Origin of the sequence: Natrinema longum (assembly GCF_017352095.1) — an archaeon.
GTDB lineage: Archaea > Halobacteriota > Halobacteria > Halobacteriales > Natrialbaceae > Natrinema > Natrinema longum.
In genome coordinates this window covers 1-229,109 of the sequence record NZ_CP071463.1, presented here as the reverse complement: position 1 = coordinate 229,109, position 229,109 = coordinate 1, and the positions used below count along the sequence as shown (strand labels likewise).

Sequence of the window (229,109 nt, the reverse complement as noted above, 5' to 3'; positions counted from 1 at the left end):
GGCGTGATCGTCCTCGCGAGCCCGCTCGTGGGATCGCTCGTCGACCGGATCGGCCCCCGCCGTCCCTTCGTCGGCGGCCTGCTCGTCTACGGCGTCGGCGGCGGTGCGGGACTGGTCGTCGACTCGTTTTACCCGCTGTTGGCCTCTCGAGTCGTCCTCGGGCTCGGGACCGCCGCGGTGTACACGTCGGTTACCGTGCTGATCTACGAACTCTACGAGGGGCAGGCGATGGAGCGCGCGTTGGGCTATCGAAGCAGTGCGAACAGCGCCGGGGCCGCAGTGTGGCCGCTGATCGGCGGCGCTGCCGGTACCCTCGCGTGGAACGCTCCGTTCGGCGTCTATCTCGTCGCCGTGCCGCTTGGCCTCCTCGCCGCGGCGACGATTCCCGAGACGCAGTCCGCGGGCGACGCCCCGGCCGCGGACGGGAGCGGAAGCGCCGAGGAGGCCGCCGGCGGTATCGGCGAGGTCCCCGCCGTGTTCCGTGACCGACCGGCGCTTCCGCTCGTCTACGTGTTGTACCTCGGTGCGAACGCGTTGCTGTACGTGATCGTCGTCTTTTACCCGCAGTTTCTCGCCGGCATCGGCGTGACCGCGTCCCTGGATATCAGCCTTTATCTGGCCGCGAACGGTGCTGCGGGCGGCGTCTCGGCGATCGCATACGATCGGCTGCTGCGGTACGCCGGTCGATCGACGCTCGTGGGTGCGGCGTTCGTCCTCTGGACCGCGGCGTTCGGGATCGCGACGGTGGTGGGAACCGCCGTCGGTGCGGCGCTGCCGGTGATACTGTTCGGCCTCGGCATCGGACTCGTCTTTCCGTCGACGTTCGCGTGGGTCGAAGCCTTCGCACCGCCGGATCGACAGGGCCAGTTCAGCTCCTACATCGCCTCCGCTGGCTACACGGGGCAGTTCCTCTCGCCGGTACTGTTCGGCGCGCTCGTGCCGATCGCGGGCGTCGGGGGCGTGTTCGTCGCGGCCGGTGCCGTCGCCGGCGTCGCCGCCGTCGGCCTCGGGGCATCCCGGTTCCGCGGCTCGGTAGCCTGAGCTCGGCCGCTTCGAAGCGGTTTCGATCGCTCGAGCGAGCACTGTCAGCCCCGACTCCTTTCTCGCTGACCGTGGATAGCACGAGTCGCTGGTTCCAATGGCGACGGATATCGACCCCGAATCCGAGTCACCCCGACCGGAGTCGCTGTGGCTCGCCACGACGTCGACGACCGACTACGACCCCCTCGATGGCGGCCTCGAGGTCGACGTCGCTATCGTCGGCGGGGGCATTACTGGATTGAGCGCGGCGATCAACCTGACCGAGGCCGGTCGGAGCGTCGCGGTCCTCGAGTCCGATCGGATCGTCGAGCACACGACCGGCCACACGACCGCCAAACTCACCTCACAGCACGGACTGATCTACGACACGCTCGTCTCCCAGTTCGGCGAGGAGAACGCGAGACAGTACGCACACGCCAACGAGGCGGCGATCGAGGAAGTCGAGCGACGCATCGAGGACGGGGACGTCGACTGTGACTTCCGGCGAACGGAAGCGTACACCTACGCGGCCTCGGACGACGATCTCGAGCGGATCCGCGAGGAGGTCGATGCGGCCCAGCGGCTCGGGCTCCCGGCGTCGTACGTCGAGGAGACGCCACTTCCCTTCGACGTCCCCAGCGCGATCAGGTTCGACGAGCAGGCGGCGTTCCACCCCCGGCAGTACCTACTGGGGATCGCCGAGGAGGTCCACGGCGACGGTAGCTACGTGTACGAGGAGACGCGCGCGCTCGGTCTCGAGCCCGGCTCGCCGTGTCGCGTCGAGACGGACCGCGGAGACGTCGCCGCCGACGACGTGGTCGTCGCGACGCACTTCCCGTTCTTCGACCGCGCCGGCTACTTCGCGCGGATGCACCCCCATCGCGCGTACCTGCTCGCGGTCCGAATCGACGGAACGCCCCCGGAGGGGATGTACTACAACACTGCCTCCCCGCCGGCAACGATGCGTCGGTATCCGACGAGCGGGGGGAGCGCGGACGACGAGGCCGAGACACTCCTGCTCGTTGGCGGGCAGAGCCACACGCCCGGCCTCGAGGGGCCGCCGACCTCCGAGCGCTACCGGCGCTGTGAGGCGTTCGCCCGCGAGCACTTCGACGTCGAGTCGATCGAGTACCGCTGGTCGACGATGGACTACTCGCCGGTCGACCGAGTTCCCTTCATCGGTCGAATCGATCCCCTGTCGGCGCACGTCTACGTCGGGACCGGATTCGAGGGCTGGGGGATGACGAACGGTACTGCCGCAGGAATGATCCTCGCCGATCTGATCGTCGAAGGATCGAACCCCTGGGCCGACGTGTTCGATCCCCAGCGGCTCACGCCCGGCGCGTCCGCGAAGCGTTTCCTCGAAGAGAACGCGAAAGTCGGCGGCAACTTCGTCGGCGACCGGATCACGTCACTGCTCTCGTCGCTCGGCGCTGACGGTGTGGCCGACCTTCCCCCAGGCGACGCACGCGTCGTCCGCCGTGCGAGCCAGCCGGTGGGACTCTATCGCGACGAATCGGGGACGACGCACGCCGTCTCGGCGACCTGTCCACACATGGGCTGTCTCGTCCGGTGGAACGACGCCGAGCGGACCTGGGATTGCCCCTGTCACGGCTCGCGGTTCACCCACGACGGCGAGGTGCTGTCGGGACCGGCCCTCGAGGGACTGCTCTACCGCCAGTTGTGACCGGGACTGCGCGACTCGATCGTCTCAAAGCGGGACCGCGTCGAGGTCGATCCGATCGGGCTCGGGAACCGCTCCGTTCGAGACGGCGTGCGTCCCCAGTTCGTCCCCGTCGTCGCCAGGAAGCACGATCACGCCCTTGGCTAGCAATGGCGCGATTACACCCGCGACGACGGTCCGGGGGTCCGACAGCGGCCCGCGGACGACGACGCGATCGTCCGGCTCCAGCCCTGCCTCCTCGAGCACCGCGTGGGCGGCCTCGAGCACCTGCGCGTGCGTGACGATCCGGTCGCCATCGGTCAGGATGTCGGTCTCGGGATCGATCGACAGCGGCGGGAACGACGGGTTCTCGCTCCAGAGTCCCGCGTCAAAGTGGTGGATGTCGGGCGTCTCTGGTTTGTCGCCGTAGCCGACCCGCTGTGCGCCCGGGGGCAGGTCGTAGGCCTCGAGGTCGTCGACGGGTGCCACGAGCGCCCGAAAGTCCGTCTCCGCGGCGAGATCCGTGGGCGGCTCGAATCGAGTCCGGCCCTCGAGCAGCGTCGTGCCGAAACAGGCCAGCAGTGCGAGGGGGCCGTCGCCGACGACGCCGACCGTGACGCCCTCGCGAACGCCCGAGTGGCGCAGGAAGTTGCCGGCCTTCCAGGCGGTCGTACACAGCCAGTGGTAGTCGTACTCCCGGCCCGTCGCGTCGACGAGCGCGATCCGGTCGTCCCGGAGCTCCCGGGTGAGCAGGTCGTCGACCGTGGCAGCGTTCATATCGATGACTGGGGAGCGAGGCGAAAAAAGCGCGCCGACTCCGGACACCGGCGTAATCGTCGTGAGCCGTCATACGACGGGGTCGTCCGGACCCATCGCCCCGTCAGTCGTGGCCGTCGGTTCGGCCGGCGATATCGGTTCGAGCGATGCGAGAACTCCGACCAGCGCCGGGGCGGTTGGTTCAGGGCTGTTCCGGCAGTCGGTTCAACAGCGTTTCCCCACGCGAGAGGAACCGGTCGCGGATCGCGTCGATGGAATCGGACTGCAGGTCGTACCCCAGATCGGCGACGCTCTCGGCCCAGGAGCCGTCCTCGAGGACGCGATCAGCCTCGTAGGCGAGCAACCGATCGTCCGCGGCCATCACCCGCTCCCACTCCCCGTCGCTGGGTGGCTCGAGAGCGACCGCAGTCCAGACGGCCTCGAGGATGCGTTCTTCGACCCGGTCGAACTGTTCGTACTCGGCTTTGAGGGGGCGGGGAATGTCACCGATGTAGGCTTCGCCCGCGTCGTGGAGCAATCCGAGCAACTGGAGGCGCGGGTCCGCGCTCGGCAGTTCCCGACTCACGTGAATCGAGTGGTGGGCGACGCTGTAAAACCACTGACAGTGCCCCCCGAATCGGCAGGTGTGTGCCAGCGCCGTCGCGATGTCTTGCAGCCGAATGTCGTCGGGATCAGGATCGAAGAGATCGAATCGGCCACCCGTATACGTCTCGACGACGCCGACACGGTCCCACGGATCGGACATCAGTACGACATATCGAATACGAGTATCATAACGATACCGGGGTCCCGAACGGCTGACCCGACCCTGCAGTGGGGGCACCGACCACCACTAGAACGCCCGCTTGATCTTCTCGAAGAACCCTTCCTTCACTTCGATCTCGTCGCCGCCCGCTTCGGCGAACTCCTCGAGTGCGTCGCGCTGATCCTCGTTCAAGCTCTCGGGGGTGACGACCTGGACCTGGACGTAGAGGTCGCCCTGTCCGCGACCGCGCAGTCGGGGCATCCCTTTACCCTCGAGGCGGAACGTCTCGCCGCTTTGGGTTCCCTTCGGAACCTCGAACTCGGCCGCCCCTTCGAGGGTCGGGACTTCGACGGTGTCGCCGAAGGTCGCTTGCGGGAACGAGATCGGAAGCCGGTAGCGCAGGTCGTCCCCGTCGCGTTCGAATGCCTCGTGCTCGCGGACGGTGACATCGATCAGCAGGTCGCCGTGGGGACCGCCTTCGGGACTCGGCGCACCCTCACCTTCCATCCGAAGCGTCTGGCCTTCCTGAATCCCGGCCGGAACTTCGACGGTCAGCGTCGCCTCGGTGCGGACGTACCCCTCGCCGCGACACTCGCCGCAGGTGTCGGAGTACAGCGTTCCCTCGCCCTCACACCGGGGGCAGGCCGTCGTCTGCTGGACGCGACCGAGCGGCGTCTGCTGGACCTGAGTCACCTGGCCCCGGCCCTGACACTGGGGACAGGTTTCGGCGTCGGCCTCCGGCGGATGGCCCTCGCCCTCACAGACCTCGCATTCCTCGGGGCGCTCGACGGTGAACTGCTTCTCCGCGCCCTCGTAGGCCTCCTCGAGGTCGATCTCGAGTTCGGTCCGCAGATCGCGGCCCTTGCGGGGCCGGCGGCTACCGCGACCGCCGCCACCGCCGAAGACCTGCTCGAAGAGGTCGCCGAGACCGCCGCCGCCCATACCGCCCCCGCCCATGCCGCCACCGAACGGGCCGCCGCCCATGCCGCCGGCACCGCCGGCGTCGCTGGCATCGAAGCCGTGTTTTTCGGCCTGCTCGTAGCGATCGTGGCCCATCTGATCGTAGGCCTCGCGCTTTTCCTCGTCCGTCAGGACCTGCTTTGCCTTCTGGATCTTCTTGAACTTCTCCTCGGCATCGGGGTCGTCGCTGACGTCGGGATGGTACTCGGTGGCCTTCGACCGATACGCCTGTTTGATCTCCTCGGTAGACGCGTCGGGGCTCACGCCGAGAACGTCGTAGAAGTCCTCGCTCATTCGTTGTTCCACCGTTACTCGGTTGAGACACTTGAAACGAACGTTCCACAAGTACCTTTTTACGCCTCGGGTTCGCTCGTTTCACTCGCTCACCGCTCGGCGCAAAAATCTACGCTAAAAAGGCCGCTCGCTCACTTCGTTCGCTCGCGGATGCTGCGCTTGCACTTCCACCGCAAAACGCTACTCATGGGAGAAACAGAGTTGGCAGTAACCTACGTCCTCCGAGCCGTCTCACATCCGTACAACTGTTTCAAACCTCCCCGTCTTGCTGATCGTAACAGAGACTCACGCTGGTGGACGTCCCCTCTTGGCACTCTCCGGAATGGTCACCGGCACCTGCTTCTGGATCCCATGCAAAAGTCACGGGTTCTCTGTCGTCGATCGTGACCGAGATCGTCGCAGGCGTTCCTTCGATCACCAGATTCTCATCGACCGTATTCGGACCGAGATCGAACTCCTCCTCGAATATCGTTCCGTCGTTCTCGTTGGTAACAGAGACTGCGAAGACGTGCCGTTCATCACTACCGTTAGACATATATAGAGGGTATCATAGAAATCTTCTCACATCGTGATGATCGTGTTTCCTGGATTGTCTCCGCGTTCGTAGTTTGTGATAGCGACGGCGAGGCGAAAGCACAGGACAAGAAGACGCTCCGTGAGGCAGGGTTATCACGCTATGGGGCGGATCCGTGTCACTTTATTCTCGTCTATTAAGGTATTCTTCGAGATTATTGATTATTTCTTCGTCATCAAACCGGAGATCGTTTCGGTCGAATCGAATACTCGGTAAAAGACCTGATCGATGTAATATTACATCGTTCTCTGATACTGTAAAGTATTTTATCTGTGACTTTGGTATAAATTGATGCCAGGTTAACAATTTTCCACTTCCACTCCGACGCTGCTCTAACCCAACCGGAGTAAGCTTATACGCTCTATCAGACAGCAGTGTGTTTGTTGTACCAACAAGTGTGACGACAACGAGAGCAGTTAACACAGTCAGATATGGAGGATACCAAAATGAAAGTAGCCCAACTAGGACCAATCCAGTGACCATGGTGAATATCTGCACCTTTATTTTGTGACCCCGCGGCCACCTGGAAGTCCATTCTATTAGGACATTCTCGGATGCGATAGCGGAAGACGCAACCCGATTACGGGCCGCTCGTATGGCGATCTCACCTGCCCCAGCTGCGACAATCCCGAGTAGGAACCCGGTCGCACCGACGAGACTTGACACAGGGATGGCAGCCGGGTCGATGAGATAGACAGCGACCACCTCGAGGACACTAAAATGGTAAGCCATCATTGGAACGAGTCCGAGAAGCGGGAAGAGCCAGGCTACCCAACCTGAGTTCAGCCAAGAGGCTATTTGTCCGTTGTCGGTTGTTAGGAATGCCGTCCCGGAACCAATAGTAATACCGATCGTTCCTAGAACGGCGAATGCAAGCACTTTGCTGCGCAAGCCCAAATACTCCACAGTGAACAAAGTAAGCGTCGGCGCAATCAGCGCGGCTACGTAGCTGCCGACGAGCACGCCGAATCGAGGACCCAATCCATCCGGTGAAACTACCGAGCTTTCGGTATTATATTTCATATTTGATTTTGATGTGGAACGTATAAAGTATTTAGGTACGCTGAAGACTGAGTGTTGACCTCAGCGTGAAGGAGGGAGTTGAAGCGGTTTCTGACGAGTGCTGTTACTGAAGACTTGCCGGCCCAAGGTCGCGGGCTGACCGTCAGCCCGTGACCGGAGCGTACGCGTCGGGACGCCGATACGTTCGTCTCGATCTTCCACCGCCACGCTACCTCTGCTTCTACTTCATGGCGAATCCAGCCACAGAACGTCTGGAATGTGAACTGTTCGAGTAGGTCGCGCCCACCCTTTCGCGGTCGGATGACGGCTGTAAACAGATGCTGAACACATCCAGACGCAGACCTTCTCATGACAACTCGTCGATACGATTCAGCTGATTACGTCGGTTGGGAAGTACCAATCTTAGCAGTCACAATGCTGTGAAGATACGACATCTGAATCAGTCCCAATTTTAATGCCACATCCTTCATTAGTTAAACCGATATAGGCCGCAGTCACTGTCGCGAGGACGGCTGCCGCTGCCATCACAACCGGCGCCAATGCAGTTGCTCCAAAATAGGCGGCGATCGCAGTAGCGATAGTGAAGGTGCCGGCAGTTAATACGCTTCCCCACTGAATCTCATCGACAGCGTCGTCACCAAGATAGGCCACGTCGCCGTTAATCTCTGATTTCCCATTACAGTGGCTTTGGATCCGCACCTCACCTTGCCGATTGTTGTCACTCTTGAAAAATTCACTACGCCCTTTTTCGGTTAGATCAATGTCAAGTTCGCCAGCACTCTCTTTTATTTTCCAGTATCCTTTTTCTACACCCTTATTCATTTGTTTAACAATTTTTTGGACAGTGAATGTGAGCGATTTCCCGTTAGCAGAGATCTCGACTTTTTCCTTCCCAGATGTCCGACGTTTCGCCTTTTCCTTCCCGAGTGCGTTCGCCTGACCTTTCACTTTTGCCTTACCGTTGGCGACCGTGATTGAATCTGTGAGTTTTTCGAACTTATTAGACTTCTGATTGCCAATCGCTTTCTTGTCCTTTGCCGCAGCGGCGGAGCCAGCCATAAGACTGCCACCAATAAGACCGCTAGCTGATTTAAGAACACTACGCCTATTCACACCATTATAGACTTCTTTCATGACTACACTCATATTTTATCCTTGCTAATTATAAATCTTTGCCACATCTCCTATTAGATTATATTATAGAAAGACTCCGATAGGAGGCCGCAGGGTTTGGAAACCGTATCCAGCAGTACCAACACCCTGCAAGACGTAGCTTCGGTAGACGACTTCTTGGATGCGGCGGCTACCGAGACAGTACTGCTGTTTGATCATCTTGCGTTCGAGTTTCTGTTGGAGTACGACGTGTTCGCCCCCGCTCGCCGGGGGCGAACACGAGTGCATTAGCCACCGGATCTCTTTCGTGGCTTTCTGCACTGCTACTACGGGGATGTCTACGGTACGCGCCCAGTTACACGAGAACTTCAGAACGGTCTTGTCTGGTATTACTGCGGACTCGACAAACCGCCATCTAGAGACACGATTGATCGATTTCTCACCGACCTCGAACACATTGTTGACGATGTCTTCGACAGGCTCATCGAGCAGGCCGCTGTCCGCGGCCTGCTCGACTTAACATACTCTATCGATTCAACCCATGTCAAGGCGATCCAGTACAACGACGCTGCATCGTGGAACTACGACCCAACAGCCGAGGAGTACTACTACGGCTTCGGTTGTACAATCGTCTCAACCGGTTCAAAGATCCTAATTGCAGCGGAATTCACCCAATCCAAGCAAGCATCTCAAGAGACGGCGAGCGCGTCACGCGTGACGCGCATCGCCGTCGGTACGCCGGTCTGGATGCTCGGAGACAACGCCTACGACGTCCTTGATTGGCACGACCACCTGCTGGCCGCAGGGGTCGTGCCAATCGCTCCGTACAATCCACGAAACACTGACGACCCGAAAGACATCGGGTACAGGGTCGAAAATCGCATCGAGGAACATAACGAGGATGTTCAGCTGAAGCAATCTATCTTGAACGAGACGTACAACAACCGGACAGGCGTCGAACGAACCAACGACGCGGTCAAGGACTGCTGCCTCGGGCATGTCCGCGCCCGAGGCCGGGTTCACGCACGAACAGAAGTATTTGTTGCGCTCTGTCTACGACTCGGCGTTGCCATCACCAACTACGAGCGAGGAAACGATCCGGGCTGTGAGATATTATGAGATGGATTCTATGACACGCTCTATCTATGGTATGTCGGGGGTACTGGTGGGAATAGAACAACCGGCGAGCGTCGCGGTGGAGAGGCCACCCATCGAAGCGAGCAGAGACCGGCGGGTAGACATATTTGCTACTTATCGGAATGGCTGAAATATGTCCTCCTCAGAAATACAAACAGACCCTCGATTCTAATTCTCGAAGAAATCGACGTACGTCGACAGCGTCTCGACCGAAGAGGGACTCGATGGTGACCGAGCGAATCGAGTCGGTTTCGGAGGAAATCCACGCGGAAGTCACGACCGCCGGAGGTAACCAAAACGTCGGTCCCGATTCCGTCACCGCGCTCGAGCGAACGTGTAGCCGAGATTCGAACGGAATCGAACTCGGGGTCGTCAGACAACGCCCGGAGAGTTACTGTTACTCCTCGTCGTCTTCCTCGAAGTCGACGTCCTCGAAGTCGGCGTCGACGAACTCCTCGCCCTCGTCGCCGGCAGCGCCGGCGTCGGGACCGGGGTTCGGACCGCCGCCCATGCCACCAGGGCCTGCACCCGCAGCACCGCCAGCGCCTGCCGCGCCTGCACCTGCGGCACCGCCAGCAGCGCCGCCCGCACCGGCCTCCTGGTAGATCTGTTTGCCGATCTCCTGGAGTTCCTCGCTCAGGGCTTCGGTCGCGGACTCGATGGCCTCGGCGTCGGCATCGTCGTCGTCGATCGTCTCCTCTAGATCCTCGATCGCGGCCTCGATGTCACCACGCAGGTCGTCGTCGACCTGCTCGTCGTTCTCCTCGAGCAGCGTCTCGGCGCGCTGAATCGTCGCCTCGGCGGCGTTGCGGGCCTCGATCCGCTGGCGCTTTTGCTGGTCCTCCTCGGCGTGTTTCTCGGCTTCCTCCTGCATCTGCTCGATCTGCTCGTCGGAGAGACCGGCACCGCCCTCGATGGTGATCTCTTCGGTGGTGCCGCTGCCTTTGTCTTCGGCGCTGACGTTGACGATACCGTTCTCGTCGATCGAGAACGTGACCTCGATCTGTGGGGTGCCTGCGGGTGCCGGCGGGATCCCGGTCAGGTGGAACTCGCCGAGTAGTTCGTTTTCTTCGGCCAGTTCGCGTTCACCCTGGAAGACCCGGACCTGCACGGTGGTCTGGTTGTCCGCTGCGGTGGTGAAGATCTTCGACTCCTCGGTCGGGATCGTCGTGTTCTTCTCGATGAGGCGCTCGAAGAGGCCGCCCTTGACCTCGATACCCAGCGAGAGCGGCGTCACGTCGAGCAGGACGATGTCGTCGACCTCGCCGCCCAGCACGCCGCCCTGGATCGCCGCGCCCAGCGCGACGGCCTCGTCGGGGTTGACGTTCTTCTGGGGCTCCTTGCCCGTCAGTTCCTCGACCTTCTCGGCGACCTGGGGCATCCGGGTCGAGCCACCGACCAGGAGGACTTCGTCGATCTCGTCCTCGTCGTAACCCGCGTCCTCGAGTGCCTGCTCGGTCGGTTCGACGGTGCGATCGATCAGGTCCTGGGTGAGCGACTCGAACTTGGCGCGAGTCATCGACTCCTCCAAGTGGATCGGCCCGTCGTCGGTCGCGGTAATGAACGGGAGGTTGATCTCGGTTTCCTTGCGCGAGGAGAGTTCGATCTTGGCCTCCTCGGCGGCGTCTTTGAGCCGCTGGAGGGCCTGGCGGTCCTCGCGGAGGTCGATCCCGTGTTCGGCCTCGAATTCGTCGGCGAGCCAGTCGATGATCGCCTCGTCCCAGTCGTCGCCACCGAGGTCGTTGTCGCCGTTGGTCGCGACGACCTCGTAGACGCCGCCGCCGAGATCGAGAATCGAGACGTCGAAAGTACCGCCACCGAGGTCGTAGACGAGGACGGTCTGATCCTGATCGTCCTCGAGGCCGTAGGCCATCGACGCGGCCGTCGGCTCGTTGATGATGCGCTCGACCTCGAAGCCGGCGATTTCGCCGGCGTCTTTGGTCGCCTGGCGCTGTCGATCGGAGAAGTACGCGGGAACCGTGATGACGGCCTTTTCGACCTCGTCGCCGAGATAGTCCTCGGCGTCGCGTTTGATCTTCTGGAGGATCATCGCCGAGATCTCTTCGGGCGTGTACTCCTCGCCCTCGATCTCTACCGTGTAGTCCTCTTCGCCGATGTGGCGCTTGATCGACGCGATCGTCTTTTCGGGGTTCTGGATCGCCTGGTTCTTCGCCGGTTTCCCGACGAGTCGCTCGTCGTCGGTAAAGGCGACGACGGAGGGCGTCGTCCGTTCGCCTTCGGCGTTGACGATGATTTCCGGATCGCCACCTTCCATCACCGCGAACGCGCTGTTCGTCGTCCCGAGGTCGATTCCGAGAATCTTGTTGCTGGCCATCGTGGACGGGTATTGTGCGCACTTTGTTTTAAAGGTTACTAGGCGGAGAGCACACCCGAATTAAATCCGGACGCGGGGCTCACGGCCGTATTCGTAGCAGTTTGCATTCCAGTAAAACGACCCACGAAACGGCAGTGAACTCGCCCCTCGCAACGCGTGGTTTTCGATTCGGCTCCCGAACTCCGGGACGACTCCCCGTGCTATCTCGCGTCCTCGAGTTCCTCGAGTGCGCCGGGGTTCTCGATGCTGCTCATGTCCCCGAGGTCCTCACCCGTGTACGTCGCCTGGATGGCTCGGCGGATGATCTTGCCCGACTGGGTCTTGGGGAACTCGTCGACGAAGAGCACTTCGCGCGGGCGGAACGGTTTCCCGAGTTCCTCGCCGACCTGGGCGCGCAGTTCCTCGCGAAGGGCGTCCGTTTCGTCGACGCCCTCCTCGAGGACGACGTAGGCGACGACGGCGGTGCCGGTGGTGTCGTCGGGCGCGCCGATGGCCGCCGCTTGGTTGACGGCCTCGTGGTCGATGAGCGCACCTTCGACCTCCGCCGGACCGACCTTGCGGCCGGCCACGTTGAGCGTGTCGTCGGCCCGACCGTGGAGGAACCAGAAGCCGTCCGCGTCCTTCTGGGCCCAGTCACCGTGGTTCCACATGTCCTCGAAGGTCGACCAGTACTCCTCGAGATAGCGCTCGTCGCCCGACCAGAGCGACTTCGTCATCGAGGGACAGGAGTCGCGAGCGACGAGGTAGCCGCGTTCGTTGTGCTCTTTGACGGAGGTGCCATCGCGGTCGACGACGTCGATATCCATCCCGAGTCCGGGGCCGCCGAGCGTACAGGGTTTCAGCGGTTCGGTCGGCATCGGCATCAGGAAGCAGCCACAGATCTCGGTCCCGCCGGAGATGTTGATGATCGGGGCCTCACTGTTGCCGACGTTCTCGTAGAACCAGTGCCAGGACTCGGGATCCCACGGTTCGCCCGTCGAGCCCAGGATCCGCAGGCTCGAGAGGTCGTGGCCGGACAGCCACTCGTCCCCGTGCTTTCGCAGCGCGCGGATCGCGGTCGGCGAGATGCCAAACTGGGTGAGTTTGTGGCGATCGATCATCTCCCAGAAGCGGTCGGGTTCGGGGTGGTCTGGCGCGCCCTCGTACATGAAGACGGTCCCACCGAAGGTGTGGGTGCCGATCAGGGACCACGGCCCCATCATCCAGCCGATGTCGCTGACCCAGAAAAACCGGTCCCCGGGTTTGAGGTCCATGCCGAAGTAGACCTCCTTCGGACACTGGACTTGCACGCCCGCGTGCGTGTGGACGATGCCTTTCGGCTTCCCGGTCGTCCCCGACGAATAGAGGAGCATCGACTCCTGGCTCGAGTCGAGTGACTTCGTCTCGTAGTCGTCGTCCCGGCTTTCGACGGCGTCGGCCCACCACTCGTCGCGGTCGTCGGTCCAGGGAATTTCGCGTTCGCTGGTTTTACTGCTCGATCCCAGTCGATCGAAGACGATCGTCTCCGTGACGTGGCCCGCCTCTTCGATGGCCTCGTCGGCGGCCGATTTGAGGAAGACCGGGTCGCCGCGGCGGTAGAATCCGTCGCCGGTGAACAGCACCGAGCACTCGGCGTCCGCGATCCGCGTTGCCGCCGCATCGACGCCAAAGCCCGAGAAGATCGGGACCGCGATCGCGCCGACCTTGAAACAGCCATAGAGGATCGAGACGACCTCGGGTACCATCGGCATGTAGAGCCCGACGGTGTCGCCCGTTCCGATACCGCGTTCCTCGAGCGCGTTCGCGACCTGATTGGACTGGCGGTGGAGTTCGTGGTACGTTATCTCCCGAACCTCGCCGTCCTCGCCTTCCCAGATCGTGGCGACGTTGTTCCGGCGGTCGTTGTCGACCGCGGCGTGCCGGTCCACGACGTTGTGGGCGATGTTGAGTTCGCCATCGACGTACCAGTCGGAGAACTGCGGCCCCGCGCTGTCGTCTCGGACCTCGTCGTACTCCTCGTAGAATTCGATGTCGAGGTAGTCGACCAGTTCGTCCCAGAACCAGTCGACGCCGCTTTCGGGTTCGCCAGCCAGTTCCGTCGTCGTCCGTTCGATCAGTTCTTCGTAGTCGTCGATCCCATACGTTTGCATGAAGTCGTACACGTTGGTCGATTCGACGAACTCACGGCTGGGTTCGTGGCTGATCTCGTCGATGTCCTCGAGACTGGGACTGGTGTTTCCGGGCATTGTCACCCATAGGTTAGCGACATGCCACCATCAAACAACAGGTCGTCACCGTCGCGGTGCCGGCCGAGATCGGAAACGTCGAACGAGAAGTCGGCGGCGATGTCGACGGGCTCCGTCGTCTTCGACGCGTGACTGGCCGAGCGTGCTCCCCTCGAGGACGAGCGTCCGCTGGCGAATCCGAGCGATCTACCGTCTCAACGAACGGCGCATGGACCCGAGTACCGTCCACCGTGACGGGAACGTCGCTTCCGGGGAATCAGCAGGGCCGTGACTCCACGGAGGAAACCCCACCGTTCACCACGGAGAGGATGTCATAACGGCTCGTCGCCGTCGATGATCCGCTTTGCTCGTTTCGCCAGTCCGGGGACCCGACGCTCCATCTTGGGATACATCGGGTCGTCGCTGTTGCCCTCGAGATAGCGCCGGAAGAACATCTCGCCGAGCCCGGCGAGTTTGTAGACGGCCAGCGTTCGATAGAACCGTTCGTGCTCGAACTCGTAGCCGGTTCGTGACTCCCAGCGGTCGACCAGATCGACCCGGCTGGAGTAGCCCTCCCGTTCCATGAACCGGGTAGTGAGTTCGGGGATCGTCGGCTCCGGGTCTTTCGCGTCGCGCCAGTAGGAGAGCATCCAACCCAGATCCGCACGCGGGTCGCCGAGCGTGGCCATCTCCCAGTCGAAGACGCCGACGAGTTCCGGCGGCGTTCCGGGGCCGAACATGACGTTGTCGAGTTTGTAATCCCCGTGGACGAGCGTGTGTGGATGGTCCTCGGGCACGTTGTTCCGGAGCCACTCCCCGACCTCGTGGAGGATCGGTACCTCCCGTTCGTCCTCGGTGACCTCGAACGCCCACGAGAGCTGTTTCCCCCAGCGATCGACCTGTCGCTGGGTGTAGCCCTCGGGCCGGCCGAACTCGCCGAGCCCGATCGCCTCGTAGTCGAGGTCGTGAATCGTCGCCAGGGTGTCGACGAGTTCCTCGCCGATCCGCTCGCGGTGGTCGGGCGTCGCGAACCGGTCGGGTTCGTCCTCTCTGAGGACATCGCCCTCGAGTTGCTCCATCACGTAGAAGTCGCTCCCGATGACGTCGTGGTCGTCACAGGCGAGGATCGGCGTCGGAACCGGCACCTCGGTGTCGGCCACCGCGTTCGTCACGCGATACTCCCGGAGAACGTCGTGGGCCGTATCGGCGGTTTCGCCCGGCGGCGGCCGTCGAATGACGAGCTCGCGGTCGCCCCAGGTGACGAACAGGGTTTCGTTCGAGTGCCCCTCCTGATGGCGAGCGATGTCGTAGTCGTCGACGTCGCCTAGGTGATCCGCCAGATACGCGACCAGAGCGTCCTCGTCGACGAGACGCTCGTAATAGTCGTCGCTCATGGGAACGAGTGGGTGCTACTGTCGGCGTTATAGGCCGATACGGCGTCGTCTCGCGCGGTTCGGTTCTCGGTTGGCATTGTCGTGTCCTAATATGACACCCCTTAACGAAAATAGTTACGCCGCGAACTATCTTTTACAATGTTTGTCCGTTGTAAGTTATCGAATACCACGTTCGCGACGGGTGCGGACGGACGATAACGGATCTCGAGAGAGAACCGACGGGGAGCAGCCGCCGGCCGAGAACCCCCTCAAGATCACTCCTCGTCGACGATCTCGAGTACGTCTTCCGGTGACTCGATCCGATAGGCCACTGCGGGACCATCGTCGGCACCGAAGGCGACGCCGTGCATTCCCATGTCGGCGGCCCCCTTCACGTCGTGGTCGTACCGGTCGCCGATCATCAGGGATCGTTCAGGCGCGACGCCGGCCTTCTCGAGTGCGGTCTCGAAGATCACCGGATCGGGCTTGGTGCGCCCGACCTCCTCGGAGGTCGTGATCGAGTCGAAGTGGTCGCGAACGTCGAACCGCTCGAGCATCCGTCGCCCCTCAGCGTCGTCGACGTCGCTGACGACGCCGACGTGGAGGTCCAGCTCGGCCAGGCGTTCGATCGCCTCGGGAGCGCCGGGAATCGGCTCGATGGACGATCGGACGACCGCCTCGAATCGCGGGTTCCACTCCTCTCGTGGCACCTCCTCGCCGACGATGGCCTCGATGCCCCGGTGGTACCCCTCGCGCGCGGACCGGAATTCCGTGCCGTCGCGCTCGCGGAAGTAGTCCCCCACGGTCGTCCGCCACGTCTCGACGGCTTCCTCGACCGTCGCGTCGACGTCGTGGCGGTCACAGAGGTCCGCGACGAACTCGGCGTGGGCCGCCTGGACGGAGTCCAGCGCGAGGATGACGCCGCCGATGTCCCAGAAGACGGCCTCCCACTCTTCGGGACCGGGCTCGTCCGCCCCGTCGGTCGTCGAGCGATCGCTCATCGGTCGGCCCTCCGGATCGTCGCCCGATCGATTTCCTCGAGGCACGCACACCCCGAGAGCCCCACCGTCAGGTCGAGATCGGCGAGCAGGTTCTCGAGGACGGCCCGAACGCCGTCTTCGCCACCGATGCCGAGTCCGTAGGCGTACGGTCGACCCAGCAGGACGGCGTCGGCACCGAGCGCGACCGCCCGGACGACGTCGCTCCCCCGGCGGATGCCGCTGTCGAAGAGGACGGGAACCTCGCGATCGCCGCCGGTCGCATCGTCGACCGCGTCGACGACCTCGGGCAGCGCGTCCAGGGCCGGAATCGCGCCGTCGACCTGTCGGCCGCCGTGGTTCGAGACGATCAGCCCGTCGACGCCGCGCTCGACCGCCTCGCGGGCGTCGTCGGGGTGGAGCACGCCTTTGATGACGATCGGGAGGTCGGTCCGGTCCTGGAGCCACTCGAGGTCGTCCCAGGTCAGCGAGGCGTCGCCGAAACACGCCTGCCAGGACGCGATCGCCTCCTCCTGGTTCTCCCACGGATCGGCTCCGTCGAGGCGGTCGCGGAAGGCCGGATCCTCGAAATAGTTCTTCACGCCCTGGGCCTCGAGGAAGGGCAGGTAACCGAGTTCGATGTCGCGTTCCCGCCACCCCATCTTCGGGGTGTCGAGCGTAACGACGACGGCCTCGTAGCCAGCGTCCTCGGCGCGCTCGAGAAAGCTCGCCGCGACCGACCGATCGGAACTCCAGTAGAGTTGGAACCAGCCCGGGCTCTCGCCGAGTTCGTCGCCGACCTCCTCGATCGAATACGAGGAGACGGAGCTACAGATCATCGGGACCTCGAGGTCGCTCGCCGCGCGAGCGACGGCCAGTTCGGCGTCCTCGTGGACGATCGACTGGACGCCGATGGGCGCGAGCATGACCGGTGAGGGGTACTCGCGATCGAAGAGTTCGACCGACAGATCCCGGTCGGAAACGTCGCGCATGATTCGGGGGACGATCTGCCAGTCGTCGAAGGCGCGGTCGTTCGCCGCGACCGTCGACTCCGAGCCCGCGCCGCCCGCGACGTAGGCGAACGCCTCCTCGCTCAACTCCTCGCGGGCGCGTTCCTCGAGGTCCTCGAAGGAGACGGGAAACTCGGGGGGTTCGTCCTCGAGCATCCCGCTGAGGTAGACCTCGGCCTGTCGATCCGGTCCGTAGTCGGGGGTATCTGGTGTCATAGCTGGTGTGTCGGTGACGGCCGCGCCGTCGTGTGAATATCTATGGCAGGGATTGCCACCCACTTAACGGTACGGTATCCATCCCCATATTTATTAACAGTTACTGCAAATGTACGAGTGGATCTAACAATGGTAATAGATCAGGCCGAGAGTTCGGTGACAGGTGATCGCGCATGAGTACCGACCAGTTCAGCGTCGACGGCGACGTCGCCATCGTTACGGGGTCCTCGAGCGGGATCGGGAGATCGATCGCCGAGCGGTTCGCGGATGACGGCGTCGACGTGGTCGTCTGCTCGCGCGAGCAGGACAACGTCGATCCGGTCGCCGAGGCGATCAACGACGGGGACAGCCCCGGCCGAGCGCTGGCCGTCGAGTGTGACGTGACCGATCGCGAGGCCGTCGAGGCGCTGGTCGAGGCTACCGTCGAGGAGTTCGGCGGACTCGACGTGCTGGTCAACAACGCCGGGGCCTCGTTCATGGCCGACTTCGACGACATCTCCCCGAACGGCTGGGAGACGATCGTCGACATCAACATCAACGGCACCTATCACTGTACCCACGCCGCCGCGGAGTACCTCAAGGACGGCGGGGGCTCGGTGATCAACCTCGCCAGCGTCGCGGGCCAGCGCGGTTCGCCGCTGATGAGTCCCTACGGCGCGGCCAAGGCCGCGGTCATCAACCTGACGACGACGCTCTCCTACGAGTGGGCCGACGACGACGTTCGGGTCAACTGCATCGCGCCCGGCTTCGTCGCGACGCCGGGCGTCGAGAGTCAGATGGGCGTCTCCGCGGACGACATCGACCGCGAGGAGGTCGCCCGCCGGATCGGCACCGTCGAGGAGATCGCCGACCTCACCCAGTTCCTCGTCAGCCCCGCCTCGTCGTACGTGGTCGGCGAAACCATCACTGCTCAGGGCGTCCCGCAGATCGAGGAAGACCACGACGTGTAGCCGGTGCTTCCGGACGCCGAATTATGCCCGTCAACTGGACGAGCCCCACTCCGTCGACCGTTGGGCGGACGTCTCGCCAACGAGGTAGCAAAAGGGAACCGTCCCGACCCTCCCCCGATCGATCGAAACGGTCGGGACTGTGAAACCAACCCGGCCAACTCGTCGATCGGAACGGATCCGATCGAGGCGTTACAACCCGACGTGGATCACTCCGTGTCGAGTTCGAACTGCTCGTTTTCCGAGACTGCGTTGAGGACGATACTCGTATTCGACTGATTGATGTCGGGGTCCGTGATCAACATCTTGATCTGATCGTTCATGTCGTCGGTGTCTTTGAACTTCCCGATCGCGATCACGTCGTAATCCCCCGTGACCTCGTAGACGGAGATCATCTGGCGGTGATCTTTCAACGTCTCCGTGATTTCGGGCAGGGCGTTCCCCTCGGCTTTGAGTTGCATGACGGCGGTGACGTCGTAACCGACCGCATCGTAGTCGATCTTCGGGGTGTAGCCCTCGATCACGCCCTCCTCCTCGAGATCCGAGAGATGGTTCGAAACGGTGGTCACGGAGACGTCGAGTTCTTCGGCGAGGCTGCGGAGGCTCGCCCGACCGTCGTTGAGCAGTTCGTTCACGAGATCCGAATCGAGGTGTTCGTAGGTCATTGCTCGGTATGAAGTACTCCTGCTACTAGGTGTTTACGAATATCCAGTTCTATCCGGATCGAGTGAGTCGGTGTTGTGGTGTTGTCGGTCAAGTCTTGCAGAGGTGTCAATTAGTGTAGTTTCAGCGCCACACTGGCGGTTCTCGGACTCGTCACTAGCGACACACCCCCGTCCTCACGTATCGCTCACGGCGAACCCTACCGGCCGAGAGACCCCAGTCGAAGAACAGTACCGTTGGAGAGACCGGTTAGAGCGCGGTGAAGCCGAGGACGTGGAGCTGCCAGGTGAAGCCGAGACCGAGAAGTGCCAGTATCGTCTGGTGGATACGGGCGGATAGTGACCAGTAGCGGTTCCGCCATCCGAGTATCGCACCAGCAGTCGTCGCGAGCGCGAGGATCGCGATCAGGGGAGGAACCGCGAGCGCGATTCGCATCGGGAGTGGCCGTGTGATAAGTGTGAGTTCGCCGCCGCGCTCGAGGACGAGCAGAAAGATCGAGACGAAGCCGACCGAGACGCTACTCAGTCCGACCCCCGCTGCTCTGGCGAGCCACGCGAGGCTGGTCAGACGGCGTTGAAGGCCGCGTCGAACTGTGGTCCAGGAGCCGTCTTCGTCCGACCGTGACGCTGGGTTCCTCGAGGTGTGGTCCGTCATCCGGTTCCCTCCGTGTCGTTCTCGCTGTCAGTGGTTCGGTCCGTCCATCGTCGCCACCCTTCGACCGCACCCCACCCGCCGAGTGAGAGTCCAAATCCGGTGAGGGCGGTGCCGAGGACGCTACCGGTGACGAGTTGCCGTTCGTGGAACGGGACCGGCTCGTAACTCCCAGCGGGTTCGCTGCTCAGGTACATCGTCTCCACGTCGCCGTCCGCGACCTCGAAGGCCAGGACGTCGTGGCCACCGTCTTCACGATACACGTACGGCTTCGTTTCGATCCACTGCCGGGCGTCTCCATCGAGTGTCTCAGTGAGGAGACGGCCGTTACCTGCCGGTTCAATAGAGACGCGCGCCAACAACTCGACCACCTGAAGCGGACCGCTCTGGGGAAGGTTCGTGACGCTGTACTCACCGGCAACCCGCTTGGCACGTTCCTGATCGCCAGGCGTCGGCGGGACCGTGGTTGGGGATGGTTGCAGGTCGTATTCGGCGATGATTTCATCGACGACGGCCCCAGGGGGCTGGCTGCTGTTGCTATTGTAAGTGACGAAGATCCCGACGTCGTGGCCGGGTGCGAGAACGAGCTGACTCGTGAAATCGATCGTCGCGCCCGAGTGGCCGATAAGGTCACCGTCCGGATCCCCGTACTCGTGGAACCCGTATCGCCAGTTGGTGACCGCCGGATGGCGCACGTGGTGGCGGTCGTGCATCGTCCTCGCCGTGTCCGCATTCAAGATTCGCGTGTCGCCGACCGCACCGGCACCGAGATGTGCGCTCATGAACGCAGCCATATCGTTCGCCGTCGCGCTCATCGCTCCCGCGGGGCGCATGTTGATGAATACCTCGTCTGTGGTCGTGAACGTCTCGCCGTCTCGCGTGTGGCCAGCCGCGAGGTCACCGGGGTGGCCGTCCGGGACTGGTTGAGCGAACGTGCTGTGACCCATCTCGAGCGGCTCGAAGAGTTCCGACTGGACGTACTCCTCGAACGTTGTGTCGTGGACTTCGGCGACGATATGTCCGGCGAGGGCTGCACCATAGTTCGAGTATCCCACGGTTTCGCCCGGTGGGCGTACACGGGACGGCTGGTGGGCAGCGAGAAGCCTGCCTAACGGGACGAGCGCGTCTCGATCGGTGACGACTTCGGGATCGAGGGCCGACTCGAAGCCGGCGGTGTGGGTTCCGAGATGCCGCAGCGTCACTGGGGCGTCGTACGTCTCTGGAACCGTAACCGCGGAGTCTTCGAGATACGTGTTGACGTCTTCGTCGAGCTCAACGACTCCTCGTTCGACCCCTTGCATGACCGCAGTGTAGGTCACCAGTTTGCCGACCGATCCGACACGGAACGGGGTCTCGTCAGCCGTAACTGGGACTCCAGTGTCCACGTCAGCCTCGCCGTATCCCTTGGTGAGGAGGGGTGTGTCACCCTCGACGATGGCAACGCTCGCGCCAGGAGTGACGTTCCCGATTCGGCGTGCCAGTACATCGTCGACGAACGCCTCGAGTTCGTCCGGGGCACCGAACTGGCCGTCATCTCCCGGTGGGGAATCGGGGACGGATCCGATAGTGGCGCTCGCTCGACCAGCGAGACTGGCGAGACCGATGCCACCGAGTCCACCGAGGAACCGTCGCCTGGTGGGTCGGTCCTTACCGCGTTTTCTCGAGCGGAGTCGTTCTCGAGTCATCGATTCGTCAGGGAGGGGTGGCTTCGATCCCGGTGACGAGTCCGAAGAGTTGCTCGTCGGTCTTCTCGATCACGAGTTCCGTTTTCTGAACGGTTTCCAGTGGCTCGTGATTCAGTTGGCAGCCGGCCGTTTGGTAGTGGGACTCGGCGCGCCAGTCCTGGAGCCAGGCAAGCGGTGCCACGTCGCTGCGACTATGTTCGAGAAACAGTAGCTGACCGCCCGGTTTGCAGACTCGCTGCAGCTCTCGGAGGGCCGTGATTGGGTCCGGGAACGTGCACGTGGCAAACGACGAAATGACGGTATCGAAGCTGTCGGCAGGGAACGCGAGTGCCTGTGCGTCCATCCGGTGGAGGGTGCCATCCAGAGCGAGGCCGTCGAGTTCGTCACGGGCGTGAGCGAGCATCTCGTCGCTGATGTCGATGCCGACGACGTCCGTAGCCGTGGTGAGATATCGGAAGTTCCGGCCCGTCCCACAGGCGACATCGAGGACTCGTCCGGCCGCGTTCTCGAACTGTCGGCGACGGTATCGACCCGCAAAGAGTCGCTCGAGTCGACTCCATCGAGCGAGTTCGTCAGCTACGTCCCCGTACGAATCGGCGATCTCTTCGGCCGACATGGGGCGTAGTTGATCCGACTGCGGTCGGTCGGTCCGATCGCTGGTCGTCCGATTCGGCTGGTCTCGTGGGGTACCGGGAGTGCTCGGGTTCATAGTTCGTGTCTCCAGTATCGTCATTGCGAGTCGATCCGGCAACAGCAATAAAACTATCGCAAATTTGATAATTTATCGAGATCGTTTCAAAACGACAGTTGAGGAGAGTGCTGGTGAACCGGGGCTTGTTCGGCGATGCACGGGAAACCGGCCGTGAGTGATGAACCTCGCTCAACGTCGGTTTTGTAACTTTCCGTACAGTATGGTCGAACGGTACCACTCTCAGGTCGCACGCGCTCATACGGTTTGCTGTCCCGATCTCCCGGTGGGACCCCAGGGCGGTCCCGGTCCCACTGCCACTGACGGACAGGAGACCGTATCAGTCCGCGTGACTTGCCGTTCACACGCCGCCCGATCCTATCGGATCGAACTGGAGACCGACCAGCAGTGATCGCTGGGGGCGCATATTACTCGCGAACGATTGCACGAGTGTGACTATAGTGAGCGAGACGAACCGCCCTCTATGAGCCTCGTACTCGCTGGAGCAGTCCTTTTGCTCTGCCTCCTCCCGTCGCTTTTCTTCCTCGGACTCTGGCACGGACTTCTCCGCATGCAACGCAGTTCGCTGCTTTCACGCACACGGACCCGCACAGGATACAGCGATACTGATCCGGCGGTCACGTGGGGCGACGTCATCGACGCGTACTCCGACCCACGGAAAAGCCTCTTTACGCCCTCGTCCGAGTCGCGGCCATCGACGACTCGTGATGGCCAGTGTGGAGTCTGTGCCGCGGGAAACGATTCGTTCGCGTCGTTCTGTCACAACTGCTTCCGGAAACTCGAGTGAGACGAGTTCCCCGCTCGCCTATCGCGTCACAGCCACAGTTGCGACTCGAGAGTTCGCTCGTCGGAAGCCCCTCCGTCCATGAGGGTCCCACGCGAAACGCTCGCTGTCGCTCTCTAATGTAAATCCCAGACCGCACGCTTCCTCTTCGTCACTTCGTTCCTCAGAAGAATGCTCCGTCTGGGATTTGAACCACGCCCAGACGTGCTCGCTACGCTGCGCGCGACTGGTCTGATTCAAATCCAGGGTCACATTTTCGGCTCACGGATTTGTTCGCCGAAAAGTGCTCCGTCTGGGATTTGAACCCAGGTCATCGGCTCGAAAGGCCGAAATGATTGGCCGGACTACACCAACGGAGCGTTGGTCGCAACTGGTTGTTGCCGAGGGCTAATGAAAAGGGTTCCGTTCCCGTCCGGCAGTGGCACGATATCACGCACGTCGACCCGTTAGATCGCCTACAACAACCGTGTTGCCACACTCGAGGGGTCGGGTCTCCGCACTCGCCGATCCGATTTTCGAGTACCGTCGAGCCAGCGGCCGGTCTCGCACACACCTCGACGCCCTGGAAAATTCGCCTCGCAGTTTTTATAATGGCTCAACGAGTCTCCACGCCGTATGGAACGCGTAGACGTCGCGATCGTCGGCGGCGGCCCCGCCGGAGCGTCCGCAGCCGAACGGGCCGCTGCCCACGGCGCAGAGACGGTCCTCTTCGAGCAGGGAGTCCCTCGAGAGGATCGGGACGGGGTCGGCCCGGATTCGACCGATGCTGCCGGGATGCTCGACTATTGGATCGACATCATGGACTTCGACTACCGGGAGATCCCCGAGGAAGTCATCCATCGGGAACTCGAGGGCACGGAGTTCGTCGGCCCGAACAGCACCGTCGAGTTGACGTCGACGGGGATGGACGCCAGCTATCCCAACTTCGGCTACACCTTCCACCGCGCACGCATGGACGACTGGCTCCACGAACGCGCGGCCGACGCGGGCGCGGACCTGCGCGTCGGAATCGGGGTCAAGGACCTCGAAACCGATCTCCGGGCCTCGAGTCCGGCGGGCCCGACCCACACGCTGACTCTCTCGAACGGCGCGGAACTCGAGGCCCAGTACGTCGTCCTCGCGGACGGCCCACAGCGTCGGATCACCCTCGGTGCCCTCGATCAGTTCACGGCCCCCGGCCGGAGCGTCTCCGATTACCTCTCGCCGCCGGCGGCGAACCACATCGCCTATCAGGAGTATCGGGAGTTCCCCGACGAACTGTTCGCGGAGTTCGAGGACCACCTGAAGTTCTGGTGGGGCTACATGCCCGGCGAGACCGCCTATCCCTGGGTCTTCCCGAACGACGGCACGGTCGCCCGCGTCGGGCTGACGATGCCCATCGGGATGACCCTCGCGGACGTCGACAACCCCGGTAGCTACAAACTCCTTCGGCCCGAGGACGATCGGATTCCCTCGGGTGCGGAGTACATTAGCCGCCTCCTGGAACAGGAGTACGGCGACGAGTACGACGTCGACGAAGACATCCCCCGCGTCGAAGATCGCGGCAAGTCGAAGGGGACCGAAACCTACCCGATCTCCTCGACCCGACCGATCGAATCGCCCGTCGGTGCGAACATCGTCGTCGCCGGCGGCGCGATGGGCACGACCTCGGCGTTCCACGAGGGTGGGTACCACGTCGCCGTCCGCACCGGCAAGATCGCCGGCCGACTCGCAGCGACCGACTCCCTCGAGAACTACAACGACATCTGGAAGGACGCGATCGGTGACGAGATCCTGCGCAACGTCTCGTTCGCCGACATCGTCGCGGACTACGGGCCCGACGACTGGGACTGGGCGTTCGACACGATCACCGACATGCAGGGCAACGGGACGGAAAACGCCCTGGTCACCAAGAAGTACTCCGCCGGCTTCGACGCCGCAAAGATCCTCGCGACGTACAAGCACAAGAAGTTTTCCTACCGCGACGGTCGCTACGTCCAGCTGTCGGAAGCCGACTACTTCTACTGAGACGGCCCCTGTCCGTCGACCGGCGACCCCACGGTCTGGTCGTGGGGGTGCTGGCGCTGACTACTAACGATCCGTATGAATCGGCCACCCCGGAGTTCCCCCGTCCGATAACCGTGTCTGTGCTGGTGTGACGCGAGGGAGCCGGCTCGGCATACGGTCGAAACCAGCCGCTGTAAGGGAGTGCTAACTGCCTGTACGCGGTGGTCCTTTTTCGGGATCGGCGTGGAAGCGACGGTATGGGCTCCGGTGGACACACCCCTTCGTCCGACGGGCACGCGTCCCGAGCCGACGGCTCCGGCCACCGCGTTCCCGAGGGGCAGGCACCCGAGGAGTACGGCGACCACCGCGGTCGCGGCGACCACGACGAGCACGACCACCGCAGTCGCTGGCCGCTCGTCGCCGCCGCCGGAGCCGCCGGACTCTACGGCGGCGTCGCAATCTCCATCTTCGGGGACGTCACCGATCTCCTCCCGTCGGTGATCGGCATCGCCCTCGCGGTCGTCGGAGCGATCGTCCTGCTGGCCGGCGTCGCGGGCTGGGTCGGTCAGGCGTTTCTGCCGCCCGCTCGAGGTCCGCAAGGCAGCCCCACGTCCCGCGAATCGTACGTGTCGACGACCCTGCTCTTTCTCGCGACCGACGTGTCGACGTTCGGCGCGCTGTTCGTCTACTACTTTTTCGTCAGGATCGGGACGTGGCCGCCCGAGGAGTTACCGCCGCTGCTTGGCTCGCTCGTGATCGTCAACACCGCCATCCTGGTCGCCAGCAGCGTCACCTTCCACTACGCACACGAGGCGCTCGAGGACGACGACCGGCGACGATTCCTCGGACTGCTCGGGGCGACGCTCGTGCTCGGACTCGTCTTCCTCGCCGGTCAGGCCTACGAGTACTACGAGTTCGTCGCCGCGGAGGGATTTACCCTCACGAGTGGCGTCTTCGGGACCGCTTTCTTCGGACTGACCGGGCTTCACGGGTTCCACGTCGCACTCGGCGTCGGAGCCATCGCCGTCCTCTGTTGGCGAGCACTCCGGGGCCACTACGGCCCGGATCGCGACACGTCGGTCGCGACCGTCTCGCTGTACTGGCACTTCGTCGACGCCGTCTGGCTCGTCCTCGTCCTCGTCCTCTACGTCGGTGCATCGGTGTAAGAGGGCCACACGGCCGATCGCGATCGTCGCCGACTGAATCACGGTCTCTCGTCGTGGTCGAGATCCGTCTCGAGGACCGCCAGCGACGGTGACTCGCAGTCACAGAAATTCGATTGACCGAGTGGCTGCAGACTCCCGTCGGGCCAGATCTGGACGATACCGATCTCGCCGCAGTCGTCGCATTCGGCCGCCGCTCGCCGTTTGTCGTCGTTGCCCACTAGGGTCACCTCTGGGAGTGGTCGTACCACAGCTACCGACGAAAAACCCCGGTGACGGGTCGACTGAGTCCAGTCTACGGACGATGACGGTGTCTCGACCCCACGTATCGGATCGGCTACTCGAGATCGACGGTCCATCGGGACAGCAGACCGTATCAGTCCCTCCGTTCACGGTCCATCCGCTCTTCGAACCCTGCCATCTGCCGGTAGATCGGCGGTGTCAGTACGCCCACGATCCCGACGAATATCGCGATCGCGCCGATCGGGAACAACAGCGGTTCGACCTCGAGACAGGTGTTCTGGGACGCGATCTGGACGTAGTACCGTCCGCCCTCGTACTCGACGAGCGCTCCCTCGAGTAGCGCCGCCCGGTTCCCGAGTTCCCCGTCGACCCTCCCTTCCCGCAGCGGGCTGTCAATCGCCTCCTCGAGAGCGTGCCGCTCGGCCGACGTGAGGTCCGCCGCCGGGACCGTCTCGACGGTTTCCGGGGGTGTATCGTCCTCCTCGACCGGCGTCGCCGTGATCGTGGGCGTTCCACAGAGGCCGACGCTGTCCTGCACGACGACGTAGCCGCCGACGATCGCGAGCGGGAGGCCGGCAGCGATCAGGAGGACCCCCAGAAAGGGTGCGGCGTAGGTCAACAGCAGCGACTCCGATCCCGCAGTCGGTTCGACCGGCCCCGTCCCGTCGGTGGCCGGCGGCTCCGTCGCGTCGGAAGGTGTCTCGTCGCCGCCACTCATTCCGTCTCGTCCTCCGTGGACGGACGCCGCTGGCGACCGCCGAGATACGTGATCGTCCCGGCCAACCCCAGGCCGTAGATCCAGTGGGCCAGCACCACGAAGATGAGGTACGTCACCAGTTCGAGCCCGGGCTGGCCAGTATAGAAGGCGAGCGCGAACCCCGTCGCGATGACCGTCGCGTACCACAACCCGGTGACGAGCGTGAGTTCGCCCGGCAGGTACTCGCCCAGCGAGAGGAACAAGAGCGGCCAGACCGTCATTCCACCGACGAGGAAGAGCCCGTATCCGAGCGCGAGGTCCGCCGGCAATCCGACGAACGTCGCGAGGGTCGCGATGGACTCGAGGTCGAACACGCCCAGCGCGACCGCGACGAGGAGGACCCCCGTCATCGACATCGTTCCGACGAATCCCCCAGCCGCACCGATACCGGCGTCGTTCGCGACGGTTTGGGCGACCGGCCTGATCCGACCGTACAGCGACAGCGGTCGCTCGCCCCGTGCGGGCACGTACGACGGACGGATCTCCTCGGGCTCGCTCGGCGAGACCCCACGCTCGCGCTCGAGACGGTCCTCGAACCACTGCCACTCGGGCGTGAACTGCTCTGTCGCCTTCAGTTCCCAGGGGTCGGCGGTCTCGATCGGCGTCCCCCGAAAATACGACCAGAGCATATTGTACAGCCACATGAGGACGCTGATACCGATGATGAACGCACCGACGGTCGCGACGATCTGCAGCCCCGAATACCCTGGGGGATAGGTAGCGTATCGACGGGGAAGCTCGAGGAAGCCAAGCGCCATCAGCGTCATGAACGTGAGCGCCGAGCCGACGACCAGCAGCGACGACTGGAAAATCGCGAGCCGACGGTCGTACATGCGGCCGGTAAGCATGGGATACCAGTAGTAGCTCGCGGCGAACATCATGAGGGGAATAATCCCCATGAGAATGAGGTGGAAGTGTCCGACCACGTAGTAGGTGCCGTGGTAGATGACGTCGACCGGAATGACGGCGAGGAAGATCCCAGTGACGCCGCCGACGATGAACAGTCCGATCGAGCCGACACAGAGGATCGTCGGCGCGGCGAGCCTGATGTCCCCGTTCCACATCGTGGTGATCCAGTTGAACACTTTGATCGCGCTGGGGACGGCGATCGCGATCGAGGTCGCCATGAAACTCGCCCGGACGCGAGGATCGACCCCGGTCACGAACATGTGGTGGGCCCAGACGCTAAACGAAAGGACGCCGATCGCGATCGTCGAATAGACGATGAACTTGAATCCGAACAGCTTGCGGCCGACGAACTTCGGCAGAATCAGGCTCATCAACCCGGTCGCCGGCAGGAAGATGATGTACACCTCCGGGTGCCCCCAGAACCAGAGCAAGTGCTGCCAGAGAATGGGGCCGCCGCCTTCGACCGCGAAGAAGGTCGTCCCGAAATTGCGATCGAACAGCAACATGAGCAGCGCCGTCCCCAGCAGCGGGAACGCAAAGAGGATGACCGCGCTCGTAACGAGCATGTTCCACGAGAAGATATCGAGGTTCGCCCAGCCGATCGACTCGTCGCGCTCGTAGATAACCGTCGTCATGAAGTTGATCGCCCCGATCGTCGTCGCGATGCCACTCAGGTGGAGCCCCAACAGGAGGAAGTTCGTCTGCGGGTTCGGCGACAGCGACAGGGGCGGGTACATCGTCCACCCGATCGCCGGCTCCTGAAACGCGAACAGGACCGACAGCCAGTCGTTCGGAACCACGACGGCCAGTACTGCCCCTGTTACTTCCGCGACGATCCCCAGCCGGGCGAGCAACAGCGAGGGCGGCAGCAACCAGAACCCGACGGCGTTGAGCCGCGGAAACGCCATATCGTCGGCCCCGATCAGCAACGGCAGGAAGTAGTTCCCGATCCCGAAGAACACCGGCGTCACGAAAAAGATCAGCATCGTCAGGCCATGCATCGTGAACAGTTCGTTGTACGTCTGTTCCGTCCAGAGATTCGCCTCGGGCGTCAGCAGATGCGTCCGAATCATCATCGCGTCGATCCCGCCCCAGATCGCCGCGAGAGCACCGAACGCGATGTACAACAGCCCGATCTCGCGGTGGTTCGTCGTCGTCGTCCAGCGGACGGCGGCCGCCCTCGCGTCGCCGAGAGTGAACTGCCGTCTCCGACCCCTCGCGTAGCCACCATCCGGAGCGGGTTCGGCTCGGAACCGCCGTGCGAACAGGACAACCAGCAGACAACTGACGACGACAGCCCCGAACAACGCGACCTCCGCGAATGCACGATTCATCGTCGGCCGTCACCCCCGATGGCCCGTCCGCGCGGCTCGTCACCGTGCATAGCGGTGGACTCACCATCGATCCCAATAAAGATGAACTGACAGTTCCGTGAGTGTCGCCACCCATGATACGTTTCCCGATACGCCCACACCGCTGCTGACCGGTCCGAAACACTGACACTCACCATCTCAATGAAAGCCGTATATCAGACCGGTCGTCGAATCCCCGCCAATGGGTCGGCGTCAACGCACGCTTATCGCGCTCGCGGCGCTGGCGAGTCTCGTCGCACTCACCGGCACGGTCGCCGCACAGTCGGAAAACCGCGACCTCATCGACGGCCTCGAGTACCAACTCCTCTACGTCGCCCTCCCGCTCACCGTCTTCGTCCTCATCATCCTGGTCTACGCAGCCGTCAAGTTCCACGACAACGACGACCCCGAGCCGACCACGGAGGACCCCGCCCTCGAGATCACCTGGACCGTCGCAACGGCGATCATCCTCCTGTTCGTCGGCCTCTCGGGCTATAGCGTCCTCGTCAATCCCTACGTGTCGCCATCACAGTCCATCGCTACCGAGGACCCCGATCGGGACGAGTTCGACTCGTTCGACGACCTTCCCGACAGCGACGACGAGGAGGTCTTCGTCCGTGGCTATCAGTGGGAGTGGCAGGCGACCTATCCCGATTCCAACGTGACGACCGAGAACGAAATCGTGATCCCCGCCGACGAAAACGTGACGATCTGGCTGACCAGTGACGATGTCGTCCATTCGCTCTTCGTGCCAGATCTGGGGATCAAACAGGACGCGTTCCCCGGCGATTTCACTCGCGCTCGAACCATCGTCTCCGACCCCGGCCGCTACGACGTCGTCTGTGCCGAGTTCTGCGGTGCCGGCCACTCGCGAATGGCGGCTTCGATCGTCGCCGTCGACTCGGAAACCTACGACCAGTGGCTCGCGGAACACGATACCAAAGACACCGTCACCGACGCACCGGCCCTCGAGTGAGACCGGCGTCGATCACTCCCCGACCGAAGGGACCGACGAGCCTACAAGAGTTAAACGGGCCCGGTTCCTAGAACCGCTGCGTGCCTTTAGTCCCCGTCCGAGTAGACCCATTCGGGTGCGATGACAGTACGGCGAACCCGGGCACGCGACAGTAGTTCGGGGGACTCCCACGAGTTCCCCCGCCCGGCACGAGGGTTAGCCAGCCGACGCGGCACGCCGCCACGGGATGAGGCTGGACGTTAGTGTTCCGGGCGTACATTTCTCTCCCGGATACTCGAGAGTATCTCGGATCAATACTGAATGGTAGAAACGAGATGTCTCGGTACGTTGTTTGGTGTCCTCCGATCGGTACGAGAACAGTGGTATATACGCAGAAAACCCCACACAGCCGGCGCTGTGTGAGGTTGAAGTAGTATGAGTGGTGGCGGCGAAACGGATTTCCCAGAGGGTCGCCCACTCCAGTACTCACCGTAACGCAGGCGAGCTTATCTTCCGTGTTCGGGATGGGTACGGGAGGTTCCTCGCCGCTGTGGCCGCCGTAATGCCGATCAACGGGATCGAACCGTTGTAATACCAATATCGGTCGGTGTGTCCAAGACCGTAGTATACGTGTAGTCCAGTTTGCGTCCGGACCCGTTCTCGCGTCACGGATCCAATGCGATGTAGTATGAGTGTGTGGCTCGATCGGTTAGTGCTCGCGGGCTCAACACCTCGTTGCCTTGGTGCGTACACCCCGAGTCTATCGAACTCGTCTTCTACGAGTGATCTCTGTGGTATCTCTTTTTCAGGTGGGTTTCGAGCTTAGATGCGTTCAGCTCTTACCCCGTGGTGCGTCGCTGCCCAGCACGTGCCCTTCCGGACAGCTGGTACACGAGTGGCACCCAATCGTAGTTCCTCTCGTACTATACGATCGTTCCCGTCAGATACCGTAACACCCCCAATAGATAGCAGCCGACCTGTCTCACGACGGTCTAAACCCAGCTCACGACCTCCTTTAATAGGCGAACAACCTCACCCTTGCCCGCTTCTGCACGGGCAGGATGGAGGGAACCGACATCGAGGTAGCAAGCCACCCGGTCGATATGTGCTCTTGCGGGTGACGACTCTGTTATCCCTAAGGTAGCTTTTCTGTCAGCAATTGGCCGCATCAAGCAGCCTAATTGGTTCGCTAGACCACGCTTTCGCGTCAGCGTCCGTCGTTGTGCCGGACACTGTCAGACTTCCATATGCTCTTGCGCTCTTTTCCGCGTCTCCGACGCGGATGAGGAAATCTTGGGGCGCGCCCGATATCTTTTCAGGCGCGTACCGCCCCAGTCAAACTGCCCGGCTACCAGTGTCCTCCGCCAGGAGTGAGAGTCGCAGTCACCATCGGGTAGTATTTCAATGTTGGCTCGGTGGCCCGCTAGCGCGGGTACCTGTGTACCGCCTCCTACCTATGCTGCACAATGGCGACCACGTCTCAGTGACAGCCTGCAGTAAAGCTCTATAGGGTCTTCGCTTCCCCTTGGGGGTCTCCAGACTCCGCACTGGAACGTACAGTTCACCGGGCCCAACGTTGGGACAGTGGCGCTCTCGTTGATCCATTCATGCAAGCCGCTACTGAAGCGGCAAGGTACTACGCTACCTTAAGAGGGTCATAGTTACCCCCGCCGTTAACAGGTCCTTCGTCCCCTTGTACGGGGTGTTCAGATACCTGCACTGGGCAGGATTCAGTGACCGTACGAGTCCTTGCGGATTTGCGGTCACCTATGTTGTTACTAGACAGTCGGAGCGCCCGAGTCACTGCGACCTGCCTCTTCGCGAGGCAGGCATCCCTTATTGCGAACGTACGGGACTAACTTGCCGAATTCCCTAACGTCGGTTGATCCCGACAGACCTTGGCTTTCGCCGCCATGAGTACCTGTGTCGGATCTCGGTACGGACAGTGTGCTCGCCTTTTCACGGGCTCTGGGTAGACCTGACTTGCGCGATCCTGCCATTCGAACGCTTCGTGCCATTACGGCTTCCACGCTCTTCGACAGTTCGACCGGGCGAAAGCCCGGCTCAGGCGGCCCCAAAGCGTCAGCTTTGAGTGCACACTGGCATAGGAATATTAACCTATTTCCCTGTTGTCTGCTTCGACTTACGGGCAGACTTAGGACCGGCTAACCCTCAGCTGATCAGCATTGCTGAGGAACCCTTACTCGTTCGGCCGTCGGGGTTCTAACCCGACTAACGCTGCTACTATGACCAGGATTTTCGTTACTGAACGGTCCACACGAAATCTCTTCCGTGCTTCCACCCGAACAGAACGCCAACCTACAAGATTGCGGTGTGAGCCGCACTGCTAGGTCTCGGTGGTAGACTTGAGCCCCGATCATTTTGGGCGCCTCAAACCTCGGCCGGTAAGCTGTTACGCTTTTCTTAGAGGGTAGCTGCTTCTAAGCTCACCTCCCGGCTGTCTAGGGCTTGAGACCACCTTCGATCGCACTTAGTCTACACTTGGGGACCTTAACCCAGCTCTGGGTTGTCTCCCTCACGGTACACAGGCTTACCCCGTGCACCGGACTCCCTGCGTCAAACGGCGTTCGTAGGTTCGGAGTTGGACAGGGGGGCGCACTCCTCTCGGAGTGCGGTCCCCCAATCCGTCGCTCTACCCCACGAACTACCTCGGCAGAGGTCATGCTTCGACATGTTTCGGTTGGAACCAGCTGTTTCCGGACTCGATGGGCCTTTCACCCCTACACAAAGGTCACGAGAGGGTATTGTAGGACACCAACTCTAACAGACTTCCACGTGCCTTTCGGCACGCTTCATCTTGCCCTTGCGTAGATCGTCCGGTTTCGGGTCGTGCCCGTTTGACTCCCCGCGCTTGAACACGGCGGCCCTCGCACAAAGTGCTGCGGCCATGTCGGTTTCCCTACGCCTTCCCCGATAATCGGGTTAGACTCGTCAAACAGGCACACTCCCTGGTTCGTTTTTCAAAACGTACGACAGAACACCGGCTTCCCAAACTTCCTACTAGAGGCTCGCGCCTCGCTCGTTTTGTCCGGGACCTTGTATGCCCTGTCGCTCCATCGCCAACTGATTTCACGCCCTATTGCACCTCCCTTCGTGGGGTGCTTTTCAGCGTTCGCTCACGCTACTTGTTCGCTATCGGTCTTGAGGAGTGTTTAGTCTTCGCGGTCGATGCCCGCGATATTCACGAGGGATATCCAACCCCCGATACTCTGGAACTGACTCGTTCCGTACTACTCGACGATACGGGACTGTCACCCTGTTTCGTGCTCTATTCCAAGAGACTTCGCGTCGCAGTTCGGGAAGTGATCGTCAGTCCGAACACCACATTGCCCGTGAAGGCTTCGGTTTGGACTCTGTCGCGTTTATTCGCCATTACTAACGACATCGCGTTTGCTTTCTTTTCCTGTCGATACTAAGATGTTTCAATTCTCGACGTTCCCCATTGCGCGAAGCAATTGCGGTGGGGATTCCCATTCGGAAATCCTGAGTTCTTCGCCTCCGTGCGGCTCCCTCAGGCTTATCGCAGCTTGGCACGTCCTTCATCAGCTCTCAAGCCGAGCGATCCACCAGCTGGCACAGTAGCCACGTTCATCGGATCTGCGTTGCGACGGAGTCGCAACGTTAGAGTGACCCGGGAACGGGTCCAGTGGACGCCTGGACTACACGTACACACGGTCTCATCTGCACGCCGTAGACGCGGCATGCATTAACCCTTCCCACCCGCGTTTACACGGGGTGGTGCATCGGTTCGTTGTTCGGATTAGATCGAAATCGACTAACCCACTTAAGGGGCACGATTCGATCGTCCTCCGAGACATGGACCCACAGGGATTCGAACCCTGGGCATCCTCCTTGCAAAGGAGGCACTCTACCACTGAGCTATGGGCCCACGTCCGCCCTCTCGGGCGGACAGAGCGTATCATGTTAGCCTCGGTAGTTCAAAGGTGCCCGATCGGCCAGACGCTGGTCGATCGAACGTGAAACCGCTAAGGTGGGCTGGGGCGACGCCCCAGTCCCGGTCTGTGGAGGTGATCCAGCCGCAGATTCCCCTACGGCTACCTTGTTACGACTTAAGCCCCCTTGCGGAGCCCAGATTCGACCGACGTTCCGTCGGCCTCATCCGGACCCCACTCGGGTGCTTTGACGGGCGGTGTGTGCAAGGAGCAGGGACGTATTCACCGCGCCCTTCTGAGGCGCGATTACTACCGAATCCAGCTTCATGAGGGCGAGTTTCAGCCCTCAATCCGAACTACGACCACGTTTCGGAGATTAGCGTCCCCTCTCGGGGTTGCATCCCACTGTCGTGGCCATTGTAGCCCGCGTGTCGCCCAGCACATTCGGGGCATACTGACCTACCGTTGCCCATTCCTTCCTCCAGTTTGGCACTGGCAGTCTCCCTAATGTACCCAACCACCACAAGGGTGTTGCTGGCAATTAGGGACGTGGGTCTCGCTCGTTGCCTGACTTAACAGGACGCCTCACGGTACGAGCTGACGGCGGCCATGCACCTCCTCTCAATGGCTCCAGTAAGATCATCAATCTGACCTTCACTGCACATTGTCGATGCTGGTGAGATGTCCGGCGTTGAGTCCAATTAAACCGCAGGCTCCTCCGGTTGTAGTGCTCCCCCGCCAATTCCTTTAAGTTTCATCCTTGCGGACGTACTTCCCAGGCGGTCTGCTTCACGGCTTCCCTACGGCACAGCACAGGCTCGTAGCCTGTGCCACACCTAGCAGACATCGTTTACAGCTCGGACTACCCGGGTATCTAATCCGGTTCGTGACCCGAGCTTTCGTCCCTCACCGTCGGATCCGTCTTTCCAGAGCGCTTTCGCCACCGGTGGTCCGTCCAGGATTACGGGATTTCACTCCTACCCCGGACGTACCCTCTGGATCTTCCGGTCCCAAGCCACACAGTTTTCACCGGACGCCTGCGCGTTAAGCGCGCAGATTTCCCGACGAACTTGCGTGGCCAGCTACGGACGCTTTAGGCCCAATAATAGCGGTCATCACTTGCTGCCGGTATTACCGCGGCGGCTGGCACCGGTCTTGCCCAGCACTTATTCTGCGACCACCTTACGGTCGCAAAAAGCGAGGACTATATGCCCTCGCACTCGGAGTCCCCTTATCGCACTCGCGTGCAGTGTAAAGGTTTCGCGCCTGCTGCGCCCCGTAGGGCCCGGTATCTTGTCTCAGATACCGTCTCCGGGCTCTTGCTCTCACAACCCGTACCGATTATGGGCACGGTGGGCCGTTACCCCACCGTCTACCTAATCGGCCGCAGCCACATCCTATAGCGCCTGAACGTTTCCGGTTCACACCACTCCAGGTGTCGAACCGTATTGGCTATTAGCCTCAGTTTCCCGAGGTTATCGCCGTCTATAGGGTAGTTTGGCCACGTGTTACTGAGCTATCTGCTACGAGTCTGAACTCGTGCAACTAGCATGGCTAAATCGGACTCCAATAGCAATGACCTCCGGCAGGATCAACCGGAATGCTATATTACTCCCCGTGTGGGGAGGGTCTGTTGGCGGTGAATGTTAGTACACACTCACACATAATGGGTCCACGTTCGATGACACACTGATCGTCGACCGATCGGGCGTCACCGAACTACCAAGGCTAACATCAGATCCCATCTGTACGGCGGACCGCAGGGGTGGAATCCTCATCTCTTGCGGATGTAATCGTACACCGTCCGGGGTACATAACCCCTTTGGGTTCGATCCATCCGGGATGACGGAACGAGTTGAACGTCCCGTCGATCACGTCTTCTTTCGCGTTCATATCCAACTGCCCTCGTACATATAAGGGCATCGGATCACAGCCGCGCCGAAAACCGCATCCGGCGTGGACTTCCGCGTGCCTCGAGGTACGAGCCCTCATTATATAAGGGCATCGTACTGTAACGCCGGCGAACCGGCGTGAGTCGCGTCGAATCCGAGTACCCTCGAGAGGAAACGCACCGGACCGATCCGCTGCCTTCCAGAGGGTGGATATGAGTGCTCTCTCCGTGCCGGGTTACGGCCGGAGGACGTGGCGGCGAGCGCCACGTTGTTCGCATTACTGTCGAAAGTCGGGTGAACTGATAAGGCCGTCGTCTCGGCCTCGCATTGGGCTACGTTGGGCATTCGCGAGGGGAACGCCTTCACACGCGGGCGTGCCAGCAAAAACGTGAACGGGGCAATGGGCGTCTATCGACTCGAGAACGGCTCTAGATGGCGATTCCTGCATTTCGGGTTCGGTGAAGGGGCCAACGTGGGCGATCCCACGAAGCATGGTCTCTTTAGTCACAGCCAGTGAGAGGCGACTATGGACGACCGACCGGAGGGGACCGACCGTCGCGGTGAGTCGGCATCGAGGACGGATCCGATCGATCCGTTTGCAAGCGGCGTCGGTCGGCGACGGCTCCTCGAGTCGTCCGTCGCGGTCGGTGCGACGGTTTCGGTCTCGGGGTGTCTCTCCGAGGACGCCACTGAGCGGGCACCGACGATGTACGTGTTCAACAACGGCGATCGGACGGTAACTGTCATCGACGCCGAAGCGGACGAACGCCTCGAGAGTCCGTTCATCGATACGACGGCGTCGTTTCCCGCGAACCAGTACGGAACGAGTGCTGACTCTGCGTACGACGTCTGTTGGCTCAACGTCAGCGGGGGCGTCCGCGCGTTCGACCAGCACACGCTTGAGGAAGTGGGGCACGTCGAGACGGGGTACGAACCGAACTATCCGAATCTGACGCCGGACGAGCAGCATCTGCTGGTCGCGTCGGGTGGGACGACCACGCTCGAGCCGCTCCCGACGAGCCCGAAACACACGCGATCGCCCGGATCGATGCCGACCGCGAGAGCGACGGGTTCGGGACGGTCACGGGCGTGATCGAGACCGAGTACACGGGCCCGTGCGACGTGACCCTCGAGCCGAGCGGCGAGTACGCCTTCATCCCGGAGATCGCGAACGAGACGCTGGCGGTCGTTTCTATCGACCCGTTCGAGATCGTCACGCGGGTCGATGTCGGTGAACCGGTCGGGGACGGCAGCGTGTTGCCGTTCATGGGGACGGCCTCGTTCGACGGTGACCGCCTGCTCGTGGAAAACGGCGAGGGCGAACTCGGTGCCGATCCGACGGTGCCACGGGAGGGGTCGGAGAGCATCTGGGACATCTCGGATCCCGAAGCGCCGGTCGAGCGCGAACGCATCACGCGTGACGACGGATTACCGTCGGCACCGATCACGAGCGAGGTCAGTTCCGACGGCGAAGTGGCCTATCTCTTCACGCCGGACGCAGCGGTCGTGACGGTCGTCGATCTCGAGTCGGCCACGGTTGCGGGCGAACTCGACGTCGGCGGACGGTCGATCTCGGGCGCGTGGGGCCCGTCCCGAGAGAAGCTGTACGTACCGGTACAGACGGCCAACCACGTGGCGGTGATCGATCACGCCAAGCGGGAGGTCGTGATGACGATCGACGCGGGAGAATCGCCGACGGGCGCGGTTGCTGGAACCGTCCGTCCGGATACCGACGCGAGCCAGCGCCTGCTCGGGTCGCTCTCGGCGCTCGGCGTCGACGTCGGCGATCAGGAACTGTCGTTCTGTCCGGACGGGAACTGTTACTGCGGCTGAGTGGCCGCCGGAATCGGGAAACGGGTCTCATCGTCGGTTCGTTTCGTTTTGGTTCGAGGGAGCGTCGGGACGCAGAATCCCGCCGATCGATCGAGCGATCGCCTGCAGACACTCGCGAGCGACTGGCGCGCCGTCGAGAAGCCAGACGACCATCGTCGCCCCGGCGAGGGCGAGTTGGATCCACAGGTACGTCGAAACGTCGCCCGCGAGGACGGCGCTCACGTAGCGGCCGGACCGGTGGAGAAACACCTCGAGAACCCCTGGTCCAGGCGGGGATCCCGCGACCGAGGCGATCGGCCAGAGCGCGAGGTCGACGAGCAGGACGCCCTGTCGAAACAGGCTATCGACGATATCCGCGAAGGGGTGAGAGAGGTAGCCGAGTCCGAACGCGAGGCCGACTCGGGGCCGTGTGGCCGCGCGGGCGATCGTTCCGGCGAGTATCGCCAGCGGGACCGCGAAAAAGATCGAGTGACCGATCCCGTACCCGACGTCGAAGACGCCATACTCCCATGCCAGGGGCTTGTCGATGAGATCCGGGAGGACCGCCGCGACGACGACCGCGAACGCCTCGAGCCCGCCGGGTGACTCGCGAAAAACGGTGTGACAGCACAACGAGTAGAGCAGGTAGCCGACGATCGCGTGTTCCCACGGCCACATAGGACGGTACTGCGGTGGGCACAGAATAGTTATGCAGTACTTGTCGCCGCTGGTGGGTCCGGACGAGTCGGTCTCGAGGACGGGATCGAGACACGGTATTTGCGAACGGTATATCGAGAGCAGGAAAGACGATATTACGGACGGTGAAACCGTGGCGGTGTCTAGTCGATTACAGCCAGGCCGACCGGTTGTCGCGGGCGAACGTCCGAACGTCGATCGGAGGGCGATCGAGGACGGTGTGAACGTCGTCGGTCACCCGATCGACCAGCCCGAGCCGGGTAGTGGTGTAAATCGCGGCCATCACGCCGACTTTCGCGAGGTCACCTTCGAGTCGGTACCGCGAAACCAGAAACCGGGGGAGCGACGGGTCGGTGTACGCGACGTCGTGGTCGAGAACCGCCGAGAGGTGGCGGCACACGGCGTCGTAATCGAGTGCCTCCGGCCCCGTGAGGTCGTATGCGCCAGTGGTTCTCGTCCGGAGCGTTCGGACGGCGACGGCGGCAACGTCGCGTGCGTCCACGAAACTCGTCTTCCCGTTGCCGGCGGGCACGGCCAGTCGACCGTTTCGAATCTCTTCGCGGTGAGTGGTCGACAGGTTCTGCATGAAAAAGGACGCACGGAGAAACGTCGTCTCGAGCCCAGCGTCCGCGAGCCAGGACTCGATTCGGGCGTGGGGAACGAACGGGTTCGTGTCGGCACCGATGACCGAGAGGAAGACGACGTGTTCGACGCCGGCACCGACGGCGGCAGCCAGGGCTGGGACGACGTCTCGGCGGACGCGGGACAGTGCGGGCGGACGAACGAGGAACAGCGCCTCGACACCGGCGAACGCGTCACGATAGGTCGCCGGCTCCGTGAAGTCGAAGGGAACGGTCGCACAGTCCAGCCGATCGCGAGCCCGAACGGGATCGCGGCTCGCAGCAGTGACGGCGAGATCCGGCACGTCACGAATTCCATCGACGACGTGGCGACCGACGGTGCCGGTCGCTCCCGTGACGAGGACGTGCGTCACTGCGGGTCACCCACGAGCGCCACGACGGAGACGACCGCGACGACGACGTGCATGAGAGCGAGCACCGCGAGCCGACTCGTCGTCGCACCCTCGAGGGCTGTCGCTTCGGTGAGCGTCACGAACGGCAGCAACAGGACAGCCGCCGCGAGAGCGACGAAAACACGGTCCGGACGCTCCCGCAGTCGCGCCAATACGGCGTAGACGGCCGTCGCACCGGCGGCCCCGACTCCCGAGGAGATCGCGACCGGACCGACGGTGAACGGGTCGAATCCGCCCGAACCCAGAACGACGAGTGCCCCGCCCAGAACGAACAGGTTCGCTACGACGGCAGCGCCGATGGCCAGCACACCGCGACGAGCGATGGACGATCGTGTGCTCATACTGGCCCCACCGTTGGCATTTCGCGGAGATGGCGGTCGTCCTCGAGACGGTCCAGAGTGAACCGCGAAACGTCGCCGTGGTCGATTGTCTCGGGCGAGCGGACGTGACCGACGACCTCGTGGCCGCGTTCGAGTGCCTGCCGACGGAGCGGGCGACCGGTTCGGCCCGTCGCGCCGAAAACGGTGCGTTTCACGGGCAGTACTTCGGGTGGCCGAGTCTTAAGCTCCTAACTTCGAAGTATCGAAGTAACGGCGTCGAAACGGCTTCGAGCGCTCGGTTGGTGCCTGTAGTATTAGGCCCGTGGTGTGCTAACGGTCGTATGGACGACGAACCGAGCGACGAGGCGCGATCGAAGGGTGTGATGTCTTACCACTGGGAGACAGGGGCGAGCGGTGACGGTCGGACGGCGGGGATCGACGCCGCACGAACGCGAGACGGGGCGAAATCGGTCCGTGACCGACTCGAGCCCGAGGAACGAGCACGGGTCGAGCGGACGGTCGCACAGTTGCTGAAGCTCTTCGGAAAGGCCCACACGATGGGATCCTGTCGGCGTTTGCGTTCGCGGAGGAGCCGCTTCGCTTTTCGGACCTAGAGGAGCGACTCGAGGTGCCGGCGAACACGCTCTCGGAGCGTCTCAAAGAACTGGTCGCGGTGGGTTTTCTCCGCCGCGAGTCGAGTACGAGCCCACCGAGAAGTGTCGTGGGGTGTTTCCGGCGTTTGGCCACCTCCACGCGTGGGCCATCGAGTACGACCTCGAAGGAGCCACGGAGTAGCGGCGTCGGTGATCGGCCGGTCCGCCTTTTCGACCCCAATAGTTCGAATGTCGAAGTAGGAACGTGATTTCACACTCACAAATATATGGCCGTGGTCGTCCTAACGGGACTGTGACAGACTACGCTATCGAGGCCCGTGACGTGGCGGTGACGTACGCGGACGGAACCGAAGCGGTCCGTGACGTCGACCTCCTCGTGGAGACGGGAGAGTTCTTCGGGTTTCTGGGCCCCAACGGCGCGGGGAAGACGACGCTGATCAAGACGCTCGTCACGCTGTTGCGACCGACCGACGGCACGGTGACGGTAAACGGGTTCGACGCCGTCGCGGAACCACGCAGCGTGCGTGCGACGGTGGGATACATGGCCCAGGAGACGAGCATCGATCCGGAGTTGACGGCTCGAGAGAACCTGCGGTTCGCGTGTGACGCCTACGGGGTTCCGCGAGCGAAGCGGGGCGACCGGATCGACGAACTGCTCGAACTCGTCGAGCTGACCGATGTCGCGGACAAGGTCGCCGACGACTTCTCCGGGGGGATGAAAAAGCGTCTCGACGCGGCGACCGCGCTCGTCCACCGGCCGCCGTTGGTCTTCCTCGACGAACCGACGACCGGGCTCGATCCGGCGGCGCGAAACCGGCTCTGGGAGTACTTCCGGCGGATCAACGACGAAGGGACGACCGTCTTCCTGACGACCCAGTACCTCGAGGAGGCCGACCAGTTGTGTGATCGGCTGTCGGTCATTCAGCAGGGAACAGTCGTGGCGGAGGGGACGCCCGAGGCGCTGAAACGCCGCGTCGGCGGTGAGATCCTCGCCGTCGAGTTGGCGAATACCGACGAGAACGACCGGGCCGTCGCCATCGCGCGCGAGGAGGGATTGTTCGCGGACGGCGCGGTGATCGAGCCAAGCGAGTCGGGAGTGACGGTGACCGCGCGCGACGCGCGGACGCGCGGGACGGATCTATTGGTCGCCCTTCGGGACGCCGGCATCGACGTCGTCGGGTTCGACGTCCGGGCACCGACGCTGGACGACGTGTTCCTCGCGGTGACTGGCGATCGAACCGGGGACGGTTCGGAGGCGGGACGCGAGTCGGTGCCGACCGACGCCGTCTCGTCCGAGGCGATCGGCACCAGGGGCCACGAGTCGAGCGGGACAGGAGCGAGCGACGGCAACGGGGCGGCCGGCGAGGTGGATCGATGAGCACGCCGAGCGTCGACCGGTACGGCGGGAGCTTCGCGAGCGACGTGTGGGTCACGTTCGTTCGGTGGACGATCAAGTCGGTTCGGAACCCGTTCGTCCTCGTCGTCTCGCTGGTGCAGCCGATCATCTTCCTCGTCCTGTTCACGCAGGTGTTCGGTGGGGTCGCGACGCGTGCGCTCGAGGGAATCAGCTACGAGACCTACCTCGTGCCGGCGATCGTGATTCAGGTCGCCCTGGTTGCGGCGGCGACATCGGGCATCGGGCTGGTCAACGACATCGAGAACGGCATGTTCGAGAAGACGCTCGTGAGTCCGATGAACCGCAGCGCGCTCTTCCTGGGCAAGACGCTGGCCGAGGTCGTTCGGATCGTCGCCCAGGTCGCGATCGTGCTCGGACTGGGCGTGTTGCTCGGAGCCGAAATCGCGACCGGAGTCGTCGGCGCGCTCGCGATCACGGGCATCTGTGTCCTGTTTTCGGTCTGGTTTACCGCGTTCTCGAACATGTTGGCCGTGGTGACCCGCGACGAGGAGTCGACGATCATCGGGGCGAACCTGCTCCAGCTCCCCTTGCTGTTCGTCTCGAGTGCGTTCCTTCCGTTGCCGGCGCTGCCGGAGTGGATTCGGACCGTCGCGACGTTCAATCCGATCACGTATGGCGTCGACGCCGCCCGCGCGGTGATGCTCGGGGAGGATACGATGACCGTCGTCGAGGTGACGCGATTTGGCGGCATGTGGGATACGCTCGTTCCCGCGCTGGCCGTCCTGTTGGGACTGGCAGTCCTGTTCGGGTCGGTCGCCGTCTACGCGATCGGCCGGGCCGCAAGCGCCGACGTCCGGTAACGGGCTCGGTGATCGGGCCGAACGTCGCGTGAGCGATTCGACTGGCGTGGCGTAACCGATACGATTTAGCGGTCGTGGTGGGAGGGTGACGTATGGACCGATCGGGATTCGTCAAACTCGCGGTCATCGCGTTCGGGCTCGTCGTCGTGAGCTTCTTCGTGCGGGGACTCAGCCGGCTCGTCCTCGGCGCGGAAACCGCGGCGTTGCTCCAGGCACCCCTTGCCGTCGTCGGGTTCGGCCTCTTCATCTATCTCTTCGTCAGGGCGACGCTCGACGCGATCGGGGTCTGGGAAGTCGAGCGTTCGGACCCGTGAACGGAAGGAAACCGTTTTTCGACCGCCGCTCGAACCCTCGAGCATGACCATCGACGTGCAGCCGATCGCCGATCTCGGGCCCGACGACCGCGTGGCTTTCTTCGAGCGCGACGCCGGTATCGAGGGGGTCAGGGACGACGTAAGCGAGATCGTCGACCGCGTCCAGACGGAAGGCGACGTCGCCGTCCGCGAGTTCACGAGCGAGTTCGACGACGTCGAGGTCGGTAACCTCGAGATCACCGACGAGTGTGCGCGTGCGTACGAGGACATAGACGACGAGATTCGGACGGCGATCGAAACGGCCGCGGCGAACGTTCGCGAGTTCCACGAGGCACAACTCCCCGAGGACTGGCAGCGGGAGTTCGATACCGGACGGGAACTCGGCCGCCGCTTTCGACCGCTCGAGCGAATCGGCGTCTACGTCCCCGGCGGCTCGGCGGCCTATCCCTCGAGTGCGATCATGGGCGTCGTCCCGGCAGTCGTGGCCGGTGTCGGTCACGTCGCGGTCGTCACGCCGCCGGCGGACGATCCGAACCCGGTGACGTTGGCCGCGATTCACGCTGCCGGTGCGGACGCGGTCTACAGCGTCGGTGGCGCACAGGCGATCGCCGGACTGGCCTACGGGACGGAGACGATATCCCGGGTCCAGAAGATCGTCGGCCCCGGGAACAAGTGGGTGACCGCGGCCAAAGCCGAGGTCCGGGGCGACGTCGAAATCGACTTCCTCGCGGGACCGAGCGAAGTGGTCGTCGTCGCCGACGAGACTGCCGATCCAGAGCTCGTCGCCGCGGAGCTCCTCGCCCAGGCGGAACACGACCCCAACGCCTCGGTCGTCGCCGTCACCGACGACGAGGCGACCGCGGACGCCATCGTCGCGGCCGTCGACGAGCGGGTTCCCGCGCGCGAGCGGGCCGACGTGATTCGAGCGGCCCTCACAAACGAGACGAGCGGGGTTCTCCACGCCCGCTCGATGAGCGAGGCGATCCTCTTTACCGAGGAGTACGCCCCCGAACACCTCTCGATCATCGCCGAGGACGACGAATCGCTCCTCGAGCGGATCGACAGTGCAGGGAGCGTCTTCCTCGGGCCGAACACGCCTGTCGCGGCCGGCGACTACGCCAGCGGCACCAATCACGTCCTGCCGACGAACGGCGGCGCGCGCGTGACCGGCGGGCTCTCCGTCGAGACCTTCCTCAGATCGACTACGGTCCAGCGGCTTTCGGGCGAGGGACTGGCCGAGCTGGGCGAGACGATAACCACGCTCGCCGACGCCGAGGGCCTCGAAGCCCACGCCGAAAGCGTTCGAACTCGACTCGGAGAGAGGACGGACTCCGAGCGCTAGTCGCCCCCATCGAACGAGAACGTCGAACGCGGGTTCGGCGTTCCGACTCGGCAACCGAGTTCCGATATCGCGACCGTACTGCGACGGTCGACGGCGAAAGCGGGTCGACTCGAGGGGCCCTCCGACCGCCTGTGAGGGGCGGGAGTGCGGGCTCGCAGAACGGCGACTGAAGGCCCGGAATCGTGACTGAGATCCGGACCGTCCGATCCGTCGCTCGAAGGAGCACGAGTACCGATGGCGGGTTCGGAGACGGTCGGTACGGGCCGAACGAAACCGGATTCGGCTAGCCCACCGGTGAGAGAATGGCGTCACAGTTAACATCGTCGCGCCGAAACGAAGAGGTATGAGCACGGACAGTATGGACGGCGGGGAGGCGAACACGCGGCCGAAGATCGAGGTCACCGAAGACGCGGCCGAGCAGGCGCTTTCCTTGCTCGAGGGGGAAGACCTCGACGTGACCGAGGCGGGCCTTCGGCTGTTCGTCCAGCAGGGTGGCTGTGCCGGTCTCTCGTACGGAATGCGGTTCGACGACGAACCCGACGAGGACGACACCATCTACGAACACCACGACCTTCGCGTATTCGTCGATCCGGCGAGCCTGAAATACATCGAGGGGAGCGTCCTCGACTACGAAGACGGCCTGCAGGCCGAAGGGTTCCACGTTGACAATCCGAACGTCGTCAGCGAGTGTGGCTGTGGCGAATCGTTCCGAACGTAACTCGATCGCGTCTCACGCCGCCGTCCCGTTTTTACGGTTCACCCCGTCGATCGCGAGTTGCGACGCTCGTATACTGGGCTCGCACGGCGGCGTCCGCAAATAGAGACTCCCCCTCGAGTGGCGCTTTACTCCTCGAGTTCGAACGCGACGGTGACTTCGGCCTGGTACTCCCGGTCCTCGGCGCTGGCGATTTCGACGCCCAGTTCGTCGACCTCGATCCAGTGGACGTTCTGGAGCGTCGCTTCCGCACGATCGATGGCGTCGTCGGCTGCGGCGTCGAAACTGTCAGTGCTGGTACCGATGAGCGTAATCTTCTTGAATACCATGGCCCCTGGTAGTATACCCCGTGGGAACGTAAAGCTGATCGTCGGTTTCGGGGAAGCGGAACCGAAGGTCGAACCCGACGCACCGTCACTCGGACCGTGACTCGAGGCGCTTGCGGATCGCGCCGGTGACGTCGGTGAGGTAGGCACCGCCCCAGAGCGCGACGATGATCGCACCGATGGAGTTGAACACGAAGTCGAGCATCGTGTCCTCGAGTCCGTACTGCGTGAGGACGGCCCTGACCCCCAGTGCCTCGGCCGACAGCGCGATGACGAACTCGAGGATCTCCCAGAGGACGCCGAAGGCGAGGACGAACAGGAGAATGAAGACGGCGACGAATCGGCCGGGGAAGTAGATCCCCGCCGCGTGCTCGTGGAGTGCGCGGACCGTGGCGTATCCGACGGCGGCGACCAGCGAGGCCGACAGCGCGTGGGTCATGTGGTCCCACCACCAGACCTGGCTATAGAGTGTCGCGGTGGCTCCCGGTAGTCCGACGGTCCCGAAGGCATGGAGGAAGACGGCGGTCGTGATCCACAGGGTCAGCCGCGGATCCATCGGGATCTCGTAGTCGCGCTCGAGAATCGGGGGGAGCTGCGTGACGATCAGCGCCACCCCGGTATTGATTACGATCCCGCCGTTGCCGCGATCGATACCGACGAACAGCATCCCGATCAGCCCGAGCTCCATGAGATAGGTGAGTTGGCGCTGGCGGCGCTTGGAACGGAGTTGCTTCACGACCTTACCCATCGTCGGCCTCCGTGATAGTCGCGGATCGATCCCGCAGGCGTTGGTCGTGGCGGGCGAACCGTCTGAAGTACAGTTCGAAGACGACGCCGGCACCGAGCCCGGCGAGGGCGGAGTAGACGAATTCCCACATCACCGCGTCGTGGTCGGCGGTAAACGGAATCCCCAGCGTCTGGGCGACGCTCCACCGCAGCAGCGCCCACAGTCCCGCTGTCGCCATCGTGGTAACGACGACGAAGACGACGGCGAAGCCGGGAGTCATCCGCACCGACGTAAACAACTGGAGTTCGACGGCGACGACGAGTGCGATGGCCGCGACCGAGAGATAGGAGGTAAAGTGCCCCGTCAACCGGTCGGACCCGACGGCCAGTCCAAGCACGGGGAGACCTGCCAACAGGAGGACTTCCCAGGGGAGCATCACCAGCGACGACCGAAACGCGATCGGTGGCAACACTGCCAACGTCACGAGTACAGCCGCGAACGTCGCCCACAGAACCCCGCCCGTCAGGAACGCGGCGACGCCGATGGCTGCGATCGCGACGACCAATAACCACGCGATGGCCGCGTTGGTGCGGTCGTCCGCGATCAAGCCCCCGAGTGGAGTCTGTGACACAGTAAATCCTACCGACTGTTCTTACAAAAGGATACGTACTTCGGCGTTGACGGACCACGATCCGTGAGGTCTACGCTGGGCCGACGACCGACAGGTAGACTGTCACGTAGGCGGCGAGGGCAATGCTCACGGCAGCCAGCGCCGTCAGCGCGACCTCGAGTATCCCGTCGGGTGAAGGCCACCGTCGGGAGAGCCAGTGGGGGAGGACGGATTCGGGCCTACCACGAACGACGCCACAGACGACCCCGACGCCGAGAATGGAGAAGACGAAGTGATAGGAGACGTCGAGCGTCGGCGGCGTCACTGCGAGTGCAGCCACGCCGTAGGCCACACCGACGGTGGCTCGCCGGTCGACGGTGGCGAGGACCGACCGATCGGTGAGTCGGCAGACGACTGCGAGCGCGAGCCAGATCGTGGCGAGTTCGATCGCGAACGCGCCGAGCAGGTGCAGCGTCGGATCCGGGTGGAGAACGACCCGGGACTCGAGGACGGGGGAGGGAAACGGGAAGAACCAGTCGGGGGGCGAGCCGGTGACGAGATCGCCCCACGGATGCGACCAGAGCCCCCAGACGGCGGCGATGGCGACCGTCGACGGCGAGAGCGTCGATCTGCGAGCGACGGCGCGGGCGACGAGGACGCCGCTTGCCACGAACAGTCCCATGACGAGCGCGGCGAGGGGCCCATCCCAGACGAGCGCGACCGCGACGAGCGCCACGAGGAGACCGAGGCCAGTAGCACGGACGCCCCACGTTCGACTGGTGCCCCCGCGGACGGCAACCAGCCCGAACGCCGGTGCGGCGATCGCGCCGACGACCAGCGAGTGGGTGACCGAGCGGTGGACGACGCGGCTCGCGTCCCAGAAGGCCGTCGACGCGCCGAGTGGGCCGTCCGCTACCTGCCACTCGAGGAGCCCGACGAGCGCGTACGCGACGTCGATGTCGGGAATCGTCGCGAACGCGCCGGCGACGACACCGACGAGCAGGGCCTGACGCGACTCCCAGCCTCGCCAGTCGGCGACGAGCGCCGCGAGGGCGAACGCGAGGAGGCCGTGACCGACGAACACGATATATCGGTTATGTGGTGAGTCCTCTTAAACGACTCGCAGCCACGAGACTCCTTACCACGGGCCGGCTACCGACCCGGCGGCTGGGTTGCTCGGTCGCCACGAAACGACGCGTCGGCGGTTATTTCTCCGTTCGATCCTTTGTAATTCGCCGCTGCCGGTAGGTCTTTGCGGGTGGCACTCGAGCACACGGCCATGGCTCAGACACCGTCGAACGAGGGGACCGACGCGCCGTCCGTCGGCGAACTCACACCACCGGATCGTACCCTGATGGGACCTGGCCCGAGCGAGGTCAACCCGCGTGTACTCCGTGCGATGAGCACGCCGCTGGTCGGTCACCTCGATCCGTCGTTCATCGAGATCATGGACGAGGTCCAGGAGCTGCTGCGGTATACCTTCCGAACGGATAACCAGTGGACGATCCCGGTCTCGGGAACCGGCTCGGCGGCGATGGAGGCCGCGATCGGCAACGTCGTCGAACCCGGCGATACGATGCTCGTCCCGACGAACGGCTACTTCGGCGGCCGGATGGCCTCGATGGCCCAGCGAGCGGGCGGCGAGGTCGTCGAAGTCGACGCGCCGTGGGGCGAACCGCTCGATCCGGACGACGTCGCGGACGCGCTGGCCGAACACGATCCGGACGTCTTCGGGTTCGTCTTCGCCGAGACGAGTACCGGCGTGCTTCAGCCCGACGTGCCGGCACTCACTGCCGCGGCCCACGACCACGACGCGCTCGTGATCGCCGATAGCGTCACCGCCCTCGGCGGCGTCGAGTTTCGGGTCGACGACTGGGACATCGACGTCGCCTACGCCGGTCCACAGAAGTGTCTCTCCTGTCCGCCGGGTGCGAGCCCGCTGACCCTCTCCGACGAGGCGATGGAGAAGGTCCTCTCCCGCGAGGAGGAACCCCGCTCGTGGTATCTCGATCTCTCCTTGCTCGAGGGCTACTGGGGGGAGGAACGGGCCTACCACCACACCGCGCCGATCACGAACGTCTACGCGCTCCGGGAGGCACTACGGCTCGTCGCCGAGGAGGGCATCGAAGACCGGTGGGCGCGTCACGAACGGCTGGCCGGCGCGCTGAAAGCCGGGGCCGAAGCGATGGGCCTGGGGATGAACGCCCCCGATGAGTACTGGCTGCCGAGTCTGAACGCCGTCCGAGTCCCGGAGGGAATCGACGACGGTAAGGTCTGTGACGCGTTGCTCGAGCGATACGACCTCGAGATCGCGGGCGGACTGGGCGACCTCGCCGGCGAGGTCTTCCGGATCGGCTGTATGGGACATTCCGCACGACCCGAGAACGTGATCTACGTCGTCACGGCGCTGGGCGACGTGCTCGAGTCGATGGGTGCAGACGTCGATCCGGGTGCCGGTGTGACTGCGACGCGACGTGCGCTCGAAAAGTAAGGGAAGCCGCTACCGGGCGGTTCGGTGCCCGTGTTTTTTACGCCGATACTCGTGGTCCTGGTGGCGCTCGTTCGACCTGATAGTCGTCTCCGTCGACGACGATAATCGCCCACTCGTAGTTCGGATTGGTCCCCTCGAGTCGGGCCTCGAGGGCATCTGCGTCCTCGGGTTCGGCGACGAAACAGTGGAACTGTCCCGACGACGACGGGGGAAGTTCGCCTGTCTCGCGGACGGCGTTTACGTGGACGACTTTCCATGCTCGTTCGGCGCGGAACTCGGGGCCGTTGCCTTCGACGGTGTAACCAAGCTCTGCGAAGATCGACCTGGCCTGCTCGACGAGCCGCATGTTAACAGGACCCATTCACTACCACCTATGTCGGCATCCACCATAAATGTTAGTGTGTGACAAGAAATATCCGGTTCCGCCGAACGAACCGGAACTGTCCTCGAATCACTATTTGACGATGTCAAACCGATCGGGTCCTGTCGACAGTAATCATCTATTACTGCCGAGCCGAGTAAGCAGTCGCTGATGGCACCTAGAGAACGGGGGTCACTCGTGGGCCGCGTCCCACTCGGTCGGTTTCCGGAAGTTCCCACACTCGTTGCACTTGATCCGGCCCATCGAGTCCATCGCGTTGTCGAAGCTCTCACAGTTCGTACAGAACCAGCCGTAACGACGCTCGGTATCGGGGGATTCGTAGGCGACGAGAAACGGACCTTTCGAGCCCCTGTCGCCCTCCGTCTCCGAAATATAGACGGTCTCACCGTCGGCAGTCGACCGAGTTTGCATGGTCCCCCGTAGTTTCGCTCGCGGTAAATGACTGTCTCTCTGGGCCAGTGCCGCCGGCTCGAGGGGGTTCACTCGAGGACTGAGTGGTGCCGAGGACAGCAGGTTCTCGAGGGGAGCTTCCGTGGAGCGCTTCGGAATGCGAGTACTGGCCATATGCGATGAATTCACAGGGTTGGCCATCCGTACTGAAAGATTTACCCGCACAGGAACTGTTCAGTTGGATAATGTCACTGGTCGTGGTTCCCGTTCGGTATCCGTTGACGAAACATTCACGACGAACACTCGAGCGTGCGATCGAGGTCGCCCGCGAGCGCGAGTCAGCGTTGACGATACTCCACGTCGATCTCTATCAGAACGGGAAGAAGGTAACGCGGATCGATCTGAAAAACGCCGTCGAGCGGACGTTCGGTCGGCTCGAGAACGCCCGGTACGTCGTCCGAACCGGATTTTTGGTCGAAGAGAGTATTCTCGACGAAGTCGCGGCGGAGAGCGCCGATGCCGTCGTCATCGGCAGCAAGCAAGCGAGCCGCATCCGACGGATCTTCCAGCGTTTTACCGATAATCCGGATATCGACCGGTACCTCCGGAACCACCTCGACTGTGAGGTCATTACGGTCGAAAGCGCACGCGCCTGACCGGCCGGAGAGAGCCGTCGCCTACTCGGCGTCACCCGCGTTGCGGACGACGAACACCGGAATCGAAGCGTTGTCCACGACCCGTTCCGAGACACTGCCCAGCGACGTCATCTTCTCGCGTGGGCTCTTTCCTCGCGTCCCGATGACGATGAGATCGATCCCGTTCTCCTCGGCGTACTCGAGAATGGTCTTCGAGGGCGTCCCCTGTCGGACCTCGCCGACGGTCTCGAGTTCCTCGGCCGTCGCTTTCGCTTCGATGTCGGCGATAGCCTCCTGGCCTTCGGCCTCGAGCGAGCGCTCGAGATCGGCGCTCGTCTCGTCGTCGGCAGCAGCGGTGACCCGGCTATCGACGACGTACAGCGCGTGGACCGTCGCGTCGTTGTTTGCAGCGATCGGCAATCCGTGGGCGAGCGTCTCGGGAATCGTGTCGCTTCCGTCCGTGGGAACGAGAATGTCGTCGTACATTTACAGGTAAATTGGACCGGCCCCAGTATAAATCACCCTCACGATACCTTGCGACTGGATCGACCGCCGGCCTCATAAGGGGGAAGGTAGTCCCTCGCCATCGGAGTGGACGGTCTCCTATCGATCGGCGGAATCGACGGGGTTCTCGCCGTGATCTCCGCTCGTCTCCGACTCGCGCGACGGGTCCGCAACCGACTGCTCGGCATCGTCGACCGCGAATCGCGCGACACCGCTGGTCTCGTCGAACACGTGATGGCGATGCGGGTAGGCGAACTGGACGTCGAGATCCGCAAAGCGGTCGCTGATAGCGTCCTGCACTGCCGATCGGACGACGGTCTGCTTGTAGGGGTGTTTCATCCAGAAGAACAACTCGAGGGCGATCCCGTGATCGCCGTACTCGTTGATATAACAGGAGGGGGCTGCAGCGTATCGGGCGCTCCCGATCCGGATATCCGGGCCGCCGGAGATGACGTCGTCGACCCCTCGAGCAGCACGCTCGGCGGCCTGTCGCGCCGCCTCGAGGTCGCTCTCGTAGGTGATATCGAACGGGATCGAAACGCGCGTCCGTTCGTCCTCCGCGGAGTAATTGACCACGTCGCGCGTGTGGATCTCGGAGTTGGGGATGACGATGAAGGTGTTCTGGAGGGTGAAGATCTTCGTATACCGGATCGTGATGTCCTCGACGAACCCGCGGTGGCCGGCGTCAGTGACCTCGATCATGTCGCCGATCTCGTAGGGACGGTCGGCGAGGACGTAGAGGCCGTTGATCAGGCTACCGGCAAGCGGGGCGAGAACGATCGCGATGACGGCCGAAATGACGGTCACCGAGAGGAGGAGTTCCGTATTGCCGAGGCCGACGATGCCGGCCGCGATAATCACCGCCCACAGGAAGACGGCCCCCCTGACACCGCGGAGAACGGTCCGGGTGACGCTTGGACGCTCGATCCGTTGGGCGATCGTCCGACCGGCGATCCGAACGACGAGTTTCGAGAGGTACCAGCCGACGGCGAGGACGACGAGTGCGAGCACGAGTTCGATCACTCGTATCGGAACCTGGACGGGCAGCAGGTTCTGGATGCCCTCGGCCGTCACGGTACCGTTTCCCTGGAGGGGCCCGACCATATCAACACGCTGCGTCCCGGTGTGGTTAAGCGTTCTGACCGTCAGTTTTGGGTACCGGTGGTGGAACAACCTGATTTCGAAAACGCGTGCTACTCGAGGTATAATAAATCATTTAGCCGGTGGGAATGTAGGAGGGAGTATGGCACCAGACGAACTTCGCTCGACCGTCGAGCGCGTCGGAGACCGGTTCAATCTCGGCGAATACGAGATCGACGCCTATCTCACCGTTCTCGAGCAGGGCCAGCTTACGGCCAGCGAGATCGCGGACCGAACGGATATCCCCCAGCCGCGGGTCTACGACACCGTCCGCAGCCTCAGCGACCGCGGACTGGTCGAACTTCGCGAGTCGCGCCCGATGAAGGTCGTCGCGATCGATCCCGACGAGGCGTTCGACGATGTCCAGACCGCCTTCGAACAGATGATCGAGGAACTCGAGGCGCGCTACACTGCGCCGGCCCGCGAGACGGAAGCGGTGTCGCTGGTCAAATCCCGATCGACGATCCTGCGGTACCTCGAGGAGGTCATCGACGCCGCGGAGTACGAACTCTCCCTGTCCCTGACGCCGGATCTGTTGACCCGGTTCGAGGCGGAACTGCGTGGGGCAGTCGAGGCCGGTGTCAGCGTCGATCTGATCGTGACGCCGGCGAGCGAGGCCCCCGATCCGGCGACGTTCGCGTACGGCGAGATCGCATCGACCGCCCGTGCGCGACGCGGAATCACGACGCCGGTCGTCGCCGTCGCCGACGGTAACTACTCGGTGTACGCGACACAGGACGCCCTGCGCGACGATCAGGATCGGTACGGTGTCATCTTCAATCGGTCGGCGCTCGGGTTTCTCATCTCCGGGTTCTTCGGAACCGTCCTCTGGACGACTGCCGACCGGGTCCTCGGCGAGGACGACAGCGCTCGGACGTATCCCCGGAAGTACGCCTCGATCCGCCGGTGCGTAAAGGACCTCCTCGAGGAAGGCGGCGAGTTCTACGCCACGATCGACGGCCGGGACGTGGATATCGGCGGCCAGCGGATCGTCGGCGGCCGAATCCTCGATATCTCCTTCGAGGTCAGCGAGGAAGTCGCCAGCCTCACGATCGAAACCGAGACCGGCGAGGAAGTTTCCGTCGGTGGCCGCGTCGCCGCCCTCGAGGACATCGAGGCCCACGAGATCCACATCGGTCGGAACGAACCGCCGACGCTCGAGGAACGCTGACAGCGACGCCGGACGCCCGGATCGTCGAGTATCGCTTCGAGTGAACGGTCGGAAGTCGACGAGTTCGTCGAACCGGTTCGACGGTGTCCCCGGGAAGTGATGCTGGCCGGAAGGGTAGTCCATCGGCCGGCACCTGCCGATGCCCGACCGACAATCGAGGATTGGAGCGCGGTTGGCGGTCCTGACGGACCGTCGTTCTTGCCGCGATCGACGATCGGTGTCCGTAACCGAAGCGATATCCGAACAGTCACATTTTATTATCAAATTTATAGCTAACAATTAAGGTGGAGAACGTGGTCTGTCTCTGCGCATGGGACACGATACCGCCGGCCAACGTGACCGCTCCCGTCTCGGGCGGCGATCGTTCCTGAGGGCTACATCGGCGTCGACAGCGGGGGCAGTCGCCGTCACGGGCTGTCTCGGCCGGGGTCGTAAACCGAACACTGTGGTGATGACCGCCGATTCTGGTGTCGCGGGGATCATACACAGCGATGGCGACGGCCCATCGGTCCAGCAGGCGCTCTGGGACGCCGGACTCGACGAGGACATCAGCCTCGAGATCCAGACCGTCGTCAGCGACTCCGCATCGCGGATGCAAACCGCCCAGTCGGCCCTCGAGGCGGGTCGCGCCCCGCCCGACATCCACATGATGGACAGCGGCTGGACGGTCCCTTTCGTTCTCCGGAACCAGACGGTCAACCTGACCGAGAACCTCTCCGAGGACGTGCTCCAGCGCGTCACCGACGACTACCTCGAGGCGATCCTCGAAACGGCGCGTCATCCCCAGACTGGAGACCTCCACGCGCTGCCGTTCTTCCCGGACCTTGGGTTCACGCTGTACCGCGAGGATCTGATCGAAGACGCCGGCTACGACACCAGCAACTGGCCGTCGGAGCCGCCGTCCTGGGAGGAGTTCTCAGCGGCGGTTCGCGATGCCCGGGATCAGGGCGGACTCAACTACGGGTTCACGACCCAGGCGGCCGCCTACGAGGGGTTGTCCTGCTGTACGTTCAACGAAGTGATGACGTCCTGGGGCGGAGCGTACTTCGGCGGGGTGAACAACCTCTTCACCGCGGGCGACCGGCCGATCACCGTCGACGAGCAACGGTGTATCGACGCGATCCGGATGATGCGCTCGTTCATCGAGGGTGAGGAGGAAAACACCATGGACGGCTATGCTCAGATCTGTCCGTCGGCGATCGTCCAGTGGACCGAACAGCAGTCGCTCAACCCGTTCGCCGCCGGCGAGGCCGTCTCGAACCGCAACTGGTCGTATGCGATCGCGGAGACGGGTACCGAAGACGCCTTCGGCGAGAACCTCGGGGTCACGACGCGACCGTACGCGGTCTCCCAGCAGGAGGCCGAGTACGAAGGCACCGGCGGCACCGTCGCGGCACTGGGCGGCTGGAATCTCGCCGTGAGCCCGTTTTCGGAGCGTCAGGAGGAAGCGCTGCAAGTTCTCGAGGCGTTCGCTACTGAGGAGGTCATGCTCACGGTCTTCGAACTCGGGGGCTACTTACCGCCAAACCTCGACCTGGTCGCGGAGGCCGATCCGGACGAGGTGGGCCCCGTCGCTCGCTACGGCGACGTGGTTCAGCGGGCCAGCGAGAACGCGGTCCCGCGGCCGGCGACCGACCTCTGGCCGGAACAGTCCGCACTGGTCTATCAATCGGTCAACGCGGCGTATCGCGGCGAGCAATCCCCCGAGGTGGCGATGAGCGACCTCGCGGCAGAGCTCGAGCAGAGCGAAGCGGAGGTGGAAACAAATGGCAACTGATACCGATACGGACGGTTTGATCGGCGGCGAGTCCGGCCGGGAACGAGACCGTGAACGGACCGGTAACGCCGTCGTCAACTGGATGGAGGGGCTGAGCGAGGCGGCATACGCGTACCTGCTGTTATTGCCGGCGTTCGCGTTGCTGACGCTGATCGCGTTCTATCCGATGCTACGGACGTTCGTCATGTCGCTTCGCGCCAACGAGACGCGGGGACTCGACCCCCTTGGCGGCTTCGTCGGCATCGAGAACTACGTCGACATCCTCACCGGGAACGCGCGACTGGCTCGACAGTTCCTCGACGTCGGGCTGACGTCGTCGTTCCCGTTCATCGAACTCGGGACCCCGTTCTTCCAGCAGGCGCTGTTCGTCACGCTCGCCTTCGCGGTCATCAGCGTCATCTTCGAGACGGTGATCGGGTTCGGCCAGGCCTACGTGCTCGATCAGGAGTTCACGGGGCGTCGCTGGGTCCGCGTAGCGATCATTCTCCCGTGGGCAGTGCCGATCGTCATTCAGGGAATGATCTTCTTCCTGCTGTTCCAGCCGACGGTCGGGTTCGGGTCCGACCTCATGCAGAGCATCGGCATCTTCAGCGGAACGCCGCTGGCTAACAGCCGCGACGCGTTCATCATCATTCTCGTGGCCGACATCTGGAAGTCGTCGGCGTTCATGGCTCTGTTGATCCTCGCAGGACTCCAGAGCGTTGACCGGAGTCTGTACGACGTCGCTCGCGTGGCCGGTGCGTCACCGTGGCAGCGGTTCAAGATGATCACGCTCCCGCTGGTGATGCCGGCCCTGTTGGTCGCGATGCTGTTCCGAACCATGGACGCGATGCGAGTCTTCGGACTGATCGAGTCGACTGCCGGCTGTACGACCGTTCCCTCGCTGAGCTGTCTCGTCGTCGAAGCGATGTTCGGCGGGACCCGCATCTACGCGACGGCCGCCGCCGTGGCCTTCGCCACGGCGCTCGTGATCGGCTTGATCATCGGCGGCTACGTGCTACTCTTCCGCGACACCGAAGGAGGGATGTACTGATGTCCGATCCAAGGGATTCCACCGATCCGAACGACACCGGAGGCATCGACGACGGCGGCGGACCGCCACGAGACCCGACCCTCCGCCGAACCGACGGCGGCACGACTGTCCTCGAGGACGACCGCGAGGCGGAACTCGACCGCGGCCCGCTCCAGCAGTGGGTCGCCGACTCCATCTCTCACCCCGAGCGGGTCTACCGTGCCATGTTCTACGTCGCGGCGATTTTCTTCCTCTTTACGACGCTGTTTCCCTTCTACTGGCTGCTCATGGTCGCGTTGACCCCGGAAGGACAGCTTCAGGACATCGTCTTCACGCCCAATGGATTCAATCCGGGCGCGTTCGTCGAGGTCTTCGAAGTCATCCCGTTCCACGTCTACATGTTCAACAGCTTCGTAATCGCGCTGGCCTCGACGGTCGTCGTTCTGGTTATCGCCAGCCTCGCCGGCTACGCCTTCGGTCGGCTCGAGTTCCCCGGGCGAACGCCGCTTATGCTACTCGTGTTGGTCATCTCCTTTTTCCCGCCGGCGGCCTTCTTCATCCCCCTAAACGACCTCTTCAACACCTCGTTTTTCGTCCTCGAGCCGATCACCGGCGATGGGACACTGTACAACACGCCCTTCGCCCTCGTGACGCCGCTGTCGGCGATCTTCATGCCGCTGGCGATCTTCATTCTCACGACGTTCTACGGGCAGATTCCCGACGGCCTCGAGGATGCCGCGCGCGTCGAGGGGACGACCCGGCTGGGTGCGCTGTTCCGGGTCATCATCCCGCTGTCGGCTCCCGGCGTCGCGACGGCCGGCGTGTTGACGTTCATCGCGGTCTACAACGAGTTCTTCTTCTCGTTCCTGATGACGGACGGCCAGCCACAGAACTGGGCACCGATCCTCGACGGGATCCTCGCCTATCAGGGACAGTACGAGGTATTGTACAACCTCATGGCCGCCGCGAGCATCCTCGGGGTGATCCCCGTCGCGATCCTCGTGGTGATCGCACAGGAAAAGATCGTCAGCGGACTCACCGCGGGCGCACTCAAGGAGTAACACAATGTCACGAGTACGACTCGAGAACATCACGAAACGGTACGGAGAGGAAACGGCGGTCGACGACATCAGCCTCGAGGTCGAAGACGGGGAGTTCGTCACCTTCGTCGGCCCGTCGGGGTGTGGGAAGTCGACGACCATGGAGACGGTCGCGGGGTTGACCCAGCCGACCGAGGGACGAGTATACATCGGCGACGACGACGTTACCGACCTCGCCCCCAAGGATCGAGGCGTCGCGATGGTCTTCCAGAACATCGCGCTGTTTCCACACATGGACGTCTACGAGAACATCTCCTTTGGACTGCGGCTCCGAAAGTACGACGACGAGGAGGTCAGGCGTCGCGTCGAGCAGGCCGCCGACATCGTCCAACTCGAGGGGATGCTCGAACGGATGCCGGCGGAGATGTCCGGCGGCCAGCAACAGCGAGTCGGGATCGCCCGCGCGATCGTTCGCAACCCCGACGTGTTCCTGATGGACGAGCCACTGGCGAACCTCGACGCGAAGCTGCGGGTCCACATGCGAACGGAGCTCCAGCGGCTCCACCGGGAGCTCGACGCGACGGTCATCTACGTGACCCACGATCAGGCCGAGGCAATGACGATGTCCAACCGGATCGCCGTTTTGAACGACGGCAAACTCCAGCAGATCGCCGCGCCGCTTACCTGCTACAACGAACCCACGAACCTGTTCGTCGCGGGCTTTATCGGCTCGCCATCGATGAACTTCGTCGAGGGGACGCTCGTCGAGGGCGGCCTCGAGACGAACAACTTCACCGTCGATCTCGACCCCTCGCGGCTGCCGGACGTGGGAATCGGCGACGACGTCACGCTCGGCATCAGACCGGAGGACGTGCATCTGTCGGCGTATGCGGATTCGCTCGCGTCGTCGACGGACAGGATCGCCGCCCAAACCGACGTCTTGGAACCGATGGGCGACGAGGTCTTCGTCTACCTGCTGCTCTCCGAGGCCGCCGCGGGATCGATGGAGCAAGATCCCGCAACGTCACCGAACCAGTTGCTGATGAGCGTCACCCCCGACACGGACATCGAGGCGGGCCAAGACGTCGACGTCGTGCTAGACCGCTCGAGGATCCACATCTTCGATTCGACCGCCGGCAACGCGCTGGTCCACGGCATTACCGATCTCCCGGACCGAGAGCCCGGCACGGCACCGACCGAAGCGGACAGTTGAGTGGGATACGCACGTCTCTCCGGCTGTGGCCGGGCCGACGACCCTCGTTTGGCGACGGATGGAAGTCGCTCGAGCCAAAGGATTCAATATAGCAGTTATTGGTGTATCAGGCTGAAACGCGACTGCGGCTAGCACTGGAGCCACAGAGAAATGACATCTGATCGATCGGACATCGAAACTGGAATCGTCGGCCTTGGTAACATCGGACAGTATCACGCGGAACGGCTCGTCGACCTCGGCGTGACGCTCACCGGTGGGATGGACATCGCCCCCGAGGCACGAACACGGTTCGCTCGACGGTACGACGTCGACGTCTACGACGACCACCACGAGTTGTACGACGCCATCGACGCCGTCATCATTACGACACCCAACAGATACCACGAGGAGTACGCGATCGACGCGTTCGAACGGGACCTTCACGTCCTCCTCGAGAAACCCCTTGGCCACTCCATCGACAGCGCCGAGCGGATCGCCGAGGCGGCAGCGACGTCGGACGGCTACGCGATGGTGGGATTCAACAATCGGTTCGCGAACACCGTACAGATCCTCTCTCACCGAATCGACCGCGGGGAACTCGGCGACCTCTCCCACGTCGAGGCCAACTACGTTCGACGGCGCGGGATCCCCGGTCGGGGCTCGTGGTTTACCCGCCAGCAGATCGCCGGCGGCGGCGCGCTCATCGACCTCGGCGTCCACGCGATCGATCTCTCCCTCTACCTGCTTGGGTATCCCGACGTCGAGGAGGTAAGCGGCGTCGTCCGCAGCGAGTTCGGCTCCAGCGAGGACTATGCCTACCTCGATATGTGGGCCGACGATGCAGGTCCCGACGGGTTCGACGTCGACGACTCGGCGAGCGCGTTCATCCGCTGTGGGGGAAATCGAACCATCTCGCTCGAGGTCGCCTGGGCGACCAACCGACCGGCGACCCACGAGTTCGTGGTCCGCGGAACCGACGCAGCCGCTCGCTTCGATCTCCTCGAGGGCGGTCTCAGTATCCACTCGGCGAGCACTGTCGGATCCGACCATCTCGAGGACATGGCCATCGAAACGAGCCAGAACGATACCCATTCGGACGAACAACGGACGTTCTTCGACCGGATCGTCGACGACGCCGAGCACGGCAACAGCGTTCAGGAAGCGCTCGAGGTACAGCGGGTCATCAACGGCATCTACCGCTCAAGCAAGGACGGCCACACGATCGGGATCGACGGGTAGACGCGCCGATCCGGGCGACGATCGCGACTCGGCGGGACTGTTCCGTCCGCCACGAGCGACGGCGCTGTTTCGGACGTGCCACGGGGCTCGGTCGGGAGCGGAAATCGGCTCCCGCTGCCGGCCGAACGCCGCCGTCGGATGCTCGGGGGCACGCGTTTTATTTTCTCAGGTGTCGTCGCTATCGCCATGGAGATCGGCGTTCATACCCCAGTACTGGCCGACGAGTCGCTCGAAAGTATGCTCCCCTATCTCGACGGACTCGGTGTCGAAACGATCGAGCCCGGCGTCGGCGGGCATCCGGGGGAGGACCACCTCACGCGGTCCGAATACCTCGACGACGAGACCGAACAGGCCCAGCTCCGCGACCTGCTCGAGGAATACGACATGCGGATCAGCGCGCTCGCGACGCACAACAATCCCCTCCATCCCGACGAGGAGCGGGCCGAGGAAGCCGACACCGAGCTCCGCGAGGCGATCCGGCTGGCGGCCCAACTCGAGGTCGGGACCGTCACCTGTTTCTCGGGGCTCCCAGCGGGCAGCCCGACCGACGAGGTGCCAAACTGGATCACGGCCCCGTGGCCGCCCGAACACGCCGACGCGCTCGAGTACCAGTGGGAGCAGGCCATCGAGTACTGGGGCGAAATCGCCGACTACGCCGCCGATCAGGGGGTCGATATCGCGATCGAACTACACCCGAACATGCTGGTCTACGAGCCCCACGGGATGGCACGACTGCGCGAGGAGACCGGCGACCGGATCGGTGCGAACTTCGATCCCTCCCACCTCTACTGGCAGGGGATCACGATCAGCGACGCGATCCGGTACCTGGGCGAGCGCGAGGCGATCCATCACGTCCACGCCAAAGATACCAGGATCTACGACGCACAGGCTCGCGAGAAGGGCGTCCTGGATACGACCGCCTACGACGACGAACCGAACCGATCGTGGCTCTTTCGGTCGGTCGGCTACGGCCACGACGAAACCCACTGGAAGGATATCGTCTCGACGCTCCGGATGGTCGGTTACGACGGGGCCCTGAGCATCGAACACGAGGACTCACTGACCAGCTCTCGGGAGGGCCTCGAGAAGGCGATCGATCTCCTCGGGCGAGCGGTTTTCGAGACCGAGCCCGGCGACGCCTACTGGGCCGAGTGATCACTCCTCGATCCGCTCGTTGAGCGAATCGGGAGACGAGGGATCGAACACGTCGACGTCGCCGTGGGGTCGAACGACGACCTCGTACCCCTCGTACTCGAGTTCGACGACCGCGTTGCTGGCGGTTCCCGTGGTCGTGTCGAACAGCTCGTCGAGTGCCTCCGGATTGACGACCGTAAACAACGAGTCGTATGCTGGGGGTTCGATCTCGGTGACGTCGACACCTTCGCGTTCGGCGACGGCCTCGATGATGGCCTGGGACGGCGGCACCTCTCCGTCGGGCGTCGACGTTTCGTCCGGAGCAGACATACTAGCGCCTATGGAATTACAGGTAATAAGACTGATGCAACGGGTTACTCCGAGGCCTCGCCGCGGGCCCGCTCGAAGGTGTCGATCGCCCGCTCCCGTCGGTCGGCGTGGTCGACGATCGGTGCCGGATAGTCGGCCGCGATCCGCTCGCGCTCGGCCTGCTCGAGGTCGTGCCAGCCGTGGATGTCGTCGGCACTCGCGTCGGCGAGTTCCGGAACGTACTCGCGGACGTATTCGGCGTCGGGATCGTACTCGCGACCCTGTTTCATCGGGTTGAACACCCGGAAGTACGGCTGTGCGTCGGTCCCGGTCGAAGCCGCCCACTGCCACCCGCCGACGTCGTTTGCGGTGTCGTGGTCCGCCAACTTTCGCCGGAACCAGTCGTACCCCGCCCGCCAGTCGACCAGGAGATCCTTGGTCAGGAAGGCGGCGACGAGCATCCGCACGCGGTTGTGCATCCATCCCTCCGCGTGTAGCTGGCGCATCCCCGCGTCGACGATCGGGTAGCCGGTCTCTCCGGCCTGCCAGGCCGCGAGTTCGTCGGGGTCGTCGCGCCACTCGATCTCGTTTTCGTACCCGCTGAAGTTCTCGGCGACGGTCTCGGGATTGTATCGGAGGACGTGCGCGTAGAACTCCCGCCAGGCGAGCTGGCGCTGGAACGAACGGACGCTCTCGCGGGCGTCCTCGGACTCGGCGCGTGCCGTGGCTCGCTCCGTCGCCGCGTACAGCTCCCGTGGCCCGATCGTTCCCCACTTGAGATGTGGGGAGAGCCGCGAGGTGCCACCGGCAGCGGGATACTCGCGCTGGTCGGCATAGCGGTAGATCGGCCCCGAACAGAAGTCGGCGACCCGCTCTCGAGCCGCCGCCGTCGTCACCGTCGGCGGCGTCGCTTCGGGCTCGTCGAACCCCAGATCAGCAAGCGTTGGTATCGGTTCGCCCGACACGGCCGCGAGGTCCGTGGCGGCCGGCTCCTCGACCGGCGCTCGCTTGTCCCGATCGCGCCACTTCTTCCAGAAATAGGAAAACACCGAGTAGTGCTCGCCCTGATTCGGCGTAATCGATCCCGGTTCGTGATGAACGGCGTCGTGAACCGATTCGGATTCGATCCCGTCGTCCTCGAGTGCGTCCCGAACCGCCCGATCGCGGTCCCGAGCCAGACCGCTGTAATCCGCGTTCCAGACGACTGTGTCCGCATCGTACGCCGCTGCTCGCTCCGGGACGACCCGACTCGCCTCGCCACGACCGACGACGAGGTCGCTTCCCTGATCCCGGTACCACTCTCGGAGGGCATCGAGCGCCTCGAGCAGACACGCGACGCGGACCGGCGATGCATGCTCGAGGACGGTCGGATCGAGAACGAACAGCGAAACGACCGACTCGTCGCTCGCCGCGGCGCGGGCGAGCCCGCGGTTGTCGCTGGGCCGGAGATCCCGGCGGTGCCAGTGAACGATCACGGTCGAACTCGGGCACTCGAGAACCGAAAGCGTAGGGGCTAACGGCGAGCCAACGGCAGTGATTCGCCGACGGGAGCCGGACTGTGCGACGGCATCCGGCCCGAGCAACGGATCGTTGTATCGGTTATCGAGACAATAACGAACAGTGATATCAGCGTTCGAGCGATCATGGGCGGACGAGAGAGCCGGTCCGACACTACGACGCGATCGGCGATACGAAAGGCGTTCAGCGCGATCTTCCGCCGGAGCGACGAGCCGACGGTCATCGAGGAGTGCCGGCGCTGTGGGACGACGCTCGAGTCGACGATCTCCCCGTGTCCGTCGTGTGGCTGTCGCGACATCGTCGAGTACCGGATCGAGTGACAGCGACGGTCCGTCCTCGATCGCCGACGCCACGGAGGGGCGTTACTCGATCGGGATCCCGATCGTCTCGATCCCGTCTCGCCGTCCGTCGAGTACCGCGAACCGGTCGCCGCGGCGCGACTCGAGCCAGTAGAGGAGGCGCTCGGCCCACTCGAGTTTGCACGCTTTCGTCGGCTCGACGGCGGGATCGTCGAAATCCCAGCCGACGAACGAGAGGTGGCCGGCACCGAGGTGATCGGCGAGAAACGCCGCTCGATCGCCGTCGGTGAACCCGCCGACGTTACGGACCGGGCCACGCGGCGTGGTCTGGGTGGTCGGGAGCACGTACGCGTGGTCACAGTTCGGAACGACGGTCCGGATCGCATCGAGGTTGTCACCGTGCCCGTGGATCGCGACCGGGACGCCGTCCGTCGTGAGTCGTTCGACGGTGCCCGGATTCTTGTCGAGGTCGGTCACCATGCAGTCGGCGTCGATCCCGTGGCTCGCGAGCGTGTCGACGGCGGTCGACGCGGCGACGACGAACTCCGCCGCTCGTGCCCGCTCGAGGGCCCGATCGCTCTCGAGGGACGGGCCGGCACCCGCCACGGCGACGGTCGTGTCGGGTCCGATCGCCAGCTCGGTCGGATCGAACGACGCCTCCAGAAGGGATGCGAGGAGATCTCGCCCCCGCTCGTCGCCGGCCCGGTCGTATCCGAAGTCGTCGAGAATCGCCTCGTAGACGGGCTCCCACTCGTCGAACTCCATACTCGCTGCGTACTCGGTGCCCGGTCCGTTTGTGTGTTCGGTCTCCGGTGGGCCAGACGGCCCAGACGTCACTGGGCAACGTAAGAGCACAATAATTCCGTGTTGTGGGCCGGGATTCGCCTCCAAAGTACCCCTACCCGGGAGGCAGCCCGGCGTCCACTCCCTCCTTTCGAAGCATCCGGCATAAGCTTTCTCTTAACGCAGCAGCTTTGACAACTTCTCGCCGAGAGCGTCGATATCGTCGTTTTCGCCGGCAATTCGGGCTGATACGTCGGACACGGTTGTCGTCGATCCCATCAGCAACAGCCGTCCGTCAGACACGCGTTGGACAACCGCCCCGTGCTCGGCAGCGATCGAAATCAATCGATCGCTCGCGTCGGGATCGAGACCCTCGATCTCGAGGAGTTGACTCCGCCAGTCGTCGGCGAACGCGGGATCGACGCCCCGTTCCCTGAGCTGGGCCCGGAACTCGCGTGTCGAGGTGACGTCGAGTCGTGAGACGGTGATCCCGTCGGCCGTCGTGCGTGCCTGCTCGGTAAACGCCTTTCCGATCAGGGCTGCATCCCGCGTTTCGGCCACGTCGTGGGTCCGGATCACGTGTGCTCCCCGCTCGACGGCCATCGAGGTCGCTGCGAGACTGACCGGCAACCGCTCGTCGGTCTCACGGTCGGCGATTTCGCCCAGGAAGTTCTTGCGGTTGATCGAAACCAGCATCGGCCGGCCGAGCGCCCGGAACTCCCGCAGCCGGCGGAACGTCTCGTGGTCGTCGGCGACGGTCTTGGCTTCGCTCCAGCCGCCGAAGGCCGGGTCGACGATCGTCTTCTCGGTCAGCCCGTTCTGTTTCAGCGCCTCGTAGACCTGATCGACGTACGCCGCCTGCGAGGCCCACTCCGGCGACTTCCGGGAGCCCCAATCGGTTTCCTCGACGGCACCCGGTCGTTCGACGTCCGGCGGGCTCGCCATCTTCGCGACCGCGACGTCGTGGTCCTCACAGACGGTCGGCATCTCCGGGTCGGCGAACCCACAGATGTCGTTGACCATGTCGAACCCCTGGGAAAGCGCCTCGTCGGCCACCTCGGCGTACCGCGTTTCGATCGAGAAGACGGCGTCCCCGGAGACGCTCTCGATGGTCTCGAGCGCAACCGGAAGCCGCTCGAGTTCCTCGTCGGCCGAGAGCACGTCGAAACGCTTGTTCGCCGACTCGAGGCCGACGTCGACGATATCGGCACCCTCGTCGATCAGTTCCTCGTCGACGTAGCGGGCCGCCTCGCCGGGATCGTCGAAAACGCTCGGATCGTAGGGAGATTCCTCGCTGACGTTCAACACGCCCATGATTCGGGGCGGATAGTCGTCACCGATCCCCAGGCCGGCGGCATCGACGCTGTTCATACCCGGTCTGTGGAAGCGAGGCAAAAAGGTATCGCGGTTCCGGCGAATCGGGAACGCAGCGCGGGCGGGTACCGCCTCGACGGCATCCGTCGGCTAAAATCGGGTCGAGAGCGCACAGACACGGCCGTCCCGGAAGGTGACTGTCCGCGAGTTGCGTTTCACGGGCGTTCGTCCGACGGAAGCGTCCGTCCCGTTTCCGCTCGCTCCCCGAGGTCGATAGTCCCGTCCCGGGACTGGACGGAGAGACCGGTCTCGATCCAGCGGTCCCCGTCGATCGTCGTGACCGTCTCGTCGGTCAGTACGGGGCGGTCGAAATAGCCATCCATGAGTGCCGGCCCACTCACGGCGAGTTCGTCGCTGCCCCCTTCCTCGAGAACGCACGCCCGAACCCCCGGCAGCGACCGTCCGAGCCGTCCCGCTTCGACGTCGACAGGCGATCTGACGTGCGAGACGCCGATTTCCGGCAGCACACAGAGACGAACGGCATCGCCACCGTCACGGACCTCGGTATCGAGCGCGGTCGAGAGCGGCGTGACGACACGGAGTTCGCCTTCGTCGACGGACGGGTCGCTCGCTCGGAGCGCCCGGTACTGCTGTGGAGTCACGAACGTCCGCTCGATATCGGTCGTCACGAGCAACGAACGGATCGTTTCCGGATCCGGGTCCGGGATCGGATGATAGCTTCCGCCGTCGGTAAGTGTCGCGTTCGCCCCGTACATGAGTTCGATCGGGTTCGAGAGCGACAGCGCGCTGCGGTGTGACTCGAGCTCGCCGTCCGATTCGGTTGGCCCCAGCGTCGTTCCGACGTTGGCAGCAGCTCGCAAGGACGCGTGCGTGTAGACGACGGCGAGTGGGTCAGGAGCATCGCGTTCGAGGGACGCGATCAGGCCCGGCGAGTCGTCGGCACGGCGGACGACGTCGATCCCGGTGCGGGAGTTCGAGCCGTTCATGCCGTCGTTCTCGAGAAACGTCGACAGCGACACCCCCAGCCGTACCTCGTCGTCGACGATAACGGCGAGGCGCAACGATTCGCTACCGTTCAGAAGCGCCATGATGCGGCCCGAATCGGCGACGTGGGCCTTCGGTTCGGTTTCAGCCACGACGCGTTTGACGTCCCGATTCTCGGACGCTTCCGGAATCGTAACGGGGACACAGCCGGCTCTGAGCGTCCCGTAAACTGCGATGAGAAACGAGCGTGGATCGGAGAGGTGGACGGTAACCCTGTCGCCGGCAGTGAGCTCACTGTCTTGAAGGCCGCCCGCAAACGAGTCCGTCGCAGACCAGAGCTGCGAAAACGTCACCGGTTCGTCGCACTCCACCGCCGTCGCCGTCGTGTTCGTCATCGCTGCCGATTGTAATTCCCGTACGAAGTTCGTCATTGACTGATAATTGTAGATCGGACACGATGTTTATAAAAGTTCACTACTGCCGCGACTATGCAGCCGTTTGTTTTGTTATGCGGTTGGAAAACACATAAAATAGTGTTTTAGAAAGAGTGGGCGCTATAATAGAAAGTACTAAACTATCAACGGTGCACGACGGGGTTTACCCCCCGACCGCACGGGAGTGATTCGCCCGAGCACCCCGTCACCCCTCGTCCTCGAGGACGGCCAACCGGGAATCCCGCAGGAGGACCTTCTTGACGATCGAGGGGTTCTCGAGCAGCCGGTGTTTCGCGTGTGCGCCGCGACCGCGGCCACGTCCCTCGCGCTCGGACTGGATGACGTTGAGGAAGTTCTGTTCCTGAAGGATCTCCTGAACGCGGCGCTCGGAGAGCACGTCGAAATCGAGCCGGCGGGCGACCTCCTTGTACTGGTTGTAGATGATCTTCGTGGGGAACTCCTTTTCGGAGCTGTTTTCGGTCAGGATCGTCAGCGAGTAGAGGATCGCCTTGGCCTGCTGGGGAGAGCCCTCGATCAACTCGTTGAACCGGTCGGCCTCGGTCTTCTCCTTGGCGTCACGGACGTGATCCGCGGTGACCCGCGTGTCGTTTCGCTTCTTCGCGATGCGACCCGCGTTCCGGAGGATGTCGATCGCCTTGCGCGCGTCGCCGTGTTCCTGGGCGGCGAGGGCGGCGGTCAGCGGGATGACGTCGTCGGAGAGGACGCCGTCGTGGAAGGCGTCGCGGCGCTTCTCGAGGATCTCGACGAGTTGGTTGGCATCGTACGGCGAGAAGACGAGTTCGTCCCGCGAGAGGCTCGACTTGACGCGTTCGGAGAGGTGGTCCGGGAAGTCGATCTTGTTCGAGATGCCGATGATACCGATACTCGAGTCGGAAATCCGTCGGTTCTCGCCGGCTCGAGAGAGCTTGCGGAGTACTTCGTCGTCCTCGAGCATGTCGATCTCGTCCAAGATGACGATGGTGACGTCGGTACAGTGATCGATAGCCTGCCAGAGGCGCTTGTAGTAGTCACCGGTTCCGAGGCCCCGATCGGGGACGGTGACCCCGCTCGCGTCGGGTTCGTTGACGATCTGGGCGATCGTCTTGACGATGGAGGCTTCCGTGTTCTGTTCGCCACAGTCGATGAAGGCGTACTTGACCGTGATATCGTCGTGCTCGGCCTCGGTGATCACCCGCTGGGTGACCGATCGCGAGATGAGCGATTTGCCGGTTCCGGTCTTGCCGAAGATAAACAGGTGGTTGGGTTCGCTCCCGAAGATCGCCGGGTTCAGGGCGTCCGCAACCCGTTGCATCTGCTCGTCACGACCGACGATCCGATCCGGACCGGGCAGGTGCGTGATCTCGAGCAGGCGCTCGTCGGCGAAGACCGGATCGTCGTACCGAAAGAGCGGGTCTCGATCGTCGTTGGCGGACATTGCGGTACCCCGCCCCTTTCAACTCGATTAAAATAAAGATGTGGGGATCGATCGCGGATGTAAATACACCGTCAGAGGGACTCGAGTCGGTGACAACGGCTGTGTCACTGCTGCTAGTCCTCGACGCCCGTCTCGCGTTTCTAATAGTGCCGGCCACGACGGTCACACGCCGTCACACTCGAGACGTGAGCGGGCGGCAACGGCCTGTCGTCCGACGGTATACCCGCCGAGCGGGCCGGACTCGAGCCGGACACCCCCATCGCGGATGTAAGTTCCCCCTGTTCGGGCCGGTCGGACGGTTGTGGTGTCCGATACTCGGATCGGCCGCTCGTTCCGTCACCGAGGGCTCGCTTCCACGAAGTCGGCGTAAACCGACTCGAGAATGCGGCCAGCGACTGGTTCGGTGCTCCCGGATGGGGGCACACCCCCGTCGCGTTTGTAACGGTGAAAGGACGGGGGTGGGTGACGAGAATATCGGGTTTTTCGGGAGCAGAATCGCTCTCGAAGCCTGATTTACATCCGCGGGACGGGTGTGTTGTGAAACAGAGGCCCCACACGTAGTTCGGCTTACAAACGCGACGGGGGTGTGTCTCCCCTACCCACCCGGCCGATGTCACCGAACCCAGTGCGACGACGGTCCAGAAATCCGTCTCCGCCGTCGGTCCGTGACTCGCTTTGACCCGTGGTAAGATCTGGAGATCTAGTCTAGACTAGTTTAGTTCTAGTCTAGTAACGTTCTAGTATCTATATACTAGATCACGAACAAGACAGTTACAAAGAACGATGCAGCCGCCGAACGCGCTCTTTTTTGCGCTCCCGCTCTGCACTCCCGTTATGAACGATCTCCATCACGTCGTCCCCGTCCCGGCTGATCGCTATCGACGGCGTCGACATCGAACCGACGACACGCGAACCGACACGCACCGACTCTCGATCCCGTCGAAAACCCAATGAGCGACGACTCGTCCGAGACCGATGGCGTCACGAGTCGAACGGCCCCAGCCGTTGCCGTCGTCGACGCGCAATCGCCCGGCAACGTCGGCACCATCGCCCGCGCGATGAAGAACTTCGGCTTCACGGATCTCCTGCTCGTCGATCCGCCCGACCTCGACCCCGACGGCGAGGCATACGGGTTCGCCGGCCACGCTCGAGAGGACGTCCTCCCGAACGCCGAGGAGATCGAGTTCGATCGACTCGCCGACGCGTACCACACGATCGGCTGTACGGCAGTGACGAACGAGGACGATCGCAGCCACATGCGGTTTCCCTACTCGACGCCCGCCGATCTGGCCGAGCGGCTCCCGACCGTCGAGGCACCGACCGCACTCGTCTTCGGCCGCGAACGCGTCGGGCTGACCAACGAGGAACTCGCCCGGATCGACGAGATCTGCTCGATTCCCGCCAGCGCCGACTATCCGGTGCTCAACCTCGGACAGGCCGCCACCGTCACGCTCTACGAACTCCGGTCGCTGACGCTCGAGGAGACACAACTCCCCGACGTAGAGCGCGTTCGGGCCCCCGAACGGACGGTCGACCGCCTGTACGATCAGTGGGCCGCGCTCCTCGAGGAGATCAATCATCCCGAGGAGAAACGCGACAAGACGATGCGCATGCTCCGCCGCGTGTACGGCCGGGCCGATCTGACGGAACGCGAGGCGAACACGCTGTTGGGTCTCCTCCGCCGGGCGACGGAACGGCCGGCCGAAGACTGATGCCACGCGAACTGTCAACTTCCGCAACACAGGCCCGCTCGCCGGCCAGTACAGTAATACGTCCGCAGTAACCACGACCACGAGATGACGACACTTCGTCGACGGAGCGCACTGTCTCTCCTGAGTGGTGGACTGGCATTCCTCGCCGGCTGTTCCGACGCGTCCGACGGGAACGGCTCGAACACGACTGGTGACGGAAACGGTACCAACGGCGATGGAGAGTCGACCGACTCGATCGACGGCACCCTCCCGTCGTACGCCTCGATCCTCCCGACGACCGATCGCTCGGAGTACTTTTTCGGAGCGATCGACGTCGAGACGATGAGCACCCTGCTCGAGGACCAGGGCGCTCAGGCGGGCGCGGAACCGACCGATCCGCTCGTCGGCAACCCCGTCGTCGTCGCCCTTCTGTGCTCGTTCGGGCTCACCCAGCTCGGTTCCTCGGCCGGATTCGACGCGTACAACGATAACAACGAGACGGCCGACGGTGCGGAACAGTTCGTTTACGCTGACGGCGTCTACGCGCTCGTCGGATCGTACGACCGCGAGGGGGTCGCGACGGATCTCGAGGCCGCGGGCTACGCCCTCGAGACCGACGCGGAGGGGTACGCAGTGTACGCCGACAGCGGGAGCGACGAGGTCGTCGGGATCGCGGACGACGTGTACGCCTACTCGTATCCCAGCGACGGCGATTCATCGACCGATCCGGTCACGATCGTCGAGCGAACGGTTGCGACGGCAGCGGGGCAGCGGGAACCGAACCACGAGGCCGACGACGGCTTCGATCGGCTGCTTCGGCGCGGCGAGAACGACGGCATAACGTGCTGTCTGTACACCGATGCCGACGAATTCGACTCGGAAACGCTGTCGGACGATCAGGCGAGCGACGAGGACAGCTTACAGTTCGAGTTCGCGCCCTTCGAGGGTGCCTCCGGCGTCCACCAACAGCTCTCGGTTCCGGGCGACGGGAGCGCAACCGCACACGCCGTCGTCAGCTACGACAGCGACGACCTCGTCGACGAGGAGCGACTCGAGTCGGCGCTCGGAACGGAGGCCGAAACGGTCGAGTTCGGTACCGACGGTTCGACGGTCGAAATCGATGCCGAGTACGGCGGCGAATTCGCCCGCGAGTAGCCGCCGTCGCCGTCTACTTTCGGCTCGGTTTCGCGGGACCCGAGTCCGTCTCTTGGGAGTCCGTTCCCGACTGGTCGCGGTCTTTCGGGGCGGGTTCCGGCTGCGTCGCGAACCGTCCGTATTCGGTGACAGTCCCGATCCAGCCACAGTCGCTACAGCCGAACAGCCCCTGTCCATCGACCAGTAGCCCGCCACAGTCGGGACAGGTCGCCGAGGGCGGCAACTCGAGGGGCTCCGCGTCGCCGACCGAGCCCAGCGCGGTCGGGATCTCCCCGGTTCGGAGCGTAGCGATCGCCTCGTCGGTCGTATACGTTTCGTCGGTGGTCTCCGTCGAGTGGGGGAACACGCCGACCAGCTCGTCGTCGGCGTAGAGTTCGAGACACAGCAACGGCGTCACGAGCCGGTCTCTGGTCTCGCCGGTGACCTGCGAGGTCGTCGAGCGCTCCCGGAACGGCGGCCGGACGCTGACGCCGCGCTCGTCGGCCCACCGGACGAATCGCTCGTAGTTCGCGAGGACCTCCTGGTGGGGACTCTCCTCGGACAGCGCGACCTCCTTGGGCCAGCTCCGAAGCAATAGCTCGTCGATCGCCCCGTCCGACTCGCAGGCCTGGAGCGTCTCGACTTGTGTGTCGACCGGCTCGAGCAACAGCGGTGCGCGCACGTAACACACCGCAGTAAGGGACGTGTGTTCAGTTTCTCTCTGCATAGTCATCAGTCAGGTGGTCGGGCAACGTGTGTGCTAATAAATGTTTTTGACGGCGCATATATGAGCCGGGACGGGCCCGGGACCGACCGAACCGTCGGGAAGGTGGCGAAACAGTACCGCCAGCTCGCGATTGGGCCGATCACGGAGTCGTGGAGGACGCCCCTCCGAGAGCCGAGCGAAGCACGGACCGTAGCGCCTCGCGTTTGATCATGACGAAACCCGCGAGGATCGTCACCAGGCCGACCAGCGTGAGCGAATCGACGAGATATCCCAGCGCGACCCAGCTCACCCCCATCGCGACCACCGGCTCGGCGTAGCTGACGAGGATGACCTGCGTTGCGCCGGTTCGCTCGAGCAGTTCGAAGTAGAGGAAGAACGCGAACACGCCGGAGACGAGCGTCAGGTAGCTAAACGAGAGCACCGTCGCCGACGTCAGTTCGATCGCCGCGACCGACTCCCCGCGCAGGAACGCCCAGCCGAGCAACACGCCGGCCCCGATGAGCATCGCCCACGCCTGGAGCGTCTCGATCGGTAGCGCCGAGTCGATCGGGCGGACGAGGACGCTCCCGAGTGCGAACGCGACGGCCGAGCCGAACACGAGGGCAGCGCCGACGGTCACGTCGCTCCCGAGCGCGGCCGACGACGGCTGGACGACGGCGATCACGCCCACCAGACCGAGAACGAAGCCCGCGATCCCGGCGGGTGCCAGCCGCTCCTCCGGGAGCACCACGCCGGCGAACCCCGCCGTCAGGATCGGGGCCGTGCTGACGATCGTTGCCGCGACCGCGCCCGAAACGTACAGTTCGCCGAGATACAACAGTCCGTGATAGAGCGCGATGACGAACGTGCCGGCGACGGCAACGGCCGCCCATTCGCCCCGACCAGCCGGCCGAACCCGATCGTTCACCACGGCCGCGTATCCGAAGACGATCGCACCCGCGATCGCGTACCGAAAGCCGGCGAACAGGAGCGGCGGAACGTACTCGAGTCCGATCTCGATCGCGACGAACGAACTCCCCCAGCACAGTGCGAGTATCGAAAAGAGTACCGCTTCGCGGTACCCATCTGGAACCGAATCGAATGATCTCATACTCCATTCGAAAATCGCGGCCGTATTTAGATCCTTCTACAATCGAGCGGCGTTTTGAGAACTAAAAACCACACATATGAACGTATTTCGAATCTGCCACCGCTAAACGAGCTCTCGTTGGAGAAAAATCCAATTACATCGGTCGGAAAACACATGTCCGTCGGGGTCGAACCTCGTCCTATGGACGAACGCGACGTGCGCCTCCTCAAGGCGATCGCCGAACTCGAGACCGGGAGTCCCGAACGGCTCCACGAGGCGACCGACATTCCGATCTCGACGATCCACTATCGTCTCAACAACCTCCGGGAGGAGGGAATCATCGAGAACGACCGCTACGAGATCGATCTCGAGGCACTCGGGCTTGGCGTCACCGTCCTGATCGAGGTTCACGCGGACTACCAGGGCTCCTACGAGACGTTCGCGGATCGGCTCCTGACCGTCGAGGGGGTCACGAACGTCTACTTCACGATGGGTGAGACGGACTTCATCGTCGTCGCGCGCCTGAGCGACAGCGGCATGGTCGAACGCCTGATCGCCGAGTTCGAACAACTCGAGGGCGTCGAACGGACCGACTCGACGTTCGTCATCTCGGCGATCGAAGAACGGGACGCGCTCCAGAGCTACGAGTTAGAGACGCTGCTCGAGGAACTGACTGACGAGTGAAAATCGGTCCCAGCCCGATCGGGACCGGCGTTACGCTCGCTTCCGAATTTCCTCGCGCAGGAGTTCGCTCACGAGATCGCCGTCGGCCTTCCCGCGCAGCGCACCCATGCACTCGCCCATGAGCCCCGAGAAGGCCTGCATGCCCTCTTCTTCGACCTGACTCCCGTTTCGTTCGACGACTTCGACGACGGCCTCGCGAACCTCCCCCTCGTCGGCACCGCCGAGACCTTCCTCTTCGGCCGCTTCTTCGGGGGCTCGGTCCGGCGCTTCCGCCAGCGCCGTCAGCAGATCCCCCACGCCCTCGTTGGGGAGGTCGCCGTCTTCGACCATCTCGAGGACGCCGTTGAGGTGTTCGTCGGTCAGATTCTCGACGGGCACGTCGTCCCGGCGAAGTTCCGTCAGCGTCGACTCGAGCGTCGTCGCGGCCAGCGTCGGATCGATCCCCTCGGCCACGACGTCCTCGAACAGGGGCATGTACTTGCCGTAGGCGACCTGCTCGGCCAGCCCCTCGCCGAGATCGTACTCCTCCTGGTAGCGCTCGACCTTTTCGGTCAGCAGTTCCGGTTCGGGAACCTCGCTCGGATCCGGCTCCACGGGCGGCACGTCCGTCTCGGGGTACATCCGCGCCGCGCCGGGCAGCGGTCGCAGGTAGCGGGTCGTCCCGTCGTCGTTCGCGCCGCGGGTCTCCTCCGGAACGGCCTCGAGTGCGGTTTCCGCGCGCTCCGCGGCGGCCTCGATGGCGGATTCCGCGATCTCGGTCTCGGCGGCGACGATCGCGACGGCGTCCTCGGGACCGGCTCCGACCGCATCGCGCAGGGCCGCGACCTCGTCCTCCGTGACCCCGTATGCAGGTAGTTCGTCGGTGTGGAAGATCCCGCCCGCGCCGTGGCGTTTCGCGTGATCCGAGAGTTCGGTCCCGAGCCGGCGGTCGGGGGCGATCTCGCGACCCACGATCCCGTCGAAGCCATACAGCGGGACCGCCGTGACGGACCCACCGGCGTTCAGTGCCCCCGCAATGACGCCGCTGTCGGTGTCCTCGAAGACCTCGGTCACGTCCTCTACGTCCCCGACCGAGGCATCGCGATCCGCGAGTTCGTCCCGGATCTCGACCAGTTCGGCCTGTCGGGCGACCTCGTTGCGCACGATGTCGTCGATGTCGTCGAGGCTCTGGACGCCTTTGATCTCGACGCGAGCGCCGTCCTCGATGGAGACGTTGACGTCCTGACGGATCGTCCCCAGTCCACGCTTGACCTTGCCCGTCGAGCGCAGCAACATGCCGATCCGTTCGGCCGCCTCGAGGGCCTGTTCGGGCGAGGAGATGTCCGGACTCGTCCCGATCTCGACGAGCGGAATCCCCAACCGATCGAGGCTGTAGCGCACCCCGTCGTCGGTTTCTGCGACGCGCTGGGCGCTCTCCTCCTCGAGGAGCATGTCTTCGATCCCGACGGTCCCCTCGCTGGTCTCGATCTCGCCGTCGGTGGCGATCAGCGACGAGCGCTGGAAGCCCGTCGTGTTCGAGCCGTCGACGACGATCTTGCGCATGACGTGGGCCTGATCGACCGGCTTCATGTCCATCAGCTGGGCGACCTCGAGGGTCGTCTCGAGGGCCTCCTCGTCGAGTTCGTGGGGCGGCTCGTCGTCCTCCTCGACGAGACAGGTCGTGTCGTAGGCCAGGTACTCGAACTCGCGGTCGACTCTGCTCTCCTCGACGGCGGCGTCGTCGAGTTCGCCCAGTTCGCTCCGGGTGGGGTGGAGGTAGCGCGTAAACCGACGCGTCGACGCGTCGGGGTCGCGGAGTTCGGTCGGACACTGGCAGAATAGCTTCGTCGCCGTATCGAGTTGCTGGTGGATCTCCAGCCCGGCGACGAGTCCGAGGGCCTCGTAATCGTACTCGGTCATTGGCGGCCACTCGGTGGCGGAGGGGTAAAAAACCGTCCAGTCCGCCTCGCCGACCCCGTTCCGTCGGGAGTCCCGCTCCGCGTCGACCGGCACCGACTCGGTCGGTCCCACACCAGACGGACGGGTGACCGTCTCAGCCGTCGGTCGAATCGATCGACGTCGACGACTGCGAGCGCGAGCGGCTCCTGCCTGCCGCCGTCACCCCCTCGAGCACGCGACTCCCTGGCACCTCGATCGCTCGCTCGCGATAGGCCTCGTAGCGTTCTCGAGCGGCCCCGCCGGCGAAATTCCGGTCGGCGAAGGGCCGCGTTTCGATCAGGACGAGCGACTCCGACCCGTCGAGGGTCTCGAGAAGCGCCTGGGTCCCGGCTCCGACCACGAAATCGGCGAGGACCGTCACGCCGGCGTCCCGAATCAGCGTCTCGACGCTGTCCCGTTCCGCCGACGAGAGCGGCGCGAACGGTTCGGTTTCGACGATGTCGACGCCGAGCGATCGAGCCGTCTCGGCCGCGGCGTCGCCGCTCGAGACCGGGCCGACCGATGGGTCGACCCCGGCCGCTTCGAGCCGGGCGAGGACGCCGGCAGCGGCGGAGCCGGAGCCGAGGACGTGCACGCGATTCGGGAGCGCCTCCGTCCCGCGGTCGGCCGCGAACGCGGTCACCGTTTCGGTTCCCGTCACCGGGTTCGGCGTCACGACTGCGTTCGCGTCGAACGAGTCGGCAAGCGCGTCGCCGGTCAACACGTTCGACGGCGAGCCGTCCCTCGAAACGGCTCCGTCGGCGAGCAGTACGAGGCGATCGCAGTACCGGGCAGCCAGGTCCAGATCGTGAATCGCCGCGACCACGGTCCGTCCCTCCGCGACCAGTTCGCGGACGAGTTCGAGGGTTTCGACCTGATGATTGATATCGAGACTCGCCGTCGGTTCGTCGAGCACCATGGCCGGCGTTTCCTGGGCGATCGCGCGCGCGAGCACGACGCGCTGTCGCTGGCCCCCGCTGATCTCGTCGATCGGCCGGCCGGCAAACTCGGCCGTGCGGGTCCGCTCGAGGGCGCGCTCGACCGCGGCGCGGTCTTCGGGTCCCGGCGAGGAGAACCGGGAGCGGTGTGGATGCCGTCCCATCTCGACGACGTCGCGGACCGGGAAGGAAAACGAGAGCGACGTGTCCTGGGGCACGACGGAGACGAGCCGACTCGAGGCTCGCGAGGAGACGCCGTGAACGTCGACGCCGTCGATCCGTACCGTTCCCGAGTCGGGCTCGAGCGCGCCGCTGATCGCCCGCAACAGCGTGGTCTTTCCGGCCCCGTTGGGTCCGATGATACCGACGAACTCGCCGGGATCGATCGTGAGGGAGATCCCCTCGAGCACCGAGAGATCGCCGAACGCGAGCGAGCAGTCGTCGATCGTAACTGTCGTCGGGCCGGGAGCCGAACGGGCATCGGTATCCGGCGAGCGTTCGGCGGGGGTCCGGTCGGGTCCCGTCATAGCGATTGCACCTCCCGTCGGGTGAGCAAGAAGAGGAAGAACGGAGCGCCAAGCGCCGCCGTGATGATTCCGACCGGGACGACGGCGGGGCCGGTCCGGGCGATCGTGTCGGTCGCGACCAGGAACGACGCGCCGGCGAGCGCGCTGGTCGGCAACAGGATTCGATGATCCGGTCCGACGATGAGCCGCATGACGTGTGGGACGACGAGCCCGACGAAGCCGATGATGCCCGCGACCGCGACGCCGGCGGCGGTAATGACGCTCGCGAGCGCGAGCAAGAGCAGTTTGGTGCGTTCGACCTCGATGCCGAGGTGGTGTGCGTCCTCTTCGCCGAGCAGGAGGACGTTCAACTCCCGTCTGAACGCACACAAGACGAGGACACCGACCAGCGTGATCGGGAGGGCGAACGCCACGTCGCTCCACTGGCTGTTGTTGAGATGGCCCATCATCCAGAAGACGGCTTCCCGCAGCGAGTCGCCGCTGTGGACGAGCATGTAGGAGATCAGCGCGCCGAGGAAGGCCTGGACCGCGACGCCGGCCAGCAACAGCGTCGCGACCGGCGTCCGACCGCCGTCGGTCGCGATCGCGTAGACGAGAAACGCGGTTCCGAGCGCGCCGACGAACGCCGAGAGGTGGAGCCCACCGAACGGGAGCAGCGCCGGAAACGCGATCGCGGCGACCGCGCCCGCGGCGGCACCGGCGGACACCCCAATGATCGACGGGTCCGCGAGCGGATTTCGAAAGAACCCCTGCATCACCGTCCCCGCTGTGGCGAGTGCGAGCCCGACCGTCGCCGCGAGCGCGATTCGGGGGAGCCGAACCCGCTCGACGATGATCTGGCGGGTCGCCGGCACGTCGAACGAAAAGATCGCGGCGTACTCGAGTGCCGGAACCGGAACGGAGAGGCCGAAGACGGGAACCGAAACGCTGTCGACCGTCACACCCGCGGGGACGACGATCGCGTTCAACATCGCCATCGCGACCGTCACGAGGTCGATCCTGACCGGGCCGAGTGCGGCGCTGGCGAGCACGACGACGACGAGCACGACGAGCAGTGCTGCCGACCACGCCGCCGTTCGGGCCGGTCGGTACATACTCAGCAACCAATCTTGCAGTAGGCAAATATTTGTTGAAGTGGGGTGGAGGTTGGAGCGATGCGACGATACCGACCCGTTCTCTTGGCCATCCTGATCGCCGTCTCGGCGTTCGCTCCCGTTGCAGCCGGGCAGTCGAACGGCGGCGCGGAATCGACCGTCGACTGTGAGTTCCCACTCGAGGTAACCGACGCCACGGGCGAGACGATTACGCTCGAGGAGGCACCCGACTCGGTCGTGGCGCTCCAGCCCAGCGACGCCCAGACGGTGTTCGAAATCGGTGCCGAGGATCGGCTCGTCGGCATGCCCGACAACCCGGCGACGAGCGATCTGCCACTCGGCGATCGAACGCCAGTCACCGACACCTACCAGCTCGTTCCCGAGCGGGTGATCGATCTCGACCCCGATCTCGTCCTGGCCGCCAACGCGACGGACGGCCAAAACGTCGAGCAACTCCGCAACGCCGGGCTCACCGTCTACCACCTCGACGATGCCGGATCGATCGACGACGTTCGCGACAACGTCCGGACGGTCGGCCAACTCACCGGCGAGTGCGACGGGGCCGAGGAAACGGTCGACTGGATGGACGAGCAACTCGAGATCGTCGACCGGACGCTCGAGGACGAGGAGCGACCGCTGGCGTACTACGCGATGGGTGACGGTTATACTGCCGGAGCGGAGACGTTCATCCACGAAGTCCTCACGACGGGCGGCGTCGAAAACGTCGCCGAACGCGAGGGGATCGCGTCCTACGGGCAGATCAACCCCGAAACGGTCGTCGCCGAGAACCCCGAGTGGATCATCTACCCCGACGACAGGGACGAGCCGCCGATCCACGAGACCATCGAGGCGACGACAGCGTCCCAAGAAGGCAACGTCCACGCCGTCAACGCGAATCACATCAGCCAGCCCGCACCGCAGGTCGTCTACGCGATCGTCGACATCGTCGAAACGGTCCATCCCGAGGCCTACGAGCAGGCGAGCGCGGAACTCGAGGCGGCCGACGAGGGCGGTACGGAGTCCGCTGACGAGGGCGACACGGGGACCGACGGGAGTGGTGACGGGGCGAGCGGCGAGAGCATGCCCGGCTTCGGCGTCGCCGCCGCTGTGGTCGCGCTGGTGGCTGCTACCGGTTTCGTTGCGCGGCGACGTTAATTCCGTATTTCGCCGTCGGCCCCGATTTCCTCGGTACGATCTCCCGTCTCGCTCCGACGTATCGTTTTGAAAAGGGTTTACTCGCCGGACCTCTCAGGCAAGTGCATGGTCGAGAACGTCATCTGGCCCGCCTATCTCGATGCGGACCTCTCGCGGGCCGAGGGCCGGCGCGTGGCCGAGGATCTGGCAGTCGAGGAACCGACGGTCGACGAAATCGCGAAGGCCATCCAGCAGATCGGGTACGACGCCACGATCGAGCGGGACAAAGCCTACTCGCGGGAGCCGTGGGCCGACCGGGGCCGGGTCGTCGTCCGCGGAGCCGACGACTCGACGAAAAACGACCTCGTCCAGGCCGTCGCGGCGTACGTCGTCGCGATGCGTGAGTAACATGCATCGGGTTGGCACGGTCGTCCGTACTGCGCAGGGGCTCGCAATCCTGCGAGCGGACGAGGTCGACGGCGGCGAGAGCGCCACCGACATCGACGGCCACCGTGACGATATCGGCACGATGGTCATCGACGACGATCTCGAGGAGGTCGGTCGCGTCGTCGACGTCTTCGGCCCCGTCTCGAGACCGTACCTGGCGGTGACGCCGGATGCAGGCGTTCACCTGCCGTCGCTGGTCGGTTCGACGCTGTACGCGCGGTAGCCCGTCGTTCCGGGCCCGCCTGCCGCGGTCGCCGTGTGCTGGTTCCGTCCGGAGGTCGGCGCTCTTTTTTCGGTGACCTGGAAGTGGAAAAGCCAATACGAGCGGGGTACAAACGCCGCGGCATGAACGATCGGACCCGGATCCTCGCAGCCGTCGGCGTGACGGTCGTCCTCTTTCTCGGCATCCAACTCGGCGCACTGGCGCTCGTCGAGCCGTTCACCGAATCGGAACGGCAGGCCGTCGAGAACCCGGAGGATCCGACCAACAGCATCCTCTACGTCGGCGTCATGCTCGTCGCGACCGGGCTCATGCTCGCCGCCTTCAAGTACGACCTCGACTGGCTCATCAGGCTCTTGCTCGTCGCCGTCAGCGTGATGATCTCGTGGTACGTCTTCGCCGAACTCGTCCCGGCGGTGGTCGGGCCACTCGTCTCGGCGGAGATCGCGGCCGGTCTCGCGATCGGTGCCTCGCTGGCCGTCGGCGCGGCCCTCCTGTGGTATCCGGAGTGGTACGTCATCGACGGCACCGGGATCGTGATGGGTGCCGGTGCTGCCGCCCTCTTCGGGATCAGCTTCGGTCCCCTCCCGGCGCTCCTCTTGCTCTCGGTGCTCGCCGTCTACGACGCGATCAGCGTCTACGGCACCGAACACATGCTCGACCTCGCCGAGGGCGTCATGGACCTCAAGATTCCCGTCGTCCTCGTCGTCCCGATGACCCTTTCCTACTCCTATCTCGACGCCGGCAGCACCGACGACGTCCTCGAGGACGGCGGCGTCGAGGCCGAGACCAGCGACACTGCCGCCGACGAGCACACGGAACCCGCCGAGACCGACCACACCGATGCCGACACAGCCGACACCGATGGCCAGGACGAGGGAGGCACGCTCGAGCGCGATGCGCTCTTCATCGGCCTTGGCGATGCCGTCATTCCGACGGTGCTCGTCGCCAGCGCGGCCGCCTTCCTCGATGCCGGCGTGCTCGCAGTTCCCGGACTCGCGGTGAATCTGCCGGCACTCGGTGCCCTCCTCGGGACGCTCGCCGGACTGCTCGTGCTCATGTACATGGTCCTCGAGGGACGCGCACACGCCGGGCTGCCGCTGCTCAACGGCGGCGCGATCGGTGGCTATCTGCTCGGCGCGCTCGCCGCCGGCCTCCCGATCGCGACTGCGATCGGCATCTAATGGCGGTCGACGGGCTGAACGGCCTGACCGCCTCGGCGTGACCCCGAACCGCTTACGAGTCGGTGCTCCCGTTCCAGTCGCCGCCCTCGACGATTTCGACCTCGAGGTCGTCGTAGCTCTCGAGGCCCTGGACCAGAGTATCGATTCGCGGTTGTTCGGACCCCTCGGGGAGCAGGTCGTCGGTGGGATAGATGGCCGCGACGACGATGTGATCGTCCTCGTGCTCGCGTTGAACGATGTCCAGCGTCACGTCGATCGCGTACTGATTCTGGAGGGTCGCCGTGCCGCCGTACGACTGGATCGGAAACCGCTCGCCAAGCGCATCGAGCGCGCGGCCCCCGACGGCGCGGTCGAGCTCGAGTCCCTCGTAGTGGCCCTGGATCCGGTCGGCGAGCTCCCTGTTCGAGAGGTCGCTGACGGGGTTGAAATCCTCGCCGGCGATACTGACCTGTGGCGTCGTGATCACGCCGAACACGCCGGCTCGGAGCGGGTCGTCGCCGAACTGCTCGGTCGGCAGCTCGATCGATCGATCGTACAGACTGAGATAGCTCGTCGCCTCGATGTCTTCGCCGCCGACTTCTTCCTCGTCGACCCGTCTTCTGGTCCCCTGGTACTCGTAGCCGACCTCACCGGCCGCGTCTTCGTCGACGCGGGCCGGTGCCGCGGTAAACGTCGTCGCCTCGTCGGCGATCCCGCTGAGACAGCCAGCCGCCGTGCCGACACCACCGGCCGCGAGTACCCCGATGAACAGCCGTCGTTTCATCTCACTCACTCCGACCAGCGTCGAAGGAATAAGCGCCCCGGTGGTCTTCACTCCGTGATGACCGTCTCGAGCGTTGCAGCGGCCGCTTATAGCTCGACCACCGAGACGCCCCGAATCTCGAATCTGGCCCCGCCGTCGCTCCCCGCCGTCGCCGAAACCGACCAGCCGTGTGCGTCGGCAACCTCCCGAACGATCGCGAGGCCAAAGCCTGATCCGCCCGCGCTCGAGTAGCCCGACTCGAACACCTGCTCGCGTTGGTCGGCCGGAATCCCCGGGCCGTCGTCTTCGACGTAGAACCCATCGAGGGCGGCCAGCGCATCCGGTCCGTCCGCGACCGCTTGCTCAAGCGAGTCCCCGTCCCTCGTCGCATCGGTCGCGGTCTCGGTCCCGTGCTCCGGTTCGAGCGCTCCGATCTCGATCTCGGTATCGGTGCCGGCATGTTCGACGGCGTTTCGGAACAGGTTCTCGAAGAGATGACTCACGACCGAGGCGTTCGCACGGATCGCGACGTCCTCGACGACCGAGACGCTCGCCGATTCCGTCCGGACGGTAGCCCACGCAGTTTCGACGGCGGCCGCGAGCGGGATCGGTTCCGTCTCCTCGACGTCGTCGATCGTCACGAGCGCCAGCGCGTCGTCGATGATCGCTTCCATCCGTTCGAGCGAGGAGCGCAACGCGTTCCCCTCGCCGTCCGCGGCCCCGAGATCTATATCGTCGTTCTGCGCGACCGTCTCTGCCTGCGCCAGTGCGACCGACAACGGGTTGCGGAGGTCGTGGGAGAGCAACTTCGCGAACGCCTCCATCCTGTCGGCCTGCTCCCGAGTCCGCTCCTCGAGTCGCCGTCGCTCGGTGATGTCGACGTGCATGACCAGGACGAACTCCTCGCCGTCGGTCTCGTACGGCGTCGCCCGCATCATGTACCAGCCCTCCGCCGCCGGCGTATGGCAGGGGTACTCGAGGGAGAACGCCTCGCGATCCCCGTCGAGAACTGCTCGAATCCCGCGTGCGGTCGCAGTCGCATCGGCGTCGTCGCTGTCCTCACAGACCGCGAGGTAGTTGGTCCCGACGCCACCCGTCCCTTCGGCCAATCCCTGTTCCGTTCCAAACGAGTTCCACGACGCGTTCGTGTAGACGATCGTTCCCTGATCGTCGAGAATCGCGACGCGTGCGGGCAGGGCGTCGAACCCGGCAGCGACGAACGAACCTGTCCGTCTCATTGATAGTCGTCGGTGCGCCACCTACTTGAGCGGTGTCACCGACCACACGGTCGGAACGCGTGAACCAACGGTGGGTCGGGTATACTTCAGCAGCCACTGCTCTTTGAATACGCTGAGATCCCGGTGAATCACTCCGTCCGTCGGTAGCAGCCGGGATAGCCATCCGTTCGCGATCGCCGTTCGAGACGAGCGGCCCCACCGATCGGGCGACCGGTACGTATCACTTACCCGACGGCAGCCGGTACGTCGATCCGTCGTCCGTGTCCTGGACTTCGATTCCCAGCGCCTCGAGTTCGTCGCGGAGCTCGTCGGCGCGCTCGTAGTTGCCGGTCTCCCGTTCCCGTTCGCGGACCTCGAGGACGAGGTCGACGACGTCGCCCGCGAGTTCCGCGGAGCCCGTCGTCTCGCCGGTAAAGGAGAGGCCGAGCACGCCGCCGAGTTCCTCGAGGGTCTCGACGGCCTGCCGGAGCCCCCGGTAATCGTAATCGTCGACGCCGTCACGGTCCCCGTCGACCGCCTCGAGGTGTCGGTTGATCGCCGTCGTGATCGACAGCAGTGCGGACTGGGCTTCGCGCGTATTGAAGTCGTCGTTCATCGCGGTCGTGAACGCCTCCCGCGCGCCCTCGACTTCCTCGCGCAAGGACCTGTCTTCGGCTTTCGAACTCGCCGCCGGGGAGTCGAGGGCCTCGAGGGCCGCCTCGTAGCCTCGCTCGAGTTGGTCCCAGCGCTCCCGGGCCTCGGCGATGGTCTCGTCCGAGTAGAGCTGTTTGCTATTGTACGAGCCGGCCGTCAGGAACGTTCGCACGACGTTCGTCCCCCAGCGATCGATCGCTTCCGCGACCGTGACGAAGTTCCCCAGGCTCGAGGACATCTTCTCCTCGTCCATCTGGAACAGTTCGCAGTGGAGCCAGTAGTTGGCGAACTGCTGGTCCGTCGCGGCTTCCGATTGAGCGATCTCGTTTTCGTGGTGGGGGAAGACGAGATCCCGGCCGCCGACGTGGATGTCCAGCGTCTCGTCTAAGTGGGTCATGCTCATCGCGGAGCACTCGATGTGCCAGCCGGGCCGTCCCTCGCTCCAGGGCGAGTCCCAGGTCAGCCCCTCGGGCGGGTCGTCGCCGTGGTCGACGCCCTCGTGGCGGTGCTCTTCGACCGCGTCGGGGTCGACGCCACCGGCCTTCCAGAGCGCGAAGTCCGCCGGATTGCGCTTCTCCGTCCGCTCGTCGGGGTCCCCCTGTGATTCGATCTCGTCGAGTTCCTGATTCGAGAGTTTGCCGTACTCGTCGAAACTGCTCACGTCGAAGTAGACCGAGCCGTTGGACTCGTAGGCGTAGCCCTTCTCGATCAGCGTCTCCACGAGGTCGATGATCTCCGGGACGTGCTCCGAGACGCGGGGGTAGACTTCCGCACGCAACAGATTCAGCGACCGCATGTCGTCGATCGTCCGCTGGATGTAGCTCTCGGCGACCGCGGACTCGCTCTCGCCGAGGTCGTCTTCGCCGACGCGAGCGACGATCTTCTCGTTGACGTCGGTGAAGTTCTCGACGTGACGCACGTCGTAGCCGAGATGCTCGAGCCAGCGGTGCATGACGTCGACGTGGACCCACGAGCGTGCGTGGCCCAGGTGTGGCGGGTCCGAAACCGTCAGGCCACAGTAGTACAACAGGACGTTTTCGGGATCCCGTGGCTCGAACGGCTCCGTTGTGCCCGTCAACGTGTTCGTCACGTGCAGGGTCATTACGAAGGTCTACCTGCGGCCCGTAGTTAAACGGTTGGATGAAGCGGTCGGACCCTCGAGCGGAAGCGGCCCGCGCTGGCGCGGCTTCGGCGGCCCTGTGCTGTCAGGTTCGGGCCGGATACGTGACATCGCTCTCGAGTTCGAGCCCCTCGAGGAACTCGCGTCCGCGACTCTCCCCGTGACGTACCAGTTCGTCGATGAACTCCGGATCCCGGTCGAGTTTGCTCGCGTGGTGATAGCCTCGCAGTTCGATCCGTCTGATCGTCGTCGTCGTGTACTGTGGGTGATCGAGGTGGCCGTCGGCGATCCACCGGTTGATCCGCTCGACGACCGCCAGTTCCTGGTTGAGCGAGAGATTTCCGGCGAGTTCGTTGCGCCGGTCTGCGATCTCGAACGGCGTCGTGGGAGTGTCCTCGCGGGTCTGTGGGTTGATCTGGATCACCCACAACTCCTCGGGCGTTCGCTCGACGGGACCCGACATCAGGTCCTTGACCGGCGGGTTCTGGGAGAACAGCCCGTCCCAGTGTGCCGTCCCATCGATTTCGACGGCTTCGAACAGCATCGGCAGCGCGGCCGACGCGAGGACCGCGTCGATCGTCACGTCGTCGTTGGTGAACGTCTCGAACTCGCCGCCCTGGACGTCGACCGTGCCGACGACGAGTTCCGGCGTCCCGACGCCGGTGAGAGCCGGGATCGCCTCGAAGTCGACGTGTCGCTCGAGGACACGGGCGAGGTGGGCTGTTCCCAGCTCCGAGACGGGCGAGTAGTACGGGCTCACCTGCGGGACTGCAGCGCCGGTGCTCTCCAGCCGGGAGAACGCCGCCAGCCACTCGTTGTACAGCCGATCGGGATACCCAGTCGCCGCGATATCGGTCCAGAACGACTCGAGGAGATCGGCTGCCGTCGGTTCGTCGGCGGAGAGCAATCCATACCAGACGGCGAGCGCGTTGAACGCGCCCCCGGAGGTGCCGCTGATTCCCACGAGTTCGAACTCGTCGTCCCACGCTCCGTCCGACAGCCACGTTCGGAGGACGCCGGCAGCGAACGCGGTATGGCTGCCACCGCCCTGGCAGGCGATCGCGACGCGGGTCGGAGTCACACGGTCGCCGTCGTCGCTCAGTCCGCTGGAATCGTCCGCCTCGCTCGGTCGGGACGTCACCGACGCTGTCGTATCGCTCATACGTCACCGATTAGGTGTCAGTAACAAAGAAAGCGCTGCCGGGCACGAACGTAGATCGGAGACCGCGTCGTGGACAGTCCTCCGGGGTCGGTCCGTCACCACCCGAACGCCGACGCCGTCTCAACGCGGTCGACGCGGCGACGCTATCGGGGATAGAAGTCTCGACGCGCCGCTCGAGGGGGCCACATCATCCTCGCGTCGGGTTGCTCACCGCGTTCTCGAGTGCCCCCTCGACCGTCCGAAGCGCGTCTGCACCCTCGAGGCGATCGACCACGATTACCATCGTTCCATCGGCGATGCCCGCCGCTTTCGGGGAACTGTCCGCAACCGAGAGCCGCGCGAGCACCGCTGCGAGATCGGCCGGTTCGACGTCGCCGGTCGCGATGATGGCGGTCCGATCACCGCCACAGGGCCCGAACGCCGTGCCACCGATGGTGACGAGCGCGTCGTCGATCGTGGCCTCCGTCTCGCCCTCGAGCGGGCCGATCCCGCTTTCCATTCGGACGCGAACGTCTCGCGACTCGGTTTCGTAGCTCGGCAACTCGTCGGCGTAGCGCCGCAGCGCCGTCGCGATCGCGTCGGGCTCCCCCTCGACCGCGAGAAATCGGGCGGCGGCGGTGTAGTTGACGACGTCGGCCCGCAGCGCGGTCAGCAAGAACGGATGCTGGGTGACCGCTCGGCGCGTCTCGGCTGCCAGTGACATGGTGGGGACCGCGTCTCGAGTCGGCATAAAATCGCGCCATTTCGTCCACGATGATTCCAGGCGTTCCGGTCCGTCCCGACTCGAGGGGACGGTGGAACCGGTTCGCCCGGCAGTATATATCGCTCGAGTCCCTCGTCACAGCCATGAGCGAATCCGAACCGGAACAGTCCTCCGAAGACGCCGTCCGCGAAGCCGTCTCGCTGTTCCTCCGACGGAACTTCCCCCAGATCGAACTCCACGGCGGCGACTCGTCGATCACCGACGTCGACCTCGACGAGCGCCGCGTCTCGATCAATCTCAGCGGTGCGTGTAGCGGCTGCGGCGTCAGCCCGATGACGACCCAGGCGATCCAGCAACGGCTGCCGGCCGAGATCGACGGCATCGATCACGTCTCCGTGAGTACCGGCCTCGACGGGCTGGCCGAACAGGGCTCGTCCGGTCCGGATGTCCCACCCGATACGCCGTTTTGATGCCATGGCCCCCTCCTCCGGACTCCTGTCAGTCAGCGTCGGCCCAGCCGCGACCCGCCCTGGGAGTGTGTCGGGACCCAGCGACAACTGCCCGTTTCACTGACTGCGACCGCGGTACTTTTGCCGCGAGCGCCGTAGTCTCTCAGTATGGAGCCAGCAGCCGTCGAAGATCTCATCGAATCGAACCTCGAGGACGCGGACGCGACGGTCACCTACGCGCGGGACGAACACGACGAGGACCACCTCGCCGCGACGGTCGTCTCGCCGGTGTTCGATGGACTGGCGCTCGTCCAGCAACACCAGGAAGTGTACGACGCGCTGGGTGATCACATGACGACCGACATCCACGCCCTCGAACTCTCGACGTACACGCCCGAGGAGTACGCGGAACTCGAGGTCGAGTAGTCCGGACCGAATAGACCGCGCCGTTCGCTCCCGCCCCTCCGCTCGCAGTCTCGTCGCCGTTTCTCGCGCTGGGTACCGACGGACGGATCGAAGGGTCGGTCGCTCGGTCCGTCCAATCGGGACGACGCCGCCCGCTTTCACGCCGTGAAACGACTGCGAGGGCCGATTCTTCCCTGAAGGAATGAAATCACAGTCCCTCATGCAATATTTTCTGGACAATTATATAATTATGTGGCCAGAATAGTGACGTATGGAATCGGCGTTGTGCGGGACGGAGGAATCGACCCGAATCGGCGGCCGGGAACGGGCGAACGCAGCAGTCACCGACACAGGCGGGTTCGATCGCGTTCTCGTCGCGGTCGACGGTGAGACGCCCGCTGCGGTCGGCCGGGTCGCGGTCGCGGAGGCCGCCCGACACGGCGCTCGAGTCGACGCGCTGTCGGTCGTCCGCATGACCGCGTCCGTCGACGGCTGGGACGTGGTCGTCGAGCGCCGGGAAGACAGCGCCGAGGCGGCGGTCGATACGGTCGGCGACGCGGCCATTGGAACCGACATCTCGGTCTCGAAACGGCTCCGCTACGGCGATCCGGCCGCGGAGATCGCCCGCTATGCCGACCACAACGACGTCGATCTCGTCGTGATCGGCGAACCGACCCGGACCGGCCTCAGCCGGTACCTCTCGCCGACCAGCGTCACCGACCGCGTCCGCCGGGCGTCGTCGGTGCCGGTCCTGACGGTCCCCGCCGACGATTGACGCTGCCGCCCGCTCGCCTACCGCGAGCCCCGACGGCGCTCGTCTTTCCGGCCCGTCGGGCCCGCCAGACGGAACTTTCCGGGCCCGACAGTGGCCGTCCCGGTTGTCCCTACGCTCTCCGATTCCGGCGGAACCGTGGTTTTATATATTTACGTTGACACTACTCCGACATGGAGACGCTTCATCCCCGCATCAGGCTCATCTGGATCGCCCGCGGCGCGATCGCGGCGATCGTCCTCGCCGTCGCCCTCCTCGCCCTCGACCAGTGGCGAGTCACCGTTCCGGCGCTCGCGATCGCGGCCGCCGTCGTCGTCGCACTGCTTCTCACCGTCGGCTACGCCGTCCGCCGCTACCAGGTCTGGCGGTTCGAACTGCAAGCGGACGCCCTCTATCTCGAGCGCGGCGTCGTCACGTTCGTCGAGACCGCCGTCCCGTTCGTCCGCGTCCAGCACGTCGACACGCAGTTCGGGCCCATCGAGCGGGTGCTCGGCCTCTCGAGCGTCGTGGTCTACACGGCCGGCTCCCGGAACGCGGACGTACGGATTCCGGGATTGACGCCCGATCGAGCACGGAACCTGCAGGACACGCTTCGCGAACTGGCCGTCGAGAGCGAGGCCGAGGACGCCGTCTAACATGAATCGGCTGCACCCACTCAGCGCGGTGTCGATGGCCCTTCAGCGCGGCGTCACCGGATTCTCGATGCCGTTTTTCGTCGTCATGATCCTCTCGAGTTTCGTGGACGCAGTCGATATCGGCTGGGTGTTCTGGCTGGCTCCGATCGGGCTCGTCGTCGGCGTCGGCTACGGCCTCGCGTACTACTACCGGTTTACGTACGCGATCACCGCGGACACCTTCGACGTCACCTCGGGCGTGTTTTCGCGGCGATCTCGCGAGATCCCCTATCGTCGTATCCAGAACGTCGACGTCTCGCAGGGCGTTCTCCAGCGGGTCCTCGGGCTCGCCGTCGTCTCGATCGAGACCGCCGGCGGCGGCGACACCGAGGCGACTCTGAACTACGTCGCCGAGGACGAGGCCGAGCGTCTCCGATCGGAGATCCGCCGGCTGACGGCCGGGGCCGAGGAACCGCCGGTCGACGGTCCGACGGATTCGGCCGCGGCCGCCGACACGTCACCCGCCGCCGAACCCGGGCCTGACGACCGGCCTCGAGACGCCGACACACCGATCCCCCTGTTCGACCTCGAGTTCCGGGAACTCGTCCTCTACGCGACGACGTCGTTTCGCTGGGGAGCCGCGATCTTTCCGGTCATGCTGGTCGTGTTCCTGCAGAGCGCGGACTCGGATTCGCAGGCGGGAGCCGTTCCTGCGTTCGTCTTCGACGTTGCGCATCCCTTCGGCGGCCCGGCGTCGCTCGACGGTGCCGCGGTCGGTCCCCTCCTCGTGTTGATCGCGATCACCGCTCTCCAGTGGGCGGCCGTCACGTACGTTGCGAGTGCGATCTACACGGTCGCGAACTACTACGGGTTCCACCTCGGACGGGCAGGGGACGATTTCGTCTACGAGCGCGGACTGATCCAGCGCTATAGCGGCTCGATCCCCGTCGAGAAGGTCCAGTCGGTCACCGTCACCGAGAACCCGCTTCAGCGACTGGTGGGCTACGCCGGGCTGTGGGTCGAAACTGCGGGCTACGGCCCCGATAGCGGCGGTGGCAGCCAGTCGGCCGTTCCGCTGGCCGGGTCCGATCGCGTCTACCGGTTCGCCGAGACTCTCACCGGCATCGAATCGCCCCGGTTCCGGAGTCCACCGACGCTGGCCCGCCGGCGCTACCTCGTCCGGTACGCCATCATCGGGGCGATCCTCGTCGCTGCGGCCGCCGGACTCGCGCAGGTCTCCAGCCTCGAGCGCTGGTATGTCGCCGCAATCGTCTTCGTTGCGGTCCCGCCCGCAGCGCACCTGAGGTACGTCAACCTCGGGTACGCCGTCGGTGACGACCACCTCGTGATTCGGACCGGGTTCTGGAAGCGGCGGACGACCGTGATCCCCTACTATCGGATCCAGACGGTCTCGACGCGGCGGTCGATCTTTCAGCGCCGACTCGGGCTCGCATCGCTGGTCGTCGACACCGCCAGTTCGCGGACGTTTTCCTGGGGGATGCCGACGATCTACGACGTCGACCTCGAGACGGCACGCGAACTCCAGGGAACTGGCCGGGAACGACTTCAGTCGGCGCTGCGCGAGCGCGCTCGCGGGGACGATCTCGGGCTTTCGGTGGATTTTACCTGACCGGCCCCGAGGCTCCGCGTATGGCAGACGGAGACGACTACCGAATCGAGGAGGACAGCCTCGGCGAGATGCAAGTGCCGGCGGACGCCTACTGGGGTGCACAGACCCAACGCGCCATCCAGAACTTCCCCATCTCGGGGATCACGTTCAGCCGCCGGTTCGTCCGCGGGCTCGGCGTCGTCAAGAAGGCCGCCGCACAGGCCAACCGCGATCTCGGCCTGGTCGACGACGACGTCGCCGAGGCGATCATCGAGGCCGCCGACGAGGTCATCGCCGGCGAACACGACGACCAGTTCCCGGTCGATATCTTCCAGACCGGCTCGGGCACCTCCTCGAACATGAACGCCAACGAGGTCATCGCCAACCGCGCCGCCGAGATCATGGGCTCGGGGATCGGCGACCGCGTCGTCCACCCCAACGACCACGTCAACTACGGCCAGTCGAGCAACGACGTCATCCCGACCGCGATGCACGTCGCCTCCCTCGAGGCCGTCGAGAAAGACGTCATCCCCGCGCTCGACACCCTCCGCGAAGCGCTCGAGGAGAAAGAAGAGGAGTTCGACGACGTCATCAAGACCGGCCGCACGCACCTGCAGGACGCGACGCCGGTCACGCTCGGCCAGGAGTTCTCGGGCTACCGCACGCAGGTCGAGAAGGGACTGGCCCGCGTCGACCAGGTGCGTGACCACCTCGGCGAACTCGCGCTGGGCGGGACCGCGACCGGGACCGGCCTGAACACCCACGAGGAGTTCCCCGGCCGCGCCGCCGAGTACATCACGAAAGAGACCGGCGTCCAGTTCCGCGAGGCCGACAACCACTTCGAGGCCCAGGCGGCCCACGACGCGATGAGCGAGGCCCACGGCGCGCTTCGGACGGTGGCGGGCTCGCTGAACAAGATCGCCAACGACCTCCGACTGCTGGCCTCCGGGCCGCGCAACGGGCTCGGCGAGATCGAGCAGCCGGAGAACCAGCCCGGCTCCTCGATCATGCCCGGCAAAATCAACCCCGTCGTCGCCGAAGCCGTCAACCAGGTCCACAAGCAGGTCGTCGGCAACGACGCCGCCGTCTCGGCCGGCGCTGCGGAGGGCCAGATCGATCTGAACCTCTACAAGCCCGTGCTGGCCCACAACTTCCTCGAGTCGGCCGAACTCATCTCGAACGCCAGCCAGGTCTTCGGCGAGCGGTTCGTCCGAAAGCTCGAGGCCAACGAGGAGTACTGCGCCGAGCGCGTCGAGCAGTCGATGGCGATGGCCACCTCGCTGAACGTCCACATCGGCTACGACAAGGCCAGCGAGGTCGCCAAGACCGCGCTCAAGGAGGACAAGACCGTTCGCGAAGTCGTCCTCGAGAAGGGCTACCTCGACGAGGAGGAAGCCGACGAGGTGCTCGACCCGCGGAAGATGGCCGAGCGCGGCATTCTCGGACAGGACGACTGAGCCGACAGCGGTCGATCGAGTCGTGACCGATCACCGATCGACCGGATCAAGTTGTGCCTGATCGAGCGGATCTTCGATGTCGCCCATCACCGCCTCGAGCAGGTCGGTCACGGTGACCAGCCCGACGACGTCCCCGTCTTCGATGACTAAAGCGAGTTCCTGATTCTCCGCCTGGAACTGATCGACCGCGTCGCTGACGTCCGCGTCGGGCGAGAGCGTCATCGGTGGGGCCGCCAGTTCGGCGAAGTCGATGTCGCCCGCGGCCAGTTTCTCGCGGTGGCGGACGAAAACCGGTGCGTAGACGATCCCGCGGAAGTCGGTCATCGTCTCGCCGACCAGCGGATACCGCGTCTGCGGGCGCTCTTCCATCTTCCGGAAGTTTTCTTCGGGGGTGGCCTCGGTCGACAGCGAGACGATCTCCTCCGGCGGGACCATGACTTCCTGGATCGGTTGCTCGCCGATAGCGAACGCGTTCATCACCTCCTCGCGGCGTTCCTCTGAGAGGTCGCCTTCCTCGAGAACGGACCCGAGTCGATTCCGGAGGTCGGCCCGCGATTCGATGACGTCCTCCTCGGTCTCGAGCCACGCCCCTGTCATCTCGATCCCGAAGAGTTTGAGCGTCAGTTTCGCGATCCCGTCGCCGAGCGTGATGACCGGCGAAATGATCCGGTAGAACCAGTACAGCGGTGTGGCTCCGTACCGACAGACCAGCCGCGACCGTTCGACGCCCAGATACGTCGGCGTCTGTTCGCCGTGGGTCAGGTGGACGAGGTTGATGATGAGGAACGCGAGGATCGCCCCGCTCCCGATCGTTGCCAGCGCCGTATTCTCGAAAAACGGCTCGAAGATGGCCGCCAGCGCCGGTTCGGCGACGATCCCGACGGCGATACTCGAGGCCGTAATCCCCACCTGGCACGTCGTGAGATAGAGTTCGAGATCGTCGGTCATCTCCCACGCTCGCTGTAGTTTGGGGGTATCACCGACGAATTCCTCCTCGCTGAACTGCCGCGCGCGTGTCAACGCGAACTCGATGGCAACGAAGAAGGCGTTCGCCAGGATGAGCAACACGCCTGCGAACAACCGCCCGCCGATGACGAGCGAATTCATGACCGTATTGTTACCCGGGGAGACACAAATTCGATGCGGTTTCCGTTCGAACGAAATCGCTCGTCGATCCTCCAGGTACCAGCGGTGTGACAGTCCATCGACCGGTGTGTTCACACGAGTCACTGCGTTCGCGACCTACCAACAAACGGAATACTCGATGTCGAGTAAATCCGCCGTTCGAACACTCTTTTTTCCCGGCTCGTCGCGGACAAATCGGGGTATCGAGCCCGAATCAACGCGGAATACGGCGGAATAAAAGAACCCAAGGGGTTTTGGTGGATGCTCGCGTCAGACGAAATATGCACACCTGTCGTAACTGCAACCAGTCGTTCCAGACCGAACTCGCCCTCGAACTCCACCGGGATACGTGCAAAAAGGGACAACTCTTCTGTCAGGTATGTGGGGAGCGATTCCAGGAAGGAAGCGCGACCCAGGATGGCTGGCACTACGAGTGTCCGAACGAGGACTGCGAGGGTGACGGACTCCAGCAGGACCTCTATCGCGTCGAGGACGTCCGAACCGCGACCCACTAACCGCCGAACCGTTACTCTCGTGTCCTCAGGCGTCGTGATCGCGGAGGGACAGCCGTCGGAACAACTACCGGGTGGTGTCATCGCTTTCGGGTTCGGAGACGGCGTAGGTCCGCTCGAGATACGCGAACAGTTCACCGACGATCGCCGGTTCGAACGTCCAGAACCCGTAGTACTGGCCGGGATCCCGTTCCTCGGCGACCAGGGCACACTGATGCAGATCGTTCCCGCCGCCGTCGAACACGACGAACCAGAACGCCCCGAGTTCGCTCTCGGCGTCCGTGATGACCGTCACGGGGTCGGGAAACGCCACGTCTCGCTGATCGTCGAGGAACACTGCGACGGTGATCGATTCGCGGTTTCCGAACCGTTCGTAGATGTCGGCCTGTGCACGGAGCGCACCAGCCCGCTGGAAGCCCGCGTACAATCGGCCGCGACCGACGCGCCAGGCCCGTTCTTCGATTTCACGAGACGTAGCGATCATCTGTCGACGGCTGTACGACGAAAACAGCGTGTTCTCGAGGAATCGGAACAGCTCCGCGTGATCGTGATCGGTGTCGGCGAGTTCCCACGGCGGATGACTGTCGGGTGAGAGTATCGCCTCGAAGTGATCGATTCCCAGTGCTCCCTGAAATTCTCCGTCGTCGGTTCGGATGATTACGAACCCGGTCTCGTCGAGCGATCCCAGGGGGTGGTGGATTACGTCGACGTTGCGCGTGTCGAACTGGTGTCGGAGCTCGGTGATGACCGACTCCTCGTCGGTGTGTATCTCGAGCGTTTTTCGCCGTCGTGTGACGGGTTCGAAACTCTCTCGAAGCGAGTGCATGGCAGCTAGTCCCCGATCCCCAGCGCGTCGACCACCGGTTTCGGGATCGTCGTGTCGGTGACGGTGTTCGTCTCGCTGTCGAATCGAACGAACCCGACCTCGGCGAGTCGGGGGAGGATCGCGTGGTAGAGTTGAATACGGATCCGTTCCCGGTCGGCTGGTGTGGAAATCGTCTCGTCGCTACTGGCCTCACTCGCGGCGAGAACGTCGGCGAGCTCGTCGAACGTCGCCCTCGGATGGTCGTGAAGATAGATAATCGCGTTTCGAGCGTGACGATTCCCGAGGGTGCGGATCACGTCGTCGACCGCCATCTCACCGGACGCTGATTGGAGGGCAGAGATGTCCACCATGTTGTGATCGTAGCCCATTAGTTGTCGTACGTTAACTACTCACAAATAGCTATGCACCGAATCCGTTTCACGCCGTGAGAACCGCCACCGCATTCCCATCCTTTAATCCGATCCTCCGCTCACAGTACGTATGGAACGGCTCACCCCACGAGTGCGAGTCGTCTGGCTCGTCTTCTCGCTCCTCCGAGCCGCGATCTTCGGCGGTCTCGTCGTCGGCGCAGCGGTCGCCCTCACCCGAACCGCGGTTTGGGACTCCCCACCCTCGGTTCTCGTGCCTGCCGCCGTCGGATTCGCGTTCTTCATCGCTATCGCCGGCGTCCTCGTGGCCTGGGCTCGCTACGGCGTCTGGCGGTTCGATCTCCGGGACGACGATCTCTACATCGAACACGGGGTCTTTACCCGCATCAAAACGGTCGTCCCCTACGTTCGGGTCCAGCACGTCGACTCCCGTCGGTCCCCCCTCGAGCGAACGACCGGTCTCGCGACGGTCGTCGTCTATACGGCCGGCTCCCGGAGTTCGGACGTCGCGATCCCCGGACTGACGCCGGAACGCGCGGAAGATCTCCAGGAGTCGCTTCGCCGACTCGCGATCGAGAGCGAGGGTGAGGACGCCGTATGAGGAAACTCCATCCGGCATCGATCGCCGTCCGGTCGCTCTCGCGCAGCCTCAACACCGGGCTCCTGTTTTTCGTCATCGGGATCGTCGCCTCGCCCGGCGGAAACGGAATGGACGTGCTCTCGATCCTTCCGCTCGTGGCCGTCGGGGTCGTCATCGGGATCGTCTACGAGTTCGCCTACTACCAGCGATTCCGGTACGAACTCACCGGCGACACGTTCGACGTCACGTCCGGCGTGATCTCGCGGCGGGACCGCGAACTCCCGCTGGGACGGGTCCAGAACGTCGACATCAGACAAAACGTCCTCGGACGAATCCTCGGCATCGCTGCCGTCCACGTCGAAACGGCCGGTGGTGGCCAGACCGAGGTCAGCCTCCAGTACGTCGACGAAGACGAGGCACACCATCTCAGACGCCAACTCCGGAGCGGTGCGAGTGCCAGCGAGTCCCCATCTACCGAGGCGACTACCCTCGAAGACCAAGCGAACGCTCCCGAGGGGGAGACGGCCGAGGACGAAGAACTCCTGTTCGAAATTCAGCGACACGAACTCGTGATCCTGAGCGTGTTCACCATCGATCCGGGGGCGAGTTTGCTCGGCGGCATCGCACTCTCGTTCGCGAGCGGCTTCGATCCCACGACCTTGCTTCCCGCCGATCGTCTCCCGGAACTTCCCGGCCCGGCGACCGGCCTGTTCGCACTCGCATGGGGGCTTTTCCTCTTCCTGCTCGCTGCCTGGATCATCAGCGCGGCTCTCACGTTTACCAGATACTACGGCTTCCGGCTCACTCGCGTCGACGACGAACTCTACTACGAGCGTGGCCTCTTGCAACGGTACAGCGGGACGATCCCCCTCGAGAAGGTCCAGACGCTGACGATCACGGAGTCGATCCCCTTCCGGTGGTTCGGCTACGCCGCGCTGAGCGTCGAGACGGCCGGCTATGCGCCGGGCCAATCTGACTCCCGCGGAACCGAGTCGGCGATTCCCCTCGCCGACGCCGACCGCGTGGCCGAACTCGCACGCGCGATCGAGCCGTTCGGAGCGATCGATCTCGAGTCGCCGCCACGACGCGCTCGAGAGCGGTACGCGGTCCGATACCTGCTCGTCGTCGGTGTCGTCGTCGGCATCGCGTACGTCGCTTCCCGCTATACGACCGTCGTCCAGCGGTGGTACCTCCTCGCCGTCCTCGCCGTGCTCGCCCCGATCGCTGCGCATCTGAAGTGGTCGAACCGCGGCTATCACGTTGGCGACCGGTACCTCCTCACGCGAACGGGATTTTGGCGGCGAACGACGAAGGTCGTTCCCTACTACCGAGTCCAGGCCGTTCTCCACCAGGCGACGATATTTCAACGTCGGCGTCGACTCGCCAGCGTAACGGCTGATACCGCCAGTTCGGCTTCCCTCCTCGGACGGACCGCAACTGCCCACGACGTGGACGCGGATCGCGGCCTCGAGTTACAAACCGCCATCGAGGAGCGATTACAGGACCGACTCCGGGCGCGCAAACGCCAGCGGACGGTCGATCGGTGGTTTCAGGAACCGACGAATCCGGAGAACGAGTCCTCCGAGAGCGACGGTCCCACCTGAGGGACCGAAGCGAGTGACTGTTTGCTCGAGGAGACGTCGCGTGCGCCCGACTCAAAAACGGCCACGGAACGTGGGTTCCGACACTCGACCGCCCGCCGGCGTGTATCGCCCACGCTGTTTCGGAACGACCGGGAGCGAGCCGGATCCGTTCTGCTGGACGGGCCGCCGATGTACGGCGACGACCCGAGTCGAGGGCTCAGTAGGTCAGGCTCATCCCGCCCTCGTGGGTCATGTCGCCGCCGTTGAGGTGCTTGCTGTGAGTCGAACAGCCCATCACGAACAGGTTCGCGACCTCGTAGGGTTCCATCAGTTCCTTGACCCGAGTGTCCTCGAGCATCACGTTCTCGACGACCTCGTCGACGGTCATCTCGCGCTGATCCGCCGTCTCGGGCAGCTGTTTCGCGACGAGCGCCGTCTTCACGTAGGCAGTACTGACGGTAAACGCTCGCGCCTTCCCCTCTCCCTCGGCAGCGATCGACTGCGTGAGCCCACGAAGCCCGAACTTCGTCGTGTTGTACGCCACCTTGTCCTGCGTCACGATGTGGCCGTGGACCGAGCACATGTTCCCGACGACACCCTTGCCGTCCTCGTTGTCCCGGAAGTGTGGCAAGCAGTGTTTCGTCAACACCAGCGGGGCGCGCTGCATGACGTCGTGCATCAGGTCGTACTTCTCGATGGGAAACGATTCGATGGGGGCGATGGTCTGGATCCCGGCGATGTTCGCCAGATACCGAACGTTGCCCTGCGCCGCTGCTTCGTCGACGATCCGCTCGAGGGCCGCGTCGTCGGTCAGGTCGCCGACGACCGTGACGAGTTCTCCCGGGAGCGACAGTTCCGCGGCCCGGCTCCGTGTCTCGGCGAGCCCGTCTTCGTCGCGGTCCGTCGCGATGACAGTCAACCCGTTCGCCACGAACGCCAGCGCGGTCGCCCGTCCGATACCGGAGCCGGCACCCGTCACGATCGCGACGTTCTCGGCGGTGTAGTGTGGGTCCTCGAGGACCAGGAGATCGTCCCGCGTGAGTTCTGACGGCCCGTACTTCGCCATCGCCTCTTCGACGGTCATATCGGCCATACCCGAATAGACGAACACGAGCGTGGAATAACTACCGCAGACGGAGACGCTCGGCACGGGGGGCGAACTCGATAGGGCTGCTGATCTCGACTCTGTGACGTTCCGTCAACGCGATCCGGTATCGATCCCCGACACTTTGTATAGCAATATACGATTTATGTGTGGTGGGCCGGACAACGTTTCAACGGTTCTCTGAGTAGTGGAAGTACCGATACACCGAACGTACGGCTCCTGGAGACGATACTGCATGGAACGTCAGAGACTGTCCGAATCAGAGGCAAACGTGTGTGCCACGTCTTTTCCCGGACTCGGTAAAAACCGCCCAGTAGCGCTCTGAGACGATTCCTGCCGTATCTGCCTGTGGGGCGATTTGCGTGATGCTATTCGATGGGTACCCAATTAGACCGTGAGACGCAGTCGTCAGGTCGTCTCGAGACGTTCAGAATCGGAGACGGAGATCACGACGAGTACACGGACCGCGGCGTACTGCTGGCGACCGCTTTCCAAGCGATCGATGCTGAGTCACACGAACGAGTCGATGACACTCGAGATCGACACACGAACTGACCGTCGCTACTGTCGCAACGCAACCGATGAGCGTGTCTACGACCGTACAGCGGAGTCCAGATCCCGATGGAGCTCCGGCAACCGTCACCTATCGGGGAACACGATCGCTGGGCAACGGTTCGTCGACAGCACTCGTGACAGGAACGGCAGAACGACGACTCACTGCAGCCGAGTCTCACCAGCAGGGTGCTCGCTCATCCGCGGGAGACACGCTGGCACCACCGCGGATATCGGTCGAATCCGCACCGACAGCTGGTCGGACGCCGATCCAGTGGATGATGGGCGCGCTACCAGGAGAGTGCGCTCGGTCGGACAACTGGGGAGAGATTGATCAGCTGGAATCAGGATCGGAGACAGACGGTCGCCAGTTCTCGAGCGACCGACGGGACCTCCGACGCACGCGACCGACCCTCCTCAGACGGTAGTTCCCGACCAACTCTGCAGAGCACTTGGCCGCGCGGCGACGTACTGTTTCTATCGAACGCGACGGTTGTCGGGCGAGCAGTCGGTCGCCCTGTTCGATCCTCGTCGGTGAGGCGAGGAGGGCTCTCGTATCGATCACTGCTCCCCCTTGTAGATAGATCCTAAACCGTAGACCCAGATTTTGATGAATGATATCCGGTTCTATAGGCCTGTAAGAGATGTTTATCTCTAATCTCAGGACTATTCATCACCCGTTAGGAGTGGTGTGAATCGACATAAACTCACTTAGATCAAACAATGGGTAGATTGAATATCACCGCGTTTGATGAGTGTCGTATGAGCGATTCGGCGGACACGTCTAGAACGGCTGTCAAAACCTACGTTCCGGCCTACCAGAAAGCGGAGTGGGAATCCCACGCCGAGGAACTCGACATGAGCCAGAGCGAGTTCGTCCGAACGATGGTTCAGGCGGGGCGTCAGGGGTTCGAATCCGACTCGGCGAAACCCGATTCTCACGACCCAGACCCTGGGGGTAACGGCCTCGAGACACAGGTCCTCGAGTTACTCGCCGCTGACACGTACTCGTGGGAGGAACTCCTCGAGGCGGTTGCCGACGACATCGAGTCGCGGTTGGACGAGACCCTCGAGGAGTTACAATCGAACAACCGAATTCGATACAGCGGTCGCCACGGCGGCTACACGACCGTCGACGGTGGTGGCGATGGCGACTGAGCCCGGAGCCGACGCGCCCTCGGACGTGACGGATCCAATCGAATACTTCCTCGACGACCAGCGCTATCACGGGAAGAGCGAACGGACGCTCGAGGCCTACGAACGCGTCCTCCGGCAGTTCGAGGCGTTCCTCGACGAGCGCTTCGACGTGGCGGCGGTCGGCGCGGCCCAACGGCGGGAGTGTATGGCCTGGATTCACTCGCTGCGCGGGGCGTTCGAATCCAGCACGATCGCGACCTACGCCTCGTATCTCAACCGATTCTACGACTACATGACTCGTGTCGGCGTCTTCGACGACAATCCGATGGCCCTCGTCATGGAGGAGATGTCCGAATCGATCGAGACGAACCCGACGCGACGGGACATCTCGGTCGAGGAAATGCGATCGTTCGTCGACTCCATCGCACATCCCCTCGAGCGGGCCGTCGTCGTTACGCTGCTGAAAACCGGGATGCGTGTCGGCGAACTCTGCAACCTCGATCTGCAGGATCTTCACCTCGAGACACCGGAGCTCGACCTCGAATGGACGGCCCGCGTCGGTCTCGAGCGCCGGCCGTCGTCGCTGTTCGTTTCGTCGAAGCCCGCTCGTGGCACGATCGTCAACGGCGAAGAGCGGGCAGCCTCGAACAAGCGAAAGCGGGAGACGGTGGTTCCGATCGATGCCGAACTGCGGCGTGTGCTCCTCGAGTGGCTGGCCATCCGGCCGGATACGGTCTCGGGGGCACGACCGCTCTTTCTCGACACCCGCGATTCGTGGGGCCAGCGGCTCACGCCCTCGGACGTGCGCTATATCGTCGAGAAACACGCTCGAGAGCGCGGCTGGTACCGGACCGGCGGTGGCACCCAGGAGAACGTCACGCCCCACTACTTCCGGCACTTCTTCACGACCCATCTTCGGGACCGAACCGGTGATCGAGGGATCGTCCAGTACCTCCGAGGCGATGTCGCCGGCGACGTCATCGATACGTACACCCACAACTGGGGCGACCGCGTCCGGGAGACCTATCTCGAGTGTATCTATTCCGTGACTTGATCGCAGGCGAAACGACACGATCGACGACTGCGGTATCGGCGGCTTCGCACCGGTGATTTGCCCGACCTGTCCGGGTCTATCCGTGTGTGGGTGATTGGTTTACTACGAATGTACTCACCGATACTGTCTCAGATCTGCCTTGTAAACCATATATCGCTATAGCAATGTCGTCTATCCAGCGAGCATTTCAATCAGCCGACGACGGTCGCACTAATCGACGAGCGACGTCATCTCACAGGAAAGCACCGTCGTCTCGTCGTCTTTGATCACGTCGACCTGGTAGCGAACCGTGCCAGTGCCCGGTGCATCGGGCGTCCGCTCCGTCTCGAGGACCTCCCGCTCGACTCGAATCGTGTCGCCGATGAAGGTCGGCGCGGTAAAGCGGAGGTCGTCCATGCCGTAGAAGGCGACGACCGATTCGCGCTCGAGCGTGCTGCGGGTCTGCCAGATCAGGCCCGTCGCGGCCGAGAGGACGAGCATGCCGTGAGCGATCCGCTCCCCGAACGACGAGTCGGCCATGCGGGCACCGTCGGTGTGAAGGTGATTGAAATCCCCCGAGACACCGGCGAAGTTCGTTACGTCGGCCTCGGTGATCGTTCGGCCCTGAGTGACCATTCGATCGCCGCCCGCAGTCTGCTCGAAGAAGCTCTCGGCGTCGGCATCGCTCGTCGAACTCATCGGCTGGTCCCCCCAGTGACCCACATCGAACTCCGGGCGGCGGTGCGTTCGATTCCGGCTCGAGTTGCTCCGTTCAGTCGTCGATTTTCGCCGTCTACCCGATTCGCGACAGTCGGTGTCCGATCGAACATACCCTAGACGCGATGCTGGCTCCGATAATAGTTGTGGCGACGGTTTGGTCCCGATCGCTATCGTCCGACCGCGAGTTCCGTCTCGAGGTCGGTCCCGTTCAACAGCGAGCGAACGAAGCCGGTCGTTTCGGTCGTCTCAGCCGTATTCTCGAGCAACACCGTCTCGCTCGGGAACAGCTGTTCACCGAGGAGCAAGCCGTGTTCGCGGGCCGTCGAGCCGGTGACGGTCAGGTAGACGCCGAGCCCCGCATCGGCGATGGCGGCCTCCTCTTCACGGCCCTCCTCGGGGTAGCGAAAGTCGATTCCATCGAGTGCCCGCGTTCCCAACACCGCCTGAACGAGCCGCTCGTATCGCGGCTCGATACACAGCGGCCCTTCGTAACTCTCGAGGAAGTTCCGGTCGATCGATTCCGCCGACGGTGCGACTGCGGGCGTCGCCAACAGCGTATGATAGACCGTGTCTCCGAGACCAGTGACGACCTGCACGTCGGTATCGGAGGGGTTGATCCGGGCGTTGACGTCGGCGATCCGATCGAGTGGCTCCGGTCGGAGTTCGACCACCTCCTCGAGCACCAGATCGGCGCTGTCGAACCCGAGCGCGAATTCGTGAGTCCGAAGGGATCGGAACGGCTCCTCGCGACCCACGAGCTGGATCGCCACCCCGTCGGGCGCACCCTCGAGGTCCGTCAGCGGGATCGTAACGCTATCGAAGACGATCCGGCGCGGTTTCCCGGCGCGGTCGTCCCGAAGCAGCGTGTATTCCGGTTCGGTCGGATCGTCGACGGTACTGTAGGCGGCGAGACGATGATACACGTCGTTCCCGTCGGCGTCGATATTCCCCTTCGTGAGTGCCTTCTCGTGACGAAGCGTCGACGTAATGTCGTCCGCGAGTTCGGGGACATCGAGGCGGTCCGCGATCCGATCGAGTACGGACTCGAGCGGTCGCCCCTTACGTGGAACAGCGATCGGTATCGTCTCGCCCATCGACCGATTCTCGACTGGCGACGGATAAACGAGTTGTGTTTCCGGACTCCCCTCCGTCGACGGTGGTGGCGGTCCCGATCAGTCCGAGAACATCGAACCGAGCTGGTCGCGCCACTCCTGGATGTCCGTTACGTCCGCGTGCACGTCCTCGAGCTCCGCTTCGACGGATTCGATGTCCTCCTCGACTGATTCGACGTCTTCCTCGATGGATTGGACATCCTCTTCGACGGAGTCGACGTCTTCCTCGATGGATTGGACATCCTCTTCGACGGAGTCGACGTCTTCCTCGATGGATTGGACGTCTTCTTCGACGGAGTCGACGTCTTCCTCGACGGATTGGACGTCCGCTTCGGTCTCCGAGAGATCGTCCGCAACCGTCTCGAGATCTGCTTCGAGTTCGTCGATATCGTCGTCGACCGTGTTCAGGTCCGCTTCGAGAGTGCTGTTCCAGTCGGTCAGATCAGTGACGTCGGCTTCGAGTTCGTCGACGTTCGATTCCGTTCCCTCGAGCCGGTCGTCGATCGACTCGAGGTCCGCTTCGAGCGCGTCCATTTCGGCCTGGACCTCCTCGATGAGCTGAGCGCCGGTGCCGTTCTCCTCGAGGAATGTCTCGAGTGCGTCGGTGTAGGCCGCGACCTCCTCGACGCGGGATTGAAGGTGTTCGACTTTCGCGATATCGGGGCCCGCGGGTTCGAGATCGAGCTCGGACCGAATCGCCTCGAGATCGTTGTCGTCGATCGTCCCCTCGCGAATCTCGGTTGCGAGACGGGATGCGATCGACCCCTCGAATTCGGGATCGGGGGTCGCCACCGTCTCCGTATCGGTGGCGGGCTCACCGCCTTCGTCGGTCGCGGGTGTCCCCTCTTCCTCCGTCGTGTCGGCTACGGAGTCGGAGTCCGGATCGGCCGACGCTTCGATCGTCTCCTCGGATTCGGCTTCGGGCTCCGGTTCGGAGGACTCGGATTCGGGTTCCGGCTCCACTGACTCGTCGTCGACGGGTTCATCCACCGTCTCGACGGTCTCAGACTCGGTTTCCTCCTCCTCGTCTTCGTCGAGTGTGGCTGCCGAATCCTCGAGATCGAGCTCGATTTCGGGTTCGGGTTCGGATTCGGTGTCGTCGGTGGCGTCGGTGTCGGTTCCGAGGTCGATCTCGTCGTCGGTGGCGTCGGTGTCGGTTCCGAGGTCGATCTCGTCGTCGGTGTCGTCGGTGTCGGTTCCGAGGTCGATCTCGTCGTCGGTGTCGTCGGTGTCGGTTCCGAGGTCGAGGTCGACCGTGGGCTCCTCGTCGTCGTCCGGTTCCGGAATCTCCTCTTCGTCGAATCCGAGATCGATATCCGGCGTGTCGTCCTCCGCTGCCGTGTCGTCTGCCTCGTCGTCGACCGGATCGGGATCCGTATCGACATCGCCGAGATCCAGGTCGAGTCCGCCCGACTCCTCTACTGTGGTGTCGTCGGTTTCGGCCTCGTCTTCGAGGCCGGGAACCGAGTCCGACTCTCCGGAAATCATGTCTTTGACGGGCTGGTTTCGATCTTCCGAGACGATATTGTCGATCACCCCGTCGTCGACTTCGTCGGCCTCTCCCTCGCTATCGGTGCCGGCGTCGCGTTCGACGATCGTCGGTTCGGTGAGGAACTCGGCGGCCTGGCTCTCGTCGTCGATCTGGATGCCATAGACCGTCTCGAGTTGTTCGTCGGGTTCGAGCGTCGCGGTAAACTCGACGTGATGGTCCTGAAACGCGGTCCAGTCGTCGCTGTGATAATCCGGATGAAACCCGACTTTGTCCATCGGGAACGATTCGGGGATTTCCTCCGAGAGCTGAAACGTTACTGGATTCGGGCGGTCCGACTCGATCTCGAACCGGATCGCAGGGACGGGAAAATCGTCCGCAGCGAACGTCTTTCGGACGGCTATCCCGTCAGTACTGACCTCGATCACGTCGTCCGTGTCGGCGGTACTACTCATATGAGATCAACGTTACCATACTGTTATAAATTGTGTGGACGGATCGTCTGTCGGGACTGTCAGCGTTACAGGTCGGTTCGATCCCCGATCTCGACGATCTCGAGGCGCTGTGGATACTCGAAACTCTGTGCGTGGTGATGGAGCGCCGTCGGATCGGCGGTTAGCCCTTTCCACATATCCCAGTGGCTGGGCAGGAGTCGTTCACACTCGAGGGCAGCGGCGCACTCGATGAGCTGGTTCTCGTCGTTGTACCAGCGGGTCCGTTTCGGCTCGCGGGTCCGTTTGTCGAGGATCTGTCCGACGGTTCCGAAGGCGAGTGCCGCGAGGTCGATCGCGTACTCGTCGCCGATTCGCTCGAACTCCTCGCACGGCTTCGTGTCGCCGCCGTGGAAGAACGTCCCTGCCTCGTGTTCGAAGACGTAGCTTACGGGATGGGTCGCGTCGGGATCGGACGCTTGCTCGACGTGGATCGTAAACTCGCCGACCTCGATCGTGTCGCCTTCGGTGACTTCGGTCAACTGGTCGTCGGTGACCGCCCACTCGTCGGTCCACGCCTCCTCCTCGCGGGCGACCGCGACGCTGTCGTCGGGCGCGTACAGCGTTGCGCCGGTGTTCGCGAGGATCGGTGCCTGGCTCGGCCCGTGGACGTGGTCAGTGTGTTCGTGGGTCACGAGGACGGCGTCGGCTTCCTCGACATCGTCCGGATCGAACGGGACGGGGATCATGCGGACCGTTCGCGGCGGGTCGCCGAGGCCGACGTACGGATCGATATAGATCGTCGTTCCGCCAGTCCCCTTCAGGATGAAGCCGTTACAGCCGAGATACCAGATCGAGACGCCCTCCGGATCCGTTTCTTCGACGTCGCGGACGAGCCAGTCGCCCCAGTCGCTCCGAGTCATACCCGACGATGCGGCGACCGACTGGGTAAGTGTTATCCTCTCCGACGGTACCCGGTATCGCCGACCTCAACGGATAGCGCGGCACACTCGAAGCGACGCCCGACGATCCGCCGCCACAGCCGATAGCGGGAACTGCGACGGGCTGTCGGACGCTCGGTCCTCGAGCGTATGACGCCCGTACTGGTGGTCTCGACGGCACCAGTGGCCGCCCCCATACGGTTTGCTGTCCCGATCTCCCGGTGGGTCCGAAGGGGGGGTCCCGGTCCCATCGGCACTGACGGACAGGAGACCGTCTCAGTCGCCGGCGACTCGTTCCCGGACCGGAGCCAGTCCGCGAAGTGCGGAGTGGCGCTCGTCGGAGACTCGGCCCGACTCGGCGTCGTAGCCGACGAGCGTCGCGTCGTGCAACACCGGGAGGTGGACGTGAACCAGCGATGCCAGTACCTCGTCGACGCGCTCTCGGGGGACCGCACGCTGGGTCGTCTCGGCCTCGCGAACCGCGACGTCGCGAGCGAGCGTTTCGGTCGCGATCGGGTGGAACTGGTCGTCGAGTACTGCGAGGATCGTCCGTCGGCGTTCGTTGGCGAGGGCCCCGAACATCGTATCGAGTTCGTCGGCGTCGGCGGTATGATCGCCCGTGATGACCGCTTCGAACGCGGACTCGTCGAACACCGGATGGTCGGCCGTCCGGATCGTCTCGTCGTCGCCTTCCTCGAGCAGGCCCGCGTCCGTCAACTGCGGCAGGAGCCGGTGATGGAGGTCGACGAGCGCCCGCTGGTGGTCGCCGTCAGTGATCGCGGCCAGGGGTTTGTCCGATATTACTGCGGCGAGTTGGTACCCAAGATCGTGTTTCCCGACACCCTCCGGCGACCCTTCGTGGACGAGTCGGACGGCGGTCCGTCGGCGAGCGTCGGCGAGGACATCGAACGGCACCTCGCGAGGAGCGGCCGGCGATCCGCTCGGAACTGAGTTATTCATCGACTACTGGTCGGCGTCTAGCGTGCAAAAGGACTCTTCCAAATCACTTTGGAAACGTCGAATTATATCTCCCAATCAGGGTGATATTCAACCATATAGTACCATTGTCGTTCGAACGGAACGGTGAACTCCCGTCTGCTGTCTAACCCTCCGATTCAGCAGACCGTCATGAGCAACGACGCTCGCCGGGGTTGAAAGCGTGACGACCGTCGAAAGGTGCACGAGATCCAGTGCGCTACCAGGTACCGTGGAACGTGTCGAACGAGAGGCTGTCGAGGGGTTCGTCGCCGACGGCGATCCGGTATTCGCCGGGGGTGAGCATCGGTTTGTGGAACTGCGGGCCGTCGTCGGTCGTAATTCGGGGACAGCCGGTGTTGACGAACGCGTCCATATCGAAATTTCGGAGGCGGTCCGGCGTCACTTCGTCCATCGTGATGAGGTAGGCGTTATCGTTGTCGTCGAGAATGTCCTGTGCCATCTCCCAGCGACCCTGTCCGATCTTGGTACAGAAGATGACGCCCCACTTCTCGGCGTCCATCGCGCGGTGGATGGCACCGTAGCGCTGTTTCATGAACTTGTCCGTGTCCGCGACGGTAACGACGTTGTTGACCGGATCCGCGATGACGACGTGCTTGTCGGGGTGTTCCATCGCCAATCCGAGTGGATGGAACTTCCCGCCGCCGACGTATAGCACCTGCTCCGCGGGGACGTCTGCGCTCGCGTAGTTACAGCCCAGTACCTGTCCCTCGTGGGTCAGTCGCTCGTCACCGCGACGGCTCTGAACCTCGTAGCCCCGCTCCTCGAGGAACTCGGTCATCTCCTCGTACCGGTTCATGTGCTGGGCCGTGGTGACGAGGCCGACGCCCTCGGTCTCCTCGGGGGGCTCTAACGTGTCCAGTGCCTCCTCCATGATCGGCGTGACCTCGACGTTCGAGAACAGCGGCACGTAGATCACCTTGTCCGTGTCCTTCATCGGCGAGTGACCGAAGTGAACGAACACGTCGGTCCGCTTCATCAGATAGGTGTCCAGATCGCAGGCACCGTAGCAGGGCTGTCCCGAGAGCATGAACGTCACGTCGTCGTCGGCCAGCGCCCGAAGGTCGTCCGCGACGGCTGGTCCCCGTCGTTTCAGTCCCTCGGGGAACTGCAGTCCGACTTTCGTCGCGTCTCGCTCCTCGATCGCATCGACGATCTCCTCGAGTTCGTAATCCCATTCGCGATCGTGCTTGAGACGCATTCCCGTATTCCGGAGGTCCCCCTCGGTGTACTCCGACTCCTGACTCATTGGCCGTCCTAACGGCCACGGACGTATATACTGCACGTTGTTTCGAGACACAGAAATACGGCACGCAGCGTCGAATTTCGGTCCGGCGTTCCGGTCACCAGGCACTCGGCGGGCGATCGTGGAACGCGCTCGAAAACAGGTGGTCGTCGTCGTGGAGGCGACCACGGTGGTATCGACACGACGGTTCGGACGCCACCCGAAGAGGCGTTTCGTCGATTCGGTCCACCAGTTCGTTCCCCGGTGGGAAAATGCGGTCGGACAGCGAGTTCGTTTTTCGTCCCAACAGTCATAGTACTGGAGCGTAAACGGAGTACTAATGTCAGCGGAACAGGCCGCAGACGGCTATCTCTTCGACCTTTACCGTCGATACATCGGTGAACCGGAAGACCGGACGGACGTCTACGTCGGGTTCGGGTTGTTTCTCGGCGGAATCGGGCTCGCGATCGTCGGACTCCTGCTCTTTCTGTGGGGCAATACGTTCGATGCGCGATCCGTCGGCTACTTCGCGTGGGTCGGCCCCGCATACGCCCTCGCGATGGTCGCACTTCCCGTCGCGATGCTCGGAATCGTCGTGTTGCTCCCCTCGGAACGACGAGTGTTGTACATCTCGATCGCCGGTGCCGCCGTCACGATCGCTGCAGTCGTCGGCTTCCTCGTCGCCTATCCCAAAGACTGGAACGGCTACGGCAACGACTACACCGTCCAGGTCATCGCGGTCTACGCCGTCGGCCTCGCCGGTATTACCGCGTCGACCGGTGCCGCACTGATCGCTCACTACCTGGATATGGCACAGCGAGTCGAGGCAGTCGAATCCGACGCCGACGAGACGGACGACGAACCCGACGTGAGCGACGCGGAGGTCCAACGGGACATCGACGAGGCGATGGACGACGTCGAACTGTCGTGGGGCGGCGTCGAGAAGACCGAACACACGCGACTGAGCTTCGACGAAGACAGCCTCGACGACGTCGACGTCGATAGCAGCGTCGGCACCACGACCACCCGCTCTTCGGGCGTCGACGCACAGGTCGCCGGTCTCAAAGGGATGAAAGGCGGCGAGACGAAGCAGACGACCTCGAGTTCGACGGTCGACGATCAGACGGCGAAACTCAAGGAACTGCGCGAGCAGCAACGAGCGGAGGAACTGGCGACCGCCGACGACGATGGTGCCGTCGACACGTTGGGGAAACCGTTCCAGAACCTGCTCGAGCGGTTCCGTACCCTCCTAAAACGTAATTAACGACCAAGGGGCTGGATAAATATCGTATTAATCTGTCTTCCCGCGAACTGGAATTAACTCACATAGATTTATAATCCGTCGGTGGCCTTGCCCACATATGGCCAAAGGCCTAGACGTCGGAACGATGAACATTCTGTCGGCACAACAGGATGGGAACGATACGGTTTTCGTGCAACAGCGTAATTCGTTCGTCGAGATCGAATACTCGGATATGGCCGAGCAGATGCTCTCGCGAAGCGAAGTACTCCACATTCGCAAAGACGACAAGGTATACGTCGTCGGCGACGACGCGCTGAACTTTGCGAATATTTTCAACAAGGAGACCCGCCGTCCGATGAAACACGGGATCCTCTCGAACGACGAGCAGAGCGCGATCCCGATGATGAAACTCATCATCGAGCAAGTCGTCGGCGAGCCCGCCTATCCGGACGAGAAACTCTACTTCTCGTCCCCGGCGGACCCGATCGACTCCGATCTCTCGACGCTGTACCACCAGAAGACGATCGAGTCGTTCCTCGACGACATGGGGTACGACTCCGAACCGATCAACGAAGGGATGTCCGTCATCTACAGCGAGCTCGCGGACAACAACTTCACCGGACTGGGGATCAGTTTCGGTGCCGGGATGACGAACGTCTGTCTCTCCTACTACGCGGTGCCTGTCATGAAGTTCTCCGTCGCTCGCGGTGGCGACTGGGTCGACGAGCAGGCCGCCCGCGCGACCGGGACGCCCGTCGACAAGGTCACCTCGATCAAGGAAGACGACTTCGAACTCGACTTCACGACCGACGTCGGCGGCGTCGAGGGTGCGCTCTCGATTTACTACGAGAACCTGCTCGACTACGTCATCGAGAACATCGTCAAGGAAGTCGACGAGGAGGACGTCGAAGAAGGGCTGGACGTCCCGGTCGTCGTCACCGGCGGGACCTCGAGTCCCGACGGCTTCGAGGCGCTGTTCCGTGACCACCTTTCGGAAGCGAACATCCCGTTCTCGATCAGCGGCGTCACGCACGCGAACGAACCGCTGTACAGCGTGGCACGTGGTGGTCTCGTCGCGGCCCGCTCCGACGAGGACATCGACCACGAGGACGCGGACGAAGAGGCGGAAGCGGCGGCCGCAAACGAATAACCGTCGGCTCCGCGGCGCTCGTTTTTTCGACGGCGAGTTCCCGAAGTGACGACTCGAACGTCAGCTGGTCTGCTGGAACGCCTTATCGGCGTAACCGCGAACCGCCTTGCGGTTGACTCGCCACCGACTGACAGGAGTTGGTCTCAGCCCTCGGCGGAGTCCTCGTAAAACCGGTTGAACGCGTCCCGCCAGGACTCGGTGTCCTCACCGGCCGGCTGGTGTTCGACGGGGATATCGGCGAACCCACAGCGGGAACACGTGATCGTCGACACGTCCCCGAGCGAGAACTCTTCGATGGATCCCCCACACCGTGGGCACTCGTCCATACCTGTAACTGTCACGGGGAATCCTTAACTCTATTCGAACCTGTCGTGAAACCGTACCGTTCGATCTGGGAGTTTCCCATCGTCGTTCCAGGTCGACCGGTTCCTCGACGACCCGGATCCCTCGGTCGATGGTGTCCACTCGGATCGGTCGGTTCACGCATTTACGAACCTTTTTGCACGTCATTCGTGTATTCGACGGCAATGAGACCGTCGTCCGCTCGCGCGATCGGCTGTCACCAGTCCGTGACTGTTCTCCGTCGCTCTCGAGACCGTCGGACGCGAGGAATCGATCGCCGTCGTCGGCCGAGATGAGCGGGCTCTCACGACGGACCCTCGCCCGGCGACTCGAGTCGATCGCGGACTTCGAGGATCCCTCCGTCTCCCTCGAGCAGTATCTGACGCCGGCGGAGCTCGCCGCCCACATCTGTCATCTGGCGGGGTTACAGGACGACCTCGACCGACAGGTCGTCGATCTGGGAACCGGGACGGGAATGCTCGCGATCGGGGCGGCACTCGCCGGTGCCGATCGGGTTGCCGGCATCGACGTCGATTCCGACGCACTCGAGTTGGCTCGTCGGAACGAACGGGCAGCCGTCGGCGAGAGTGGTGATACCGACCGCGCGCTCGCGTGGCTCCGCGGGGACGTTGCCCGCCATCCGTTTTCGATCGCCGATGCGACGGTCGTCTCGAATCCCCCATTCGGCGCACAGCGTGGAAACAGGCACGCGGATCGGGCCTTCCTCGAGACGGCCAGCGAGATCGCGACGGTTTCGTACACGATTCACAACGAAGGAAGCCAGCCGTTCGTCGAGTCGTTCGCCGCCGACGAGGGCGGGGACGTGACACACGCGTTCCGCGCGGAATTCCCCATCGCGAAGCGGTTCGCGTTCCACACCGAGACACAGGAGGCCCTCGAGGTCGAAGTGTTCCGCATCGAGTGGGGGTGACGGGCGATCAGCCGGGACGGAATCGGGGCCCGAAACGACCGCCATTGCTGCCGGCGATGCGCCGGAGGCTGGCACCGACGAGATAGCCAAGCACCGCAAGCGGAAGACCGACGACGATTGCCGCACCCGTTCCGTCGGCAATCGCTTCCGGAAGCGAGACGACCATCGTGAACTGTTCGACCGCGTACACGGTTCCGTACCGGCCGAGTCCGATGCCGAACGGGACGCTGGCGACCAGCGCGAACGTCGGGAGGAATCCGGACGTAATGGCGGCGCTGAGCGCGCCGATGCCGACGAGTAGACAGGCCGCGACCGCGACCTCGACGTGGAATTCGGCCCCGGTCCACGTTTCGACGACGAGGTCGGCAACGCGGTCACTGCCAATCGTCGTCCCGGCCCCCACTGCAACCGCGAGCCCGAGTACGGCTGCCAGGAGAACGGTGACCATGGATCTGTCGAGTCGATTGCCGACGAGCCAGGACGGTACCGCCGAGACGAGCGAGCGTCCCGATTGGTGTAGCTTTCGGAGTCCGCTATCGTCAGATGACATCGTTCTAACTACTCACTCTGATCACAAAAAAGTATGTGGAGAAATGAGCCCGGAAGATCGGGATCAGCCGACCGTATCGTAGGTCTCCTCGCTCGCGATCGCGACTCGAGTGCCCTGGGCACTCGCGTAGATCGTTTCGTTCTCGCGTTGGAAGGTGAGTCCGCCCGCCGACGCCGTTTCGTTATCGTTCGGGAGCGGCGTCGTGACGGTCTCGGTTTCGCTCGAGTCGACCGCGAGGACGAACGTGTCGTCGGCGGAGTCGATCGTCACGTTCCGCCCGGCGATCTCGGCTTCCGCTCGTGATTCGTTGGATTCGTACGCGAGTTGGCGGTCGTCGCCGTCCTCCCACAGCCAGACCTGATAGACGGTCTCGTTGCCGACGGGTTCCCAGCCGGTCCGTTCGACGTGGACGGTCTCTCGCCAGCCGGGGCCGCCGACGGCGACCGTCTCCTCGCCGGTAAAGGCGAGTCGCTGGGTACTGATCGCCTCGAGCCAGATCTGGCGTCGCTCGCTGGCGACGACCACCCCGCTTGCCTCGAGGCCCTCGTCGCTCTCGACCGCGTCGATGCCGATCCCGGTGACGAGTCCGTTCGGGACGCCTTCGACGTACTCGACGGTGTAGTCCTCGATCTGGACGGCCGCGTCCGACGACGCGCTCGCGTCGTCGACGACGAGGAAGTTGGCCGGGACGGCGATGCCGGCCAGAAGCGCGAGGATTCCGACGACGGCGAGGAACGCGACTCCCTTGGGGGTCAGGGCCGACAGCCAGTTCGACTCGCGGGCGCGCCGTCGGCCGCCACCGACGATCTCTCGAACGCGGTCGAGCCGAGCCGTGGTGGGGCCGTCGTCGCGACCGCTGCCTGCGAGCTCGAGCGGTCGGACGACCGAGGACGCCCCGTCGTCAGTCGGCCCCGGCGGTGGTGCCGTCGACCCCGCGAGCAGGCCCTCGATCCGTCGGGGGAGGAGGGGAGTCTCCGAGGCGGTCATCGAGAGGGTAACGACGAGCGCGAGTACCGAGACGATGGCGACGCCGGGGCCCTGAAAGAGGATGTACGAGTTCTCGCCCCCGAACCAGTAGATCGCCCACAATCCCTTGGAGAACCCAAAGAGGAGCACAGCGAGCCAGAGTCGGAACGGGTTCGGGCGGGTCCCCCGCCGCTTCAGGAGCGCGATTCCGAGGACGAAACCCAGGAAGAGGCCCAGCGCGTGGCCCTGGATGGCGATACCGGCCCAGGAGGGTGCCGAGGGTGGGCTCGGCTGGGCGGTGTAGGTTCGAATCGGGTCCTGCAGCGCATAAAAGAGCCGCAGGACGACGCTCTGGACGCCTAGCGTGGCGACGATCGTCACGATCGGATAGTGGACGATGGCGAACCCGGCGAAGGCGAAGACGACGCCCGAGAAGCCGATCACGGGGCCGAGCGCGAACAGACTCGTCACCAGCCCGATGGCGACGACGGCCAGCGGGAAGAGGACGAACGCCCGAACCCGCGGATCGGCTCGCCACGAGTCGGGCCGCTGTGGGTCGCGCTCGTCCGGATAGTGACCCCAGGCGTACTCCGCCAGCGGCGCGACGACGACCGTCCCGGCGAGATTACCGACGAGATGGCCGGGGCCGGCGTGAGAAAACGACGCCGTCGCCATTCCCAGCGGGTAGAAGTACGACCAGGTGCGGTAGGGTATCGTCACCGGATCGCCGACGTTCGTAAGGCCATCCTGGACGAAGAGATAGACGGCGACGACGAACGCGATCACCACGAGCGTTCCCCACGGGATTCCGTAGACGAGTCGGGATCGGAGCACGTCGCGCCAGCGTCGCTCCGGCCGATGGACCCGCCTGACGATCGCGATCGATCCCACTAGCGCCGCGGCGACGAGGACCGACAGCGTGGCCGCAAGCGAGAGCATGTCCCGTCGTTCGAACGGGGGCGTATAGTGATTTGCCTTCAGGGAACGGCCGTCCAGCGGCGGCTTCGAAAGGTACAAGCAGCCGACGACCGGACTGGATGACATGGAACTGCGGGTCACCGAGAGCACCGACAACGAACTCTCGATCGAGATCGCCGGCGAGGATCACACCTTCATGAACGTGCTCAAGGGCGCGCTGCTCGAGCACGACGACGTGAGCGCAGCGACCTACGACGTCAACCCTGAGCAGTCGGGGGGCCAGACCGAGCCGATCCTGACGATCAAGACCGAAGGCGGCGCGGATCCCCTCGAGTGCCTCGAGGAGGCGGCCGTGACCGTCCGCGAGAAGGCGACGTCGTTCCGGGACGCGTTCGAAGCGGCCGCCTGATCCCTCCGACAGTCGATCGCAGCGCTCTCGCTGGTCTCGTATTGGCGCGAACCTATTCTCGCGGTTTTTTTATCGCCTCGACCCCGCCGTCGAGAGCGGTTAGCAGACGGTATAAAAGACGTAGATGTCGTCGTTCGGTGCGACGTGGACGTCGATCCCTTCGGCGTCGAACCCGGCCCGAACGGCGTCACCGAACTGTGAGGAGAGAAGCGCCCGAGCGATGTCGTCGGCGAGTGCCGACTCGTCGTCGTACGCTCCGATCGGCCGCTCGGAGAGGATCAGTGGCGCGCCGGAGACCCGTGCGTTACCGCATCCGTGATCGAACTCGCTGGCCCTCACGTCGTCGGGATCCCTGTCGGAGAACGCTTCCGCGACGAGCCGTCGGTTTTCGTACTCGGCGTAGTCCGCGAGCCCCTCGTCGTAGGATCGTCCCGCCGAGGATTCCCGTTCTCTCTCGAGTCGGTCGTGAATCTCGCCTTCCATCGCCTCGAGATCGAACCCTGCTGCCTCGGCTCCATCGCCCGGCGCTTCGGGCGGCGGTGGCTGGCCGATCCCCGGTAGCACCGAAAGCGGAACGATCCCCGTCGCGAACAGCGCGATGACGACGCCGACGACGGCGAAGAGCGGCAGATAGGGCTTTGCGACCTCGAACCAGCTCGGCGTGTCGAGATCCTGCTCGAGCCCCTCGTAGGTCCGTTCGACCCGCTCGAGGTCGGGATTGCCACAGCGGGAACACGGCGGGGTGTTCCGGACGTGTTCGCGGCCGCAGTTCGGACAGGCCCAGACGTACTCCGGCCCGGTCTCGACGGTTCCGGACGGGATCGGCTCGCCATCGCCGTCGGGATCGCTGTTGCTATCGCGTTCGCTCTCGTCCTCCGCTCGGACGATCGCCTTCTCGAAGGCGTTGTGACCGCACTCATCGCAGGGAGGATCGTTTTCGGCGTGCGGTTTGCCACACCACGTACACCGCCACTTCACTGCTAGACGTGGACGACCGCGTGGCAATAAGCGTACTGGATAGTCGAGACGATCGACCGTGAGCAGGAGTCCGACTTCGATGCCGTTCCTCGTCCCGAACTGACCGCGGGTCGGAGCGGTTTTTCCGCTTCGAGACCGTGGGCTCGGTTGCACGCTCCGTCCTCGAACGGATCCGCGTCGTCGCACCGGCCGTGGTCGACGACGTGGAACGGCCACACGTCGTTCTTCCGCCGGATACTGACCGGGACCTGTTGTCGTCGATTCGTCCACTATTCGATATATTCTCAGAAAGAGCTATATTCTCGTGAGAACTTACAGATATAGTGAAAAGAAGCTCCAACATCTTCGTTCGCGTCTACAATTCTAGAATAAATCCAAGTGGGGACACATCCGAAGCAGTCGGCTACTGGCTGATTACCATGGGTACTGTACTCGCACTCGTCGGAATCGCGTCGTTCTTCTGGGCATCGAGCTTTCCCCGTGGGGATCCGGCGTACTGGCAATACAGGCAGGCTGGTATCGCACTTGCCGCGAGCGCACTGCCGCTGGCGATGCTCGGGATGACGTTCCGTCTTCCACTCCAGCCGGCGGCTACCGTGATCGGTGGCGTCGGCGTGCTCCTCTGTGGCGCGGCGATCGGGTGGTTCCTGCAGTTGTATCCGAGTCAGTGGACGTTCGCGGGGCCGAGTTCGGTTCTGCTGACCTACACCGGCGGAGTGACGTTCCTGGCAGCGGGACTGACAGTCGTTCCCTTTGTGACCACTCCGACAGTTGCGACCCCCAATCAGAGCCCATCACGGCAGCCCTACTACGAACTCCACGAGGGAGACGGTGGGTGGACGTGGATCCTCTACGATAGCGTCGGCCACCCCCTCGCCGAAAGTACCGTCCCGTTCGACGAGCGAGCGGCGGCACGAGACGCGGTCACTGAACTCTCCGTCACGCTCCCCGTCGCCGGAACCGAAGTGACCGTCAGCGGGGTCCAGAACGAATGAGTACTCCGATTGGGTTCCTGTCGGCCGTTGCGATCGTGTTCGGACTCGTTTGGCTCTACGTCAACGGTTATACGTTCGCACCCGTCTACCGGAAGGCGTTTTATACGCTCATTGGACGGGCGAAAGACCCGCGGGTCTACGACGAAGGCACCGCAGTCGCTGACGGGGAACTGCCGGTGATAGACGTGCTACTCCCGGCGTACGACGAGAGCGAGACGATCGGCTACTCCATTCGTGCGCTGCGAGCGGCCGAGTACCCCACCGAGAAGCTACGTGTTCACGTCGTCGTCGAAGCCTCGGATCAGACCACTCGCGGTACGCTCTCTCAGCTCAAGCGCCGCTACGACTTTCGAGAGATCGTCGTCCCGCCGTCGTATCCCGGGACTCCGAACAAGCCACGAGCACTCAACTACGCCTTCGAACGGACGACCGGCGATATCGTCGGCGTCATCGATGCCGAGGACGTCGTTGCGCCGGAACTGTTCCGGCAGGTCGTTTGCGCGCTCGTCGACGGCGACCACGACTACGTTCAGGGACGACTCGACATGGAAAACGAGGACGATGGCCTGTTGAACACCCTGTTTAGGGGTGAGTACGGCTTCTGGTACGGGATGATCATCCCGAGTTACTTCCGCGTCGGCTATCCGGTGCCCCTCGGCGGAACGACCAATTTCGCGACGCGTGCAGTCCTCGAGGCAGCCGCAGCGAAACGGCTCGAGCGGTTCGGTTCCCCCTGGAACGACGCCGAACGCGAGACGCTGGCCGAAACGGGATCTGCCGGCGTCGTGCCGTGGGATCCTCGAAACGTAACTGAGGACTTCGAGCTCGGGCTCTTGCTCTGGGAGACCGGCTACAGTATGGCGATGGTTACCGCGGTTACTCGTGAGGAGTCTCCCATCGGACTCAACGGATGGGTACGGCAGCGGACCCGGTGGCAGAAAGGGAAGCTGTTCACCCTCTCCCAGCGACTCCGTTACCCGCCGGCAGGGATCCGCCGAAAGGTCCACATCTACACCCAGTCTGCGATGCCACATCTCGGACCGATCAACGTCGTCGGAATCTTGCTCGTGTTGATCTACGCGAGGTTGGTCGGATTCCTCGCGGCACCGGTCGTCGCTGTCGTCTTGCTGATCGGTCTCTCGATGGCCATTCAGCAGATGGTGATGCACACGGTCGGTTACTGGCAGGTCACCGATAACCGGGGATTGATCCGCATCGTACGGGCGACGATTACCTTCGTTAGCGTACCCCTGTACTGGGTGCTTCAGTGGGGCGCAGACGTTCGCGCGTTCGTCCAACTCGGGTTCGGCCACCTGGCGTGGGAGAAGACCAGCCACGAGGGACGACACGTGGACACGGCAGATCCGGCCGCAGTCGGATCCGTGCTGTCGATCGGTGGCTTCCAGGTCATCGTCGCCGAAACCGCCGACGGGTGGACGTGGATGGTGAACGATACCGACGACACCGTGGCCCAGGCGACTGGGCCGTTCCCCTCCGAGGCGGACGCGAGGGCTGGTGCCGAACTGTTCGGTGAGAGCCTAGCGATCGCAGTCGGCTCTGGATCCGTCTTCGAAATCGGGATGTCCGATCCCGGCTGGACGTGGCACCTCGTCGCTGACGAAGAGCGAATCGCCGTTGCGCCCACCCACCAGTCAAGCGTGGAGGACTCACTCGAGAGCGTCGGCCGAGTTCAGTCCGCCGCCGGTCTCGCCGTGCTCAGGGCAGACCCAACCCGAGAGCGTCAACCAGACACGTCGGAACGAGAACCTGAGCGTGTAACTCCAGTAGAGCCCTGAACACGGGCCGTTCCTGTGACGGAGCGACAGTTGTCGGGACCGATCCGATGCAACCGAGTCGGACTACAATCGTACCGGAACTCCCCGCTCGTCCAGGTACGCTTTGGTATCCTCGATGGAGTACTCGTCGAAGTGGAAGATCGAGGCCGCGAGGCCGGCGTCGGCACCCGCCTCGGTGAAGACGTCGTACATGTCTTCGGGGCCGCCACAGCCCGAGGAGGCGATGACCGGGGTGTCGACGGTGTCACAGACCGCCTTCGTCAACGGCAGGTCGTAGCCGTCTTTCGTACCGTCCTTGTCGATCGAGTTGACGAACAGTTCGCCCGCCCCGCGGGACTCGGCCTCCGCGGCCCACTCGAGGACGTCGATGCCGGTCCCCTCGCGGCCGCCCTTCTTCGTACACTCGAACCAGCAGGACTCGCCGTCGATCTCGACGTAGTGCTCGCCCCCCTCGTCGAAGCGCCGCCGGGCGTCGACGCTGATGACGATACACTGGTTGCCGAAGGCCGTAGCACCCTCGTTGATCAGTTCGGGCCGCTCGAGCGCCCCGGTGGTGATCGAGACCTTGTCCGCGCCGGCCCGCAGGGTCTCCTTGATGTCCTCGGTGGTGCGGATGCCGCCGCCCACTGTGAGCGGGATAAAGACCTCGTCGGCGACGCGCTCAACGACATCGAGCATCGTCTCGCGGCCCTCCGCGGAGGCGGTGATGTCGAGGAAGACGAACTCGTCTGCGCCCGCACGATTGTACGCGCGGGCCATCTCGACGGGATCGCCGGTGTATTTCAGGTCCTCGAAGTTGACGCCGGTGTAGACCGCCGGGTTCCCGTCCTCGTCGAGATCCACGTCGATACACGGGATGACTCGCTTTGTCAGTACCATGTGGTTGTTAGGCGAGCCTTCGCACCGGGGATAGTAAAGGGGTCTGGATCGGGCAACGGCTCCGTCCGTCGTGACGACGTTCGTGCTATCCCTCGAGCACGCGCGACCGAAACGCATCGACCGCCTCCGGAAGCACCTCGAGCGATGCCCGAACGCGCACGTAGTCACCGTACTCGCTGTTCAGCGAGGTGACGGCGTCGGAGTCGGTATCGGCCACTCGTCGCACGGACTGGTCGGTCCACTCGAGTCGCTGCCCCGTCTCCGCGAGTGCCAACGCCCCGGGCGATGGGTCGGTGAGTTCGTCTCGTGCCGTCTCGGCCGCGCCGATCGCGGTCTCCCGTTCGTCGCGGACGTCGGCGAGCGTTTCGGGGAGCGAGACCGAACCGTCCGCGATTCGGTCGCGAACGACCTCGAACGCCCGGAACGCTTGTTCGAACCGAACAGCGTGATAGAGGCCCGTTCCGAGGTCCCCGTCGCTCACTGCAGTCTCCATTCTCTCCCGCTCGTCCGTGACGGCACCACCGGTCCGCCAGAGGATGTGCTCGAGGTACGTCTCGTCGATGTCGCCGACGCCGATCTCGTCGAACCAGTCGTCGTCCTGTGCGGGAAAGGCGACGCCGTCGGCGTGGTCGACGCACCGCTCGAGCGCGCCGCGCAGGATCGACTCGAGATCGACCGGCTCCTCGAGCGTCGCCTCGTACCGATCGGCCAAGTGCTCCCAGCCGCTCGCCGTCGCCGCCGCGGACTCCAGGTCGGCGGCGGCCTCGCCCGTGTCGATGACGGTTGCGCTCCCGTCGAGCCCCCATCGCCGGAGGGACTCGACCGCCCGGTTGAGGGCAGCCTCGAGCCGGGAGTAGTAGAGGGCCGAGCGGAGCAGTTCGTCGTCGGTGGCGTTTCCGCGGTACGCGAGCGACGTGTGCTGATCGCGGACCCGCGGCTGGAGGTCGCTGTATTCGTCCTCGAGATCGGCGGTGAGCGTCTCGTCGTCGATGGCCGCCCACGTCGTCATCGCCTGCCGAGCGCTGGCACGGCCCCCTCGGAGATCACGAAGCGCGTGATACAGCGCTGGCCCCGTCGCGTCGGCCGCCTCGGCCCGGCTCTCGCCGGCCTCGTCGCGCGCGTCGGTGATCGATTCGCGGACGACGCCGTTCGGGACCGCCTCCGCCGTGAGCGGGTCGGGGATCGGTGCCACCAGTTCGTCGACCCGCTCGAGTGCGGTTTCGATCGCACTCGCGTCTGGCTGGACCGGAACCGGTCCGTCGATCCGCGGAGCGGGCGGCGAGAGGACGCTAGCGACTTCCGAGACGGGAAACGACCCGCTCGTTTCGTCGTCGATCCACGGGAGGCTACTGCAGCCGGCGACGGCGACCCCGGAGACCGCAGTGAGCCCGGCGAGGAACCGCCGTCGGTCAGTCGACTGCCGGTTCGACGGGGTCATTCGCGACTCCCTCCCTCGCTGTCGGTTGCGTTCGCGTCTCGGGAGTCGGTCCCGTTCGAGACCCGCTCGGATCCGTTCTCTCCCTCGATGATCGGGCCTCGACACGACGCGCTCTCGGAACTCGAGTGACTCGGTGGCGCGTCCTCGTACGACCGCTGGATACGGAAAACGACGACTTCCATCACGTCGGTATCTGCCTCACAGGGCGTCTTCGGGTCTTTCAGCGTGCGGCAGTACCGTCGATGAAAATCGCCGTCCGTCGCCTGAACGCTCCGCACGTGTCTGTGATAACAGTCGCCGATGGGGCGCTGATCGACGACGATCGATTCGGTCTCGAAATCAGTGTCGTCGACGAACTCGCGTATCTCGGCCGTTCCCTCGGCGTTCTCCTCGAGATCGATCCGGAGCGCATCGGCATCACCGTCGTCGATCAGGAAAAACGACCCGGTGTGTAGCGGCGGCCGATCCTCGTCTTTCTGCCGCTGGGCCGCCGCTTCGTTCGGGTAGACGAACGGTGCCCCGTCGGCCGAGCGCACGAACAGTACGTCGTACTCGTGAGTCGACTCGGACACCCGATCCGTGTCGTGAGCGGTCTCGCTGTCGCTGGTCGATCCGCCACTCCCGGAACACCCCGCAACCACCGCCGAAAGGCAACTACCGCCGGCAGCGAGTACCCGCCTGCGGGAGAACGTCGTGGAGGACATCGTCCACCGATGGTTACTCGAGCGATATATACTTCCGGATGACAGAACGGTCGAGGCGGCGTCTCCGACGCTCCGCTGTAGATGTCTTTAAGGGACCGAGCCGAGAAGAGGCACTCATGACGGACGATACCGCAACCCCCGCCGATGACGATACGGGAGCCGACGTCGGTCACGATCTCGAAACCGAACGAACGACCGCGCCGATGAGCGACTACTCGTCGCGAGCCGTCCTCGTCGGTGTCGTCGTCGCGCTCGTCGGCGCAGCGATCGCGTTCGGAATTCCGGTACTCGCAGTCGGAATATGAGTTAAAAGACGTACTCGTCGTCGTGGCCCATCATGCCATCGTCTTCCAGGCCGGTGCCGCCGGTCGTTCCCTCCTCTTCGTCCATCGGTCCACTGGTCTTGTAGGCCTTGATGCCCGTCGAGAGGAGGTCCTCGATCGCCTCCTCACGATTGACGAACTCGCCGCGTTCGACCATCTGGGCGATCTGCATCTCGAGGTGTTCCGGTATGGTGATCTCTACTTTCGGCATCTGATTCGGCTTTCGGCGAGGGGGTATTTAGGTTTGACGGGGAACGCACATCTACTGGGACAAATATGTGAACTATCGAACGTATTGCTGGCCCTCGAGGAGTACCGAAGGTACGGCGGGTGTTGTCGAGGCGTCGATTCGCCGCCCGGTTAGCGACTGCCCATCATCGAATCGATCGCGTCACGCAGTTTCGTCCCGGGCTTGGTCAACGTCTCGAGTTGCTGGCGCATCCGGCGCTGGTTGAAGTAACTGGCGAACGCGAGGATGGTCGGCGGCCAGAGGCCGACGAACGTGCCGAGTTCGCGCTCTCCCTGTACGAAGTAGTAGTATAGTGCGAGCCCGACCGATGCAGCCGACGCAATGAACGCGGGCCCCATCGCCTGTTCGCCGACCTCTGTCGTTGACTGTCCGGATATTTCCCGTTCCGTGAGCTGTTCTGTGCTAGCCATGCATCGGTAGTCTCGCCGAGACTGTACTAAGGGGTGGCGAGGGTTTCGCGGGACAGAGCCACGTTGTGACGCCGAGTCGATTCTTTCTCTCGGTTTCTGGCCCGACGCCGTCGGGCTAATTCCGGATTTCTCCAGCGGACGGATGTCGACCCGTGTGACAGTCGCCGATCGGAACTCGAATCGCCTCGCTCACGGCGAGTCGTTCCTCCGAGTTCGATCGAACACGAGGTGTCGGCGCACCGGCGAACGGATGGCAGTCGATGGCGTCACATCTACGTCCGTCGGGACGAACGCACGACCATGGATACCACTGACGTTACGGATCTCTACCAGGAGTTCGGCGACGACCGACTGCCGCCGGGACAGCGCGAGACCACCGCGTTTCCGGTCCTCTCGAAGGGGGGGCGGCCCGACTGGGATCCGGAGACCTGGGAGTTTACCGTCACCGGCGCGGTCGAGGAGGAACTGCGCTTCTCGTGGGACGAGTTCCGGTCCTTGCCGAGCGTCACCCAACGACAGGACTTCCACTGCGTGACCGGCTGGAGCAAGTTCGACTGCGAGTTTACGGGCGTTCCGTTCCTCGAACTCGCCGACCGGGCCGGCGTCGACGAGGATGCGGTCCACGTCATGTTCGCCGCGCTCGACGACTATACGACGGACCTCCCGCTCGAGGAGTGCATGCGCGAGGAGGTGTTGTTCGCGTGGGAGTTCGACGGCGAGCCACTTCCCGAAGACCACGGCGGCCCGCTGCGGGTCGTCACGCCCCACAGATACGCCTACAAGGGAGCGAAGTGGGTCGACGGCATCGAGTTCCTTACCGAACCCCAGCGGGGCTACTGGGAACGGCGCGGCTACTCGCAGACGGCCGATCCGTGGCAGGAAGAACGATACAGCTGAGATATCCACCGCGAACGGTCGTCGCTCGATCGGTCGGCGAATAGTTAGGCTGAAGGCCGGGCGGTCCTGACGTGCGGTCGATGGATCGATCGTCGGGCGATGGTCGACTGGCGAGTGAGGGTGAGTCGGCGGCCGGCACTGTCGACCTCGTCGGCCGGAGTCGCAAACTCGAGGGCGTCTCCTTCGGTGCGATTCTCGATGGCAGTGCCGAGTCGTGCGTCCAGTGGGCTACCCCCGACGGTCTCGAACTCGTCGGTCGGGGCGTCGCCGCCCGGTTCAGGGCCGGTGGCCCCGACCGATTCGATCGGATTCGATCGCAGGCCGGCCGAGCCTTCGATGGGCTCGAACACGAGGGGCCCCCGGCAGCCCGGCCGCGAGCGTTCGGCGGGTTTTCGTTTCACGACGGCCACGAGGCAGCGCCACCCTGGACCGGCTTCGACGCGGCGTCGTTCGTCGTCCCGCAGGTTCTCGTCGCTCGGACCGACGACGGGACGTGGCTGACGGCCGTCGGACCCGGCGAAGACGAAGCCGCCGACCGACTCGAGGACTGGCACGAGCGGCTGGCAGCCCTCCCGGCGATGCGACCGAGCGGGTCGACGCCGGGCGTCGCCGCGACACGGCGGACGACCTCGCCCGCGGACTGGTCGACCCAGGTCGAGACCGCACTCGAGCGGATCGCCGACGGCCGGTTGCGGAAAGTCGTCCTCGCGCAGGCCCTCTCGGTCGACCTCGAGGGGCCCGTCGATGTCCCCGCGACGCTCGAGCGCCTGCGCCGCCAGTATCCGAACTGTTATCGCTTTCTGGTCGGTCACGAAATCGGCGGCACCTTCTTCGGTGCACCACCCGAACGGCTGGTCTCGAAGCGCGGCGACCGCGTCGAGACGGAAGCGCTCGCCGGCTCGGTCCCGCGCGGCGAGACGCCGGCCGAAGACGACGAACACGTCGATCGGATGCGGGCGGACGCGAAGTTCCAGCACGAACACGGGCTCGTCGTGGACGCGATCCGTGAACAGCTCGCCCCGCTCGCGAGTGAACTCACCGTCAGCGAGCAGACGATTCGGCGGCTGGCGACCATTCAACACCTCCAGACGCCGATCGAAGCGAGGCTCGCGGGGGATCGGCACGTCCTCGAGATCGTCGAGGCGCTGCATCCGACGCCCGCGGTCGGCGGCGTCCCGCCCGACGCGGCCTGGGAGACGATCCGCGAGACGGAGGCGTTCGATCGTGGCTGGTACGCCGCACCCGTGGGGTGGTTCGACGCCGACGGCGACGGCGAGTTCGCCGTCGCCATCCGATCCGGCATCGCGGCCGACGGCGCGGTGACGCTCTTTGCGGGCAACGGGATCGTCGCCGACAGCGACCCGGCCGAGGAGTGGGACGAAGTACAGCTCAAGTTCCGACCGATCCTCGATGAACTCCGATCGCGGCCGAACCGATGACGGCACCAAACCGCGCGACGCTGTGGGGTCGCGTCCTCGTCGACGAACTGGCAAAGCAGGGACTCGAGGCCGTCTGTCTCGCGCCGGGCAGCCGCTCGACGCCGCTGACAGTCGCGTTCGCCGAACACCCGACTATCGACGTCTATTCGCACCTCGACGAGCGCTCGGCGGCGTACTTCGCGCTCGGTCGTGCCCGTCGCACCGGCGAGCCGACGGCAGTGGTCTGTACCTCCGGGACGGCGGCGGCCAACTTCCATCCCGCCGTGATGGAGGCCGATCAGGCCCGCGTCCCCCTGCTCGTGCTCACGGCCGACCGACCGCCCGAACTCAGAGACAGCGGCGCGAACCAGACCGTCGATCAGGTCAAACTCTACGGCGACGCGGTCCGGTGGTACACGGAACTGCCCGAACCCGAGCCCGACGAGCGGAAAGTGCGGCGGCTCCGGACGACCGCCGCGCGGGCGCTCTCCGAAACGACCGGCGACCCGCCCGGGCCAGTCCACTGTAACTGTCCGTTTCGCAAGCCACTCGAGCCGACCGCGGTGCCCGGCGACGTGCCCGACGCGTTCGCCGAGACGACGGCCGCGAAGGGTCGTGACGGCCCCTTCGTCGAAACGACTCGCGGGACGGGAACGCTCGCGGCCGAGGAGCACGGAGCGCTTCTGCAAGCGCTCGAAACCGCCGACCGACCGCTCGTCGTCGCGGGTCCCGCCGATCCGACGGCGCTTTCCACACTCGAGCCTGCGGCCGTCACCGAACTCGCGGACCGCCTCGGCGCGCCGATCCTCGCGGACCCGCTTTCGGGACTGCGATTCGGCCCGCACGTTCGCCCCGAGAGCGACGACGTGGCTGGGCGACCGCGGACGATCTACGGCGGGTACGACACCTACGTCGGAGAGCTACCACCCCCCGATGTCGTTCTCAGGTTCGGCGCGTCCCCGACGTCGAAACCGCTTCGTCACTGGCTTCGGGACGCCGATGCCCGGCAGTTCCTCGTCGATCCCGCAGGCGCGTGGCGCGAGGCGACGTTCACCGCCACCGACCTGCTCGCCGCCGAGCCCGCGGCCGTCGTCGACGGCCTGCTCGAGGCGCTGGCGACGACCGATAGCGGGCTGAACGAGGGGGTCGTGACCGACGACGACTGGCGTGCCCGGTTCGACGCGGCCGAACGTCGCCACTGGACGGTCCGCGACGAGGCACTGGAACCAGCGGTCCTCGAGTCCGACCCCTTCGAGGGAGCGATCCTCGCGTCGGCCGTCTCGAACGCGCCGGACCCGGCGACGGTGTTCGTCTCGAACAGCATGCCGATTCGGGACGCCGACCGGTTCGCGCGACCGCGACCCGCCGACCTGACGGTGCTCGCGAATCGCGGCGCAAGCGGTATCGACGGAATCACGAGTACGGCACTCGGTGCTGGCACCACGACCGACGAACCGCTGGTACTCGTCACCGGCGACCTGGCCCTCTATCACGATTCGAACGGGCTGCTCGCGGTGGATCGCTGTGACGTCGACGCTACGATCGTGCTGCTGGACAACGACGGCGGCGGCATCTTCCACGAACTCCCCATCGAGGCGTTCGACCCGCCGTTCACGGAGCAGTTCAAGACGCCCCACGGCCTCGAGTTCGACGCGCTCGCGGACCTGTACGGACTCGAGTTCCAGCGCGTGACTCCCACGGCGTTCGACGACGCGTACCGTCGATCGATCGACGCGTCGGGGACGCAACTCCTCGCGGTCGAATTCGATTCCGAAGCGAGCCACCGGCGTCGGGACACACTCGCCGACCGCGTCAGGTCGGCCGTCGACGGGACTCCCGAGTGATCAGGGACGGAGCACCCACCAGAGAGCGACGGCGTTGCCCAGCGGGACCCAGGCGAACGCGAGCGTCAGTAAGCCGACCAGGGTGAACGGGTCGGCCAGTCCGGTCTGGAGCATGCCGACGGGAAAGAGGACGCTCCAGACTCCGAAGGTCGGGATCGCGACGCGGGGCATCGTCAGCAGATAGCCCACCAGTGCGAGCGTACACGCCGCGATGATCGCGTTGACCGGGAGCGAAAACATCGTCGTCAGACTCGCGGCGACGAACAGCGGATAGAGGAGGGCGACGGCACCCACCGAGACCACCGTCGTCCGGTCGAACGGGTGTCCGTTCCGCTCGAGATCGATCTCGTCGTTCCAGTCGTGGACGGAGTATTCGGCTTCCTCGTCCTGTGAGTCGGTCGATTCGCCGACCGTCGTGGTCGTTCCCGTTCCGGGGGCTCCGAGGTCGCTACCGTCGTCGCCGACGAACGGGCCGTCGGTCGCCGCGTGCCGTTTCGCTCGTCGACGGCGGCGTTTGGATCGCTGTCGAGCGTGGTGGCTCCCCCGTTCGGTTCCCTCGTTCGTCGCCGTCCGTCCGCCGGCGGTCTCGGTCGTCCCCGTTTCCCCGCCAGCCCCGGCGTCCGTGCTGGTCGAGCGCCGTTGCCTGCCGTTCGACGTCGTCCCCGCGTCGGTCGCGGTCCGCCCCGGCCCGGCGGACGGTCCGTTTCTCCCGGTGGCCGTCCGCCTGCTCCCCGTCGACCGCTGCGTGGTGTCGGTTCGATCGGAGTCCGACTCTCGACTCTCGGATTCCTCGCTTCCGTCGCTCGAGTCGCGCGTCTCCTGGGCGAGTCCGACGTACGTCTCGTGGCCGAGGCGGTCGTAGCGTGCGCGTTCCGTTCCGTCGGTGAGGACGGACTTCGCGGTCGTGACACGCTGGAACTGCTCGGCCGCGTCGGGGTCGTCGGAGTGGTCCGGATGCGTCTCGAGGACGCGGTCGCGATAGGCCGACTCGATTTCGTCCTGGGTCGCGTCCGGATCGACCTCGAGGACGTCGTAGTACGTCTCGCCCATTCCCTACGCGGATGTCGAACGACCGGGTGAAAAATCAATCGGGTGAGAAGACTGTCACCGATGGAGACAGGACGACGTTCGAGTCGTGTGTCGTCGTTGCTTGGCGGTTCAGACCCTACAGATGAATTCTATAGTGCGATACGAAATCGGTCGAACCGCGACGCGAACCTATTTCATGGTCGGCACACCAACGTCGAGCAAATGGTTTCGGAACTCTTCGACCCCGAGCAGTGGGAGCCTGCGGAATTGAACGACGAGTTCAGGGATATCACCTATCACCGCGCGGTCGACTCCGGAACGGTCCGGATCGCGTTCGACCGGCCCGACGTGCGCAACGCATTCCGGCCGGGCACCGTCGACGAACTCTACGACGCGCTCGACCACGCCAAGCGCCAGACCGACGTGGGCTGTATCCTGCTGACCGGGAACGGCCCGTCCTCGAAGGACGGCGGCTGGGCCTTCTGTTCCGGCGGCGATCAGACGATCCGGGGCGAGGACGGTTACCAGTACGAAGGCGACGAGGAACGAGCGTCCGAACAGGGACGGCTCCACATCCTCGAGGTCCAGCGGCTCATTCGGCACATCCCGAAGGTGGTCGTCGCGGTGGTGCCGGGCTGGGCCGTCGGCGGGGGCCACTCGCTGCACGTCGTCTGTGACCTGACCCTCGCGAGCGAGGAGCACGCGAAGTTCCTCCAGACCGATCCCGACGTGGCCAGCTACGACGCCGGCTTCGGCTCGGCGTACCTCGCGAAACAGATCGGCCAGAAGAAGGCCCGCGAGGTGTTCTTCCTCGGCAAGACCTACGACGCCGCGGAGGCCGCCGATATGGGAATGGTCAACGAGGCCGTCCCACACGAGGAGTTAGAGGAGACCGCCCTCGAGTGGGGTGAGCGTATCAACGCGAAGAGCCCGACGGCGATGCGGATGCTCAAGTACGCCTTCAACATGACCGACGACGGGATGGTCGGCCAGCAGGTCTTCGCCGGCGAGGCGACGCGGCTTGGTTACATGACCGACGAAGCGGCGGAAGGACGGGACGCCTTCGTCGAGGGTCGCGACCCCGACTTCGACGACTTCCCGTGGCACTACTGAATCCGTCGACGAACTGCGATACTGCTCGAGGACACAGCCGACATGAACCGACGATCCATCCTCCAACGAACGGCTGCCCTTCCGGTCGCCCTCGCCCTCGCGGGGTGTTCCGCCCCGGGCACCGGCACTGACGGGACCGACGAACGTACCGACGGCCGCGGGAACGAGGTGCCCGGTACCGGCGATGAAAGCGCGGGCAGTGTACCGATCCCGATGCTCGAGGATCCGCCGGACGCGGTCTACCTCCCGGGTCACCGGAAGTCGATGCGGGTGCTCGAGCCGATCGCGGCCGGCGACTCCATGGTCGCACCGATGCTCACGTACCCCCACCCGTTCTGGGTCGTTACAGGGACGGACCGCGAACTCGTCGAACCGGCGGATGACCGGGGGATCCATCTCATGCTCGTCTGCTGGGATCCGGAGACGGGAGTCGTCCTCCCCGGCGACGCCGAGCCGAGGGTGACGATTACGCACGACGGCGACGAGATCGCGTCGCGGCGGCTGTGGCCCATGCTCTCACAGGAGATGGGGGTTCATTTCGGCGACAACCTCTCCCTGCGGGAGGACGGCACCCACACTGTCAGCGTCGAACTCCCCCCACTTCCGACGCGACGAACCGGCACGCTCGCGGGACGGTTCACCGACGGTGGAACTGCGACGTTCGAATTCACGTACGATCAGGCGTTCCGCGAGGACGTCGTCGACGGGTTCGAACTCCTCGAGCGGGAACGCTGGGGCGACCGGGGTGCCCTCGAGCCGATGACTGACGGTGACGGCGAGACCGCTATGCCCGCCGAGATCCCGTACTCCGCGCTCCCGCCGGCCGACGAGTACCCCGGGACCCGTCTGGTCGATCCGAACGCGGATCCGGCCACCGACGAGCCTCCCAGAAGCGGCGACGCGGCGTTCGTCGTCACGCTCCTCGAGCCGGGTTCCCGGCTGGCCGACGGCGACGACCGATACCTGCTCGTCTCGCCGCGGACACCGTACAACCGCGTTCCGCTGCCGACCATGTCCCTGCGGGCCGTCGTCGAGCGCGACGGCGACCCGGTCGTCGACTCCCTCGAGCTACCCGAAACGCTCGACGCCGAGTACGGGCTGCATTACGGGGCGTCGCTCGCATCCGGACGGCAGGGGGATTCGGTGACGATCTTCGTCGACTCACCACCGCAAGCGACACGCCATCAGGGCTACGAGACGGCGTTTTTCGAGATGGAACCGCTCGACGTGGTCGTCCCGCCGGCGTGAGCCTGGCCGATTCCCGACTCGCAATGCCAACGTTGACACTCTCTCGAGTGGGATACTCGACCAATGAGTTCGGCTGAGGTCGACATCTCACGGACGAAGGCGTGGCTGATGGCGGCCCGCCCCCAGACCTTGCCCGCGGCTGCGGCACCGATCATCGTGGGGGTGGGACTCGCAGTCCACGAGGGCGTGTTCGCGCCGCTACCGGCGATACTGGCGTTCGTCGGGGCAGCACTGATCCAGATCGGAACGAACTTCGCGAACGACTACTACGACGCGATCAAGGGTGCCGACACCGAGGACCGCGAGGGCTTTACCCGGGTCACCCAGTCGGGGCTCATCTCGCCCGACCAGGTCAAGCTCGCGACGGTCGTGACCTTCGGCCTGGCGATCCTCACCGGCACCTATCTCGTCTACGTCGGCGGGCTTCCGATCCTCGTGATCGGGCTCGTGAGCGTCTTCTGTGGGTGGGCCTACACCGGCGGCCCCTACCCGCTGGGATACCACGGGCTGGGCGACCTCTTCGTGTTCGTCTTCTTCGGCTTCGTCGCAGTGACGGGGACCTACTACGTGCAAGCCGTCGCCGTCCTGGCCGAGCCGCTGACGACGACGATTCCCGACGGAACGGTCACCCGCGAAGCCGTCGCGGCGAGCCTGCCCATCGCCGGGCTCTCGACGGCGATCCTCGTCGTGAACAATATCCGCGACAGGGAGACCGACGCCGAGACCGGCAAGCGAACGCTCGCGGTTCGGCTCGGCTACCGGTGGAGTCGCCTCGAGTACGTCGCCGTGCTCGCGCTCGCCTACGTCGTTCCGCTCTGGTTCTGGCTCGCGGCGGAGTTCGGTCCCGGCGTGTTGCTCCCGCTCGTGACCCTGCCGTACGCGGCGATGGTCGCCCGGACGGTCTGTACGCGAACGGACGGCGAGGCCCTCAACCCCGCACTCGAGCGAACCGGCAAACTGCTCGCGATGTACGCGGTCTGTTTCGCCGGCGGACTGGTGGTCGTATGAGTTCGGCGGACGCCCTCGTGCTCGAGTATCGGCCGTTTTCCCTCTCGCTCGCCGAGCCCCTGGAGACGGGCGACGGGACGATCGAATCCCGGGACGGGTTTCTCGTTCGGGTAGTCGCGGAGGGGGCCGACCCCGGCGACGAGCCGGCCGTCGGCTACGGCGAAGCGACGCCGCTGCCCGGCTGGACGGAGTCCCGCGAGGACTGCGAACGGGCCCTCGAGCGCGCCCGTGACGCGATTCGGACCGGCGGCCCGAGCGAGGCGCTCGCGGCGGTCGATCGGCAGGTCGCGGCGCGACACGCGCTGGCGCTTGCGCTGGCGGATCTCCAGGCGACCCGACAGTCGATGCCGCTGTATCGGTACCTCGGCCGGGGAGAGCTGGTCGGTCGGGTCCCAGTCAACGCGACGATCGGCGACGGGTCGCCGGCCGAAACAGCCGCGCAAGCGCGCCGCGCCGTCGACCGCGGGTTCGAGTGCTGCAAGCTAAAGGTCGGCGTTCGGAGCGTCGAAGAAGACGTCGAGCGCGTTCGTCGCGTCCGCGACGCCGTCGGCTCGACCGTCGAACTGCGAGCCGACGCCAACGAGGCCTGGACCTACGAGGAGGCCGCGTCCGCACTCGAGTCCTTCGCGGAGCTTGGCGTTTCGACCCTCGAGCAGCCCCTTCCAGCGGGGGCGTTGCAGGGACACGCCGACCTCCGAGTCCGGAGCGGTGCGGTCTCGATCGCGCTCGACGAGGGACTCCTCGAGCACGGCGTCGACGCGATCTGTGATGCCGACGCGGCGGACATCGTGGTTCTGAAACCGATGGCGCTTGGCGGGGTCGACGTCGCCCGCAAGGTCGCAGCCTGGGTGAGCGAACTCGATATCACGCCGCTGGTGACGACGACGATCGACGGGGTCGTCGCGCGGACGGGGGCGGTCCACCTCGCGGCGACGATCTCCAACGTCCCGGCCTGCGGGCTCGCGACCGGCGACCTGCTCGCGACCGACCTGGGACGGGATCCCGTCTTGCTCGAGAAGGGGTCGGCGGTCGTTCCGCAGGCGAAGGGGCTCGGGGTCTCGGACGTGTGGGGTGGCCGATGAGAGACGAGCAGGTCGACTGGCCGACGCGTGACCTCTTGTCGCATCGCGTCTCGGCGACTCCGGACGCGACGGCACTCGTCGACGCCGACGAGGGCGAGGAGTGGACCTACGAGGAGTTCGATCTCCGGGTTGATTCGGTCACGGAGCGGCTCGAACCCGTCGTCTCCGGTCCGGACGATCGCCTCGGGGTCCTCATGGGGACCCGCGTCGCGTTCGCCGAGGTGTACTTCGCGGCGATGCGTCGCGGCGTCACGATCGCCCCGCTGAACGTCCGCGAAACGGCCGCCGAACTCGAGGCGAAGGCGGGCCGACTCGCCCTCGATGCGGTCGTCTGCGAGTCGGAGACGGAAGGGCTCGCGCTCGAGATCGCGGACTGTCCGGTCGTCTCCGTCGACGAGCCCGAGCACGATTCCGTCCGCTCCGTTCGGCCGGTCGGCGAAGCGAACCAGCCGGACCGATCGGGTACCGGGGGTGGTTCGATCCCGACGACGCTCGAGCGCGATCGTACCCACCTGCTCATGTTCACGTCCGGAACCTCGGGCGAGCCGAAAGCCGTCCGCCTGACGGTCGGCAACCTCGTCGCCAGCGCGACCGCTTCGGCGTTCCGACTGGGCGTCCTGCCGGACGATCGGTGGCTCTGCTGTCTACCGATGTACCACATGGGCGGCCTGGCCCCGATCGTCCGATCGACGCTCTACGGGACGACCGCCGTGATCCAGCCCGCGTTCGATCCCCGCGAAACCGCTCGCGTCATCGAGGAGTACGGAATCACGGGCGTCTCGCTCGTGCCGACGATGTGCAAGCGTCTGCTTGAGGCCGGCTGGACCCCGCCCGACACGCTGCGGTTCGTCCTGTTGGGCGGTGCGCCGGCCTCGCGGGAGCTGCTCGAACGCTGTCGGGAGCGGGGCGTGCCAGCCCACCCGACCTACGGCATGACCGAGACCGCCTCCCAGATCGCGACGGCGACGCCGGCCGAAACCGCGACCCACGAGGGGACCGTCGGCCGGCCGCTCTCCGGGACCGACGTGACCGTCGTCGACGAGGAGGGAACGGTTCTCGGGCCGGGCGAACAGGGCGAACTCGTCGTCTCGGGGCCGACGGTGACGCCGGGCTATCTCGACGGCGATCGGACCGACGCGGCCTTCGGCGACCACGGTCTCCACACCGGCGACGTCGGCTACCGCGACGAGGGCGGCCGGTTGTGGGTTCTCAACCGCCGCAGCGACCGCATCGTCACCGGCGGGGAGAACGTCGATCCCGGCGAGGTCGTCGCGGCGCTGCGGGTCCATCCGGCCGTCGACGACGCCGCGGTCGTCGGCCTCTCCGATCCGGAGTGGGGCGAACGCGTCGCGGCGCTCGTCGTTCCCGAGGCGGGGGCGGCGGGTTCGCTCGAGCCGGCGTCCCTGCTCGCCCACTGCGACGAGCGCCTCGCGGGCTTCAAGCGGCCGAAGACGATCGGGGTCGCCGACACGCTCCCACGGACCGCCTCGGGCACCGTCGACCGCGAGGCGGTCCGCGAGCGCCTGCGCGCTGACGGAACGGACGTCAGCGGCTAAGAAACCGGCTCGGCGGTCATACGGGCTGTTGTAAGTCGTTTTCGGTGCAACCGCGACGACCTACGGTTGCACCGGTCAATCGTTACAATGGACCGTCTCAGTCGTCGTCGGAGACGCTCTTCGACGCCGACTGCCGATGGCGGGCCCGCGGGTCGGCTATCGGCGTCTCGTTCTCACGGACGTAGTCCCTGGCGACGACGTAGCTGCCGTACAGGACGAGCAACAGGAACAGCGAGAAGGGCAGCGCCATCGTCACCGACAGCGACTCGATGGCGCTGAACTCCTCGAGTTCGAGCGACATCATTCCAAAGAGCGCCAGTAGCGCGCCCCACCACGCACGGTTTCGCGGGTTCGGGTTCTCGTCGCCCAGCGTAATCGCCGAGATCATGAACACCGCCGAGTCGAGCGACGTGACGATGTAGCCAGCGATGATGAAGACGAAAAGCACCGCGAGGACGGTGCCGTACGGCGTGATCTCGAGGGCTTTCGCGACGGCTGCGGGCTTGCCCGCCGCGGCCATGGCCTCGGCGATCGGGGCCTGATACCCCGGCGCGAGCGCCCAGCCGCCGATGAGGCCGTGCTGGATCCAGGTGAACAGCGTCGGAACCAGCACGAGGACGGTGAACAGTTCCCTGATCGTGCGGCCCTTCGAGACGCGGGCGACGAAGCTCCCGACGAAGATGCTCCAGGCGGCCCACCAGGCCCACCAGAAGCCGGTCCAGTTGGCCGCCCAGTTGCCCTCGGCCCCCGGCGCGGTGTACAGCGACAGGCGGAACAGGTTGCTGAGCCAGACGCCGGTCGCATCGAGGTGCAACTCGAGCATGTACAGCGTCGGCCCGACCACGATGAGCAGGGCCATCGCGACGCCGATGAGGACCACCGTCGCGCGGGCCGCATTACGGATCCCCTTCCGGAGGCCGAGCCAGACGTCGCCGAGGAAGACCAGCCCGATCAGCGCGAACACCGCGTAGGTCAGGATCCGTGCCTCGAGGCCGAAGACGCCGCCGAGGATCGCAGACATCGTCTGTGCGCTGAACCCGAGCGTCGTCGCGATGCCGCCGATCGTGGCAATCAGCGCCGCCAGATCGACCAGCCAGTAGAGACCGGGGATCCGGTCGGCGTCGACGACGCCGGCCAGCATCGAACTGATCTTGTAGTCGCCGATCCCGTCCGTGTAGACCGCGATCCCGAAGGCGATCGCGACGGGCAGATACCACATCGCCAGCCCCGGGAACACCTCGTGGATGAACATGAACGCGAGCGCCATCGACTCGGTGGACGCGTTCTGTACCGGTGCGGGATCCGGCGGTGGCTGCTGAACGATCGAGACCGGTTCCGCCACGCCCCAGATGAGGACCGACGCGCCGAACCCGACGGTAAAGACCATCGACAGCCACGAGAAGCGATCGAACTCGGGCTCGGCGTCGGGGCCGCCGATCCGGATCCGGCCGTATCGCGAGGCCGTGAACGCGGTCGCGGCGACCAGCAGGACGAACCCGAGGAGGATGAACCACCAGCCGAAGTAAACGAGGATCCAGTCTTTCGCGCCGGTGAGCGCGTTACTCAACGCCGTCGGCCGGAAGAACCCGACCGTCCCGAGCGAGAGCATCACGCCCATCGTCACGAAGAACAGGGCCCGCTCCCCCCGCGACGCGTCCTCGAGGCCGAGGAGCCGTCCGACGTTCATCGTCCGACCCCGCTGGGTGTTTCGTGCCCGTCGTGGGCAGTCGACTGCACGTCGTCGCTACTCACGGTTGTGTGAGCTAGCATCAGATGTGTCTCGGATCCCGCCGCTAATCGTTGAAGTACCCTTTGTATCGAACGCCGATACAGGATCGGTATCACACTGCGGGACCGCCGGACGGAGGCAACGGGATTGCCGCCGAAGCCGGAGTTAAGCCGCTTGCGGCCCTACCCGGAGCCGTGTGTACGCTCACGCTCGCTTGGCAGGTCTTCGAGGAGGCACCGGTCGCCGTCGCCGCGAACCGCGACGAGGCGGTCGGCCGGCCCTCGGAACCGCCGGACGTCTACCGCGAAGACCCGCTGATCGTCGCGCCGCGTGACGCCGAGGCCGGCGGAACCTGGATCGGCTACAACGAGTTCGGCGTTTTCGTCGGGATCACGAACAAATGGAACAACGCGGACCTCGCCGGCGACCGCTCGCGCGGGCTGCTCGTCGCCGACGCCCTCGAGGCACGATCCGCCGCGGACGCGAAAGCCGTCGTCGAAACTGCGATCGAAGACGACGAGTACAGTGGCTTTTACCTCGTCGTCGCCGACGCGGCGGACGCGTTCTGCTACCAGTGGGATGGGAGCCTTTCCCTGACCGAGTTCGACCCCGGCGTCCACGTCGTCGTCAACGTCGCCGTCGACGACGACGTCGACGTCCCCTCGATTCGACCCGAGATGGGGCGAGAACAGGCGGCGAACGCTCGAGCCGTTCGGGAGGCGCTCGCGGTCGAATCCGACGAAACTGCCGGCGACTGGCTCGAACGCGCGGGCGAAGTACTCGGTGATCACGAATACGGCGTCTGCATTCACCGAAACGGGTTCGGAACCCGATCGTCGTCACTGATCGCGCTTGGCCCCGAAACGTCACGATACGCCTTCGCCTCGGGGCCACCGTGTCGGACGACCTACGACGCCATCAGCCTCGAGACCGAGTGAGAGTCTGGGTGGTGACGGCTCCGCGGAGACCGTTCTCGCGGGCCGCGGTGAACCGACCGCGCCCGCAGTCGACGGCGAAGGGCACATTTAAGCGGCTCGCTCCCTCTCGTATGGATATGGACGCACTCCTGCCTGTAGCGACGCGCACGGCGAGGTGGTCTCCGTGAGCGTTTCCGCGACCGAAGCCGAACTCTCCGAGGACGAACGGGCCGGCCTCGAGCTCGTTCGGGAAACCGGCGGCATTCATCAGAGCGATTTCTGGAAGGAACTGGACGTTTCATCGCGGAAGGGCAGTCGAATCGTCGAGTCGCTCGTCGAAAAAGAGCTGGTCGATCGCGAGGAAACCGTCTACAACGGCCACAACACCTACTACATCTCGCCGACCGCTCGCGACCTCGATTTCACCCTTCTGATGGCCGGCGACATGCTCTCGCCCTTTATCGGCGAGGAGGAGGTCGATCCCAACAGCGACGCCTTCTCGCAGTGGATCATGAACCTCGCCTACGAGGAGTAGACGCCGGTCGCGGGCGGGACCGACCGGTCGGAACCCGTCTTTCGCAGGGATCGTTCCTCGCTCACTCGTAGGGATCGAAGCGCTCGATGAGGACGAACGGGTCGCGTTCGCGGTTGTAGTAGGACACGTCGCCGTCGAGGGCGTCGATGATTCGTCGGTGGACTTCGCGTGCCGCCCGTCCCTCGTCGGGCGTCAAGTGGTGTCGGCCCCGCATATCCGTCCAGAACCCGCCGTCGAGCCAGAGGAGGGTCTCGGTGGTGGACTGGTAGACGATCTCGCCTTGCTGGGTCAGTCCATCGATCGTGAACTGACGGCCCGAGAGCTGTGCGCGAGCGAGGACGGCGATGAGTTGGCGACGTGATACGGGCGCGTGCAACGCGACGTCGTCGATGGTGTCGCCGAAGTACGCCTCCACGAGGTCACACGCCCTCGAGAACTCGTCGAACTCGACGGTCTGGTTCTGTGCGATTTTCATGGTCCTTTCTTCGAGTGATTCCGTCGGTATATCTACCCTATCCAAAATAGTACAAAAAGGTGTTGTTCAGACGACCGTATTGTCGCCACTGTCACGCTATCACGAACCCCGCACTCCCGTCAGTTTCACCGCGGTGCTGTCCGGGAGAACTCAGACGGTCTCCTGTCCGTCAGTGCCGGTGGGACCGGGACCGCCCTGCGGTCTCACCGGGACATCGGGACAGCAAACCGTATCAGGCGAGCGCGCTCGCGGCCCGGATCAGGCGTTCTTCGCCGAAGGCGGGGCCGACGAGTTGGAGGCCGACGGGGAGCCCGTCGGTTTCGCCCGCCGGGACCGAAATCGCGGGCAGGTCCGCGAGGTTGACCGGCACCGTGTTCGCGTCGGCGAGGTACAACTGGAGCGGATCGTCTAGGCTCTCGCCGAGTTCGAACGGCGGGACCGGCATCGTGGGGCTCGCGAGTACGTCGGCCTCGGAAAGCGCCTCGTCGAAGTCCTGTTTGACCCACGCGCGAGCGTCTTGGGCCTTCTTGTAGTACTTGTCGTGGTAGCCCGCCGAGAGCGCGTACGTTCCGAGCAGGATCCGACGCTTGACCTCGTCGCCGAAGCCCTCCTCGCGGGCGCGGGCGAAGGTCTCGTTCCAGTTCCCGTCGTATCCGCCCGAGTGGCCGTAGCGCACCCCGTCGAACCGCGCGAGGTTCGAGGAAGCCTCCGACATCGCGATCACGTAGTAGGCCTCGACGGCGTGTTCGACCGACGGGAGCGAGACCTCGTGGTACTCGGCCCCGCGATCCTCGAGTTCGCCCAGCGCCTTCCAGAACGTCTCGACGACGCCCTCGTCGGCTCCCTCGAGCAACTCGGTCGGAACGCCGATCGAGAGTCCGTCGACGTCGCCGGTGGCAGCCTCGGCGTAGTTCGCGTCGTCGCCCTCGCTGCGGGTGGTCGCGTCGCGGTCGTCGCTGCCGGCGATCACGTCGAGCAGTTCGGCGGCGTCCTCGACCGTCTCGCCGAAGGGGCCGATCTGCTCTAAACTGTTGCCGTAGGCGACGAGGCCGTACCGCGAGACCAGCCCGTAGGTGGGTTTGATTCCGACGACGCCACAGAAGGCGGCGGGACAGCGGACGGAGCCACCGGTGTCGGAACCGAGCGCGAGGTCGGCCTCGCCGGCGGCGACGGCGGCCGCGGAGCCACCGGAGGAGCCACCGGGGACGTGTCCCGGTGCGGCGGGGTTGTCCGTCTCGCCGAAGTAGGAGGTCTCGGTGGTCGTTCCCATCCCGAACTCGTCCATGTTCGCCTTCCCGACGATCGTCGCGCCGGCCTCCGTGAGTCGGGAGACGACCGTGGCGTCGTAGGGTGGGACGTAGTCCTCGAGCATCCGCGAGCCACAGGTCGTTCGGACGCCTTCGGTCGAGATGTTGTCCTTGACCGCGACCGTTTTGCCGGCGAGCGGTCCGTCGTCGGCCCCTTCGATCCGCTCCTCGGTGATGAAGATATCGTCCGACATGATCACGAGACGTTGGGGCCTTTGAAGTAGCCGTCCTCGGTTTCCGGCGCGTTTCCGAGTGCGGCCTCGCTCTCGAGGGATGTGCGTTCCTCGTCCGGCCGCATCACGTTCGCGAGATCGGCGTCACGGTCGACTTCCGGCACCTCGTCTAGGGTCTCGAAGTACTCGAGGATGTCCGCGAACTGCCCGGTAAACCGGTCGACCTCGTCGTCGTCGAGGTCGACACGAGCCAGCTCCGCAACGTGGCGGACTTCCTCGGGACTGACGGCGTCGTCGCTCATACGTGTTCGCACCGGCCTCCGGAGAGTAAGGGTTTCGATACTGCCGCCACGATCGGCGGTCGCTGGCGTCTCTGGGTTCGTTCGCGGGGGCCGGTCGTCCCCACGCTGTCGTCGACCCAAGCGTTTAAGTGACAGAGATCCGTTAAGATAGTCCAGAGAACGTTTTCCAGCGATCGGTTCCCGAGACGTCGATAATGACTGACTCACCCATTCGGACGCGGACTGACGAGCGAGACCGAGCCGAGAGCGACGCGGCCGCCGAACCCACCCGCGAGCGAGAGCGGTGCCCGGAGTGTGGCGGTCGACTGGTCGCCGACGACGAACACGCCGAGACGGTCTGTACGGACTGTGGCCTGGTGGTCGACGCGGACGAGATCGATCGGGGCCCCGAGTGGCGAGCGTTCGACGCCGCCGAAAAGGACGAGAAATCCCGAGTGGGCGCGCCGACGACCAACATGATGCACGATCAGGGGCTCTCGACGAACATCGGCTGGCAGGACAAAGACGCCTACGGGAAGTCCCTGAGTTCCCGCCAGCGCGAGAAGATGCAGCGCCTGCGCACCTGGAACGAACGGTTCCGGACCCGCAACGCCAGGGAACGGAACCTCAAGCAGGCGCTCGGCGAGATCGATCGGATGGCCTCCGCACTCGGGCTCCCCGACACCGTTCGGGAAACGGCGAGCGTCATCTACCGGCGCGCGCTCGAGGACGACCTCCTGCCGGGCCGTTCGATCGAAGGCGTCGCGACGGCCTCGCTGTACGCCGCCGCCCGTCAGGCCGGTACACCCAGGAGCCTGGACGAAATCGCGGCCGTTTCACGCGTCGAGAAAGACGAGGTCGCCCGCACCTATCGCTACGTCGTCCGCGAACTCGGCCTCGAGATCCAGCCGGCCGATCCCGAGAGCTACGTCCCCCGGTTCGCCAGCGATCTCGACCTCGCCGACGAGACCGAACACCGCGCTCGCGGGTTACTGGCGACGGCCAAAGAGACGGGGATCCACAGCGGCAAGTCGCCGGTCGGCCTCGCCGCCGCCGCGGTGTACGCCGCCGCGCTCCTGACCGACGAGCAGGTCACGCAAAACGACGTCAGCGACGTCGCCAACATCTCCGAAGTGACGATCCGCAACCGCTACCACGAGTTGCTCGAGGCCGACGAGGAGGGAGCGGCGGCCTGAAACCGGCTCGAAGGCACCGTTAATACGATATTACGGCCCTGCGACGGCCGTGAGCACCGTCCCACGACGGTCGTAATCGATTCATACTGAAGGGTGCCCACGTCGAGCGGGCCAGTATGCACTGCGATAACTGCGATGCCGACGAGGTCGCATACACGTTAACGACCCACGTCGAACCGGATCGAACGGATCGCGTCGAACTGCACTTCTGTTCGACCGATTGCCTTCGAGTCTGGACCTGAGTGCGACGACCGGGGGCGTACGGTGAGCGAGCGGACGAACGTATTCGGCACCACGGCTACCCGGCGTCCGCGAGTATCGACCACGAGATGAGTTCGTGCTCGCTGTGTGGCCTCCCAACGCCGGAGCCACCGGTGACGGCGGGAGACGTCGAGGGGCAGTTCTGCTGTCAGGGCTGTCTCGAGGTGAGCGAGACGTTGGAGACGGTCGCGGACGTCGACCGGGACCGCGTCGTCGACCGGGCGGAGGGAACCGGCGAGCGGACGGTTCCCGACGAGGCCGCGGAGACGTTCCTCGCGATCGACGGCATGCACTGTTCGACCTGCGAGGGGTTCGTCTCCCTGCTGGGCGAGCGCGAACGGGGGATTCTGGCGGTCGAGGCGAGCTACGCGACCGACACCGCCCGCGTCGTCTACGATCCCGAGCTGCTGGAGGAGGGCGACCTCCCCGAGACGCTTTCGGGCTACGGCTACGAGGCGCGATTTCGTGACGACGAGGGGGACCATCGAGCCGACGAGGAACTCGTCCAGCGGCTGCTCGTCGGCGGGTTCCTGGCGATGCTCGTCATGCCGTGGTACCTGTTCTACCTCTATCCGAGCTACGTGGGGATCGAGACGGGCATCCTCTCGGTCGACGCGACCTCGCCCGTGGGGACCTACCTCCCGCTCACGATGATCGGGCTGTTGACCGGCGGCGTGTTGTTCTACACCGGGCATCCCGTCTTGCGCGGCGCGTACGTCAGCCTGCGGGTCCGGCAGCCGAACATGGATCTGCTGATCGCGATCGCGGCCGTCTCGGCGTACGCCTACAGCACGGTCGCGCTGCTCATGGGGAGCACGCACCTCTACTACGACGTGACCGTCGCGGTGATCATGGTCGTCACGCTCGGGAGCTACTACGAGCGGCGGATCAAGCGTCGGGCGACCGACTTGCTCGCGGACGTGACCGCCACGCGGGTCCGCGACGCGACCCGTCGAACCGCCGACGGGACCGAGACGGTTCCCGTCGATCGGCTCGCGGCGGGTGACGAACTCCTCGTCAAACCCGGCGAGCGGATTCCCGTCGACGGGACGGTCCTCGAGGGGACGGCGGCCGTCGACGAATCCCTCCTCACCGGCGAGTCGCTCCCGGTCACGAAGCGACCGGGGGAGCGCGTCGTCGGCGGCACGATCGTGACCGACAGCGCGCTCGTCCTCGAGGTCGGCGAGGACGCCGAGAGCACGCTCGATCGCATCGCGACGCTCATGTGGGAAATCCAGAGTTCGACGCCGGGGGTCCAGCGGCTGGCAGACAGGCTCGCGACGGTCTTCGTCCCCCTCGTGTTGACCCTCGCGGTCGGCGTGACGGCCTGGCGGCTCGCGACGGGAACCGCGGTCGGGGAGGCGGTGCTCACGGGGCTGACGGTACTCGTCGTCTCCTGTCCCTGCGCGATGGGGCTTGCGACCCCGCTGGCGGTCGCCTCCGGGCTCCGTGACGCCTTGGAGCGCGGGATCGTCGTCGCGAACGCGACCCTGTTCGAGTCGGCTCCGGCCGTCGAGACCGTCGTCTTCGACAAGACCGGTACGTTGACGACCGGCGAGATGACGGTGCTCGAGATCCACGGAGAGACGGATGCGATCGGCCCCGCCGCGGCCGTCGAGCGACGGTCGGAACACCCCGTCGCCGACGCCATCGTGGCCGCCGGTGACGCCCAGCGAGGGGGGCAGACAGCCGACGGGACGGGCGGCCCAGGCGTCGCTCCCGACGGCGGGAGCCTCGAGTCCCTCGCTGCCGGCGACGATTCAGCCGACGAGCGCACACTCCCGGTCACCGACTTCGAGCGCCACCCCGGCGAGGGCGTCAGCGCGCGGGTCGATGGAACGACTCTGCCCGGTCCCGAACCGGACGACGACGGGCGGGTCGTCGTCGGAACGCCGGCGCTGGTCGAGCGGCTGGTCGGTCCGATCCCGGCCGAACTCGAGGCGGCGATCGACGACGCACGAGAGACGGGACGGCTCGCGACGGTCATCGGCTACGGCGGGCGAGCGAGAGCGGTCGCCGTCGTCGGCGATCGAACGCGAGCGGCCTGGCAGCCGGTCCTCGAGTCGTTTACCGACCGAACGGTGGTCGTGCTGACGGGCGACGACGAGTCCGCGACGGCGACCGTTCGCGACCACCCCGCGGTCGACCGGGTCTTCGCGGGCGTCCCACCCGACGGGAAGGTCGAGACGGTCCGACGACTCTCCCGCGAGGGAGTGACGGCGATGGTCGGCGACGGGACGAACGACGCCCCGGCGCTGGCCGCGGCGGACGTCGGAATCGCGCTCGGCAACGGGACGGCCCGTGCGACCGACGCCGCCGACGCGGTCGTCACCTCGAGTGACCTCCGGGACGTTCGGTCGGTGTTCGACCTCGCGAGTGCGACCCGGCGGCGGATCCGCGAGAACGTCTGCTGGGCGCTGCTGTACAACGCCGTCGCGATTCCGCTGGCCGCGGTGGGACTGATTAACCCGCTTTTCGCGGCCGTTGCGATGGCAACGAGTAGCGCCATCGTCGTCGTCAACTCCTCGCGGTCGATACTCGAGGACGATCGATAGTGTCGTCCCGTCACGGCGTATCCTCCGCTCGACCGACGCGACCGGATCGCCGACGGGCCGATGGCCAACTCCGAGCGTCACTCGGATAGCTCTCGCGAGTGGCTAAAATTCCCGTTTTACCTCAAGGCAATCTTATACGACTCTCGCCACAACATCTCGGTCGATGAAACGGCGCTCGATGCTGACGGCGCTCGGAGCGGTCTCGGGAGCGCTCGCCGGCTGTCTCGATGACGGCAGCGACGACGGTCGAAACGGCGACGAACCGGATCGGTCCAGCGATAACGAGCGAAACGACGACGAACCGGACCAGTCCAGCGATGAGCGAAACGACAACGACGAACCGACCCACTCCGACGGAAAGACACCGACCGGATCGGTCCGAAGTGAGTTCGACGACGAGCCGAACCGACCGGAGTGCACGCGGGACTCGAAGCGCATCGAAGTCGAGGCCGAGGGCGGTGAGACCCGCGAATACGAGACCGCGGCGACGGTTCCGTACCCCGACGCACCGGCGGCGTATACGACCGACGGAATCGTCGACTTCGTCGACGAGTTCGAGCACGGCTACGTGACACACGACGTGCTCTGTGACAGACGGGAGCCGACCCACGTCCTCGAGATCTCCTACAACGTACAGGAGAGCGAGACGTGGGACGAAGACCCGACGGTCGTCTTCCTCCTCCGAACGGACGCGATCGGATCGATGCTCCACGAGGACGGCAGCGTTTCGGTCGCCGACGTTGCACCCAGCGGCGTCGTGTACGCGGTCGACGAGAGCGGCGCGGCCAGGGTCGAGTTCGACGAGGCAGCCACGCTCGACTCCGACGAGTGGCAATCTCGTGCACCCGATCCGCTCGCGGACGGCGACCTGGTTGCGACTTTCGAATGAGCCCCTGCCTCCCGACGGCTCCGGACCAGCGTTCGACACCCCTTCGTCAGTACACCGCTGCAAGCGAACGGGCACGGAGAGTCCCCGTTTGGCGATCAGCCGTGGCGTCACGCCTCGGGGACTGACGAGACGGATCGCCGGTATCGGCGGAGCGTCTCGCCGTCCTCGTCGCGGAGTTCGACGACGAATTCCTTCTGGCCGACCACCTCCTCGAGGTCGTCCTCACGGAACGTGAACTCGAGGGGTGGCTCCTCGACGCGTTCGATCTCGCGGTTGCCGCTGGTCACCACGACGCTGTCGATCCCCTCGGACTCGGAGAGCGAACAGGAGACGATCCCATCCGACCGGGTACAGGAGAGATCGGGATTGACGTCCGAGCCCGAAGCGCTCTCGAGGGGCGACTGAAAGTCGAGCAACATGGGGGAGATGGGAACCGTCCCGAGGATCAGGACGATGGCCAGAAAGACGGAGAGGTTGATCTTCGAGCCGTTCCGGGCGACCGCCCGCACCACTGGGTGCTCGGCGGTCCGTCGAAGCCGGATCACGAGCGGGACGATCACGGCGTGGGTCAACGGCCCCCAGAGAATGAGAACGAATCCGTAGGCCCTCGTGTACTCGAGGATCGTCCACTCGATTCCATAGGAGAGGACGAGACTCGAGGCCGACCAGCAAAAGAAGCCAAAGAAGAGCAACCCGGCGCTCTTGAACAGCCGCCAGATCGGCGTGTTCGCGTAGTAGACGCTCAAGAGGTCCCGCCAGGCCTGGCCGATGGCGCGCCTGAGGAACTGGAGTGGCGATGCGGTCGCGTCGGATTCGGAACGTGTCATGGTGGATGAAATCGATCGAAACGGTTCGGGCGGCCGATCAGGCCCCGATCGACCAGAGTTGGGTCAGTAGATACCAGTTCAGCAGGTACGTGATCACGAACGCCGCGAGGAAGACCAGACAGAGGACGAACGTCCCGCGCATCTCGTATGCGTGGACCGGATCGTCCGGATCCTGCGCCATCCCGAGCCCGCCGTCGGCGACGAGATCCGCGTTCTCCGCGCCGTTCTCGACGCGGTCGCCAAAGACCAGCGATCCGACCGCCACGACGACGAACAGGACGCCGCCCGCGATGGCGAGCAGGGCGAAGATTCCGAAGACCGCGAACAGCGGCGATGCGGCCGAGAGGCTGAACTCCGTCCCGGGAATGTTCTCGACGACTTCCGCGGTTCGGCGCGGAATCCCATAGAGGATGCCGACGTACATCATCATCAGGACCGCTACGCCCATCGCAGCCGAGTAGAAGAACGGCTGAATCGACGCGAGCCGCTGGGAGATGTACTGGCGCATGAACATCGTCCGGATCACGAAGAAGATCAGCCCCATGAACGCGACCGTCGTCCCGAGGACGACCGTGGCGTGGAAGTGGCCGACCGTCGCGAACGTGTTGTGCCAGGTCATGTTGAGCTGGAGCTGTCCCATCATGACGCCCGTGATCCCCCCGAGGAATCCGAAGAGGATGATCGAGAAGATCGTCGAGGAGAACACCGGGTTCGACCAGGGAGCGGACGTCAGCCACCCGAATAGGCCGCCGCCTTTCCCCCGCTTGCGCCGTCCGGCCTCGATCCCCGCCGGGATGGCGAAGGCGTGGATCAGACTCGCGAACGTCGCCCCGTAGAACGCGTAGGACGTGTTCCAGATCCGCCAGCCGGTCGACACCGCGGGGTCGGACAGCAGGTGGTGTGCCGCCCCGAGGTTGATGAAGAACAGGTAGAGGATAAACGCGGTCCGCGAGACCTTCTCGCTGACGACCTCCGCGCCGGCGACGACGTGAGTCAGGAAGTACCAGACCGCGATCATCGCCACCAGATTGATCTGCTGGGTCCCGTGGCCGATGATCCAGTACATCTGGCGGTACCAGGCCGCGTCCCACCACTCGATCATCTCGAGTCGCCAGAACAGGGTGGGAACGAACGCGAACAGACCGCCGACCAGCGCCTCGACGGCGATGATCGACGTGACGAACGCGGCGAAGCTGACGAGCGGGAGCGTCGTCCCCGGATTCTCGCGCTTCTCGTACCACATCGTCACGAAAAAGGGCAACGCCGCGACGACGGTGCCCAGGATGAAGATTATCGCACCCGCGTAGAACAACGGTGAGATGGGCATCGGGACGTAGGCGGTCAACAGCGGTGCTTCGTTGGGTGGTTCGGTGGTCCAGATGGCGTAGTTGACCAGCAGGGCACCCCCGACCATGACGGCCCATCCTGCCTTCGCGACCATCGTGATCGGGAGCCGTCTGCCAAGCACCATCGGGCCGCCGACGTAGAGGATGGCGATCTCCATGAACACCATCCAGAAGATCAGCAGGTTCCACGCGTGCATGCTGAGGTGCGTGTAGAAGTCGGCGGGCTCGAGCAGTCCGACCACTTCCCAGCGGGTCATCGCGACGGTAAAGGCGAAGATACCGCCGAACAGCAGGGCGATGACCGCCGTGAGGCCGAACAGTTTGACGTAGTTGTCGACGGTGCGGTGGACCTCGAGCCCCGTAACGGAACAGCTCCGGAAGCCGTCGTCGCGATACTCGTTGTCGAACAGACCGAGAACGTCGAGTTTGTGTGTCATCGATATCACTCCTCCACGACGATCGTGCCGTGCATACTCCTGTGGCCCTGTCCACAGAACTCGTTACAGATGATGTGGTAGGTGCCAGGTTCGTCGAAGGTCATGGGGACGACCCACTCGTACCCCGGCAACACCTGCAGGTTGATCTGTTTGCTGAGCGCCTCCTCGGGGCGAAGGGAAAAGCCGTGCTGGACGTCGAGGGAGTTGAGGTGGATGTCGTATTCCGTTCCCGCCTCGAGCACGACCGGTGCGCCGTCCCACTGGAAGCGCATCGCCTGCAGGTACACGTCTCGATCGGGCGGGACGAGGCCGTCGTCGGTCTCGGTTGCCCGGTCCTTGTAGTCGCTCATCTTCTCCCGGTACTCGTCGCCCTCGATCCGGAACGTCTCGCCGATCGGGTTCTGATCCCCGACGCGCGTCCAGGCGCTCATCCACCCGAAGAGGATGAGCGACCAGCCGACACCGAGCCCCAGCCAGATCGACTCCCGTCTGTTGACCGGTTGATTCCACCAGTTTCCGTCCGGAGGTTTGATTGGTGACGTCATCGAATCACCCCATGGGAACCGAGAACACGTCTACCCATCCCCACGCGACGTAGGAGACGGCGAAGAACACGAGCGCTGCTGCCGCGAGCAGCCAGATCCGATCGTAGAGTCGTTGCATCACCGGTTCCGATTCACGCGTGTGTGACGAAGGCATAGCTCTATTCAGCCGGGAGTCGTCGTGGTACTTGCATATCCATTGTCCCGCACATATTCCTCGGAGGGAAGATTCGACGGCGCTTCGACCATGGCAGCTCGGCTAGTGGCGGTCCACGCCTGCAGTCACGGGTGGAGCGGGACTAGTCGTCACGACCGGGCGAAAACAGGAGCGTGAGCGGGCCGACGTTAGACCGCGGCGACGTAGAGTTGGCCGACGCCGGCGATCACCAGTACGACCCCTGCGACGCGGATCACCCGGTCGACGTAGTTGGCGATGCGACCGGCCCCGAGGGCGTACCCGAACGCCGTCGCGACCGTAACCGCGACCATGAGCGTGCCGAACCCGACGGCGTACGTTCCGAGCACCAGCGCCGTCTCGAGTGGCGGCATGGGAAGCGAACGAAACGCCAGTCCCAGGAACACCGGAAGGACACAGGCCGTCGCCGCGAGGGCGTACATCGCGCCGAAGAGCCCGAACCCCAGGACGGTCGATCGGCGCTCGGGCAGGAGCACGTGGACGGCACCGCTCCCGCCGTACAGTACCCACAGGCCGAGCACGATCAACGCGACGCCGACACCGTACTCGAGTAGTGGGACCGCTCGTCCGACCGTTTCGCCGGCGACGACTGCGGCGAGAGACAGGGAGCCGAGGACGGCCATCGCGCCAGCGGCCGCTGCGAGACCGCGTGCGAGGGTCCCCGAGAGCGGTGGCGTCGTCTCTTCGCCGGTCGCAGCGACGTAGTACCCGACGTAGCCGGGCAACAGTGCGTACGCACACGGCGAGAAGAACGTCGCCACGCCCACGCCGAGGGCGAACACCATCGTCCCGAGGAGTTCGCCACCCGCCACGTCACTCACCTCCAGCGTCGTCGATGGCCGATCGGATCTCGTCGGGTGACTTCCGCCCCCGACCGGACCAGGTCACGACGTTGTCCGCGTCCAGGACGAACGCGTACGGGACGCCCGAGGCGTCGAGCGCTTCCGTCAGTTCGAGATCGGCGTCGAGGGCGACGGGCCAGGTCCCGTCGTGCTCGCGCCACCAGTCCGCGACGTCCTCGCGGGTGATGGTGTTCCCGATCGGCTCGCCGGTCGCCGAGACGAACTGTACGTCCGCGTCGATGTCGTCGTGGACCTGGCCGAGCGGTTCCATCATGTCCTGACAGACGGAACACCAGGTGGCGAACAGTTCGACGAACGTCACCCGACCGCGTTCGGGCACCGTCGCGGTTCCGGCCTCGCTCCCCGGCGCGTCGATCGTCTCGAGTTCGATCGAATCGACGGCCGCGCCGCTCTCGCGAGGGTTCCACTCGCTGACGGCGATCGCGCCGCCGCCGAGAGCAGCGAGGCCGGCGGTACCGACGATGACCTCTCGACGGCGCATGGATCACCACCCCTCGACGACGGTGCGGGCGTTCTCGACGATTTCGTTCCCGCCGGGGGAGCCGCCCGTATAGGAGCGTTCGACGAGGCCGTCCTTGTTCACGATCAGGATCAACGACGTGTGGACGAAGTGGCGGGCGTGGCCGTCGCCGTCGTCCATCCCGTCGCTCCCGTTCATCCCGTCGCCGTCTCCCTCGTTGCTCGGTGCGAACGCCACGCCGAACGTATCTTCGACGACTGCCTCGGCGTCCTCGGGCGTCTCCGGTCGCAGGAAGTACCAGTTGCCGGCGTCGAAGTCGACCCCGTGGTCCTCGCCGTAGGTCTCGAGGACCTCGTCGGTGTCGTGCTCGGGGTCGAAGGTGATCGGGAGGAACGCGATCTCGTCTGCGTACCCCTCCTCGATCGCGTCGGCCTGGACGCGCCGCAGGGCCGCGGTCAGGCCGGGGCAGACGGTCGTACAACTCGTGTAGATGAACGTCAGCATCAGGTGGCGCTTCCCGGTGAACTCCGTGGTCGTGACCGTCCGGTCGTGCAGCGGGGCCGGGACGGTCGCCTCCGGAATCGCTTCCCCGTAGATCGGGTGCGGGAGGTCCGCGTTCGCGATCCGGTCGTGGTTCTCCGGCGGATCGAGGACGAGGGAGTCCTCCGCGTCGCTGGACCGACCCGGTTGCGAACAGCCCGCGAGGGATGCGCCGATCGCCGCCGTGCCCGCCGCGCGCAGGAGCGTTCGCCTGTCGATTGGAGTAGGTGTTGGGGTCATGGTCGTGACTGGACCTCGTCATTTGGTGCGCTAAAGCATCGCCAGGATTCCCGCTCCCTTAGAAAGGGGCGAACATATTCGTCCATATCTGCCGTTTATTCGGTCAGTGCCGCCGTTCGAAGCGACGAACCGCGATCGTCGCTCCGGTCCGCTGGACCGATCTCCCGGTGCAACCCAGGTCGGTTCGCGGGTACGCTCCACTGATTTACAGTGGTTCGTCGCCGGGTCGGCTCGACGGTCGCGCGGACGAGACGCCGACCGTCACGGCCCGGCCTCGAGGATCGGCCGAGTCTCCTCGTTGAACAGTTCGATCGCTCGCGCGGCTTGCGACGGGAGTTCGGGCTGGGGGTCGACCATCGCGGGTTCGTCGTCGGGGTCGGGCCAGCCGACCACGATACGGCCGACGTTGCCGGCGACCTCGTGGGAGGTACAGACCTGCTGGGTGTCGACGTAGTCGTAGACGCCCTCGGTCTCGAAGGGGCGCTCGTAGGCCGCGCCGACGCCGCTGAGCCGGTCGCTCCCCCAGGACTCGATGCCTTCGGGTGTTCGGTGCGGGCCGTGGCCGTCCTCGTGGTAGGCGGTGACGTCGTGGCGACCGGTCTCGACGAGCCACTCGACGGTCCCACCGGGGACGACGTGGACGACCTGCGGTTCGAATTTGGGGTTGGGTCGAGAATTCGCCGTAACGGTGATCCGTTCGGCGGGGATCCCCGGTTCGCCGGCGTTCTCGGGCGGCTGCTCGTCGCCGTCGCTCGAGCGGTCGGCGACGTCTTCGAGACAGCCCGCGAGGCCGATGCCGACCGCGAGGGCTGCCGATCGAAGCACGGTACGACGGGAAACGAACGTCATAGTGGTGGTGTGTGGTCGGTCGTCGGTCCCCCGTCCGGGAGGACCGTTCGGGATCGCTTACGGATCCTCGTCGTAGACGTCTCGAGTGGGCTCGCCGTCGACGTCGATGACGGCGAGGGCACCGCGGCGAGTGGCCCGCGTCAGCGCGTGGTCGACGATTTTGACGGGACCGGGGACGGGGAACTCCATCTCGCCAGCCGTGGTCGTCCCGGGGGCGACGGGCGCGGTCTCGATGTTCTGGTCGGGCTCGCTCAGGAGGTCGCCGTCGCGGTAGTAGCGGCTCCAGACGTTGCCGATGGGGTGGAGCGAGCTCAGCAGGTTGGGCCCGCCGTTGGCGAAGTACACGCGTGCGGTGTCGCCGGTTTCGGCCGTCATGGGCCCGACGCCGTCCTCGGTGAAGCCGTAGGCCTGGCCGTTGAAGACGACGTAGGTCGGCGACTCCTCGAGCATGGCGTCGAAGTCGAAGCTGTGGTGGCCGGCTTCGCCGACGTCGCCGTCGGTGTAGATCTCGTGTTGGCCGAGGTAGTACTCGTGATCGACCTCGGGGAGGCCGTCTTCGGGCTCGACGAGGATCGAGCCGAACATCCCCGAGCTGATGTGTTGATCCATGTTCGGGATCGCACAGTGGTAGATGAACACGCCGGCGTAGTCGGCGGTGAAGCTGATCCGGGCCGGGTCGTCGCCGGGTGCGATCGTGGTCGCCTCGGCTCCGCCGCCGGGGCCATAGACCGCGTGGAAGTCCATATTGTGAGCCGCCATGTTCAGGTCCTCCGGGACGTCGAACGTGAGGTTCACGCGGTCACCGCGCCGGACGCGGATCATCGGCCCCGGCACCTGCCCCTCGAAGGTCATGTACTCGAACGTGACGCCGGGCTCGATCTCGGCCGTCTGCCGGACCGTTTCGACCGTCACGTCGTGCTCGCGGGGCTCGTTCCAGTCGACCGGCGGGGGGATGTCCGTCGGATCCCGTGCGATCCGGTCGACGTCGACCGCCTTCGCTTCCGGTAGTCCCTCCCCATCGGCCGACTGGTTTGGTTCTGCGTCGTTCTCCGCTCCGCTTCCACCGAGACAGCCGGCAACCGCCAGCGCGCCGGTCGCCCCAATCGCCTGCATCGCCCGCCGTCGACTGATTTGAGTTTGGGTCATTGTCCTATCTGCATATAGTGGTGGACGTATGATCAACCATCGCGACGGTTCCCGCTGTATAGTAATCCATTCGAAGAATCCCCGTATATCGTGGTCATTTAAATACCTCTCCGGTCGACCGTGTGGACAGAACGGGTCCCGACCCTTCGGAGTCCGGTGATCGTCCGCTCACCGCCGACCAGCCATTCGAGTCGCCCGTCTATAGAACGAGTTCTCCCGGTCGGTCACCCAACCGATATGACCGTTCGTGACGCATGGAAACCCGATGGGATCGAACCAGCGATCGACGACCACGGAACTCGATATCGAGTCCGTCGTTCCGGCATCGATCGATATCGACGCGACCGCTCGCGTCGTCAACGGAGTCGAGTTGAACGTCGTCACTGCCGGCGACGAGGACGATCCGCTGGTCGTCTTGCTCTATGGCTTTCCCGAGTTCTGGTACGGCTGGCGGGAGCAGATCGCGCCGCTCGTCGGGGCCGGCTACCAGGTACTCGTTCCCGATCAACGGGGGTACAACCTGAGCGAAAAACCACAGGGGGTCCGAGCCTACCGCACTCGAGAACTCGCGGGGGACGTCCGTGCCCTGATCCGAAGCGAGGGAAAAGCGGCCGCACACGTGGTCGGCCACGACTGGGGCGGGATGGTCGCCTGGGAACTCGCGCTTCGGTATCCAGAGGTGATCGATCGGCTCGGTATCGTCAACGCTCCGCATCCGACCGCCTATCGCCGGCAACTCCGCTCGAACCCGGAGCAACTGCGTCGAAGCTGGTACGCGATCGGCTTCCAGTTGCCGTGGTTACCCGAGTTCGCCTGTCGGTACGACGACTACCGCCTGCTCGAGCGAGCGCTTCGGCGGACGGCCCGACCGGGAACGTTCGGCGACGACGAGGTGGCCGCCTACCGGCGTGCCTGGGATCGAGACGGCGCGCTCACCGGGATGCTCAACTGGTATCGCGCGGCCACACGATATCCATCGACGCCGCCACGCGAGCAGGTCGATGCACCGACGCTCGTGGTCTGGGGCGAGGACGACGACGCGCTCGTCCCCGCGTTGGCGGTCGACAGCGCGGGCTTCTGTTCCGACAGCCGTCTCGAGTTGTTCCCCGCGGCGAGCCACTGGGTGCTCCACGAGGAGCCCGACCGGGTGACCGCACTGCTCCGCTCGCATCTGGGATCGTGATCGCGTAACCCGGTCTCGCGGCGTCGGTCGTGGCCCCGCGGGTCAGTCTTCGGCTCGCTGCTACTGCTCCATCGCTGCCCGGTCGTCGAGCAACTCCTCGAGGTTCTCGAGTGCGCGGAGACAGACCGGCACGTATCCCGACCCCGAGAGCGGCAGTTCGAACGCGATCCGACACCGGTGGTCCCCGAGGTCGTCGACGCGATGGCCGGTCGCGGGGAGTCCCGCCACGCGCCAGGCCCACCGGCGCTCGGTACACGACGTGATCCTGAACGGCAGCCAGACGCCCGGAACCCGAATCCGACCCGTCGTGTCGGTTCGAACCCGGCGGTCCGTCGCCTCGACACCGATCACGGTCGGCGACCACGCCGGCCACTGTGTCGTATCGACGAGGGGGTCCCAGGCGTCGGCCGCCGGAACCCCGAGGACGTGCGACACCTCGAGGCAGCGACCGTCTCCCGTTCGCGCGGTCCGAACTCGAGTCATGGCCGTTGCTATGCGGTCAGCGACCAAGGGCGTTGCCACGGCGTGGGGACGTCGGCGTCGACGAGCCGCGGTGGCGCGAACGGGGGTTTGGAGACGGACGCCCGAGCGGGCCGGGAGCGCCATCGATCAGCGTATCTTGACTGTCGTCAGCCGCTAGATTTTACTTGGCTGACTCCTTCCGTCGGGCTAACGAATGGCCATACTCGAGGTAGACGACCTCCGGAAGGAGTACGGCGGATTCACCGCAGTCGAGGGGAGCTCCTTCGAAATCGAGCGCGGCGAGGTCTTCGGCGTCGTCGGCCCGAACGGCGCAGGCAAGACGACCACGCTGAAGATGCTCGCAGGGTTGATCGAACCCACGGCCGGCACCGCCGTCGTCGCCGGGCAGACGCCCGGCGAACCCGCGATGCAGCGCCGACTCGGCTTCCTCCCCGAGGAATCGCCGCTCTACGAGGAGATGACGGCGATCGATTACCTCGAGTTCTTCGCCGACCTCTACGACGTTCCCGCCGACGTCTCTCGGGAGCGGATCCACGACTCGCTGGACCGCCTCGACCTCGAGCACCGCGAGCGACGGATCGGCAACATGTCCAAGGGGATGCAACGGAAGGTCGCGATCGCGCGTGCCCTGGTGAACGATCCCGACGTGTTGATCTTCGACGAGCCGGCGTCGGGGTTGGATCCGTTGACGACCAACTACATCATCGAGTTCACCCGCGAACTGAGCGACGAGGGGAAGACGATCGTCTTCAGCGCGCACAACCTCTTCCACGTCGAGAGCATCTGCGACCGGATCGTCATCATGAACGACGGCCGGATCGTCGCCCGGGGTAGCCTCGAGGAGATCCGGGACGCCCACGGCGGCACCGAGTACCACGTCTACGCGACGGCCGACGGGAGCCGCGCCGTCGACGGACACTCGCCGATCGAGGTCACGCGCGAGAACGGGCAGGTCCGTCACGTCGTCGGCGATATGACCGCCGTCGATGCCGTCCGGGAGGGCGTCGAATCGGACGGGGGTCGGGTGACCGACATCCAGACGAAGACGCCGAGTCTCGAGGAGATCTTCCTCGAGGTCGCGAGCGAACCGGGGAGGACGGAGGCGTGAGCGACGGCCGTCTGCAGTGGCTCCTCTCGCACGTGCTTCGGTTCGGTCGCTGGCTTCAAGGTATCATCGCGCGCACGAGTCGGATCGCCCGCTGGGAGGTCTCCCGGAGCATCGGCACCGTCGACCGGAAGACGGCGCTTGCGCTCCTCGCGATGGTGCTCGTAGTCGGCGTCGCGGGGGCTTCCGTCGCCGACGACGGCCCCGGCCTCGAGCGGGAGCTCTACGTCGTCGGCGTCGACGAGGACAGTCAGTATCACGACGTCGCGGTCCAGAGCGAGGAGTTCCGGGCGATACCGCTCGAGGACGTCGAACGCGAGCACGGGGACCCGGCGAACGTCGATCTCGTGGTGACACAAGGCGGGCGGATTACACACGTCGGCGACAACGGCGCGGCCGCCTACGAGGCGTTTCGCGGCTCGATCACGGCGTACAACTCGCGGCTCATGGAGAACGAATCCGATCGGGCGGCCGCCTATCCGGTTTCCGTTTCGATCGAGTATCGGCAACGCGATCCTGGCGGGACGACCGGCTCCGGTGTCTCCACTGGGGGCGAAACCGATGCTGGGGACGGATCCGACGAGGGGGCCGAAGGCGGTAGTGGAGACGGATCGACGACCGTCGGCGGTAGCGATCGCAGTACCGACGGGACCGGGGGAGACGGGCCCCTGCAGGTTCCGACCGTCGGTGGCGGATCGACGACGTCGCAGACGCCCGGCTCGATCGCGCCGCCGTTCCCCTTCAAATCGCTCGTCCTCGCGTTCCTGTTTATCGTGCCGATGAACTTCGTCATCCAGTCGTACGGAAGCACGATCATGGACGAGCGGGTCAAGCGACGGGGCGAACTCCTGTTGGTGTCACCGGCGTCGCGCTACGAAATCGTCGCCGGAAAGACGCTGCCGTATCTGCTCGGGCTCGTCGGTATCGTCGTCGCGATCGCCGTCGCGATCGACGGCGGCCCGCTGGCCGTCGCCGGGGCGATACCGATCGCCGTACTCTTTCTGGCGTCGACGTTCATCGGCGCGATGCTCGCCCGCTCGTTCAAGGAGCTGACGTTCGTGACGGTCACGATCAGCGTCGTGCTGACGACGTATACGTTCATTCCGGCGATCTTCACGGAGGTAAACCCGATCGCGCTGATCTCGCCGCTGACGCTGGTCGTGATGGATCTGCAAGACGAATCGGTTCGACTGGGGGAGTACCTGTTTTCGACTGGCCCGTTCTATCTCAGCGCGGCCGTCTGCTTCCTGCTGGGGATCGGCGTCTACCGCGAGGAGGACATGTTCGCACAGAAGCCGATCCCGGCGAAAGTCGTCGACGCGATCGCGAGGCGGATTCACAGCTCGTGGAGTATCTCCCTACTCTCGATCCTCTTCATTCCGTTCGTCTTCGCGGGTCAGCTCGTCGCCGTTGCCCTCCTGTTCGTCGTTCCGCAGGGCGTCGCGTTGCCCGTCATCGTCGTCGTCGCCGCAGCGATCGAGGAAGTCGCGAAGAGCATCCACGTCTACGCCGGCTTCGCCCGCTCGCGGTTCGAGCCGACGCTGCGGACGGCCGCCGTCGTCGGCGCGCTCTCGGGGGCCGGTTTCTTCGTCGGAGAGAAACTCACCCACGTCGTCCAGTTCGTCGGTCTGCCCGAACTTGCAGTCGGTGCCGCCGCCTTCGGCCCCGCCCTCTCGAGCGATCCGCTGATACTCCTGCTCGTCTTTCTCGCACCGCTTGGCTTACATGCGGTGACGGCCGTCACCGCTTCGCTCGGAGCGACCCGCGGTCGAGCCGGCTACGTCGTCGGGCTCGTCGCAGCGACGATCCTCCACGTGACCTACAACCTGGGGGTGTTCCGGCTTGTCGCGTGAGCGCGACCCCGATCGGGAGTCGATTCGGCGCGGGCCGAACCCGCCGGCGCGCCCGGACGGCGGTATCGACGCCGGCTCGAGCTGGGGTGCACGCTGGGCCATCGCCCGCCGAGAACTAGCGTCGCTGCGCTCGGAGAAGACGATCCTGCTGGCGCTGGCGATCCAGCTCTTCATCGCGGGGTTCTCCTCGTTTCTGGTGGTCGGACTCGTCTCGCTGTACGATCCGGGATCGATCGACGACTACCAGACGACGGTCGCCGTCACCGGCGACGACACCGAGGAGTTGCTCGCGGCTGCGAGCGAACAAAGTGGGGTCACCGCCCGGCGCTACAGCGATCGGGGGACCGCCTACGACGCGTTCGAGACCGACGAGGTAGCCGCGGTTCTCGACGCGAACAGGACCGACGACGGCCGGCTCAGCGTCAGGGTGACCGCGCCCGAGGAGGGGCTTCGGACGACCCTGCTCGTCGTTCAGCTTCGAAACACCTTAGAGCACGTCGAACGCGTCGAGCGCCAGCAAAACGCCGACGCGGGCCGGCTCGAGCAGTCGCCGGTTCCGGTCCCGTCGCAGATCCAGGCGAGTCCATACGTCGGTTTCACGTACACGGTCTTGCTCCCGCTGTTGTGCTTCCTGCCGGTGTTCATCAGCGGCTCGATCGTCGTCGATTCGGTGATCGAGGAGCGCCAGCGCGGGACGCTCGAACTGCTCCGGGTCGCCCCGCTGTCGCTCGCGGACGTGATCGACACGAAGTTGCTGTCGATCGCGGCACTGGCACCGGTTCAGGCGATCGCCTGGCTCCTCTTGCTGGCGGTCAACGGGACCACGATCGCGGGACCGGCGGCGCTGATCGTAGTGGTGGCCGCGCTCTCGGTGCTCGTCGTCACCGTCGGGACCGGGGTCGCGCTGTGGGCCCCGGATCGACGGCAGGCTCAGTTGCTCTACTCGGTAGCCACCGTCGGCGCGCTGGTCGTCGCAACCGCCCTTCCGGAACACCCCGCGAACACGGTCGCGAAGTTCGCGATCGGGAACCCGACGGCGACGACCTGGGGACTGCTCGCCGCCTACTGCCTGCTCGCCGTCGGAGCGTTCGTCGCGCTCAGGCTGGCCATCGGCCGACTCGAGGCGGATTCGCTGTAACGCCTCGAGCGAACCTGGCCGTCGCGGACCGCGATTCGACCCGGTTGCAGTGGCAGATCCTAAACGCTTAGTCCTTCTAGGCGTGCGTACCTGTTAATGAGTAATCCCGATCAGGAGCGGACCGACCGAGACCCCCCAAAACAGGGTCGCGACCCCCCACGACAGGACCGAGACCCGCCCGAACAGGAACAGGTTCGAGAGGCGGTCGAACGGTCCAGAAGCGGTGCGCCGGCGGTCGGAGCGGTCGTCCGGGATCGGTTTTCCTCCGACGAGATCTTCCAGCGGATCGTCGCCGCCGCCGACGAGGAAATCACCTCCGGCGGTCGTGAACTGTTCTTCAGCGGTCTCGCCGCCGGGTTTGCGATCACGATTACGTTCCTGCTGTACGCGTCCCTGACGGCGGAGACCGACAACCCGATTCTGAGCAAACTGCTCTATCCGCTTGGCTTCATCTACATCATCATCGGTGGCTACCAGCTCTATACCGAGAACACGCTGCCGCCGGTCGCGCTGACGCTCGAGCGATTGGCCAGCATCCCCGCACTGCTTCGCCACTGGACGATCGTCCTCGCGGGTAACTTCGCCGGCGGCGGGCTCGGGGCGATCGCGCTGTATTACAGTCAGGTCTTCGACGATAACACGGCGGCTGCCGCGATGAGCCTCGCGGAACACGGTGTCGAGACCTCGTGGTGGGCCCTCTTCTCGAAGGCCGCATTCGCCGGGCTGATCGTCGCCGGCGTCGTCTGGATCGTCTACGCCTCCCGCGACACGATCTCGCGGCTCGTCGTCGTCTACATGGCCTTCCTCGCCATTCCACTCGGGGACCTGTTTCACGTCGTCGTCTCGTTTACGGAAATGGTCTACTTGGTGCTCGACGGCGGCCTCCACCCCTTCGTCGGCGTCACCGACTTCGTCCTGCCCGTCCTGCTCGGAAACACCATCGGCGGCATCGTCCTGGTCACGGTCGTCAACTACTTCCAGACCAGCGAACACCGCCTCGAGTCCGCCCGGTTCGAGGGAGCGGATCGCCAGCTCTCGATATCTGAGTGGTTGTTCGGCAGCTACGTGGGTCGGTCGTACGTTCCCTTGATAGACACTGCCGAGACCCACGCGACCGACAACGGCGATTATCGCGTGCTCGTCCCGATTTCGAACCCGCGAACCGAGTCGACGATCGTCGACCTCGCCTGCCGGCTGGCCAGCGGCCACGAGAACGCGACAGTACACGCCGTCCACATCGTCCAGATGCCGGGTCGTGCGTCGATGCGATACGGTGCCGGCCAGACCGAGCGGATCGTCTCCGAGTCCGAGCAGCGAATGGAAAGCGTCTGCCAGCGAGCGGCGTCCTACGACGTCGACTGCGAGACGTCGACGGTCGTTTCCCACCGCTCGTTCGAGGACGTCTTCGACACCGCGGAACGCGAGCAGGCCGATCTCGTCGTGCTTGGCTGGGGAGAGGACCGACCGTGGGGCCAGGGTCGTGCCGAGGGTCGGATAAACGAACTGACCAGCAACCTCCCCTGTGACTTCCTGATCCTCAAGGATCGGGACCTGGACACCTCGCGAGTCCTCCTCCCGACCGCGGGCGGCCCGGACTCGGACCTGAGCGCCGAGGTCGCACGGACGCTTCGCGACCACTCCGGGGCCGAGATCACGCTCCAACACGTCGTCGCCAGCCCGGAGGACCGCGAGCGGGGCGAACAGTTCCTCGCCGAGTGGGCCGCCGAACGCGACCTCGAGGACGCCGAGATCGTCGTCGACGACTCGGGCGACGTCGAGACCGCCATCTGCCGGCAGTCGAAGGACCACTCGCTCATCCTCATCGGGGCGACCGAGGAAGGGGTGGTTTCGCGGTTGATGAGCGATTCGTTGCACATGGACGTCGTCAACGAGGTCGACAGCTCGGTCCTGCTCGCCGAACGGCCCAGCGACCGCAGCGTCGTCCAGCGGCTGTTCGGCCACTGGTAGTCCGCGGGCGTCCGGCCCGTCGCTCCACATCGCGATCTCGCTTCCCGATCCCACGGCGTCGACGCTGGTCACCTCGGGCGGTTATCGTCTCGAGCGCGCCCCCGAGACGGAGCGAGACGGCTGTCATCGATTGCCACAGTACGTACTGTTTTCCCTCCGGTTTCCGTACCCTCGCTATGGAGTACACGACCCTCGGATCGACCGGCATGGAAGTCAGTCGCATCTGTCTGGGCTGTATGAGCTTCGGCTCGAGCGACTGGCGCGAGTGGGTCCTGGAGGACGAGGAGAGCAAGGAAATCATCGATCGGGCGCTCGATCTGGGGATCAACTTCTTCGACACCGCGAACATGTACTCGCGGGGCGAGTCCGAGCGGATCCTGGGCGAGGCACTCGAGGGGCACCGCGAGGAGGCCGTCGTCGCGACGAAGGGCTACTTCCGGATGCGCGACGACGACCCGAACTCGGGTGGGCTCTCCCGGAAGGCGATCGAACAGGAGTTGGCCGCAAGCCGGGAGCGACTCGGGATGGATACCATCGACCTCTACCAACCCCATCGTTGGGACTACGACACGCCGATCGAGACGACGCTGCGAGCGCTCGACGACGCCGTCCGGCGGGGCCACATCCGTTACATCGGGGCCTCCTCGATGTGGGCCCACCAGTTCGCCGAGTCGCTCCACACCAGCGATCGGCTCGGTCTCGAGCGCTTCGCCACGATGCAGAACCACTACAACCTCGTCTACCGCGAGGAAGAACGCGAGACCCTGCCGCTCTGTGAGAACGAAGGGATCGGCGTGGTTCCGTGGTCACCCATGGCTCGGGGATACCTGACGCGGCCCCACGAGGAGATCGACGCCACGACCCGCGGCGAGACCGAGGAGCACATGTACGAACACCCCTACCGCGAGGGTGGCGGCCGCGAGATCAACGAACGGGTCGCCGACCTGGCCGACGACAGGGGCGCGACGATGGCCCAGATCGCGCTCTCGTGGCTGCTCCACAAGGACTGGGTCGACTCGCCGATCGTCGGTACGACCAGCGTCGAGCATTTAGAGCAGGCCGTCGAAGCCCTCGAGATCGAGCTATCGGAGTCGGACATGGAGTACCTCGAGGAGCCCTACGAGCCGCTTCCGGTGTCCGGACACAGCTGAAGGCGTTCCTCGAACGCCACTACCGTCGCGTTACTCTCGCGAACAGGACGCGCCCTCGGTCGTATCGATGCCGAGCAAGTAGTTCCCGCCACAGAACCGGGTCGTCGCGTTGAACAGCAAGCCTGCCGCCGCGATTCCCGTCGCGACGGCGGTCCCGCGCCGATCGGCGACGAGTGCCGCGACGGCGACCGCGAGCAACCAGAGTCCCAAGACGCCCCTGACGATTCGATCCAGTCCGCCGACGTTCCGTTCCATATTCGATCGAAGGGGCCGAACGCAGTAACGAGTACAGCCGAATCGCTCGGGCGGATTTATACAGCAAGCCGAACCACCCGATCCCACGCGGTCTGTTCCTAGACCAGTTATTTCGCCCCGCAATACGAACGACGGATCATGAAACGCGTCCGCATAACCCTCCGTCCACGGGGCGACTACGCACCGCCGATATACGAACTCCTCGCAGGTGGGGCAAGCTACCTCGAGCGAGCCCGGATCGTCAACTGGAACGTCTCGAATCCGCCGACGGCGTTTCTGTTCCGGCTCGAGGGAGCGTACGAGCGGTTCGAACGCGTGCTCGACGAGAGCGGGATGGTTTCGGACTCCGAACTCCTTCCGATCACCGACCGGGAGTGTTACTGCTTCTTCGAGGGGGAGGTTTCGCCGGCCGCGCGCTCGTTGTTCGAGACCTTCACGAGCGGGAGCCTGATGACGGTTCCGCCCATCGAATGTAACGAGGACGGAAGCACCACGTACACGATCATCGGGACGGAGGCGGAGGTTCAGGCCGCAGTCGACGGCGTTCCCGACGCGGTCGGCGTCACCGTCGAGGCGGTCGGTGGAAAGCGAGTTGCTCCCGATAGCGTCGTTGGCCGACTCTCACCCCGACAGCGGGACGCGGTCGAAACCGCCCTCGAACTCGGCTATTTCGACGTGCCGCGCAACGCGACGAGCGAGGACGTCGCCGACGAGCTCGGGTGTGCGACCGCGACCGCGGCGGAGCACCTCCAGAAGGCCGAATCGACTGTGATGTGGTCTCTCTTCGAGTCGTGATCACGGGATCGTCTCCGTGATCTCGGCAAGTTCGGCTTCGGTTTCCCACCGGTACAGTCGTCCCTCCTCCTCGAGCAGGTCGAAGACGCCGTCCTGCATCCAGTCGTAGGGGCGGTCCTCGTCCGGGTACTCGCGCTTGAGCACGTGGGTCTTCTCGAAGTACTCCTCGGTGCCCGCGAGCAGGCCCTGTTCGACGAGAAAGCCGCTCGGTTCTCGTTCGGCGACGCCGACGACGTGGGTGACCAGGTCCGCGATCAGGCAGAACTTCTGGATGCCGTTGTCCCACTCGCCGCGAACGTCGACCATTCGGAAGGCGTAGGCGTCCGACCGGCGGTTCAGCCGATCGACGACGAGGTTCAGCCGCCGAATCGGCTCGCGGTCGTAGTTGCCGAGGACGAAGTACGACCGTTCGCTCTCGTAGACCGGCCGGAGCTCGCTCAACGCCTGGAGGATCTCTTCGTTGTCCGCAAGCGAGAGCTCCTCGGCCTCGAGTCGCTCCGTCGCGCTCGTGAGGACCGCCTCGGGGACCGGCGGATCGTCGTCTGTCATACGCAGTGATTATCGCGAATTGTGGATAGTAGTTTCCGTGTCCGTTCCGTTTCCGATAGTCTCCGCAGTCCCCGGAAGTTTACCAGCGAGTGATTTACTGCAGGGTAACTTACTTGATGCCACGCTTCGTAGCTGACGGCATGAGCACCGACGTGGGGACTCCAGAGGGGGCGAACACCCGCGAACTCGTCCGCTTCGTCACCCAAGAGACGCGGTTCGCGCTGCTTTCCAATATCCTGCAACACCCCGAGGGACTCCCCTCGATGTACGAACTCGAGCAGCTCAACCCGAGCGTGAGCGAGGCGACGGTCTACAAACACGTCCAGAAACTGATCGACGCCGGGATCGTCGAAGAAGTCACGCTGCCGGACGACGAGCGCCAGCAAGGCTATCCCTGGAAGTTCTACCGGCTGACCGACGAGGGACGGGCGTTCCTCGAGAAGCACAACCTGCTCGCGGCCGAGGAGACGCTCCAGCGAATCTACGAGACGATTTCCGATAAACCCGAGAAGATGATCAAGTACGAAAACGCGCCCCGGCCCGACCTCGAGTGAGAGACCGACGGTGAGCACTGTCCGACCGCGCTCTAACAGTGTGGACCGGTGTCGCTGCATCTGAACGCGACATCGTTGCTACTCTCGATTGCCTCACGTTAGCTCATGAAGAGCCGTCGCCCGGCGCGTTCGTGGCGCATCCCCATGATCTCGGCCAGCGGTGCGAAGGATGCCATCGTCGCCGCGTCGTCGTCGACGTGGCGCTCACAGACTGCAACGACCGCCGGCTCCAGTTCCTCGAGTACCGACTGGATCTCGGTGTGACCAAAGCGGCCGAGGCGCTGGGCCGCACCCAGCAATCCGGTGACGAACGAGTACGCGTGCGAGAGACAGGCCTCGAGCCGCGAGAGTCCGCGCGCCTGGCTGACGACGCCGAAGACGACCGGGTAGTGGCCCGGCGTCGTATCGGTCTCGATCGCGTCGGCGAAAGCGACAGTGAGATCACCGCCGTCGGCCGCCGGTGGCGACCCGGAGGCTCCCTCGACCTTCTCTCCACGGGCTTCCCCGACCGCGGTCGCGGCACCGCCACTCGAGTCCGACGCCAGCAGTTCGCTCAGCTTCGCACCCGCTTTCGTCGAACTCTCGCGGAACTCTCGGGGCATCGTCACCGCGTGGAGCCGTTCGTCGACCGCCAGCAGCCCCTCGAGGTCGCCGTCGGCGCTCGCGGCGTGGGCGTTCGCCAGCGCGACGGTCTCGCAGGGACCGACCACGCGCCGGAGATAGGCCGCGATCAGCTCCCGGAGGTCGTCGCCGTCCTCGATACGATCCTCGTTGAGATACTGCTCGAGGCCGTAGGAGGCCGTGTAGCCGCCGACGGGGAGGAACGAGTCGGCGAGCCGGAGTGCCGTCAGGAACGAACCGGGCTCAGTGGTCATGGCTGTGATCGTGCTCGTGGGTATGGTCGGTGCCATCCGGACCGTGCTCGTGCGTGTGTCGGCTTCCGTCGTGGCCGTGGGTGTGATCCACGACACCGTGACCGCGCTCGGTTCCGGGACCGCCGTCGGAGCCAGCCTCCTCGTCCTCGAGGGCCGTCACGAACAGGTCGGCCTCGACGGTCGTCTCACGGAGTTCCGCACCGGGAACGACGTCGTCGACGACGCGCTCGACGATGTGGCGGTCCGCCTCGAGCGGGACGTAGACGGTTCCGTCGTCGACCGCGAGGTCCCAGTGCTGGTTGCCGACGCGGTGGCCGAGTTCGACCGCCGCCTCGAGACGCGCCGCGGTCGCGTCGGGCAGCGCGAGCGCGAGCGCGTCGACGGGCTCGAACGCGACGACGATCATCCGGTCGTCCGCGGCGAGTAACACGTCGCCAGCCGACACCGCAGGGGTGTCGACGACGACGCCGACGTCCGTTCCCGCGTCGGTCGTCGCCCGGAACCGGGATCGGCGGCGGTTCTCGGCATCGATGACCACACGCTCGAGCGTGCCGTTTTCCTCGTGGGCCACGCGTCGAGCGGCGAGTTCGTCGTCGGCGTGGACGTTGCCGACGATACCGTCGATTCGCTTCATCAGTATCGCCGGTCGGCGGGTGCGCCGACCCCCAGCGTCGCCCGTCTCGTTTCGTCCCACGCATCGCGGACGGCCGCAGTGACGTCCGTCTGTCGATGGCCGAGGAGCCGGACGATCGCCCCGGCATCGGAGGGGAGCCTCGAGACGCCGACCGCGACGTCCTCGCGCTCGGCGAGCCGGTCGCGAATCGCCTCGACGAGCGACTCGAGGTCGGGAGAGAGCCCGTCGGGATCGGCTTCGCCCGGAGCGAAAGCATACAGCGAGCCGACGACGCCGTACTCGCCGACGCTTGCGGGGTCCCGCGGATCGCGCTCGTCGGGCCGGAGGTCGACGGCGTCGGCACAGACCAGCCGCCCGTCGTACTCGGCCTCGACGCGCGCGTGGTAGTGATCGAAGCCGAACGGCTCGTGGTCGGTCAAGCCGTCGGGAACGAGCACGTCCGCGACGACGACGACCGACGCCGGGGCGAGATCGACCGCGATCGTCTGGAGACAGCGGGCGTCCTCGTTGACGATCGTCGGCCCCGGTACGTACTCGAGGTACCCCCCTTCAGCGACCCGGATCGCGGTCTCGAGGTGGGCGTAGTTGGCGGCCATGCTGTGGACCTTCGTCGCGCTCTGGGTCGTCACGTGTGCGCGAGCACCGGCCCGCGCGTCGAGTCGCATCCGATGCCGGTCGCCCTGTGCGACGCCGCCGGTCGGCTCCTGTGCGACCAGCGTCGTGAGACCGGGTGCGGGATCGGTCTCGAGGGTGCCGGTCAGATGGTAGGGGACGCGCACGCGATCGCGGACGAGCCGGGTCGGACTGCCCCCCTCGCGGGCGAACGTCGCCTCGAGCAGCCCGTTCTTGCCCGGCCCGCCCGCGGGAGCCTGCGCGAGCGAGTCGGTGGCGTAGGCTTCGAAAGCGGGCGGCAATCGCGCCGTATCGGGGTCCGTTGCGCTCGAGTGAGCCCCGCTCACGCGAACAACACCTCACGCTCGACGTGGGAGAGCACGTCGTCGACCCCGTCGCCGTTCTTGCAGTTGGTGAACACGAAGGGGTCGTCGCCCCGGACCGTGGCAGCGTCGTCCTCGATCACGTCCAGATCGGCGTCGACGTGGGGTGCGAGGTCCGTCTTGTTGACGACCAGCAGGTCGGCCTGCGTGACGCCGGGGCCGCGCTTGCGCGGGATATCCTCGCCCTCCGCGACGGAGATGATGAACAGGAAGTAGTCCGCCAGTTCGGGGTTGAACGTCGCGGCGAGGTTGTCGCCGCCGCTCTCGATCAGGACCACGTCCAGCTCGGGGTGGTGCTCGGTGAACTCGTCGATGGCCGCGAGGTTCATCGACGGATCCTCACGGATCCCCGTGTGCGGACAGGCCCCGGTTTCGACGCCCTCGACGAGGTCTGCGGGCAGCAGATCGGCGAACGACTCCCGGAAGACGTCGGCGTCCTCCTGGGTCATGATGTCGTTGGCGATGACCCCCACCTCGTACCCCCGGTCGACGAGTTCGGGAACGAGCCGTCTGACCAGCGCCGTCTTCCCCGAACCGACGGGACCACCGAGACCGACCTTCGCGACGTCGCGGTACCCCATTACTCGCCCTCCGCGCTCTCGGTATCCGCCGCGGTCTCGAGGTCCGCGCCCGGATCGGGATCGACCGTCTCGAGTTGGGCCGGACTGTCGGCACGAATCGGGTCGTGGACGGTGACGAGCTTGGTGCCGTCGGGGAAGACCGGCTCGACCTGAATCATGTCGACTAGCTCGGGGACGCCGTCCATGACGTCCTCGCGGGTGAGCAGTTGCGTCGCCTCGGAACGGATCCGGGAGACGGACTTGCCCTCGCGGGCGGCCTCGCAGGCCCAATCGGAGATGTAGGCGACCGTCTCGGGATGGTTGAGCTTCACGCCGCGGTCCTTGCGCCGGCGGGCGAGTTCGGCGGCCATGAAGACCGTTAGCCGCTCCATCTCCTTTGGCGAGAGGTTCATCGGCTCACCTCCGTCCGCGGGGTCGACCGAGCCGTCCGTACGGACCGGCTCGAGCCGCCTGTTCGCGTCGCCGATACTGCCGCGATCGTCGTCGTAAGTGTGTGTCCGTGAGTCATGGATTCAGAGCAGGTACCGCTGTGCGAGGGGGATTTCGTCGGCGGGGTCGCAGGCGACGTGTTCGCCGTCCACCTCGACTTCGAACGTCTGGGCGTCGATCTCGATGTCGTCGGGACAGTGGTCGTTGTGGAGCATGTCGGACTTCCGGACCGACCTGGTCCCCTCGACCGGCCGAACCGGCGTCTGCAGGTCGTAGGCGTCGCCGACGTCGTTCTCGTAGGCGGCGTCGCTGACGAACGACACCGAGAGGGCGTGTTTCGCTCGGCCCTGTGCCCCCGCGCGTTCGCGGCCGATGACCGGTTCGCAGGTCATCAGCGAGCCGTTGGCCTCACCCATCTGGGACCAGACCGGGAAGCCGCCCTTGATCACCGCCTGCGGCTTGATCCCGAAGAAGCCCGGCTCCCACAGCGCGATATCGGCGAGTTTTCCGGGCTCGAGCGAGCCGACGTAGTCGTCGATCCCCGCGGTGATAGCGGGGTTGATCGTGTACTTCGCGACGTAGCGCTTGATCCGTGCGTTGTCGGCGTCGGTCCCAGCGTCGGCCTCGAGGGGGCCGCGCTGGGCCTTCATCTTGTGGGCGGTCTGCCACGTTCGACAGACCATCTCGGCCATCCGGCCCATGGCCTGCGAGTCGGTCGTCATCATCGAGATCGCGCCGGTGTCGTGGAGGACGTCCTCCGCGCCCAGCGTCTCCGCACGGATGCGCGACTCGGCGAAGGCGACGTCTTCGGGAACGTCGGGGTTGAGGTGGTGACAGACCATCACCATATCCAGGTGCTCGTCGAACGTGTTCTCGGTGTAGGGCATCGAGGGGTTCGTCGACGACGGCAGCATGTGCTCGTGGCCGATCAACTCGAGGACGTCGGGTGCGTGGCCGCCGCCGGCTCCCTCGATGTGGAAGGTGTGGATCGCGCGGCCGTCGATGGCGTCGAAGGTGTCCTCGACGAAGCCCGACTCGTTTAACGTGTCCGTGTGGATACAGACCTGGACGTCTTCGGCCTCCGCGACCTCGAGGCAGGTGTCGATCGCAGCGGGGGTCGACCCCCAGTCCTCGTGGAGTTTGAGTCCGGCCGCGCCGGCCTCGACCTGCTCGCGCAACGACTCCGGTCGGCTACTGTTACCTTTCCCGTAGAAGCCGACGTTGACCGGCCACTCCTCGGCGGCCTGCAGGAACCGCTGGATGTTCCGCGGACCCGGCGTGCAGGTCGTCGCACCACCGCCGAAGCCGCCGCCGAACATGGTCGTCACTCCCGAGGCGAGGGCGTGTTCGACCAGTTGCGGACTGTTGAAGTGGACGTGAATGTCGAGCGCGCCGGGCGTCGCGATTAGCCCGTCGGCGGGAATAGTGTCGGTGCTCTGCCCGATCACCATGTCCACGCCGTCCATCGTGTCCGGATTGCCCGCCTTGCCGACGCCGACGATTTTTCCGTTTCGGACGCCGATATCGCCCTTTCGAATCCCCAGAACGGGGTCGATGATTACGACGTTCGTAAAGGCCCAGTCGAGCGTGCCCTCGGCCTGTGTCGTCCCCGACTGCATCCCCATCCCGTCGCGCATCGTCTTTCCGCCGCCGAAGACCGCCTCCTCGCCGGGAACGCCGTGATCGCGCTCGATCTTCGCCAGCAGGTTCGTATCGCCGAGTCGGAGTCGGTCGCCTTCGGTCGGGCCGAACAGTTCCGTGTACTCCGTCCGCGGCAGGTCGCGGCTCATTCGTCGCCCTCCGAGACGTAGCCCTGCTTTCGAGCGCGCTCGAGCGCGGTCGCTTTCACGTCCTCGTCGTCCAGTTCGCCGCCGACCAGCCCGCCCATTCCGTGGACGATCCGATCGCCGGCGATATCGACGAGATCGACGTCGCGTTCACAGCCCGGTTCGAACCTGATCGCCGTGCCCGCCGGGATGTCCAGCCGAGTTCCGTACGCGGCCTCGCGGTCGAACGCGAGGCCGGGATTGACCTCGAAGAAGTGAAAGTGCGAACCGACCTGGACGGGGCGGTCGCCGGTGTTCTCGACCGTGACGGTCGCCGTCGGCCGCCCCTCGTTTATCCGCACCGGTTCGGCTGCCGGGAGTAGTTCCCCCGGAACGAACTCGGTCATTCGCCGATCACTCCGAGCACGTTGCCGGAGATCGTCGTAAAACGAATTTTCATCACAGCTCGTATAATGCGGACAGAGGCCGTAAATACATACGCGGACAACAATATTTGCGAAAAAGTATCCATTCTTCGTTCTATATCGGAATTTAGTGCCGTGTCCCCACTCACGGTCTAGAAGGCCATACTAGGATTGGACATCTATCCTCTAATTCGATGGAAAAAGGGAATGTAGCAAGCACTGAACTAGCTATCACCTGTCCCAAGAAAACCGAGATGGCTGGCGCTCGGGAACGTCGGCCGTCGGCTGGCGTGAGGATTCGGTCTCGTTCGAACGAACACTAATGGCGCATCGACCGATAGGAAGTGCTAATGGCACGACTCAACCGGCTCACCGTGTATCCGGTCAAAGGGCTGGACGGCATCGAACTCGAGACGGCGGCGATACGCGAGGGCGGGACGATCGCCCACGATCGGGAGTTCGCGCTGTTCGACGCGGACGGCGACGTTTTCAACGGCAAACGATCCGATCGCGTCCACGCCCTCGACACCGGGTTCGATCCGGCGACGAGTGCACTCACCGTCGAGACCCCCGACGGGGAGACGGCGTCGTTCGACCTCGATGCCGACCGTGAGCGCGCAGCCGCCTGGTTCAGCGACGTTTTCGAGACGACGCTCTCCCTCGAGCGGGACGAGTCGCTGGGGTTCGTCGATCGACGCGAGATGGGGCCATCCGTGATCAGTACGGCGACGCTCGAGACCCTCGCGTCCTGGTTCGAGGACGTGACCGTCGAGGGAGCACGGCGACGGCTGCGGGCGAACGTCGAGGTCGGTGGCGTCGATCCCTTCTGGGAGGACCGATTCGTCGGCGAGGACGCGCCGTCGTTCGCGATCGGCGACGTCCGGTTCGACGGTGTGACGCCCTGTGGCCGCTGTGTCGTCCCGCAACGCGATCCCGACACGGGAGAACCGACCGAGAAATTCCGGGAACGGTTCGTCCGGAAGCGTGAGGAAACGTTCCCCGAGTGGGCCGACGCGGCCGCGTTCGACCACTACTATACGCTGATGATCATCACGCGCGTTCCCGAGGCCCACCGCGGCGGGACGCTCCGCGTCGGCGATCCGGTCGAGATCGAGAACTAGTGATCGATTCCGGGGCGCTGGAACGTCGTTTCGGCCCCGTCGGCGTCGTCTGCCGCCCCGGCGAGCGCCTTCTCGAGTTCGGGTGCGGCCAGCACCTCGTTTCGATCGGGCTCTCCGGGCCGCCGGAAGTAGTAGGTATCCGCACAGCCGGCGACCAGTTCCGAGAGCCGTCGATCTTCGTCGTGGACGACCGATACGAGGTCACCCGTCACCGCGATCAACACCGCGTCGTCGGGTTTGTAGAGCGCGTCTCTGAGTTCGTGGACGGTACTGTCGGTCGGTAGCTCGAGAGTGACCCCGTCGACGGTCGCCCATCGCGTCTCCATGGCTGCCCGTTCGAGCGTAACGATCTATACGGTTGTGCCCGCAGATACAGGCCACTGGATGCCGTCGAACGGAGCGACGATGTCGGGAACCTGGACTCGGGACGACCGATGCCTGGAACTGGTGATCGATTTCAGGAAACGCTTAGGGTATCGCGCTCGATACCCCCGAACGTGAGCGAGAATCGCGTCGTTCAGGGGCGAATGGTGACGGCCGAAAAACTCGCGGAGCTCGTCGAAGGTGACTCCGTGATGGAAGTCGATTCGATCGAGGAGGCCGACAGGAAGTGCCCGGAGTGTGGCAGTAACGTGTTGCAGGTGACCTACATGCCGTCGGTCACCGAACTCGTCACCGGCTGGAAGTGCCAGGAGTGTGATTGGAGCGAGGACGACCGGGACTGATCGTCGCCGCGATCGCCTCGAAACCGGCGCGTTTCTGCCCAGCACCGCTCGTCGAGTAGCGAATCTTGCGCCGGTCACTTCGAACCCGGCACCACCCTCGGTCCCGTCACTCACCCGACGGTCCCAGCCGTGGGCAACAATCCGTTCGTCGGATCGATGCCCGACGAGGGAAGCCGCGTCTCACGTCGACCCGTTCGTCACCAGACCAGCCACTCGAGGACGACGACGACGGCGGCGAGGAAGACGTGTTCGCCGTCGACGACGAACCCGTAGTACAGCGGGCCGCGATCGGGGGTCGCGAACGGGATGTAGAGACAGACGTAGGCGTTCATCGCGAGGACGACGAGGAACTCCTGTGAGAGCGTCCCGAAGCCGACGAGAGCGACGACACCCGCAGCGACAGCGACGGTCGCGACCAGGGACAGGAGTCGGGTCCGCCGCGGGCCGTAGCGGTTGGGTATCGTCGGAATCCCCTCGGAACGGTCGCCCTGGATGTCCTTGACGTCGAAGATCACCGCAGCGATGGTGATCATGATCGTGATGTAGGCGAACAGGAACAGGATCTCGTGGGCGAGCAGTCGATCGTAGTAGTAGCCCACGCCCAGCGGGATCGCGCCCCAGGCGAAGCCGACGACGAGGTTCTTGACGAGAAAGAGTTGCTTGACGCCGCCGACGGAATACAGGAAAACGACGACCAGCGGGAGAAGCATGTACACCACACCGGCCAGTCCGAGCGCGACGCCGACCCCGATCGCAGCGACGTAGAGAACGATACCGAACGTCAACCAGAACCGACCGTATCGCTTCGTAAACGCCGCACGTTGCGGGACGTTCTGCTCGTCCTCCTCGAGGTCGGTAAATCGGTTGACGGTGTAGACGAATACCGTGGCCGCGAAGACGATGAAAAGCGGCACCGGCTCGAGGGGAAGGTCCGCGAGGAGGACGGTCGTCACGGCGACGCTAACCGTCGCCAGCGAAATGAAAAGGTTGCTGTGAACCAGAACCCGGAGCGCGTGCTTGACGGATGCCGCCAAACCCGGTGTTCGATGCGGAGCAGTAGAGTTCCTCACAGCGAGTTGGCCTCGTGTGAGACGTTGGGAGAGCCCACGTTTGAATGCTGTGTCGGGTTCCCAACCCCGATCTCGCTCGAGGGAACCCGGGGCGTCACGATCGCTCGAGGGAACTGCCGCCGATCGACCGTCGGCCCCGAAATCGCGTCTCGACTCAGTCAGCAACTGGAAAATCGACTAGTCGTGGCGGGGAGTTGGGGCCGAGTTCGGATGTGCGGGTACGTCACACCCACCTTCAGTTGAGAACCCACACAAAGAAGGGTGGACGGAACACAGTCCGGTACTGACGAACCCGGAGTAGTTGATACACGTCGATGGATATCCCGTGGCGAGTGGAAACTGGCAGGATTTAAGCAAGGGCGGCACGCCCGTTTGAATGGCATGAAATTACACGAGTATCAGGCGAAGGGCGTCTTCGCCGATGCCGGGATTCCGACGCCGGATTCGAAGCTCGCTTCGGACGTCGACGGCGTCGTCGACGCGGCGGAGGAAATCGGGTATCCAGTCGCGGTGAAAGCGCAGGTACAGGTCGGCGGCCGGGGGAAGGCCGGCGGGATCAAACTCGTCGAGGACGCGGACGAGGCTCGGGACGCGGCCGACTCGATCCTCGGCATGGATCTGAAGGGGTATCACGTCGATCGCGTCCTCGTCGAGGAAGCGGTCGACTTCGTGAACGAACTCTACGTCGGGATCACGATGGATCGGGGCGAAGGCAAACCCGTCGCGATGGTCTCGACCAAAGGCGGGGTCAACATCGAAGAGGTCGCCGAGGAAGACCCCGACGCGATCGCCCGCGAACACATCGACCCCTCCTTCGGGATGCATCCCTATCAGGCCCGCAAGGCCGTCTACGACGCTGGCGTCGATCAGTCGGTCGCGCGCGACGTCTCGAGCGTTCTCACGACGCTCTATCAGCTCTGGGACGACAAGGACGGTGCCGACGCCGAGATCAACCCGCTGATGGTCACGGCCGACGACGAGGTCATCGCGGCCGACGCCGTGATGAACATCGACGAGGACGCGCTGTTCCGCCAGCCCGAACTCGCCGAGATGGAAGAGGAAGCGGCCGGCGGCGACGAACTCGAGCAGAAGGCCGACGAGTACGGCTTCGACTACGTCCGACTGGACGGTAACGTCGGCATCATCGGCAACGGTGCGGGGCTCGTGATGACGACGCTCGACCTGGTCGACTACTACGGCGGCGAACCCGCCAACTTCCTCGACGTGGGTGGCGGCGCGAAGGCCGCCCGCATCGCGAACGCGCTCGATATGGTGTTCTCCGACGACAACGTCGATTCGGTCGTCTTCAACATCTTCGGCGGGATCACGCGCGGCGACGAGGTCGCCCGCGGGATCAACGAAGCGCTCGAGCAGTTCGACGAGATCCCCAAGCCGGTCGTCGTCCGACTGGCCGGGACCAACTGGGAGGAGGGCATGGAGATTCTGAACGAGGACCTCGTGACGGTCGAACAGACCCTCGAGGACGCGGTCCAGCGTGCCGTCGAGTACGCTGGGGAGGTGAACGACCAATGAGCGTACTAGTCGACGACGACACGCGCGTCGTGGTACAGGGCATCACCGGTGGGGAAGGCAAGTTCCACGCCGAGCAGATGATGGAGTACGGGACCGACGTCGTCGCCGGCGCGGTCCCCGGTAAGGGCGGGCAGGAAGTCAGCGGCGTTCCCGTCTACGACACGGTCCACGAAGCGGTCGACGAGGAGAACGCGGACACGTCCGTGATCTTCGTCCCGCCGGCCTTTGCCGGCGATGCGGTCTTCGAATCGCTCGACTCCGGTCTCGACCTCGCGGTCGCGATTACCGAAGGAATTCCGACCCAGGACATGGCGCGGGTCAACAAGCGCCTCTCCGAGACGGACACCCGCCTCATCGGCCCGAACTGTCCCGGCCTCATCACGCCCGGCGAGGCCAAACTGGGCATTCTCCCCGGCAACATCTTCGCCGAGGGCAACGTCGGACTCGTCTCCCGATCGGGAACGCTGACCTATCAGGTCGTCGATAGCCTGACCAACCGTGGTATCGGACAGACCACGGCCATCGGTATCGGCGGCGACCCGATCATCGGGACGGACTTCGTCGACGCCCTCGAACTGTTCGAGGACGACCCCGACACCGACGCCATCGTCATGTGCGGTGAGATCGGTGGGGAAGACGAGGAGGAAGCGGCCGCGTTCATCGACGACTACGTCGACACGCCGGTCGCCGGCTTCATCGCCGGCCGCACGGCCCCGCCAGGAAAGCGAATGGGCCACGCCGGCGCAATCGTCTCCGGTTCCGGGACCGGGACCGCCGAGAGCAAGATCTCGGCGCTCAACGACGCCGGCGTCCCCGTCGGCGACACCCCCGAGGAAGTCGCCGACCACATCGAAGAGTTCCTCGCGTAACTCCCGCGAGCGAACTCGCGGGCGATCCGTCGCTCGCATCGTTCGCTATCGTCGCAGTTTTCGACCCGCGTTTCGATCCTGACCGTCGCTCCGACACGAACGACAGGAGCCCGCACGCTCGCTCGCTTGCCGGCCGATCATGTGCCTGGCTACCGTGGGCTCGACTGCGATGCCAGTCTCCCTCGAGTGTGACGGCTGCGGGTCCGAGCAGACGATTCCCGACCGTCGGGACGATCCGGAAACGGGCGGTACCACCTGTCCCCGTTGCGGTGAGAAACCGTTCACCGTTCGCCGAAACGGACTCGGGTGGCATCCCGACTCGTGATCGAGGTCACGGTCCATGACGTGAATTGCGGAAAACAGGCGGGCATCCGGGCCACGAGGAGCGTCTGACGAACGCCGCGATCCGTTCCGAGGCGTCCGGCTGGCCGGAGAGCAGCGGGCCGGTCAGAACAGGCCCCGAAGCCTCGACCACAGCCGACCGAGGAATCCCGACGGTTCCTCGTCGGCCGTCGTGGATTGCTCGTCGTCTCCAGCGTCGACGTCGCTCTCCGTCTCGTCGTCTCCGGTGTCATCGGTCTCCCTCTCAGCCACGGGCTCGTCCGAGTCGATGTCCGGAGTCGAGTCCGTCACACCCTCCTCGCTCGAAACGGCGGGACTCGAGTTCCGTGCCGTCTCGCCGTCGGCGTCCGGCTCGGTCTCCGGTGGCTGCTCGCTGGCCGTCCCGTGAGGATCGTCCGTTCCAGGACGCTCGTCGATGCGTTCGGATTCGGTCGCGTCGTCCGTCCCAGGGTCCGTCCCGGTGGCGTCGGGCTCGTCCGGCTCGTCCGTCTCAGCGCCCGTGTCGCTTCCTTCGTCCGGTTCGTCCGTCTCGACCCAGAGGAACTCCTCGTCTTTCGTGCGACCGGTGAGCAGGAACTCCGTCAGTTCGTCGTCGTCGGCCAACAATTCGTCGTCGACGGGCGTTGCCGGTGTGGGTGCCGGTTCGTCCACACTCGCGATGATATCGTCCGGCGTCTCGTCGGCGAGAACGTCGTCGGCGTCCCCGTCGGTCCCGCCAGCACGGAGTTGGTCGAAGACGTCGGCTGCCGTCTGGTCCTCGACTCCGTCGGCGTCCCCCTCCCCGGTCTCGTCGCCGTCCGTCGTTTCGGTCCGGTGGTCACCGCCGGAGTCGGTTTCCTCGAGTTCCTCGAACAGGGCGTCGATGCTCGAGTCTACCTCGAGTGGGGCGTCGGCCGGGGGCTCCGTTGTACTCTCTGTCATGGCCCGTTTTCTGCTAGTGGATTATCACACGACTTTAATTTTTGCAATTTTTCCGGCTATAGTCGATACTAGTAGTGTCATATTAGCGTACTGGCCGCTAGCCGGTAATAGCGGTTGGAACGGTTGACAAACGTCTAGAATACGCACTGGAACGGTGGAAGATAGCACAATTTTGGGTCAGAGGAGATTTCTCCCGCTGATCTCCCCGTCGTGGGAATCTTTCGGTCCCCGATTCGGAACGAACGTTCCTCACTGGTGCCATCGCGGTCGACCACTACGCCGACGACTATTCGATTCCCGTTCGCCACTGGGGGAGCTTCTACGCCGTGTTGACGTTCGGAGTCGTCTTCGGGGCGTGGTCTCCCCTGCTCCGAGCGTTCTTCGCTCGGCAGCGATAGCGGTGGGATCGGTGTATCAATCGTTTCATACGGTTTCCTGTAAGTCATTGCCGGTGGGACCAGAACCACCCTGCGGTCCCACCGGTAAATCGTTACAGGAAACCGTATCAGGAGCTGCTACTGCTGGTCGACGGTGTCCGATCGACGAAGTCGACGATTCGCCTCGCGATTCTCTCGCCGGCGTCTTCCTGCAGGAAGTGTGCGGCTTCGTCGATCCAGACGTCGGGTTGCTCGCTCGCAGTCGGAACGAGTTCGCGCAACGGATCGCGGTTGTCGGCCGTGATCGGATCGTGCTCGGCGAAGAGGACGAACGCCGGCTTCTCCCACTCGGCGAGTCGATCCCGGGCGTCCGCGAACAGCTCTGCCCCGGGATCGTCGGGTGACTGTGGTACCAGCCCCGGAAACGTCCGAGCACCTGCCATGTATCGTTCGTCCGGGAACGGCGCACGGTAGGCGTCGACCACGTCCGCGGAGAGCTCACGGTAACAGCCGTTTTCGACGAGGTCGCCGATATCCAATTCCTCGGCGGTCGCCACCATCTCGGCGAACGCGTGCCAGGTCTCGGTCATCTCCTGTGTGCCGTCCGGAAGGCCGGTGTTCATCGGGACCAGACGGGCGAACCGCTCGGGCTGATTCGCCGCCAACGAGAGCCCCAACAGTCCACCCCAGTCCTGGCAGACCAGCGTGACGTTCGTCAACTCGAGTTCCTCGACGAACGTCCGGAGCGCGTCGTAATGCATCTCGACGGTGTACTCCTCGCGGTCCTCGTACCTGTCGGATCGCCCGCATCCGATCAGATCGGGCACGACCACGCGGCCGCGCTCGGCGAGGATGGGCATCATCTTCCGGTAGAGGAACGACCACGTCGGTTCGCCGTGCAGACAGAGGAACGTTTCGTCGCCCCCGTCGGCGCTCTCATCACCGGTTTCGACGTACGCCATGTCCAGCTCGCCGACGCTTACGTACTGTGGGTCGTAGTCGAAATCCGGCACGTCCTCGAATCGTTCCGCTGGGACACTAACAACCATACGACACGGTACCGTATACCATTACACAAACGTTGGGGAACCGAGATGAACTAGTTATCCGTTGGTGGAATCGGGTGGCCGGCAGGCCCCATGTGATTCCGTCCGACTGCCTCGAGGCCCGCGGTGTCGACGCCGCGTACCGACCGGTCGACCGAAACGACCATCCAAAAACATTATATTTCCGTTAACCACATTCGGGAGTGTGGTTTACGAGACTGGAAACGAGACGGTCGACGACGCACTCGAGCAGGTCATGGCCGGGGAGCGGCTCGATCGGACGGACGGGCTCGCGTTGATGGCCCAACCGGTCGAGGCGCTCGCGGAGGCCGGCGCGACCGTGCGCGATCACTTCGGTGACGGCACGGTCGACGCCTGCTCGATCGTCAACGCGAAGGCGGGCAACTGCGCGGAGGACTGTGGGTTCTGTGCCCAGTCGGTCCACTTCGACACCGGCATCGACACCTACGGCTTCCTCGGTCCGGAGAAGATCCTCGAGGCCGCCAAGCGTGCGGAGGCCGACGGGGCCCAGCGGTTCGGGATCGTCGTCGCCGAGAAGGGTGTCTCGAAGGAACACCGGCCCGAAGAGTGGGCGGAGGTCCTCGAATCCATTCGGCTCGTCCGTGACGAGTGCGACCTCGAGGTCGACGCTTCCCTCGGGATTCTCACCGAGGAGGAGGCCGCGATCCTCGCCGAGGAGGGGATCAATCACTACAATCACAACATCGAGACCTCCCCGAATTACTTCCCCGAGATCGTCGAGAGCCACAGGTTCGAAGACCGGGTCCGGACCCTCGAGGTCGCCAAGGAGGCCGGCATGGACCTCTGTGCGGGCGTGATCCTCGGGATGGGCGAGACGCCGACCGACCGGGTCGAGGCCGCGATCGCCCTGCAGGACATCGGGATCTCCTCGCTGCCGGTCAACGTCCTCAACCCGGTCGCCGGGACGCCGCTGGCCGAGCGAGGAGTCGACATCAGCACCGAAGAGATCGTCAAGACGGTCGCGGTGTACAAACTGCTCCACCCCGATTCGCGGGTCCGCCTGACCGGCGGCCGCGAGGTCAACCTCGAGCCCGACGAGCAGCACCTGCCGCTGGAAGCCGGCGCGGACGGGCTCCTCACCGGGGACTACCTCACGACCGAGGGCCAGTCGCCCGGCGACGACATCGAAATCATCGAGCGCGCGGGGCTGGAGCCGAACATGGACACCAACGAGTTCGATCCCGAGGAAGTCAAGGCCCGCCACAGCGGCGCTGTGGAATCGTCGACCGACGGAACGGCGAGTACGGGTGCGGAACCGAGCGACGACTAGTCACGCGAATCTAACAACAAACCAACAAACATGGACGAAATCACGTTTGCGGTACTCGGAACCGGCGGTATCGGCCGACGAGCATTCGAAGTGAGCCAGCACAAGGACGCGTTGACGCCCGTCGCGGCGTGTGACCGCCACGGCGTCGCCGTCGACTTCGACGGCCTCGACGTCGACGAACTGCTCGCGGCGACGGAAGGGAATATCGACAACGAGGTCGCGACCGATGGAGGGACGGGTGCAACTGCAGCCGAAAGCGGCGTCAAACAACACGGTGAACGGAAGGGCGTCGTCGCCTCGAGCCAGGCTCGACGCAGTGAAGATCCGATTCAGGATATCATCGACCACGGCGACCGGATCGACGCCGTCTTGCTCGCCCTGCCGAACTACGAGCACGACTTCATTCCCCGAACCGCCGACCGCTTCGCCGAGGGGGACTACTCCGGGGTCATGATCGACGTGCTCAAGCGCTCGCGCGTGATCGACATGCTCGACGATCGCAGCGACGAGTTCGAGGACGCCGGCATCACCTTCATCTGTGGCGCGGGCGCGACGCCCGGGCTGCTCACCGGTGCGGCGGCGCTTGCGGCCCAGTCGTTCGTCGAGGTCACGTCCGTCGACATCTGGTGGGGCGTCGGCCTCAAGTCCGGCTACGAGGACAATCGCGGGACGGTCCGCGAGGACATCGCCCACCTCCCCGAGTACGACATCGAGACCGCCCGCGAACTCTCCGAGGACGAGATCGAAGCGATCATCGACGACCACGACGGCGTCATCGAGTTCGAGGACATGGAACACGCCGACGACGTCCTCCTCGAGCGCGCGGGCGTCTGCGACGCCGAGGACGTCGCGGTCGGCGGGATCCTCGACGTGCGCAACGACGAGAAGCCGACGACGACCACGGTTCGCGTGACCGGCCGGACCTTCGACGGCGAGACGGCGACGAACACCTTCCAGCTCGGCGACGAAACGAGTATGGAAGCCAACGTCAACGGCCCCGCGCTGGGCTACCTGAAAGCCGGCGTGCGGCGGAATCGCGCCGGCGAATACGGCGTGTTCGGACCGGCCGATCTGATGCCCGGCTTCTGAGCCGCCCGCGCCGATACCGTCCACGCGACTCTTCTATGAGTGCCTCACCAGAATACCCGAAACGGCCACGTATCGATCGGCTCGAGCCGAGAGCGAGCCGAATCAGCCGTGCGACCGGAATCGTGAGAGTCAAACCGTGGCACTGAGTCCGTTTAGGCGAATGGCCGACCGCGGGTTCGACCTCGAGGACCGACTCGAAACCCTCGAGGATGACGATTTGAAACGTTCGTTATCGCCCGTCGATCGGGTCGCCGAGCGCGGCTACTTCGCCGACCCCTCCGGCGGCGACCTGCCAGTCCTCGACTCGGCCGAGGCGCTGGTCTTCGCGTCGAACAACTATCTGGGATTGACCGACGATCAGCGGGTACAGGACGCGGCTCGGGGGGCCGCCGCGACCGTCGGAACGGGTGCCGGCGCGAGTCGGCTCGTCACCGGCGACACGCTGGTCCACCGCGACCTCGAACGGCTACTCACCGAGGTCAAGGGGACCGATCGCGCGCTGACCTTTTCCTCCGGGTACGCCGCGAACCTCGGGACGATCACTGCCCTCGAGCCGGACGTCGTCTTCTCGGACGAACTCAATCACGCGAGTATCATCGACGGCTGTCGGCTCGCGGACACCGACACCGTCGTCTACGACCACTGTGACGCCGCGAGCCTGCGATCGAAGCTCGAGGAACGCGCCCGAACGGCTGCCCAGGACGGTCGAGACCCGGACGCGGAATCGTGGCTGATCGTCACCGACTCGGTGTTCAGTATGGACGGGACCGTCGCCCCGCTCGCTGCCATCTGCGACGCCGCCGAGGAGTTCGGTGCGTGGGTGATGGTCGACGAGGCCCACGCGACGGGGCTCTACGCCAACGGCGGCGGCGTCGTTCAGGCGGAGGGGCTCGAGGACCGCGTCCAGGTGCAGATGGGGACGCTCTCGAAGGCCCTGGCGAGTCAGGGCGGCTACGTCGCCGGCAGCGCGGCGTTGATCGACTGTCTGATCAACGACGCGCGGTCGTTCGTCTTCTCGACCGGCCTCACGCCGCCGGCCGCTGCGGCCGCCAGCGAGGCGCTGCACGTCGCCCGTCACAGCGACGTGCGAGACCAGCTCTGGGAGAACGTCGCCCACCTCCGCGACGGCCTCGAGTCGATGGGGTTCGAGGTCTGGGGCGACTCGCAGATCCTCCCGGTGGTCGTTGGCGACCGGACAGACGCGATCGCACTCGCCGATGGGATCCGGGAGCGTGAGGTCGTCGTCCCGGCGATCCGGCCACCAACCGTCCCGGAGGGAACGAGTCGTCTTCGCGTCGTGCCGATGGCTACGCACGATCAGGACGACATCATCACCTGTCTCGAGGCCTTCCAGGCGGCGGGCGAGGAGGTTGGGGTACTGTGACTGGGACCCAGCCGATCGCCGTGGTCGGGACCGGGACCGGCGTCGGGAAGACGGTTATTACGGCCGGGCTGACACACATGCTCCGGGACGCCGGCCACGAGGCACGAGCGATCAAACCGGCCCAGACCGGCCACCCGCCGGACGACGACGCCAAGTTCGTCGCCGCGGCCTGTGACGATCCCGACGCCGCGACCTGTCCACGCTTCCTCGAGCCGGCGCTGGCTCCCCGCGTCGCAGCCGCCGTCGCCGACGAACCGCTCGCGTACGAACGTATCCGCGAGGCCTGCGAACGCGAGATCGAGGCGACGCCGGTCCCGATCGTCGAGGGAATCGGCGGTCTCCGTGTGCCCCTGGCCGGCGACCGTGAAGTGATCGACCTCGTCGCCGACCTCGAGGCCGCGGCGGTCGTCGTCACGCGGTCGGGACTGGGCACCCTCAATCACACCGCGCTCTCGATCGACGCGCTCGAGGCCCGCGGGATCGACGTCCGTGGGATCGTCGTCAACGAGTACGCAGGCGAAACGCTCGCCGAACGGACCAATCCCGACGAACTCGAGCGGATGACCGGCTATTCGGTCGAGACGGTGCCGCCGCTGGCGAACGGTGACGACGGTGAGACGACGCCGCGGGAGTTCGCTGCCGGCGTCAGCGACGCACTCTCGCCGGCGTTGTACGATCGCCTTCCGGTAGAAACGCCTCGGTAACGCTCCGCGTCCACTCAGGCCGACGGCGCTGGTCGCTCTTCGCCGACCGTCGGTCCCTCCCGGTCGATCGAAACCTCGCTCTCCTCCGTCTCGAGTTCGACGAGATAGGAGACCACTTCCGATTTCCGGTGTTCCACCTCGAGGTGGACCCGAAGATCGGTACGGTCGTCGTATCGCTCGGTACAGAGCGGGCAGCCGTGTGGGTCTGTCATTCTGCCGATCACCACGAGGTACTCTCATCGTTCATCGACGTAATAGTGTCGATCAGTCAATAAATAGATGAATCCGTTCGCAACACACCTCGGAGATCGACGCCCGACGGGATCTGCCACCCCCGGATCCTCGGCGGAGCGGGCGGGTCTACATGAAGTCACTCAATCCCGACTGATCGTCGTCCGGTTCGTCGGCCGTCGCCGAATCGTCGGACGCCGATCGGTCACCCGCCGCCGTGGCCGATCGGTCTGGATCGTCGTCTTCCGAGGCCGTAAGCGTCCGTTGCCCGTTCTGGTCGCCGTCTTCTTCGCCGCCGTTTTCCTCCCCGTCGATCGTCTCGTCGGCGTCCGAACGCGAGTCGTCCGGCGTGAAGAAGGCGTTGCCCGAGTGCTCGACCGCTTCCGTGGTTTTCAGTTCGTCGGCGTCCTCGACGATCGACGCGACCTTGTTGGTGTCTTTCCCGCTTCCGGTGACGAACGAGACGTCGGCCTCGTCGAGATCGTAGGCAGCCGCCATGCGGACGGTCAGATCTCGGTTCTTGCAGTGGTGGGTCATCGCCGAGAGGAACGGGAGGATCTCCCGGCGAGCGGTGGCGACGCTTGCACCCTCCCGTTCGGCGATACGTTCGGCGATCGAATCGCGGGTGTTGCGGGTCCCCTTGGTCCGGCCGAGTTTCGACCAGTAGCTCGGCGGGCCATAGCGGGTCCAGCCACCCTTGTCGCCGCGTCTCGAGGCGGCGACGCCGGCGGTCATGTTGTCGGTCGCGTATCGCCAGTAGGAGTAGTCCTGCGTGGCTCGAACCCGGCCCAGCCAGCGGTCGGCGTTCGAGAGGAACTCGTAGGCGTCGGCGAGTTCGGCCCCCTCGTAGTCCTTCGGGACGTTGTCCTCGATCCAGTTGAGCAGGTCGTCGGGCGTCTCGTCGACATCGTAGGAGGCTCGTAGCGCACCTTCGGCGTCTTTCTCTTTGATTAGCTCGTCGAGGAAATCGAAGATCCCCTCGGTGGTGTCGCGCTCGCTCGTCACCACGTCCTCGACGGTCAACCGCTCGGTCTCCTCGGCGACCGCCTGCAGGTCGTTGACCGCCGACCGAAGGTCGCCGCTCGTCGACTCGGCGATCTTCTCGAGGGCTTCCTCCTCGAACGCGACGCCCTCGCGTCGGCAGATGTCCCGCAGCACGGGGACGATCGACCGTTTCGAGACGTCACGGAACTCGATCGTCTCACAGGAGTTGCGCAGCGACTGGCTCATGTCGTAGAACTCGTTTGCCACGAGCACGATGGGCTGGTTGGCGTCCTTGACGACGCGGGTAACCTCCCGCGAGCCGCCGTAGTCGGCGTTGCCGTGGAAGTTGTCCGCCTCGTCTAAGATGACCAGCCGCCGACCCGACTCGCCGCCGGTGAGCGTCCCGCTCTTGGCGGCCTCCCCCGCGATCCGCTCGATGACGTCGGCCCCTCGGCTGTCGCTGGCGTTGAGTTCCATCACCGGCCAGCCCATGTCGTTGGCCAGCGCGTGGGCGGCGGAGGTCTTCCCGACGCCGGGGCTGCCGTGGACGATCACCGACTTCCGGTGGTCGTCCCAGCTTTTAGCCCACTCCTCGAGTTGGTCGCGGGCCTTGTTGTTCCCGCGTACCTCCGACAGCGTCGTCGGGCGGTACGTCTCCGTCCAGTCGGTCATTGGACAGTGGTTGGTGCGAGTCGCGTTTAGTGGTTGCGGAGCGTCACTCCGCAGTTACTGTCGTCAGGTCGAGGCGAGGTGTCGTATTCTCGTCCGTGTCGTCGCTCGAGACGGTAGTCCCACCGGTCGATTCGCCGAGGTGGAGTGCGTCGAACGGGGTGACTCGCGATCCAATTCGGTTCCGAGTATCACGCTCGGAACCGTAGCTCTAAGCGACTGGAACTGCTTCGTTCGGTAATGGCGGAGTTCATCGACCTCGTCACGCGATCGCTCGAGGACGCCACGCGACGCGAGTTCGACCGCCGCGTCGACGAGCAGGCCGATCGTCTCATCGAGGCCCTTCAGGCGGGGCGACTCGACAACCCGAGTTTCGGCCTCGGAATCGAACTCGAGGCCTACGCGGTCGATTCGGACGGACGGCTCGCTCGCGTGCCCGAGGACGTCTTCGACGGCCACTGTGACAAGGAACTCGGGGTACACAACGTCGAGTTCAACACCGAGCCGACGGCGTTCGACGGGGACGGCATCGCTGCGGGGGCGGCGGCGCTCCGGCGGGACTACCGGAACGCACAGCAGGCGGCCGACCGGGCGGGGAGAGCGATCGTTCTGGATGCGATGTGGACGATTCCGCCGTCGAACGGGAGCCACGCGTATCTGGCGGCCGTCGACGAGAGCGAGGGGATGTCGATCGCCGAGAACATGACGCCGTCGCCGCGATATTGTGCGATCGACAACGACGTACTGGCACGAACCGGGGGATCGGTCACCCTCTCGGTGCCGGGCGTCGAGCGTCAGTTCCCGTCGATCCTCTTCGAGTCACTGACGAGTTCGATCCAGCCACACGTCCAGATACCCGACGTCGAGGAGTTCCCACGGTATTACAACACCGCCGTGGGGACGCTCGGCCCGGTCCTCGCGTTGGCGACGAACTCGCCGCTGTTACCGCCGGATCTGTACGACATCGACGATCCCGGTCGCTTGCTCGAGGAGACGTCTCACGAACTCCGGATTCCGGTGTTCGAGCAGTCGATCAACGGGGCATGGGAGAAGGTCCGATTTCCCGAGAAAATACGGCGAACGGCAGCGACGATCGACCGACTCCGCGCCGATCCGACGTGTGCCCCGTTCCTCCGGGAGTGGGTCGGGGACGGCGGCCGCGAGACGTTTCCGGACCTGTTCTGGGAGCTCAATCACAAGCGAGGAACGTATTGGCGGTGGCTCCGCACCGTCGTCGGCGGTCAGCCGGTCGAGCAGGGCGATCGGTGGTCCATTCGCATCGAATATCGCCCGCTTCCCACCCAGCCCACGATCGTCGAAAACGTCGGCCTCCAGTGTCTGGTCGCCGGACTCGTCCACGGCCTGTGTGCGGTCGATCATCCGCTCGCGACCCTCGATCGAGACGCCGCCGAACGGAGCTTCTACGACGCCGTCGAAAACGGACTCGACGCCGACCTCGCGTGGGTTACCGTCGACGGCGACCGAACGACTGACTCGGCCGTGATCTACGACGAACTGTTCGGGTTCGCTCGGCGCGGCCTCCGCGAGCAGGGCGTTCCCGCGGACACGATCGAGGACTATCTCGCACCGCTCGAGGGGCGATGGACCGATCGGGTGACGCCGAGCCAGTGGAAGCTAGATCGTGTCCGCGACCGCCTCGAGGCAGGGCTGGACTTCGAGGAGGCCGTCTTCGAGATGCAAACCGAGTACGTCGACCGGTCGACGAGCGGCGTGCCGGTCGCGCAGTGGTCGTGAGAGGAACGCACCCCTGAATCGAACGCCCGCGGACGGACCGTCAGGTGCGTTCTCAGACGGAACCGCTGTCAGTCACTCGGGACAGGGGACCTCTCAGTCCGCGCCGTAGACGAGCACGGATCGCTCGGCCGAATCGTCCGCCGATTCGATGCGGACGGGAAACTCCTGATCGCTGTCGACGTGTGGCGTTTCGTACCCCGTCGTGAGTACCGTCCGCTCCCCGCCGTCGAGGCTCACCGCGTGCCGGTCGACTCGGTCCGCGCTGTGGCCGACGATCAACTCGAGGTCCTGCCTGCCGGCGGCATCGCCGGTGTTCTCGACTGTGACGCTCACCTCGAGGAACTCGCCGGAATCGATGGGGGTGTTCGTCTCGAGGCTCACCAGTTCGAACGTCGCGCCCTCGTCGGTCTCGCCGTCGTCCGGCTCGATCTCGCGCAGACACTCACGCGCGTTCGGATTGCCGTGTGTCGATCCTCCCGTCCGATACGCCATCTCGTCGGTCGTGAGAGACGAAATAACGGTGCCGTCGCTGCCGTACGCCGGGATCTCGACGGTGATTTCGTCGTCGCTCTCGTGGACGGCGGAGTCGTCGCCGATCTCGAACACCACCGTGCCCGAGAACGGTGCGTCGACGTCCTCGCCGAAGACGAACCCGTCCTCGACCACGGTGTTTCCGTACAGGCCATCGTCGTAGAACCCCGTACTCGCGAAGGCGACATCGTCGGCTTCGAACGAGCCCGTGATCTCTGCCCGGGAACAGGAGGGAAACGAGACGGTTCGCTCCGAACCTTCGCTCTCGGCGTCGCTCCCCACAGCGGAATCGTCGTCGGTCTCCGTCCCGGTTCCGGTGCCACCGGACGAATTCGTGTCGCCGAACGAATCGTCCGTGGTCTCGCCCGGTTCGTTTCCGGCCCCGTTCGCGGCGTCCGATCCGTCGAGACCCGCGTTGAGACAGCCTGCAAGTCCGAGTCCGACTCCCGAGACGCCGATGAAAGTCCGTCGTTCCATAGCCGGAGGAAGCATATCTCACAGCATAAAGATGTCGCAGATATGTTATATCTGATTACAGTCATGGATCTGTGAGGGACCGTCCGCAACGGCGGACCATCGGCTCGAGACGGAATGCCCCACGACATGACATCCGGCGGAGAGCCCGTCGATTACAGCACGAACCGCGTCGCGTTCCCGCGCGGCGTCTCATACGGTTTGCTGTCCCGATTTCTCGGTGGGACCGCAGGCGGTCCCAGTCCCACCGGCCCTGACGGACAGGAGACCGTCTCAATCGGTCGACTCCTCGGCCTCCGGGACGACCTCGCTCACGATCACGCTCGAGATCCGCGTCCCCTCCACGTCCTCGACGGTCACCTCGTAGCCGTCGGCTTCGATCGCGTCGCCGATTTCCGGTGCGCGGCCGAGGCGACTCAACACGAGGCCGCCGATGGTGTCGAACGCATCGCCTTCGAACGCCGTACCGAGGAGTTCGTTGACGTCCGCCAGGGAGACCCCGCCGTCCATGGCGTAGCGGCCGTCGGGGAGTTCGTCGACCGAGGGCTCCATTTCGGCGACGTCGAACTCGTCTTGGATCTCTCCGACGACTTCCTCGATGACGTCCTCGATGGTGAGGATGCCCTCGAAGGCACCCCACTCGTCGATGACGACGGCCATCTGGACGTTCTGCCGACGGAATTCCCCGAGAACCTCGTCGATCCGTCGAGTCTCGGGGACGATGATGATGTCTCGAGCGAGATCGTGAGCGGTCGGTTCGTCGCCGCCGTCCGCGGTCTCGATGGCCTGCAGCACGTCTTTCGCGTGAACGAATCCGACGACGGGCTGGTCAGCCTCCTCGTCGACCACGGGGAACCGGGTGTAGGTCCCGCTGGCCGCCACGCCCCGGAGCTCCGAGAGTGGCATCCCGGCGCGGACGGTAACGACGTCAGGGCGGGGGATCATCACCTCTCGAGCGACCGTGTCGCTGAGGTCGAAGATCGATTCGATCATCTCGACTTCCGCCATCTCGACGGCACCCTGTCGGCCCGACTGGGAAACGATCCGCAGGATCTCTTCCTCGCTGTGACTCTCGTCGCGCTCGGAGGCCGGCGCGACGCCGATGAGTCGGGTGAAGAAGTTCGCCGTGCCGTTGAACACGATAATCCCGGGGATGAAGATGTAGTAGAAGAACTTCATCGGCGCGGCGACGAGCAACGCGATCCGTTCGGCGTCGGCGATGGCGAGGGTCTTGGGCGCGAGCTCCCCGAAGACGACGTGTAGGAAGGTGATGATGCTGAATCCGATCGCGATCGACACGAGATGAAGCGTTCCCGCGGGGAGCATCGGCCCTAACACGGGCTCGAGAAGCGAAGCGATGGCGGGTTCACCGACCCACCCCAGCCCCAGCGAGGCGATCGTGATCCCCAGCTGGGTCGTCGCGAGGTAGTCGTCCAGGTTCTCCTCGGCCTCCTGGACGAGTTTCGCCGACGACCGGCCCTCGTCGACCAGGGTCTGGATCTGCGTCGGCCGGATGCGGACGTACGCGAACTCTGCGGCGACGAAAAAGCCGTTCAGGAAGACCAGGAAGAAGGCAAAGAGGAGTCGCCCGAACGAGAAGGCGAGATCCGCCGCTACCATCGTTCCCTCCGTGACGGCTGTGAGCGGTTCGAGACCGGCGATATACGGGCGGACTCGCTCCGTGTTCTACGGCCGATTCGATCGTCCATCGGGTTCGAATCGGCGGAACGGCACGCATCGCTTGGCGACGGGGCGACAGCGATACTCCCGTCGCCCGTGTCAACGACCATACGTGCAGTTGGCACACGGCTTACAAAACCGTGGCGCTGGCGATCGATGACGGACGGCAACCGACGGTTCCCCGGACCGCCGAGTGCGCACAGCCGTCTCGGCGAGCGCTCGAGCGCTGTTTTCCGCATCGACTGCCGACCGGATGCCGGAGCGGATAACTGCCCGGAACTCGAATACCGGTTATGAACGTCGCGATCGTCACCGTCGGCGACGAGATTCTCGCGGGGTCGACGACCAATACCAACGCGTCGTGGCTGGCCGAGCGGATCACCGAGCGGGGCAGCACAGTACAGCGAATCCTGACGATTCCCGACGACCGCGAACTCATCGCCGACTCCGTCGCCCGGTGGAGCGACGAGTTCGACGCCGTGATCGTCACTGGCGGGATCGGCGGGACCCCCGACGACGTGACCGTCGAGGCGGTCGCCGACGGCCTCGAGCGCGAGTTCGTCGTCCACGGCGAGATTCGAGCGGGGTTGATCGAGAAGGCGGCGGCGTTCCGGGAGGAAAACCCCGACCTAGTCGAGGAGTACGAGCTCCATCTCGATATCGATGCCGCGGCCTCGATCCCGGAGGGTGCGACGCCCATCGTCGTCGACGAGGGGTGGGCACCCGGCTGCGTCGTCGAGAACGTCTACGTCTTCGCCGGCATCCCCGACGAGATGCGGGCGATGTTCGACGCGGTGGCCGACGAGTTTCAGGGCGATTCGACCGCGGACACGCTGTACACGCCGGCACCCGAGGGATCGCTGCACGACGTACTCGAGGGCGTCACCGACCGGTTCGACGTTTCGGTCGGGAGTTATCCGCGAAGCGAGAACCGGCCCGGGCGGATCCGCGTCTCGAGTACCGACCCGGAGACGGTCGAGGCGGCGATCGCGTGGCTCCGCGAGCGCGTGGAGACGACCGCGCCACCGTCCGCAAGCGAGTAGCGGTCGCGGGGAACCCGATCGACCCTGTCTCGGGCCGACGTCAGTCTCCCCGTCGGTCTTCGACGATCCGCACGAGAACCGTCGCGAAGCCGGCGACGGCGAGGACGAACCGTTCGCCGGTCGCCGCGATGGGGAAGATCCGTTCGACGGCGGTCGCCGATTCGTCTCGAGTGGGATCGAACCCGGTCCTGTAGTGGGTGTTTTCGGTGGTCCCGCGGGCCGTCGACTCGGCTACGGTTCCGGCATCGAGTTCGACGAACGTCTGGACGAGCCCGCGCTGGTCGGTCACGAGGAGCGATCCGGACAGGTCGTAAAACCGGTCGTGGACCGGCCAGAAGAGGTTGACGCCGTTGAAGAACGCGTCGAACAGCACGTGTGCGAAGAGCAGTCCGGCCAAACTGGCCCACGCGATGCGGTGGCCGTACTCGCCCCACCGGTCCCGGACGATCGATCGATCGCGGATCGCACCGTCCCACAGCAGGGCGGCGGCGGGGACGAGGACGATCCAGAGGTTGTGAAAGGCCGCGCGGTGGGTGCCCGGCACCACGATGCCGACCAACGTGTCGAGATCCAGCACGGCGCTACACGCCATCACGATCGCGATCGCCCGCGTGTCGAACTCGTCGCCGAGCAAGGCGACCCCGATCAGTCCTGCGAACGCGACGTGGACGACGGTCGATGGCACATCCCACCGACTCGAACCGCGGGGGCTTGACTGTTGGGGCATTCGACACCGCGACGGACGACCCGAGTAGACGCCGGTCGTCGACGTTCGTTCCGCCTCGAGACGACCACTTCGTCTTCGGTAGCTACTTGGACCGACCGCTCGACCGACGGATATGGGCGGACGCGGACCGAAACGAGAACTCGCGGAGAAGATCGCCGGTGAGATCACGTTGAGCGACGATCCCGGTGCGACCCTGCGCAAGTGGCGCACCGACTTCAACGTCTCACAGACCGACCTCGCGGCCGAACTCGAGGTCTCGTCGTCGGTCATCTCCGACTACGAGAGCGGCCGCCGCGAGAGTCCCGGCATCGGCGTCGTCGGCCGACTCGTCGAGGGGTTGCTCGCGATCGACGAACGCCGCGGCGGCGAGCGCATCCGACAGTACGGTCGCGTCCTCTCGGCGGGCTTCGAGAGCGATGTCGTCTACGATCTCCGCGAGTACGCTACGTCCCTTCCCCTCGAGAGGCTCTACGACGACCTCGAGGCGACCGAAATCGCCTCGAGCAGTACCGACAGCGTCAGCGGGCACACCGTTATCGACAGCATCAAAGCGATCACGCGCCTCTCGAGCGAGGAGTTCTTCCGGCTCTACGGGCAGAGCACGAACCGCGTCCTCGTGTTTACGGGCGTGACGCGCGGGGAGTCGCCGCTCGTGGCGCTTCGGGTCGTCAACCCGACGCCCAACGCCGTTATCCTCCACGGTATCGACGAGGGCGACCTCTGGGACCACGCTGCCGATCTGGCGCGGATCGACGGCTACTCGCTGGCCGTGACGAACGCACCCCTCGACGAGATGCTCGAGTACCTCGTCAGTCTCGAGTAGCGTCTCGTCCGGTGGCCCAACGGTACGTACTCCCACACGGTGTCCTGCCGTTGTACGCCCGCACTTCCCTCCGCAATCAGTCGACTTGCCGGCGCACTCGCGAACCGCCTTTCGTTGTGCCGTCACTGACGGAGAGGCGTTCGTATGGGCCGCGAGTCAGGCGATCTGGTCTTCGTACTCGTCGGCGGTCAGCAGGGCCTCGAGTTCGTCGGGATCGTCGGCGTCGATCTCGAGCATCCAGCCCTCGCCGAAGGGGTCCTCGTTGACGAGTTCGGGGGCGTCGAACAGCGCCTCGTTGATCGCGACGACCTCGCCGCCGACGGGCGCGTAGAGGTCGGAAACGGCCTTGATCGATTCGACGACGCCGAACTCCGTTCCCCCCTCGAGGACGTCGCCCTCGTCGGGGAGTTCGACGAAGACCACGTCGCCGAGTTCGTCCTGTGCGAAATCGGAGATGCCCACGCGGACGACGCCGTCTGTCTCGAGTGCCCACTCGTGTGATTCTAGATACCGTCTCTCGTCTGGAACGTCGAAGCTCATTGTACTGTCTCGATGAAGGGTGTGGTTTCGACTCGTGCTTTCTTCGATTGGCCGCGGACGACGACCTGCAGCGTGGTCCCCGGCTCCGCGTACGCCACGGGCACGTAGCCCAGACCGATCGGTTTCTCGACGGTCGGACTCATCGTCCCGCTGGTGACGGTGCCGATGACCCGGCTCTCGGCGTTCGTGATGTCGTAGCCGTGTCGGGGGACGCCGCGATCGATCAACTGGAAGCCGACGAGTCGCTCGTCGACGCCTGCCTCCTCGATCGCCGCGAGCGCGTCCCGACCGACGAACTCCGTCTCGAGTGCGACGGTAAAGCCGATCCCGGCCTCGTAGGGCGTCCGCGGGTTCGACTCCGCGTCGAAGTCCTGCCCGGCGAGCAACAATCCGGCCTCGATCCGGAGCGTATCGCGGGCCCCGAGCCCGCAGGGCTGGCAGTCGAACGCGGTCCAGGTCTCCTCGGCTGCCGCCCAGGGGACGATCAGTTCGAAGCCGTCCTCGCCGGTGTAGCCCGTCCGGGCCGTCCAGCAGTCGACGCCGTCGATCGTCGCGTACCGCGCCTCGAACCGGGCGAGATCGGCCACCGATTCGTCGGTGACGCGCTCGAGGCGGTCAGCCGCGTTCGGTCCCTGGACGGCGAACATCGCGTACTCGTCGGTCCGGTTGTCGACGGTCGCCTCGAGCTCCCACTCGTTGCGGTAGCTGAGCCACCGTTCGTGGGTCGCCTCGTCGGTGCCGGCGTTGGGAACGAACAGGTAGGTCGGATCGTCGCTCTCGTCGGGGAGCCGATAGACGACGGTGTCGTCGACGATGATCCCGTCCTCGTCGGTGATCGCGGCGTACTGGGAGTCGCCGACCGCGAGCCGCGAGACGTCGTTCGACGTCAGGCGTTGCATCAACGCCGTCGCGTCCGGTCCGGTGACGTGGATCTGGCCCATATGCGAGACGTCGAAGACCCCGACGTCCTCCCGGACAGCGGCGTGCTCGGTCTGGATCGAATCGAACTCGACCGGCATGTCCCAGCCGCCAAACTCCGTGAACTTCGCCCCGCGCTCGTCGTGTATCCCACGTAACGGCGGCGTCTGAAGCGGCATACTCGAGCTATCAGCCGCAGCGTAGTAATGTCTTTTCGTCGGCCAGCGACCCGCGTCCCTCGTAACTGGCGTGGAGGAAGCGCGCTGGACCGCGGTGAACGAACGAGACAACGAGTGCCTCGGAAAACGAATCGCGCGAACCGACGGTTCCACGAACTGTGCGACTGGTACGAGACTAACGGTCCCGTAGACCATGTGAACGGACACGAGAGCGCTTCTCGATCCCTCTCCCGAGGCGGACCACGGAAACGAGGGCTCTCGAGGCGAACCGCGCGCGATCGACCCGCCACTGCTCGACACATAAATAATCGCGGTTACGAACTTGTAACCTGACCGTCTCCGGTTGACAAAAACATTTCATCGAACCTCCCGTACCTGCGTCGTACGATGACTGGCCCAGCACTCGAGCCGCAGGCGGACTGGAACGGGATTTACATCGACGGCGAGTGGCGTGATGCCTCGAGCGGCGACACGATCCCGGTAGAGAACCCGGCGAAACAGGAAGTGTTTACGGAGGTCCCGGCGGCCACGGAGGCCGACGTCGACGCGGCCTACGAGGCCGCCGAGGCCGCACAGCCGGCGTGGGCGGAGACCCCACGTGCGGAGCGCAACGAGATCGTCGAGAACCTGCTCGCGGAACTCAACGACAATTTCGAGGCGATCGCCGGCTTGCTCGCGACCGAAGCCGGGACGCCGGGCTATCGCGCGATGGGCGAGTTCGCGACCGCGACCGGCGACGTGGAGATGGCACTCGAACTCGAGGCCCCCGAGGAGGAGGTCCGGCCGTCGCCGTCGATCGAGGACAAGGACAACCACATCGTCTACGAGCCGGTCGGCGTCGTCGGCGTCATCTCGCCGTGGAACTTCCCGCTGCATCTCACCCTCCGTGCGGTCGCCCCGGCGATCGCGCTGGGCAACACGGTCGTCCTGAAGCCCGCGACGGACACCCCGATCACGGGCGGACTCCTCGTCGCGAAGCTCTGTGAGGCCGCGGGCGTCCCCGACGGCGTCATCAACGTCGTCACCGGTCGTGGCTCGGAGATCGGCGACCGAATGGCCGGGCACCCGACCCCACGGGTTGTCTCCTTTACGGGCTCGACGGCCGTCGGCAAGGGCGTCGCCGAGCAGGCCGGCAAGAACCTCGCGCTGCCGGCCCTCGAACTCGGCGGTAACGCGCCGTTCATCGTCACCGACGACGCCGACCTCGAGAAGGCCGCCCGCGCCGGCGCGTTCGGCTCCTTCTTCCACCAGGGCCAGGTCTGTATCTCGATCAACCGGCATCTGGTCCACGAAGACCGCTACGACGAGTACGTCGACTTGCTCGTCGACCACGCCGAGTCGCTCGTGATCGGCGACCCCTCCGAAAACGACGACGTGACGTTCGGCCCGGTCCAGAACGAAACCCAGCGCGACGACCTGGTCGACTTCATCGAGGGCTCGCTCGAGGCGGGCGCGACCCTCGAGACCGGCGGCGAGGCCGACGACCTGTTCGTCGAACCGACGGTCCTCTCGGACTGTACCAACGACATGCCGACGGCGTGTAACGAACACTTCGGCCCCGTCGCGCCCGTGATCCCGTTCTCGGACGACGAGGAGGCGATCGAACTGGCCAACGACACCGAGTACGGCCTCTCGGCGTCGGTCTTTTGCGAGGACGCCGAGCGTGCCCGCGACCTCGCCGATCGGGTCGAGGCCGGAATGGTCCACATCAACGACCAGCCGATCAACGAGGACCACAACGCGCCCTTCGGCGGCGTCAAGCAGTCCGGGCTCGGCCGCTACCACGGCGAGTGGATCGTACAGGAACTCACCGAGCCAAAGTGGATCTCCGTCCAGGGCGAGGAACGCGATTACTTCGTCTTCGAGTAATCGTCCTCGAGTCCGTCGGAGATATAGATCTCTCGCTCGGACTATCGTCGCATCGGATTCGGTATCGGTTCGACGGGGATATCGAACCGACGTCGTTATCGACCCCGTTCCTCGAGTCGGAGCCTGTACTCGCCGCTCCCGCTGACCGCGTGTATCTGGAGCCGGATCTCCTCGTCGCCCTCGAGCGAGACCGTGATCGATTCGCTCGTGCCCGCGTCCGCGGACGACGCGTCGTGATCCCACCTGGTGGGTTTGCTGCCGTCCGTGGTCACGTAGAGATCGAAGTCGGTGTCGTCAGGCCCCTCGAGCGTGATCGTCGCCGAACATGGGTCGGCGGCGTTCAACGAGTAGCTGTAGCGGTCGCTCTCGCCCCACCAGCCGCTGCCATCGAGGGAGCCGCTCGCGCTCGCGGTGATCGTCTCGTCGCCACACTCCCCAGGGTCGTCCTCGTCGGGGTCGGTCTCGTCGGGGAACGGATCGGTCTCGACCGCTGCAGCCGCATCGACGCGGCCGTACCCCTGTTGGGTATCGCGGAGGCCGAGATCGACGGCGGTCGCCCGAAGGTGCTCGCGGAGTTCCGCCCGCGAGAGGTCCGGATGGGCAGACAGGGCGAGCCCGGCGACACCCGCGACCACCGGCGTCGCCATCGACGTCCCCGACATTCGGCTGTAGTCGTCGCCGGTGACGCTCGAGACGAGCCGATTGCCCGGTGCGGCGAGTTCGATCGCCGATCCGGTGTTGGAAAACGAGGCGAGCGAGTCGTCGGCCTCGAGTGCGGAGACGGCGACGACGGTGTCCTCGTTCGCGGGCGAGAAGACGCGATCGTTCCCCTCGTTGCCGGCCGCACCGACGAGGAGCGCGCCCTGATCGGCCGCGTACTCACAGGCTGCGGACAGCGTCTCGTAGGAGCCGTCGACGCCCAGCGAGAGGGTGATGATGTCGGCACCGGCGTCGGCGGACCACTGAATCCCATCGGCGATGTCCGAAAGCGAGCCGACCCCGTTTTCGTTCAGTGCGCGAACCGACAGGAGCGAACAGTCGCTGATACCCGCGTGGCCGATCCCGTCGTCCGTGCCGCCGGCGGCGATCCCGCCGACGTGGGTTCCGTGATCCTCGCCGCCGGTCGGGTACGGGTCGCCGTCGTCGTCGACGAAGTCCGCACCGATCCGATCGTCGACGACGCGCTCGAGTGCGGGGTGGTCGTACTGGATTCCCTGATCGACCACGGCGATGACGACGTCCCGGCTCCCGCGCGTGGTCTCCCAGGCCGACTCGCAGTTGACCTGCTGGGGGGCGTGCTGAGAGTCGTAGTAGGGATCGTCGGGCTCGAAAAGCGTCTGGACCGTGACGTTGGGTTCCGCGTACTCGACGGCGGGCGAGTCAGTGACCGCGTCGAGAAACTCGTCGCGGGCTCGATCGGGCGCGTCCGATGGGAACGAAACGACTGCGTAGCGAATCGTTTCGTTCGTATGAACCACGTCTGCGTTCCCGGGAGCGGCGGCGCGTGCTTCACCGGCTACATCCGAGGCCGAGGGCGAGATGCCGAGGACGATCTCGTCGTTTTTCGGTCCCGGATCACGGTCGGGCGTTGCACTCGTGACACCGGACGCACCGATCAAGCCGCCGATAGCGATCGACCCGACACCAGTCAGGATCGATCGGCGGTCGTGTGTGCGATCGGCGTCGCCGTCCGGTGGACGCTTCTGTGTCATGGGACGACAGTCATCAATACCTGAAATTAGTAAACTCTTATCGAACTATGAGTGATTTATTTGAGAAATAATCGGGACTATGGTGATAGAACAAAACACAATTCGCGAATAGTGCGTGAGCATATGAAGCCGATCAGTTATCACAACCGATCGAAACCCGAGAAACGGGCTTTGGGTTTCCCGAAACGATACGACGAGTTACCGAACTGCTCCTGTCAGTGACCTCGAGCGGTGGCTGTGGTCGGCGAGTCCGAGGTGACGGGTTCTATCGGCCTCGCTCTTCGACGCTCACCGTGTAGGAACCGCTGCCGCTGTATCGCCTGACGAGGATACCGAACTCCTCGTCGCCGCTGAGATCCACGTCGATCGATTCGGTCGAATCGCCGCCGGCCGACCGTTCATCGTAGTCCCGCTGCGTCGGCGTTCGTCCGTCGAGGGTCAGGTAGAGATCGAAGTCCGCAGTCCCCGGCCCCTCGAGGGTGACGGTGGCGCTACAGGGGTTCGCCGTCTTGAGTGTATACGTGTAGGTGTCGCTTGGATTGCCCCACCAGCCGCCGCTGAGTTGGCCCTCTCCGCTGGCCGTGTTCACTTCGTCGCCGCATTCGCCGGGTTCGGGATCCGGGTCCGGGTCCGGATCGGGGGTCGTGCCGGGCTCGGTGGTGACGGCGTTCCCAGCGTCGACACGACCGTTTCCTTGTTCGGTATCGTCCAGACCGATGTCGACGGCCGTCTCGTTGAGGTGCGTCCGCAACTCCTCGTTCGAGAGATCCGGCCAGGCCGACAGCGTCAGTCCGGCGACGCCGGCGACGACCGGCGACGCCATCGAGGTACCGCCGAAGGTATCGTAGTCGTCGAAGGGAATCGTCGAGAGGACGTCGCCACCGGGTGCGGCCAGTTCGATTTTCGGACCGACGTTCGAGAAGTCCGACAACGTCTCGCCCTCGTCGAGCGAGGAGACGGCCAAAACGGTGTCGTAGGCGGCCGGATACGAGACTGGGCTGCCGTAATCGTTGCCGGCGGCCGCGACGAGCAACGAACCCTGCGAGTTCGCGTACTCACAGGCCTGTCGCATCAGGTCCGTCTCACCGCCGCCGCCGAGGGACATATTGATGATATCTGCACCCTGATCGGCCGACCACTGGACCGCGTCGGCGATGTCCGAGAGCGACCCACCACCACCGGACCCGAGCGCGCGGGCCGAGAGGAGCGAACAGTTCGAAACACCGGCGTGACCGGTCCCGTTGTCGGTGCCGCCGGCGGCGATCCCGCCGACGTGCGTACCGTGGTTTTCGCTCGCGTCTACCGGATACGGATCGCCGTCGGCGTCGACGAAGTCATCGCCGTTGTTCGAGACGCTGTCGTCCATGTTCTCCGCGAGATTCGGATGATCGTACTGTATTCCCTGATCGACGATCGAGATCGTCACGTCCGGATCGCCGAGGGTCTCCTCCCAGGCTTCTTTACAGTTGACCTGCTGTGGCGCGTACTGGCTCCCGAAGCGCGGATCGTTCGGGGTGTACAGCGGCGACGAACCACCTTGTGCGTCCGCCGTCTCGTCGTCGGTTCCCGACTCGAGAGGCTCGGCATCGAGTGCCTGGTAGGTGACGTTGTCCTCCGTGTACTGGACCTCGTTGACGTCCATGAGGTTTCGCTTGACGTTTTCCTTGGCCTGTATGGGAGCTTCGTCGGCCATCGCTACCGACACGTAGCCGAGCGTTTCGTTCGTGTGTACGATATTCGCGTTGCTCGGGAGTTTCGGCCCGACTGCCGCTTCGATGTCCGAAACGTCGGAGTCGACACCGACGATCAGTTCGTCCTTTTTTGGCCCTGGTTCGCGTCCCGGCGTTGCGGACGTAACGCCGCCGAGACCGACAAGCGCACCGAACGCGCCGACTGCTTCGAGGAGCGACCGTCGATTCACGTACGAGTTGTTGTCCTCAGGCATGATGCAAATGAAAGAATTACACACTTGTATTAAAGAATTTTTAAACATAGTATTGTTTAGTTCAATATAGTTAGTTATGGTATGATATGTCGAGAGAGGCGCTATTGCTATTAGATACTACCGGGATGCGATCTTCGGTCCGCAGTTTTAGTAGATAATAAACCAAATAGCTGTTTATTCTGGCTTCTGTAACGTGTATTTTCGCTCCGCTCACCGGTATCGAACCGATTTCGATCGGGACTCCGGTCGAGCCGGCAAGAATAGCGACGACGCTGGCGTTTCGCCACACCTATCTCCGGGCGCGGGAAAAAGCGGGCAACTGACTATGTTCGACCGCGTTCGTACCCGTCTCGCGCCCGATACCGAAACCGAGCCGGCAGTGGGGTTGTTCGTCGACGGGCCGAACGTCTTCCGCGACGAGTTCGATGTCGATCTGGACGATCTCCGCGAGACGGTCCGCCGGCTCGGACGGGTCGGCGTCATCCGTCTCTACCTCGACGAACACGCGACTCCCGGTCTCATCCAGGCCGCCGAGGCCCGGGGCTTCGAAGTGATCGTCACCAGCGGCGACGTCGACGTCAAACTCGCGGTCGATGCGACCGCGTTCGCCGGCGAGGGCACCATCGACCGGCTCGCGATCGCCTCGCGGGATACGGATTTCAAACCCGTCCTCGAGTACGCGGGCACCGTCGGCGTCGAAACGATCGCGATCGCACCGGGATCACACGGCCGTTCGGACGCACTACAGAACGCGGCCGACGATGCAGTGACGCTCGACGTCTGAGGGAGTCTCGAGGCGTTTTATCGGTGGTTTAGTTGTTCCCAGGCGGACTCACGCCGTCTCCGCTCCCGAATACACTGATACGGCCTCGTATTGACGTAGGGACGGACGAGAAGCGATGCCCTCCCCTCTCGATCCCGTCTTTCCCATACCCACGGCGCAGCGACGCAGTTGGCCCGCTGTCTGCGCCTTTCATAGCTACTATGCCGTTTGAAAGTCAACTGTCACGCTCCGATGACGCAGGAATTAGGTCCCCTCGCTCGAGAGCTATCCTTCCCGTACTACGAGGATGCCCTTCCGGCGCATGATCGGTTCCACGCCAAACGGGTCCGTGACGTCTCGATTCGGTTAGCGAACGAGTGCGAGGGCACTGTTGATAGAGACGTGCTGTCAGCGGCGGCTTGGTTACACGATATCGGCCGGCCGCGAGAACGAAGGGGAGAGATAGAAGATCACGGAGAGTGGGCCGCAGCTGAAGCGTCAGCACGTCTCGCGGCTGAATCGGTGCCGTCCGATCGCATCGAGGCGATCGGTCACTGTCTTCGATCACACAGTATTCGAACGTCCTCTCCGGAGCCAGCGACGCTCGAAGCGAAGTTACTCTTCGACGCGGACAAGTTGGACGCCGTCGGAGCACGTGGTCTCGTTCGGCTGGCCTGTATCGTCGGGGAACGGTCAGGTCGGACGGGCGGAAAATACGCTGTTATCGACGATACATCTGCTCTCGAGATGGAGCCGTCGGATGGGCCGGACGTCTCGCTCCTTCGAGAGTGGGCCAAAGAACGTCTCGATGCACTGTATACGCCCCCCGGACGCCAGCTTGGAACCGCTCGATGGGATTTTATGGAGGAGTTTTTCGTGCAGTTCAGCGCAGAACTCGGCGTTGAAGGAAACGCATAACGCTACGCAGTTGCGGTTCCGTTCTGGCGTGACAAATCATCAGAGAGGTTGTCTGAAAGCCGTCTAAGCGATCCTCGTTCCCGGTTCGGAGCCGGGAACGCTATTCCGCGTAGGAACTCTGGCCGACGATCTCGATGAACTCGCCGCGACCGGTTGCGGCCGCGTCGTCGAACTCGGTCACGCGGACCCGCACCTGCTTCTCGATTGTTTCCGGCCCGGCGTCCTCGACGATCAGTTCGGTGTCGCCGATATATGCGCGACCTGCCGTGCCGTTCGACTCCGCGATGAAGACGGTGACCTCGCTTCCGGGCTCGAGGGAGGGGCGAGACGTCCGGAACCGCCAGCCTTTGAGGTACTTTTCGAGGAAGCTCATACGCGAGCCACCTCCTCGGTCTCGCGATCGGTAATGTACTCGCGGCCGAAGCCGGTCAGTGCCGCGAGGACGAAGACGGCCACCAGCAACCACCCCTGGAAGACGAAGGGAACGACGTCGATCGGCGTGACGAGCATCGACTGGTCGAGCCACTCGTACTCTCCGGGCAGGGTTTGCATCGCGCCGTACCCGGCGAGAACACCGCCCGACCACGGGAAGATGTAGCCCATGGCAGCGGTCTGGCCGTCCAAGATGTTCGCCCGGCGGTAGCCGTTCAGGTTGAATCGCTCTCCGATCTTCGAGATGTACGGGCCGATCGCGACCTCGGCGGCCGTGTTGATCGTGATGATCGCATTGATCAGCGCCGCAGTGGCGACCATCGTGAGTTCGGCGTTGCGGACGCTGGTCGCGAGGTTCTCGATCGACCACTCGAGGAGGACCTCGAACGCGCCGCCCCGGATCATGATCTGGGCCGCGCCGATGATCAGGAGGACGAGGATCGAGAGTTCGAGGAAGCCGGCGACGCCGTTCATCAGGCTTCCGGTGACACCGACTGCATCGGACTCCTCGACGATCGTGAGGATCGGCAGGGACTCGAGGGGTTGGGCCAGCGGCGCGTCCGCGGGCGCGTTGAACATGACGATGTCACCGAGGGTCGTCAGGTCGAAGACGAGGTTGAACGCGACGGCGATGACGATCCCCCACGAGATCGCCTCGACGATGTGGCGGCCGGCGACCGCCGCACCGATCACGGCGAGCATCGAGATCACGTGGACGAGCCCGATCGCCTCGCTTCCCTCGAGGAAGATCGACTGGGCTTCCGCACCGATCTCGAGGCCGTCCATCGCGCCGCCGGCGACGATGTAGCCGAGGAAGGAGATCACGGCGGCGATGATCACGTACTTGAACCGCGAGGCGACGACGCCGCCGATGTCGGCGTCCTGCGTGACGGCGCTGACGATCGTCGTGTCGCTGACGGGCGCGAGGTTGTCGCCGAAGATCGCTCCCGAGAGGATCGCGCCGAACATGAGGACGGGATTCGCGCCGAGCAACACGCCGGCCGGGAAGAAGAGGCCGACGAAGGCGACGCTCGCACCGTAGCCGGTCCCGATCCCGGTCGTGAAGACGGCAGCGAGGACGAACGTGATCGCCGGGAACAGCGCCGCGCCGACGCCCGCAGTGTCGGCCAGCCAGACGAGGCCGCCGACGAAGCCGCCGTCCTGCAGGAGCTGGGCGAACATGCCGGCCCAGATCCACGCCACGATAGCGGTCACCGCGACTGGCTGGGTCATCCCCTCGAAAATCGTGTTGGCGTACGATTGCCAGTTCCCGCGGACGAAGAACATCCCGACGATGAGCCCGACCAGGATCCCGACGATGAGACCGCCCGTATCGCCGATTCGCCAGAGGGCGGTCTGGACGATGGCCCACAGAATGAAAAACGCGATCGGAAACGCGCTCATTCCGCGGCCGCCGTAGAACTCGACTCGCGGTCCGTCGCCGGTCTCCCCGCCGATGAACTGGTCGGACGGATCCTCGTCGGATGGCGTCGCTCCGTTTTCGCTCATAGTCGATCACTCATACTGAAACACGTTCGATCTATCTGGATGGGTCATAATAACCATTGTTGACAAAACTGAGCCGCTGTGAGGGTCGTCCACCATCGGTGTCTGAGCCAATACGGGTGACGGCTATCATTTATCCATCGACTTCGATCCGGCCCGCGGCGGACACGGGACGTCGGTCCCGGCCGGCGTTCCGCCCGAAAGTCGGAGGCTATTCCAGCGTGGCTCGCCCAGTCGCACGTATGATCGACGATCGGCCGGTACTGGACGATCACCTCCACCTCGACCCGGACAACAATCGCGGCATCGATGCCGTCAGAGACTTCGCTCGCGTCGGCGGCACCCATCTGCTCGTCGTCAACAAACCCTCCTGGCACCTCGGCGTCGAGGCCGAGACCGGCGAGGACTTTCGTGCGGTCTTCGATCGGACGATCGAGATCGTCGACGACGCCTCGAGCGAACTCGCGGGGCGGGCGTGGCCGGTGTTGGGCGTCCACCCCGGACTGATATCGCGGCTGGTCGACGAGCGCGGCATGTCGCCCGCGGATGCCCGTGATCTCATGCAGGCCGGACTCGACGTCGCGGCGGAGTACGTCGAGTCGGGCGAGGCGCTGGCCCTGAAGTCCGGTCGCCCACACTACGAGGTCGAGGACGACGTCTGGGCGGCCTCCAATGCGGTCATGCGCCACGCCTTCGAGCACGGAGCAGCCCTCGAGTGTGCCGTCCAGCTCCACGCGGAGGCCAGTGAGGACATGACCGAGGTCGCGGAGTGGGCCGAGGATGCGGGGCTGCCGTCCCGTCGCGTCGTCAAACACTACGCGGGCGGCCGCCTCGAGGGCCCCACGCCGAGCGTGATGTCGAATAAAGACCGCCTCGAAACCGCCGCCGAGCGCGGCGAGCCGTTCCTGATGGAGACCGACTACATCGACGATCCCGATCGGCCGGGCGCGGTACTCGGTCCCAAGACGGTTCCGCGACGGGTCCGGTGGCTCCTCGAGAACGGCCACGAGGAGGCGGTCCGGATCGCCCACGTCGAAACGCCACGGCGAGTCTACGGCATCGACACGGAAGCGACCCTCGAGCGAGACGGATAATAACTATTAGGGTCGCTCGAGCGAAGGTGTCGACGGAGTGAAGGCGGCCTTGATGGGCGTCCGAGCGGCTGTATGCTGATACTAGCCGACCAACCTGTCCACCCAAACATTCAGTTTCGACGGCTAGTGTAGAGAAAGGCATTTCAAGCGGCCGGTGTAGGTGTCTGTATGAGCAATCCCCCGACCGAGTTCTACTCGGAGGAACGCTGGCAGAACTGGATCGATCGCATCAAAGACGAAGACATCGATCCGGAAGACGAATCCTCGGCGCGGCTCCTGTTGAACCTGCAGGACGACACGGCGATCGCGATCGCGAAGATCGTCGCCGCCTACGACGACGGGGAACTCGAGCAAGAGGACGCACTCGAGGAGATCAACGACGTCCGCGAGATCGTTCTCAGCGAGATCGACATCGAAGACGAGGAGAAGTTGATCCTCGTCGACGGCGTCCAGACGAGCCTGGTCTGTGTCTTCTTCGCCGCCGAGGAGTACGTCGCGAACGGCCCGGCCGAGGACGGCAGCGTCGGCGACTATCTCGGCGCTGCGGCCGACGCCGAAGCCGAGGAGGATCTCGACGCCGCGCTCGGCTACGCGGCGCAGGCGGGGACGCTCATCATCGACGACCAGGACCTCGACATGACCGTCGCCGAGGACCTCGAGTACGGGCTGGTTACCGAATGGATCAACGGACTCGATAGCCTCCAGAGCGCGATGAGCGATCCGGAAGTCGTCGAGGAAGACGAGTAGCGCGGTCGACGGGTTCGACCACGGCGTCGCCTCGAGAAGCCACCAGACGTTTAAGCCGTGGTGACTATTCTCGCCTATGTCACACCGGGGAGACGAGCGTGCAGTCACCGTCCAGATCGGGGCGGTCCTCCTGCTTGCGATCCTCTTCGCCGCGCTCGCGCTCTACCAGGTCAACGTCGTTCCGGCCCAGAACGGCGCGATCGAGAGCGAACACAACCAGCAGGTCCACGGCGAACTGCAGGACTTGCGGAACGCGATCCGTAACGTCGGGACGAGCGGCGGTTCGGAATCGGTCTCGGTCACCCTGGGCACCCGGTATCCGCCCCGAACCTTTCTCACCAACCCGACGGACCCGACGGGAACGCTTCGAACGAGCGAGACCGGAGCCGTCGGTATCGACAACGCCGAATTCGACGGCAGATACACAACGACTGCAGACGAGCTTCTGGGGGAGGACTTCGAGACGCGGACACTCAGCTACGAGCCGTCGTACAACGAGTACCGCGACGCACCGACGACCCGGCTCGAGCACGGGTTCGCGTTCAACGAGTTCAGCGACGCGTCGGTCGCGCTCACCGACCAGCCCCTGATCGACGGCAACCGGCTCACGATCGTCCTCGTCGAGGGTAACCTGTCGACGTCCTCGAGGGGCGCGACGGCCGTCGATACCAGGATCCTGAGTGGGCCCACTGATCCGATCGCCCTCGAAGACGACGGCGACAATATCACGATCACGGTTCCGACGGCGTCGCCGAACGCGTGGAACGAATCGATCGGGACCGAGTTCGGGCCGGCCTCCGGGGCGGAACACGCGAGAGTCACCGGCTACGCGGACGGCCAGCTGAGGGTCGAACTCGAGGGTGACACGGAGTACGAACTCCGGATGGCTCGCGTCGGCGTCGGTGATGCGAGTGTACCGCCGGACGACCCGTTCGATATTCGGGAGGAACCCAGTCTCCCGACCGACAGTCCGGAATACCGCGTCGATTGGCAGGATCCCTCCGGGCAGCCCGGCGTCGACGACGATAACTGCAGTTCCGATGCCTGTGTCGTGACGGGTGATGCCGAGTTGACGATGGAAACGAACGACGTCGCTGCCAGAACCGGCGTCGACTACGCGGTGAACGACACGAGTGCCGGCACGCTCACGAGATTCGCTGGAACGACCGCGGATGACGGAACGGATACCACGACGTTCGAAATCGATCCGGATGCGAACGACGGCCAGCCAGTCGCCGTCTACACCTCGAGCGGCGGCGACAGTGATCGAATCGACCTCACGATCTCCCGGGAGGGTGGTCCCACCGCGGACCAAGTCCTTCAGCCGGTTGAAACGCGAGATACCGGCGACCGGCTGGTGTTCCGGCTGGAAAACACCGGCAGTGAGCAGGTCACCGTCGAGCAGTTCGCGGTCGACGCAACGGCGATCGACGGCGGGATAACGTACGGCAATGGGAACGCAGATGAGGTGACGATCTTCCGGACGAGCGTACAAGACGGTACAGCGGGACGGAACAACGATCCCTTCCCCGCAGACGGGACGCGATACGACATCGAAGCCGATAGTCAGGGAAATCAGGGTCAGTACGCCACGCTCGGCGTGGACGACGACGATGTCGAGGTCGATATCAGATACTTCAATCAGGACCTCGGAGCACTCGAGACGGTCGATTCCGCTGCCGATGCGGACCTGACTGTCACGCTGGTACTGAGCGACGGAACCGAGCAGCAGTTCTATTTTCAGCAACAGTGAGTCAGGGCTCACTCTCGAGTCGATAGCGCCAATAGTTCGACGATCGTCGAAACGGCGAACGACAATACCTTGTACCGTCACCTGTATTGACAACGTATGACTGCAGTCGGTATCGACGCCGTCGAGATCTGGACCGGGAACCTCAAACTCGACCTTCCCGGCACGTTCGCCCCCGAAAAGGGCGAAGACCCGGAAAAGTATACGAAAGGGCTCGGCCTCAACGCCAGTTCCTTTCCTGATAGTTACGAGGACATCGTCACGATGGGTGCGAACGCTGCCCACCGTCTAATGGAACGTAAAGGCCTCGAGCCCGACGATATCGGCCGTATCGACGTCGCGACCGAGAGCGCGTTCGATAACTCGAAGCCGGTTTCGACGTACGTCGCTGGCTGCCTCGAGCAGGTCTACGACGGGGACTTCCACCACGCGAACAAGGGCGAGCGGAAGTTCGCCTGCATCGCGGGAACACAGAGCCTTGACGACGCGTACAACTGGATTCGCGCGGGCCGCAGTCGCGGTCGCTCCGCGCTGGTCATCGCGACCGACACGGCGCTGTACGCACGGGGCGACGACGGTGAGGCGACGCAAGGTGCCGGTGCCGTCGCGATGCTCATCAGCGAGGACCCGAACCTCGTCGAACTCTCCGCCGAACAGGGGTACGGGTCGGCCGACGAAACCGACTTCCTCAAACCCAACCAGCAGTTCCCGTCCGTCGACGGCAAACGCTCCGTGCAGGTGTACCTCGCGCGGATGCGCGAAGCCCTCGAGGACTTCGAGAGCGTCGCGGGCGAGGTCCACGAGGAGGACTTCGTCTACGCGCCCTTCCACACCCCGTTCCCGGGCATGGTCCGGAAGGCGGCCCTGTTGGCCTACCGCCACGTCATCCGCGATACGGAGATCGAGGACGATCTGGCCACGGAAATCGGTCGGCAGCCCCGCCCCGAGGCGTTCGACTCCGACGACGAGTACCGCGACGCCCTCCGGGAGTACATGGATTCGCTGAAACGCACCGACCGCTACGCCGAGTGGTACGAGGCGACGATCGATCCGACGCTGACGATCGCCCGCGAGGTCGGCAACTGGTACACCGGCTCCGTTCACGTCGCCCGCGCGAGCGCGTTGAAACACGCCCTCGAGAGCGACCGCGAGATGACCGGTAAGAAACTGCTCATCGGCTCCTACGGCAGCGGTGCCCAGGCGGAAATCCACTCGGAGACCGTCCGGGACGGCTGGGCCGAGGAGATCACGGCGTTGAATATCGACGAACAGCTCGCCGAGCGCTACGAGATGACGTGGGACGACTACGAGGAGATCCACGACGCCCACAACCACGAGATGGACGTCGACGTCGAGGAGTTCACGACGCCAAGCGAGGAGTTCGTTTTCGACGGCTGGGGCCGCATGGGCGAGCGGAAGTACCGATACGTCGAATAACGGCCGTTTTTCCCGGATAGCTTTGGGATCGAGTCCGTCGTAGGAATACCAGTCCCGGCGTCTCCTGTTCGGAGACCCAGTCACCCCGGCTCGTTGTATCAGTGGACTAATTTATAGGGCTGACATATCCCTGAATATGTCAGACAGTCCCGATCCCCCCGACTGGATCGTCGAGCAACCCGGGTTGACGGCGGTCGCACTACTGAGTGGGCTTCTCGCACTGTTCGTTCTCCTGCCGTATCTCCAGTACGTCCTCTTCGGTGTCGTCCTCGCGTATATCATGTTTCCCGTCCAAGAACGCCTCGAGCGATACGTGAGACCCACGTTCGCAGCGATCGGGGTGGTGATCGCCACGTTAGTCGTCGTTTTGATCCCACTCGTCTACATCCTCTCGGTCGCCGTCGGACAGTCGCTTCGGGTCGTCCGTTCCATTAGGCAGGGAGCGGTGGACATCGAGACGATCGAGGAGGTTCTCGAGACAAACGGCTACGCCGTCGATCTCATCGATCTCTACGAATCGAATCAGGGCCGAATCGCGACCGCCATCCAGGAGGTCACGTCGGGCGCGATCGATATCCTCGGCACCTTGCCGAATCTCTTCATCGGGTTGACGGTCACGCTGTTCGTCCTCTTTGCGCTGTTACGGGACGGCAAAGAACTCGTCGCGTGGTTCCAGTGGGTGTTGCCGATCGACGACGAGATCCTGATGGAACTGCGCACGGGGCTGGATCGACTCATGTGGGCGTCGGTCGTCGGCAACGTCGCCGTCGCAGGCATTCAGGCAGGGATGCTCGGCGTCGGGTTAGCGATCGCCGGCGTCCCCGCAGTCGTCTTCCTCACCGTCGCGACGTTCGTCCTGACGTTGCTCCCGCTCGTCGGTGCGTTCGGGATCTGGATCCCGGCAGCAGTCTACCTGGTCGCGATCGGCCGGCCGACTGCCGGTGGGGCGATGGCCCTCTACGGACTGCTCGTCACGTTCTCGGATTCGTACCTCCGTCCCGCGCTGATCGGTCGGACCAGCGCGTTCAACTCCGCGACCGTCGTCGTCGGCATCTTCGGCGGACTCGTCGTCTTCGGTGCCGTCGGGCTGTTCATCGGCCCCGTCGTCCTCGGCGGCGCGAAACTCGCGTTCGATTGCTTCGCTCGAGTACAGACCGGAGATCCCCCGCCCGGAGCCGCTCCCGAGAGCGAGGATCCGGATGCTGATACCGTGGGTCCGACCGACGAAACCGAGTCGACGACCGATTCGGACGGAGACGGCGACGCCGACTCGTGACCGACTGTCGGTGCCTCGTGCTGCCGCAGACGTCGCCCACTGTGGCTCCGTCGGATCGAGCGGGAGAACCGGAGTGCGTCTCGATCGATAGTTCATTCGTTCACGGACGCGTGTCCAACGGTATCAGTCGTTTTTCCACTTCCCCGGCTTCTGGCCGTGGATTTCGCCTTTCGCTTGCCGCCGGCTCGGCCGGACTCCGAGGGCGAGTACGCTCCCGAAGAAAACGCCCAGGAGTACCGCCACCAACGTGCCAGGAACGCCGGGGAGTTCAGCGGCTTCCGTCCAGCGTTGTTCCGGCGTGAACAGCGTGACCTTGAATATCCAGCCGACTACGGCCACCGAGAACAACAGGCCATAGACCCGTCGTATCCGCCGGGAAAGCGCTTCCCAACTCGAGACCTTGAACGTCGGATGTCTGAGATCGTCGCTGAGCTCTTCGCGCCAGGCGGGATGTTCGACCCCCGTCGGTTCCAGCGCGTTCGCGAACACGTTCTCCTGAACGAAGCGGACGCGGGCGCGCCAGTGGTCGTAGAACCGGTACCGACGCACCTCGAATATCAGGAAGATCGACAGGACGAACATCCCGATCAGGAGCAGGAACGCCGGCATGTTCCGGCTCGAGAAGACGAGCGAGAGCACCGCAGCCAGCAGCGTGATCGCCCAGTCGGTCGTCCGATCGATCCGATCCTGTGCGGTGGTGGCCTGGCTGACTTCGCCGCGGTAGAAGTGTGGGAGGACGCCGAGCAGCGAATCGGTATCGCCGGCGACCGTCGCACCGATCTCCTGGTCGCCGCGATCGAGTGGCCCGTTACGGTCGGCTCGGTCGTCCCCGCCGTCCCCCTCGAGCGAGCCGTCCCGACGGTCGCGATCGGTCGGCCCACGAGCGTCGCTTTCGTCGACCATGGCACCGTCCGACACCGCCGTCGTGCATAGTGGTCCGTGTAGCGACTGCAGGGGGCCGCGGTGGCAGCGTGGATTAGGGGACCGACCGGCGTGCTCCCAAACGGGTGCGTTCATTACCCCCTGGCCGCTAGAGGCGGGTATCGTGTCTCGGATCGAACGCTGTAATCGACGCGGGTGGGGACCGACCGGTCCGATCGATCGAGACGACTGCTAATCATGCACGGATCACACGTCACGGGGAGTCCGTACGCTCCCCACACGGAGGAGGACCGCTCGGCGATGCTCGAGGCGGTCGACGCGGCGTCAGTCGAGGAACTCTTCGATATCCCGGCCACGATCGAGTTCGAGGGAGAGTTCGATATCGACTCGCGGACGGAACGGGAGACGCGGCGGCTGGTGCGGTCGATTCTGGGTCGCAACGACGACCAGACGGAACTGCTCGGACGCGGCCACTACGGCTACTACGTCCCGTCGCTGGTCGACCACCTCGCGGATCGCTCGGAGTTTCTCACGTCCTACACGCAGTATCAACCCGAGATCTCCCAGGGATTCCTGCAGGCCCTGTTCGAGTATCAGTCGCTGCTGGTCGAACTAACGGGTCTCGAGGTCGCCAACTGCTCGATGTACGACGCCGCGACCGCACTCGGCGAGGCAGCGACGCTTGCCGAGCGGGTTCGCGCCACCACGGGCCACCGCGTGCTCGTCCCCGAACGCCTGCGAGAAGAGCGCCGAAGCACCCTCGAGAACTACGTCGCCGGCACGGCGCTCACGGTCGACACGTATCCGGCCGACGACGGCACCGTCGATCTCGCGGGGCTCGAGGAACTCGTCGACGAGGACGTCGTCATGCTCTACGCCGAGAACCCGACGGTTCGGGGAACGATCGAGGAGAGTCTCGCGGAAGTCGGCGAACTCGCCGCGGCCAACGACGCCCTCTTTACGCTGGGGTCGGATCCGATCGCGCTCGCCCTGCTCGAGCGACCCGCCGACGTCGGTGCGGACGTCGTCGTCGGCGACGCGAGCGTCCTCGGGCTTCCGACGAGCTACGGGATGGGTCTGGGGCTGTTCGCGACCCGGGAGGAGTTCCTCCGGCAGGTCCCCGGTCGGCTGGTCGGGGCGAGCGAGGACGCGACCGACCGCCGGGCGTTCACGCTCACCTTGCAGACCCGCGAACAGCACATTCGGCGGGAACGCGCGACGAGTAACATCTGTACGAACCAGGCCTGGGTGGCGCTTCGGACCGCCATGCACGCCGCCGCGCTCGGACCGAGCGGGATGGTCGAACTCGCGAAACGAGACGTCCGGCGAGCGCGGGCGCTCGCGGCGCGTCTCGACGACATGGTCGGAATCGAAGCGCCGGTTCACGACCGGTACCATCTCCGGGAGTTCGTCGCCCACGTCGACCAGCCCGCTCGAGCCGTCGCGGGCGACCTCGAGGACCGCGGCTTCGCGGTCCACGTCGTCGGCGACCACGAGATACAGGTCTGTATCGCCGGCGTCTCCGACGAGCGGATCGATCGCTTCGCCGCGGCCCTCGAGGAGGTGACACGATGACCGGCGACCGATCCGACGCTCCCGGCGACGACGACGCACAGTCGGGGTACGATCAGGCACGATACGTCGAGAACGGCGAGTACGAGCCGCTACTCTCGGAGAAAGACCGGACGCGAGTCGAGATCGGCGGCGGCGATGCGACCGATACCGACGGCGCGGGCGACTCGCCCCTCCCCGACGACCTCACACGCGACTCCCTCGAACTCCCCGAACTCTCCGAGCCGGAACTGGCCCGCCACTACACGCGTCTCTCCCAGATGATCTACGGGATCGACAGCGGTCCCTACCCGCTGGGATCGTGTACGATGAAGTACAACCCGAAATTCGTCGAAGACGTGGCCGCGTTGCCGTCGGCTGCCGTCCACCCCGATCGATCCGAGGGATCCGTCCAGGGGACCCTCGAACTTCTCGCTCGCCTGCAGGACTACCTCGGTCGCATCGGCGGGATGGACGCGGTGACGCTACAGCCACCCGCCGGCGCAGCGGGCGAGTTCGTCGGGATTCGGGTCGCCGCGGCCTACCACGAGCACAACGGGGAGGGTCATCGGGACGAGGTCATCGTTCCCGAGAGCGCCCACGGGACGAACTTCGCCAGCGCCGCCCTCGGCGGCTACGACGTCGTCTCGCTGCCCAGCGACGACGAGGGCCGGGTCGACCTCGAGGCGCTCGAGGCTGCCCTCTCCGAGAATACCGCGGCGCTCATGCTGACCAACCCGAACACGCTCGGCCTGTTCGAGCGCGACATCGAGGAGATCGCGGACATGGTCCACGGCGTCGGCGGGTTGCTCTACTACGACGGGGCGAACCTGAACGCGCTCCTCGGACGCGCTCGGCCGGGCGACATGGGCTTCGACGTGATGCACTACAACGTCCACAAGACGTTCGCGACGCCCCACGGCGGCGGCGGACCGGGTGCCGGCCCGGTCGGCGTCGCCTCCGACCTCGCACCGTTCTTGCCCGCACCCCGCGTCCGCGAGCGCGACGAGCGGTCGACGACCGGTGAGCCGATCTACGAACGGTTCGACCCCGAACACACCATCGGCAAGGTTCACGGCTTCGACGGCAACTGGCTGGTGCTCGTCAAGGCCTTCGCCTACATCGCCCGCCTCGGCGACGAGGGGCTCGCGGACGCCAGCGCCTCCGCGGTGCTCAACGCGAACTACCTCGCCGAACGGCTCGAGTACGACGTCCCCTACGGTCCGTTCCACCACGAGTTCGTCGCCAGCGCCGGCGACCAGGACGCGGCCGATGTCGCGAAGCGAATGCTCGATTATGGCGTCCACCCGCCGACGACCAAGTGGCCCGAGATCGTCCCCGAGGCGCTGATGACCGAACCGACCGAAGTCGAGAGCAAGGCCACCTTGGATCGCCTCGCGGCCGCGTTCAACGCGGTCGCCGACGAGGACGACGAGACGCTCGCGGCCGCCCCGGAACGGACGACCGCCCGCCGGATCGACCAGACGAGCGCCGCACGAACCCCGCGGCTGTCGTGGCAGGCGCTCGAGGACGACTCGTAACTGGTCGTTTCACTCCGGCGACCAGGTATCGACGCCCTCGAGAACGGCGGTGACCGAATCGGGGAACTCGTCGGGACCGTCGTACGCTTGCCCCGCCTCCCGGACCGCGTCGGGGGCGTCGTCCGCGACGGCCGCGAGTATCTCGACTGCGCTCTCGGTCGCCCCACACTCGCGAACGAACGCGAGTACGCCCGGCACGACCGACTGTGTCTTGGCCGGATACGCGGTGACGCCCACCTGCACGGTCTCGAGCGCCGATCGGCCCTGTGACTTCGAGGCGAAGCCGAGCGCTCGAGAGAACGCCGTGGCGACCGTCGAGCGCGTCCTGTAGTCCGTTCCTTCGGGGGAGTCTCGGTTGAGGATCCGTGCCGTGTTGTCGAGGGCCGCCGCCGCCAGCTCGGCCGGCCGATCCAGCGCGTCGCGGCCGCTCCCCTCGATCGTGTCGACGACGATCTCCGTCCCGCGCCGGCACTGCTGGTCGGATCCGTCCCGTATCAGCGCCAGTAGCGCGTCCTCGACCGGTTCGACGGCGTCGTCCCAGCGGTCCAGCGACGGAGCGAGCGCGGCGGCGACAGCCACCCGAACGCGGTCGTCCGGGCTGTCGAGCGCGTCGATGAGGCGATCGCGGTGGGGCTCGAGCAGATCCGGCCGTTCCGTGCCCAGCGACGCGAGGACGGTTCCCGCGGTATGTCTGGGGCTGCGCCCTCTCGAAGCCCGTCCCGTGACGCCGTCGACCGGGTCCGAGAGCGCCTCGATCAGCACCGGGACGGCCCCAGCGGGGTCGGGATGACGGAGAAACACCGCTGCGCCGTGGTCGTAGGCGTCCTCGTCGTAGCCGCGGACGGCGTAGCCGAAGCCGCCATCGCCGACGAGCAACTCGCCCGCCCGTTTCCTGATCACGGCGACGGGGTCGTCCAGCCGGTCGACGAGGACCGACGACAGTCGCGATTGCAGGTCCGTTGGCCTCGATTCGTCCGCGACGGCCGCTTTCAGAAGCTCCTCGAACATCCCGACGTGGACGACGCTCTGGCGAACGCGCCAGTCCTCGTCGTCCGCCAGTGCCAGATACCGATCCAGTAGCGTCCCGTCGGCACCGCAGTAGACCCCCTCCTCGCTGAAGGTCCGGATTCCGAGGATCCGGCGAGCGACGATGGCGAGGTGTGCCCGGACTTCCGGATCCGGATCGTCGAGGCCAGCCGCGATCACCTCGGGCGTCTCGCCGTCGAAAAGGTTCTCAGCCGCGTAGAATCGCCCCTCCTCGAGGAACCGTCGAGCGAGCGCACTCGCCGCCTCGCGGCGCGTCGCGGGGTCGTCGGCCTCGAGGCGATCGACGAGCGTCTCGGGCGACGGTTCGTCGTCGTCAGACGACGGCATGGATCCCGTACTTCGCAGCGAAGTAGTCGAAAAACCCCTCCTGCAGCGTCATGGCCGTCTCGCGGTCGAGTCGCTCGCGTTCGACGAGTCGCCGTCGCTCCCGTTCGTAGTAGCTGGCACTCACGACACCGGCCGTGTCGTAGCCGTGGACGAGCGCGACGCGATCGACGTGGTCGATGACCGACTCCAGACTGTCGATGACGTCCTCGGTGATGTACTCGATTCCGAAAAACGCCAGGGTGCCGTTGTGAGTCGCCCGATAGTCCACCCGATCAGTGCCGTTCTCGACGGCCGTTACGACCGCGTCCGGATCGCCAGTCGCCGTCAGTTCGACGCTGAACCACTGTCTGTCCGCTCCCATGCTGGGTTCTCGTATCCGTCCGCAATAGTGTTACTGAAATGCCAGCAGTGTCCGTGGGATCGAGATGGGTCAGTGGACGAACCGGAGTCCGCGCCGACCGAAACGAAGCGAAACCGACGGGTTATGCCGTACTCGAGTCGACGGCGGTGCCGTTGTCGCCGATCCGGACGAAGCCGTAGTCACAGTCCGGGCAGTGCCACTTGACCTTCTCGCCGAGGTGGAGCGTCGTGCTGGCAGCACGGTAGAACGTCTTCTCGCCGCCACAGTTGGGACACTCGTGGACGAGTTCCAGAGCCATGCGTGGCGGTAGTGAGCGAAGCGATTTTAACGTACTGATTCCTGCGAGACGCGGGCGCGTGTCGGGAGCGACGACGGATCCCACTGAGTCCGGTGACAGGTACTTAAGTAGAATCCGTGCGTCGGACCAGGCATGTCGATTTACACCGGCCGCGGTGACGACGGCGAGACGGATCTGCGGGACATGACTCGCGTCTCGAAGGCGAGCCCCCGTATCGAAGCGTATGGAACCGTCGACGAACTCAACGCGCTGATCGGCACGATCCGGCCGACCGACCACGACGACATCAACGAGCGACTGTCGGACGTTCAGAATCACCTTCACGTCGTGCAAGCGGACTTCGCGAACCCGGACCCCGACGAGGACGACCCTGCGATCCGTGCCGAGCATATCGAGACGATGGAGGACTGGATCGACGAGTACGACGAGGAACTCGAGCCGTTGACCTCGTTTATTCTGCCGACCGGCAGCGAACACGGGGCGGCGCTCCACCACGCCCGGACGGTCTGTCGGCGCGCCGAACGACGGGCCGTCGCGCTCGCCGCGGAGGAACAGATCAACGAGGACGCGGTGCAGTACCTCAACCGCCTTTCGGATGGGCTGTTCACGTTCGCTCGCGTGGTCAACGCCCGTGATGGAGAACCCGAAGAGGCCCCCGACTACTGACCGGCCCGGACGTTCCGGCGGGTCGTATCGCGGGGACGATCGGCCGACGGTATCCGGTTCGCGCTCGAATCGCGTCCCGCTGTCGGTCGAACTCCGACTACGCGGATTCGGCGTCGGTTTTCTCGACCTCGAGTGAGACGTCGTCCGGATCGACGCCGATTCGGGCGAACTGCGTTCGGACGTGTTCTTTGGCTCCCTCGAGGGCCTGTTCGCGGGTATCGAAGCCCCGCGGCATCGGCGACTCGAACGCGAGATTGACGTCCCGGCCGTCGACGTGCTGTGTCGTGCCGCCGCTATCGACCTCGTAGAACTCGTCGCAGACCCAGACGTACGCGGCGTCTTCGTCGGGCGCGCCGCTGAACGAGGGTGCGCGTTCACCCCGTTCGTACAGCGTCCCGGTGAGCTCCGTCCCGCCCGCACGACCGCGTACCATAAGCATATCTCAGTCTACGCCTCGCGGACGCAAAAACGTCGTGGCATCGGTCGCTACGTGACTCACGATACCGTCGGCCAGTACTTTCTACCGAGTGGCTCAGCCGTCGGGAGCGGCGAACGACCGACGACCCCATCCCGATTCGGACCGTCTCACGACGGAGTCCCGGAAGTGGCACGCGATTCTCCGGGCCTCTCGAGCCGGAACGAATCGGGGGAGTCCCCTCCTCGAACTGAGATCTAACAAAATTCACGTGCAATCACAAGATCTCTTACAGAGCGTGTTCAGCTGCCGGGGAATACCAACGGAAATGTTTCGCCCAAATCGTTTTGGAACTGCCCTTATGCCCGTTGCAAAGATTGGTGTGAGTAATGAGTTCGGACGCTCGTCTCGGCGGCGACGGCACGATCGGTTCACTCGAAAACGTCCCGGCGGAGTGTTACGACATCCTCCGGCATCCCGTTCGGCTTCGTCTCCTCGAGGTACTCGATTGTCGGCAAACGCGGCTGTCGCTCTCGGACCTAGCGACGGAACTGGTCGAACGGCCGACGGGAGCGACCGCGAGTACACGACACGAGGTCCGGATTAGCCTCGTTCACAACCACCTCCCGCGACTCGAGGAGTTCGATATCGTCGACTGGGACGACGACGGTATCGGGCTCGTCGACGACTCGCCGGTTCGCCCCGCCGATCTCTCCGTCCTCCTCGAGTTCTGTGACCACGAGAACGCCACGACACTGCTCGAGACGCTCGTCGACCCCGTTCGGCTGCGGCTACTCTCCGTCCTCGACGGCCGTGACCCGCCGCTCTCGGTCGATACACTCGCCGCTCAGCTGAGCGGTCCCGAGAGCGAGCCGTTCGACCACCCCGAGCGCGCGAAGATCGCGCTCTCTCACTCCCATCTGCCCGCGATAGCCGATCTCGGTGTCATCAGCTACGATCACGACTCGCGACTGATAACGCAGTACGAGACCGAAATCTCCGTCAGCTATCGTCGCAACTGACCGTCGTTGCACACCTGATCGCACGACGACGTTGCGATCAGTGTGTCGATCGGTTCAGTGCCGACTATAGTAGCCGACTCCCGTCCACTCGAAAGCGGCCTGCGGTCCCCCGAACACCCGTGTCGTCCGACCGCGGGTTCGTGTCCGCCCCCGTCCCTGAAGCTCCCTCGAGCGGCGAGGGCCCACAGTATAAGAGCGTTCCGAGCATACAGCCGGCCGTACCGAATCATGGCTGGTGGCCACGACGACGATGACGCCTCGTTCGACCGCACGTCGGGTACTGTGTTCGCTGCTGTCGTCATCACCAGCATTGCCGTTCTGTGTGCTGCCTCGATGAGCCTCGTCGGGACGGCTGTCGCGATCGATCAGGTCGCGATCCTCTCGCCCGATCGGGCGACCGTCGATGCCACACCCGGCGAGACGATCGAACTCGACGTGACCCTTCGAAGCCGGGGCGGTCACGGCGGCGAAGGCGTCGAGGCGGTGACAGTGATCGCCCAGTACCACCCCGACTACCTCGAGATCACCGACGTCGATCGGGGGCCGTGGCTCGAGGGGACCGAGACCGAGGTCGAGGCGTCGGAGACCATCGCCCACGAGCAGGGGACGGCGATTCTCGAGCAACGCCGCGAGCCGACCGCCGGCGGGACGACCGGGGACGGGCGGATCGCGACGGTGACGCTCCGGGTCGCGGACGACGCGCCGGCCGGAACGACGACCGTCTCCCTCGACGAGAGCGCCGTCGATCTCACCGGGGACTGGCCGATCGCGGTCGTCGACGAATCCGCGACGGTCGCGATCGACGGCGGCGACGAGCCACTCGAGCCGTTCGACCACCCCGACGCCGACGAAATCGACCGCGAGCCCGAGGCGTCGAGCGCGGGGGCCGATCCGACCGATCCCGACGAGGAACCGAGCGAAACCGACGGCAGCGATCCGGTTTCCGGCGTTACGATCGCCGTCACCGTTGCCGTCGTCGGCCTCGCGGTGCTCCTGTTGGCAGCCGTTCGTGATGGTCCACGAGGATAAACAGTCCGTCCATCCGGAGGGAAACGCGTTTTACGGATGGGCCGGATGGGGTTGGTATGACCGATCTGGGAGACTTCGGCGATTTCGACGCCGACGCCGGCTCCGAAGACGGCGCGTCGGCCGACGCAGCCGGCTCGTCGCCGTCGTCTTCGGGACCCACTGAACCGGCGAATACGAGGTCGACGACCGAGAGAGGAACGGACGAGTTCGAAGCGACGACCGTCGAACCGAGCGGCGAGGACGTCGGCATCGGAACGATCTGCGTCTCGCAGGGCCTGCGCGTCGCCGAGGACGGCGACGACACCACCCTCCGGGCATACGTCACGCGGGGCAACCGCTCGTCGATCCGCATCGGGAGCTACCTGCTCGCGCCCTATCCCGACGGCGAGACGCTTTTCTGTCGGATCGTCGGCCTCGAGTACGCCCAGCAGTACCACGCCGACGACGCGACGGAGATCCACGCCCGGCGGGCGATGCGAACGGACGAAATCGACGAGTCCGACTACAAGTTCGTCGCCGAACTCGAGCCCGTCGCGGTGCTGTACGACGACGATGGGGAACTGAAACGACGGATGACCGACCGCGTGCCGAAACCCCAGACGGTGATCCGGCAGGCCGACGACACCGAGGAGATCAAAACCGGGTTGAAGATGCCCGACGACGGGGTCTTCCTGGGGCACCTCTCGGTCGGCGGCGAGAAGGTGCGGACGGCGGCCACCCCGCCGACCATCGATTACCGGCTGAAAGACGATTACGACGCGGGCGATCCGCTCGTCTTCCGTCACTCGCTGATCGCCGGCGGCACGGGGTCGGGGAAGACCCACGGCGCGAAGAACATCCTGCGCCAGTATCTCGCCGACGATCGGACGTATCCGATGGACGACGGGCGCGAGGTCAGCCCCGCCGTCGTCCAGTTCGATCCCCAGGACGAGTACGCCCAGATGCACGACGACAATCCCGACCTCGATAGCGACTTCGCGCGACGCCTCGAGCGCGAGGGAATCGCCTACGGCGGTCACGACGATACGACCGCGTTCATCCCGAAAGTCGGGTCGGCGTCGTACGCGGCGGGCCACCACCGCGCCGAACAGGTCGAGTTCACGATCCCGTTCTCGATGGTCCACGACAACCCGTGGCTGGTCGCCGGCAGCGGGCTGAACGACAACCAGTACGGCGCGCTCACGACCGTCCTCCTGCCGCGGTTCCGGAAGCAGTACGGTTCGGGAGGGACCTACGAGGAGTTCACGACGTTCCTCGACGACCCCGCCCTGCGCGAGGAACTCGACGAGTCGGGACGGGTCCACGAGGCAACCTTCGACGCCGTTCGCCGGCGGGTACTCGGTTTCGGTCACGTCTTCGATCAGGACGCGCGCCCGATCACCGACCTCGTTCACGAGTTCGTCCGCCCCGGCGGGCTGACCGTGGTGCCGACCTACCACATCAACGACAGTCGGGCGACCGAGGCCATCGTGCTCGCGGTCTCCTCGCTCGTCATCGACCAGAAGCTCTCGAACGATCCGGAGTACGACCGGATCAAGGAGACGCCGCTCGTGTTGGGCATGGACGAGGCCCACAACTTCCTGACCGACGCCGACTCGGTCCAGGCCGGGAAGGTGATCACGAAGTTCACCGAGGCCGCCAAACAGGGCCGGAAAGAGCGCCTCGGACTCTTCCTCATCACGCAGGATCCACAGGACATCCACGACGCCGTCTTCAAACAGATCAACACCACCGTCGTGCTCAACCTCGGCGACGAGGACGCCATCAAGAGCGTGAACATTCCGAGCAACCTCGAGTCGAAAGTCCCCTACATGGAGAAAGGACAGATGGTCGTCTACTCGCCGGACAACTCCGAACCCGTGGAACTGATCGGGCTTCCGACGTGTCTGACCCGTCACGGACGGGACTGACCGCGGCGACGAACGGGGACGACGGGACAAACCGGCCGGCGGGTCACTCCTCGTCGGTTCGGATCAGTTCCCGAACGCGCTTTGGCGTGACCGGCAGTTCGTCGATCGACACGTCGTAGGGTTCGAGGGCGTCCTCGATCGCGGCCGCGATCGCCGGCGGCGCGCCCATCCGGCCGCCCTCGCCGCCGCCTTTGATCCCGTACTCGGTCCACGGCGACGGCGTCTCGACGTGGCCGATGGTGTAGTCGTCGGGGACGTCGTGGAAGGTCGGGAGGGGATAGTCGTGGTAGTTGTCCGTCGGGAGCTGTCCGTCGGGTTGGTACTGGTATTCCTCGTAGAGTGCCGTCCCGATCCCTTGGGCCGTCCCGCCGGTGATGTGCCCCTTGAGGGTCTCCGGGTTCACGACGGTGCCACAGTCGTGAACGGCGGTGTAATCGAGGAATTCGATCTTGCCGGTTTCGACGTCGACCTCGATGACCGGGATGTGACACATGTGGCCCATGATCGGGTAGAACACCCCCATATCCTCGCGGTCCTCGTCGGGCATCGTCGTGTAGGGGTGATCGTAGGTGTGGTCGGCGGCCAGCCCGCTCCCGACGCCGTCGGGCATGTCGAGTTCGAAGGCGTGTGCCTGCATCGCGATCTCGGGGATGCCGACGCTCTTGTCGGGTGCACCCCGGACGCGAATCTCGCCCTCCTCGAGTTCCAGATCCTCCTGGGCCGCCTCGAGCATGTCCGCGGCGATGGTGAACATCTTCTCCTGGATCTGGCTGGTCGCGCCCTCGAGGGCACCGGAGACCATCACCGTGTACCGGCTGCCGCCCGGCCCGGTTCCCTTGAGCCCCGAGTCGGTATCGGCGTAGTTCACCTCGATGTTTTCGGGGTCCATCGCGAGTTCCTCGGCGACGATCTGCGTCGCGACGGTCTCGGGGCTGTTCCCCCAGAACGGCGAGTGGAGCGTGACGATCGCCTGGCCGGTTTCGTCGATCTTGACCGACGCGCTCTCGGGCGAACTGGTGATCGGGAAGTCGGGATCGTCGTTCCAGAACCAGAACTCGGTCGAACTGAAGACGCTGCGCTCCTGGCAGGTCACGACGCCGATCCCGATGTGGCGGCCGTCCTCGCGGGCGTCGGCCTGTTTCTCGCGCCACTCCTCGTAGTTCGCCAGCTCGAGCGTTTCCTCGAGGACGGCCTCGTAGTCGCCGCTGTCGTACATGTTCCCGCTTGGGATCTTGTAGGGGAACTCCTCGGGCTGGATGAAGTTCTCGCGTCGGAGTTCCACGGGGTCCATCTCGAGTTCGTCCGCCGCCGCGTCGATGAGTCGCTCGAGGACGAAGTTCTGGACTTCCGAACCGAACCCTCGGTAGGCACCTTGCTGGGATTTGTTGGTCGCGACGGCGGTTACGCTGTAGTCGATACTCTCGATGGTGTAGGGGCCGGTCACCTGTGCCATGGCGTTCCCGTGGTGACCGACCTCGAACTGGAAGTACGCGCCGTAGTCGTCGAGCACGTCGATGCGGAGCGCACGCATGGTGCCGTCCTCGTCCAGTGCGAGTTCCGCGGGTCGGTAGTATCGATCGCTGCCGTGGTTGTCGCAGCTCGTGATGTTGTCGACCCGATCCTCGATGAACTTCACCGGTCGCCCGGCCTCGCGGGCCAGGGTCGCGGCGAGCGTCGACACCTTGTGGGCGAACAGTTTGCTCCCGAAACTCCCGCCGGCGATCTTGGGGACGATGTTGATCTTGTTCGTCGAAACCCCGAGCGTCGTGGCGATCAGCCAGCCCATGTAGTTGTACATGGAGGTGTTGGCGTGGATGGTGAACTTGCCAGTCCCCTCGTCGTACTCGGCGACGGCACCGACGGTTTCCATGGGCTGACCGCCCGAACGGGGCCACCTGAGCTCCCGGCTGACGACGACGTCGGCGTCGGCGAACTCGTCGTCGGGATCGCCCGCCGTGAACGTGTTCTGCAGGTAGACGTTCGAGTCGTGACCGTCCTCGCGGTCGGGATGGAGCACCTCCTCACCCTCCGACTCGAGGGCCTCCCGGGCGTCGGTGACGGCCGGGAGTTGCTCGTACTCGACGTCGATCCGCTCGAGGGCGTCCTCCGCGACGTAGCGGTCGTCGGCGACGACGGCGACGACGGCCTCGCCGACGTGACGGACGCGGTCTTTGGCGATACAGTACTGTTCGACGGGCGGGCTCGAGAACGTCGGGAGCGGTCCGGTCTTCTCGGCGGCTTCCTCGCCGGTGAGGACGAGATCGACACCGTCCAGTTGCTCGGCCTCGCTCGTGTCGATGTCCACGATCCGTGCGTGGGCGTGGGGGCTGCGAAGGACCGCTGCGTGGCCCATATTGGCGAGTTGCACGTCGTCGATGTACTCGCCGCGACCGGTCAGCAGTCGTGGGTTTTCGACGCGGTCGATGTTCTTTCCGATGACCTCGAACTCGCCGTCCTCCGTTTCTTCCGCTGGCGGTTTGTTCCGTTTCTCGGCGATGTCGTCCGGCGTGCGATCGGATTTACTCATCAGTCATCACCCGCGGTAGACAGCTCTTCTCCCTCCGCTTCGGCCGGTGCCTGGATCCGTTCGGCCGCCGCTTCGACCGATTCGATGATCGGCGCGTAGCCCGTACAGCGGCAGACGTTTGCGCCCAGCGCTTCCTTGATCGCCTCCCGATCCGGATCGGGGTTCTCCTCGAGGAGTTCCTTCGTCGAGAGCAACATTCCGGGCGTACAGAAGCCACACTGGAGGCCGTGGTTCTCGTGGAACGCCTCCTGTATCGGGTGCATGTCGTCGACGGTCCCCAGGCTCTCGACAGTCTCGATCTCGGCACCGTCGGCCTGTACTGCGAACGTCAGACAGGAGCGGACGGTCTGCCCGTCCATCAGGACGTTACACGTTCCACAGGCACCGTGTTCGCAGCCGACGTGGGTGCCGGTCAAACCGACGTCCTCCCTGATGAAATCGCTCAGCAGCCGCCGTGGTTCGACCTCGCGTTCGTACTCCTCTCCGTTGATCGTGATCGTAATCGATTCCGGTTCGATGGTATCGGATGTCATGGATGGCATCGTGTGGTGGCTGATCTCAGACTCGGTCGTGTGCCTGTTCGAGGGCTCGGTAGGTGAGCGCACCCACGAGCTCCCGCTTGTACCCGGGATCGGCGTGAACCGTCGCGCTCGGGTGATCGGATTCGCCGACCTGGTTGACGCGTAGCTCCGCCGATTCCGCGGTTTCCTGTTCGGTGACGGAAACGTTCTCTCGAGCCGCCGTCGCCGCCGCCTCGAAGCTATCGGGGCCGACCGGTTCGCCCTCGATCGCCGCTTCCGCGTCCTCGATACGCGTCGGGCTGGCGTCGACGCCGGCGTAGGCCAACCGGGCGCTCCGGCACTCGCCGTCGGCAGCCTCGAGCGTCGCTGCGACGCCGGCGATCGGCCAGTCGGAGTCGACGATCGCCTCTTCCTGGAAGCCGTAGCCGACGCCGTCTTCCTGCACCGGGACGCGGAGTTCGGTCAGCAACTCGTCGGACTCGAGCGCCGTGTCCATCCCCCCGTGGAAGAAGTCCGCGGCGTCGATCACGCGCTCCCCGTCCTCGTTTCGGGCGACGAGCGCTCCCTCGAGAGCGGTGACGACGGCCGGCAGTTCGGATCGCGGATCGGCGTTCGCGAGGTTGCCGCCGATCGTTCCCCGATGCCGAGTCGGCTTGTGGCCGACGTACTGGAGCGCGTCGGCGAGGAGCGGGCAGTGCTCCGTTACGTCCGAGTGGTCGCGGACGTCCGACTGACGGGTCATCGCACCGATCGCGAGTTCGTCCCCCTCTCTGTGAACGTACTCGAGGTCGGCGACGTGGTTCAGATCGACGACGACGTCCGGCTTGGCGGTGCGGTAGTTCATCCGCGGGATGAGGCTCTGTCCCCCCGCGAGAACCGTCGCCTCCTCGCCCTCACTCGCGAGGACGTCGACGGCGTCGTCGATCGTTTCGGGCCGTTGATAGTGGAATGCGGTGGGTTTCATGGTTGTGTCATGTGATAACTACAATCACGACCGCCCGTACCTTATCGGACGGCATAAAAGTGCCTGAAAAACCTAATATGAATATAATTATTTTATCTAATATGTACAGTTTATCGTAACAGCATAGTAGAACGATAAACGTTGACGACGGAATCCGGCTATCGCGAGAGTGACGACCGAGACCGGGAAATACGGCCGCCCTCTCTCGATAGCTCGATTCGCATTCGTGTAAGCTAGAACGAATGCGTCCGGGAATCCCCTATGTATGGAGTATTATATGATCGATTTACTGTCAAAACTAATCGTCCATCGGCGTGCCGAACGGAGGCGGGGATCGATCTCACCCGTTTCTCGCACCGGCCGACGAACGACGGGAGTTCGAGCAGGCGGTCGATTTCACCCCTGGTGTCGCTCACGTCGTCTCGAGCAGCGTCCGCTCGAAGAAGGTTCCGACGGTGCTCGCGATCTCGTCGCGGGCCCCCAGGAAGAAGTGATCGCCAGCCAACGCAGTGGTCTCGTCGCTCCGGTCCCGCGCCCGTTCGACGATCGGTTCCCAGTCGACGGTCCCGTCACGCTCGCCGTACAGGACGTGGACCGGCGATTCGATCCCCTCGAGTGCCTCGAGGGCGTCGAGATCGTCGTCGAGTCGCGCCGTCGGTGCGAGGACGGCGACCGCGTCGGGGTCGGTGTCCGCAGCCGCGAGCAACGCCAGTGACGCGCCGAAACTGTAGCCGAAGACGCCGACCGGACGGCTATCGGTCGACGCGTCGTCACCCCACTCGCGAGCCCACTGGATGGCGTTGCGAACGTCGCGCCGTTCGCCCACGCCCTCGTCCCACGGGCCGTAATCGAAGCGGAGACAGGCGATTCCGGACTCGCGAAGGGCCTCCGCGACCGCGACGAGGCGCTGGTCGCTTCGCGAACCGCCCTGCTGTGGATGGGGCGGACAGGCGACGACGATCGCCCGCGGTTCGTCGGTCGGTTCCTCGAGCGTCCCGCGAACGTCGCGTTCGGCGGGGATCAGCACGTCCATGGTGGACGTTTCCGCCGGTCGGTAATCAAGGTCCGCCCGTGCAGGGAGCGAGACGAACGACGAGGATGGGTCAAAAATGACGGAGGGCGATGCGTCAGCGGGGGTGGGGACGACGAAGCGTGTGGAGAGCGTCGCGGATTCGATCGGGTTACTCGGCGGTCTCGATCTCGTAGTCGCTGTCCTCGATATCGATCACCTCGCTATCGAGCGCCTCGATCACGACGAACGATCGCGTAACCGTCCGGTTCTCGAGGTCGACGGTCACCGAGACCGACGCCGTCTCGACTCCTGGGGGTGCCAGTTCCATGGTCACCGTCTCCGGCCCGTCGCCGGTCGCGGCCGTGACGGTCGCGTCCAGGTCGTCGGGATCGTCGAACTGACTCTGGATGGTGTAGCTCGCGGCGTCGTCGGCACGGACGACGTCCTCGATCAGGTCGCGGTCGGCATCGGTCACGAGACCCGTTTCGTCGGTGAACTCGAGGTCGACGGGCTCGAGCGCCGGGAGCCCTCGTTTCACCGTCACCGTCTCCGCCGCTGGATCGACCACCGCGACCGCGTTGGGAAGTCGGTCGTCCGTCGGCGTGACGCGGACGGTCATCGTGTCGGTGGGGGTAAACTCGCCGGTTTCCGCGTCGAGTTCTCGATCCTGTTTCACGTCCATCTCGATCCGTTCGGGGTCGTCGAAGTACCGCCGAACGTCCTCGCTCGCCCAGACGAGCGCCGCGAACTCCTCGGGGTCGTGTTCCGAAAGCGACTCGCGGTGCTCGACCAGGGAAACGGTGACGTCGTCGAGTTCGACGCTCGTTTTCGTCTCGTTCGAAGTGGTGACTTCGACCGCGGTTCCGGCCACCGACTCGTCGATCGTGGCGTCGGCCGAAATCGTTTCGCTCGCGTTCCCGGAGAGCACGTAGGTTCCGTTCCCGTCGGCTTCGACGTCGACGGCAACGGACCCGCTGTCGCTCTCGTTTACCGTCAGTGCGCCGGAAACGGACCGGTTCTCGACGGATCCGGACGCGAGATCGACGTCGGCGTGGACCGTCGACGACTGTCCGTCGGACGCAGTGAGCGCGACGCTCACCCGGTCGCCCTCGCGGTCGACGACGGCAGCGTCGACCGTTGCGGGCTCCTCGAGCAGCGTCTTGATCTCCCACTCGACGTCGGGATCGTCCAGCAGGATCTGCGCGACCCGATCGCGCTCGTCGTCGGTCAATCGGTGCTTGCCCTCGCCGAATTCGACGTCGACGTCGTCGACCGAGTGCAAGCCTTGCTCGAGGCTGGCCGTGTCTTCGTCCAGATCGACCGTCACGAACGCGTAGGGAAGGCGTTCGTCGACGGGCGAAACCTGAACCCGAACCGTGTCGTCGGCGGGAACGAACTCGTCGTCGTCCTCGTCGTACGTCGTCGGTTCGGTGACCTCGAACTCTAAGCCGTCGGGGTCGTCGAAGTAGCTGCGCACGGCCTCGTCCTCCCAGACGAGGTGTGGGAGTCGGTCCGCCTCGTCGTCTGTCAGCGCGTCGAGGTCGCCGACTAGTTCGACGGTGGTATCGTCGAGCTGTTCGTCTCCTGAACCGTTCGTGCCCGTGTCGCCCGCAACGACGAGCAGACCCGTCGCGAGGGTCACGGTCGTCGCGAGTGCGAGCACGTAGATCGCGTACTTGTAGTCTTGTTTCATGGGGACCACGTTCGTGGACGGCGATCCGGACGACGCCATCGTCACCGAGAGGATCTCGGTACCGGTCGCCCCGATCGCTCCACTCGACCGTTAGCAGAAAGCCCCTTTCAAACCCCGTTGGAAACGGGCGTGAAACGCGTTCGAAACGCGTTTCGGAGCCGTTTCAGACGCGTTTCATCCGTTTCGAACGGCGACGAATCGCAGTATTCATACGGTGGGCTGCGAGGGCAACGGAACGATGACCGCCGTCGATCCACCTCGAGTCGCGTTCGTCCTGTCACTCGTCGTCCTCGGGATCAGCGTCGCCGCGTTCGCCAGCGTCGCCGGAGCCACGTCGGTGCTGACGAGCGAACCCGCCGGTACGTTCGCGATCGACGACGGTTCGCTGACGTTCGCGGCGGGGGACGGGACGGAAACGACGATCGTCGACGACGTGAGCGACCTCGAGCGGATCGAGATCTCCCACGAGACCGGCGGATTCGCCGTTACGACGGAGCCCCGCGACCCGCCGCGGTTGAGCGAGGACCGCCGAGAACTCGCGAAACGAACCGCGCTGACCAACGCGACGATCGCAGATCGACTCGAGACGACCGGCGGTGCGACGGTCACTGTGATCCCGATCAGTGCGGGAACGCTCCCTCGAGAACGGGCCGAACTAGCCGAAATCGATCGTGACGGGGGCCGAGTACGGAACGGGGCCGTCGACGAACCGACCTTCGAGACGCGCTCGGCGGGCCCCAACCGAGTGATCGTGCGCTCGCAGAACACGTCGGCGATCCGTGAGGATCGCGCACTCGTGATCGTCGAACCCGTGGGCGAACCCGTGGAATACCGGACCGTGATCGATCTCGAGTCCGAAACCGTCGAACGACTGCTCCGTCTGGAGTTCGTCGCGGGATGAGACGCGCTGCTGTCCGTCAGTGACGGTGTACTCCGAACTGCCTTGCGGTGACACCAGTAGATCGGTCCAGGAGACCGTATGAATCGGGGGCTGCGATGTGCCCGCCCGTACCGGTCCGTCAGACTCGGCCGTCTCGAGTACTGCCCGTATCCGGACACAGAACGGCTCAACGGCACCCACGACGACAAATCGATGATACTTAGGGGTGGAACGAACGTGGTTGAGCCATGGTCCTCCGAGTCCTCCAGAATACTCGGCTCGTCACGGCGACCGTCCTCGTCGCGTCGACGGTCGTCCTCGCCGGACAGATACTGAACCCGCCCCGAATCGTGGTCGCGGCCAGCGGTGCCGGTGCCGACGTGACCGCGGTCGGCAGCTACTTCACCTATCGGGAGATCGGCGTCGTCGCCGTCGCCGCGTGTCTCTGCGGCGCGAGCGCGGCGGTCCTGTTGCTCCAGCACCGATCGAGTTCGGCCCCCGATCCGGGGCAGTCACGCGCCCTGACCGACGGTCGTTCGACGCTCCAGCGGAGCGACGATCTGCTCGAGGCGCGGCGACGGGAGTGGGAGGAGACGACCGACGAGCTGGCGGACACCGAACGCGTCATCTACGAAACCGTTCTCGACGCCGACGGCGTCCGGGCCCAGCGCGAAATCGTCGAGGAGACCGACCTCTCGAAAGCGACCGTGAGCAGAACGCTCGATACGCTCGAGAGCAAAGGACTCGTCGAACGGAAACGACGGGGAACCGGCAACGTCGTCATGCTCCTCTGAGACGGTCTCCTGTCCGTCAGTGCCGGTGGGACCGCAGGGCGGGTCCCGGTCCCACCGGCACAACAAACCGTATGAGCGGGGGAGACGAGTCGTCTCGGCTCCCGTGCCCTACGGACGGGGCATCGGAATCGACTGTTGCCGAAGTGATGTTTTTAAGGCCGGGGAGCGATACGTAGCGAGTATGGGCATCCTCTCTCGGGCCTCCTACGTCATTCGATCGAAGCTCAACTCGGTGCTCAACCGGGCGGAAGATCCGACCGAAACGCTGGACTACTCCTACGAACAGATGCGCGACCAGCTCCAGCAGGTCAAACGCGGCATCGCCGATCTCACGACGCAGAAAAAGCGCCTCGAGATGCAGAAACGCCGCCTCGAGGAGAACGTCGAGAAACACAACGAGCAAGCCCGCACCGCGGTCGAGCAGGACCGAGAAGATCTGGCGCGACGCGCCTTGGAGAAGAAGAAGACGAAAATGAACCAGATCGAGGATCTGGAACGCCAGATTTCGGACCTGCAGGGCCAACAGGACCGGCTGATCGAACAGAAGAACGAACTCCAGAGCCGCATCGAGGAGTTCCGGACGAAAAAGGAGACGATGAAAGCACGCCACGAGGCCGCAAAAGCCAGCTCCACGGTTTCGGAGGCCATGACGGCTACCGGCGAGGAGTTCGAGGACGTGGGCCGGGCCATCGAGCGCGCCGAAGAACAGACCGAAGATATGGAGGCCCGCGCCGCCGCAATGGACGAACTCCACGAATCGGGCGCGTTCGAGGACGTCATGTCCGACAAGGACAACATCGACCGCGAACTCGAGCAGCTCTCGACCGACAGCGGCGTCGAAGCCGAACTCGAGACGCTCAAATCCGATGTCGGTGGGGAGGAGACATCGACGGCGGACTCCGAGACCGAGGCCGACGCCGCGGCCGAGGTCGACGACGAGGACCTCACGGAGCTCGAAAACGAGGACCAGGAGGACGTCGAGGCCGAACTCGCGGAGCTACAGGACGAAGAGAACGCGTAGCGTCGACGCTCTCCTTCCGGTCTCCCTTCCCGCTCGAGCCGATCGCGGGATCCGAGTCGTGGGGCTGGGCTTCGCGGTATCCGTCAGCGACGCCGAGCAGCGAGTAGTGTGGCAGCGTGACGTCCACTCCTCGGCGACGGCGTCGGTTTATACATTGGAGAGAAACTGTTAGGACCGTTCACGTTCAAGGAAACGGTATGAGCGACGATTCTCCGTTCGAATCCATTTCGCTGACGAATCAGCTCGTCCTGTTGAGCGTCGCCGACCTCGCCCGCGAGGACGAGACGCCGATCCAGACACACGAGCTGCGACAGCACTGCCGGCAACAGCTCTCCGAGATCGACACCGAGCCCGTCGGCACGCTCTCGGAAGCGGACGTCATCCGGTCGCTGTACCGACTCGAGGACGTCGGCCTGGTCGACGAGGTCGACTCGACGGAAACGTCACCAACCGGGAAGGGACGGCCGGTGTACACGCTGGCCGTGAGCATCGATGCCGTCTACGATGCGGTTTCCGACGAACTGCGATCGAACTGAGCGTTTCGAGCATCGACCTCTCCGATCGCAGCGAGGGAACGTCAGCAGCGTCGTTCCGGGCTCGAGGGCGAACCGATGCATACACGAGTCCTCCAGCGAGCGATGCACAAGCGACGGAACCCGCGTTCCGACAGTTCCGACGGGGCCCGACCGTCGGCTACCGGATCGCTCGAGCGAGGTTTGGAGTTCCGTTTTCGCTTCCGAAAGCGGACCACGTCGCTACGCTGTGGGCCGGACCGGAACCGCGATCCCGTCCGGATCCGCGAGTTCGATGCCCCCCTGGAACTCCGCGATCACGGCGGCCTCGTCGGCCGCCCGCTCCCGGATCGCCTCGACCGCTTCGGCAGCCGGAACGAGCAGTTCGAACCATGCCAGCCCCAGTCCGTCCGTCGGCGTGGACCGCTCGTTCCAGCGGTTCACGCCGACGTGGTGGTGGTAGTCCCCCGCCGCGAAAAAGAGCGATCCCGGCACGTAGGACATGGAGACGTCGAACCCCAGCGTCTCCGCGTAAAACGATCGGGCCGCCTCGAGCGAGGATACCTCGAGATGGACGTGACCGACGGTCGTTCCGTCCGGTGCCAATCGTGACCCGTTCGCCGTCGTGACATCGTCGGCCGTGGCCGCGAGGGCGGCGAGATCCAGCGGGCCGCCGGTCGCCCGGAGCGTTCCGTCGTCGGCGCGCGGCCACGCGTCTCGGGGCCGGTCGCGATACAGTTCGACGCCGTTTCCCTCGGGATCGGTACAGTAGAGGGCCTCGCTGACGCCGTGATCGGCGGCTCCCTCGAGCGTCCAGCGGTCGCGAATCCGCTCGAGGGCGGCTCCCAGCGCCGGCCGCGAGGGGAGTTTGAAGGCGTTGTGGTAGAGTCCGGTTTCTCGATCGCCGCGTGGCTCGGTGTCCGGAGCGGCTTCCAGGACGAGCAACGGCGTCCCATCGATGCCGAGCGTCGCCCCCGTCTCGGTTCGGGTGACGACGCTGAGGCCGACGACGTCGCGGTAGAACTCGATCGTCGTCGCGGTGTCGGCGACGCGAAGCGCGGTCCGACCGAGACGGGTCCCAGCTGGGAGCGTCGGAGATCGGCTCATGCGTCCGTTAGGAGCGGCCTGCTAACCTCTCTTTCGGCCGACGGTGTACCGGAGCGGTCCCGATCGGTCACCGATCCCCGTCCGGTTCGCCGTCGTCGTCGACGAGCCGATAGGTTCGGCCCCGCCGCTTGCCGACGGCCTCGATCAGGTCGTAGTGAACCATCTTCGTCAGGTAGTTGCGCAGCGTCCGGTTCGTCTTCGGCTCGTCGACCCGTCGTTCGTACGCCGCGTAGAGTTCGCCCGGTTCGATCTCGCCGGCCTCGGCGATCACGTCGTACAGCACTCGCTGGTGTTCGATCAGCCCCTCGATCGTTTTCCGGCGGATCGCCGACCGGGCGTCTGGGATCGCCGCCCCGAGGATCTCGTCGGTGATCGATTCCATCCCCTGTCGCTCCCCGCGCCGGGCCGCCGACCGGAGGATCCCGATGCCGACGCGGGCGTCGCCCGAGGCCGCGTCGGCGATCGTTCGCAACTGCGAGTCGCTCACCGCGCCCGGCTCGAGGGCCTTGTCCGTCCGCTCGGCGAGGATCGCCGCGAGCGTGTCGGTGCCGTAGCGATCGAACCGGACTCGGGTGCCGGCGTGGAGCCGCGAGCGAACCCGATCGTCGAAGCTCGCGAACAGCTCCACCTCGCGGTTGGCGATCAACACGAGCGAGACGTGGGGGAGCCGGTGGAGGTCGTACAGCACGCCCGTCTCCTCTAGCTGGTCGACCTCGTCGAGAACGACGACGAGTGGCCCGTCATCGGCCCGCGAGAGCCGCTCGAACAGTTCGTCTTTCGGCGTCGAGCGGTGGACGTCGACCGCCCGGTCGATCGCCTCGAGAACCCGATAGAGGACGCGAAACCGGGTGTATTCCTGCCAACAGTTGACGTACGCCAACCGGACGGTCGGCTCCTGCTCGCGCAACTGGGCGAGCGTGTAGCGAGCGATGCAGGTCTTGCCGACGCCCGTCGGACCGAACAGGAAGGCGGGATCGGGCCGCCCGTCGGACAACAGCGGCTCGAGGGTTTCCGAGAGGAGGGTCACCTCGTCGTGACGATGGACTACCTCGCTGGGCACGAAATCGTCGCGCAGGACGCGGCCGTCGACGATCACACCGTCCGGTTCGGTCTCGATCGTCTTAAGCGACGCCGGGGTGGTTCCGAAACTTCCGAAACACCGGCCCGGCTGCGAGCCTCCCGCCGGT

The 229,109-nt window shown here is 64.8% G+C and carries 211 protein-coding genes, 2 tRNA genes, 3 rRNA genes and 3 pseudogenes (1 of these 219 running past the window's edge); 100 read left to right on the top strand and 119 right to left on the bottom strand.

Annotation, left to right across the window (positions count from 1 at the left end):
- Positions 1-1,041 carry the 3' portion of an MFS transporter gene (locus tag J0X27_RS01090; RefSeq protein ID WP_207270655.1) on the top strand. It extends 162 nt beyond the left edge of the window, so only the last 1,041 of its 1,203 coding nucleotides appear in the window; its start codon lies beyond the left edge, outside the window; the stop codon is at positions 1,039-1,041.
- Between the two features lie 97 nt (positions 1,042-1,138).
- Positions 1,139-2,707, top strand: a complete 1,569-nt coding sequence (locus J0X27_RS01085) for an FAD-dependent oxidoreductase (RefSeq protein WP_207270654.1) — start codon at positions 1,139-1,141, stop codon at positions 2,705-2,707.
- A gap of 24 nt (positions 2,708-2,731) precedes the next feature.
- Here the strand turns inward: J0X27_RS01085 and J0X27_RS01080 are convergent, their stop codons facing one another.
- The 5 genes from J0X27_RS01080 to J0X27_RS01060 all read right to left on the bottom strand — a co-directional run bounded on the left by J0X27_RS01080 (position 2,732) and on the right by J0X27_RS01060 (position 8,190).
- Positions 2,732-3,460: an acyl-CoA synthetase family protein gene (locus tag J0X27_RS01080; RefSeq protein ID WP_207270653.1), complete on the bottom strand. Its 729-nt coding sequence runs from the start codon at positions 3,458-3,460 to the stop codon at positions 2,732-2,734.
- A 181-nt stretch (positions 3,461-3,641) separates the two neighbouring features.
- Positions 3,642-4,205 (bottom strand): hypothetical protein, encoded by a 564-nt coding sequence (locus J0X27_RS01075; RefSeq protein ID WP_207270652.1) that lies wholly within the window; start codon positions 4,203-4,205, stop codon positions 3,642-3,644.
- Between the two features lie 87 nt (positions 4,206-4,292).
- On the bottom strand, positions 4,293-5,459 hold the full coding sequence (dnaJ, locus tag J0X27_RS01070) for a molecular chaperone DnaJ (RefSeq protein WP_207270651.1): 1,167 nt from the start codon (positions 5,457-5,459) through the stop codon (positions 4,293-4,295).
- 697 nt (positions 5,460-6,156) lie between these two features.
- A complete protein-coding gene (locus tag J0X27_RS01065) occupies positions 6,157-7,056 on the bottom strand; it encodes a hypothetical protein (RefSeq protein WP_143823930.1) in 900 nt (299 codons plus the stop codon).
- Positions 7,057-7,458: 402 nt separating this feature from the next.
- Entirely contained in the window at positions 7,459-8,190 is a 732-nt protein-coding gene (locus J0X27_RS01060; RefSeq protein ID WP_207270650.1) for a hypothetical protein, read from the bottom strand.
- Between the two features lie 96 nt (positions 8,191-8,286).
- Here J0X27_RS01060 and J0X27_RS01055 point away from each other — a divergent pair.
- Positions 8,287-9,288: pseudogene (locus J0X27_RS01055) on the top strand (transposase).
- A 415-nt stretch (positions 9,289-9,703) separates the two neighbouring features.
- Here the strand turns inward: J0X27_RS01055 and dnaK are convergent.
- The 5 genes from dnaK to J0X27_RS01030 form a co-directional block, all read right to left on the bottom strand.
- Positions 9,704-11,641 carry a molecular chaperone DnaK gene (gene dnaK / locus J0X27_RS01050; protein ID WP_207270649.1) on the bottom strand — a complete coding sequence of 646 codons (1,938 nt, stop codon included), beginning with the start codon at positions 11,639-11,641 and terminating at the stop codon, positions 9,704-9,706.
- A gap of 200 nt (positions 11,642-11,841) precedes the next feature.
- Complete coding sequence (locus J0X27_RS01045) at positions 11,842-13,866, bottom strand: AMP-binding protein (protein WP_207270648.1); 2,025 nt, start codon at positions 13,864-13,866, stop codon at positions 11,842-11,844.
- 311 nt (positions 13,867-14,177) lie between these two features.
- Entirely contained in the window at positions 14,178-15,239 is a 1,062-nt protein-coding gene (locus J0X27_RS01040) for a phosphotransferase family protein (RefSeq protein ID WP_207270647.1), read from the bottom strand.
- A 254-nt stretch (positions 15,240-15,493) separates the two neighbouring features.
- A complete protein-coding gene (locus tag J0X27_RS01035; RefSeq protein ID WP_207270646.1) occupies positions 15,494-16,219 on the bottom strand; it encodes an HAD family hydrolase in 726 nt (241 codons plus the stop codon).
- On the bottom strand, positions 16,216-17,421 hold the full coding sequence (locus J0X27_RS01030) for a lactate 2-monooxygenase (RefSeq protein ID WP_224214693.1): 1,206 nt from the start codon (positions 17,419-17,421) through the stop codon (positions 16,216-16,218). The genes J0X27_RS01035 and J0X27_RS01030 overlap by 4 nt, the downstream gene beginning before the upstream one ends.
- A gap of 173 nt (positions 17,422-17,594) precedes the next feature.
- Here J0X27_RS01030 and J0X27_RS01025 point away from each other — a divergent pair, with 173 nt between their 5' ends.
- Entirely contained in the window at positions 17,595-18,371 is a 777-nt protein-coding gene (locus J0X27_RS01025; protein WP_207270645.1) for an SDR family NAD(P)-dependent oxidoreductase, read from the top strand.
- A 206-nt stretch (positions 18,372-18,577) separates the two neighbouring features.
- On the opposite strand, the gene lrp is transcribed toward J0X27_RS01025, so the two are convergent.
- The 5 genes from lrp to J0X27_RS01000 form a co-directional block, all read right to left on the bottom strand.
- Positions 18,578-19,033 (bottom strand): HTH-type transcriptional regulator Lrp, encoded by a 456-nt coding sequence (gene lrp / locus J0X27_RS01020; protein ID WP_097379172.1) that lies wholly within the window; start codon positions 19,031-19,033, stop codon positions 18,578-18,580.
- A 247-nt stretch (positions 19,034-19,280) separates the two neighbouring features.
- Positions 19,281-19,685, bottom strand: a complete 405-nt coding sequence (locus J0X27_RS01015; protein ID WP_207270644.1) for a hypothetical protein — start codon at positions 19,683-19,685, stop codon at positions 19,281-19,283.
- The gene (locus tag J0X27_RS01010) at positions 19,682-21,367 is read right to left on the bottom strand and encodes a serine hydrolase domain-containing protein (RefSeq protein WP_207270643.1); all 1,686 of its coding nucleotides are present in this window, start codon (positions 21,365-21,367) and stop codon (positions 19,682-19,684) included. The genes J0X27_RS01015 and J0X27_RS01010 overlap by 4 nt, the downstream gene beginning before the upstream one ends.
- Positions 21,368-21,374: 7 nt before the next feature.
- The gene (locus J0X27_RS01005; RefSeq protein WP_224214694.1) at positions 21,375-22,076 is read right to left on the bottom strand and encodes a class I SAM-dependent methyltransferase; all 702 of its coding nucleotides are present in this window, start codon (positions 22,074-22,076) and stop codon (positions 21,375-21,377) included.
- 1,068 nt (positions 22,077-23,144) lie between these two features.
- A tRNA-Glu gene (locus tag J0X27_RS01000) sits at positions 23,145-23,219 on the bottom strand.
- Positions 23,220-23,475: 256 nt separating this feature from the next.
- On the opposite strand from J0X27_RS01000, the gene J0X27_RS00995 reads away from it, so the two are divergent.
- Positions 23,476-24,867 carry an NAD(P)/FAD-dependent oxidoreductase gene (locus tag J0X27_RS00995; RefSeq protein WP_207270642.1) on the top strand — a complete coding sequence of 464 codons (1,392 nt, stop codon included), beginning with the start codon at positions 23,476-23,478 and terminating at the stop codon, positions 24,865-24,867.
- A gap of 236 nt (positions 24,868-25,103) precedes the next feature.
- Positions 25,104-26,012, top strand: coding sequence for a cytochrome c oxidase subunit 3 (locus J0X27_RS00990; RefSeq protein WP_207270641.1), 909 nt, complete (start codon positions 25,104-25,106; stop codon positions 26,010-26,012).
- 38 nt (positions 26,013-26,050) lie between these two features.
- Here the strand turns inward: J0X27_RS00990 and J0X27_RS00985 are convergent, their stop codons facing one another.
- From J0X27_RS00985 to J0X27_RS00975, 3 genes are all read right to left on the bottom strand, one after another.
- The gene (locus J0X27_RS00985; protein WP_207271991.1) at positions 26,051-26,239 is read right to left on the bottom strand and encodes a hypothetical protein; all 189 of its coding nucleotides are present in this window, start codon (positions 26,237-26,239) and stop codon (positions 26,051-26,053) included.
- Positions 26,240-26,385: 146 nt separating this feature from the next.
- Positions 26,386-26,970 carry a DUF7979 domain-containing protein gene (locus tag J0X27_RS00980; protein WP_207270640.1) on the bottom strand — a complete coding sequence of 195 codons (585 nt, stop codon included), beginning with the start codon at positions 26,968-26,970 and terminating at the stop codon, positions 26,386-26,388.
- Positions 26,967-29,252: a DUF6789 family protein gene (locus J0X27_RS00975; protein ID WP_207270639.1), complete on the bottom strand. Its 2,286-nt coding sequence runs from the start codon at positions 29,250-29,252 to the stop codon at positions 26,967-26,969. Before J0X27_RS00975 ends, J0X27_RS00980 begins: the two co-directional genes overlap by 4 nt.
- A gap of 220 nt (positions 29,253-29,472) precedes the next feature.
- Here J0X27_RS00975 and coxB point away from each other — a divergent pair, with 220 nt between their 5' ends.
- The gene (gene coxB, locus J0X27_RS00970; RefSeq protein ID WP_207270638.1) at positions 29,473-30,246 is read left to right on the top strand and encodes a cytochrome c oxidase subunit II; all 774 of its coding nucleotides are present in this window, start codon (positions 29,473-29,475) and stop codon (positions 30,244-30,246) included.
- Positions 30,247-30,665: 419 nt separating this feature from the next.
- On the opposite strand, the gene rrf is transcribed toward coxB, so the two are convergent.
- From rrf to J0X27_RS00950, 4 genes are all read right to left on the bottom strand, one after another.
- Positions 30,666-30,787, bottom strand: a 5S ribosomal RNA gene (gene rrf, locus J0X27_RS00965).
- Between the two features lie 129 nt (positions 30,788-30,916).
- Positions 30,917-33,837: ribosomal RNA gene (locus tag J0X27_RS00960) — 23S ribosomal RNA — on the bottom strand.
- A gap of 226 nt (positions 33,838-34,063) precedes the next feature.
- Positions 34,064-34,135: transfer RNA gene (locus J0X27_RS00955), tRNA-Ala, on the bottom strand.
- A gap of 134 nt (positions 34,136-34,269) precedes the next feature.
- Positions 34,270-35,741 (bottom strand): 16S ribosomal RNA (locus tag J0X27_RS00950).
- Together the 16S, 23S and 5S rRNA genes with 1 tRNA gene alongside form the textbook arrangement of a ribosomal RNA operon.
- A gap of 816 nt (positions 35,742-36,557) precedes the next feature.
- On the opposite strand from J0X27_RS00950, the pseudogene J0X27_RS18175 reads away from it, so the two are divergent.
- Positions 36,558-37,864 (top strand): annotated as a pseudogene (locus tag J0X27_RS18175) (YncE family protein).
- Between the two features lie 27 nt (positions 37,865-37,891).
- On the opposite strand, the gene J0X27_RS00940 reads toward J0X27_RS18175, so the two are convergent.
- From J0X27_RS00940 to J0X27_RS00925, 4 genes are all read right to left on the bottom strand, one after another.
- The gene (locus J0X27_RS00940; protein WP_207270637.1) at positions 37,892-38,521 is read right to left on the bottom strand and encodes a metal-dependent hydrolase; all 630 of its coding nucleotides are present in this window, start codon (positions 38,519-38,521) and stop codon (positions 37,892-37,894) included.
- A 169-nt stretch (positions 38,522-38,690) separates the two neighbouring features.
- Complete coding sequence (locus J0X27_RS00935) at positions 38,691-39,533, bottom strand: NmrA family NAD(P)-binding protein (RefSeq protein WP_207270636.1); 843 nt, start codon at positions 39,531-39,533, stop codon at positions 38,691-38,693.
- Positions 39,530-39,913 (bottom strand): DUF6069 family protein, encoded by a 384-nt coding sequence (locus J0X27_RS00930; protein ID WP_207270635.1) that lies wholly within the window; start codon positions 39,911-39,913, stop codon positions 39,530-39,532. Before J0X27_RS00930 ends, J0X27_RS00935 begins: the two co-directional genes overlap by 4 nt.
- Positions 39,910-40,107, bottom strand: a complete 198-nt coding sequence (locus J0X27_RS00925) for an NAD(P)H-binding protein (RefSeq protein ID WP_207270634.1) — start codon at positions 40,105-40,107, stop codon at positions 39,910-39,912. Before J0X27_RS00925 ends, J0X27_RS00930 begins: the two co-directional genes overlap by 4 nt.
- A 126-nt stretch (positions 40,108-40,233) precedes the next feature.
- On the opposite strand from J0X27_RS00925, the gene J0X27_RS17805 reads away from it, so the two are divergent.
- From J0X27_RS17805 to J0X27_RS00895, 7 genes are all read left to right on the top strand, one after another.
- A complete protein-coding gene (locus tag J0X27_RS17805) occupies positions 40,234-40,506 on the top strand; it encodes a hypothetical protein (RefSeq protein ID WP_224214698.1) in 273 nt (90 codons plus the stop codon).
- On the top strand, positions 40,455-40,754 hold the full coding sequence (locus J0X27_RS17800) for a winged helix-turn-helix transcriptional regulator (protein ID WP_338147523.1): 300 nt from the start codon (positions 40,455-40,457) through the stop codon (positions 40,752-40,754). Before J0X27_RS17805 ends, J0X27_RS17800 begins: the two co-directional genes overlap by 52 nt.
- Before the next feature lie 44 nt (positions 40,755-40,798).
- A complete protein-coding gene (locus tag J0X27_RS00915; RefSeq protein ID WP_207270633.1) occupies positions 40,799-41,884 on the top strand; it encodes an ABC transporter ATP-binding protein in 1,086 nt (361 codons plus the stop codon).
- Positions 41,881-42,723, top strand: a complete 843-nt coding sequence (locus tag J0X27_RS00910) for an ABC transporter permease (protein WP_207270632.1) — start codon at positions 41,881-41,883, stop codon at positions 42,721-42,723. The genes J0X27_RS00915 and J0X27_RS00910 overlap by 4 nt, the downstream gene beginning before the upstream one ends.
- Before the next feature lie 92 nt (positions 42,724-42,815).
- On the top strand, positions 42,816-43,037 hold the full coding sequence (locus J0X27_RS00905) for a hypothetical protein (protein ID WP_207270631.1): 222 nt from the start codon (positions 42,816-42,818) through the stop codon (positions 43,035-43,037).
- Positions 43,038-43,080: 43 nt separating this feature from the next.
- The gene (gene hisD, locus J0X27_RS00900; RefSeq protein WP_207270630.1) at positions 43,081-44,379 is read left to right on the top strand and encodes a histidinol dehydrogenase; all 1,299 of its coding nucleotides are present in this window, start codon (positions 43,081-43,083) and stop codon (positions 44,377-44,379) included.
- 343 nt (positions 44,380-44,722) lie between these two features.
- Positions 44,723-45,097, top strand: a complete 375-nt coding sequence (locus J0X27_RS00895; RefSeq protein ID WP_207270629.1) for a HesB/IscA family protein — start codon at positions 44,723-44,725, stop codon at positions 45,095-45,097.
- A 125-nt stretch (positions 45,098-45,222) separates the two neighbouring features.
- On the opposite strand, the gene J0X27_RS00890 is transcribed toward J0X27_RS00895, so the two are convergent.
- From J0X27_RS00890 to J0X27_RS00875, 4 genes are all read right to left on the bottom strand, one after another.
- Positions 45,223-45,423 (bottom strand): dodecin, encoded by a 201-nt coding sequence (locus J0X27_RS00890; protein WP_097379152.1) that lies wholly within the window; start codon positions 45,421-45,423, stop codon positions 45,223-45,225.
- A gap of 85 nt (positions 45,424-45,508) precedes the next feature.
- Complete coding sequence (locus tag J0X27_RS00885) at positions 45,509-46,168, bottom strand: DUF2238 domain-containing protein (RefSeq protein ID WP_207270628.1); 660 nt, start codon at positions 46,166-46,168, stop codon at positions 45,509-45,511.
- The gene (locus J0X27_RS00880; protein ID WP_097379150.1) at positions 46,161-46,778 is read right to left on the bottom strand and encodes a hypothetical protein; all 618 of its coding nucleotides are present in this window, start codon (positions 46,776-46,778) and stop codon (positions 46,161-46,163) included. Before J0X27_RS00880 ends, J0X27_RS00885 begins: the two co-directional genes overlap by 8 nt.
- Positions 46,779-46,848: 70 nt before the next feature.
- A complete protein-coding gene (locus tag J0X27_RS00875; RefSeq protein WP_207270627.1) occupies positions 46,849-47,841 on the bottom strand; it encodes a metal-dependent hydrolase in 993 nt (330 codons plus the stop codon).
- A gap of 195 nt (positions 47,842-48,036) precedes the next feature.
- Between J0X27_RS00875 and J0X27_RS00870 the strand changes: the two genes are divergently transcribed.
- Positions 48,037-49,248, top strand: a complete 1,212-nt coding sequence (locus J0X27_RS00870) for a pyridoxal-phosphate-dependent aminotransferase family protein (RefSeq protein WP_207270626.1) — start codon at positions 48,037-48,039, stop codon at positions 49,246-49,248.
- A 37-nt stretch (positions 49,249-49,285) separates the two neighbouring features.
- On the opposite strand, the gene J0X27_RS00865 is transcribed toward J0X27_RS00870, so the two are convergent.
- Positions 49,286-49,594, bottom strand: coding sequence for a DUF7116 family protein (locus J0X27_RS00865; protein WP_097379147.1), 309 nt, complete (start codon positions 49,592-49,594; stop codon positions 49,286-49,288).
- Positions 49,595-49,801: 207 nt separating this feature from the next.
- Positions 49,802-50,041 (bottom strand): DUF5816 domain-containing protein, encoded by a 240-nt coding sequence (locus J0X27_RS00860; RefSeq protein ID WP_097379146.1) that lies wholly within the window; start codon positions 50,039-50,041, stop codon positions 49,802-49,804.
- Between the two features lie 224 nt (positions 50,042-50,265).
- On the opposite strand from J0X27_RS00860, the gene J0X27_RS00855 reads away from it, so the two are divergent.
- Positions 50,266-50,676: a universal stress protein gene (locus J0X27_RS00855; protein ID WP_207270625.1), complete on the top strand. Its 411-nt coding sequence runs from the start codon at positions 50,266-50,268 to the stop codon at positions 50,674-50,676.
- Between the two features lie 21 nt (positions 50,677-50,697).
- Here the strand turns inward: J0X27_RS00855 and J0X27_RS00850 are convergent, their stop codons facing one another.
- The gene (locus J0X27_RS00850; RefSeq protein WP_207270624.1) at positions 50,698-51,141 is read right to left on the bottom strand and encodes a universal stress protein; all 444 of its coding nucleotides are present in this window, start codon (positions 51,139-51,141) and stop codon (positions 50,698-50,700) included.
- 117 nt (positions 51,142-51,258) lie between these two features.
- Complete coding sequence (locus J0X27_RS00845) at positions 51,259-52,263, bottom strand: mechanosensitive ion channel family protein (RefSeq protein ID WP_207270623.1); 1,005 nt, start codon at positions 52,261-52,263, stop codon at positions 51,259-51,261.
- 139 nt (positions 52,264-52,402) lie between these two features.
- Here J0X27_RS00845 and trmB point away from each other — a divergent pair, with 139 nt between their 5' ends.
- The 7 genes from trmB to J0X27_RS00810 all read left to right on the top strand — a co-directional run bounded on the left by trmB (position 52,403) and on the right by J0X27_RS00810 (position 60,885).
- On the top strand, positions 52,403-53,470 hold the full coding sequence (trmB, locus tag J0X27_RS00840; protein ID WP_207270622.1) for an HTH-type sugar sensing transcriptional regulator TrmB: 1,068 nt from the start codon (positions 52,403-52,405) through the stop codon (positions 53,468-53,470).
- Between the two features lie 310 nt (positions 53,471-53,780).
- Complete coding sequence (locus J0X27_RS00835; protein ID WP_207270621.1) at positions 53,781-55,247, top strand: extracellular solute-binding protein; 1,467 nt, start codon at positions 53,781-53,783, stop codon at positions 55,245-55,247.
- Positions 55,237-56,280 (top strand): carbohydrate ABC transporter permease, encoded by a 1,044-nt coding sequence (locus tag J0X27_RS00830; RefSeq protein ID WP_207270620.1) that lies wholly within the window; start codon positions 55,237-55,239, stop codon positions 56,278-56,280. The genes J0X27_RS00835 and J0X27_RS00830 overlap by 11 nt, the downstream gene beginning before the upstream one ends.
- Positions 56,280-57,320 carry a carbohydrate ABC transporter permease gene (locus tag J0X27_RS00825; protein ID WP_207270619.1) on the top strand — a complete coding sequence of 347 codons (1,041 nt, stop codon included), beginning with the start codon at positions 56,280-56,282 and terminating at the stop codon, positions 57,318-57,320. Before J0X27_RS00830 ends, J0X27_RS00825 begins: the two co-directional genes overlap by 1 nt.
- A 4-nt stretch (positions 57,321-57,324) precedes the next feature.
- On the top strand, positions 57,325-58,512 hold the full coding sequence (locus tag J0X27_RS00820) for an ABC transporter ATP-binding protein (RefSeq protein WP_207270618.1): 1,188 nt from the start codon (positions 57,325-57,327) through the stop codon (positions 58,510-58,512).
- A 150-nt stretch (positions 58,513-58,662) separates the two neighbouring features.
- Entirely contained in the window at positions 58,663-59,730 is a 1,068-nt protein-coding gene (locus tag J0X27_RS00815; protein ID WP_207270617.1) for a Gfo/Idh/MocA family protein, read from the top strand.
- A 186-nt stretch (positions 59,731-59,916) separates the two neighbouring features.
- Positions 59,917-60,885 (top strand): sugar phosphate isomerase/epimerase family protein, encoded by a 969-nt coding sequence (locus J0X27_RS00810; protein ID WP_207270616.1) that lies wholly within the window; start codon positions 59,917-59,919, stop codon positions 60,883-60,885.
- Here the strand turns inward: J0X27_RS00810 and J0X27_RS00805 are convergent, their stop codons facing one another.
- Both J0X27_RS00805 and J0X27_RS00800 read right to left on the bottom strand, forming a co-directional pair.
- Positions 60,886-61,194, bottom strand: a complete 309-nt coding sequence (locus tag J0X27_RS00805; protein WP_207270615.1) for a HalOD1 output domain-containing protein — start codon at positions 61,192-61,194, stop codon at positions 60,886-60,888.
- 44 nt (positions 61,195-61,238) lie between these two features.
- Positions 61,239-62,648, bottom strand: coding sequence for a cryptochrome/photolyase family protein (locus tag J0X27_RS00800; RefSeq protein ID WP_207270614.1), 1,410 nt, complete (start codon positions 62,646-62,648; stop codon positions 61,239-61,241).
- A 168-nt stretch (positions 62,649-62,816) separates the two neighbouring features.
- Here J0X27_RS00800 and J0X27_RS00795 point away from each other — a divergent pair, with 168 nt between their 5' ends.
- A complete protein-coding gene (locus J0X27_RS00795; protein ID WP_207270613.1) occupies positions 62,817-63,011 on the top strand; it encodes a hypothetical protein in 195 nt (64 codons plus the stop codon).
- A 42-nt stretch (positions 63,012-63,053) separates the two neighbouring features.
- Here J0X27_RS00795 and J0X27_RS00790 read toward each other — a convergent pair whose 3' ends face one another.
- The 4 genes from J0X27_RS00790 to J0X27_RS00775 all read right to left on the bottom strand — a co-directional run bounded on the left by J0X27_RS00790 (position 63,054) and on the right by J0X27_RS00775 (position 67,961).
- On the bottom strand, positions 63,054-63,755 hold the full coding sequence (locus tag J0X27_RS00790; RefSeq protein WP_207270612.1) for a 6-hydroxymethylpterin diphosphokinase MptE-like protein: 702 nt from the start codon (positions 63,753-63,755) through the stop codon (positions 63,054-63,056).
- Positions 63,756-63,950: 195 nt separating this feature from the next.
- Positions 63,951-65,144 carry a dihydropteroate synthase gene (folP, locus tag J0X27_RS00785; protein ID WP_207270611.1) on the bottom strand — a complete coding sequence of 398 codons (1,194 nt, stop codon included), beginning with the start codon at positions 65,142-65,144 and terminating at the stop codon, positions 63,951-63,953.
- A 158-nt stretch (positions 65,145-65,302) separates the two neighbouring features.
- A complete protein-coding gene (locus tag J0X27_RS00780; protein WP_207270610.1) occupies positions 65,303-66,523 on the bottom strand; it encodes an AMP-binding protein in 1,221 nt (406 codons plus the stop codon).
- A 208-nt stretch (positions 66,524-66,731) separates the two neighbouring features.
- Complete coding sequence (locus J0X27_RS00775) at positions 66,732-67,961, bottom strand: Cdc6/Cdc18 family protein (protein WP_207270609.1); 1,230 nt, start codon at positions 67,959-67,961, stop codon at positions 66,732-66,734.
- Between the two features lie 950 nt (positions 67,962-68,911).
- On the opposite strand from J0X27_RS00775, the gene J0X27_RS00770 reads away from it, so the two are divergent.
- Together J0X27_RS00770 and J0X27_RS00765 are read left to right on the top strand one after the other, a co-directional pair.
- Positions 68,912-69,673: an RNA methyltransferase gene (locus tag J0X27_RS00770; protein ID WP_207270608.1), complete on the top strand. Its 762-nt coding sequence runs from the start codon at positions 68,912-68,914 to the stop codon at positions 69,671-69,673.
- 84 nt (positions 69,674-69,757) lie between these two features.
- Positions 69,758-70,807, top strand: a complete 1,050-nt coding sequence (locus tag J0X27_RS00765) for a hypothetical protein (protein ID WP_207270607.1) — start codon at positions 69,758-69,760, stop codon at positions 70,805-70,807.
- Positions 70,808-70,820: 13 nt separating this feature from the next.
- Here J0X27_RS00765 and J0X27_RS00760 read toward each other — a convergent pair whose 3' ends face one another.
- The gene (locus tag J0X27_RS00760; RefSeq protein WP_207270606.1) at positions 70,821-71,519 is read right to left on the bottom strand and encodes an HTH domain-containing protein; all 699 of its coding nucleotides are present in this window, start codon (positions 71,517-71,519) and stop codon (positions 70,821-70,823) included.
- Positions 71,520-71,652: 133 nt separating this feature from the next.
- Entirely contained in the window at positions 71,653-72,603 is a 951-nt protein-coding gene (locus J0X27_RS00755; protein ID WP_207270605.1) for a DMT family transporter, read from the bottom strand.
- A 180-nt stretch (positions 72,604-72,783) separates the two neighbouring features.
- Between J0X27_RS00755 and J0X27_RS00750 the strand changes: the two genes are divergently transcribed.
- Positions 72,784-73,266, top strand: coding sequence for an Lrp/AsnC family transcriptional regulator (locus tag J0X27_RS00750; protein WP_207270604.1), 483 nt, complete (start codon positions 72,784-72,786; stop codon positions 73,264-73,266).
- Between the two features lie 30 nt (positions 73,267-73,296).
- Here J0X27_RS00750 and gatE read toward each other — a convergent pair whose 3' ends face one another.
- The 3 genes and pseudogenes from gatE to btuC form a co-directional block, all read right to left on the bottom strand.
- The gene (gene gatE / locus J0X27_RS00745; protein ID WP_207270603.1) at positions 73,297-75,165 is read right to left on the bottom strand and encodes a Glu-tRNA(Gln) amidotransferase subunit GatE; all 1,869 of its coding nucleotides are present in this window, start codon (positions 75,163-75,165) and stop codon (positions 73,297-73,299) included.
- Positions 75,166-75,298: 133 nt separating this feature from the next.
- Positions 75,299-76,516 (bottom strand): annotated as a pseudogene (locus tag J0X27_RS00740) (ATP-binding cassette domain-containing protein); the annotation flags it as partial.
- 128 nt (positions 76,517-76,644) lie between these two features.
- The gene (gene btuC / locus J0X27_RS00735; protein ID WP_207270601.1) at positions 76,645-77,742 is read right to left on the bottom strand and encodes a vitamin B12 ABC transporter permease BtuC; all 1,098 of its coding nucleotides are present in this window, start codon (positions 77,740-77,742) and stop codon (positions 76,645-76,647) included.
- A gap of 60 nt (positions 77,743-77,802) precedes the next feature.
- On the opposite strand from btuC, the gene J0X27_RS00730 reads away from it, so the two are divergent.
- The 4 genes from J0X27_RS00730 to J0X27_RS00715 all read left to right on the top strand — a co-directional run bounded on the left by J0X27_RS00730 (position 77,803) and on the right by J0X27_RS00715 (position 80,727).
- Positions 77,803-78,897 carry a PGF-CTERM-anchored ABC transporter substrate-binding protein gene (locus J0X27_RS00730; protein WP_207270600.1) on the top strand — a complete coding sequence of 365 codons (1,095 nt, stop codon included), beginning with the start codon at positions 77,803-77,805 and terminating at the stop codon, positions 78,895-78,897.
- Between the two features lie 105 nt (positions 78,898-79,002).
- Positions 79,003-79,284, top strand: a complete 282-nt coding sequence (gene srp19 / locus J0X27_RS00725) for a signal recognition particle subunit SRP19 (protein ID WP_207270599.1) — start codon at positions 79,003-79,005, stop codon at positions 79,282-79,284.
- A gap of 1 nt (position 79,285) precedes the next feature.
- Positions 79,286-79,546 carry an H/ACA ribonucleoprotein complex subunit GAR1 gene (locus J0X27_RS00720; RefSeq protein WP_097379117.1) on the top strand — a complete coding sequence of 87 codons (261 nt, stop codon included), beginning with the start codon at positions 79,286-79,288 and terminating at the stop codon, positions 79,544-79,546.
- Positions 79,547-79,668: 122 nt separating this feature from the next.
- Positions 79,669-80,727, top strand: a complete 1,059-nt coding sequence (locus J0X27_RS00715; RefSeq protein ID WP_207270598.1) for a presenilin family intramembrane aspartyl protease PSH — start codon at positions 79,669-79,671, stop codon at positions 80,725-80,727.
- Positions 80,728-80,779: 52 nt separating this feature from the next.
- On the opposite strand, the gene J0X27_RS00710 is transcribed toward J0X27_RS00715, so the two are convergent.
- The 5 genes from J0X27_RS00710 to J0X27_RS00690 form a co-directional block, all read right to left on the bottom strand.
- Complete coding sequence (locus tag J0X27_RS00710) at positions 80,780-81,490, bottom strand: DUF6517 family protein (RefSeq protein ID WP_207270597.1); 711 nt, start codon at positions 81,488-81,490, stop codon at positions 80,780-80,782.
- An 86-nt stretch (positions 81,491-81,576) separates the two neighbouring features.
- Positions 81,577-82,707, bottom strand: a complete 1,131-nt coding sequence (locus J0X27_RS00705) for a sensor histidine kinase (protein WP_207270596.1) — start codon at positions 82,705-82,707, stop codon at positions 81,577-81,579.
- Positions 82,708-82,927: 220 nt separating this feature from the next.
- On the bottom strand, positions 82,928-84,442 hold the full coding sequence (gene cysS, locus J0X27_RS00700) for a cysteine--tRNA ligase (RefSeq protein ID WP_207270595.1): 1,515 nt from the start codon (positions 84,440-84,442) through the stop codon (positions 82,928-82,930).
- A gap of 103 nt (positions 84,443-84,545) precedes the next feature.
- Complete coding sequence (locus tag J0X27_RS00695; RefSeq protein ID WP_207270594.1) at positions 84,546-85,622, bottom strand: patatin-like phospholipase family protein; 1,077 nt, start codon at positions 85,620-85,622, stop codon at positions 84,546-84,548.
- 187 nt (positions 85,623-85,809) lie between these two features.
- Positions 85,810-86,325: a DUF7523 family protein gene (locus J0X27_RS00690; protein ID WP_224214699.1), complete on the bottom strand. Its 516-nt coding sequence runs from the start codon at positions 86,323-86,325 to the stop codon at positions 85,810-85,812.
- 143 nt (positions 86,326-86,468) lie between these two features.
- Here J0X27_RS00690 and J0X27_RS00685 point away from each other — a divergent pair, with 143 nt between their 5' ends.
- The 6 genes from J0X27_RS00685 (at position 86,469) to J0X27_RS00660 (ending at position 91,631) form a co-directional block, all read left to right on the top strand.
- The gene (locus J0X27_RS00685; protein ID WP_207270592.1) at positions 86,469-86,795 is read left to right on the top strand and encodes a NifU family protein; all 327 of its coding nucleotides are present in this window, start codon (positions 86,469-86,471) and stop codon (positions 86,793-86,795) included.
- A 147-nt stretch (positions 86,796-86,942) separates the two neighbouring features.
- A complete protein-coding gene (locus J0X27_RS00680) occupies positions 86,943-87,200 on the top strand; it encodes a BolA family protein (RefSeq protein ID WP_207270591.1) in 258 nt (85 codons plus the stop codon).
- A gap of 250 nt (positions 87,201-87,450) precedes the next feature.
- A complete protein-coding gene (locus J0X27_RS00675) occupies positions 87,451-87,954 on the top strand; it encodes a universal stress protein (RefSeq protein ID WP_207270590.1) in 504 nt (167 codons plus the stop codon).
- Between the two features lie 170 nt (positions 87,955-88,124).
- The gene (locus J0X27_RS00670) at positions 88,125-88,586 is read left to right on the top strand and encodes a PH domain-containing protein (RefSeq protein ID WP_207270589.1); all 462 of its coding nucleotides are present in this window, start codon (positions 88,125-88,127) and stop codon (positions 88,584-88,586) included.
- A 1-nt stretch (position 88,587) separates the two neighbouring features.
- Complete coding sequence (locus tag J0X27_RS00665; RefSeq protein ID WP_207270588.1) at positions 88,588-90,195, top strand: PH domain-containing protein; 1,608 nt, start codon at positions 88,588-88,590, stop codon at positions 90,193-90,195.
- A gap of 20 nt (positions 90,196-90,215) precedes the next feature.
- Positions 90,216-91,631 carry a class II fumarate hydratase gene (locus J0X27_RS00660; RefSeq protein ID WP_207270587.1) on the top strand — a complete coding sequence of 472 codons (1,416 nt, stop codon included), beginning with the start codon at positions 90,216-90,218 and terminating at the stop codon, positions 91,629-91,631.
- Positions 91,632-91,661: 30 nt separating this feature from the next.
- On the opposite strand, the gene J0X27_RS00655 is transcribed toward J0X27_RS00660, so the two are convergent.
- A complete protein-coding gene (locus J0X27_RS00655; protein WP_207270586.1) occupies positions 91,662-92,738 on the bottom strand; it encodes a CNNM domain-containing protein in 1,077 nt (358 codons plus the stop codon).
- Between the two features lie 299 nt (positions 92,739-93,037).
- Here J0X27_RS00655 and J0X27_RS00650 point away from each other — a divergent pair, with 299 nt between their 5' ends.
- Positions 93,038-93,271, top strand: coding sequence for an HVO_2901 family zinc finger protein (locus J0X27_RS00650; RefSeq protein WP_097379103.1), 234 nt, complete (start codon positions 93,038-93,040; stop codon positions 93,269-93,271).
- Positions 93,272-93,335: 64 nt separating this feature from the next.
- Here J0X27_RS00650 and J0X27_RS00645 read toward each other — a convergent pair whose 3' ends face one another.
- Complete coding sequence (locus J0X27_RS00645; RefSeq protein ID WP_207270585.1) at positions 93,336-94,094, bottom strand: DICT sensory domain-containing protein; 759 nt, start codon at positions 94,092-94,094, stop codon at positions 93,336-93,338.
- 5 nt (positions 94,095-94,099) lie between these two features.
- Positions 94,100-94,462, bottom strand: coding sequence for a DUF7344 domain-containing protein (locus tag J0X27_RS00640; protein WP_207270584.1), 363 nt, complete (start codon positions 94,460-94,462; stop codon positions 94,100-94,102).
- Positions 94,463-94,574: 112 nt separating this feature from the next.
- Here J0X27_RS00640 and J0X27_RS00635 point away from each other — a divergent pair, with 112 nt between their 5' ends.
- On the top strand, positions 94,575-95,063 hold the full coding sequence (locus tag J0X27_RS00635; protein WP_207270583.1) for a PH domain-containing protein: 489 nt from the start codon (positions 94,575-94,577) through the stop codon (positions 95,061-95,063).
- A complete protein-coding gene (locus J0X27_RS00630) occupies positions 95,060-96,646 on the top strand; it encodes a PH domain-containing protein (RefSeq protein ID WP_207270582.1) in 1,587 nt (528 codons plus the stop codon). Before J0X27_RS00635 ends, J0X27_RS00630 begins: the two co-directional genes overlap by 4 nt.
- Positions 96,647-96,842: 196 nt before the next feature.
- Here the strand turns inward: J0X27_RS00630 and J0X27_RS00625 are convergent, their stop codons facing one another.
- A complete protein-coding gene (locus J0X27_RS00625) occupies positions 96,843-97,709 on the bottom strand; it encodes an SDR family NAD(P)-dependent oxidoreductase (RefSeq protein ID WP_207271990.1) in 867 nt (288 codons plus the stop codon).
- Between the two features lie 1,335 nt (positions 97,710-99,044).
- On the opposite strand from J0X27_RS00625, the gene J0X27_RS00620 reads away from it, so the two are divergent.
- Together J0X27_RS00620 and J0X27_RS00615 are read left to right on the top strand one after the other, a co-directional pair.
- The gene (locus J0X27_RS00620) at positions 99,045-99,440 is read left to right on the top strand and encodes a DUF5805 domain-containing protein (RefSeq protein WP_207270581.1); all 396 of its coding nucleotides are present in this window, start codon (positions 99,045-99,047) and stop codon (positions 99,438-99,440) included.
- Positions 99,430-100,473, top strand: a complete 1,044-nt coding sequence (locus J0X27_RS00615; protein ID WP_207270580.1) for a tyrosine-type recombinase/integrase — start codon at positions 99,430-99,432, stop codon at positions 100,471-100,473. Before J0X27_RS00620 ends, J0X27_RS00615 begins: the two co-directional genes overlap by 11 nt.
- Positions 100,474-100,683: 210 nt before the next feature.
- Here J0X27_RS00615 and J0X27_RS00610 read toward each other — a convergent pair whose 3' ends face one another.
- From J0X27_RS00610 to dph2, 6 genes are all read right to left on the bottom strand, one after another.
- Positions 100,684-101,151: a MaoC/PaaZ C-terminal domain-containing protein gene (locus J0X27_RS00610; protein ID WP_207270579.1), complete on the bottom strand. Its 468-nt coding sequence runs from the start codon at positions 101,149-101,151 to the stop codon at positions 100,684-100,686.
- Positions 101,152-101,339: 188 nt separating this feature from the next.
- A complete protein-coding gene (locus tag J0X27_RS00605; protein WP_207270578.1) occupies positions 101,340-102,266 on the bottom strand; it encodes a phosphoribosyltransferase HisG-related protein in 927 nt (308 codons plus the stop codon).
- 78 nt (positions 102,267-102,344) lie between these two features.
- A complete protein-coding gene (locus J0X27_RS00600) occupies positions 102,345-104,228 on the bottom strand; it encodes an AAA family ATPase (protein WP_207270577.1) in 1,884 nt (627 codons plus the stop codon).
- A gap of 65 nt (positions 104,229-104,293) precedes the next feature.
- Complete coding sequence (locus J0X27_RS00595; protein WP_207270576.1) at positions 104,294-105,127, bottom strand: MBL fold metallo-hydrolase; 834 nt, start codon at positions 105,125-105,127, stop codon at positions 104,294-104,296.
- Between the two features lie 294 nt (positions 105,128-105,421).
- Positions 105,422-106,105, bottom strand: a complete 684-nt coding sequence (locus J0X27_RS00590) for a DUF7344 domain-containing protein (RefSeq protein WP_207270575.1) — start codon at positions 106,103-106,105, stop codon at positions 105,422-105,424.
- Between the two features lie 235 nt (positions 106,106-106,340).
- Complete coding sequence (gene dph2, locus J0X27_RS00585; protein ID WP_207270574.1) at positions 106,341-107,390, bottom strand: diphthamide biosynthesis enzyme Dph2; 1,050 nt, start codon at positions 107,388-107,390, stop codon at positions 106,341-106,343.
- Between the two features lie 316 nt (positions 107,391-107,706).
- On the opposite strand from dph2, the gene J0X27_RS00580 reads away from it, so the two are divergent.
- Positions 107,707-108,630 carry a cell division protein CdpA domain-containing protein gene (locus J0X27_RS00580; RefSeq protein ID WP_207270573.1) on the top strand — a complete coding sequence of 308 codons (924 nt, stop codon included), beginning with the start codon at positions 107,707-107,709 and terminating at the stop codon, positions 108,628-108,630.
- A 97-nt stretch (positions 108,631-108,727) separates the two neighbouring features.
- Positions 108,728-109,759 carry a disk-shape morphogenesis protein volactin gene (locus tag J0X27_RS00575; protein ID WP_097379089.1) on the top strand — a complete coding sequence of 344 codons (1,032 nt, stop codon included), beginning with the start codon at positions 108,728-108,730 and terminating at the stop codon, positions 109,757-109,759.
- A 143-nt stretch (positions 109,760-109,902) separates the two neighbouring features.
- Here the strand turns inward: J0X27_RS00575 and J0X27_RS00570 are convergent, their stop codons facing one another.
- Positions 109,903-110,085: a zf-TFIIB domain-containing protein gene (locus J0X27_RS00570; protein WP_207270572.1), complete on the bottom strand. Its 183-nt coding sequence runs from the start codon at positions 110,083-110,085 to the stop codon at positions 109,903-109,905.
- Positions 110,086-110,393: 308 nt separating this feature from the next.
- Between J0X27_RS00570 and J0X27_RS00565 the strand changes: the two genes are divergently transcribed.
- Positions 110,394-111,032, top strand: a complete 639-nt coding sequence (locus tag J0X27_RS00565; protein WP_207270571.1) for an METTL5 family protein — start codon at positions 110,394-110,396, stop codon at positions 111,030-111,032.
- Between the two features lie 7 nt (positions 111,033-111,039).
- Here the strand turns inward: J0X27_RS00565 and J0X27_RS00560 are convergent, their stop codons facing one another.
- On the bottom strand, positions 111,040-111,582 hold the full coding sequence (locus J0X27_RS00560; RefSeq protein WP_207270570.1) for a DUF8071 domain-containing protein: 543 nt from the start codon (positions 111,580-111,582) through the stop codon (positions 111,040-111,042).
- Positions 111,583-111,645: 63 nt separating this feature from the next.
- Positions 111,646-113,487, bottom strand: a complete 1,842-nt coding sequence (locus J0X27_RS00555; RefSeq protein WP_207271989.1) for a rhomboid family intramembrane serine protease — start codon at positions 113,485-113,487, stop codon at positions 111,646-111,648.
- Positions 113,488-113,590: 103 nt separating this feature from the next.
- On the opposite strand from J0X27_RS00555, the gene J0X27_RS00550 reads away from it, so the two are divergent.
- The gene (locus tag J0X27_RS00550) at positions 113,591-113,875 is read left to right on the top strand and encodes a DNA-directed RNA polymerase subunit L (RefSeq protein ID WP_097379084.1); all 285 of its coding nucleotides are present in this window, start codon (positions 113,591-113,593) and stop codon (positions 113,873-113,875) included.
- Positions 113,876-113,974: 99 nt separating this feature from the next.
- Here the strand turns inward: J0X27_RS00550 and J0X27_RS00545 are convergent, their stop codons facing one another.
- On the bottom strand, positions 113,975-114,853 hold the full coding sequence (locus J0X27_RS00545; RefSeq protein WP_207270569.1) for a hypothetical protein: 879 nt from the start codon (positions 114,851-114,853) through the stop codon (positions 113,975-113,977).
- A 323-nt stretch (positions 114,854-115,176) separates the two neighbouring features.
- Between J0X27_RS00545 and J0X27_RS00540 the strand changes: the two genes are divergently transcribed.
- Both J0X27_RS00540 and J0X27_RS00535 read left to right on the top strand, forming a co-directional pair.
- Positions 115,177-115,848: a cell division protein CdpA domain-containing protein gene (locus tag J0X27_RS00540; protein ID WP_425491929.1), complete on the top strand. Its 672-nt coding sequence runs from the start codon at positions 115,177-115,179 to the stop codon at positions 115,846-115,848.
- Complete coding sequence (locus J0X27_RS00535; protein WP_207270567.1) at positions 115,845-117,644, top strand: glycosyltransferase; 1,800 nt, start codon at positions 115,845-115,847, stop codon at positions 117,642-117,644. The genes J0X27_RS00540 and J0X27_RS00535 overlap by 4 nt, the downstream gene beginning before the upstream one ends.
- A 63-nt stretch (positions 117,645-117,707) precedes the next feature.
- Here the strand turns inward: J0X27_RS00535 and hisF are convergent, their stop codons facing one another.
- The 3 genes from hisF to J0X27_RS00520 all read right to left on the bottom strand — a co-directional run bounded on the left by hisF (position 117,708) and on the right by J0X27_RS00520 (position 120,665).
- The gene (hisF, locus tag J0X27_RS00530; RefSeq protein WP_207270566.1) at positions 117,708-118,523 is read right to left on the bottom strand and encodes an imidazole glycerol phosphate synthase subunit HisF; all 816 of its coding nucleotides are present in this window, start codon (positions 118,521-118,523) and stop codon (positions 117,708-117,710) included.
- Between the two features lie 85 nt (positions 118,524-118,608).
- Positions 118,609-119,961, bottom strand: a complete 1,353-nt coding sequence (locus J0X27_RS00525) for a hypothetical protein (protein ID WP_207270565.1) — start codon at positions 119,959-119,961, stop codon at positions 118,609-118,611.
- Positions 119,958-120,665, bottom strand: a complete 708-nt coding sequence (locus J0X27_RS00520) for a hypothetical protein (protein WP_207270564.1) — start codon at positions 120,663-120,665, stop codon at positions 119,958-119,960. The genes J0X27_RS00525 and J0X27_RS00520 overlap by 4 nt, the downstream gene beginning before the upstream one ends.
- Positions 120,666-120,781: 116 nt before the next feature.
- Here J0X27_RS00520 and J0X27_RS00515 point away from each other — a divergent pair, with 116 nt between their 5' ends.
- A complete protein-coding gene (locus J0X27_RS00515) occupies positions 120,782-120,970 on the top strand; it encodes a DUF7550 family protein (protein WP_207270563.1) in 189 nt (62 codons plus the stop codon).
- Between the two features lies 1 nt (position 120,971).
- Here J0X27_RS00515 and J0X27_RS00510 read toward each other — a convergent pair whose 3' ends face one another.
- Entirely contained in the window at positions 120,972-121,199 is a 228-nt protein-coding gene (locus J0X27_RS00510) for a ribbon-helix-helix domain-containing protein (protein ID WP_121742944.1), read from the bottom strand.
- A 149-nt stretch (positions 121,200-121,348) separates the two neighbouring features.
- Positions 121,349-121,648 carry a hypothetical protein gene (locus J0X27_RS00505; RefSeq protein WP_207270562.1) on the bottom strand — a complete coding sequence of 100 codons (300 nt, stop codon included), beginning with the start codon at positions 121,646-121,648 and terminating at the stop codon, positions 121,349-121,351.
- 300 nt (positions 121,649-121,948) lie between these two features.
- Between J0X27_RS00505 and J0X27_RS00500 the strand changes: the two genes are divergently transcribed.
- The 3 genes from J0X27_RS00500 to menD all read left to right on the top strand — a co-directional run bounded on the left by J0X27_RS00500 (position 121,949) and on the right by menD (position 125,807).
- The gene (locus J0X27_RS00500; protein ID WP_207270561.1) at positions 121,949-122,545 is read left to right on the top strand and encodes a sulfite oxidase-like oxidoreductase; all 597 of its coding nucleotides are present in this window, start codon (positions 121,949-121,951) and stop codon (positions 122,543-122,545) included.
- Positions 122,546-122,625: 80 nt separating this feature from the next.
- Complete coding sequence (locus tag J0X27_RS00495) at positions 122,626-123,984, top strand: isochorismate synthase (protein WP_207270560.1); 1,359 nt, start codon at positions 122,626-122,628, stop codon at positions 123,982-123,984.
- On the top strand, positions 123,981-125,807 hold the full coding sequence (gene menD, locus J0X27_RS00490; protein ID WP_207270559.1) for a 2-succinyl-5-enolpyruvyl-6-hydroxy-3-cyclohexene-1-carboxylic-acid synthase: 1,827 nt from the start codon (positions 123,981-123,983) through the stop codon (positions 125,805-125,807). Before J0X27_RS00495 ends, menD begins: the two co-directional genes overlap by 4 nt.
- On the opposite strand, the gene J0X27_RS00485 is transcribed toward menD, so the two are convergent.
- The gene (locus J0X27_RS00485) at positions 125,808-126,857 is read right to left on the bottom strand and encodes a J domain-containing protein (protein WP_207270558.1); all 1,050 of its coding nucleotides are present in this window, start codon (positions 126,855-126,857) and stop codon (positions 125,808-125,810) included.
- Between the two features lie 201 nt (positions 126,858-127,058).
- On the opposite strand from J0X27_RS00485, the gene J0X27_RS00480 reads away from it, so the two are divergent.
- The 5 genes from J0X27_RS00480 to J0X27_RS00460 all read left to right on the top strand — a co-directional run bounded on the left by J0X27_RS00480 (position 127,059) and on the right by J0X27_RS00460 (position 132,843).
- Complete coding sequence (locus J0X27_RS00480; RefSeq protein WP_207270557.1) at positions 127,059-127,949, top strand: 1,4-dihydroxy-2-naphthoyl-CoA synthase; 891 nt, start codon at positions 127,059-127,061, stop codon at positions 127,947-127,949.
- Between the two features lie 42 nt (positions 127,950-127,991).
- A complete protein-coding gene (locus tag J0X27_RS00475; protein WP_207270556.1) occupies positions 127,992-129,197 on the top strand; it encodes a DUF7350 domain-containing protein in 1,206 nt (401 codons plus the stop codon).
- 63 nt (positions 129,198-129,260) lie between these two features.
- Positions 129,261-130,205, top strand: coding sequence for a 1,4-dihydroxy-2-naphthoate polyprenyltransferase (locus tag J0X27_RS00470; RefSeq protein WP_207270555.1), 945 nt, complete (start codon positions 129,261-129,263; stop codon positions 130,203-130,205).
- The gene (locus J0X27_RS00465; protein ID WP_207270554.1) at positions 130,202-131,287 is read left to right on the top strand and encodes a mandelate racemase/muconate lactonizing enzyme family protein; all 1,086 of its coding nucleotides are present in this window, start codon (positions 130,202-130,204) and stop codon (positions 131,285-131,287) included. Before J0X27_RS00470 ends, J0X27_RS00465 begins: the two co-directional genes overlap by 4 nt.
- Complete coding sequence (locus J0X27_RS00460) at positions 131,284-132,843, top strand: class I adenylate-forming enzyme family protein (protein ID WP_207270553.1); 1,560 nt, start codon at positions 131,284-131,286, stop codon at positions 132,841-132,843. Before J0X27_RS00465 ends, J0X27_RS00460 begins: the two co-directional genes overlap by 4 nt.
- Before the next feature lie 97 nt (positions 132,844-132,940).
- On the opposite strand, the gene J0X27_RS00455 is transcribed toward J0X27_RS00460, so the two are convergent.
- Complete coding sequence (locus J0X27_RS00455; protein WP_207270552.1) at positions 132,941-134,530, bottom strand: BCCT family transporter; 1,590 nt, start codon at positions 134,528-134,530, stop codon at positions 132,941-132,943.
- A gap of 236 nt (positions 134,531-134,766) precedes the next feature.
- On the opposite strand from J0X27_RS00455, the gene J0X27_RS00450 reads away from it, so the two are divergent.
- Entirely contained in the window at positions 134,767-135,510 is a 744-nt protein-coding gene (locus J0X27_RS00450) for an NRDE family protein (protein ID WP_207270551.1), read from the top strand.
- Positions 135,511-135,673: 163 nt separating this feature from the next.
- Positions 135,674-136,024, top strand: a complete 351-nt coding sequence (locus J0X27_RS00445; protein ID WP_097381545.1) for a helix-turn-helix transcriptional regulator — start codon at positions 135,674-135,676, stop codon at positions 136,022-136,024.
- 61 nt (positions 136,025-136,085) lie between these two features.
- Here J0X27_RS00445 and J0X27_RS00440 read toward each other — a convergent pair whose 3' ends face one another.
- From J0X27_RS00440 to gatC, 3 genes are all read right to left on the bottom strand, one after another.
- On the bottom strand, positions 136,086-136,499 hold the full coding sequence (locus J0X27_RS00440; RefSeq protein WP_207270550.1) for a DUF8048 family protein: 414 nt from the start codon (positions 136,497-136,499) through the stop codon (positions 136,086-136,088).
- Positions 136,500-136,731: 232 nt separating this feature from the next.
- Positions 136,732-138,000, bottom strand: a complete 1,269-nt coding sequence (gene gatA / locus J0X27_RS00435) for an Asp-tRNA(Asn)/Glu-tRNA(Gln) amidotransferase subunit GatA (protein WP_207270549.1) — start codon at positions 137,998-138,000, stop codon at positions 136,732-136,734.
- A 2-nt stretch (positions 138,001-138,002) separates the two neighbouring features.
- Positions 138,003-138,281 carry an Asp-tRNA(Asn)/Glu-tRNA(Gln) amidotransferase subunit GatC gene (gene gatC / locus J0X27_RS00430; RefSeq protein WP_097379066.1) on the bottom strand — a complete coding sequence of 93 codons (279 nt, stop codon included), beginning with the start codon at positions 138,279-138,281 and terminating at the stop codon, positions 138,003-138,005.
- 194 nt (positions 138,282-138,475) lie between these two features.
- Here gatC and J0X27_RS00425 point away from each other — a divergent pair, with 194 nt between their 5' ends.
- The 3 genes from J0X27_RS00425 (at position 138,476) to J0X27_RS00415 (ending at position 143,161) form a co-directional block, all read left to right on the top strand.
- Positions 138,476-139,456 carry a transcription initiation factor IIB gene (locus tag J0X27_RS00425; RefSeq protein WP_207270548.1) on the top strand — a complete coding sequence of 327 codons (981 nt, stop codon included), beginning with the start codon at positions 138,476-138,478 and terminating at the stop codon, positions 139,454-139,456.
- 329 nt (positions 139,457-139,785) lie between these two features.
- Positions 139,786-142,272 carry a heavy metal translocating P-type ATPase gene (locus tag J0X27_RS00420; protein WP_207270547.1) on the top strand — a complete coding sequence of 829 codons (2,487 nt, stop codon included), beginning with the start codon at positions 139,786-139,788 and terminating at the stop codon, positions 142,270-142,272.
- Positions 142,273-142,435: 163 nt separating this feature from the next.
- A complete protein-coding gene (locus J0X27_RS00415; protein ID WP_224214700.1) occupies positions 142,436-143,161 on the top strand; it encodes a hypothetical protein in 726 nt (241 codons plus the stop codon).
- Between the two features lie 107 nt (positions 143,162-143,268).
- On the opposite strand, the gene J0X27_RS00410 is transcribed toward J0X27_RS00415, so the two are convergent.
- The 8 genes from J0X27_RS00410 to nirK form a co-directional block, all read right to left on the bottom strand.
- Entirely contained in the window at positions 143,269-143,988 is a 720-nt protein-coding gene (locus J0X27_RS00410) for an aldo-keto reductase family protein (RefSeq protein ID WP_207270546.1), read from the bottom strand.
- Positions 143,989-144,025: 37 nt separating this feature from the next.
- On the bottom strand, positions 144,026-145,771 hold the full coding sequence (locus J0X27_RS00405; RefSeq protein WP_207270545.1) for a cytochrome c oxidase subunit I: 1,746 nt from the start codon (positions 145,769-145,771) through the stop codon (positions 144,026-144,028).
- 5 nt (positions 145,772-145,776) lie between these two features.
- Entirely contained in the window at positions 145,777-146,316 is a 540-nt protein-coding gene (locus J0X27_RS00400) for a cupredoxin domain-containing protein (protein ID WP_207270544.1), read from the bottom strand.
- A gap of 342 nt (positions 146,317-146,658) precedes the next feature.
- Positions 146,659-147,321, bottom strand: coding sequence for a cytochrome c biogenesis CcdA family protein (locus J0X27_RS00395; protein ID WP_207271987.1), 663 nt, complete (start codon positions 147,319-147,321; stop codon positions 146,659-146,661).
- Between the two features lies 1 nt (position 147,322).
- A complete protein-coding gene (locus tag J0X27_RS00390) occupies positions 147,323-147,853 on the bottom strand; it encodes a TlpA family protein disulfide reductase (RefSeq protein ID WP_207270543.1) in 531 nt (176 codons plus the stop codon).
- 3 nt (positions 147,854-147,856) lie between these two features.
- Positions 147,857-148,612 carry an SCO family protein gene (locus tag J0X27_RS00385; RefSeq protein WP_207270542.1) on the bottom strand — a complete coding sequence of 252 codons (756 nt, stop codon included), beginning with the start codon at positions 148,610-148,612 and terminating at the stop codon, positions 147,857-147,859.
- A 261-nt stretch (positions 148,613-148,873) separates the two neighbouring features.
- On the bottom strand, positions 148,874-149,461 hold the full coding sequence (locus J0X27_RS00380; protein ID WP_207270541.1) for a plastocyanin/azurin family copper-binding protein: 588 nt from the start codon (positions 149,459-149,461) through the stop codon (positions 148,874-148,876).
- A gap of 57 nt (positions 149,462-149,518) precedes the next feature.
- Positions 149,519-150,574, bottom strand: coding sequence for a copper-containing nitrite reductase (nirK, locus tag J0X27_RS00375; RefSeq protein WP_207271986.1), 1,056 nt, complete (start codon positions 150,572-150,574; stop codon positions 149,519-149,521).
- A 298-nt stretch (positions 150,575-150,872) separates the two neighbouring features.
- Between nirK and J0X27_RS00370 the strand changes: the two genes are divergently transcribed.
- Complete coding sequence (locus J0X27_RS00370; RefSeq protein WP_207270540.1) at positions 150,873-151,790, top strand: alpha/beta fold hydrolase; 918 nt, start codon at positions 150,873-150,875, stop codon at positions 151,788-151,790.
- Between the two features lie 60 nt (positions 151,791-151,850).
- Here the strand turns inward: J0X27_RS00370 and J0X27_RS00365 are convergent, their stop codons facing one another.
- Positions 151,851-152,273 carry an SRPBCC family protein gene (locus J0X27_RS00365; RefSeq protein WP_207270539.1) on the bottom strand — a complete coding sequence of 141 codons (423 nt, stop codon included), beginning with the start codon at positions 152,271-152,273 and terminating at the stop codon, positions 151,851-151,853.
- A gap of 193 nt (positions 152,274-152,466) precedes the next feature.
- Here J0X27_RS00365 and J0X27_RS00360 point away from each other — a divergent pair, with 193 nt between their 5' ends.
- The 5 genes from J0X27_RS00360 to J0X27_RS00340 all read left to right on the top strand — a co-directional run bounded on the left by J0X27_RS00360 (position 152,467) and on the right by J0X27_RS00340 (position 159,488).
- Complete coding sequence (locus J0X27_RS00360; protein ID WP_207270538.1) at positions 152,467-153,381, top strand: ABC transporter ATP-binding protein; 915 nt, start codon at positions 152,467-152,469, stop codon at positions 153,379-153,381.
- Positions 153,378-155,231, top strand: coding sequence for a PrsW family intramembrane metalloprotease (locus J0X27_RS00355; RefSeq protein ID WP_207270537.1), 1,854 nt, complete (start codon positions 153,378-153,380; stop codon positions 155,229-155,231). Before J0X27_RS00360 ends, J0X27_RS00355 begins: the two co-directional genes overlap by 4 nt.
- Positions 155,221-156,369, top strand: coding sequence for an ABC transporter permease (locus J0X27_RS00350; protein ID WP_207270536.1), 1,149 nt, complete (start codon positions 155,221-155,223; stop codon positions 156,367-156,369). Before J0X27_RS00355 ends, J0X27_RS00350 begins: the two co-directional genes overlap by 11 nt.
- 96 nt (positions 156,370-156,465) lie before the next feature.
- Complete coding sequence (locus tag J0X27_RS00345) at positions 156,466-158,337, top strand: formate/nitrite transporter family protein (protein WP_207270535.1); 1,872 nt, start codon at positions 156,466-156,468, stop codon at positions 158,335-158,337.
- Positions 158,338-158,513: 176 nt separating this feature from the next.
- Positions 158,514-159,488 (top strand): aldo/keto reductase, encoded by a 975-nt coding sequence (locus J0X27_RS00340; protein WP_207270534.1) that lies wholly within the window; start codon positions 158,514-158,516, stop codon positions 159,486-159,488.
- A gap of 30 nt (positions 159,489-159,518) precedes the next feature.
- Here the strand turns inward: J0X27_RS00340 and J0X27_RS00335 are convergent, their stop codons facing one another.
- Entirely contained in the window at positions 159,519-159,743 is a 225-nt protein-coding gene (locus tag J0X27_RS00335; protein ID WP_207270533.1) for a YgaP family membrane protein, read from the bottom strand.
- A gap of 138 nt (positions 159,744-159,881) precedes the next feature.
- On the opposite strand from J0X27_RS00335, the gene J0X27_RS00330 reads away from it, so the two are divergent.
- Positions 159,882-160,538 carry a helix-turn-helix domain-containing protein gene (locus J0X27_RS00330; RefSeq protein WP_207270532.1) on the top strand — a complete coding sequence of 219 codons (657 nt, stop codon included), beginning with the start codon at positions 159,882-159,884 and terminating at the stop codon, positions 160,536-160,538.
- Here the strand turns inward: J0X27_RS00330 and J0X27_RS00325 are convergent, their stop codons facing one another.
- Positions 160,539-161,087, bottom strand: coding sequence for a DUF8170 family protein (locus tag J0X27_RS00325; RefSeq protein WP_207270531.1), 549 nt, complete (start codon positions 161,085-161,087; stop codon positions 160,539-160,541). It abuts the gene before it with no gap.
- Between the two features lie 140 nt (positions 161,088-161,227).
- On the opposite strand from J0X27_RS00325, the gene J0X27_RS00320 reads away from it, so the two are divergent.
- Positions 161,228-161,641 (top strand): MarR family winged helix-turn-helix transcriptional regulator, encoded by a 414-nt coding sequence (locus J0X27_RS00320; protein WP_207270530.1) that lies wholly within the window; start codon positions 161,228-161,230, stop codon positions 161,639-161,641.
- 98 nt (positions 161,642-161,739) lie between these two features.
- On the opposite strand, the gene J0X27_RS00315 is transcribed toward J0X27_RS00320, so the two are convergent.
- The 7 genes from J0X27_RS00315 to J0X27_RS00285 form a co-directional block, all read right to left on the bottom strand.
- Positions 161,740-162,516 (bottom strand): urease accessory protein UreF, encoded by a 777-nt coding sequence (locus tag J0X27_RS00315; protein WP_207270529.1) that lies wholly within the window; start codon positions 162,514-162,516, stop codon positions 161,740-161,742.
- The gene (ureE, locus tag J0X27_RS00310; RefSeq protein WP_207270528.1) at positions 162,506-163,150 is read right to left on the bottom strand and encodes an urease accessory protein UreE; all 645 of its coding nucleotides are present in this window, start codon (positions 163,148-163,150) and stop codon (positions 162,506-162,508) included. Before ureE ends, J0X27_RS00315 begins: the two co-directional genes overlap by 11 nt.
- Positions 163,150-164,109: an urease accessory protein UreD gene (locus J0X27_RS00305; protein ID WP_207270527.1), complete on the bottom strand. Its 960-nt coding sequence runs from the start codon at positions 164,107-164,109 to the stop codon at positions 163,150-163,152. Before J0X27_RS00305 ends, ureE begins: the two co-directional genes overlap by 1 nt.
- Entirely contained in the window at positions 164,106-164,726 is a 621-nt protein-coding gene (gene ureG / locus J0X27_RS00300) for an urease accessory protein UreG (protein ID WP_207270526.1), read from the bottom strand. The genes J0X27_RS00305 and ureG overlap by 4 nt, the downstream gene beginning before the upstream one ends.
- The gene (locus J0X27_RS00295) at positions 164,726-165,118 is read right to left on the bottom strand and encodes an urease subunit gamma (protein WP_207270525.1); all 393 of its coding nucleotides are present in this window, start codon (positions 165,116-165,118) and stop codon (positions 164,726-164,728) included. The genes ureG and J0X27_RS00295 overlap by 1 nt, the downstream gene beginning before the upstream one ends.
- A 120-nt stretch (positions 165,119-165,238) precedes the next feature.
- A complete protein-coding gene (gene ureC, locus J0X27_RS00290; RefSeq protein WP_207270524.1) occupies positions 165,239-166,945 on the bottom strand; it encodes an urease subunit alpha in 1,707 nt (568 codons plus the stop codon).
- A complete protein-coding gene (locus tag J0X27_RS00285) occupies positions 166,942-167,328 on the bottom strand; it encodes an urease subunit beta (protein WP_207270523.1) in 387 nt (128 codons plus the stop codon). The genes ureC and J0X27_RS00285 overlap by 4 nt, the downstream gene beginning before the upstream one ends.
- A 368-nt stretch (positions 167,329-167,696) precedes the next feature.
- Here J0X27_RS00285 and J0X27_RS00280 point away from each other — a divergent pair, with 368 nt between their 5' ends.
- The gene (locus J0X27_RS00280; RefSeq protein WP_207270522.1) at positions 167,697-168,467 is read left to right on the top strand and encodes an MOSC domain-containing protein; all 771 of its coding nucleotides are present in this window, start codon (positions 167,697-167,699) and stop codon (positions 168,465-168,467) included.
- On the opposite strand, the gene J0X27_RS00275 is transcribed toward J0X27_RS00280, so the two are convergent.
- Positions 168,464-168,793, bottom strand: coding sequence for a hypothetical protein (locus J0X27_RS00275; protein WP_207270521.1), 330 nt, complete (start codon positions 168,791-168,793; stop codon positions 168,464-168,466). The genes J0X27_RS00280 and J0X27_RS00275 overlap by 4 nt on opposite strands.
- Positions 168,794-168,964: 171 nt before the next feature.
- Between J0X27_RS00275 and J0X27_RS00270 the strand changes: the two genes are divergently transcribed.
- Positions 168,965-169,192, top strand: a complete 228-nt coding sequence (locus tag J0X27_RS00270) for a DUF5795 family protein (protein WP_207270520.1) — start codon at positions 168,965-168,967, stop codon at positions 169,190-169,192.
- A gap of 197 nt (positions 169,193-169,389) precedes the next feature.
- Here the strand turns inward: J0X27_RS00270 and J0X27_RS00265 are convergent, their stop codons facing one another.
- Positions 169,390-170,226 (bottom strand): UbiA family prenyltransferase, encoded by an 837-nt coding sequence (locus J0X27_RS00265; protein ID WP_207270519.1) that lies wholly within the window; start codon positions 170,224-170,226, stop codon positions 169,390-169,392.
- A gap of 417 nt (positions 170,227-170,643) precedes the next feature.
- Here J0X27_RS00265 and sucC point away from each other — a divergent pair, with 417 nt between their 5' ends.
- The gene (gene sucC / locus J0X27_RS00260; protein ID WP_207270518.1) at positions 170,644-171,795 is read left to right on the top strand and encodes an ADP-forming succinate--CoA ligase subunit beta; all 1,152 of its coding nucleotides are present in this window, start codon (positions 170,644-170,646) and stop codon (positions 171,793-171,795) included.
- The gene (gene sucD, locus J0X27_RS00255) at positions 171,792-172,664 is read left to right on the top strand and encodes a succinate--CoA ligase subunit alpha (protein ID WP_207270517.1); all 873 of its coding nucleotides are present in this window, start codon (positions 171,792-171,794) and stop codon (positions 172,662-172,664) included. Before sucC ends, sucD begins: the two co-directional genes overlap by 4 nt.
- 447 nt (positions 172,665-173,111) lie before the next feature.
- Here sucD and J0X27_RS00250 read toward each other — a convergent pair whose 3' ends face one another.
- Both J0X27_RS00250 and J0X27_RS00245 read right to left on the bottom strand, forming a co-directional pair.
- The gene (locus J0X27_RS00250; protein ID WP_207270516.1) at positions 173,112-173,927 is read right to left on the bottom strand and encodes a hypothetical protein; all 816 of its coding nucleotides are present in this window, start codon (positions 173,925-173,927) and stop codon (positions 173,112-173,114) included.
- 505 nt (positions 173,928-174,432) lie between these two features.
- Entirely contained in the window at positions 174,433-175,353 is a 921-nt protein-coding gene (locus J0X27_RS00245) for a haloalkane dehalogenase (RefSeq protein ID WP_207270515.1), read from the bottom strand.
- A gap of 202 nt (positions 175,354-175,555) precedes the next feature.
- Between J0X27_RS00245 and bioB the strand changes: the two genes are divergently transcribed.
- The 4 genes from bioB to bioD all read left to right on the top strand — a co-directional run bounded on the left by bioB (position 175,556) and on the right by bioD (position 179,839).
- The gene (gene bioB, locus J0X27_RS00240; RefSeq protein WP_207270514.1) at positions 175,556-176,662 is read left to right on the top strand and encodes a biotin synthase BioB; all 1,107 of its coding nucleotides are present in this window, start codon (positions 175,556-175,558) and stop codon (positions 176,660-176,662) included.
- A gap of 30 nt (positions 176,663-176,692) precedes the next feature.
- Positions 176,693-177,751, top strand: a complete 1,059-nt coding sequence (bioU, locus tag J0X27_RS00235) for a (S)-8-amino-7-oxononanoate synthase BioU (RefSeq protein WP_207270513.1) — start codon at positions 176,693-176,695, stop codon at positions 177,749-177,751.
- Between the two features lie 160 nt (positions 177,752-177,911).
- Positions 177,912-179,135, top strand: a complete 1,224-nt coding sequence (locus J0X27_RS00230) for an aminotransferase class I/II-fold pyridoxal phosphate-dependent enzyme (RefSeq protein WP_207270512.1) — start codon at positions 177,912-177,914, stop codon at positions 179,133-179,135.
- Complete coding sequence (bioD, locus tag J0X27_RS00225; protein ID WP_207270511.1) at positions 179,132-179,839, top strand: dethiobiotin synthase; 708 nt, start codon at positions 179,132-179,134, stop codon at positions 179,837-179,839. The genes J0X27_RS00230 and bioD overlap by 4 nt, the downstream gene beginning before the upstream one ends.
- Positions 179,840-179,853: 14 nt before the next feature.
- On the opposite strand, the gene J0X27_RS00220 is transcribed toward bioD, so the two are convergent.
- The gene (locus tag J0X27_RS00220) at positions 179,854-180,051 is read right to left on the bottom strand and encodes a hypothetical protein (protein ID WP_207270510.1); all 198 of its coding nucleotides are present in this window, start codon (positions 180,049-180,051) and stop codon (positions 179,854-179,856) included.
- Positions 180,052-180,199: 148 nt separating this feature from the next.
- Entirely contained in the window at positions 180,200-181,726 is a 1,527-nt protein-coding gene (locus tag J0X27_RS00215) for a replication factor C large subunit (protein WP_207270509.1), read from the bottom strand.
- 237 nt (positions 181,727-181,963) lie between these two features.
- On the opposite strand from J0X27_RS00215, the gene J0X27_RS00210 reads away from it, so the two are divergent.
- Positions 181,964-183,478 (top strand): glutamate-cysteine ligase family protein, encoded by a 1,515-nt coding sequence (locus J0X27_RS00210; RefSeq protein WP_207270508.1) that lies wholly within the window; start codon positions 181,964-181,966, stop codon positions 183,476-183,478.
- Positions 183,479-183,571: 93 nt separating this feature from the next.
- Here the strand turns inward: J0X27_RS00210 and J0X27_RS00205 are convergent, their stop codons facing one another.
- Entirely contained in the window at positions 183,572-184,486 is a 915-nt protein-coding gene (locus tag J0X27_RS00205) for a hypothetical protein (RefSeq protein WP_207270507.1), read from the bottom strand.
- A 270-nt stretch (positions 184,487-184,756) separates the two neighbouring features.
- Entirely contained in the window at positions 184,757-186,103 is a 1,347-nt protein-coding gene (locus tag J0X27_RS00200; RefSeq protein ID WP_207270506.1) for a hemolysin family protein, read from the bottom strand.
- Positions 186,104-186,456: 353 nt separating this feature from the next.
- On the opposite strand from J0X27_RS00200, the gene J0X27_RS00195 reads away from it, so the two are divergent.
- Complete coding sequence (locus J0X27_RS00195) at positions 186,457-187,206, top strand: competence/damage-inducible protein A (RefSeq protein WP_207270505.1); 750 nt, start codon at positions 186,457-186,459, stop codon at positions 187,204-187,206.
- Between the two features lie 40 nt (positions 187,207-187,246).
- Here the strand turns inward: J0X27_RS00195 and J0X27_RS00190 are convergent, their stop codons facing one another.
- On the bottom strand, positions 187,247-187,891 hold the full coding sequence (locus J0X27_RS00190) for a metal-dependent hydrolase (RefSeq protein ID WP_207270504.1): 645 nt from the start codon (positions 187,889-187,891) through the stop codon (positions 187,247-187,249).
- A 154-nt stretch (positions 187,892-188,045) separates the two neighbouring features.
- On the opposite strand from J0X27_RS00190, the gene J0X27_RS00185 reads away from it, so the two are divergent.
- On the top strand, positions 188,046-188,756 hold the full coding sequence (locus tag J0X27_RS00185) for a helix-turn-helix domain-containing protein (RefSeq protein ID WP_207270503.1): 711 nt from the start codon (positions 188,046-188,048) through the stop codon (positions 188,754-188,756).
- 156 nt (positions 188,757-188,912) lie between these two features.
- Here the strand turns inward: J0X27_RS00185 and gcvH are convergent, their stop codons facing one another.
- Entirely contained in the window at positions 188,913-189,296 is a 384-nt protein-coding gene (gene gcvH, locus J0X27_RS00180) for a glycine cleavage system protein GcvH (protein WP_207270502.1), read from the bottom strand.
- On the bottom strand, positions 189,293-190,393 hold the full coding sequence (gene gcvT / locus J0X27_RS00175; RefSeq protein ID WP_207270501.1) for a glycine cleavage system aminomethyltransferase GcvT: 1,101 nt from the start codon (positions 190,391-190,393) through the stop codon (positions 189,293-189,295). Before gcvT ends, gcvH begins: the two co-directional genes overlap by 4 nt.
- 387 nt (positions 190,394-190,780) lie before the next feature.
- On the opposite strand from gcvT, the gene J0X27_RS00170 reads away from it, so the two are divergent.
- On the top strand, positions 190,781-192,262 hold the full coding sequence (locus J0X27_RS00170) for an aldehyde dehydrogenase family protein (protein WP_207270500.1): 1,482 nt from the start codon (positions 190,781-190,783) through the stop codon (positions 192,260-192,262).
- A gap of 95 nt (positions 192,263-192,357) precedes the next feature.
- Here the strand turns inward: J0X27_RS00170 and J0X27_RS00165 are convergent, their stop codons facing one another.
- Positions 192,358-193,974: a S8 family serine peptidase gene (locus J0X27_RS00165; RefSeq protein WP_207270499.1), complete on the bottom strand. Its 1,617-nt coding sequence runs from the start codon at positions 193,972-193,974 to the stop codon at positions 192,358-192,360.
- A 265-nt stretch (positions 193,975-194,239) separates the two neighbouring features.
- On the bottom strand, positions 194,240-195,919 hold the full coding sequence (locus tag J0X27_RS00160; protein ID WP_207270498.1) for a S8 family serine peptidase: 1,680 nt from the start codon (positions 195,917-195,919) through the stop codon (positions 194,240-194,242).
- A gap of 325 nt (positions 195,920-196,244) precedes the next feature.
- Between J0X27_RS00160 and J0X27_RS00155 the strand changes: the two genes are divergently transcribed.
- Both J0X27_RS00155 and J0X27_RS00150 read left to right on the top strand, forming a co-directional pair.
- Positions 196,245-196,703: an NYN domain-containing protein gene (locus J0X27_RS00155; protein ID WP_097379007.1), complete on the top strand. Its 459-nt coding sequence runs from the start codon at positions 196,245-196,247 to the stop codon at positions 196,701-196,703.
- Between the two features lie 231 nt (positions 196,704-196,934).
- Positions 196,935-197,600 carry an HD domain-containing protein gene (locus tag J0X27_RS00150; protein WP_207270497.1) on the top strand — a complete coding sequence of 222 codons (666 nt, stop codon included), beginning with the start codon at positions 196,935-196,937 and terminating at the stop codon, positions 197,598-197,600.
- Between the two features lie 100 nt (positions 197,601-197,700).
- Here the strand turns inward: J0X27_RS00150 and J0X27_RS00145 are convergent, their stop codons facing one another.
- Together J0X27_RS00145 and J0X27_RS00140 are read right to left on the bottom strand one after the other, a co-directional pair.
- Positions 197,701-197,973 (bottom strand): DUF7513 family protein, encoded by a 273-nt coding sequence (locus tag J0X27_RS00145; protein WP_207270496.1) that lies wholly within the window; start codon positions 197,971-197,973, stop codon positions 197,701-197,703.
- Positions 197,970-199,541 (bottom strand): Na+/H+ antiporter NhaC family protein, encoded by a 1,572-nt coding sequence (locus J0X27_RS00140; RefSeq protein WP_207270495.1) that lies wholly within the window; start codon positions 199,539-199,541, stop codon positions 197,970-197,972. The genes J0X27_RS00145 and J0X27_RS00140 overlap by 4 nt, the downstream gene beginning before the upstream one ends.
- 239 nt (positions 199,542-199,780) lie before the next feature.
- Here J0X27_RS00140 and J0X27_RS00135 point away from each other — a divergent pair, with 239 nt between their 5' ends.
- The 5 genes from J0X27_RS00135 (at position 199,781) to J0X27_RS00115 (ending at position 205,842) form a co-directional block, all read left to right on the top strand.
- Positions 199,781-200,632: a TatD family hydrolase gene (locus tag J0X27_RS00135; protein ID WP_207270494.1), complete on the top strand. Its 852-nt coding sequence runs from the start codon at positions 199,781-199,783 to the stop codon at positions 200,630-200,632.
- 168 nt (positions 200,633-200,800) lie between these two features.
- Positions 200,801-201,379 carry a DUF2150 family protein gene (locus tag J0X27_RS00130; protein WP_097379002.1) on the top strand — a complete coding sequence of 193 codons (579 nt, stop codon included), beginning with the start codon at positions 200,801-200,803 and terminating at the stop codon, positions 201,377-201,379.
- Between the two features lie 76 nt (positions 201,380-201,455).
- Positions 201,456-203,132, top strand: coding sequence for a hypothetical protein (locus J0X27_RS00125; RefSeq protein WP_207270493.1), 1,677 nt, complete (start codon positions 201,456-201,458; stop codon positions 203,130-203,132).
- A 96-nt stretch (positions 203,133-203,228) separates the two neighbouring features.
- A complete protein-coding gene (gene hmgB, locus J0X27_RS00120) occupies positions 203,229-204,566 on the top strand; it encodes a hydroxymethylglutaryl-CoA synthase (protein WP_207270492.1) in 1,338 nt (445 codons plus the stop codon).
- 136 nt (positions 204,567-204,702) lie between these two features.
- Positions 204,703-205,842 carry an AI-2E family transporter gene (locus J0X27_RS00115; RefSeq protein WP_207270491.1) on the top strand — a complete coding sequence of 380 codons (1,140 nt, stop codon included), beginning with the start codon at positions 204,703-204,705 and terminating at the stop codon, positions 205,840-205,842.
- A 123-nt stretch (positions 205,843-205,965) separates the two neighbouring features.
- Here J0X27_RS00115 and J0X27_RS00110 read toward each other — a convergent pair whose 3' ends face one another.
- A complete protein-coding gene (locus J0X27_RS00110; protein WP_207270490.1) occupies positions 205,966-206,745 on the bottom strand; it encodes a DUF2270 domain-containing protein in 780 nt (259 codons plus the stop codon).
- Between the two features lie 216 nt (positions 206,746-206,961).
- Here J0X27_RS00110 and gcvPA point away from each other — a divergent pair, with 216 nt between their 5' ends.
- Together gcvPA and gcvPB are read left to right on the top strand one after the other, a co-directional pair.
- Positions 206,962-208,299 carry an aminomethyl-transferring glycine dehydrogenase subunit GcvPA gene (gene gcvPA / locus J0X27_RS00105; protein ID WP_207270489.1) on the top strand — a complete coding sequence of 446 codons (1,338 nt, stop codon included), beginning with the start codon at positions 206,962-206,964 and terminating at the stop codon, positions 208,297-208,299.
- Positions 208,296-209,816, top strand: coding sequence for an aminomethyl-transferring glycine dehydrogenase subunit GcvPB (gcvPB, locus tag J0X27_RS00100; RefSeq protein ID WP_207270488.1), 1,521 nt, complete (start codon positions 208,296-208,298; stop codon positions 209,814-209,816). The genes gcvPA and gcvPB overlap by 4 nt, the downstream gene beginning before the upstream one ends.
- Before the next feature lie 9 nt (positions 209,817-209,825).
- Here the strand turns inward: gcvPB and J0X27_RS00095 are convergent, their stop codons facing one another.
- The 3 genes from J0X27_RS00095 to J0X27_RS00085 form a co-directional block, all read right to left on the bottom strand.
- Positions 209,826-211,190 carry a hypothetical protein gene (locus J0X27_RS00095; protein WP_207270487.1) on the bottom strand — a complete coding sequence of 455 codons (1,365 nt, stop codon included), beginning with the start codon at positions 211,188-211,190 and terminating at the stop codon, positions 209,826-209,828.
- Positions 211,177-211,551, bottom strand: coding sequence for a hypothetical protein (locus J0X27_RS00090; protein WP_207270486.1), 375 nt, complete (start codon positions 211,549-211,551; stop codon positions 211,177-211,179). Before J0X27_RS00090 ends, J0X27_RS00095 begins: the two co-directional genes overlap by 14 nt.
- Positions 211,552-211,672: 121 nt before the next feature.
- Entirely contained in the window at positions 211,673-211,849 is a 177-nt protein-coding gene (locus tag J0X27_RS00085) for a DUF7838 family putative zinc beta-ribbon protein (RefSeq protein WP_169924343.1), read from the bottom strand.
- A gap of 132 nt (positions 211,850-211,981) precedes the next feature.
- Here J0X27_RS00085 and J0X27_RS00080 point away from each other — a divergent pair, with 132 nt between their 5' ends.
- On the top strand, positions 211,982-212,515 hold the full coding sequence (locus J0X27_RS00080; RefSeq protein WP_207270485.1) for a cob(I)yrinic acid a,c-diamide adenosyltransferase: 534 nt from the start codon (positions 211,982-211,984) through the stop codon (positions 212,513-212,515).
- Between the two features lie 97 nt (positions 212,516-212,612).
- On the opposite strand, the gene J0X27_RS00075 is transcribed toward J0X27_RS00080, so the two are convergent.
- A complete protein-coding gene (locus tag J0X27_RS00075; RefSeq protein WP_097378993.1) occupies positions 212,613-212,954 on the bottom strand; it encodes a DUF7113 family protein in 342 nt (113 codons plus the stop codon).
- A 365-nt stretch (positions 212,955-213,319) separates the two neighbouring features.
- On the opposite strand from J0X27_RS00075, the gene J0X27_RS00070 reads away from it, so the two are divergent.
- The 3 genes from J0X27_RS00070 to J0X27_RS00060 all read left to right on the top strand — a co-directional run bounded on the left by J0X27_RS00070 (position 213,320) and on the right by J0X27_RS00060 (position 216,891).
- Complete coding sequence (locus tag J0X27_RS00070) at positions 213,320-213,952, top strand: DUF7344 domain-containing protein (RefSeq protein WP_207270484.1); 633 nt, start codon at positions 213,320-213,322, stop codon at positions 213,950-213,952.
- A 228-nt stretch (positions 213,953-214,180) separates the two neighbouring features.
- Positions 214,181-214,981: a cohesin domain-containing protein gene (locus J0X27_RS00065; RefSeq protein WP_207270483.1), complete on the top strand. Its 801-nt coding sequence runs from the start codon at positions 214,181-214,183 to the stop codon at positions 214,979-214,981.
- Positions 214,982-215,037: 56 nt separating this feature from the next.
- Positions 215,038-216,891, top strand: a complete 1,854-nt coding sequence (locus tag J0X27_RS00060; RefSeq protein ID WP_207270482.1) for an ATP-binding protein — start codon at positions 215,038-215,040, stop codon at positions 216,889-216,891.
- 43 nt (positions 216,892-216,934) lie between these two features.
- On the opposite strand, the gene J0X27_RS00055 is transcribed toward J0X27_RS00060, so the two are convergent.
- From J0X27_RS00055 to J0X27_RS00035, 5 genes are all read right to left on the bottom strand, one after another.
- Entirely contained in the window at positions 216,935-219,418 is a 2,484-nt protein-coding gene (locus J0X27_RS00055) for a xanthine dehydrogenase family protein molybdopterin-binding subunit (RefSeq protein ID WP_207270481.1), read from the bottom strand.
- Complete coding sequence (locus tag J0X27_RS00050) at positions 219,418-219,951, bottom strand: (2Fe-2S)-binding protein (RefSeq protein WP_207270480.1); 534 nt, start codon at positions 219,949-219,951, stop codon at positions 219,418-219,420. Before J0X27_RS00050 ends, J0X27_RS00055 begins: the two co-directional genes overlap by 1 nt.
- A gap of 25 nt (positions 219,952-219,976) precedes the next feature.
- Positions 219,977-220,903: an FAD binding domain-containing protein gene (locus J0X27_RS00045; RefSeq protein ID WP_207270479.1), complete on the bottom strand. Its 927-nt coding sequence runs from the start codon at positions 220,901-220,903 to the stop codon at positions 219,977-219,979.
- A 412-nt stretch (positions 220,904-221,315) separates the two neighbouring features.
- Positions 221,316-221,936, bottom strand: coding sequence for an alpha/beta hydrolase (locus J0X27_RS00040; RefSeq protein ID WP_207270478.1), 621 nt, complete (start codon positions 221,934-221,936; stop codon positions 221,316-221,318).
- A gap of 148 nt (positions 221,937-222,084) precedes the next feature.
- The gene (locus J0X27_RS00035) at positions 222,085-223,608 is read right to left on the bottom strand and encodes a hypothetical protein (RefSeq protein WP_207270477.1); all 1,524 of its coding nucleotides are present in this window, start codon (positions 223,606-223,608) and stop codon (positions 222,085-222,087) included.
- Between the two features lie 238 nt (positions 223,609-223,846).
- Here J0X27_RS00035 and J0X27_RS00030 point away from each other — a divergent pair, with 238 nt between their 5' ends.
- The 4 genes from J0X27_RS00030 (at position 223,847) to J0X27_RS00015 (ending at position 226,839) form a co-directional block, all read left to right on the top strand.
- The gene (locus tag J0X27_RS00030) at positions 223,847-224,509 is read left to right on the top strand and encodes a hypothetical protein (protein WP_207270476.1); all 663 of its coding nucleotides are present in this window, start codon (positions 223,847-223,849) and stop codon (positions 224,507-224,509) included.
- Positions 224,510-224,736: 227 nt separating this feature from the next.
- The gene (locus J0X27_RS00025) at positions 224,737-225,282 is read left to right on the top strand and encodes a helix-turn-helix transcriptional regulator (protein ID WP_207270475.1); all 546 of its coding nucleotides are present in this window, start codon (positions 224,737-224,739) and stop codon (positions 225,280-225,282) included.
- Between the two features lie 181 nt (positions 225,283-225,463).
- Positions 225,464-226,303: a PspA/IM30 family protein gene (locus J0X27_RS00020; RefSeq protein WP_207270474.1), complete on the top strand. Its 840-nt coding sequence runs from the start codon at positions 225,464-225,466 to the stop codon at positions 226,301-226,303.
- 197 nt (positions 226,304-226,500) lie between these two features.
- A complete protein-coding gene (locus J0X27_RS00015; RefSeq protein ID WP_207270473.1) occupies positions 226,501-226,839 on the top strand; it encodes a hypothetical protein in 339 nt (112 codons plus the stop codon).
- Positions 226,840-227,058: 219 nt separating this feature from the next.
- Here the strand turns inward: J0X27_RS00015 and J0X27_RS00010 are convergent, their stop codons facing one another.
- Entirely contained in the window at positions 227,059-227,922 is an 864-nt protein-coding gene (locus J0X27_RS00010) for a VOC family protein (protein ID WP_207270472.1), read from the bottom strand.
- Positions 227,923-227,989: 67 nt separating this feature from the next.
- The gene (locus tag J0X27_RS00005; RefSeq protein ID WP_207270471.1) at positions 227,990-229,018 is read right to left on the bottom strand and encodes a Cdc6/Cdc18 family protein; all 1,029 of its coding nucleotides are present in this window, start codon (positions 229,016-229,018) and stop codon (positions 227,990-227,992) included.
- Between the last annotated feature and the right edge of the window lie 91 nt (positions 229,019-229,109).

Coding starts and splice junctions, on each gene's coding strand:
- J0X27_RS00895 (WP_207270629.1), top strand. CDS start 44,723: ATGAGCACGGACAGTATGGACGGCGGGGAGGCGAACACGCGGCCGAAG.
- J0X27_RS00035 (WP_207270477.1), bottom strand. CDS start 223,608: ATGAAACAAGACTACAAGTACGCGATCTACGTGCTCGCACTCGCGACG.
- J0X27_RS00280 (WP_207270522.1), top strand. CDS start 167,697: ATGGCACGACTCAACCGGCTCACCGTGTATCCGGTCAAAGGGCTGGAC.
- J0X27_RS00510 (WP_121742944.1), bottom strand. CDS start 121,199: ATGCCGAAAGTAGAGATCACCATACCGGAACACCTCGAGATGCAGATC.
- J0X27_RS00425 (WP_207270548.1), top strand. CDS start 138,476: ATGACTGACTCACCCATTCGGACGCGGACTGACGAGCGAGACCGAGCC.
- J0X27_RS00830 (WP_207270620.1), top strand. CDS start 55,237: ATGGCAACTGATACCGATACGGACGGTTTGATCGGCGGCGAGTCCGGC.
- gcvPA (WP_207270489.1), top strand. CDS start 206,962: ATGCACGGATCACACGTCACGGGGAGTCCGTACGCTCCCCACACGGAG.
- J0X27_RS00085 (WP_169924343.1), bottom strand. CDS start 211,849: ATGGCTCTGGAACTCGTCCACGAGTGTCCCAACTGTGGCGGCGAGAAG.
- J0X27_RS00505 (WP_207270562.1), bottom strand. CDS start 121,648: ATGGCTAGCACAGAACAGCTCACGGAACGGGAAATATCCGGACAGTCA.
- J0X27_RS00455 (WP_207270552.1), bottom strand. CDS start 134,530: ATGAACGTCGGACGGCTCCTCGGCCTCGAGGACGCGTCGCGGGGGGAG.
- J0X27_RS00750 (WP_207270604.1), top strand. CDS start 72,784: ATGGACGAACGCGACGTGCGCCTCCTCAAGGCGATCGCCGAACTCGAG.
- J0X27_RS00150 (WP_207270497.1), top strand. CDS start 196,935: ATGACGCAGGAATTAGGTCCCCTCGCTCGAGAGCTATCCTTCCCGTAC.
- J0X27_RS00835 (WP_207270621.1), top strand. CDS start 53,781: ATGGGACACGATACCGCCGGCCAACGTGACCGCTCCCGTCTCGGGCGG.
- folP (WP_207270611.1), bottom strand. CDS start 65,144: ATGAACAGCGTCGATGCCGCCGGCCTGGGGATCGGTGACGACTATCCG.
- J0X27_RS00595 (WP_207270576.1), bottom strand. CDS start 105,127: ATGACTCGGAGCGACTGGGGCGACTGGCTCGTCCGCGACGTCGAAGAA.
- J0X27_RS01045 (WP_207270648.1), bottom strand. CDS start 13,866: ATGCCCGGAAACACCAGTCCCAGTCTCGAGGACATCGACGAGATCAGC.
- menD (WP_207270559.1), top strand. CDS start 123,981: ATGACGGCACCAAACCGCGCGACGCTGTGGGGTCGCGTCCTCGTCGAC.
- J0X27_RS00820 (WP_207270618.1), top strand. CDS start 57,325: ATGTCACGAGTACGACTCGAGAACATCACGAAACGGTACGGAGAGGAA.
- J0X27_RS00360 (WP_207270538.1), top strand. CDS start 152,467: ATGGCCATACTCGAGGTAGACGACCTCCGGAAGGAGTACGGCGGATTC.
- J0X27_RS00405 (WP_207270545.1), bottom strand. CDS start 145,771: ATGACACACAAACTCGACGTTCTCGGTCTGTTCGACAACGAGTATCGC.
- J0X27_RS00640 (WP_207270584.1), bottom strand. CDS start 94,462: ATGGGCTACGATCACAACATGGTGGACATCTCTGCCCTCCAATCAGCG.
- J0X27_RS00055 (WP_207270481.1), bottom strand. CDS start 219,418: ATGAGTAAATCCGATCGCACGCCGGACGACATCGCCGAGAAACGGAAC.
- J0X27_RS00610 (WP_207270579.1), bottom strand. CDS start 101,151: ATGAGTTCGACGAGCGATGCCGACGCCGAGAGCTTCTTCGAGCAGACT.
- J0X27_RS00645 (WP_207270585.1), bottom strand. CDS start 94,094: ATGCACTCGCTTCGAGAGAGTTTCGAACCCGTCACACGACGGCGAAAA.
- J0X27_RS00635 (WP_207270583.1), top strand. CDS start 94,575: ATGGAACGGCTCACCCCACGAGTGCGAGTCGTCTGGCTCGTCTTCTCG.
- J0X27_RS00625 (WP_207271990.1), bottom strand. CDS start 97,709: ATGACCGTCGAAGAGGCGATGGCGAAGTACGGGCCGTCAGAACTCACG.
- dph2 (WP_207270574.1), bottom strand. CDS start 107,390: ATGAGTCAGGAGTCGGAGTACACCGAGGGGGACCTCCGGAATACGGGA.
- J0X27_RS00730 (WP_207270600.1), top strand. CDS start 77,803: ATGCGACGATACCGACCCGTTCTCTTGGCCATCCTGATCGCCGTCTCG.
- J0X27_RS00205 (WP_207270507.1), bottom strand. CDS start 184,486: ATGGAACGACGGACTTTCATCGGCGTCTCGGGAGTCGGACTCGGACTT.
- J0X27_RS00125 (WP_207270493.1), top strand. CDS start 201,456: ATGTCACACCGGGGAGACGAGCGTGCAGTCACCGTCCAGATCGGGGCG.
- J0X27_RS00080 (WP_207270485.1), top strand. CDS start 211,982: ATGTCGATTTACACCGGCCGCGGTGACGACGGCGAGACGGATCTGCGG.
- J0X27_RS00990 (WP_207270641.1), top strand. CDS start 25,104: ATGGGCTCCGGTGGACACACCCCTTCGTCCGACGGGCACGCGTCCCGA.
- J0X27_RS00660 (WP_207270587.1), top strand. CDS start 90,216: ATGGCAGACGGAGACGACTACCGAATCGAGGAGGACAGCCTCGGCGAG.
- J0X27_RS00185 (WP_207270503.1), top strand. CDS start 188,046: ATGGGCGGACGCGGACCGAAACGAGAACTCGCGGAGAAGATCGCCGGT.
- J0X27_RS00890 (WP_097379152.1), bottom strand. CDS start 45,423: ATGGTATTCAAGAAGATTACGCTCATCGGTACCAGCACTGACAGTTTC.
- J0X27_RS00370 (WP_207270540.1), top strand. CDS start 150,873: ATGGGATCGAACCAGCGATCGACGACCACGGAACTCGATATCGAGTCC.
- J0X27_RS00495 (WP_207270560.1), top strand. CDS start 122,626: ATGGATCGATCGTCGGGCGATGGTCGACTGGCGAGTGAGGGTGAGTCG.
- J0X27_RS00245 (WP_207270515.1), bottom strand. CDS start 175,353: ATGGTTGTTAGTGTCCCAGCGGAACGATTCGAGGACGTGCCGGATTTC.
- J0X27_RS00060 (WP_207270482.1), top strand. CDS start 215,038: ATGACCGATCTGGGAGACTTCGGCGATTTCGACGCCGACGCCGGCTCC.
- J0X27_RS00475 (WP_207270556.1), top strand. CDS start 127,992: ATGAACCGACGATCCATCCTCCAACGAACGGCTGCCCTTCCGGTCGCC.
- J0X27_RS00415 (WP_224214700.1), top strand. CDS start 142,436: ATGAAACGGCGCTCGATGCTGACGGCGCTCGGAGCGGTCTCGGGAGCG.
- J0X27_RS00400 (WP_207270544.1), bottom strand. CDS start 146,316: ATGACGTCACCAATCAAACCTCCGGACGGAAACTGGTGGAATCAACCG.
- ureC (WP_207270524.1), bottom strand. CDS start 166,945: ATGAGCCGCGACCTGCCGCGGACGGAGTACACGGAACTGTTCGGCCCG.
- J0X27_RS00770 (WP_207270608.1), top strand. CDS start 68,912: ATGAGCGACGACTCGTCCGAGACCGATGGCGTCACGAGTCGAACGGCC.
- J0X27_RS00655 (WP_207270586.1), bottom strand. CDS start 92,738: ATGAATTCGCTCGTCATCGGCGGGCGGTTGTTCGCAGGCGTGTTGCTC.
- J0X27_RS00440 (WP_207270550.1), bottom strand. CDS start 136,499: ATGAAAATCGCACAGAACCAGACCGTCGAGTTCGACGAGTTCTCGAGG.
- gcvPB (WP_207270488.1), top strand. CDS start 208,296: ATGACCGGCGACCGATCCGACGCTCCCGGCGACGACGACGCACAGTCG.
- J0X27_RS00695 (WP_207270594.1), bottom strand. CDS start 85,622: ATGAGCGATACGACAGCGTCGGTGACGTCCCGACCGAGCGAGGCGGAC.
- hisF (WP_207270566.1), bottom strand. CDS start 118,523: ATGGTACTGACAAAGCGAGTCATCCCGTGTATCGACGTGGATCTCGAC.
- hisD (WP_207270630.1), top strand. CDS start 43,081: ATGACCATCGACGTGCAGCCGATCGCCGATCTCGGGCCCGACGACCGC.
- J0X27_RS00535 (WP_207270567.1), top strand. CDS start 115,845: ATGAGTACTCCGATTGGGTTCCTGTCGGCCGTTGCGATCGTGTTCGGA.
- J0X27_RS00030 (WP_207270476.1), top strand. CDS start 223,847: ATGACCGCCGTCGATCCACCTCGAGTCGCGTTCGTCCTGTCACTCGTC.
- gatC (WP_097379066.1), bottom strand. CDS start 138,281: ATGAGCGACGACGCCGTCAGTCCCGAGGAAGTCCGCCACGTTGCGGAG.
- J0X27_RS00705 (WP_207270596.1), bottom strand. CDS start 82,707: ATGAGACGGACAGGTTCGTTCGTCGCTGCCGGGTTCGACGCCCTGCCC.
- J0X27_RS01040 (WP_207270647.1), bottom strand. CDS start 15,239: ATGAGCGACGACTATTACGAGCGTCTCGTCGACGAGGACGCTCTGGTC.
- J0X27_RS00165 (WP_207270499.1), bottom strand. CDS start 193,974: ATGACACAGAAGCGTCCACCGGACGGCGACGCCGATCGCACACACGAC.
- J0X27_RS00335 (WP_207270533.1), bottom strand. CDS start 159,743: ATGGAACGGAACGTCGGCGGACTGGATCGAATCGTCAGGGGCGTCTTG.
- J0X27_RS00620 (WP_207270581.1), top strand. CDS start 99,045: ATGAGCGATTCGGCGGACACGTCTAGAACGGCTGTCAAAACCTACGTT.
- J0X27_RS00220 (WP_207270510.1), bottom strand. CDS start 180,051: ATGACAGACCCACACGGCTGCCCGCTCTGTACCGAGCGATACGACGAC.
- J0X27_RS00135 (WP_207270494.1), top strand. CDS start 199,781: ATGATCGACGATCGGCCGGTACTGGACGATCACCTCCACCTCGACCCG.
- J0X27_RS00485 (WP_207270558.1), bottom strand. CDS start 126,857: ATGGGCGAGACGTACTACGACGTCCTCGAGGTCGATCCGGACGCGACC.
- J0X27_RS01035 (WP_207270646.1), bottom strand. CDS start 16,219: ATGAGCGATCGCTCGACGACCGACGGGGCGGACGAGCCCGGTCCCGAA.
- J0X27_RS00670 (WP_207270589.1), top strand. CDS start 88,125: ATGGAGACGCTTCATCCCCGCATCAGGCTCATCTGGATCGCCCGCGGC.
- J0X27_RS00215 (WP_207270509.1), bottom strand. CDS start 181,726: ATGACCGACTGGACGGAGACGTACCGCCCGACGACGCTGTCGGAGGTA.
- J0X27_RS00885 (WP_207270628.1), bottom strand. CDS start 46,168: ATGGGTAAGGTCGTGAAGCAACTCCGTTCCAAGCGCCGCCAGCGCCAA.
- J0X27_RS01085 (WP_207270654.1), top strand. CDS start 1,139: ATGGCGACGGATATCGACCCCGAATCCGAGTCACCCCGACCGGAGTCG.
- J0X27_RS00045 (WP_207270479.1), bottom strand. CDS start 220,903: ATGAAACCCACCGCATTCCACTATCAACGGCCCGAAACGATCGACGAC.
- J0X27_RS00275 (WP_207270521.1), bottom strand. CDS start 168,793: ATGGAGACGCGATGGGCGACCGTCGACGGGGTCACTCTCGAGCTACCG.
- J0X27_RS00295 (WP_207270525.1), bottom strand. CDS start 165,118: ATGAACCTCTCGCCAAAGGAGATGGAGCGGCTAACGGTCTTCATGGCC.
- J0X27_RS00115 (WP_207270491.1), top strand. CDS start 204,703: ATGTCAGACAGTCCCGATCCCCCCGACTGGATCGTCGAGCAACCCGGG.
- J0X27_RS00230 (WP_207270512.1), top strand. CDS start 177,912: ATGGCCGACCGCGGGTTCGACCTCGAGGACCGACTCGAAACCCTCGAG.
- J0X27_RS00075 (WP_097378993.1), bottom strand. CDS start 212,954: ATGCTTATGGTACGCGGTCGTGCGGGCGGGACGGAGCTCACCGGGACG.
- J0X27_RS00325 (WP_207270531.1), bottom strand. CDS start 161,087: ATGACAGACGACGATCCGCCGGTCCCCGAGGCGGTCCTCACGAGCGCG.
- gatA (WP_207270549.1), bottom strand. CDS start 138,000: ATGTCGGACGATATCTTCATCACCGAGGAGCGGATCGAAGGGGCCGAC.
- J0X27_RS00580 (WP_207270573.1), top strand. CDS start 107,707: ATGTCAGCGGAACAGGCCGCAGACGGCTATCTCTTCGACCTTTACCGT.
- J0X27_RS00285 (WP_207270523.1), bottom strand. CDS start 167,328: ATGACCGAGTTCGTTCCGGGGGAACTACTCCCGGCAGCCGAACCGGTG.
- hmgB (WP_207270492.1), top strand. CDS start 203,229: ATGACTGCAGTCGGTATCGACGCCGTCGAGATCTGGACCGGGAACCTC.
- J0X27_RS00250 (WP_207270516.1), bottom strand. CDS start 173,927: ATGACAGAGAGTACAACGGAGCCCCCGGCCGACGCCCCACTCGAGGTA.
- J0X27_RS00380 (WP_207270541.1), bottom strand. CDS start 149,461: ATGACGTTCGTTTCCCGTCGTACCGTGCTTCGATCGGCAGCCCTCGCG.
- J0X27_RS00825 (WP_207270619.1), top strand. CDS start 56,280: ATGTCCGATCCAAGGGATTCCACCGATCCGAACGACACCGGAGGCATC.
- lrp (WP_097379172.1), bottom strand. CDS start 19,033: ATGACCTACGAACACCTCGATTCGGATCTCGTGAACGAACTGCTCAAC.
- J0X27_RS00155 (WP_097379007.1), top strand. CDS start 196,245: ATGTTCGACCGCGTTCGTACCCGTCTCGCGCCCGATACCGAAACCGAG.
- J0X27_RS00090 (WP_207270486.1), bottom strand. CDS start 211,551: ATGGGAGCGGACAGACAGTGGTTCAGCGTCGAACTGACGGCGACTGGC.
- J0X27_RS00365 (WP_207270539.1), bottom strand. CDS start 152,273: ATGACTCGAGTTCGGACCGCGCGAACGGGAGACGGTCGCTGCCTCGAG.
- J0X27_RS00685 (WP_207270592.1), top strand. CDS start 86,469: ATGAGCGAATCCGAACCGGAACAGTCCTCCGAAGACGCCGTCCGCGAA.
- J0X27_RS00790 (WP_207270612.1), bottom strand. CDS start 63,755: ATGGAGTTCGACGAGTGGGAGCCCGTCTACGAGGCGATTCTCGACGAC.
- J0X27_RS00870 (WP_207270626.1), top strand. CDS start 48,037: ATGGCTCAGACACCGTCGAACGAGGGGACCGACGCGCCGTCCGTCGGC.
- J0X27_RS00775 (WP_207270609.1), bottom strand. CDS start 67,961: ATGTCCGCCAACGACGATCGAGACCCGCTCTTTCGGTACGACGATCCG.
- J0X27_RS00780 (WP_207270610.1), bottom strand. CDS start 66,523: ATGACGAACTTCGTACGGGAATTACAATCGGCAGCGATGACGAACACG.
- J0X27_RS00195 (WP_207270505.1), top strand. CDS start 186,457: ATGAACGTCGCGATCGTCACCGTCGGCGACGAGATTCTCGCGGGGTCG.
- J0X27_RS00850 (WP_207270624.1), bottom strand. CDS start 51,141: ATGTACGACGACATTCTCGTTCCCACGGACGGAAGCGACACGATTCCC.
- J0X27_RS00520 (WP_207270564.1), bottom strand. CDS start 120,665: ATGTCCTCCACGACGTTCTCCCGCAGGCGGGTACTCGCTGCCGGCGGT.
- J0X27_RS00550 (WP_097379084.1), top strand. CDS start 113,591: ATGGAACTGCGGGTCACCGAGAGCACCGACAACGAACTCTCGATCGAG.
- J0X27_RS00020 (WP_207270474.1), top strand. CDS start 225,464: ATGGGCATCCTCTCTCGGGCCTCCTACGTCATTCGATCGAAGCTCAAC.
- J0X27_RS00200 (WP_207270506.1), bottom strand. CDS start 186,103: ATGGTAGCGGCGGATCTCGCCTTCTCGTTCGGGCGACTCCTCTTTGCC.
- nirK (WP_207271986.1), bottom strand. CDS start 150,574: ATGCAGGCGATTGGGGCGACCGGCGCGCTGGCGGTTGCCGGCTGTCTC.
- J0X27_RS00860 (WP_097379146.1), bottom strand. CDS start 50,041: ATGCAAACTCGGTCGACTGCCGACGGTGAGACCGTCTATATTTCGGAG.
- J0X27_RS00980 (WP_207270640.1), bottom strand. CDS start 26,970: ATGAGTGGCGGCGACGAGACACCTTCCGACGCGACGGAGCCGCCGGCC.
- J0X27_RS00755 (WP_207270605.1), bottom strand. CDS start 72,603: ATGAGATCATTCGATTCGGTTCCAGATGGGTACCGCGAAGCGGTACTC.
- J0X27_RS00420 (WP_207270547.1), top strand. CDS start 139,786: ATGAGTTCGTGCTCGCTGTGTGGCCTCCCAACGCCGGAGCCACCGGTG.
- J0X27_RS00140 (WP_207270495.1), bottom strand. CDS start 199,541: ATGAGCGAAAACGGAGCGACGCCATCCGACGAGGATCCGTCCGACCAG.
- J0X27_RS00760 (WP_207270606.1), bottom strand. CDS start 71,519: ATGACTATGCAGAGAGAAACTGAACACACGTCCCTTACTGCGGTGTGT.
- J0X27_RS00905 (WP_207270631.1), top strand. CDS start 42,816: ATGGACCGATCGGGATTCGTCAAACTCGCGGTCATCGCGTTCGGGCTC.
- J0X27_RS00765 (WP_207270607.1), top strand. CDS start 69,758: ATGACGACACTTCGTCGACGGAGCGCACTGTCTCTCCTGAGTGGTGGA.
- J0X27_RS01080 (WP_207270653.1), bottom strand. CDS start 3,460: ATGAACGCTGCCACGGTCGACGACCTGCTCACCCGGGAGCTCCGGGAC.
- J0X27_RS00015 (WP_207270473.1), top strand. CDS start 226,501: ATGAGCGACGATTCTCCGTTCGAATCCATTTCGCTGACGAATCAGCTC.
- J0X27_RS00065 (WP_207270483.1), top strand. CDS start 214,181: ATGGCTGGTGGCCACGACGACGATGACGCCTCGTTCGACCGCACGTCG.
- J0X27_RS00315 (WP_207270529.1), bottom strand. CDS start 162,516: ATGACCACTGAGCCCGGTTCGTTCCTGACGGCACTCCGGCTCGCCGAC.
- J0X27_RS00095 (WP_207270487.1), bottom strand. CDS start 211,190: ATGCCGTCGTCTGACGACGACGAACCGTCGCCCGAGACGCTCGTCGAT.
- J0X27_RS00590 (WP_207270575.1), bottom strand. CDS start 106,105: ATGAATAACTCAGTTCCGAGCGGATCGCCGGCCGCTCCTCGCGAGGTG.
- J0X27_RS00570 (WP_207270572.1), bottom strand. CDS start 110,085: ATGGACGAGTGCCCACGGTGTGGGGGATCCATCGAAGAGTTCTCGCTC.
- J0X27_RS00050 (WP_207270480.1), bottom strand. CDS start 219,951: ATGACATCCGATACCATCGAACCGGAATCGATTACGATCACGATCAAC.
- J0X27_RS00460 (WP_207270553.1), top strand. CDS start 131,284: ATGAGAGACGAGCAGGTCGACTGGCCGACGCGTGACCTCTTGTCGCAT.
- J0X27_RS00720 (WP_097379117.1), top strand. CDS start 79,286: ATGCATCGGGTTGGCACGGTCGTCCGTACTGCGCAGGGGCTCGCAATC.
- J0X27_RS00330 (WP_207270532.1), top strand. CDS start 159,882: ATGAAACGCGTCCGCATAACCCTCCGTCCACGGGGCGACTACGCACCG.
- J0X27_RS17805 (WP_224214698.1), top strand. CDS start 40,234: ATGGACGACGAACCGAGCGACGAGGCGCGATCGAAGGGTGTGATGTCT.
- J0X27_RS01030 (WP_224214693.1), bottom strand. CDS start 17,421: ATGACACCAGATACCCCCGACTACGGACCGGATCGACAGGCCGAGGTC.
- J0X27_RS01060 (WP_207270650.1), bottom strand. CDS start 8,190: ATGAAAGAAGTCTATAATGGTGTGAATAGGCGTAGTGTTCTTAAATCA.
- J0X27_RS00575 (WP_097379089.1), top strand. CDS start 108,728: ATGGCCAAAGGCCTAGACGTCGGAACGATGAACATTCTGTCGGCACAA.
- J0X27_RS00975 (WP_207270639.1), bottom strand. CDS start 29,252: ATGAATCGTGCATTCGCGGAGGTCGCGTTGTTCGGGGCTGTCGTCGTC.
- J0X27_RS00145 (WP_207270496.1), bottom strand. CDS start 197,973: ATGAGCTTCCTCGAAAAGTACCTCAAAGGCTGGCGGTTCCGGACGTCT.
- J0X27_RS00865 (WP_097379147.1), bottom strand. CDS start 49,594: ATGCGGCTCGTCGAGCAGGCCAGGTCGATCTTCGCAGAGCTTGGTTAC.
- J0X27_RS00160 (WP_207270498.1), bottom strand. CDS start 195,919: ATGCCTGAGGACAACAACTCGTACGTGAATCGACGGTCGCTCCTCGAA.
- J0X27_RS00040 (WP_207270478.1), bottom strand. CDS start 221,936: ATGGACGTGCTGATCCCCGCCGAACGCGACGTTCGCGGGACGCTCGAG.
- cysS (WP_207270595.1), bottom strand. CDS start 84,442: ATGACCCTGCACGTGACGAACACGTTGACGGGCACAACGGAGCCGTTC.
- J0X27_RS00170 (WP_207270500.1), top strand. CDS start 190,781: ATGACTGGCCCAGCACTCGAGCCGCAGGCGGACTGGAACGGGATTTAC.
- J0X27_RS00560 (WP_207270570.1), bottom strand. CDS start 111,582: ATGTCATCTGACGATAGCGGACTCCGAAAGCTACACCAATCGGGACGC.
- J0X27_RS01065 (WP_143823930.1), bottom strand. CDS start 7,056: ATGAAATATAATACCGAAAGCTCGGTAGTTTCACCGGATGGATTGGGT.
- J0X27_RS00340 (WP_207270534.1), top strand. CDS start 158,514: ATGGAGTACACGACCCTCGGATCGACCGGCATGGAAGTCAGTCGCATC.
- J0X27_RS01015 (WP_207270644.1), bottom strand. CDS start 19,685: ATGACGGACCACACCTCGAGGAACCCAGCGTCACGGTCGGACGAAGAC.
- J0X27_RS00845 (WP_207270623.1), bottom strand. CDS start 52,263: ATGGTCGGGCCCCTCCAGGGAAACGGTACCGTGACGGCCGAGGGCATC.
- J0X27_RS00855 (WP_207270625.1), top strand. CDS start 50,266: ATGTCACTGGTCGTGGTTCCCGTTCGGTATCCGTTGACGAAACATTCA.
- J0X27_RS00565 (WP_207270571.1), top strand. CDS start 110,394: ATGAGCGGGCTCTCACGACGGACCCTCGCCCGGCGACTCGAGTCGATC.
- J0X27_RS00690 (WP_224214699.1), bottom strand. CDS start 86,325: ATGTCACTGGCAGCCGAGACGCGCCGAGCGGTCACCCAGCATCCGTTC.
- J0X27_RS00410 (WP_207270546.1), bottom strand. CDS start 143,988: ATGACACGTTCCGAATCCGACGCGACCGCATCGCCACTCCAGTTCCTC.
- btuC (WP_207270601.1), bottom strand. CDS start 77,742: ATGTACCGACCGGCCCGAACGGCGGCGTGGTCGGCAGCACTGCTCGTC.
- gcvH (WP_207270502.1), bottom strand. CDS start 189,296: ATGAGCTTCGACGTTCCAGACGAGAGACGGTATCTAGAATCACACGAG.
- J0X27_RS00025 (WP_207270475.1), top strand. CDS start 224,737: ATGGTCCTCCGAGTCCTCCAGAATACTCGGCTCGTCACGGCGACCGTC.
- J0X27_RS00010 (WP_207270472.1), bottom strand. CDS start 227,922: ATGAGCCGATCTCCGACGCTCCCAGCTGGGACCCGTCTCGGTCGGACC.
- J0X27_RS00320 (WP_207270530.1), top strand. CDS start 161,228: ATGAGCACCGACGTGGGGACTCCAGAGGGGGCGAACACCCGCGAACTC.
- sucC (WP_207270518.1), top strand. CDS start 170,644: ATGAAATTACACGAGTATCAGGCGAAGGGCGTCTTCGCCGATGCCGGG.
- J0X27_RS00525 (WP_207270565.1), bottom strand. CDS start 119,961: ATGACCCCGTCGAACCGGCAGTCGACTGACCGACGGCGGTTCCTCGCC.
- J0X27_RS00930 (WP_207270635.1), bottom strand. CDS start 39,913: ATGAGCACACGATCGTCCATCGCTCGTCGCGGTGTGCTGGCCATCGGC.
- J0X27_RS00070 (WP_207270484.1), top strand. CDS start 213,320: ATGAGTTCGGACGCTCGTCTCGGCGGCGACGGCACGATCGGTTCACTC.
- sucD (WP_207270517.1), top strand. CDS start 171,792: ATGAGCGTACTAGTCGACGACGACACGCGCGTCGTGGTACAGGGCATC.
- dnaJ (WP_207270651.1), bottom strand. CDS start 5,459: ATGAGCGAGGACTTCTACGACGTTCTCGGCGTGAGCCCCGACGCGTCT.
- dnaK (WP_207270649.1), bottom strand. CDS start 11,641: ATGGCCAGCAACAAGATTCTCGGAATCGACCTCGGGACGACGAACAGC.
- J0X27_RS00480 (WP_207270557.1), top strand. CDS start 127,059: ATGGTTTCGGAACTCTTCGACCCCGAGCAGTGGGAGCCTGCGGAATTG.
- J0X27_RS00680 (WP_207270591.1), top strand. CDS start 86,943: ATGGAGCCAGCAGCCGTCGAAGATCTCATCGAATCGAACCTCGAGGAC.
- J0X27_RS00605 (WP_207270578.1), bottom strand. CDS start 102,266: ATGGGCGAGACGATACCGATCGCTGTTCCACGTAAGGGGCGACCGCTC.
- J0X27_RS00715 (WP_207270598.1), top strand. CDS start 79,669: ATGAACGATCGGACCCGGATCCTCGCAGCCGTCGGCGTGACGGTCGTC.
- J0X27_RS00600 (WP_207270577.1), bottom strand. CDS start 104,228: ATGAGTAGTACCGCCGACACGGACGACGTGATCGAGGTCAGTACTGAC.
- gcvT (WP_207270501.1), bottom strand. CDS start 190,393: ATGCCGCTTCAGACGCCGCCGTTACGTGGGATACACGACGAGCGCGGG.
- ureE (WP_207270528.1), bottom strand. CDS start 163,150: ATGAAGCGAATCGACGGTATCGTCGGCAACGTCCACGCCGACGACGAA.
- J0X27_RS00615 (WP_207270580.1), top strand. CDS start 99,430: ATGGCGACTGAGCCCGGAGCCGACGCGCCCTCGGACGTGACGGATCCA.
- J0X27_RS00815 (WP_207270617.1), top strand. CDS start 58,663: ATGACATCTGATCGATCGGACATCGAAACTGGAATCGTCGGCCTTGGT.
- J0X27_RS00390 (WP_207270543.1), bottom strand. CDS start 147,853: ATGCGCCGTCGAGAGGTCATCGTCGGTACCGCCGGCCTCGCTGCTCTC.
- trmB (WP_207270622.1), top strand. CDS start 52,403: ATGGCACCAGACGAACTTCGCTCGACCGTCGAGCGCGTCGGAGACCGG.
- J0X27_RS00665 (WP_207270588.1), top strand. CDS start 88,588: ATGAATCGGCTGCACCCACTCAGCGCGGTGTCGATGGCCCTTCAGCGC.
- J0X27_RS00650 (WP_097379103.1), top strand. CDS start 93,038: ATGCACACCTGTCGTAACTGCAACCAGTCGTTCCAGACCGAACTCGCC.
- J0X27_RS00630 (WP_207270582.1), top strand. CDS start 95,060: ATGAGGAAACTCCATCCGGCATCGATCGCCGTCCGGTCGCTCTCGCGC.
- J0X27_RS00500 (WP_207270561.1), top strand. CDS start 121,949: ATGGATACCACTGACGTTACGGATCTCTACCAGGAGTTCGGCGACGAC.
- J0X27_RS00995 (WP_207270642.1), top strand. CDS start 23,476: ATGGAACGCGTAGACGTCGCGATCGTCGGCGGCGGCCCCGCCGGAGCG.
- gatE (WP_207270603.1), bottom strand. CDS start 75,165: ATGACCGAGTACGATTACGAGGCCCTCGGACTCGTCGCCGGGCTGGAG.
- J0X27_RS00795 (WP_207270613.1), top strand. CDS start 62,817: ATGGGCGGACGAGAGAGCCGGTCCGACACTACGACGCGATCGGCGATA.
- J0X27_RS00345 (WP_207270535.1), top strand. CDS start 156,466: ATGAGTAATCCCGATCAGGAGCGGACCGACCGAGACCCCCCAAAACAG.
- J0X27_RS01075 (WP_207270652.1), bottom strand. CDS start 4,205: ATGTCCGATCCGTGGGACCGTGTCGGCGTCGTCGAGACGTATACGGGT.
- J0X27_RS00110 (WP_207270490.1), bottom strand. CDS start 206,745: ATGGTCGACGAAAGCGACGCTCGTGGGCCGACCGATCGCGACCGTCGG.
- J0X27_RS00470 (WP_207270555.1), top strand. CDS start 129,261: ATGAGTTCGGCTGAGGTCGACATCTCACGGACGAAGGCGTGGCTGATG.
- J0X27_RS00810 (WP_207270616.1), top strand. CDS start 59,917: ATGGAGATCGGCGTTCATACCCCAGTACTGGCCGACGAGTCGCTCGAA.
- J0X27_RS01005 (WP_224214694.1), bottom strand. CDS start 22,076: ATGAACCCGAGCACTCCCGGTACCCCACGAGACCAGCCGAATCGGACG.
- J0X27_RS01010 (WP_207270643.1), bottom strand. CDS start 21,367: ATGACTCGAGAACGACTCCGCTCGAGAAAACGCGGTAAGGACCGACCC.
- bioU (WP_207270513.1), top strand. CDS start 176,693: ATGGACGAAATCACGTTTGCGGTACTCGGAACCGGCGGTATCGGCCGA.
- J0X27_RS00910 (WP_207270632.1), top strand. CDS start 41,881: ATGAGCACGCCGAGCGTCGACCGGTACGGCGGGAGCTTCGCGAGCGAC.
- J0X27_RS00465 (WP_207270554.1), top strand. CDS start 130,202: ATGAGTTCGGCGGACGCCCTCGTGCTCGAGTATCGGCCGTTTTCCCTC.
- J0X27_RS00385 (WP_207270542.1), bottom strand. CDS start 148,612: ATGACCCCAACACCTACTCCAATCGACAGGCGAACGCTCCTGCGCGCG.
- J0X27_RS01025 (WP_207270645.1), top strand. CDS start 17,595: ATGAGTACCGACCAGTTCAGCGTCGACGGCGACGTCGCCATCGTTACG.
- J0X27_RS00805 (WP_207270615.1), bottom strand. CDS start 61,194: ATGTCTGCTCCGGACGAAACGTCGACGCCCGACGGAGAGGTGCCGCCG.
- J0X27_RS00675 (WP_207270590.1), top strand. CDS start 87,451: ATGGAATCGGCGTTGTGCGGGACGGAGGAATCGACCCGAATCGGCGGC.
- J0X27_RS00555 (WP_207271989.1), bottom strand. CDS start 113,487: ATGCTCTCGCTTGCGGCCACGCTGTCGGTCCTCGTCGCCGCGGCGCTA.
- J0X27_RS00515 (WP_207270563.1), top strand. CDS start 120,782: ATGACGGACGATACCGCAACCCCCGCCGATGACGATACGGGAGCCGAC.
- J0X27_RS00710 (WP_207270597.1), bottom strand. CDS start 81,490: ATGAAACGACGGCTGTTCATCGGGGTACTCGCGGCCGGTGGTGTCGGC.
- coxB (WP_207270638.1), top strand. CDS start 29,473: ATGGGTCGGCGTCAACGCACGCTTATCGCGCTCGCGGCGCTGGCGAGT.
- J0X27_RS00940 (WP_207270637.1), bottom strand. CDS start 38,521: ATGTGGCCGTGGGAACACGCGATCGTCGGCTACCTGCTCTACTCGTTG.
- J0X27_RS00210 (WP_207270508.1), top strand. CDS start 181,964: ATGGCGGAGTTCATCGACCTCGTCACGCGATCGCTCGAGGACGCCACG.
- ureG (WP_207270526.1), bottom strand. CDS start 164,726: ATGGGGTACCGCGACGTCGCGAAGGTCGGTCTCGGTGGTCCCGTCGGT.
- J0X27_RS00130 (WP_097379002.1), top strand. CDS start 200,801: ATGAGCAATCCCCCGACCGAGTTCTACTCGGAGGAACGCTGGCAGAAC.
- srp19 (WP_207270599.1), top strand. CDS start 79,003: ATGGTCGAGAACGTCATCTGGCCCGCCTATCTCGATGCGGACCTCTCG.